We start from the raw sequence: 230686 nt of genomic DNA, 5'->3' as shown, positions 1-230686 counted from the left end.
TATGCCAAACAATTAAATCTTCCTCTTTATATTCTTCATGTCAAAGGGAAAGACTCTCTTGAAGAGGTACAAAAAAGTGCCGATGATCTGTTTGCTTTAGCGCAAGAGAAAGATGTAGAATCTACTTTTACGGTTTTTGATACACTTGAGGAACTTACAACCTTTATAGAACAAAAAGATATAGATATGATCTTTTGCTCCACACGGTACAGACATGCACTCTTTGACCCCTCCTTCGTTCAAACACTCATCCATAAAAAACTAAAAGTAGATTTTGCGATTGTAAAGGTGTTAAACACAGGCTATGCAAATCGTGTAGAAAATGTCGTCTTACCGATCAGAAGCTCAAAACTCTCAGTAAAAAAATTCACTCTATTTTCCACATTCGTCTTAGCATACAATGCAAAAGCGGAGATCTACTCTATAGATAAAATATACAAATCAAGTTTTTTTGAAAAGAAAGAAACAACACGCTTGAAAGAGCTCATATTTCATCTCAGACACTATTTCAGACTTGCCAATATGCTTAACTTTAAATTATCTCTCAAGCATGACTTTGCTTACGGTGAGGGAGAGATGGTTCGTTCCCATATTGGCCGAAACAGATTTGATTTGACAATTGTAGGAGCACATACTAGCTCAAGTTTTTTCTTTTCCCATCCGATCGATACCTTATTTGAAGACCCGCTAATAAACACCGTCTATTTTATCCCCTATGAAGAAAAGTGATGTTACCTTTTAAGCTCTCACATGAAACACTTCTGCATCAGTTCAGAACACAGAGAGAAGGACTTAGCAGTTCTGAGGTTTCAAAAAGGCTTAATGAGTTTGGCAAAAATCTTATAAAAACAAAGAAAGAGAAAAACTATGTTCATGAATATTTTAAACAATATATAGAGTTTTTCCCTATCTTACTTGAGCTTGCAGGTATACTCGCTTTTGTTGCCCACCATTACCAGCCTAATGAAGGAAACAATATTTTAGGCTTTGCAATCTTTGGTGCAGTCTTTATAAATGCCACTTTTACCTTTTGGCAGAACTTCAAAGCCGATAAAGCGATGGAAGCGTTGCTCAAACTGATGCCCACAATTATAAAAGTCAGACGAGAAGGTACATTACAGGAGATTGATGCAAGTGAGATCGTACCCGGAGATATTATAGTTTTAGAAGAAGGTGACAAGATAGCAGCCGATGCGGTACTTCTTGAAGCTTCTGAACTCTATATAAATACATCTTCACTTAACGGAGAGTCAAAACCCTCAAAAAGAGAACTCCATCCCAATACCGATGCAAACCGTGCGATTGAAGCAAAAAACATGGTTTTTGCAGGTACGAGCGTTGTCAGCGGAAGCGGTGAAGCGGTAGTGATCTCTACAGCAATGGCAACCGAGTTTGGAAAGATAGCAACGATGACGGGGACTATTGAAAAAGGACTCACACCTCTTGAAAAAGAGGTGATAAATATGACCAAAATCTTAACGGCATTAGCCCTGTTTGCAGGAGTCATATTTTTTATTCTCGGAGTATTTTCAGATAAGGGGATTTTAATAGCAGCTATTTTTGCCCTCTCTTTGATCGTTGCTAACGTTCCTGAAGGACTTTTACCAACTATTACCCTTTCTCTCTCTTTAGCTTCACAGCGTATGGCAAGGCGCAATGCTCTTATTAAAAACCTCGCATCTGTACAAACACTTGGAAGTGTTACAACTATCTGTACAGATAAAACCGGAACTTTAACGAAAAACGAGATGACCCTGCAGGAGATCTATCTAACAAGCGGTGAAGAGATCTCTATCAGCGGCAGCGGTTATACTACCCAAGGGGACTTTACAATCATAAATGAAAAAGAGAACTCCAAAGAGATTTTAAAAGATTTTCTAGAGGCCTGCTGGTTTAACTCGCGTGCTACCATAGAGGAAGATCAACCTATAGGCGATCCGACGGAACTTGCACTTGTAGTAGCTGCACACAAATATAACCTCACATACAGATTTAATAAAATGGCAGAAAACCCTTTTACAAGTGAGCGAAAAATGATGTCCACTTTTGGGCAAGTCGACTCAAAAGAGCTTCTTTTTGTTAAGGGGGCTGCGGAGATTGTTTTTGAAAAATGTTCCCACTACAAAAGCAGTGACGGAGTGAAGCCATTTGATCAAAATGCTCAACAAGTAATGGAGCAAGCTTTAGAGAAGTTTGAAAACAAAGCTTACAGAGTTTTAGCTATTGCCATCAACGACAAAAACGATGAAGAGAACTTGACTCTTTTGGGTTTAAGTGCCATCATGGACGTTGCACGTCCTGAAGTAAAAGAGGCACTTGAGACCTGTTACAGTGCAGGGATTCGAACCATTATGATCACAGGAGACAATCCAAATACGGCTGCAGCTATTGCAAAACAGATAGGTTTACGTTTTGACGGGGTTATAAGTGGAGATGAGGCAGCAAAACTCAGCCATAAAGAGCTTCAAAAGCTGCTTCTGGAAAAAACATATATTTTTGCCAGAATGGCGAGTAATCAAAAACTAAAAGTAGCAGATGCTCTTCAGGCAAACGGTGAAGTGGTTGCTATGACGGGTGACGGCGTCAACGATGCACCCGTGCTTAAGAGAGCCGATATCGGCATATCTATGGGAAGTGGAACCGATGTAGCCAAAGAAGCAAGCGATATGGTTTTACTCGATGATAATTTTAACTCGATCGTAGCAGCCATTGAGGAGGGACGAACTGTTTATTTTAATATTAAAAAGTTTGTTACCTACATCCTCTCTTCCAATGTTCCCGAGATCGTCCCTTATATTCTCTCCTTTTTTCTAAAAATTCCAAACCCTTTATCGGTTATACAAATTCTCTCCATCGATCTCGGTTCAGATATGCTTCCGGGACTAGCACTTGGAAGTGAAAAGCCTGAAAAAAACATTATGAAACGTCCACCTGTCGGGAAAAATGAGAAAATATTGGACTGGGAAGTATTTAAACGCGGTTACTTTTTTGTAGGTATCATCGAAGCGAGTGCCGCTATGTTTGCCTTTATTACTTTTTTACTTGCCCACGGTTGGCAATACGGAGAGGTGCATTTAAACGATCCAGTGTTTCATGCTCAGGCGATGACGATGACTCTTCTTGGAGCGGTAACGAGCCAGCTGGCTAATGTATGGACTATGAGGAGTTGGGATTTTAATATTTGGAGTATGAGTTTAACTTCAAACAAGATGCTGATCTTTTCTAATGTTGCAGTTTTTGTATGGATATGGGCGATGCTCAATGTTACAGCGATACAAAAAATCTTTAACACTGCATATATACCGCTTGCCGATTTATGGATCCTTGTACCCTTTCCCCTACTCGTCCTTATCTCTCATGAAACCTACAAATATGTAAAATTAAGAAAAACACAACTTACTTCTGTAAGCTAATTATTATTTAGTATGAAATATCATAGTAGATGGCAAATAATAAAATAGATATTTTCATAGGTGACATCACAACACTCGATACCGATGCAATAGTGAATGCTGCAAACTCCTCTTTGCTTGGTGGCGGAGGCGTTGACGGGGCTATCCATAGAGCAGGAGGCTCGGAGATACTTCAAGCGTGTAAAGCGATAAGAGATACAGAGTATCCAAACGGTCTTGCGACCGGTGAAGCGGTAATAACAACGGCGGGTCGTTTAAAAGCAAACTATGTAATCCATACCGTCGGACCAATCTACGGTAATGATGCAGATCCAAAACAATCATTAAGCGCTTGCTATAGAAACTCTTTACTCCTTGCCGATAGCTATAAATGCACATCTATTGCATTTCCTGCAATCTCTACAGGTATATACGGTTATCCGAAAAAAGAAGCTGCTGAGATAGCATATGTGACGGTGGCTGAAGTGTTAGAAAAATGTCGTTATATTAGAAATGTAGTATTTGTTTTCCATAAAGTTGAAGATTCTCTCTATTTGAAAAGTTTGTTAAAATAACAAGCGTGTAAGAGAAACTATCTGTTTGTTCTTACACATATCGTAGCATACTCTTCACACTTGTCACTGTTGGAGATAAATCCATTACCGCTATAAACGGTAATAGCATTATAATGGTCTTTGGGATCATCATCTGAACTCCAAAAGACATTATGCTTCATATGTTTAAAAGTTTGTTTCAGTTCATTGTCTTTAGATAACTCTACTAATTCCCATTTGGTAGGTAATCTCCAGTTGTCATACCCACCTAGAGTTAACTGCGAACAATGACTTCTAGCCATTTTCCAAATATCTATAACTTTTTCATCACTATCCTGCCACATCAAGTCATGCTTTTTGTCCACTACATAACTCTCTTGTGCACTCATAGCAATAGCGCTAAATAGAAGGAAAACGGCCGCAAACTTTTTCAACATACTTTTTACTCTCCTAAACCGAAAACATTTGAAAGTGTATTGATATAATTAAAATACCCTACTATAGCAACAGCCTCGATCACCTCATTTTTACTCCAGCCAAGCTGAAACAGTTTCTCAAGGTCTTCTTGTTGCATTTTGTAGTTGTCTTTTTTAGAAGCTCTTACACAAAAATGTAATAAATCTTTCTCTTTCTGATCAACAGGCATAGTGTCGATGCCATTTAAAACAGCTTCAATCTTCTCTTCACTCACACCCAACATTTTTGCGATGTTTTTATGAACTCCGACGCACATTTTACAACTATTTTCTTGAGAGATAAGTAGTGCGATAGCCTCTTTAACGTCATAACTTAAATATGTTTCATCTAAAAGGTACCCCTGCACCATTGCATCTGTCGCAAAATAGATCTTTTCATCTATTGCTAGAAGTTTGAAGATTTCACCTAAGCTTCCTGTTTTTTCTAAAATAGGTCTTGCTTTGTCTTGAATCTTAGGACTCATATCTTCAAATTCCGGTAAATCTATATAAGACATTTTTCTCCTTTCAAATCATTTTCAAATAAAAAGTGTCAAGTTACACTTAACGATAAAATTATATGCTATAATTCTTAACTTTTATTTAAAGGCGATGTATGGAGTATAAGATCTCTGAAGTGGTTGCAAAAACCAATGTTCCTAAATCAACTATTTTATATTATATTAAAGAGGGTTTACTTCCCGAAGCAAAAAAGATTAAAGCTAATGTACATAAATATAACGATGAACATATAGAACTGATCAAATACATTAAATATATGCAAGAGAGCATGGGAAGCTCAATAGAAGAGATTAAACTAGCCCTAGAGAAGAAAAACGACTCATTCTCAGGTTCATACACTATGCTAGCACCCCTTATGAGTACACTTAGCGGTGACAATGGGCTTGAGCACTACACAAAACAAGACTTCATAGAAAACTTTGAAATTGATACAGAGTTATTAAATAAATTATTGGCTGACGGTATCGTTATTCCTGCTCAGGAAGATAGTTTTACAAAAAAAGATGCCTCAATCATAACACTGGCTGAATACTTCTTAGAAGTTGGTTTAGATTACGAGATCTTAAAAGAGTATATAAAACATGCTAAAGAGATAGCAAAACTTGAACAAAAGATGCAAAAAACTCTCTGTAATATAAAAACTGAGGAGAACTTCTCTTTGTTGTGGAAAATTATGTTTGAGACACTCTTTAATGCAAAAGAGTATATCTTTAACCGTTCGACGTATGAATTTTTAAGAGAAGCTCTTAAAGAAGAGATCGAAACCAATAAGTAGATAACTGATAGTTTTGTACAGTTATTACATATTGAGTTTAATTTATAATTTTAGGATACAATGCAAATATGAATTTTTATAAGAAACTATTATTATTGCCGTTACTGACAATCTCTCTATATGCCAATTATTGGGATGATTATAACCTTTTTGCAAAATATATGGGGTATGAAAGAGATTACAATAAAGCAATTACCATTGCTAAAAAAGAGAAGAAAGATCTTCTAGTAATCTTAGTAAGCGATGGCTGCCCTTTTTGTCACCGTCTTGTAGATACAATACTTACAAAAAAAGAGATACGAGAATATATTAACAAAAAATATATCAAACTTATTATAAATAAAGACACAGATAAAAACTATCCTAAAAAACTAGTAAGACCGTTTGAACCAGTCACATACATTATAGATGCTCCTAGCGGGCAGATTATCGATGAGATTGATGGTTGGCAGGAAGAAGAGAGTTATTTATGGCACCTTTAATCAAACTTCTTATTGCTTTGCTTATAACTTTGTTCAGTTTTGGATGTACTCAGCAAAAAAACCTTTCTTATTCCCAGCAGATAGAACAAAAAACAAAATACTATTCTGCACTAAGTGAAGAGGAACAAATTAAAGCAGTTACAGAGTACTGGTGGAAAGTGCAATTTATTAAATCTCCCTCTTACAATGTACAAAAAGCAGCACTGGAAAGTTCTCCAAGAGCTATTGAAGAGATTGAAAATCCAACTAAAGAGATCCAAGTTCTTGCAGTTAATAAAATTATGAAAGACGGCAGTTTTAATATAGCATTAACTAAATTGATAAATACATTTGATGAAGAAGCACAAATAGCTGCTGTAAAACATAATCCTCAAATTATTCAGTTTATCCCTTATCCTTCAGACAAAGTACAATTAGAAGCGGTAAAAGTAAATCCATTTGTTATTAAAAACATCATTAATGCAACAGAGGAAGCAAAGCAGGAAGCAATTAAACGCAACCCAAGGGTTGCAAAATTTTTACGCTAATTTAACAGCGAACCGTGATTTGCAACGGTTGGAGGAATAATTGCACCTGAAGCTTGCATTGAGATAGCTTCAGGATTTTTCTTATAATGTTCACGTACTGCATTCGCCAGTTTCGTTTTAACTGCTTCATCAACATCAACAATACCACTACCCCCTAATGCAACGACAAGATCTTCAACAAGCTTATCTTGTGGTTTTGGCATTAACTCTATCCAGCTTTTTAACAGCTCTACATCAATTTGAGCAGGAATAGAACCCATAATACCCACATCGTTTTGGTTATGTACCAAAAGTCCAGAAGTTGTTCCGCGATCGAGCGTTAAAACCTGAAATAAATAGGTTGTATGATATGCCAGCTGCTCTTTTTTATCTTCTTCAGATACTTCCGGATTATTTTGTATAGCATTTGAGATAATCTCAATATATTTATCTATTACCTTTTTTCCAAATGAAAGAGCAAAGTTTTTATCTATTACAAAGTCACCGCTGCTAAAGTTTTCAAGATAGAAATGACTTACTCCGCGTGTTCTATTTAAAACAGGGATCGCAAAGTAACGATCACCTTGAGCACTCCCCTCTTCGTAAAACGGACCGCTGGCATCTTGAAGCATTGCATCAAAAGCTTCTTGATCGGCTTCATTTACTATAGAAGGATTAAGGTCTGCCATCAATCTCCAGTACATCTTTCCATCTCTCATCTCTGTAAGTGAGATATGCATATGCATTGAAGGTACACGAGGATTTTTCGGATGAATGATCGTAGAGATAGCCGTCGCTGAACTCAGCTTTTTCGTTGCATCGTCATCGTAATGTACCTGAGAGACATTAACAGAACCACGGTTAAAGATCTCCTCATCACGTGCTTCATAACGACTTCCGCCACCGTGTGTACCGTTATCTCTTAACCATTCAACTCTTTCAAACGGTTTATCACTGCCAAACTGCTTACTTACATCTCCAAGTTTCGTTGCAAAATAGCTTTGTAACTCTTCTACTACCGCTAAAGCATCTTTAGCAAACTCTGACTTTGCATATACCATTATTTTGCCTTTGGTCTAAATGCTTTGATCACGTCTTCGTTTGTTTCGATGTACGGTCCTTCAATAAGATCAATACAATACGGTACAGCAGGGAAAACTGCATCTAAACACTCACGAATAGACTTTGGTTTACCAGGAAGATTAATAATTAAAGATTTTCCTCTGATTCCTGCCGTTTGACGAGATAAAATAGCCGTTGGAACGTACTGAAGACTCACTTGGCGCATTAATTCACCAAAACCTGGCATCATCTTCTGACATACGTTTTCAGTAGCTTCCGGAGTTACATCACGAAGTGCCGGACCTGTTCCACCAGTAGTTACAACCAAACAACACCCTTCATCGTCACACAACTCTTTCATAGTCGCTTCAATATGGTCTTGTTCATCAGGGATACATCTGTAAACTATTTCAAATTCGCTTTTTAAATAATCTTTCATTGTATCTTGAATAGCTACACCTGAAATATCTTCGTAAATCCCTTTACTAGCTCTATCACTAGCCGTTATAACACCTATTTTTATTTCACTCATTCTCTCTTTCTCCTTTAAAACTTTTATATAATTATTTTAGTTCATAGTGTTTCTAGCTTTAAAATGTAGAAGCTCATACCAAAGGGAGGATTTGTCTTCGAAATTTTAATGCTAGAAACACCTTCTTTGTACTAATTTAGTTGTAAAAAATGGTTTGCTTTTTTAAATGAAGTCACATTTGCAACTTGTCTAAAAAACTGGTAAGCACCCTCTGCATCTATGATCTTATCTTCAAATCCTAAATAGACTTCAATTACAACGCCTGCATCCACAATCTTTTGTAACTCTTCTAAATCCCATTCATACTCAAGTAACTTTTGAAGATCATCGATCGTGTCATGGTCGTTTAGCTCAACTATCTTCTTCTCATAAGGAGCAAAACAAGAGCTTATAAAATTCTCTAAATATAACTCTTTATTTTTTTTGTATGACATTAGCTGTAAACGCTTGAACTTCTCATCTTTTGTTTGAAAAAAAGCGGGTGAGAAAAGCTGCAGGGTATCTACCCTCTTACTCTCTTTAATACACTTCTGAGTATACTCAAACGCTTTTATAGCACCGTAACTAAAACCACATACACACACTTCACTCTTTTTGATAAAGGGTGAAAATAGATACTGCTCATTTTGCAGCGAAAAACCACTAAAAAACTTCATATACACCTAACGAAATAACTTTTTGATCTCATTTTTAGTGATGCTTTCTCTCTCATATAAAATACTCTCTATCTGCTCGATCAGCTCACTGTTAGATTCTAAAAGTGTTTTACACTCTCCATAAAGTCTGTCTAAAACATTTTGCTGTTCGTTTGCATCACCGAGGATAGATGTACTCATACCGTACTCATCACACATTTTTCTTACAAGCTCTTTTGCTTCATCAAGGTCTTGTTTTGCACTGCTTGCATGTTGTTGATATTTCAGATCACATGTTACAACACCTGCTAAATGCATCTTTACCTGTGCTTCAAGGTCTTGTTGTAAAAAGGCTTCATTGCTAACTGGTAGAAGCTTCTCATTTGAGAGCATCAACTTCTCAAACGGGAGATCGAAATATGTAGCTATCAACGCTTTTCCAGCTTGATATGTTACAAGATACGACTTTTGCTTGTCATTTAACATTTGAAGCTTTTTCTTACCAAACATCACTTTGTCTTTCACCTGATAAAAATGTTCAATATTTACCTGAAATTCATTTTGACGAAGTGCTAAAAGTGCCGCCTCATTTACTAAAGCGGCTAATGCTGCACCGTTAAAACCTACAGTGATATCTGCCACTTGCAACGTATCTATATTGTGAGGTACTTTTGCAAGATACTTCTCTAAAATAGAGGCACGCTCTCTCTTAGTTGGAAGCTCAACAAATACTCTACGGTCAAAACGTCCTGCACGAAGAAGAGCAGAGTCTAATACACCAATATTATTCGTCGCTGCAATTACGATCACACTGCTTGAAGCCTCAAACCCGTCCATCTCAGTTAGGAGTTGATTAAGTGTCGCTTCCCTCTCATCGTTTCTCTGCCCGTCACGCTTTTTTCCAACCGCATCGATCTCGTCTATAAAGATAATACTTGGAGCATTTTTCTTTGCAGCTGCAAAAAGTTCATGAACACGTTTTGCACCCATTCCCACATAGATCTGCACAAACGATGCACCGCTTTGGTAGTAAAACGGTACACCTGCAGCATTTGCCACGGCTTTTGCGATCATAGTCTTACCTACACCCGGAGGGCCTACAAGTAACACACCGCGAGGAAGGCGTGCACCGAAACTTTTATAACGTTTCGGATTTCTCATAAAGTCAATAATCTCTTCAAGTTCGATTTTAACATCGCTGATTCCGCCGATATCATCAAAACTTACATCCGATTTTATTGCTTCGATCGGAGCGGAGATCTCAGGTTTGCTCGATGCATTGCGACTTATTCCATCTTTAGAGATTTGAAATCCATCCCTTTTTTGTAAAAATCTCAGTAACATAGTTCCAAGACCTAAAAACAGAACTAAGAAAAGAATATAGATAAGTATATTTGATTCGCTTCCCACTTCCACTTTATAGTTTGTAAACATCTGTGGAGTAACTTGCGAAGAGGCTATTTTAAAGTATCCATTCTCTGTTTTCAGATACACATACTCATTTGTTGCTACAACCTTTGTTACATCTTTATCTAGTAACATCTGTGTAGCTTGTGAGAGTGTAATACTTTCAGAATTATCGCGCAGTATTGCAAAAAGAACTAAGGCAATAATGAAAAATGCTGAAACAAAAAGTAGGATACGATTTTTTTTAGACTCTAGCAAAATTAAACTCCTCTTTTACTTGATAATCACTCACAGTGATCCAATTACCAAGCAGATCTTCATCCGAGTCTATCACAATTTTATTAAAGTGTTGATCAAGCCCGTGAAAATATCCATCTTTAAAAGACTCTACAAGAACGTCAAGCTCGCCATTAAAAGCTTTTCTAAAATCGTAATTTTTTTGTTTTACCAAGCTCTCTAATTCATGAAGTCTCTCTTTAGCCACTTTACCGTTTACCTCCGGCTTCATTGTAGCTGATGGAGTACCGTCACGCTTAGAGTATGTAAAAGCATGTAGATGCGTTAAAGGAAGATTTTTTACATTCTCCATCGCCTCTCTCCATAGTTCTTCACTCTCTCCCGGATGCCCCGTAATAAAGTCAGTCCCTATTGTATACCCTTTATCACTTAAGAACTCAAAAAGTTCTTTGTCTTGTTTATATACATTACGTCTATTCATAATTTTCAGCATTTGAGGCGACGTGTGTTGCAGAGCAATATGAAGGTGTCTCTCTAACCAAGGTTCATCCAAAATCTCTTTAAACTCATCTGTGATTTGAATTGGCTCCACACTTCCTAAACGGATGCGTCTTACACCTCTGATCATTCCCATACGCTTTAGCAGTTTTGCCAAAGATGTTCTTGTATCTTGTCCGTATGAGCCAAGGTTTGTCCCCGTTAAGATAAACTCGCCAAAACCGTTGAGTGCCAGTTTTGAAACCTGTTCAATAATACGCTCTTCATCCATACTTCTTGCATCACCGCGAACGTAAGGGATGATACAGTAAGAACATCTAAAGTTACACCCCTCCTGAATCTTAATGAAAGCACGGGATTTTCCTACAAACTCACCCACAACGGCATCATCAACATGATTTAAATCACCCTTCTCATAAAAAGGCTGCTCTTGATTAAGTAGAAAATCGATCTTTTGTTTCTCACTCTGTCCGAAAACACCGTGGATACGGTTCTCTTTTAAAAGTGACTCCCCTTTTGTATGCGCCCCGCAACCAGTTAAAAAAAGTTTGGCACCGCTGCCGCTTTTTTCCACTTGAGAGATATATGAGCGCACATGTGTATCTGCCCCGTTTGTAACGGTACACGAGTTGATTACAATCATATCTGCTTCAGCTTCATTCTCCGTGATCTCATACTCTTTTAGTGCACTCATCATCACTTGTGAATCGTAAAGATTTGTTCTACATCCAAAGGTTTTAAAGTAAACTTTTTTCATTATACTAACTCATTTTCATGTAGATCTGTCGGTTTAGAACTTCTCATATCTACATGTAGTTTTTGTGTAGGGTATGCAATTGTAATATCATCTGCTGCATTAAATGCATCTACTATCTCTGTCGAGATCACACTTCTTAGCGTTAAAGTCGCATATGCATTTGTTAAATACCAAGCTTCCACTTCTAAACCGTTATCCTCTATAAAAGAGTAGATTCTCGGTTCAACATTCGTGTTTTTCAGACTATAGTGCTGACGCAGTCTGTTTAACTGTTTTCTTGTAATATCTGTATACCCTTTTGAGTATTTTTTCGTGATCTCTTTTACTAGATACATAGCTTTTTTATGGTTTGAATCAAAAGTGATAGTGATCTTTACCCCATCCCAAACAGTTTTTAAAGAGTTGTGCGTATAGTTTGCGATCATCTTTGTAAACACGTAGTTATTAGGAATAAAGATAATTCTTCCTGCACGTCTATTTGTCATTACAGATGTTAATGTCACATCTTCGAGTATCGTAATACGTAATAGTGAGATATCAAGAACATCTCCAACATACTGCATTCCGTCCATATCGACACGGATTCTATCACCTACATGGATACTACCGCCAAATACGATCACAAGCCATCCTAGAATACTCATAAACCAATCTTTCATCGCAATGGCGATACCGGCTGATGCAAAACCTAAGATAGTTACAAGATAAGAAGCATTTTCAATATAGTTAAAAAATACGATTAATATAATAATCGTAAAGTTCGTAAATGTAATGATCTTATTTGCCATATAAAATCGTTCATTGTCAGTAATATACTTTTTAACAATCAGTTTTAATACAAAAAAGATAAAAAAGACAATTAAAATAGCAATACCGATTTTTGCAAGTCTGTACACTTGTGTTTCTACAGACTTGTTGATATTAACTGCCGTAATATCTAAACGTTTTTGATACACTTCAAGTGTAGAGCTCATTGTATCGAGTGCACGCTCAAATCGTAAAAGCTGCAGTTGAATCTCTTTTAGTTCATCAGTATACTCTTGCTTACCAACCTCTGCAAGTTTCTGATGAATTTCAACCTCTTTTTTCAAGATTGTAATAAGTTCCGAGAGATTCTCTTTTTTCTTTTTATACTCATCCAGATTGTTGTTAAGTGTTTTAATAAGCGATAAACCCGTAAAAATATCAAACGGGTTGTTGATCTCAGGAATCTCCTCTATCTTCGGAGGTGTAATCAACTCTGAAAACGGTGTATAGTGTTCATCTTTAAGTTGTCCTATCTGACTTGTTAAGATACTCTCTTTTGCTATAAGACCGTTAAGTTCATCTCTCTCTTTTGCAGTTTTTGCATTTTTAGAGAGCCATTTGATTCTCTGTTTGATTTTATCCAAGTCATCTTTTACGCGAAGCGCTGCAAGATATGTCGCATAACTTTTGATCCAAACATTGGCATCTGAGATTGAAGAATCTAAATCTTTAAGTTCTTGCTCGTAGTTTAAGATTTGTTGTTCCAGATCAAGACCCATACCATTTTCAGAGACCTCTTGAACCTCTACCTGAGTATTGGCTGTAGGAACATTTGCATCATCTGCAGCAACTAATACACACTGTAATAGTAATAATACGCTACAAAAGAATAAACTTTTTTTCATTAACAAGCTCCAAACTGTGCTAAGACAGAAACTACAGTTTCTTTAGCAATATCATCAAGCATTTTTACCCCGCCGATACCGTCAGCCAAAATAAAAGTGATATTTGCATCTGAACTTTTTTTATCTAGAAAGAATGTTTCATAAAAAGTCTCAGTATTGCTGATCGCATAATTTGTCGGCAGGTTATACTTTTTGAATACATTTTCAACTCTTAAAGCTTCATCTTCACTCATTAGTCCAAGTTTGATAGCCAGTTGATTTGCCATAATGATTCCGATAGCTACAGCTTCTCCATGGAGATATGTTTTATACTGCGTTTCATTCTCGATTACGTGTCCGAAAGTATGTCCGTAGTTAAGTGCTGCACGAAGACCACGCTCTTTTTCATCTTGAGCTACTACCGAAGCTTTTGTCTCTACTGCCTGCTTGATTGCCTCTTGTAATACTTTAGGATCTTTAAGATCGGCAGTTTCAAGGTACTCAAAAAACTCCTTGTTAAACGTTACTGCCATCTTCACTATCTCAGCAACACCTGCACCAAACTCACGACTTGGAAGTGTAGTTAAAAAGTGAGGATCGATATAAACCGCTTTTGGTTGGTGAAAAGCACCTACAAGGTTTTTACCGTATTTATTATTCATACCTGTCTTTCCGCCTACACTTGCATCAACTTGAGATAAAAGTGTTGTCGGGATCTGAATAAAATCGATTCCTCTTTGGTAGATACTTGCTGCATATCCGACCATATCTCCGATTACGCCGCCGCCGAAAGCTATTAACATCGATTTTCTGTTGAAACGGTGGTTAAAAAGTGATTCTAAAATTGTATCTATACTTGCTTGGTTTTTATACTCTTCACCGTCTGGAACCGTAATGATATATAACTCTTTTACCGAGATCTTTGAAAGAAGATATGAAAGGTGTAGTCCTGCTACTTTAGGATTGGTAACAATAGCTACTTTCGTATCTAATTCAATTTGCGGTAATTGGTCAATTGTGATTGAGTAAGAGTTGTCTATTACTTGTTTAAGGGGTATGTTTACTTGCATTATCTATCCAAAATTATTAATTATGTTAGATAATACTTAATTTTTACTAAAAAAGCGCTAAATTGAGTAAATTTTAAAGCTGAACAGGTATAAATATTTGATGATAATCATCAAGTTTAAAATAGAGTTTTTCACTATCTGTAGAAAATAAAGAGCTCATACGATGTTTTGTAAGTTTTGCCGTAAACGGAAGTATCTGAATAAAGTTTTCTTTTTGTTTTAGAACTTTGATCGGATTCTCTTTCTCTTTAAACACTTTAATCGACTTTGAGAAAATAGTTGAAAGGTTGTTAAAGTGTTCTATAACCTGTTCTTTGTCATCTTGGTGCTCTTGAAGATAGTTATAGAGTTCAAGGTTAAAGTTCATCTGCTCCGAGATATCGAAAATAGTTGCCGAGATCTTTTCAAGATCTCTATTGTCAGATAAAATAAGTGAGGCATCTTTAAGTGTACTAAAATCTCGATTTGCAAGCTTAAGCACAGGTACATGCGCTTCATACAGCGCTTTTCTTACATAATAATCGGCAAACATCTCACCCGCAACTAGCACTAAACCGACATGGTATGCTTTTATATCTGAAAGGAAATTTTGTTTTAAATCAACACTCTCATAATCTATCTCAATAGACACATCCATACTTCTATAATCTTTTATATATTGCAGCAGTTCTATATCTGAAGGGTTTACAATCTTTATTACAAGATTGTGTTTGAGCTTATTGTGGACGTAAATAGCACGACGTACCAGCTTTTTAATATTCTCTTTTGCAACAATATTCATATCTATAAAGAGTAAAAGATTTGAACCAAATGGCTCAGGGAATTGTCCAAGTTCTTGTTTGATCGCACGGTAAACAGACTTCAATACAGCTGGTTCACCAACAAGCAGAAGCAGGTCATTTGGCTGAATCATTCTGCGGCGTGAAGGCATGATTAGCTTTCTGTTTCTATAGATCGCAACAATTCTCCAGTTTTTCTGCTCAATTACACCCATATGACGGTATACAAAAGAACTTCCAAAAGGGACGAGCACTTCCATAATCTCACCCTCGCCTATCCCGACATTTTGCGCAATCACAGGAACATTTGGAAGATAATCTTGTAAACGGGAAGCTAAAATCTCATTTGAATTTACAAGAACTACATTGGCATCATGATTGATCATATTCCATTGGTTTAAAACAATAATACGTAACTGTTTTTTAATATTTCGGATATTTTTGATCGTGTTTTCAACATCAGCCTGATTATCCATAGCTATAACAACCTGGATAAAATCCATTTTTAAAATGTTTGCAAGCTTGTAAAAACTTGTCGGATCAAATTCAAAAAATTTAAATCTTGCTGGATTAACATCGTCATAAGCAACAGACTTTGTTTGAACAATATAGTAGATATTTTCTGTAGTATATGTTTCACTTACCCTTTGGATAAAGTGTTGTCCGATTATGCCATCGCTTATAATCAATATCTTTTTCATTTTCTAGTCTCTTTTCAAGGCATTTGCAGCTTTTACCCACATAGATTTTTTTGCTTTTTGCCATTTCTTATCTACAAAATATCCGCTAATTTTCACCCAACCCTCTACAGCAAGTGTTGAAGTAAAAGAAGTGAGTTTTTCCCATTTTCCTATCTTTTTTCCATTAATATCAGAATAGATGGCACTATCTTGTTTAAGTCTGTAAGTAGTTGCTTTTGTAGACTTCCAAGCAGACTCTCTCATTTTTAATTCTGGAAAAGGATTTATTTGATTTTCCAAACTACATTCAACTTTTATTTGGCTTTTCTTTTTTTCTTGTTTTGGAAGCTTTAATTTAGCTATCTCTTCTTCTTTGTTTTTTAAAATACTTTTTATGTATTTTATTTGGTTTTCCAAATTATTTATTTTATCAATATACTTTTTATTCTCTTTATTTGCAGAACTGCTGCTTTTTAATTCTGTCTGTAATAATGTAGTTTTTTGTTGCTCATCTAAAAGTTTTACTTCACACTCTTGAAGTTTCTCTTGTGAACGGTCATAGTTTACTCTTAGATTTTCAATATCTTTAACAATAGAGTCTAGTCTCTGCATCTCATCGCCATTACTCAGAGATAAGACAATAAATAAAGATAAAACTAATTTCATTCTACACCTTTTTTACAAGTTTTACACCCATCTCTGCATGGTGTGTATATGGAAATTGATCAAATAGCGCCATAGATTTGATCTCATGAGTTTGAGTAAGTATATCTAAATCTCGTGCCAATGTTTCAGGGTTACAAGATATATATACAATATTATCAAACTGTGAACTAAATTTACAAGTAAACTCATCCATACCGGAACGTGGAGGATCGACAAAGATAGAGTTAATATTGTAATCTTCTATATTTATATGCTGCATTCTATTAAACTCGCGAACACCGTTTAAAGCATCTACAAACTCTTCAACACTCATACGGATAAACTCTATGTTTTCTACACTATTTAGTGCCATATTTGCTTTTGCGGCATTAATAGAGCTTTTAGATATCTCAGTAGCTAAAACTTTATCAAATATTTTTGCAAAAGGGATTGTAAAATTCCCAGCACCGCAGTAAAGCTCTAAAAGATCACCCTTGTGATCACTAAAAGCATCCATAGCCCATGCAATCATCTTTTCATTGACTCTTGAATTTGGTTGTGTAAAAGAGTTTTCTATATAATTAAATATATAGTTCTGCCCGTTTATATCTAATGTCTCAGTTATGTAATCCTGACCAATTACAAGTTTTTGTTTTCTTGCACGCCCTATTATATATATACCTAAATCTTTAGCAATCTCGGCAGCTGTATCTTGCCACGCCTGATCGAGCTGTCTATGGTATAAAAGGGATACTACTATCTCACCATTGCTAGAACTTAAAAAATCGGCTCCAAAAAGTTTAAATCCCAGCTCTTTTTCATCTATCGCTTTTATAAGTTTCGGCATAAGTTCATTTATATAAGTGTTTACCTGAGGACACTCATCTATAAGCACTACACCTTTATGTTCAATATGGTTCATTGCATAATGAAGCTCATCGCCCACATGCCAGATCTTAAACTCACTTCTTGAACGATAGTTTTGTGTAGGAGATTCAAATACTTCTATCGGATTACTAAAAAAATTTACAAAGCGCTCTTGATTGATATCTACTTTTTGTTTTAGTTGTGATTCATAACCACCTTCATATACTCTACAAGCGCCACACTCACCAAAATGTTTACAATTCATCTTTATCCTATTTTATACTTGCTATTAAATTTCCAATTAAAAGGTTCCAGCCGTCGATCAAGACAAATATAAGTATCTTAAACGGCAAGGATATCATTACAGGCGGTAACATCATCATACCCATCGACATAAGAATAGATGCAACTACCATATCTATTACCAAAAACGGCAAGAAGATCAAAAATCCTATCTCAAATGCAGTTTTAAGCTCACTGATAACAAAAGCAGGAATCACAACCGAAAGCGGTACATCTGCAACTGTTTGAGGGTTTTCCATCTCACGTATTCTTAAAAACAGAGCTAAATCTTTCTCTCTGGTATTTCTGATCATAAAGTTTTTAAAAGGCAATGTTGTTTTCTCAAATGCCTCTTCGTAACCTATCTTTTCCTCTACATAAGGCTTAATCCCCTGCTCGTACGCCTTAGTTCCCACAGGTTCCATTACAAAGAACGTAAGTATCATTGCCAGTAGTACTAAAACTTGAGTTGGTGGTACCTGCTGTGTACCGAGTGCTTGTCTTAAAAAACCAAAAACAATCACAAACCTTGTAAATGTAGTCATCACCATCACCATAGACGGTGCTAAGAACAATAATGTTAAAACAAGTAAAACATTGAGTGAAGAAACTAACTGTTGTGGAGTATCAGGGGCAGAAAGCGATAAGTTAACCGTAGGTACAGTTACGCTTTCAGCTCCGAATGATGTAGCTACAAAAAGCACAAATAATGCAAAAAATTTCACCATTCTTTACATCTCTGCCTTGTCTAGTATAGAACTTTTCTCTTTAGCAGGTTTATTTTTTGCACCGAAGAAATGGAGTTCAACTCTACGGTTTTGCTCTCGTCCAAGTCTTGTAACATTTGTTGCAACAGGTCTAAATTCAGCATATCCAGTTGCATTCATACGCTTTGGATCAACCCCGTCAATTACTAACTCTTTAAGAACAGAGATCGCTCTTGCAGTTGAGAGTTCCCAGTTATCCTTAAAAGGAGAGTTTACACCCGGCCCCGTATCGTCAGTGTGACCTTGAACACTCATCTCTACATCATTTGGCATCTCATCAATTAGAAGAGACATACGTTTTAAGAAAAGTAAGGCATCTTGATTGTCTATAGTTGCACTTCCCGCTTTAAAGAGTAATGTAGCAGGGAGTTTAATAACAAAACCTTCTTGTGCCTCTTCTAAAGTGATCTCAGGCCCCTGCTCTTTTTTAACCATCTCATTAGCTTCAGCTATCGCTTGCTGAATTCTATTTACCGTCTGACTCGTTTCGTCTCTTGTTTCAATTGGAGTCGATTCTTGAATACGCTGTTTAGAGATTTCGGTTTTTGTTCCACCTTCTAGTACACTCATGGCACCGCTAAGAGATCCGATAGCTTCCGAAACCTTTTTGGCATCCATACTTGACATAGAGAGAAGTAATACGAAGAAACAAAGGAGTAGAGACATTAAGTCTCCAAAGGCAGCTAACCATGCCGGCATACACTTTTCGCAATCAGGACACTTTTTCTTTGCCATCAGTTATCCGTTAATCAAACTGGCTTGAACGCTCAGACGGAGCTAAGTATGCAAGAAGTTTTGCTTCTAAAACCCTTGGAGCATCACCTGCTTGAATAGACATAATACCCTCTAATACGATCTGCTTTACCATTGTTTCATCATCATCTCTGATATTTAAAACATTAGCAATCGGCGCACCGAAGATATTACCAATCATCGCACCGTACATTGTTGTAAGTAAGGCAACCGCCATTGATGGACCGATCGCTGAAGGGTCTGCCATATTTAAAAGCATCGCAACCAAACCGATAAGTGTACCAATCATACCCATCGCTCCGGCAAGTCCCGCCCAAGTTGAAAAAATAGAAGCATACGATTTATGGCGTGTACTAGTTTGCTCCATATCTATCTCTAAAAGATCACGAATCGTATCAGGTTCACTCCCGTCAATCGCCATAGAGAGTCCTTTTCTCAAAAACTCATTCTCTTCGTTATTTACATCACCTTCTAAAGCGAGTATCCCCTCTTTTCTGGCTTTTGTCGCAAATTCGACCAGTTTTTTTATAAGATCGTTTACATCCTCTTCAGTCGGTTTAACAGCTATCATGAAAATTTTCGTAAACTTTTTCATCTGCGCCGGTTTAAAAGCGATCATTAATGAACCTATTGAACCACCGATAACAATTAAAACAGAAGGAATATCTATGTAGGCACCGATACCAACACCCATCGCCATAGCTCCAAATAAAAGAGCCAAAATCAACACTAGACCAATGACCGTACCTAAATCCATCACAAACCTTATAAAATTTTATAAACACATTATAATACCACAAATTAAATTAACATTTATGGTAAAATTTTGAAATTAAACAGAAAGTGAAGAGTAATAATGAATTTAGACAGTATTAGTATAGTTATCTTAGCGGCAGGAAAAGGAAGCCGCATGAAATCAAACAAAGCAAAGGTTTTACATGACATTTCTGGAAAACCTATGCTCTACCACATCATAAAAGCTTCAAAAAATATTTCAAATGATGTCTCGGTAGTTATCGCACACCAAAAAGAGAAAGTAAAAGAGAGCATAGAAAAGTATTTTGACGATATAACTTTTGTTGAACAGGATGCCGAAAATTTCCCGGGAACAGGCGGGGCTATGAAAAATGTAGCACCTAAGAATGATAAGGTACTGGTATTAAACGGTGATATGCCTTTAATTACGGCAGAATCATTAGAGGGTTTTTTACATAATGATGCAGATATCATTATGAGTATTTTCGATCTAAAAGATCCAAACGGATACGGTCGTGTTGTTATCGACAACAATCAAGTACAGTATATTGTAGAGCAAAAAGATGCAAATCAGGCTGAACTCAATGTTACTACAGTAAATGCAGGTATCTATGCGTTTAAAAAAGATGTTTTAGAGAAATATATACCTCTTCTTTCAAACGATAATGCCCAAAAAGAATACTACCTTACAGATCTAATCGCTATGGCGAAAAAAGATGGCCTTTCGATATCTCCTCTTCTAGTTGATGAGGAACATTTTAAAGGGGTAAATTCTAAAAAAGATTTAGCCGACTCTGAAGCAATTATGCAAGATCGCATCAGAACAAAATGGATGAATGCAGGTGTCAGTATGCAGCTGCCTTCAACTGTTTATATAGAAGAAGATGCCACTTTTGAAGGAGAGTGCCATCTAGAAAACGGTGTAAGAATCACAGGAAATTCTCAAATTATAAACTCTATTATCAAAGCACACTCTGTAATTGAGGATAGTATTGTTAAAAATTCTGATGTAGGACCGCTTGCACACCTTCGCCCTGCTTCTTCGGTCGAAGATACTCATATCGGTAACTTCGTCGAAGTAAAAAAAGCTACACTTAAAGGGGTAAAAGCGGGTCACTTAAGCTACCTTGGAGATGCTGAGATCGATGAGGGTACAAACATTGGTGCCGGAACAATTACATGTAACTATGACGGTTTGAAAAAGTATAAAACAAAAATAGGAAAAAATGTTTTTGTAGGGAGTGATTCGCAACTTGTTGCTCCGGTAACTATCAAAGATGATGTAATGATTGCAGCGGGAACTACTGTTACAAGTGGTGAAGTTGCTAGCGGCAACTTGGTTATAAGCCGTACAAAGATGCGACTTGTAAAAGATTTTTATTATAAATTTTTTGGGAAAAAATAGCTTTTATGAACTCTAAGTATATTAGGGTAAAATACACAAACTATAAAATACTAAAGATATAAGATGGATATTTCACAAAATTTACTAAAAAATAAAAAAATAATTTTAGCTGTAACAGGTTCAATTGCAGTTTATAAATCGCTTGAACTGGCACGTTTATTCGTAAAATCAGGTGCAGAAGTTCGTGTAGTTATGAGTGAAGCTGCAAAGAAATTTGTAACACCCCTCACATTTGAGACACTCACTTCAAACAAAGTTCTAGATGATACTAACGAAGACTGGACTTCCTATCATAACCACATAAAGCTTGCACAGTGGGCGGATATTATGGTGATCGCACCTGCAACTGCAAATACGATTGCAAAACTTGCTAATGCTATAGCTGATAATATCTTACTTCAAGTAGCTCTTGCTTATCCTGATGTTAAGATCCTTGCACCTTCGGCAAATACGAATATGCTCCAACACCCAATCTCTCAGGCAAACCTAAAAATGCTTGCTATTGCGAACTTTACCATAGTAGATACACAGACAAAAGAGCTTGCATGTAAAACAACGGGTGACGGTGCTATGGCTGAACCTTTGGATATCTTTTATGAAACGGCTCGTGAACTTTTAAAAGATCAGTTCTGGAGTGATCGTATGGTGATGGTTACAGGCGGCGGTACTATCGAGAAGATCGATGATGTCCGTTACCTCTCTAACTTTTCAAGTGGAAAGATGGCAGCAGCTGTTGCAACGGCACTTTATTTAAAAGGTGCAGACGTTAATCTTATCTCAACAAAACTGAGTGATGATTTACCTAAAAATATGCATAAAATCCACGTTGAAGACAGTGCAGAGATGATGGAGTATTTAGTAGATTCTATCCGCATTGCAAAAAAAGGAAAAATTTCCAAAGCAACATTGATGAGAGACGAACATATCCATCGTATTGAAAAGACACCTTATTTGTTTATGGCTGCAGCTGTTAGCGATTATATCCCGGCATTTACACAAAGCGGTAAACTTAAAAAAGATATATTGGGTGATGAATGGGAACTTGCATTAAAGAAAAATGTAGATATTCTAGGTTCTATCAATAAAGAGGGGATCAAGGTTGTCGGTTTTAAAGCTGAAATGGATCCACAAAGTGCAAAAACGAATGCAACTAATATGCTTGAGAATAAAGGTATAGATGCCGTATGTTTAAATATCTTACAAAACTCTTCTAGTTTCGGAACAGACACGAATGAGATAGAATTTATTACAAAAGAAAACTCTGTAATGTTACCAAGAGCAGCAAAACTTGAACTGTCATTTGAAATTTTAGAAAATGCGAAAGAGCTAGAATCTTCAGATGAATAAACTTGGGCATATCGCAATCATTATGGACGGCAATGGCAGATGGGCTGAAGAACGTTCTAAAAAACGCTCAGTGGGTCATGAAGCCGGAGCAAAGATTGTACGTGAGATCACCTCTTTTTGTGCAGCTCACGAAGAGGTTGAGCGTCTAACACTTTACGCTTTTTCAACCGAAAATTGGAAGCGCCCACGTCTAGAAGTCGAGTTTTTAATGAAACTACTTGATAAATATCTCAAACAGGAACTCGAAACTTACCTTCAAAACAATATCCGTTTTGAGCCAATCGGAGATCTTCGAGCATTTTCAAAACAACTCCAGGCTACCATTAAAATGGTAGAGGAAAAAACTGCACACTGTGACGGTTTAGTACAATCTTTAGCACTTAACTACGGTGCACAAGATGAGATCCTGCGTGCCTTTAACTCACTCAAAGACTCAGAGGGTGACATTACACAAGAGATGCTTGAGAATGTACTTGACTGTAAAACAGATGTCGATCTGCTTATAAGAACGGGTGGAGACCACAGACTCTCTAACTTTTTACTTTGGCAGGCGGCATACGCCGAACTCTTTTTTACAGATACTCTCTGGCCCGATTTCAGTGCGCAAGAGTTAGATAAAATAATTAAAAAATTTAAAAAAGTTGAAAGACGATTTGGTGGATTAAAATGATAGAGTTATTCATAGCAGCACTGTTTGGAGTTTTATTCGGTTCATTTTTAAATGTGGTTATTTTACGCATTCCAGAAGGTGAAAGCGTTGTTTTTACCCCTTCACACTGTACATCATGCAATACACCTCTTAAACCTTGGCATAACATCCCTTTGATCTCTTGGCTTGTTCTTGGCGGAAAATGTGCTTACTGTAAAACGAAAATCTCTATTCAATACCCTTTAATTGAATTTGCTTCAGGAGTTATTTTTCTTTTGGTAGCACTGAAATACGGGTTTAATATCCCTGCATTTTCGGTAGCTATGAGTTTTTTAATGCTGCTGGCTCTTTCTATGATCGATTTTAAGTATAAAATGGTGCCTGATTCTCTTAATCTTTTAGCAATTGTTTTTGCAATTTTCGGAGCTTTCTCAATCCCGTCATTTTTAGAAAATGCCCAAAATGCTCTTCTTTTTGCGGGTGGTTTCACTCTCCTTCGTTTTGCACTTTCATATTATCTTACATCATCTGTATATCGTGCAGGACTAAAAACAAAAACATCGTGGAATAAACACTACGATCGCACTCCTATGATCGAGGCGATGGGTGAAGGCGATATTATGGTTGCCGCTACAATGGGTGCACTTTTAGGGATCAAACTTGGACTTTTTGCTGTATTTTTATCGGCACTTTTAGCACTGCCAGTTATGCTTTTGCTTTTAAACAGACCCCCGGAGCAACAACGTGTTCCATTTGTGCCGTTTTTAGCACTGGCAACAATTATCACTTTTATCTACGATACACAAATTTATGCATATATTGAGGCAAACTTTTAATGAATAAACTCAGACGTTATATACTTTCAAACCTCTCGTCGGTATTTTTATCGATGTTTTTACCGCTGTTTGTGATTGCTTCAATGATCTTCTCGATCAAGCTTGCAACCTATACGGCGATCATTAAACTCTCCCTCTTGGATATGGTAAAACTCTATATGTTCGTATTGCCGGACATCCTGTTTTATACACTACCAATCTCATTTTTTATTGCAGCAGTTCTTTCAATTTTCAAACTCTCAAACGACAATGAGATCGTAGTTATTTTTGCACTTGGAATAAAACCATCATTTTTAGTAAAAACGCTTTTTGTACCCGCTTTTTTACTCTCTGTGCTTTTATTTATCAACTTTTTTATGTTGTACCCACATACTGACAACCTCTCTGACAACTTCATCGATCAGAAAAAAAGTGAAGCAAAATTCAACCTTTCTGCAAGTGAATTTGGAAACAATTTCGGAGACTGGCTTTTATACATAGGAAAAGAGGACAAAGAGAATAAAAGATATGAAGATGTCTTTTTATTTAACAAAGAAACTGATGAAGAGATCCTTATCTCTGCAAAACAAGCAGATGTTATCAATGACGGCGGTGTATTACAGCTGGAACTAAAAAACGGTGAGGGATATAGCTACTCAAAAGACAAGTTTACCCAGATCAACTTTGAAGAGATGACTATCTACGATACACTTCAAGCATCTTTAAAAACATACCAGATGCCATTAGAGTTTTGGAGTGATGAAGATGGAAGAAAAAAGAAAGACAGACTTCTTATAACAGATACTATTTTAAGTCTCTTTCCTCTCCTTTCTATCTTTTTAATAGTAGCTATCGGAGTAGTTCATGCAAGACATCAAAAGTCAAAAATATATCTCTATATATTTTTAGGAATTATCATCTACTACGGTGCTGCAATGTCTCTGCACCGTACACTCGGATACCATACAATCTACATAGTAGCACTAGCTTGGTTAATGAGTACCTATCTAATCTACAGAAAAACTATAGCAAAAAGATTTTAGATGCGTGTAGCTGTAGTACTTTCATATAACGGGACCCACTTTCTGGGTTCACAGATCCAAAAAAGTTCTCAAAATACTATTTTTGGACAGCTAGAAAATGTGCTAAAACAGCTGGGAATCACTTCTAAAACTGTTGCAAGCGGGAGAACAGACAAAGGTGTACATGCTTCTTACCAGGTAGCACACTTTGATCTACCCCCTTTTTGGGATGATCTTACAAAACTCAAACAAGTACTTAATGAGATGCTTCCAAAAACTATACACGTAAAACGTATCTTCCAAGTTGCAGATGATTTTCATGCCCGCTATGGAGCAAAATCGAGAGTTTACAGATACGTAATCAAAGTGGGAGAATCCAATCCGTTTGAGAATGACTTTATCACCTTTGTTAATGAAGTAAACTTCAATACACTCCAACAAAAGATCAAACTTTTTATCGGTCAACATGACTTTAAAAACTTTATGAAAACAGGAAGTGACACAAAAAGCAGTGTAAGAGAGATATATAAAGCGTTTGCATACAAACATCAGGACCTTATTATCCTCTACTTTGAAGCAAACGGTTTTTTACGTACACAAATCCGCTTTATGGCGGGTGCACTTCTAGACTTGAGCGCACAACAGATCAAAGAGAAGCTTGACGGTAGCAAAGATCATAGACTCAAACCGGCACCTGCAAACGGTTTGTACTTGGCTAAAGTGAAATACTAAAAAGGAGTTGTAATGTTTGAAAATGTAAAGATGCCAGAAGGTGTAAACCCTGAAACGCTGGAACATTTAATGGACCCGAAAAACTACGGAAAACTTGATGATGCAGACGGTGTCGGTGTAGCACTTGATGAAAAAACAAAAGAGTATGTAATCTTCTATACAAAGCTTGATGGAGAGACTATCACTGATGTACGTTTTGCAACAAACGGATGCCAAGATACGGTTGTAATCGGTTCAATGTATTCAGAGATGATAAAAACAAATGATATCGAGTATGCAAACAGAGCAATTCAAAAGATGAATGAAAAACTCGGGAAGATGTCCCAACAGCAACAAACATGTGCCAACCTTGTATTTACTGCATTTATGGCTTCGATAAAAAACTATGAAAACAGACTTAACGGTGCAGATGAAGAGCTGCATGTGTTTAAAATGAAAGAGAGTTGTGAGGTTACTGAAGAGGAAACTGAAAATGAATAAAACATATCAAAAGAAACATGAACTCTGGCTCGGCATTTTATTTGCCTCTTTTGCGATCAACGATGAAACAATAAAGTCACACCTATATGACTTTTCCCAAATAGCATTTCGCCATATGAAATGGCTCGGAGACGACATCTTAGAAAACAACGATAACTACAACTACGATCGTGAATGGCAACTTATTAAGCACAATTCTGTATTTGAAGTTCTAAACACCCTTAAAGAGCAAATAAAAGAGGCACAAACACTCTACCCTGCTTCGATCTTGGGTGAACGTCTCAAAACTGATGATGATTACCTTTTAGAATATATTGAACAACTCCTGGCTGTTAATGAGAACAATCAGGCCATCACAGCCTTTAATATGAAAAGGGAATGGGAAAATCTTGATCAGTCAAGTATTGATGCTTTAACGATGTTTTTGTTTGAAGAGTCATATAAAGAATATGAGCTTATTTTAGTCTATGCCTATATGCAGACACGAACAAACAATGCTCTACATTTTAACGTGTTTCAAGACCTGGTAGATGAATCACACTTTCATCTCAAATCTTTTGGAAACATGATGGCTCGTCTTGGTATCTTAGCACTTCCAAGACAACTTCATGAACTAACTTATATCGTAAAAGATCTAGAGAAGTTTGTTCACGACGGTATAGCTGAAGAGGAAGCTGCAAAAGAGATGTGTAAAGAGTTAAGCGATGCTATTAAAGATGAAAAACTAAGTAAGTTTTTCGACTTTATCAACTTCCAGGAATCTTACCACATAGAGCTTATGAAAAAACTGCTTTAATCTTTGCATAAAGAATGCCGACATACTCATGCATTGCAAGTGTTGAAACAAAAATGCATGAGCACTCGGTGCTTTTAGCCAACTGATGTCGTCATCTTTATAAAAAGCTGTAGGTGCAGCTACAGGATGCATACCGAGTGATTCAAACAGCATCATAGCACGCGGCATATGTGATGCCGATGTTACAAGCACAAAAGGTTTCTCCCCTACTACTGTTTTTGTAAACTTTGCTTCTTCTCTTGTATCTTCAGGTTGAGGATTTACGATCGTAGAGTTTTCATCTACACCCAAAGCAAAAGCAAGTTTTGCATTCATAATCGCATTTGGCGTGTCTGTCCGTCCTGCAAACCCTGTAAAAATGATCTTGGAATCAGGAATGTTTCTATGCAGAATCACCCCCTCTAAAACTCTCTTTGTCCCGTCATTTGTAATTTGAGAAGATATAGGCTGCGATTTATCGGTAGTATGTCCGTTTCCAAGAACATGGATATACTTGATTTCATCTCTATACTCACACTTCGGATACTGGTTTTCCAAACCGCTTACTAAAAAATTTGCAAACGGAGGATAGGAAAAAAATAGGAGACTCAAAATGGTTCCAAAAAAGAACTTTTTCGCTCTATAAACTCTTTTTGTATAAAGAAAGTATAACCCTAGAAGCAACAGTGTTATTACTATCCCTATAGGCTCAAAAAAGAAGCTAATAAACTTTTTTACCAACAATCCAAAACTCATCTGTTTACAACCCCGTTAATATAGCCGACAACCTCTTCATCCCATAACAACTCTTTGTGAGAAAGGTTTTCATACTCTTTGTAAAAAGTGAGATTTTTGACACTTTTAGATAAGTTGCGTCCATTTTCTATATATGTAATATCGTCATCCTGACTTAAAAAGATGTAGGTATCACTCTCAATATTTTGCACAAACTCTATTGTAGGAAATTTATACTTTATAAACATCTCCGGAATTGAGCAGTTAAATTTTATCTTTGCAATTAGAGGAATAGAATCAAAAGCTCCGACTAAAAACACCCCTTTTACTTTCATTTTCGAAGCAATATAAGCACAGAGTGATGAGCCGATGGAGAATCCCAAAAGGTAAAAATCTCCATAGTTTTTTTGTACTATTTTTGCAATATGCAAAGCATCTTCAAGCATATTTTTCTCAGTAACGCTTCCTTTGTTTCTACCGTAAGAACGGTAATTAAAAGTGATAATTCTGCTTTTTGGATAAGTGGCCTGAAGCTTTTGAATAAGTGCTACACTGTCATGACTTCTCCCTGCAAAAAAGAGAAGTGTTTCTTTAAACTCTTTAGGTTCATAAACTACACCCTCTAAAGAGATACCGTCATCTGTTACAATCTCTAAAGGCTCACACTGCTCACATAAACGTCTCTCTTTTATATATGTAGGGGAGAATATCAGAAAATATTGCCACTGATACAATACAAAAAAGAGGATAAAAAGTGTAAAGAGGATAAATGCTATATAAATCATAATCTTATTTTAGTATAATTCGCTAAACAATACGACGATCAAGGAATTATAATGCAAATATTTGGAAAATACAAAACAAACTTCGATATGGACTATCTTGTAGAGCATTATATTTATTTTAATGAAGAGGATGAATCTATCACTACGGCAGACCTTGAAAATATGTTAAAGAAAAAAAGAAAGACAGTTGCAGGGACTATCTTTTTATATCACCCTGAGACATCACCTAAAGGGTTTAAACCTAGCAAGTTTTTACAAGAGGATGGTTTTGAGCAATATGACGAGTTTGTAGAATTAAATGACAATCCTATGAGTCATATTTTAAATGCGGGACTGAAACATCCATATAAAGGGAAACTGGTAGAGATTAAATACCTTTTTAACTATAACAGAGAAAATGCCCCTGCTTTTGTATTTGACGAGTTTGAAAAAGATCTTGAAAAACTAAAATCTATGCAGCTTACTCGCCACGACAAAGAATTAAACTACATTGATATCCCAAATATCCGTCTAAGCGGCAAGTTTGTCTATTTTGGCATCGGCCATAAATATGAGAGAGATCACACAGCTATCAATTATTATGCAAGAGATTTAACTGAACATATTAAAAAACTAGACAAACAAATAGTTTTCATCTATGACAGAAATCACGATATAGATGAGGCGATGGATATCGCTTACTTTATCTCTCCGCTTATGGGTGGAAAAAACAGAGAACTTGTTGCAAACGCTTTTAAAGAGATATTTGCAGATGGTACACCAAAAATGGTGAGACTTCCTTAATCTTTTCTCTCACCCTTTGCCCATCTGAAAAAAAATCTCGCAGGATTTAACGAAGATGGAATACTCTCCCCCTCTAAAATATTTTTTACTAGTGTTTGTGCTAGATAAGGGGCTAGTACATATCCGTACCCTGCACTCCCGTTAATCATATAAAGATTTTCATATGCAACTGCTTTAGAGAGATCAGGCTTTTTTTGATAGAACTCTTTTTTACCTAAAGTGTTTAGAGACTGCTGGACATCTACAACTTCTCCCACGATCGGAAGATAGTCAAAACTCCCGCTGCGAAGCCCCACGTAATCTTTGATCACCTCTACATCCTGAAGCTCTAAAGTTCTGGAAGCTTTTTCAAGCAGTTCTGCTCTTCCCTCTTCAAAGTTATAAGGCTCTTTACTTCTTTGGGGATGGTAATGTACATTGTGTGTCGCACCGATAGACAACACGCCGTTATTTGCCGCTGATATAGAGACAAACTGATGGATAGAAGTCTCGTTTTTTGTAGAGGTTTTTATATCTATGCGATGCCCCCAGATACCTCGAAGCATCTGATACGGCTGTGTAAAAAAGTTATGTTCATAGGCACCGGTTGCTATCACCACCTTTTTAGCTTTAAATCTACCGTTTAAATTCCATACACCCTCTTGCAACTCTAAAGAGCTAATCTCCTCTTGATGTAATTCTATCCCTTCTATTAATGCTTCACACATACTTTGTGCGTCAACAAGAGCACTTTTTGAGGTATATATATACTCATTATCAGGTATAAATGGGGGATTATCTAGAATTTCTATATCAGTATGTTCTTTAAAATATTTGAGAATTTGGGCATCTTTTTCATCTTTGGCAATATGTAAAAGATTATGATGGTTTATATGCTGAGAGAAGTTTTTTGTGTAGAAATCAAGTGCAACATCAAGCGAAGAGTTTATTAGTTCTTTTAACTCCCCACCTTTTGCGAATTTCGGTGATAAAAATGCACCGGCAGCTCCACTGCCACCCGATGCAATACCACCTTGATCAAAAACAACAACGTTTTGACCCGCTTTATGAAGATAGTATGCAGTTGTACAGCCATTGATGCCTGCACCAATAACTGCAACATCATACATTAGATACTTACTTCTTTAATATCCGCTATTTTGAAAATAGCTTTGTAGATCGCACTTACAAGCGCTTTACGATTATTTTTAACCGCTTCATCTTCCGCATTTACCATAACAGAGTCAAAGAAGTTATCAAGCTCAGGTTTTAATCCAAGTAATGCATCAAGTTCATACTCGTAGTTTTCGTAAGTTTTTACACTTACTTCATTGAAACGAGACAATAGTTTTCTTTCGCTATCGTCTTCAAATAAAGCTTCATTGATCGCAAACTCTCCAGACATATCAACATCTTTAGTAATATTTGCAACCCTTTTAAAAGTTGAACTTACCTCTGAGAATCCATCAGAGTTTACAAGGTTATTTAGTGCATCGATTTTCTGACCAAGGGCAAGAAGTTCTCTTTCACCAGAAGCAAGTACAGCTTCGATGATTGAAGGGTTTACTTTGTAGTAACGTTTGATACGCTCTAAGATAAAACCTTCAAGTTTTTCAAAGTCAATCTTGTTTTCATAAATCGCAGCTAACTCTTTTATATCTGTATCTATATTGAAGTTAAATCCAAATTCATTTACGATTCTAGCGATTCCGTTTACCGCACGGCGAAGTGCGAACGGGTCACGTGTTCCTGTTGGGATCTGACCTATACTAAAGAGTGCTAAAAGAGTATCCAGTTTTAAGCTCAGTGCTACAACTGCACTTAGTGGAGTAGATGGAAGCTCACTCTCCTCACCGGCTGGGAGATACTGCTCTTTGATCGCAACTGCTACTGCATCAGAGTATCCACCTTTTTGTGCGTAGTAGTATCCCATAATCCCTTGAAGCTCAGTGAATTCATATACCATTTCACTCATAAGGTCTGCTTTTGCAAGTTCAACTGCAGTCGTTAAGTCCTCTTTTGAAGCATCCAGGGCAAACTTGTCAAATAAAACAGAAGCGATTTTTGCCTCTCTTTGGATCTTATCAGCTACGCTTCCAAGACCTTTAAAGAAAGTAATCTTTTCAAGTCCTGCAGTGCTCAGACCGTTTTTAAGGTCATTTTCCCAGAAGAACATACCATCAGCTAAACGCGGGCGAAGTACTCTTTCATTCCCTGCAATCACTTCACTAAAGTCATTTGTGTATGCATTTGCAACAACTACAAACTTGTTTGTTAATTTCCCATCTTTAAATACAGGGAAATATCTTTGGTGCTCTTTCATAGACGTGATGATAACTTCAGGAGGAAGTGCCAAGAACTCCTCATCAAATGAACCTAAAAGTGCAGTTGGATGTTCATTAATGGCAACAACTTCATCAAATAATTCTTCATCAATCTCAACTGTAATACCGTTATCAGATTCTAGTGTTTTGATGTCGTTTAGGATCTTTTTCGCACGCTCTTCCTGGAAAAGAAGTACACCGTTTGTCTCTAATTTGTTAAAGTAATCTTTTGCACCATCAATAGCCATAGCATCAAAGTTGGCGATACGATGAACAAAAGTTGTTTTAGAAGATTTTACTCCGTAAAGTTCTAGATCCACAAGCTCATCATCTAACAGTACATTTACCCAACGGATAGGACGGATAAAACTTTCATCTAATGATCCCCATCTCATAGATTTTCCGAAATCAAGTGATTTGATCCAAGTGTCTATAATTTCAGGAAGTAGTTCAGTAGATGCTTTTCCTTTTACATCTTTTTTATAGTAAAGTACCTCTTTACCACCTTTATCAGCTGTACTTAACTCTTCTAAAGATACACCACATTTTTTTGCAAAACCGTTAGCTGCAGGAGTCGGTTCTCCATCTTTGTATGCAACTGCAAGAGGTGCACCGAAGAACTCTTCAACAGAATCATCTTGAGATGTTTTAAATTCTCTATGCCAAAGCACTAAACGACGAGGTGTATAGTAAAATTCAAACTCACATAAAAGATTGTTTTTCTCTAAAATATCAGCATATTTTTTCTCTATATTTTTTAGTTCTTTTAACAGTGGAACAGCCGGTAGCTCTTCAACACCTATCTCAATTAGTAAAGTTTTTAACATAATCCATACTCTTTTATTAAATTGACGCGATTTTACACTCTTATTGGTTAAACTCTTGTTAATTAATAACAAGGGGGTTAAATATATGATACAATTAACTCACATTAGATTCAAAAATAGAAGAGTTAAATAATTTATATGAGATATACACAAAAAAAGCTTCTTGTTGTCGATGACGAAAGTACTAACCTACACTTTTTAGATGCGATACTTGGAAGTGACTATGATGTTCACTTAGCGAGTAATGCTTCTGATGCGATAGAGTCTGCTCAATCTTTCCAACCTGATTTAATATTGTTAGATATTCAGATGCCTGATAAAAACGGCTTTGAAGTTGCAGAATATTTACATAAAGAACTGCAACTTGAAATCCCAATTATGTTTGTTACCGGTTCTAAAGAGGCAGAGTCGGTAAAAAAAGCTCTAGAGCTAGGCGCATGTGACTATATTGTGAAACCATTTGAACCAAACATCATACAAAAGAAGGTAAAAAACACCTTACAAAAGACCTCTCAATATGGATTAAAAAAGGTATATACAAGCGGTGTAAAACTGATGGATGCTTTTTTTGCACAAGGAGTTTCAGGTATAAAAAAAGAGAAGTTATATGAATGGGCAGAAGATCTTGTATCTACTATAGAACAGTCAAATATCTCTATAGGAAAACTTATTAACCTGTTTCAAGACACATATACGGTAGCTTCACACAATGTAAATGTTTGTGTACTCTCAGTTCTTTTAGGACGTCAGCTTAGAATGCAGCATTCTCAGTTGATTGAGATTGCCCTTGCAGCTGTTTTACACGATATAGGCAAACTCAATATTGCCAAAGAGATTTTAGATAAACCTTCAGGGTTACAACAAAATGAGATTGATGAGATGCAATCGCATCCTATAAAAAGTGTAGAACTTGCCAAAGAGTTGGGGATTAAAAAAAGAGAGATTATACAAGGTATTGAATTTCATCATGAAAAATTAGACGGTACAGGTTATCCAAACTATCTTATAGGCTCACAAATTCCTACTTATGCACAGATCTTATGTGTATGTGACATTTTTGATGCATTAACAACAAAGAGAACTTTTAGAGAAAATTATTCAAGTTTTGATGCATTAATGTTAATGAAAAAAACGATGTCTACACAGATCAATGAAAATTTTGTAAACAAACTTATTACTTTATTACGATAAGTTATATTTTTTGCTAAGATAATCACATGGGTTTAAACATAGATAAAAAAAAGTTATTAGAGCTTAAAGAACTGACAAAAGGTGTAAAGCTTTTATACGTGGAAGACAACGAACGTTTAAGAGAAAAAGCAACCCATTTTTTAGAACAGTTCTTCGATGATATCTATACTGCCAGCAATGGGAAAGAGGGCTTAGAAGTTTTTCGTACTATTCATACACCTATTGTCATAACAGATCTTGAAATGCCTCATATGGACGGTTTTAAGATGACTGGTAAAATTCATAAAATAGCACCTCAGACAAAGGTTATTGTTACAGCTCCAAATGAAGATTCTGACACTTTACATAAAGCTTTAGATATTGGAGTTTATCGTTTTTTAAAAAAACCGCTTGTTACCGATAAACTACTAGAAGCACTTTTAGATGCCCTGCATGAGGTCAAACTTTTAACAGAACAAAAGCTCTTTGACTTCTATGTAGAAACTATTTTCAACTCGCAACATAATCTCCTTATGCTTTATAAAGAAGACGAACCTATCATAGTTAATGAGACTTTTTTAAATTTTTTCCAGGTTGATGATATAGAGAGTTTCAATATAGAGTTTCATTCTATAGGAGATACTTTTCTTGAGCACAAGAACTTTCTTTACAATACTGAAGATCGTAACTGGTACGAAGAGGCTCTTGAGAACCTAAATAAACTTTATCATGTCAAGTTAATAAATCATGAACATGAATTTCACCATTTTGTTTTTAGAATGACAAAGATCGAGAACCAAGACAACTACTATCTTGTATCTTTAGACGACATTACAGATCTCAACTTGCTAAAACTGTTTGATGAAAAACAATCACAACTTGATGAAGAAGAAACAAACCAATCAACATTCATCAATCTATTGCAATCTATACAAAGAAATCACACTGAAATAAAACTGTTTAATCTTTATAAGGGTCTGACAGTAACAAATAAAGGAATTATTGTTCAAGCAGATGAGAACAGAGTTGCTCTTCAAACCACTTACCTGCAACAAAGATGTGCTCATCATGAGGGTAAATTGATACTTTCGCACTCCCTTTTTCCTGCAGACATTCTTTGTCAGTCAATAAACAGTGTTAATTATGAAGAGCAAAGTATAAGTGTTGCTGATTTCAAATTTTTAACAGCATCCCCTACACAACGCAGTTCAATCCGTCTTACTCCTGAAGATGATCATAAAGTTTCACTTTTTTATGAAGGGCATAAGTTTGGAGACTATGTCAAAATACTCAATCTCTCGGTAGATGCAGTGCGTCTTTCACTTCTTTCACTTCCGGCAGGATTTCAAACAGATGAAAAAGTTATTGTTGACATGGTTTTTTCTTCTGCTGGGAAACAACCGTTAATCATTAACTGTGAAGGTAAAATATTATACATTACAGAGGAAAAACATGAATTTCATGTAGTAATAAAACTTGCACCAAAGCCCAATACACAAAAAAATCTAATTAACTATTTATCAAAGCGTCAAATGGCGTTAATCAGAGAATTTAAAGGATTACAATATGGTAAGTAATTGTGGTTCTTCTTCTACTTTGTAATTTGTATCATTCCAGACATATTTTTAATATGTTCTACCCCAGAAACCGCATATCCAAGTTCATACAAACCGTTGGCAGTTCCAAAGTCTTTATAGAACATAACTACATTACCCCACGGGGCATAATAAGCTAGTGTACCTGTTTTTGCATCAGCTGCAGGTGTTTTACTAGTTGTTAATTTTTTGGGAGGATAAAATATTTTTTCATTGTTACTGTAGTTTTCAACTTCAATATCCAAAGGCAATTGAGCATACAGTTCTTTTGCTGCCTCAGAGTTATTAAGTTGGAATACAGTAGTTTGCCCATTTGAATTAACACTGATCTGCATTATCTTCCCTTTTAAACTATTAGTATTTTTATCACCATACACAGCTGTTACAACGATAAAAAGAACTATCGATATTATACTTAATCTCATTAAGTTTTATTTCCTCTGCTTTTTAAAACATCACTTAAAACTTTATCTGCTATTTTTGCTTCTTTTTGACCAATTTTTATATTTAAAACCTTTACAAATGCATACATCTGCGAAAGAGTAAAACCACTATTTATTGCAGCACCAAAATGAAACTGAAGCTGTCCCTGGGTTCCACTCATTGCTGCTAATGCCGCAATGGTAACAAGTTCACGCTCTTGATGATTTAGTACATCTCTTGCAAAGATATCTGCAAACAGATGCTCTTTAAGATATACATCCATAACGGGAGTAAAAAGTTGATACCCCTGCGCAGGTGGTTCTTTATCCCAACCTGCCAATTCCCGTCTTACTTTGGCACCATATGCATCTTTATCCATATCTTTTGGCAATGGTGTTGCTTCTTTTCCAATATTGTCTTTAATCCCCTGCGCTTCACGCTCTTTAATTACATCTATAAATGCATTAATGCCGTTGAGACTTCGCGGAAATCCACAGTAAGCATAAAGCTGAATAAGTATCTCCTTGATCTCATTCACACTCAAATCTGATTCAAGTCCAGCATTCAATTCCGATTTTAGTTTTACAATATCACCGTTTGCCGTAAATGCTGAGATCGAGATAATAGCCTGCTGTCTTACATTTAATATATCCATACCCTGATCTGTTTGTTCCGCAAAACTACATGTAGCACTAAAAAGAGAAAACAAAAAAGTAAATATCTTAAGTCTCATCTCAACTCCTTATTTTCCTGAATATTGTTCATCATTAACAGGCTCAAGCCATTCAACATTCTTACCATCCTTATCACTACCTGTAATAACAAGATGTGTCATAGCAATATCTTTTGACGCTCCGTGCCAATGCTTTACTCCAACTGGACACCATACGACATCACCGACTTTAATGGTACGTCTTTCTCCCTTCCATGTCTGAGTATACCCCACACCCGATGTGACAATCATGTGTTGACCGGCCGGATGAGTATGCCAGTTTGTTCTTGCACCAGGCTCGAATGTTACATAAGCTCCTGAATGTGTATGTGCGTCAGTTGCAGGATAGAGGAAATCGATACGTACTTCTCCGCCGCTAAAATATTTTTTAAAATCTGATTTATTAACAACAAGAGACGCTCTTGTTTCAATTCCAGATATACGTTGTCCCTTTTGTATGGAGTCCTCTTTCGCTTGAGTAGAAGTTACCATCACAGAACTGCTCACTATTAATAGTGCTAAAACATTTTTTACAAGCATCATCATTTATCCTTTGTTATGAGGTTACTGTAATGTTCATCAGAAACAGGCTCAGGAGACTCCTTCCAATTATCAGTGAGGGGAGCTTTAACTGAGGATACTTTAACAGTTGTATTGTTCAATTGTACTACAATATTTCTATATAGTAAAATATATGAAAACAATGTGTCAACAATTTGATAAATATCCTTTTTTTTAGTTACAATATAAATAATTTATCAAACATTTTTAATTTAAAAAATTGTTTGTATATTGCAATTTTATTTTTAAGAAGAAACATTAATGGAAAATGAAACAATACTTTATGATGACGGTGTACATAAGTGCATTATGTTTAGTTTTGATGATGAGGAACAAGAAGAAAGTTACCTTGCCGTTAACCAGTTTTTGATCATTCAAAACAACAGCGGTATTTTAATCGATCCGGGAAGCCAGTCAGCTTTTAATGAGATGTATGATGCAGTAGAACGCCATTTAGGTGTAGATAAACTAAAATATATTTTTTATTCTCATCAAGATCCTGACGTAGCCGGCTCTATTGCAGAATGGAGTGTAGCATCTACTGCAAAAATCATTATTTCAGGTCTTTGGAGTAGATTTATGAGTCATTACGGGCTGATGGATCTAGAACGTATTATGCCTTTACCCGATCCGGGGGCAAAAATAAGTTTTGGTGACAACTATTTACAGTTTGTACCGGCACACTTTCTCCACTCACCTGGAAACTTTACTCTGTATGACAGTCGCTCAAAAATTCTCTTTAGTGGAGATATAGGTGCAGCCGTAATGCCTGTGCATGACATCTATAAAGAGGTTCATAACTTTGACAAACACCTGACACTACTTGAAGCATTTCATAAACGCTATATGGCGGGAAATCACTTCACAAAAAAATGGGTCCACAATGTACGAAAATATGATGTAGATATGATCGCTCCTCAACACGGTGCTATTTTTAAAGGGGAGGATGTCGAGAAGTTTCTAACATGGTTTGAAGGGTTGCAATGTGGCGGTGACATAATGTAACTTGAGGATTGCGATCTTCTTGTATCTCTTTATCACATCTAATATTTTAAATACTTATATTAAACGCTTGTTGTTCAAACTTATGTACAATGTGACAAAAAAGGTTAAATAGATGAAAAAGATCGCACTTGCTTTACTCCTTGGGGCTTCACTTTATGCTGCAACGCCGCATACTGCAAAAGTACTCGAAAATATGAACAGCGGCGGCTATACATACATGAAAGTCGATGACGGAAAGAACACTTACTGGATCGCAATGACACAAAGAGATGTAAAAAAAGGCGATAACATCTCTTTTACTGAACAAGGATGGATGAAGAACTTCCATTCAAAAACACTCAACCGCACTTTTGACAATATCTTGTTTGCAGGAGATGCCTCTACTTCTGGACATACACAAGAAACAATTCAATTTAAGCCCGATATCTTAACTTCTCAATACAAAATGAAAAATACCCTCACAGTAGCTGAAATGTTTAAAAATCGTGAAAAATATGTAGCGAAAAATATAACTGTCAGAGGAAAAGTCACTAAAGTTTCATCAGGAATTATGGGAAAAAACTGGGTACATATCCAAGATGGAAGTAGATTTAAAAATATGGACGATCTTGTTTTTACAACTGCACAAAATACACCTAAGCCCGGAGATGTTGTTTATGCATCAGGAAAATTAGCAAAAGACAAAGATTTTGGATATGGTTACTTTTATCCTGTTATAATAGAGGAAAGTAACTTTAGAAAATAAAAAAAGACTTAAATAAGACAAATATACTCTTATTTATGTTTTGCTAAAAGTTTTTATGGTTACAATACTACAATTAAATTAAAAAAAAGGATAGAAAATGCCAAAAATTAACAAATATGTTGATATTGACACAGTAGAAAGAGAAGCGAAAAAAGACCTTATTGATCGTCACTCTCCATTCATCACAGTAGAAGGTGAAGCAAAAAAAGGTGAGATGCTTGCAGTAAATGTAAAAATGGGTCAAGAATATACTCACCCAGATGATTTTGATCACTTCATCGAGTCTATCACTCTTTTCAATGGTGAAACTAAATTAGCTTCTGCTTCTTTCGTACCTGGTACTTTAGGAAATGAAAAATCTCACGCTGAAGTAACTTTTAATATCCGTCCAATGGGTAAAAAACTAAACCTTGTAGCTCACGGTTACTGTACTAAACACGGTATCTGGGAATCAACTCCAGTTGAAGTTGAAGTAGCTGAATAATCTATAAACACCTATATACAATACTTTCAGAGGCTTTTTAAGCTTCTGAAAATATATTGTTTTGTAACTTATTGGTACACAAACAAAATATTTATAAGTTCAATTTCTTCTAAAATTTTATAGAACTCTTTCGATCATAAAGCCATTTTTTCGGTATAACGCTTCAAGATCACAAAACTTCTGTTGTATTCTTTATTTTGTCTGTTCGTTTTAAAAAAGGTAAGAGAGCCTGAGGTTTATCCCCAATGAAGGTTTTATTATATAGCTGTTAAGTTCGTTGGCATCTTTTGAGAAGATCGTAAACTCACGTCTTAAAGAGTACAGCAGGTCTGTTTCAAGATTGATATGATTACTTAACTCATAAGCAAATCCAAAATTATTTAGATAATCTTTTGCCTCTACAAAACCACTTGGTGTAATGTAGCTTTCATCGCTCAAGCGGATCACAGACTGGGAATAGATAAATCCTGCACGGATTAAAAGATCTTCATTTATATGGTAACCAACATATGAACGAGGAAATCCAAGGATTACCTTAAAACCATCACTTGCTCTGGCACGGTAACTGTAACTGAGTGCAGGAAGTGCTATAGTGGTTGTTGGATGGTAATTCCCAAATGCCCCAACTGTAATGGCATGCTCCTTATCAAGCTTATATGTTCCAAAGCTGAAAAACCCGATCGCATAAGAATCCTTTGTCTCTTTTTCAAAAGTAGACTTTAGAGATAACGATGTAAGCCAAAACCATTTTTCACTTATGAAATAAGGGATATTGGCATTAAGTTTGATACTATGCATCTGTGTTAAAGGCTCATGCACTCCATCCCCAAAAGGAAGTTTATCGATCCCGTGCCATTTAAATGTCCAGTTCGTATAGCTTAGTCCTGCTATCATATTGTTGATGCGAATTGTGTTTTTACTCACCTTTGCACCACCGCTAAATCCATCTACTACAGCATCACTTAAGTAACTTGATTCGTAAGACACCTTTGGTTGAATCATCTTCTCAAGTCCGGCTTTTTTTCCCTCAGCTTGTGCTAATGCCGTACAAGATAATACACCTGCTAAATAAAGATACTTTTTCATCATCGATTACTTTGAATGTTTTGTCCAGAGCAATTTTTCTGTACCATATCCAAACTCCGGAAGTTTGGTAACAATTTTTTCTTTTAACGATTCATCCATCGCAGGTGTTCGAGAAAGTACCCACAGATACTCTCGAGACTCCTCTCCAATAAGGGCATATTCATAATTATCTCCAAGCATCAAAATCCAATAATCACCGTAAAATGGGCGGAAAAAACTCACTTTAAGTTTTGCATTTGTCTTATCAACAGCATATGCTACACCCTTTGCTCTTGAAAGGCCGTCTGGTTTCATACACTGGTTTAGCACCTCAATATCTCCATCCTTTTTGAGTGTATATGTTGCATTGACATCACTGCACCCTTTTTCAAAAAAATGTTCATAACGCGCTATCTCATACCATGTTCCACTATATCTTTTTATATCAACCTGCTCCACAGTTTTTAGCGATGGATAGTGGCTTGTACAAGCAGTGAAAAACAGAACAACTAAAATAATTACATAATTCATGTTTTCTCCTTTTCAATAGCATAATTTTATACCTATCTAAAGAGTGTTGGTAGTATTTCTATGTCAATTTATAAAGTTTTTAGTCGCTTAATTAACATACGACCCTATTTCTTCCCAGCTCTTTTGCCTGATAAAGTTTTTGATCTGCTTCTTTTATAGTTTTTAATATATCTCTCTCAAGGTCATGAATGGCACAACCAAAACTACATGTAACTTTCTCAACATAGTCAAATTTATAGTTTTCAATTGTACTGCGGAGATACTCTGCAATTTTTTCTAAAGTCTCTTCACCCTTTATAGGACATATTATAATAAACTCTTCACCACCCCAGCGGATCACTTTATCGTTTGTTCTTGTATATCTTTGTACTATCTGTACCAGTGTTTTTAAAACATAGTCACCGACATCGTGTCCGTAGGTATCATTAACATCTTTAAACTTATCGATATCAAACATAATAATACCTGTGCTCATATTATTGTGTATATGATGATTTAAAATATTTTCGATATTCTGATTAAAATACATTCTGTTGTATGCACTTGTAAGTGTATCAACAGATGCTTGTTGTGCAAGTTCAAACTTTTCACTCATCGTATCACTGATATCTGTAAAGTTGACAATATACTCATCACCTTCATACTTATTAATAGCAACATTAAATGCATGTATTTGCCCTTCACTGTTTTTCATGGCAACAACTCTTTGTCTGCCGCTAAGATGCAATAAACTCTCTATCCAATGCTCTTCACCCTTTTGTACTTTTTCTAAATGGAAGAATTTATCCTCTTTGATAAATCTTTCACAGATACATTTATTGGTTTTCAAAAACTCTTCAATATTTTTACAATCAAAGAAATCTAAAAAAGTATTGTTGGCAAATTTCAAGTTTTTACCATCTGTTAAAATTACAATAGAGCTCTGCGTATCTACAAACCTTTGTAATTTTCTTCTTATCTCCAACTGATGCTGTTTCTCTTTTGTTACATCTCTGGCAGATGCATAGATATATTTTTCACCGTTTATCTCTATCCCTTTAGCATTTATACTTACAATAAAAGTTGAACCATCTTTACGTTTATGTATCGTTTCAAAGGACTGAGGTTCATTCATCAGTTTATGAATAAACGTTTTAATCTCCTCTTCAGGAATTTTAACATCCCAGTCACTTACATTTAAATTTTTTGCTTCCTCTTTTGTATAGCCTAACATTTTTAAAAATGATTCACTATAGTCATATAACTTTCCGTCATGATCAATTAGGTGAATCCCGTCACTTGAAAGCTCAAGCAAGCTTTTATACCTTTCTTGCTCCACTTTTAAAGATTCTATAAACTTATGGCGTTGTGTCATATCGGTATGAAACCCCAACATTCTGTACGGCTTACCATTCTCATCAAATAGAGCTTTACCTCTGTCTAGAATCCACAACCAGTGTCCATCTTTATGCTGTACCCTGTGTTCATTTTCATATACCGGCGTTTCGCCGTTTAGATGTGCATCAAGATCTTCGAGCGCTTTTTCCAAATCATCCGGATGTACCCTTTTTTCCCATTCATTTACATCGTTTGTGATCTCATCATCTGTATACCCAAGCATACTTTTCCAACGTTTTGAGAAAAACACTTCATCGGTTTTCATGTTCCAATCCCATATACCGTCATTTGTAGCTTTGATCGTCAACTGAAATCTGTCTTTTTCAGTTTGTAAAAGTTCATAGTTTGTATGCAGCTCTTCTCGTGACTTTTTGATCAATCTAATCATAGTGTTTATTCTGTCAATAATATAACGGATCTCAAAAGAGCCTTCACTCTCTACTTCACCTACAGGGATACCATCCTGATCGTAGTTACTTATAACATCAACAATTCGTGTTAAATGGTTGACGATAAAGTATTTAATTGAGATAAAAAGGATGAGAGTCAAAAATAAAGAGGTTAATACAGCTAAAAATATATTTTGCTCAATAATCTTTTCAATCTCTTTTTTTATAACTTCATTCGATATAAAAAAAGTGACCTCTCCCAGTTTTTTACCTTTTATATTTTTAAGTTCTATCGTTTCTTTATAATAGGGATGATTAAGTAAAGCAAGCTGCTTAGGATCGTTAAAATCTATCTCAGCAGTTAAGTTATTCTCTTTTATATAACCTACTCTATAGCTTTTGTCACTTAAAATCCTTTGCATATTGTAATCATCAATAATAATTGCTGCAATATTTTGCTTGTTGACCAAATCGATAATAATTTTTTGGTATTCATTCGGGGAATATGCATCCATAAACCTTGTGATACTTCCAGATACCGATTCTATGTCTCTGGTAAGCTCACTTTTCATTTGACTATCAACTTCTTTTTTTGTTTGTACATAAAGGTATAAAGAATAAAACCCGAAAAAGAGAGAAACTGTCACAATAATGATGAGACTCAGGTGTACATGTAATGAGTTTAACTTTAACCTATCTAGCATCTAAATTCAATCCTAAAACATTTCTCTTGATCAGCGGTAACTTTTCATCGATATTCTCTTTAGAGATAGCGAGTACCGGCAGCTCTATACTCTTTTTAACAACTTTCCCTTTAAGGTGTCGGTCTAATAATGCTGTCGCTTTTTCACCCATTAAGAACGGTTGCTGCATAGCGGAACCTGTCACTATACCTTGAGGGATTAACTCTAAAAAAATCGGTTCGGCATCAAAAGTAACAAGTAATATTTCTCCACTTTTTCTTGCATCTTTAATAGCATCTAATGCCCCTTGATACTTGTCTGAACCCTGCAGCCAAACAGCTCTTAAATTCGGATCAGATTCAATCATCTCCATCGTATAATCATACGTCTCTTTATAAGAAAAATCTACCTGCTGTTTTAGACTACTACTTTTGATGTTGTTTTCATGAAGTCCTTGTAAAAAGCCTGCCGTTCTGGCTTTTCCGTTGGAGCGTTTTTGAGGGATTGCTACAATGCCTACGGTTCCTTTTTCCCAGCCTAACATTTTCATATGTTTTGCCAAAACTTTTGCGATAGCATAAGCACCTTGATAATTATTGGATGATACATATGATACATACTCACCTTTATCGGTTCCAATATCAGATATAACGACAGGAATGTTTGCACGTTGTGCCAGCTTTAAAATCGTAACACAGGATGATGAGTTTATAGGTGAAACGATAATACCGTCAACTTTATTCCTAATTGCTTTGACGGTATTTTTCAACTCTTTTTCTAAACTGTTGTCTGCATTGTAAACTTGGAGATCGTAGTGCAATGTTTTTGCCTCAGAGACTATCCCTTTTCTCATAATATCCCAAAAAGGGATTTTTAAATCAGATACCAAATAGGCTATCTTTTTAGTTTGAGGTTCATTGGCATTTAATGCACTGACTATCACAAGAATGATTAAATATCTAACAATATGCATTAAAGACTCCTGTTTTCTGCTTATATCTACCTATTATCCTAAGTATTTGTTTAAAAAGCGATTAAAGGGAGTGTCTTAAATTTTTCTCTTCTTTGAGGAGTTGTGTTAAGATCTCTATAACATGTTTACTTGCCTCTTCAGCTTGATTGAAATATGTCATAACATTTTGTGATTCTTGTGTACATGTCCCTTTTTCTACACACTCAACAGCTTTTTTAATACTCTCATGTACCTCTTTATGCGGTGCGGCCATTTTTGTATAGCTTGGACATTTACTAAATTTTTCATATCCGATACCGTTGTCGTACCATTTTCCAAGTCTACACTCTTTCTCACTTGCAAATTCTGTATGTACCTCTTGTCTAAATACCGTTTTATAGCCGTTTGCTTTAAACAGAAGATGATCAAGCTTACTAAGAATTGTAAAGATAGCGTATGTTACATCTGTCGTTTCTTGTTCTATAACTGATGCATTTTCTCTTAAATGTACCATTTTTTGCTGGAAAAGATTCATCTGGTCGTTTGACTGGTGAGATAATGTCTCCATTGCACGAGAGTGTTCATGTACCTCTTGAGTATTCTGTTTTAATCCTTGAACAGTAATCTCCACCTCTGCAGTCGCCTTTTGTGTACGCTCAGCCAGTTTTCTTACTTCATCGGCTACAACGGCGAAACCACGTCCGTGTTCCCCTGCACGAGCAGCTTCAATAGCAGCATTAAGTGCTAAAAGATTTGTTTGGTCCGAAATATCTTTAATTAGGTTGATAACATCTGAAATACTCTCTACACTATTGTTAAGTGTCTCTACTTGTGTATATGTATGTGTTATATGTTCTAGTAAAGTATGTAAAATATCAACAAGCTTATCTATTTCAACAGAACACTCTGTTGTAAAATCTGAACTTTCCTGATTTTTTACCGTAATATCTTCGAGTGCAGCTACATTATCTGTCAAGTCATTTTGCAGATAATGAAGATCTCTGTTACACCCTTCAGTCAAGTTACCTGTTAATGACTTTATTAATTCGTTCATTACTCTGTCTGTATTGGTAGCATTCGCTTTATATTTTAACTCTTCTATCTGAGTTTCCGACTTTTTCAAGGCCAATTCCAGCTCTTGTATACGTTTATCTTTTTTGGCCAACTCTAATTCCAGCTCTTTACTATTCCCAAATAACATCTGTCCATATTCTCCGTAAAAATTTTCACTTGAATGGTATCACATTTTTATTGTATTTTTATTAAAATTAATTATTATTCACAATTACACACTTTTGTTTTTATGATACAATTTCTAAAGTTCATTCTATTTTTAAAAAATCACAATAGTTTCATTTGTTAAAATGATATTATCTATTTGACAATATAATAATAGACTTTTTTAAAGGTTGTATATTAATGAGCATAGAGAAAAAAATTTTAAAAAATATTGCCGAAATAGTTACCCAGGATAAAAAAAATATTTTTTATCTCTTATACTATTCTGCTATTGAAGCTATTTTGGTTTTATCAATTCCTCTTGCATCCGTATTTATCATCAACAGCGTATTAGCACATAGTTCTATTTCCGTATTTATCCTCGGTTTGATCGTAATTGTAATTTTTATACTTACAACGATGTTACAAATCATGAAAGAGTACATCATTGAGAAGTTTCAACAAAAAATCTTTGTCAGCAGCGGTATAAAGATATCTACAATGGCTACTGCTTTGCAAAAAGCGGCACTGGAGACAAAACACTCTATGGATAAACTGATGAACTACTTTTTTGACATCACTTCAATCCAAAAAGTTTTCCCGGTTTTACTCCTTGACGGGACAGGTCTTATTATCAAGGTAATTGTAAGCTTATTACTCCTTCTTGCTTTTAATCCCTACCTTTTTAGTGCAGGACTCTTTTTCTTTGTTCTGTTTTTTGTACTGATTATTCTGCTTGGACGAAATGGTATCAACTACGCTATTGCACGTTCAGATGCTAAACACTCTACGATCTATTATCTCCAACATATCCCATACAAAGAGGGAACTCCAAAAGAGGTTTTAGAGGAGTTTGACGGCTATCTTAATGAATTTGTAGATTCAAGAATCAATATGTTTAGAGTAATTATAAGACAACTTTCACTCACGTTTATTATGGAGGGGATCGTCTTTAGTAGTTTCTTGATTCTCGGTGGTTATCTTGTAATCAACGGACTTCTACCTCTTGGTGAATTTGTAGCGGCTGAGATTATTGTCGTGTCAATTACAAATGCCCTCAAGGGATTTGTAAAACAGATAGACTATATTTATGACATTGTTGAGGGTCTTTACAAAGTAGACAAATTATCTTTATCGTTAAGTGAGCAGCAAAATGGATAAGTATCAGTTTAACGTTCTAGATAAAGTTGAACTAAGCCCCGTTGTTAAAAAGATATGGATATTTAGTTTTACTATAGCACTGATCCTTTTTTCTATGCTCTTTTTACCTTGGCAGCAAACAGTAAAAGGGAAAGGGAGCATAATTGCCCTAGACCCAACACAAAGGGATTACTCGATCTTAGCACCGGTTGACGGTTTTGTAGAGAAGTTTTATGTTGAAGAGAATCAGTTTGTAAAAAAAGGTGAAAGCCTTTTTAAGATGGTGGATCTCGATACAAACTATCTACATAAACTTGAACAGATAGAACAAAACTTAGAACATCAGATAGAAAATACAAAGCTTGAGATCAAAAACCTTGAGAAGCAACACCACCAAACACAGAACTATCTTAACCATGGTTTGGAGGTTTATGAGGAGAAGATCAAACAGGTTCAAAACAAGATAAAAAGCTTGGAATTTAAAAAAGTATCTCTGGAAAAAAACCATGAGATCGAAAAAGTAAACTATGAGAGAATTAAAACTCTTTATGAGGACGGCATAGAATCTAAACGTACTTTTGAAAAGGTTGAAAACATCTATATCAAAGCAGATGCAGAGTTCAAAAAAATCGATCTCGATATTGAGATTGAGAAAAAAAATATGGGTATATTAGAAAAAGAGAAAGCAAAATTTCTTAGTCAGACAACGAATAAGCTCCATACAATTGAGAGCACGACGTTAACGGTAAAAAGTAAACTAAAAAATCTCAACCAACAACTCAGTACACAATCGATTGCCATAGAGCGTTATAAAAATGCAGAGGTGATTGCACAAAAAGACGGCTATGTTGTAAGGGTATTTAAGAACGATAAGAACAGATATCTTAAAAAAGGGGAAGAGATTCTACACTTCTCTCCAAGTGTGACAGAAAAAGCACTCCGTTTAAAAGTATCTGACTTTAATATGCCTTTGATCAAGGAGGGGTTACCTGTGAGAATTATGTTCTACGGTTGGCCTGCACTACAGATCAGTGGATGGCCGAAGATACAGTTTGGTTCATTTAGCGGAATCGTCAAAAAAGTTGAACATATCTCTCATGAACAGGGATACTACTACGCATATGTAGTTGAAGATCCAAAAGAGCCTTGGCCAAAAGGTGATGAGCTGCGCATCGGGACACAGGCAAGTGCATGGGTGAGACTCTCTACAGTGCCTATTTGGTATCAGTTATGGCGTTTAATGAATGCCTTGCCGCCGCAGATGGTACATCCAGATAGAGAGAAGTACTAATGAGAGGCTTACTACTCTTTTTAGTTGCTATCTCTCTTTTAGATGCAAAAGAGATCTTTAGATCTACCACTATTACACAATATCTTAATGAAACAAACCCTTTTGTCTACCCGCTCTTAAATCAGGAGTATGTGGCAAAAGAGAGAGTGAACTATCACCAAAGTGCATTCGATACGACACTAAATGCAAAGTACGATCATAAAGAATACCCAGCAAGTACCGGAGAATATTATGACATTGCGGTAAAAAAACCGATCGAAAACGGAATGGAGTTTATAGCTACATACAGAAAAGCGGAAGGGACTCAGGAATATAACAATATAAAAACGAGTGATGAGGGTGAAGTTTTAGTGGGTGTAAAACTCCCTGTTAATGCCCTGCTCCAAGGTACCAATACAAAAAAGATGAACTTAGATCTGGCACTGCTTGAGAGTACAAAGACAAAGTATAATTCCAACAATAATCTACGCCTGCTTTATCTCAAAGTTTTAAACAACTACCATCGTGTACTTTACAACAAACTTCTTGTTAAGTATGAAAAAGAGCTTTTACAAAAAGCACAAAAGCGCAAAAGTTTTATAGAGCAGAAGATAGATTCCGGCTTGTTTCCAAAGATAGCCCTGATTGAAGCAGAGCAACAACTTATAAACAGAAAACAGAGGTATCTGGCAATTGTTGCAGAGTATGAAAACAGTTTTGAAAATTTTGTAAAATATCTCAATATCTCAAAAGAAAAATTTTTGCAAAAATACGATTTTGTAGATGTTTTACAGACACCCCTTAAGAGCATGTTGCTTAGTGATGCGATCAGTGAAGCTAAACAAAACAGACCCGATCTAAAAATGTTGGAGTATGAAAAAGAGAAACTGTTGTTAGAAAAAAAGAATGCTAACCTATTACAGTATCCGGAAGTTAATGTCGCTTTATACGGTGTTCATGATTTTAAATATGAAAACGGTTTTAAACTCTCCTTTGATCTTGCTTTTCCTATCGAGCGAAACAGATACAAGGCGCAAATTGGCACTATTGGAAAGTCGTTAACAAACATAGAAAAGATTCAAGAGCAAAAAGAGCGTGAGATTGAAACCTCTTTAACAAATATCATCAACTCTTTAAATCTACTCAAACAAAATATAGATAATGCACAAACGGAACTTACACTCGTCACGCAACTTGAAAATGCCGAAAATAAAAAATATCTCCTAGGGAGCAGTAACCTTTTTGTTCTCAATCAAAGGGAGATACAGACTCTTGAGATAAAGAAAAAAGTTTTACAATATAAACTCAATTATCTTCTCCTTAAAGAGGAGTTAAATGCACAAGTGGGAAAATTTGCTACACTAAACCCCACTCTGTGATAAATCTCCCAAAACGTTTCCACAGAATATAACATTTAGAAAAACACTGAGTATAATAAATAGTATATAAAAAGTGATAAAAGAGAACTATTATTATGGACACCCTAAACACCCTTCCTGATTTTTCAGAAGCAACAAAAACAATGATTCAGTTTATGGAGGCTAATGGTGATACATACTGGGAGTTTTATCCGACAACTCAGAAACTTTTCATCTCTAATCAAATATATAAAATTTTAGGCTATAAACCGAATGAAGTTCTACTTGATCTTGCTTTATGGAAAAAAATCGTCCATCCGCAAGATTTTGAAAAAGCTTCAAAACAATTTGTCTCTATGCTTGAGGGGAAAATATCACACTATCATTCCGAGATAAGAGTCCAGCGTAAAGACGGTACATATGTATGGTTACTCGATCGTGGACAAATTTCTCAAAGAGACAAAGACGGCAATGTTACGCTAGTGACGGGTACACATATAGATATTACTGAAAGACACACTCTAGAGCAAACAGTTATGCGTTCAAAAGACACCTCGGAAAAAACTATTAACCGCCTTCAAAATGTACTATCCGTTACAAAAGACGGTTACTGGGAGTGGGATGTACAAACAAATGAAGTTTATTTCAGTCCCTCTTGGAAAGCGATGCTTGGCTATGAAGATGACGAGATTGAAAATAAATTGAGTGTATGGAAAGATCTTTTACATCCTGATGATAGTTTTGCTAAAGAGGAGGCACAGAAGCTAGCTCAAAATGCTATGACAGATTTTAAAATAGAGTTTCGTTTACGATGTAAAGACGGTAGTTACAAATGGATCCTTTCACGTGCTAAAACTATTACAAAAGATGAATACAACCGTCCTTTACTTATTGCCGGGACACATGTTGATATAGATGATGACAAAAAACTGCAGGATAAACTCCAGCAACTCAACAAACGTTTTAGCAATATGTTCCAAAACCATGATGCCGTTATGCTCCTTATCGATCCAACAAACGGAGCGATTATAGATGCAAATAAAAGTGCAGAAACTTTTTACGGCTATAAACATGATGAGCTTTGCAGTATGAGTATTGGGCAAATCAATACTCTCAGTGATGATCATGTAAAACGCAAACAGACTGAGGCATTTAATAATGATAAAAACTTTTTTATATTTGACCATCAACTAAAATCAGGAGAGATTCGAACGGTAGAAGTTCACTCCTCCCCTATTAAAACAGACATAGGAGAACTGCTCTTTTCCATCATTATCGATATAACACAAGAGAAAGAGAATAGAATTAAACTCGACAAAGCGCTTGACCAGCTTTCTCAGGCAAAAAAAATTGCCAAACTCGGTATTTGGGAATACAATATTGCTAAAAACGAATTAACATGGTCTGATGAGATATATGATCTCTTTGAATTAGACAAAGAGAAGTTTCAACCCTCTTACGAAGCATTTTTAGAAATTATCCATCCAGGTGACAGAGAGCGGGTAAACAATGCATACATCCAATCTTTAGAGAGTAAAAAAGGGTATAAAATTGAACACCGCCTTTTACTTAATAACGGTCGAATCAAATACGTTCTAGAACAATGTGATACAGAATATGACACATTAGGAAATCCAGTGCGTTCCCTTGGAACCGTATATGACATCTCACATGTTCAAGAGTTAACAAATAAAATTGATCAAGAAAGAAAAAGATATAAGAGTCTTATGGACTTAGCTTCTGACGGAATTTTTATTCTTGATGTTGAAACCGGTAAACTGCTACAGTATAGTGAAGTTACAAAAAAACTGCTTGGTTACACTGATGAAGAGATGCAAAACTTAACTGTATTTGATTGGGATAAAGACTTTACTATGGATGACTTTCAAGAGATAGTTAAAAACCTTAGTACTACTCCTGTCAATCTTGAGAGAGTTCATACAAGAAAAGACGGGTTTACTTACCTTGCATCGATCTCCGCTGTAAAAATCCATATAGATAATCAAGACTATATCTATGCATCTGCTAGAAATATTACTCAGGAGAAAAGACTACAGCAGCAACAAGAGGAATTACTTGCAGAACAGAACTCTTTACTTTCACTTTTTGATAAAGGGGATTCTGTACTTTTTAAATGGACAAACGATAAAACATGGAGTATCGTATATGCTTCAGAAAATGTGAAAAGACTTCTTGGATATTCTAAAGATAACTTTCTCTCAAATGATGTTACCTATGCAGCATGTATCCATCAAGATGATATACAAACGGTTACTAATGAAGTAGAGGAAGCCATTCAACATAATCTTGATTTTTTTAGACATAAACCTTACCGTATTATTACAAAGTCAGGAGAGATCCGCTGGGTACTAGACTATACTGTTACACAAAAAGACAAAGATGGAAGTATTACTCATTTTATCGGCTATATTACAGATGTAACGGAACAAAAAGAGAATGAGATCGCTCTCTTTGAAGCAAAACAAATTGCAGATAAAGCTAACCAAGCAAAATCCGAATTTTTAGCGAATATGTCTCATGAGATTCGTACACCTTTAAATGGGATCATCGGTCTCACCGATGTTATACTAAACTCAAATTTAGATCATATGCAACGGGACTATCTCAATAAAGTTCACTCCTCATCTCATGCCCTGTTACATGTTATTAATGATATTTTGGACTATTCAAAAATAGAAGCCGGGAAAATAGATATCTTACCAATTGACTTTCAGCTCGATACAATGCTCAAAACTATTAGTGATCTCTTCAGCCTGCAGATCCATAAAAAAGATTTGAAATTTATGCTCAATATTGATGAAGATATTCCAAACAAGCTTATAGGTGATTCACTAAGACTTACTCAAATACTGAATAACCTAATCGGTAATGCAATAAAGTTCACTCCAAATGGTTTCATAAGTTTAGATATTAAAAATCTTAACAAAACAGAGAGTGATATTACACTTGAATTTATTGTCCAAGACAGCGGTATAGGGATCCCTGAAGAACATCAAGAAAATCTTTTTAAAGCTTTTGAGCAAGGGGATAGTTCTACCACGAGAAAATACGGTGGTACGGGTCTTGGACTTATGATCTGTAAAAAGCTTGTAACACTTATGGGTGGAGATATATGGGTAGAGAGCCAAGAAAATCAGGGAAGCAGTTTTTACTTCTTCCTTACTTTTAAGTATCATGAGGAGCTAAAGGAGAAAAATATTCTACACAATATAGATCTCTCTACCCAACAACAAAAAGAACAAGATACTATACAGTTAAAACTAAATACTCCAAAAAATGCCTTACTTGTTGAAGACAACCAGGTAAATCAACTTGTTGCATCTATATATCTGCAAGAATACGGCTTTGACGTGAATATAGCCAACAACGGTGAAGAGGCTGTTAAGATGGCGACAAAAAATCACTATGATATTATTTTTATGGATTTGCAGATGCCTGTTATGGATGGCTTTGAGGCTACTAAAAAGATACGGGCGTTTGATTTTATTACACCGATCATTGCTCTTAGTGCTGCTGTTTTAGAAAAAGATAAAGAGTTAACACTAACATCAGGTATGAACGGCCACCTCGCTAAACCTATAGACAAAGAAGCTCTGGATAATATCATTAAACTCTATTTTTCAGTAACTACGGAGATAGAAGAGAAATTTCAAGAGGAGCAAGCACTGCAACTTGAGGGTATAAACATTGAGAAACTTCAACAAAACCTTATCATTGATACGCAGACTCTTTATTCTCTTTATCAAAACTTTTACAACTCCTATGCAACTACACCGGGTATTATCGATAAACTTTATAAAAATGATCTCAAAGAGTTCTATGCTTTAATTCACAAGATCAAAGGAGCAAGTGGAAACCTCCATATAGATACACTCTACCAACAAGCAGTAGATATTGAGGAGTTGGGAGTAACTTCTGAGCGAGTATCTACATATATCGATACTTTACAAAGTGTTCTAGATGAGATAAAAACAAAGATCATACCTCTTGTACCTGCTAGCAATGAAGAAAAACTTACTCAAAATGAGACACTTGCATTGCTTGAGAAAATCACCAAACAAATTGAAAATATGCAATATATCGATCAAAAAGAGATTGTAACTTTAACAGATTCGTTACAATTCTATCTTTCAGAGACAAAAACTCAACATATTAAAAAACTTTTCGATAAGTTTGATGAAGAAGAGTTACAAACAGTTTTACCAAAAATAGCAAAGGAGATTTCAGATGGATAATAAACCCATTGTTCTTGTTGTAGATGATGAACAAACAAATGTTGATATTGTTTCAAATATACTAACCGACAAATATGATCTCCGTGTTGCACATAATGGGACGAAAGCACTTATGGCAATTGAAAAGTTTAACATAGAACTTATACTGTTAGATATCCAAATGCCTGGCATAAACGGTTTTGAAGTAGCAAAACAAATCCGTGAACAAAAAAAGTATGATCATATCCCTATTATATTTCTTACGTCACAAAAAAATGAAGACTCCATTGTAGAGGGATTTGATATCGGAGGAAACGACTATATTACAAAACCTTTTAATCCAAAAGAGCTTATAGCAAGGGTACAAACGCATCTTCATGTCCACCAGTTACAAAAGTTTTTAGAGATGATGCTCAATATGCAGTCCACTATTATTGTACTTAGCGATGGAGCTGATCTCACTTTTATAAATCAAACAGGTTTAGATTTTTTTGATTTTGAAGATAGTGACCAATTTTTTAAATATTTTACGTGTATATGTGATGCCTTTGTCAATATTAAGGGTTGCTTTTATCCAAATCCTGATGACCAAAGTGGAGAATGGATAGAGAAGATTCAAAAACTTCCTCAGGACAAGAGAAACGTGGCAATTCGTTCCAAAGATAGCAAGATAACTATATTTCATGTTTCTGTGCAATCGATTCCCGCTTCAACAATGTACATAATCGATTTTAATGATATCACTGAATCTATTGAGAAACAACGACTTCTTGAGGAGCAAGTGATTCACGATCCTTTAACAGGGGCTTATAATCGTACCTATTTTCATCAAAATGTTGATAGATTTACAAAAAATAATCGCTACAATGATGAACTAAAAGTAGTCGCATTTTTCGATATTGATTACTTTAAACAGGTAAATGACACATATGGTCACGATGTCGGGGATATTATTTTACAAGAGTTTGTTGAAGTGATTCAAAACTCGATAAGAGATACAGATACACTTATACGCTGGGGCGGAGAAGAGTTCATATTAATTGTTTCATTACAAGAGAGAGCATTTGTTGAAAAAATACTTGAAAAACTAAGAAGTGCGATCGAACAATACAACTTCACAACTATAGGAAATATCACCTGCAGTATCGGTGCGACTTTCTTTCAAACCAATGAAGATATTTATGATACTATAAAACGTGCAGATATTGCCCTTTATCAATCTAAAAGTGATGGTAGAAACAGGATTACTCTACTGTAGTTCTAAAAGCAGTTTGGAATAATCCCTATCCTCTTTTTCAAGAGTATGTTTTTCTAAAGATATCCCTAGATACATAGCTTGTTGTTTCAAGTATGCACTTAAAGATAAAATCTCGTTAATATCGTTCTCTTTGGAGACTACCAAAAAATCATCCCCCGAAATTCTAAAGACATGTTTATGTTTAAATTTTTTAACAATCTCGTTACATAAGGATTTTAAGAGTAAATTACCCGCTTCCCAACCATATTCTCTATTGTACTGATTCATCTGATGTATATTGAGTTTATAGATATAAACCTTTTGATCGGCATAGTCATTTTCAAGTACCACAGGGAGATATTCAGCATTGTAACTTCCCGTTAACCTGTCATGATAAAAGAATGCAAAACGCTTCTCTTCTAGCGGTGTATTTGGTGTCTGATCGTGATACTGCTGTATATTTATATCTTTTAAAACTCTTTGAGCAGTTTCTGCAACTTCAGGATGAAACTGCTGACCTGAACACTGATTAATCTCTGCCAATGCTTCTGAAACGCTTTTAGACTTTTTATAAATCCTGTTTGTCGTCATTGCATCAAATGCATCCGCAACCATCATTATTCTAGCTAGAGGAGGTATAGCATCTCCGGAGATTCCCATCGGATACCCTGTCCCATCATATCTTTCATGATGATAACGCATCACCTCTGCGATCTCTTTATAATCCTCTGTTTGCATTAAAAGCTCATATCCTGTTTGCAAATGCAGTTTCATTATCTCATACTCATCAGGCTCAAAGTGTGTCGGTTTTAATAAGATAACGTCAGGGGTTGATATTTTTCCTATATCATGTAAATGAGCCGCATCAACAAGCAAATCTATATCTTCTTGGGGATAATTCATCCCTTTTGCAATAAGCTCACAATATATAGCTACACGTTTTGTATGTCCCGCAGTATAAGGATCTCGTTTATCAATGGCATCTATAAGCATCAAAAGCATCTTGTTTTTAGAATCAAGTATATGTTTTTGCAATGTTTTATATTCAAGGTCTTTTGTACGATCGCGAAAAAGTGTTACTATCTTTGTTTGATGGTCCACTCCCTCTATAGTAGAGGAGATACTCATCACCGGTAACAAAGTCCCGTTTTTAGCACGAACTATATCTTCATCTATCCTGCTTACACCGTTAATCTTATCAACATTATGTATAGGGCATTCAGCTTGAGAAATTTTATGTCCACGTATATCATAAGCATGTATCTTTTCATGTATGGAGATGTTTAATAGTTCCTCTTTTTTATAGCCCAAAATATCGAGTGCAGTATCATTAATAAACTCTAAAGTTCCGTCTCTCTTGGTTACATATAGCCCATCCCCTATCCCCTGGGCAATCATATAAAACAGCTCAAGATTTTCCTCCGCCAGCTTTTTTTGTTCAAATATAGAAAGATAAAGACGGATACGGTTTATCAGTAAATTGTCATCTAAAGGTTTTGTCAGATAATCTACCGCACCCGCTGCAAACCCTTTGGCAATAAACTCTTCGGCTTTAAAAACTGCCGTAATAAAAATAATAGGGATATGTTGCGTTTGATGTGTACTTTTAAGAAGCTTGGCAACCTCATATCCGTCCATCTCCGGCATTTGAATATCTAAAAGTATAAGATCAATCGGTTGACGCAATAACATTTTAAGGGCCTCATCTCCACTAGAAGCCTTATATACTTTAACCTCTTGCATTTTAGAGAGTATCAACTCATATGCATAGAGGTTATCTTCAACGTCATCTATACACAACAGATTATATATATGCTTTTTCATAATAGGTGTTCCACACAATTTTTACCACGGGCTTTTGCTTGATATAAAGCTTTATCTACTTTTTCCAACAAAGTAGCAGGTGTATCCTCTTTTTGATACTCCACAACTCCAAAACTACATGTAACACTCTTAAGACCGTGCGAAGTATCTTCCTCAATGCTTTTACGAATATCCTGAGCTACAGAAATGGCGTCTTTTAGCTGCGTATGCGGTAATATAATTAAAAACTCTTCACCGCCGAATCGACATACTAAATCACTTTGTCTTAATGAGATGATATTGTTTGCTATAGTACGCAGTACTTCATCCCCTTTCGGATGTCCGTAAGTATCGTTTACATCTTTAAAATTGTCTATATCAAAAAAGAGCAGAGAAAAAGTATGTCCATATCTTTTAGCCTGAGCACACTGATGTTGCAGTTCTTCACTGCATCTACGACGATTGTAAAGCCCGGTAAGGGAATCGTGTAGAACATCGTGCCATAACATCTCATTCTCTTCCTGAATTTCACTGATATCTGTAAAGGTTATGAGAATATCCTCATCATTTCCCATACATACGGCATCTGCTTTAACCGTTATCCCCTCTGCTTGATGTTCAAACTTCAAATTCATAATAGTAGAAGCTTGTTTAGATTCTCTTGCTTTTTCTATCAATTGTGCCAAAGAGTCTTGAGAATCTCCATGCTCATCAAAACAAGAGGAGATATCATGGTAGTGGATATTGAAGCTCTCTTCAGAATCATAACCGGAGCACTCAAAAAAAGGCCTGTTTGCTTTAAGGAGTTTATGACCATCGGTGACAATCACCATACTTGGTTGCATCTCCATCATATACTCGATCAAACTTAGTTTCTGTCGAATCTCTTGCTCTTTTGTCATTAAACCTATCTGCATCCAGATACGAGCTATAAGTTCTTCACTTCTAATAGGTTTAGATATATAATCGTTCCCACCTTTATTAAAGGCTTCTGAAACAACCGTATCATCATCTCTTGCTGTTACATAGATTATGGGAATGTGAGACAAGGCATCTCGTTTGCGGATCAATGAGGCCATCTCAAATCCATCAATTTCAGGCATCATAATATCAAGTAAAATAAGGTCAACTTTATGTTCTAAAAGCCATTTAAGTCCTGCTTGGGCAGAGCGTACACAGTGGATTTCAAATTGAGGCACTTTGTCAAGTAGAGCTTTCAGGGAAATAAGATTTACCTCATCATCATCAACACATAACAAATGATACTTCTTCATCTTATCCTACCTTCTGAAAAATCCTGCTCTCTATGTCAACAACTTTAAACCTATCCCTAAACTCAAATATTAATGTTTCGCTTGTACCTAATTGTAGATATCCGCCTACAGATAAAGAATCGTAAAATAGTTGGAAAACTTGATTTTGCAATTCATCATCAAAATATATTAGTACGTTTTTACATAAAATAAAGTTAAACTCATTAAACGAACTATCTGTTGCAAGGTTATGCTGAAAAAAGAGTATCTTTTTTCTAATCTCTTCCGTAATCGAAAAAAAGCTCTCTTTGAGTTGTATATTTTCATCAAAAGGTTTCTTTTGTAGAACTGTTTGCGCATTTAAACGGTTTGTCGATAGATGCTCAACTGAGTAGAGACCGTTTCTAGCGATCTGAACCATCATCTCATTAATATCTGTTGCATAGATTAATGAATTTTCTAAGAACCCATTTTCATGTAACATCATCCCTAAAGAGTATGCTTCTTCACCGCTTGCACATCCTGCAACCCAGAACTTCATATGGGGAGAAATCTTTTGTTCCTCTTCTATAAAGTGATTTAAACCTTTAAAAGAGTAAGGCTTTCTAAAAAACTCCGTGACATTTACCGTTAATGCAAATAACATTTTTTCAAAACGCTCTTTATTTAGGATAACACTATGATAAAACCCGTTATGATTATCACTGGCACATCTTTGTATTTCAAGAGCAAGAAGTCGTTTAAGGCTTTGAAGATTGTAGTGGGTAAAGTCGTATCCGTAAATTTTTTTAAGCAGTCTAAAAAAGAGAAGCTCTTTATTAACAAAGCTGTTATCGTTTAAAATTCTTAAAAGCTCACATATCACCTCTATAGACAATACATGAGAAATTTTCTCTGTTTGAGAGATACTCTCAGGCATTAACGTTGCCTCACACTCTTTGGATTTTTGTGCAATCATATATGTCCCATGAGATAAAACTTCCCCAACAACGTCACTGCCGTCATGTCCATAGCCGCAACTTGTTATACATATAGCATGTGGACCATACTCCTGCGCTATTGACCTATAGAGGACACTTACAGAAGGTCTTGAATAATTAACTCTATTGCTTTGCTCCAAGATGATATATCCATTTTCCACTTTCATGTGATAGTTTGGAGGTGCAACGTACACCTTGGCTTTTTCTACTTTTTGTAAATGTTGTGGAGATATCACTTCCAAAGAGGTAAAACGCTGTAACACGCTTGGAAGTAAACTCATCCCTTCATAACTGGCATGCTGTACGATAAAAACACTTATATCAGTAGAGACAATACATGAAAGCATTTTTTGAAACATAGTCGTACTTCCTGTACTTCCCCCTAATGCTATAGCCTGAATATCGTTATACCCCTCTTTATCACAGGAGATATTTATCTGAATTCCTAAAGAGTGCAAATATGCATAAAGTCTCTCTTGTGTTACATCTACTTTTAGCATCGGATATTTTTTGGTAGTAAAAAGCTCCTGTAACCACTCCACCATTACCCTCGGTACAACATAAATCTTTTCAAAGACCAGCTCTATCTTATGATCTGTACACGTCGTCTCTAAAAATGTATCTAGCTGGGAGATTGTTTCTTCATTTATCTCCCCTTTTATGATCACTTTATGGATCTCTTCATCACACTTATTCAAAAACATCGTTTTCATCTTTTATATAACCAGCTTTCAACCATGCGCTCTAAGTTCTCAAACTCTATCGGTTTTGTGAGATACTCATTCGCCCCTACTTCAAGCGCACGTTCAATATCTTCTTTCATCGCTTTAGCACTTATCACTATGATCGGTAAATTTTCAAGTCCCATCTCTTTACGAATCTTTTTAATCGTTTCATACCCATCCATCTCCGGCATCATTATATCCATTAATACAATGTCTATCTTCTCTTTTTTTAAAGTTTCTAAAGCTTCTATACCGTTAAAAGCATTTTCCACATTCGCACCTGTTTTTTCAAAAAGAGATGAGAGGGCAAAAATATTTCTTACATCATCATCAACTATCAAGATAGTTTTTCCCGCTAAATTAACAGATGCTTTGGAACTCTTCTTAGCAGGCTGTTCAAGTACAGTTGTTTCAATACTATTTTTATTAGAACTATTCGTTAACTCCGCTTTCTTTATTTGGCGTAACGGAATTGTAATTTTAAACTGGCTCCCTTTCTCCGATGAGCTTTCAAGTACAATCTCACCACCCATCATAGCAATAAACTCTTTACTAATTGAGAGACCCAAACCTGTACCGCCATACTTTCTACTGCTTGAACCATCTGCTTGACGGAACGGATCGAAGATAATATATTGCTGCTCTTTAGAGATACCTATTCCCGTATCTGTTACTAAAAACACTAGTTTGTTTTGTATCTCATCTTCAAATATACTGACCGTTACCGATCCCTTATCTGTAAATTTAAATGCATTAGAGAGTAAATTTCGCAACACTTGTAAGAGCTTATCGTAATCTGCTTCAAACTCCCCTTTATACTCATTGGAAATTGAAAACTCCAGTGACTTTTCCTGTGCCAGATAATCAAATTCCTGATGCAGTTCAGTAACAAGAGTGTCCAGTAAAAAAACTGTGTTATGCAATTCCAGTTTTCCTGACTCACTCTTTGCAAAATCCAAAATGTCATTGATCAAGCGAAGCAGATCGTTTCCTGACTTATGAATTATCCCTATTTTTTTAACAACCTCTTCATCTTCGGTAGCTTTGAGATCGTCTACAAGAAGTTTTGATAATAGTATTATTGCATTGAGAGGCGTACGTAACTCATGACTCATATTTGCAAAAAATTCACTCTTATAACGATTCGCTCGCTCAAGTTCTGTATTTTTAAATAAAAGTTGATCTTGCGTCTGTTGCAACTCACCGTTTTTTATCTGCAGATCTTGTGCTAAAACTTCAAGATTTTGTTGCTGTTCCTCAAGCATTACGTTTGACTGTTTTAACTCTTCACTTTGATTTTGTAACTCCGCTTTTTGCTCTTGTGTTTGTGCAAGAAGTTCTTTAGTTACATCTGACTGTATAGCCGGATATAAAATAGAAGCAAAAGAGTGTATAGCTTCAGATAAGAAGTATATCTTCCGATCTGACAACTTATCTATTAAAGCGAACTCTATCACTCCGATAAGTCGCTGTTTATAGATAATCGGTTCACAAAGAATCATTGTTGGAGTTACAGAGAGTATTGCAGTGTTTATTTTTAAGTTTTTAATATCGTCTATATGTAAAGCTAAACGTTTTTTCTCCAGAGCACTTTCCCCTACACTCCCCTCACCCAGTTCAAAGAACTCTTTAAAGTATGACGATTTTTGATAGGCATAAGAAGCTTTGAGTGTAAGTATTTCATTGAGTTCATCATAAACATATAATGCTGCCATCGGTATATTAAGATATGAAGATAAAAACTCTAAAGCAGTTTTTGAAATATTTTCAACATCTTCAACCAAGGCCGTTTCATTCATCAAATGTGCAACACCGCTTTGAAACCATATAGCATCATACAGCTTCTCTAAAAGTACGTTTATTGTCTCTATCGTTTCTGCAAATGCACCTTCAAATTCACTGGAGTCTATCCGTTTTTCATATTCTGAATGTTCAATGGCATCTTTGATCTCATTTACTGAACTTGTTAAAGATCGTAAGACATGTGTTTGCTTGAGAAGCATTTGATTGATGGGCTCAAGTTCCATATAAAGTTTTGGTGATGAGTTTGTTGCAAAATTTCCTTGTGAAATATTTTTTGCATTTTCATTGATATATGAAACATTTTTCATAATCTCATTTACAATCATAGTCATTAAAAAAGTTGCACCTAAGATAGTTAAAACAATAAGAAAAACAATTTTCTTTACATCATTATGATATGGGGCTAAAACCTCATCGAGATCTACTTTTGTGATCAAATGATAATGGAGTCCTCCCATCTTAATAGGTACACTAACGGCTATCACTTCTTGATAATCATAATCCAAACCTTGTATAAATACTTTACTTTCACTTTGTAACGCCTGCTCCACAACATCAGAGTGGATTCTAAAACTTTCTGACTTACTGAAAGTATTAAAAAAAGAGGGCTGTGCTCCGTTATGGAGAGTAGAACTTTTTACAACATAATCTTCACCCACTAAATAAGCTTCTTTACTGACAAGCTCCTCTCCGACAATATTTACAAAACGTGAAATATTCTCATATGGTATTTGCATAGCAGCTACTGCTAAGAGCTCTCCGTTTTTATCGGTTATAGGGATTGCACCGAAAAGAAAAGGTTTCGTTCCGCTTATCGTATAGATCCCCATATCGCTTAAGTATATTTTTTTTGTCTGCAGTGCTTCTGCAAATGCAACTGCTAGTTTTGTCGTTTTTAATCCAGGTGAAGAGAGTACACTTTTTCCTAAATCAGGTTCTTTTAACGCTGTATATATAATATTTCCATCTTTTGCATCAATAATAAACAGGTCATATAACTCATGTAAACGTGTATAGTTTTTAAAATATTTGTCATTTTGGAGAAAAAGCTCTTGAGATTGTTTGGAATCGGTCTGTTTTTGAGTATTTAGAAGATATGAAGTAAAATCTATAAGTTGGGTGTTTTTTGCGAGAAGTTCTAACTCTATTATGTTGAATTTTATATAACGCTCTATAGAGCGTTTTTTTATCTGGGTTGCAATCTCCAACTCCTGATACCTTTGTTGTATCAAAGTGTTTTTTGCATCAGACAATATCTTTGCCCCGATGGTTATCCCCATCAGGACAAATAATAAGATCATACTGACGATTAAATTGTTTTTTAAGGACTTAAATCTCAACATGTGCATCTTCTTTATAGAGCTGCACTCATTGTATCATAAAATAACTAAAAAAGTTAAAATCGAGTACTTTTACAACGGTGAAGCCTCTGCAAATGTGAGTGATGGTCGGTCAATATAGAAACCTTGAGAATAATCGATACCGAGATTTTTTACTTGTGTCAATATAGTACTTGAAACCACATATTCAGCCACTGTTTGTACACCGAGTTTCTTAGCAAGTGCTACGATAGTTTCAACCGCAATAAGAGAAGTTTTGTCAGTACCTATTTTCTCGATCAATGAGCCGTCAATCTTAATATAATCAACTTTAAGATTAATAATATGGGAGAAGTTAGAGTATCCGCTTCCAAAATCGTCAATCGCAATTTTCGCTCCCCTTCTTTTGATCTCCTCTATAAACCTGCCCACTTTTCTAAAGTCTAAAATCGCTTCAGATTCTAAAAGCTCAAACGTAATTCGGGACGGTTCAGGAAAGTTTTTAATTTTATTAACAATATATTCAAAGACCTCATTGTTCATTATATCTTCTATAGAGAGGTTTATACTCACTTCATGATCGTTATTTTCAAACTCTTTAAAAGCTTTGTCAATTATAATCTCTGTTACTTTGTTGTAGATCTTTAAACTTTTGGCAACCGGTATAAAAACCTGCGGGGAGATAACATTATTGTCTTTATCAACTAAACGTGCAAGACATTCATACTTGTTTACAACACCTTGATGGTTATCGTAAATAGCTTGATAATACGGCACGATTCTGTTGCTATTGATCGCTTCTCTTACAACTTGTGAGAGCTGTAAGTTTTTTTCATACTCATTTTCAAAGTTCATAGAGTCTTCATAGATCCAAAACGGCAGGGAATGGTCCTCTGCATATTTTAGTGCCATAGAGACTTTTGAAAAAAGGTTAAAGTTATCTTGTGAGACAGACGATGACAAAGTGAAATTAACAAAGATATGAATATCCTGATAAGTAATTACCAAGTTTTGCAATGACTTATAAAGTTCACTCAAGTACGCTTTTAATCTGTAAAAATCATACGTATCATCCAAGATTACAGAGAACTCTGTTCCTGAGAGTCTATAGATGGAAGTTTCATCGAAGATCTCTTTTAAAAATGTACTAACATACTCGATTACATAATCCCCGACTACAAAACCGTAAAAGTTGTTAATAGTTTGAAAATTATCGATCTTTATAAGTACTAAAGTGTTATTCTCTTCATCATTTTGAAGATCTTTTCTTAATTGATACAAGTTTGGGAGATTTGTTAAGTGGTCGGTAAAATATCTTAAAAAGAGTTGGTTTCTATACTCGTCAATATTATTATGAGTCTTATCATACATTGTGTAGAGTTGGTCTAAAATCTCATCACTAGTATTCTCATTCTCTTTTACATCATAGTCATATACACTTAAAGTTGTAATATTTCTATCATCATGTTTTAAAAGAACTACCTTGGCATCCGGAAAGTTTTTATCAAGTTCCCGTATTAAGTTTTGAACTAAAACAGTGTTATGTATATATGATGCTATATGAAACAACGGTATAGTGCTACAACATCTTTTTACTTCATTGATCACATCCATTACTTCCGTGGAGGATTTGATCTTAAAACGATTTAATTTTAATTTTTCATTTGTTTTTGCCATAAATGTCCCTATCGATTTGTAATCATAACATATTTCTAAAAATATCAAAGTATATTTTAATAGCAGTTTCTATATACTCTATAAAATCTTTTTACGTGTATGGTGGTAACATTGAAATCTTTCCAAAATCTTGTTTTATTACAAAATCTATACAGATTAAAACATATTGGGTTTGAATATATTGACCACTTCGAAGTAAATGAGAAAAAAAACTATGAAAAAGCAAGAACTCTGGAAGAACTGGTTTCAAACATTCGTTCCTGTTATCTGTGTGATCTCAGTAAATCTAGAACGCAAAGCATGAGCGGCTTCGGAAATCAAAATGCTTCGCTGTTTATACTTGATTATGCCGTTTCCCAGGTACAAGATACTGAAAACAACTATTTTGCGGGCAGAAGCGGAGAGACTTTAAAAAAGATGATCGAAAATGTGTTGGAGCTGAGTACAGATTCCATCTACATGACTCATGCAATTAAATGTAAACCGCTTCAAAGCAATAAACCTTCAGAGTCTGAATGGAGTTCTTGTAAACATTACCTTTTTTCTCAGTTGGAGTTTGTTTCACCAAAAATTATAGTCACGTTAGGGGAAGATGCATATATCCATCTAACAGGTGATACAAATAACTTTGAGAGTGTCAGAGGACATGTAATAGACTTTAAAGGATACAAACTTATCCCTATCTATCATCCTCAGTATCTCCTAAGAAATCCGGAATCTAAAAAGATCACATTAAATGATTTAAAAACTATAAAGAGTTGTTTATGAAAAAAATATTTTTAACTTTACTATTACCGTTTGCTATTTTTGCACAAAGTTATCTGGTTTCAGATATTCCCCTTCCAAAAACATATGTACTTGATCTTGATCCATATGAGTGTGATGAGGATTGTTTACAAGAGTTTTTAGACAATGAACAGATCTTCTCATTTTTATCGCACGCACAAAGAAAACTGCCAAATAAAGAGCTTGAAGAGATAAGAATGATCAATGCAGCGATTTTTAATATCGGTGTTTTCAACACAAACGGCAACTTTCAAGTCGCACTTTTACTTCCTTACAAACGTATAGGGAAATATGCGACATCAACAACAAATGCCGTTTTTGCTTATCTTATGACTAAAACTACACCGTTTAACATGAAAAGTTATAAGATAGAAGATGAGAACTACGATACGATCGAGGCTACACTGCAACAGATCAAAGCAGACGGTATAGAGTATGTGATCGCACCTTTAACTCACGAAGGGGTAGAAAATACTATAAACATCGATCCTGAAGTAAATATCTACTTTCCGACAACAAATAAAAACGATATTGAAACAAATTCACCTTACCTTAGTTTTGGAGGGATCGACTACTCTGCACAAAGTGACCTTCTTTTAAAAGAAGCTATCTCTCCCCTTGTTGTTTTTTCAGATACATCTGCGACAGGAAAAAAACTTGCCCTTTATCAAGAAAACAGATTTTTACACCCTGTTGTAGAGGGTGCAGAACCAAGTGCATTTTCTGAAGAGCATGAGATTCAAACACCGCCAAGTGATGAAAATAAAAAAGTATTAAAGTACTACATCTCTACACGTACTACAAACCTTGAACGCTATCTAAAAGAGAATGAGAATATTATTGAAGGTTCATTTATGATCAATACCCCTATTATCAAAACGGGTATGATTATGTCTCAGCTTACACTCTATGACACAAATGCGACAAATGTACTCTCAACGCAGATCAACTACAATCCCCTACTCCTTTCTATGACACAATACAGAGATAGAGAAAATATGGTCATTGCAAACTCTATAACAAAAGAGGACAATATGCAAATAGAGATGAACTCACTAATCGGCAATGACATCAAATATGACTGGATCAACTATGCGACGATTATCGGTGTAGATTATTTTTATTCGCTTGTTACAGGGGAAGCTAGAGTGTATGATTTGGTAATTGAAAATGAGCAAGTGATATATGATATTGAACTTTTACAGCCAATGCGAACAAAGTTCGCAAAATATATACCACTCTCTAAGGAGTTAGAAGAGAGAGAGGATTAATTCTTTCGTTTCTTTATCGATCTTTTTAGGTGCCCCTTCAAAAGAGATATGAGCTAAAAGTATCTCCAACTCAAATAACTTTTCATCCTCTTTATACACTGTTTGTTTAAGTGTAAAAGAGGCCGCTTTCATCTGTGTCAGCTCCGTTTTTACTTCTAAAACATCACCAAGTTTTGCACTTTTAAAATAATCTGCAATAATTTTTCGAGCAACAAAATGCCCATCTTCTAAGTATGGCATTAAACCTTTGTCAAAAAAAGCCTGACTTCTGGCTCTTTCACAAAAGTTTAAATAGTTTGAATGATACACTATACCACCTGTATCTGTATCTTCATAATAGACCCTTATTTGCATACTATAACTCCCTTTGAAACTTAAATCTGTTTAATTTGTGTAATTGTAGCAAGAGTTAGTGAAACACACCTATATATATTGTTCAAAAATTCCTAAGGCTTTGAGAAAATTTTCACTTTTTATTTTTTGAACACTTTTTGCAACATGTAAAGTACATATATAAATTTATGTTCCGAATGTAAGAGGATTATGCTCATTAGCTTATTAATAAAGAATAAGTTATGTTATACTGTATAGCAAAAATCACTATTAAAATGGTCAAAAAAATGAGTCTAAAATATTTTTTCAAAAGGTTTTATTTTTCTAGAACTCAAGCTCCCCTTCTGGTAACACTTGGCTATACCTTAACTGCTGTTCTTTGGATTCTTGGATCAAGTCAATTGCTGAGTCATATTGAAGACCCAAAACTTATTCATCAAATCGAAAAGTTTAAAGGACTCGCTTTTGTTTTTATCACTTCCGGATTGCTTTATGTACTTTTGCGAAGCTGGTATAAGCGTATCATGGCATCGCACGATCAATTGAAAGCAACTCTCGATACCATACCAGACCTGCTTTTTGAGGTCGATCTGGATGGGCGCTATTTTGACTATCATTCTTCTCGAGATGATCTTCTTGCAGCTCCAGCTGATAAGCTGATTGGAAAAACCATTCATGAAATACTTCCAAAAGATGCCGCTGATGTCTGTATTGAAGCTTTGTACGAAGCCAATGTAAGTGGTTCATCCCATGGAAAACAAATTGAATTGTTACTTGGAGAAGAGCATAAATGGTTTGAACTCTCAGTTGCACGAAAAATCGATCTACATTCAACAAAGCCCCATTTTATTGTCCTCTCACGTGACATCACCGAGCGTAAATTAACCGAAGAACAGCTTCTTAAACTTTCACAGGCAATTGAGCAAAATACGAGTGCTTTGATGATTACTGACGTTCAGGGAACAATCGAATATGTGAATGCTGCTTTTACGCGTATAACTGGATATACACCCCAAGAAGCTGTTGGTCAAAATCCTCAATTTCTGGGTTTATTTAAAACTCCAACTAATCTCTATAATGATTTGTGGAACCATCTGATTAAAGGAGAACAATGGTCAGGGGAATTTATCAACCGTAAAAAGAATGGAGAAGAATATTTTCAATCAATCGTAGCAACGCCAATTATAGATAAAAATGGGAATATAACCAATTATATGGCCGTAGGAGAAGATATCACGAATAGAAAAAAATCGGAAGAACAAATCCATTTCCTCGCGAATTTTGATCCATTAACCGGTTTGCCAAATCGTGTACAGATGGAAGATCGTTTTAACTACATAATAAGCATTTCACGACGAAATGAACATCCATTTGCATTAATGTTCCTCGATTTAGACCATTTCAAAGACATTAACGATTCGTTAGGACATAAAGTGGGAGATGAGCTCTTGATCAATCTTTCTCAACGACTCAAATCAATCCTCAGAGAGGAGGATACTATTTCGCGGCTAGGGGGAGACGAATTTGTCCTAGTTCTTCCTGATACAGATGCTCATGCTGCAACGGTTATTGCGCAAAAACTCTTAGAGAGCATTCATCAAACTATTGTTTTAAGCGAATACGAATTGAGTGTCACCTTTTCAATAGGAATAGCTCTCTATCCCAGTGATGGAAATTCACTTGAAGTTCTATTAAAAAATGCTGATGCAGCGATGTATCGTGCCAAAATTGAAGGCAGAAACAGCTACCGCTTTTTTACAGAAGAGATGCAACAACAATCGATGCGGACCCTAGAACTCAGTAATGCACTTCACCATGCCATACAGAACAATGAACTTCATTTGGTTTACCAGCCTCAGATATCAGCGAATTCATCAACTATCATAGGAGCAGAAGCATTGCTACGATGGAACCACCCAATCTTTGGAAATGTTTCTCCATCTGAATTTATTGCGATAGCTGAAGACAATGGATTGATTCTTCAGATAGGAGAATGGGTATTACGTAATGCGATCGCGCAAACAAAATTATGGATAGATAAAGGTCTGCCACCAATTATTATGGCAATCAATCTTTCCGCTGTACAGTTTCGTGATACGGCTCTTCCCGAGCTTATTGCATCGATTCTTCAAGAGATACAACTTCCTCCTGAATACCTCGAAATTGAGCTCACCGAAAGAGCAGCAATGCATGATCCGGAGAAGGCAATTGTTACTATGAACAAACTTCATAATCAGGGTATTCGAATGTCGATTGACGATTTTGGGACAGGCTATTCAAGTTTAAGTTACCTTAAAAAATTCAATATTTACAAACTAAAAATCGATCAGTCATTCATTCGAGACATCAATACCGATGCTGAAGATAAAGCGATTGTTGGAGCAATTATTGACATGGCTAAAGGGCTTGACCTTCTAACAATAGCTGAAGGGGTAGAAACCGTTTCCCAGCTAAAATTTTTAAAAAATCAAGGATGTGATGAAATTCAAGGGTACTTATTCAGCAAACCGCTGATTCCAAGCGAATTTGAATCTTTTGTTGCTGAAAGATTTAATGGGTCTACTCTTGTATCATGACGTTTTCAATATGAGTTTTACTTTGATCGTTTTATGGATTTTTCAATTTTCCAAAAAGTGTAGATTTTGGAACAAAACTATAAATCATGGAAGAGTTCTAATACATTACTGAGTGCAGAAGTGTCTAGTTTAGAGACTGTTCAAATTTTTTTGTCAGTAGATGATAAATTACAAAATTGCAACATAATCAGTATTAGGGGTATATTTTTTTGTTTATTCTTTAAATTTTGAAGCAGTAACTCTATGAAAGAGTTTAGTTATAAGCGTGGTGTTATAATACAAGGCCTTGTTCATAGCTTATTTTATGTAAAAGCTTTTGAGCAGTGTTTATTGATAATCCTGATTTTGAACAGGCTGTATCAAATGACTCATTATTCTTTAAAAGTCTAATCATTACATTAAGTCGTAGTGTTGTAGAAATACTTTTTATGTCTATTGGCAAATTCTCACCTTATTTTTTTGATTGGTTGCGGAAGTTGGATTTGAACCAACGACCTTTGGGTTATGAGCCCAACGAGCTACCGAACTGCTCTATTCCGCGATATATTTAGTAAGTGTTTTGTATCAGTAAAAAGAAGCTTACAAATGGAAAGGATGGAAGTCTTTATTTTAAATATTAGGCAGATAACTCTGCCCATTTGTACTTTTATGAGAGTCTAACGTTCTCAGCCTGTGGACCTTTTGTTCCTTGCCCTATTTCAAAAATCACTTTTTGACCATCATTTAGGGAAGTTCTATCATCATAATTACTTAGTTGACGGTAATGTACAAATACATCTTCACCACCATTGTCTTGTCCGATAAAACCGAAACCTTTGTCTTTATTGAACCATTTAATAGTTCCATTTACTTGAGTTGCCATAGCAATTCCTTAAATTGTTAATACATATCATTACTGAAATGCTCAAAATTATAATGTGGAGTGTTGTTCTGTTGGGAGGTTAATACTGTAAACTGTAAGTAAGCAATAAAAATCTTGCATTAGATGAAACTCTAAATCATCATTCGATGGTCGAAGTATAGCTGAACAATTGTTTAATAGCAAGTACTTTAAAAGACTTATCATCCAATAGTTGCAAATTACTGTACCTTTTGGAAAAAAATCAGATACTAAATTTCCCTTAAACTCCTGATTTTAAGAAAGTTGATCGATAAAAAGAGCTTTATTTGTATAGAAAATTATATAGTGTTGTTTCTTTATATGTTTTTTAAAAGTATCAAAGCTTATTCTCAACACTCACCTCACAAAAAGATATAATAGTATCAGCTATATACAATCCATTAATAATTTATAGGCTAGAAAAAAATGAAGAACAATATCCCTACAACAGTATTTATGCTTGGCTTTGTTTCATTGTTTATGGACTTATCCTCAGAGCTTGTACACAGCCTTTTACCTTTATTATTGGTCAATGTTTTACATACAAGTATGTTAGAGGTTGGTATTATCGAAGGGGTTGCTGAAGCCACTGCTCTAATCATAAAAGTTTTCTCCGGGAGTATCAGTGATGCTATAGGGAAAAGAAAAATACTATTACTTATAGGATACGGACTTTCTACTTTTTCTAAACCTTTCTTCCCTCTTGCACAACATATGGAGACTGTATTTTTTGCACGATTCGCCGATCGAATCGGTAAAGGAGTACGAGATGCTCCAAGAGATGCACTCATAGCAGACGTAACACCAAAAGAGATAACGGGTGCAAGTTACGGACTGCGCCAATCAATGGATACGATAGGTGCAGTACTCGGTCCTCTTGCTGCGGTTGCATTATTGTTTTTGTTGGATGATATCCGCTTAGCTTTATGGTTTGCCTTTATCCCTGCACTCTTTACAATCTATATTATTTTCTTTAAGGTCAAAGAACCCTCTCATGTAAAAAGAACAGTTAAAACAAAACAGATATTTTCACTCTCTATCATGAGCTCTTTTTCTACCTCATTTTGGATCGTAGTTACGATCGGTTCACTTTTTATGCTCGCCCGTTTCAGTGAAGCCTTTTTAATTTTAAAAGCACAGGAAGCAGGTTTTAAAATAGAGTTTGTCCCCCTTGTTATGGTTGTAATGTCAATTGCCTATGTCTTTAGTGCATATCCTGCCGGAGTACTCAGCGACAGACTAGAACGTAAACATATGCTCTCTTTGGGACTTCTATTTTTGATAGTATCTGATCTAATACTGGCAAATGCTTCATCTTATATAACTATCTTTTTGGGAGCTTTCTTATGGGGAATTCATATGGGGTTTTCTCAAGGGATACTAACAGCTATGGTTGCCGATACAGCCCCAAGAGACAAAAGGGGAAGCGCTTTTGGTTTTTTCAATCTTTTTAGTGGTCTATCCATGCTGCTTTCAAGTATATTTGCCGGTTGGCTTTGGCAAAGTTTCAACTCTTCCTTTACATTTTACACAGGTGCACTTTTCGCATTATTGTCATTTATAATAGTGTTGTGGAAACTGCAAGAAATGAAAAGTAATACTCAAAATATATATTAAAAGTTGTAAATCAAAATTTATACACTAAACTTGTTGCCTGCGTAAAGTCTCTTTTATCAACAAAAAGCGCAGGATCTGAATCGTAATCAAAATTTACTTTTAAAGAGACAAAAAACTTTTTATATACATTTACTTCCAACTCTAAAGCATTTGTAACAATATAGTCGCTTGTGTTATCAACTTTTGGTTGATAATATCCTATATAACTAATTTTTGCATCATCACTAAATTTATTAGTGTACGAGATATAAATATTTGCTCTTGCATTATTTTCACGAGGATCGATCTGTGTAGTATAGTTGATATATTCACCAAATACACCTGCACCTACATACATTTTCCCCATCATTTGATGAAAAATATGAAAACGATACCCGCCCCCTAACAAATAGCGATGCTTTATCTTTGTAAACTCATTTGTTTGAGACTGACCGAAAAACTCATAATTTATATCTTTTTTATCATAAAAAGTATGTATATAACGAAGATGCAGATATGTTTTATTTGTATTTTTAACACCTTCAACCTCTGCATAATTTGCACTTGCCTGCAACCATGTTACATATGAGCTGTTATTGTCATACTGAACTTTTACTCCGCCTTTATATTCGTCTTTTTCGGTATTTCCTCTCGCATTTTGTACTGAGACCTCTACTAACCCACTGACACCCGGTTTACTCCCTATCTCCACAGGTGCAATTGTTACAACCGCAAAAGCATATGACACTAAACTAACTAACAAAAGAAAAAAACGCATTAAGACCCTTTAAAAAAATTAGCGAATTGTAATCAATGATCTCTAAACCTTTTCTTTAAGCAATGCAACAGCATTAGAGTATATAATTACATTATAATTTTCATAAGGAGAAAATATATAATGAACAGATTAATTACACTTTTAGCCGTCGCCTCACTTTCAGTAAGTGCTATGGCACTTGATAACACACAAGCGGAAAAACTTAACACGTTTTATTCAAAACTTACACAAAAAAATTTAGCAAATTCAAAACTTACAGTTACTGCAGAAGCGGTAATGAAAATGTTACGTGAGAAAAAAGATTTTATCCTTCTTGACGTACGTACACCAGGTGAAACATCTGTTGTTAGCCTTGTAACTGACAATACTGTAAAGATCCCTTTAGAGAACCTTTTTGAGGAGGCAAACCTTAATAAACTTCCAACAGATAAACCTATCGTAATAGTATGTCATTCAGGAGCTCGTGAACTTCTTGCTGCTTCAGGTTTACAACAAATAGGTTTCAAAAACATCCAAATTGTAAAAGGCGGGATTGCAGCAATGGCAGTTGCAAACAGCGTAAAAAACGCACCTGTAAAATAACCTAGGCTACTTATATAGATGGTCAAAAAAACATTTCTAACACTAATATCTCAAATAGTATTGGTCTTTTTTCTTGGATCATCATACCTTAGTGCTTCACATGTTCATTTAGATAACACTTGTGACGATACAGAGTGCGAACTCTGTATCGTTGTTAAAAACTTTCAAAATATCTCGTTAGATACTCCAACTGATAGTTCTGTTTTCATACCTTATTCATATGAACATATTGAATCAGAAACTTCTATCAAACTAGCTATAAACTTCAAAGGCTTTTTCAGCACCGCACCCCCTAGTTCTCCTCTTTTTTAATCAATACAAATCAACATTTTTATAAATACAGAGGAATAAACAACTATGACAAAATTATACACACTACTATTCGTGTTGTTTTTTGGCATCTCTTTAAGCGCTGAAAACACAACTCTAACATTAAGTTATGACAACTTTACATTTGATAATTCGAAACAAAAATACGAGGGGCAAAGGTTCAGTGCCTATGGTTCATACGCTACAAACAGCAATAAACTTGAAGCTATGTATGAAAGAGCAGTAACACAAACTTACCAACCGCCGCTTGATGATGATCTTAAAGTAAATAAGTACTACCTGCTATACACGCATAAGCTCAATAAAAATAACGCTTTGTTATTTGAATATATCTATGTAGATGACAACATTATGATTGGTGGTGTAAACAAATACGGGAAGCTACTGCCAAAACTTGACAATACAAATATCTATGCAGTTGGATACAGATATAAAGAGCTGCAACTTGTCGAGTATTTTAGCGATTACAAAAACTTTGATGTATATCAGAGCGATATCAAATACAAAATAAAACATAAGTTTGAAGGTTTCAATGCAAATATGGTTCTTATCGGAAAATATATCCACATTGCTGATAAAGAGAATGAAATAGCACTAAAAAATGCACTAAGCAACTACTACACAGCAGGTGCAAAAGTTCATGCTGCCTTTGGCTCATACCATTTTGGAGCGGCAGCACTTTTTGGGAAAAGATTGTTTGGAATTATGTTTGACGGTTTTCGTGTGCAGCACCATCCAATGGAGATCGACAGAACATATATGGCTGGAGTCGGAAAACATTTTGAGAACTTTGAGCTCCATGCAAAATATGTCTACCAAAGAGCTAAAGAGGTACCGCTTAACAATGAAAACGTGATCATTCAAAATATTATTTTAAATGCTACATATCACTTTTAATAAAGATGTTCCCTTTTAAAGTACTCTTGGGGTACTTTACAAAGCGGACACGCTTTTGGCGGTTTTTTCCCTCTGTGTACATGACCGCACACTTCACAAACCCAGTACTCATCTTCACTGCTGTTAAAAAATCCTTCAGCCTCTAATGCCTTTTTTAATTCGGCATACTCACGTTCATGTTCCACTTCCACTTTTGCGATCGCTTTTAACAAACGTGCGATCTCTTTATGCCCCTCATCCTCTGCGATTTTGGCAAAGTTCGGATACATCTCGGTATGTTCGTAATGTTCACCCTCTATGGCGATATCGAGATTTTTAAGCGTTTCATGCATCTCGATTCCGTGCATCAGTTTGTTATACGCCTCATATTCAGCTCTTGCATGATACTTTTCATTCATTGCAGCTTCAGCAAAATGATCAGCGATCGCATGCCATCCCGCTTCACGGGCAAGCTCACCGAAAAACTCATACTTGTTTCTCGCCTGAGACTCTCCTGCAAATGCTTTCATCAGGTTTACGGCAGTGAGATCCTCAGTAATACAATCCATATGCTTTCCGCAACATACTAATGTTCCGCCGCCTACATGCTGCACCTCTACTTCGTTCCCGCAAACACTACACTTATATGTTTCATACTGTCTCATCTGCTCTCTCCTAAAGTTAAGTTAACTCTAGTATAGAGAAGTTACTCTTAAAAGTTACTAATCTTTTACACTTCTCCAACCACCGCCAAGTGCTTTGTAAAGTGTCGCTTCTTCAATTAAAAGTTCAGATCTTGTCGTTACATACGCCAGTTGTGAATTTAAAAGTAAGTTTTGTGCAATAAGTACATCAAGGTAACTAGTTGTTCCGATTGCATACTTTTTCTTCGCAACTCTGTACGCTTCATCATACGCAGCAACTTCCTGTTCCATAGACTCTTTCTTTGATTGCATAGCTTTAATAGACTGCAGGGAATCAAACACCTCTTTATAAGCATTTTTTACCGTTTTACCGTACTCTATTAAGGCTGCTTTTTGTTCTGCATCCGTAACCTTTACAGAAGCTGATATCCTTCCAAAATCAAATAGAGGCATATACAAGCTAGGCCCGATCCCCCATACCTGAGAGTTACTGTTTGCAAGGTTACTTACCTTCTGGCTTTGAAAACCGTAACTACCCGTGATTGAAAGGTTTGGAAAATATGCAGCTTTGGCAACACCGATCAGTGCCGTTTTTGCTTTTAGATTCTCCTCCGCTATTTTTACATCTGGACGATTTTGTAAAAGATTTGTCGGCAATGTTGTCGGAATTTTAACAAACTCCGGCAACTCTGTTTTAGTATCTATAAAGCCCTCAAAGATCTCTTTAGGTGAACGCCCTAGTAAGATAACCAATGAACTTTGAATCTTCACCTTTGTAACGTTTAAAGCATCTATCGTAGTTCTTACAGAAGCTGCCTCAGCCTTTGACTGAGCAAGTGTGAGTGAATCTATAACACCGTACTTATACTGTTTTTCTCTGTAAGCAAGAGACTCTTCATAGTTTTTGAGACTCTCCTGTGCAATTTTTAGTTGCTCCTCTACAGCTACAAGATTAAAATAGTAAGTAGCAACATCAGTAATGAGAGAGATGCGAAGAGATTCTTTATTTGCATCTACTGCCAAAAAATTTGCCAGATTCGCATCTCTTTGATTGGAATTTTTTCCCCAGAAATCGAACTCATAAGACATACTGGCACTCATACTGAAGTCATTGTACAAACCTCCGAAAAATCCAGGGTATGCGTTTACACTTCTTTTTTGTCTCAAGGCTGAACCGCTAAGATCCAACTGCGGATAAAGATCAGCATCGCTAATGTCATACTGTGCGCGTGCTTTTTGAACGTTAGCCACCGCAAGTTTTAGATCATCATTGTTTTTCAGTGCTTCTGCGATCAATAAGTTTAGCTTTTGATCATTAAAAGTTTTGAACCACTCCTCATTTACATTTATCTCTTTTTGTGCAGCCGGAAGCTGCATCTGCGGTTTTTTATACTCAGGAGCCAATGAACATGCCGAAAAGAATAAAACCGAGGCACTAAGAGCCAGTAAAACTTTAGTTTTCATCTGAGTCTCCTTTATTAAAAAATTTATTTTTTACACTCATAATGAGATAGTAAAAAAGCGGTACGAAAAAGATACCGATTAAAGTCAGTATCACCATACCGCCAACTACCGTTGTCCCTATAATATGACGACTGTTCGCTCCTGCACCGATGCTAAGAGCCAACGGCAGTGTCCCCATAATAAATGCAAACGATGTCATAACAATAGGTCTAAAACGCACTTTTGCCCCATCAATCGTTGCTTCTAAAAGAGTATAGCCGCTGCGCAGACGCTGCATAGCAAACTCTACCATAAGAATAGCATTCTTTGCCGCAAGCCCGACAAGGGTAATGAGTCCTACCTGAAAGTAGATATCACTCTCGAGTCCTCGCAGCCATAGTCCTAAAACAGCTCCAAAGAATGCAAAAGGTACAGCCAAAATAACGGCAAACGGAATGCTCCAGCTCTCATAAAGTGCTGCCAGGATTAAAAATACAAAGATGATTGCATACACAAACGCAAGGTTTGTAGTACCTGCTAATTTTTTCTCCTGATACGAAGTCCCTGCCCAGCTTATACTATACCCCTCAGGAAGTACATTTTTAGCAACCTCTTCGATAGCTTTTAGCGCATCACCGGAACTATATCCAGGTTTAGCCGTCCCTGAGATTTTTGCCGAGTCAAACATATTAAAGCGCTGAATGATACTCGGTCCCACTATACGCTTGATCTCCACCATTTCACTAATAGGTATTAGTGCCCCGCCGATCGCTTTTACAAAAACATTTTTATAGTCTTCAATCCCTTCGCGGTACTCACTTTTAGCTTGGATATTAACATGGTAAGTACGTCCAAAAAGGTTAAAATCGTTTACATACTTTTGCCCAAAATTCGCCTGCAGAGTCGTATATATGTCAGAGACACTTACACCGAGTGCTTTTGCTTTTTCCTCATCAACCGTTATCATATACTGAGGTACATTTGTGTTGAGTGTCGTTCTAACCCCCATAAGTTCAGCACGAGCATTCGCCTGTTTTATAATCTCTTGAACATAACCGTTAAGCGTTGTAAGCTCGCCGCCCGTTCTATCTTGGATATACATCTCAAATCCGCCCGTTGTACTCATACCGCGAATCGGCGGTGGTGTTACTACAAATAAAAATGCTTCTTTGTTTTGTGAGAACTGCCCCATATATTTTCCGGCAATCGCCTGAGCTGAAGATCCAGGATCTTTTCTCTCACCCCAGTCCGTTAGATGCACAAAAGAGATCGCAGAATCTGTTTTATATGCAAAAGTTGTAATATCAAGACCTGAAAGTCCCGCCGACTTTGTAACTTGAGGATCATCTAAGAGCTGTTTGCTCACTTCATCCGTTACAGCTTTTGTACGTTGTAATGAAGTACCCGGCATCATATTTTGAATAACCATAATAGTTCCCTGATCCTCATTTGGAACAAGCCCTGTAGGCAGACGCAGCATGATCATATACGCTGCACCTATCATCACAAAGAAAAGGAGAATATTGAGCACACTATAGCGTAAAACACGCTGAACACCTGAGGTAAAACTCTCAGTTGCTTTTTCAAAGAACTCGTTAAATTTACGGATAGGCCAAAACGGTGTCGACTCTTCATGTTTTAAGAAAAGTGCACATAGCGACGGCGTTAATGTTAAAGCGATAATCCCAGAAATCATTACCGAAATTACAATCGTAATAGCAAACTGCTGATATAGCTTTCCACTAAAACCACCCATAAATGCAGCAGGGATAAATACCGCCGAGAGTACAAGTACAATAGCAATTACAGGCCCTGTTATCTCCTGCATCGCTTTTGTCGTAGCCTCTTTAACACTAAGATGTTTATTCTCTTTTAAGATCCTCTCAACATTCTCAATAACAACAATGGCATCATCAACAACCAAACCGATCGCAAGTGTGAGTCCAAAAAGTGTCAGCAAGTTGATCGAAAAATCCATCGCATAAAAACCTGCAAATGTCCCGATGATCGAAACTGGAATAGCAAGAACTGGAATAATTGTCGCTCTAAAATTTCCTAAAAACAAGTATATGATAGCTACAACCAAAATAATCGAGAGAATCAGCGTAAAGATCACCTCTTCGATCGACTGCTCAACAAACTCAGTCGGATCGTAAGGTACACTAATCTTTATATCTTCAGGGAAGTTTTGAGAAAGCTCCTCCAAAGTTTTATCGAGTGCTTCTGAAACCTCTAAAGCGTTTGCACCAGGTGCGAGAAAAACTCCCATAGGCATCATAGGCTCTTTATTAAAAGTCGCCTGGAAATAATACGATTCAGAGCCCAGTTCTACGTTTGAGACATCTTTGAGTCTTAAAGCTGAACCGTCAGGGTTTGAGCGTAAAATAATGTTTGAAAACTGTTCAGGAGACTGCAGGCGTCCTTGTGCACGTACCGTATATGTATATACGGGGTGAGAGTTTATAGGCTCTTGTCCCAGTTGTCCAGCAGCATATTGGTTGTTTTGACTCTTAATAGCATTTACTACATCTGTAATAGTTAAGTTATAGTTTGCCAGTTTATCGGGGTCTATCCATACACGAATAGCATAATCTTTACTTCCGAAGATATAAGCATCCCCTACTCCAGGTATACGTTTAATATCATCTAAAACATTTACAAGTACATAGTTAGAGATATAAATAGTATCGTGCTTTTCTCCTTCAGATGTAAAAGCCAAAACTTTTAACATATCAGGTGAGCGTTTTCTTACACTTACCCCTTGATCGCGTACCGATTGAGGCAGCTTAGAGATTGCTAACTGCACACGGTTGTTTACATCAACATTTGCCTGATCAGGGTCTGTTCCGATCTTAAAAAGGACACTTAGAGTAACGATACCGCTCGGCGAAGCCGTTGAAGTCATGTAGATCATATTATCTACACCATTTACAGCCTCTTCTAAAGGTGCTGCAACTGTTTTAGAGAGTGTCTGTGCATCTGCTCCCGGATAAACGGCTTGAACATTTATCTGAACAGGCACAACACTCGGATACGCTTGAACCGGTAATGATTTTATAGAGATAAAACCGGCAATTATTATCACTATCGATAAAACTGCCGAGAATATCGGTCTATTTATAAAAAATTTAGAAAACATTATTTTTCCTGAGCATTAATTGTTTTATCTATGCTAACTGGAGTGTTAGGCTTGATTCTAAAAAAGTTGTTTACAATCACAACATCTTTTGGCTGTACACCTGAAACTATAAACTTGTCACCTGATGCTTCAATAATTTTTACAGGTCTTACAGCTACCTTTCCATCAACTACTACAAATACGATAGTCCCTAAAGGGTTTTGAAGCACCGATTTTTGAGGAACAAAAAGCACATTTTTTGAAACTACACCTATAAGTTTTAGCTTTGCAAATTCACCTGCTACAAGTTTTGCATCTTTGTTTTTAAACACTGCACGTGCTTTAAGTGTTGACGTTGCATTGTCCACACGCGTATCTATAAAGTCTATACGCCCGTTTTCTTCATACTCTTTACCGTCAATCACAAGTACAGCCTGAAGTTTTGCTTTTTGCAATTCCTTCCAAGAGCCGTTAGCTAAAGAATATTTTTGTTTGAGCTTACTAATTTCAGGGATAGAAAATTCGGCATATATAGGATCTGTTTGTGTTAGTTTTACCAGCGCTGTCCCAACAGTTACATAATCACCCTCATCAACCATTCTCATCCCTGTAACGCCGCTTATCGTTGCACGTACATTTGTATAGTTTAGATTCACCTGCACTTTTTGCAGCTCTGCATGTGCAGCGTCAACATTTGCCTTTGCTGAGAGATAAGCAAAATATGCTGTATCTTTATCCTGCTCGCTAATCGCTTTTTCACTGTATAGTCCCTCTGCACGCTCCCAATCTTTTTGCGCTTTTTCAAATTGAACAGTTGCTACATTTAAATCTGCTTTTTTACTTGCAACTTCTGCTTCATAGATATCAGGCTCAATTTTATACATAGGTGTACCTTTAGAGACTAAAGAGCCCTCTGTGTAGAGTTGTTTCTCTAACACACCCGATACCCTTGCAGTAATAGTTACATCTTTTGCAGATGTTATACGAGAGGGATACTCTAACGATACGGGAGCCTCTTTCGCCTTCTTTACTACATATACATCCACTTTAGGTGCCGCTGCAGCAGGATTTGTTGTCTCTTTTGCAGTAAGTGCAGTTGTAAATAACAAACTCACTGCTAAAGATATTTTTGTTAATTGATACTTCATTCTTAGTTTCCTCTCTCTATCTCTAATTCAATATTTTTACTCTCTTGTAAAATAGTGTTTAACACTTTAAAATAAACCTCTAACTCTTTTTCAGTTATCTTCTGTTTTAATCCTTCATTGTACTGAAATGCTATCTTGTTGGCACCAGCTAAAATCTCTTTTGCCTCAGGAGTTAATGAAACTCTGTTAGCTCGTTTATCTATATAACACTCTTCTCTCTTTAAAAGACCTTTTTTGATGAGTGATTCTATAGAACGCCCTACCGTTGTTTTATCTTTACCTAAGAGCTCGGCAATTTTAGTTTGCGAAATCTCCTGTTCCTCGTTAATAATTTTCAAAGTTGCAAACTGCTCTGCTGCAATACCAAACCTTGGTTGAATTAACTTCGTAAAACTTGTTTTTAAAATTGTAGCTACCAAGTTTGTTTGGTAGCCTATAGAAGTTTCTAAACTATAAGACATCACTACTCCAAAATAAACATATTTCAAAATAGTAGCATATGCAACTTTAATAAAAATTAAGAATTTGTTGCATACACCACTTTAAGTATATTGTTAGTATTTATTGCCTACCATACGCCCTCAATATTAAAAAATGTTATAATAACAGAATCAGAAGTAATTTTAGGAGGCAGAAGTGTCAAGACCAACACCAAAAAACAATGAGATCTCATTTGGTGAAAATGAAATTATTGTTTCAAAAACTGATCCTAAAGGGATTATCACTTACGGTAATGAGATATTTATCCGTATGAGTGGATATCAAGAGGAAGAACTTTTAGGTAAACCTCATAATATTTTGAGACATCCGGATATGCCTCGCGCTATTTTCAAGCTTTTATGGAATACCATTCAGGATAAAGAGGAATTAAATGCTTATGTGAAGAACTTATGTAAAGACGGTTCTTATTACTGGGTTTTAGCAAACGTAACACCTTCGTATGATAAAAATGACAAGATTATAGGTTATTTCTCAGTTCGTAGAAAACCTTCAAAATCAGCTATAGAGTTTATTTCGAAACTCTATACAGAGATGCTTCAAATTGAAAAAAGTAACGGTGTAGAAGCATCATATAAGTACTTAACAGATTTACTAGAAAAAAAAGGAATGAACTATGAAGAATTTATCCTCTCTATCTAAGATCCATTACGCAAATATCGCCATTTTAATAACTGTTTTTGCGACAACTGCGATTACGTCGTTTATGTATGAATTTCATTTCTTAACAATGACATTTAATCTGTTAAATATCTTTTTAGCAATTTTTATCTTTTTCTACTTAAATAAAGTGGAAAAATCTCTTCACCATACTCAAGAGATTTTTGAAAATGGATTAGCAGGTGATTTTGAGATCCGTGTTACTAACATAGATGAAAAAGGTATTCTCGGTAAGCTTGCATGGGATGTAAACTATTTTATGGATCAATTAGAGGTATTTGTAAGAGAAGTTAATACGGCCATCGATTATGCTTCAAAAAACAAATATTTTAGAAGAGTTGATGCAAACGGTTTAAATTACACTTTTCATAAAACTGCAGATAAGATCAATGCAGCAATTGACGCAATGGAACAAGAGTTTACTCTGCAAAAAGAGAAAAACTTTGCTTCAGAGCTTGGTAAAACCGGTAAACCTTTAAATGTAAGCTTTGGTATGATCCAAAGCCAGCTTGCAGAAGGTGTACAACAATTAAATGAAACTGCTGAAAAAGCTGATGAAACTGCAATTGCATCAAACCAAAGTATCGATGAAGCGAATGAAATAATTACAAAACTCTCTACACTTACAGAATCTATAGAAAATAACAACCATGCCGTAGATTCACTTCAAAGCAGAGCAAATGAAATTGGTGAAGTTGTAAACCTTATTAAAGATATTGCCGAACAAACAAACCTTCTTTCTCTTAATGCTGCTATTGAAGCTGCTCGTGCCGGTGAGCATGGACGTGGATTTGCAGTTGTTGCCGATGAAGTAAGAAAACTTGCGGAGCGAACACAAAAAGCAACAAGTGAGATTAGTATCTCCATTCAAACACTACAGCAAGAAACCGGTTCTATATCTGAAGCTGCTGATGTTATGAGTGTAGTATCTGATGAAGCTACACAAATGATCGAAAGTTTCAAAAGCGTTCTGGACAACTTTAACCTTAATGCCAACTCAATGAAACAAGGTTCTCAAGATCTAGAAAGTAATCTAATGGTAATTCTTGTTAAAATCGATCATATTCTCTTTAAATCTGATGCATTTAGCAATGTTATTTCACATAAGGGACCAAAAGGTCTTCGTGAACATAGTTCATGCCGTTTAACACATTGGAAAGCGGAAGATGCTAAATCGAAATTCGGTCCTACCACATCTGCCTTTTCAAAACTCCAAGCCTTACATAAAACTGTACACGAAGCTGCGAATAGAGCTGCAGAAATTGCAGAAAGTGGCTATAATGAGAACAACAATTCTGCAATTATTGACGAGTTTGTTAAAATGGAAAATTCAAGTGAAACTCTCTTTAATATTCTTGATCAGATGCTTCTTGAATACAAAAATAATAGTGCACAAACAAAGTAACTATTTTTAAAGTGACTCTCTAGTCACTTTAACTCTCCCCATACCCTTTTTGAATTTGTGCTCTTTTCGTTAACATCTGCACACTTTGTGTAATATCTTTACTCGCTATATGATAATGCTCATGCAGCTGTTCTAAAGACTCATCTATCTTCTTAGAGATAACTTCACTTAACTCATCTAAGTTTTTCTTCATCTCATATACCTTCTGATCTTTTGTTTCAAGAAGTTCTAAAGAGATATTAGAGAGTTGTGATTGGGCTTTTACATAATCTGATTTAATCGCTTCTATATCGCTTATTAACCCCTCTATATTTTTATATACATCGTTAAACACCATCTGTTTTTGCTGAAAATCAGCCATTTTATTAGCCATTAGAGAGATCTGCTGTAGAAGAAGTTCACTTTGAGAACGTATGTTCGAGAGAATAGCATCATCTTCACTTAAAGATGTTTTTATCCCCTCACTGTGTGTTCTTAATAAATTGATCTGTGATTCATATGACTTTGTAACACCTGAGAGTTGTGAAAGCGTCTGTTGAATAATGGAGTTTGCAATCTCATGGGAGATATTTTGTAACCCCTCTAAAGTTTTCTTCACCTCTTGGATATTTTGAACAAAGTTGGTTTTGTTCTCTTTATCCTGCTCAATTATAGACTTCAGGTTATTATAGTGTTCCTGCTCCGCTACGCGTAAAATATCTATATGTTTATGCACTACACGATCAAGCTCAGGTAATTGTACTTCACTAAAATATTTATACTCTTTTTTTACATCGCCAAGTGAATTCTCCACATCTCCGAACATATCGACAAACTTCATCTGATTGGACTGAATCTTATCAAGAGCGACAAGGTCTTTTTTAAACTTTTCAATATTTTGTGCCTGAATCTCTCTATCTTCCTGTTGTGCGAGAGTCATCCTTTTTTCGAGTTCTAGTATAAAGGACTTTAACTCTGAGAGTTCACTTCCCAAAACCTTTATAAAATTCTCCTGGTTTTTAGCTACTGCAGATTGTTGAGTCTGATGCATAATATTCATAATTACAAAAAGTACCAAAGAGACTAATAATGGGAAAAGCGACTCTCGAAAGAGTTTAAATGTATCTATGTTATCGGGAGCTGTAATGATATGTAATATAGTAGCTATAAAGCCTATGGAGAGCATTAAGGGGGCGTAATTTATTTTATTTGGTTGTTTCAGGATATAAACTTGTCGTAAAAAGAGTAAAGCCATAAAACCAAAACTTACTAAAAAATCTGTAGATAACATAATAAGCCTTACAGTGTTGTATTGTGTAAGTTATTCTATCATAATTTTTTATAAAACTATAGATGCCACCTCTTGGGGTATTTTTGCAATAACATTATGTGTACCAAAACTCGAAAATCCCCATGCTGCAAATATAGCATCGATTTGTGCATTTGTGGCAGCTTCCATATCTTTAGAGTTATCTCCAACCATCCAGGCACGATCCCTCTTGTTCATATAGTTATAGTTCTCTAAAATATGGTGTAACATATCTGGATGCGGCTTTGATTTTTTCACCTTGTCTGCACCGATAATTACATCAAAAAGCTCTTTCACTTTTAACGACTCCAACATTGTTTGTGCAAAAATTGTGGGTGCATTTGTGGCAACAGAGAGTTTAATGTCGTTTGCTTTTAGGTCATGCAACAGCTCTTCAACTCCCTCATAAAGATATGGATTTTGGATACACTGCTCTTTATAGTGCTTCTCAAAGATCACACGATCGCGTTCTTCGTAAAGCTCTGTATTATAAAACATCTTTGCCAAGTTTCGCTCATGAGCATTGATAGCATCTACAACAAATGCTTCACTAAGCGGTTCAAGAGAGTGGTTGAGTTCCCGAACATAATTAATTGAGATAGTAATATCTTTTTTAGAATCTATTAGAGTCCCGTCCATATCGAAAATAACTATTTTTTGCATTGTATTTTTACTCTATTTCATCTTCTCGTAGATCTCTAAAAGTGCTTCTACAAATAGGTCGCTGTCGTTTAAACATTTTGCAACTCTATACTCTTTAAAGCCTAACTCTTCAGCGATCTCTCTATACTCAATATCAAGCTCAAAGTCAGTCTCAGAATTGTCGATCGTAAAAGCGATAGGAAAGATGATGACACCGCGATTACGAACAGTTCTAAGTTTATCTTCAAGTGAAGGCTCCAACCATTTCATAGGCCCAACTTTTGACTGGTATGCGAGATGTACTTCATGAAAATCCATCCCCTCATTTGCCATCATCTCTTTTAAAATAGAAACGTGTCTGTTTACATGTTTTTCATATACATCACCAGCATCTACGATCTTTTGAGGAAGTCCATGTGCCGAGAAAATAATGTCAAAATCTTTGTAGTCATCAGAACCTACACTCTCTTTGATCTTCTCTAAAACCGCTTGGTTGTATTTTTCACTTTCAAAGTAATGTTTGATCTCAACTACTAGTGCATCACCTTCGCTGTCATGATAAGTCTCTTCAAAATCTTCTAAAGATGACTTTGTTGTAGTTGTCGAGTATTGCGGATACATAGGGATAAGATAGATCTTATCCACATCCTCTTTATTTAAGCGCTCAATCACTTCATCTGCAAATGGCGGTGTATAGCGCATTACAAAATCTACGATTACACTTTCACCAAGCTTCTCTTGAAGTTTATTAACAAGATTTTTTGTATGTCCCACAATCGGAGATTTTCCACCGAGTTCTCTATATATCTCTTGAGAACTCTCTGTTCTTGTAAAGGTGATCATCCCGCCTACAAACTTTCTCAGCAGATCGCTCTTCATTGTTAAAATATTTTTATCATTAAACATGTTTTTTAAAAAAACTTCAACCTCTTCAAGGTTATTAGGTCCGCCCATGTTCAGTAATAATAATGCTTCTTTTTTCATCTCTTTCCTAATCGATATATACTGCCAGCCAAACTACGACTTTTTTGGTCTTTAGCAGCTTATGTTCCGTATTTGCAGGGATAAACAAGCTACTGCCTTTTGTAAGCTTATGAACAGTACCGTTCATCTCTAACTTTGCACACCCTTGCAGAACAATTACCCACTCATCTTTTTCACTTAAAAACTTTTGTTCAGTTTTTAACGTATTACTAATTATTCGACTAATTTTAACATTTTTATGTTCAAGTAGCGTTGTAAAATCTTCACTATCTAACTCCGGCAGAGAATAATCAAAAAATTCACTACTCATCTTTTACCCGCAAACTTACCTCATACATAAACTGTTGTAGAGGAAGCATATCTTCATAAATCTTATAAAGCGTATCAATAAATTTCTCACCATCTTCGATCAAGTGTGGATTAAGCGTTTTATATGTTGCCATCCCTTTATATAAAGAGAGTTCTACATTCTCCATCTCTTTATCAAAACCTCTTGGATAACGTTTGTACCCTTTCTCAATTATACTGTACCCTTTCGCAGTAATTGTCTCTAAGATCTCGGCTAATTTTTCTCTTTTACTATCATCTTTGATGTACTCGCGATAGGCATCTAACATCGGCTTTTCAAACCATCTTACACCAACCGCTACAAAAAGTTCATCGGGTGAAAAATGGAGATAAAAAGATGAGCTCTGTAAGCGTTTGGCACGACCCTGCCAAAAGATGATACCGATACGGTGTTTAATAGGAAGTTTATTTGCTCCCATACGTCTTGTATCGCGATAAATTCTAAAAAGGGATTGATTAATTTTGGGTGCGAAATTGATTGTAGGCTCTAAGGCCATAAGGTGTTCACCCATCTCCTCTACAAAAGCACGAGAGGGCTCAAGAATGAGGTTTGTGTACTCATCTTTATGAGCCTCAAACCACTCCTTGTTATTGTTTTGTCGAATAGACTCTAAAAACTCTAATGTCTTTTCGCTAAAGCCATTAAATTCCAAAGAATCTCCTATGCAACTTTTCTGTTTCTAAACGCAAGTGCAATTACGATAAAGATGATCGCATACGTAACCGGTACAAAATCAGGAATAGGAACCGGATCACCTTTAGCATATGAGTGCATACCCGCTAAGTAATAGTTTACTCCGAAATATGTCATAAGAACTGATGTAAATGCTAAAAGAGAGATAACACTGTAGTTAAACTCATTGTAGATAGACTTAATAAATCTTAAGTGCACTACAACCGCATATACTAAAATAGTTACAAGTGCCCAAGTCTCTTTTGGATCCCAGCCCCAGTAACGTCCCCACGACTCATTTGCCCAAACACCGCCAAGGAAGTTTCCAACAGTTAGTGTCGCAAGACCGATCATTAAACTCATCTCATTGATCGCATTTAATTCTTTGATAGAAAGAGATATCTGTCTCTCATTCGATTCTGTTTTAAAGATAAAGAGTAACAGCGTAATAAACCCAAGCAATGCCCCAAGACCTAAGAAACCGTAAGAACCTGTAATCATAGATACGTGGATACTTAACCAGTAAGAGTTAAGTACAGGTACCAAGTTTGTTACTTGCGGATTCATCCAGTTTAAGTGCGCTACAAAAAGGATAAGACCCGTCAGTATCGAAGTTGAAGCAAGTGTAATCGGTGAACGCTTAGAGAATATAAACCCTGCAAGAACCGTAGCCCAACCGATGTAAATCATAGACTCATATCCGTTTGACCAAGGAGCGTGTCCTGAGATATACCAGCGAAGTCCTAAACCTATTGTATGTGCAATAAAGAACACTATTAATAGATATAAAGAACCTTTTGCAACAATATCCATTTTAAATGTCGGTTTAACAATCTTGATAAAACTAAGGATTAGAAGTACAAACCCCATTACAAGATAAAGTGGATACAATCTCTCAAAGATATTTGCATGGTTGTAAAAAACTTCAGCTTTTACACTATTCTCACTCGGATATACAGCCGCACCGTATTTCTTTTGAAAATCTGCAATATGTTTTAAAGCAGTATCAGAATCTTTCCAGTCACCGCTTTGTGTTGAACGATCAAGTGCCGTGAAATAATCAAATGCTAAAGTTTTGATCATAAAACCGTATTCAGGAGAGAGTGTCTCTAACGCTTCGATCGTAGCTAGCCATTTATTGTTCGCATCATCCGGTTTTGGCCAAATTTTAATAAGAGAACCAGTAAAGACCATATATACAACATTTACTTTCTCATCAATCTCTAATGCTTTTTTATCTAACTTGTTTCTATCTTTAGGTGCTTTTCTTGCAGCTTCATCAACAATTTCAGCAAGTTTATATCCGCGCATATTTTCTGCATCATGGAAAAACTGAGAAAACGATACATATTTTGCATTTGACGCAGCACCGATAATTTCATTTACTTTCGGATCACCTGTGCGGATCAGTTTTATATCTCTATAAATATCTGGTCTGATCATCATCCCTACAATCACTTGGTTTGCAGTTAATGTATCACTCCCTACTTTTAATGTTGCACTTCTGTGAACCTTTGCTAAAACCTCTGTTGAGAGTGTATCTAACGGCTTCATACGCCCTTGTGTATCTTGAACGATCAACTCTCCAAACTTATCTGCATGTGCCTTGTCAAAAGCAAGAATAGTCTTGATTGCAGGTTCTACATCTGCTTTTGCAGTTGTTGCAAAACCAAATACCAGCATACCTGCCATAAATGCCGGAACCAGTTGACACTCAGCCGCTTTTTTCGCTTTTGATGCAAGTTTTGCAAATCTGTTTTGTTTAGAGAAAAGTGACCAGAACATTCCAAGAGCAAGTAAAAAGTACCCAATATATGTAGGCAGTGTTCCCGGATCATGATTTACAGATAAAACCGTTCCTTTTTCATCACGGTCATAAGATGCTTGGAAAAATCTATATCCTTGATAATCTAAAACATGGTTCATATAGATTCTATACGGCATATCTACTCCATTTTCCTTATCTACTAGCTGTACTTCACTTGCATACGATGCCGGTGACATTGAGCCAGGGTATCTGTCAAGTTGGAAATCTTTTAGTGTAATGCTAAACGGTACAGGGATCTCTTTTGCACCGTAACGCAGACTTACATCTATACCCTCAAGGTTAACGTGTTCAACAACACCCTCTACACCTTTTCTTCCGTAAAGTAAAACCTCTTTATTTTTATCCCCTACACTCACATTAAAACGGAGTACGTCAAGTCCTGCCATTTTTGCTTTTGCATTTGGATCACTTACAATCTTTTTCATAGCTTTCGGTAAGAACTGTCTTAAAACAAAACTTCCTAAATCTGTACTGTATAGAACTCTTTGATTGAATATCTCGTTCTCGCTTGCAGCGAGTTCCCCTTTAGCACGGTCTGCCATTCTAAAGTAAGAGAGTTTCATCTCATGGTTCATATACAATGTACCATCTTTTACAAAGATACCGATTGTAGGTTTATTAAACTTTTGTCCACTTGTAAAATCAAGTACAAAGTTACCCGCATCGTAGTAACTTCCTTCTGTTAAGGCAACTTTTTTCCCTTGTCCGCCGCCTGTGATCATTAGATTTAACATAGGCTTGCCGTTTGGATCTTCTACAATAGACTCGATCGCATCAGGGATATATTCAACAAGTTTTACGTCAACATTTTTTCCGTTAACTTCTAAACTGCTGTTTAGATGATTCTCTGCTCTTTTTGAGAGATAAACTTTTTGAGTAGATGAAACAGATGTACTCTCTTGCTGTGCAGTTACATCAAAATAGATCTCAGAAGAGAGTATTGAGCTTGAAGTTAAGCCTTCACGAATATGCATACTACCTTCAAAACCTACAAAACGAGTAATCGCAGCACCAAGCAAGATCACGAAAAATGCAGAGTGAAAAATAAAGATAGGTGCTTTTTTAACACTAAACATTCTGTAGTTAATCATGTTGAGCAGAAGATTAAATGCCAGTAAGCCAAGCAGTAACTCAAACCACTTAGCATTATATATTTCAGCCTTTGCTGTCATAGTTCCAAAATCATTTTCTATAATCGTTGCATAACCGATAGAAAATGCGAAAATTAACATCAGAACTGCCATGGTTTTCATGGAGCCCATGAACGATAAAATCTGTTTCATGTTTTTATCCTTTTAAAAAAGTTATTCTAATAAAGTAAAGATAACGGATGGTAGCAAAATGGCTTTTCGTAAGCCTATCTTGCTTTTTGTGGAGAGAAGTCTATGCTTTTAATCTGGATTTCTGCTTCGTCAGCTTTTTTTGCCTGAACTTTTTTCATAAGATCTACAGGTCTGTCTTGTTTAAAAAACTCTTTTTTTACAACATTTCCGTTCTTGTCATACCATTTTTGGTATCCCTCTTTATAGTTGTTTTTATAAGTAACCTCACTATAAAGTTTCCCCTCTTGCGTATACTCTTTTTGTACACCCTCTTTTTTATTGTGTTTGTAAGTTACCGTAAGTGCCAGTTGACCATTGTCAAAGTACTCTTTTTGCACCCCCTCTTTTAAATCATTTACATATTTTACCTGATGTTTTATCTGACCATTTACATAGTAAGCTTTCTCTACACCTTCCATCTTTCCATGATCGTAAAACATCTCAGCAAGTAAACGTCCCTCTTTATCAAACCAACTCAGTTTACCGTCTCTTTTTCCATCAATATAGTTTACACTGTAAGCAAGCGGTCCCTCTTCATAGTATATCTTTTCAATTCCATCTTTAATGCCTTCTCTTGTCTCAGTGCGTGTACCGTCTTTATAGTTCGTCTCCGCTTTGAGTCCACCTGATTCAAAATAACTTTTTACCAATTCTGCAGAAGCTACACTGCTTAAACTAGATACAAATAGTAATGCACTCAAATATTTATTCATTATTTTTTCCTTGATTGTTTCGTAATGGAGATTTTATTCTAATAAAAATATATAAACATATACTCTTATTAAAATAAAAACTACCCCAAGAAAGGGATAGTTTTAAGAGAGTGGATTATTTCCACCCGTCTTTTACAACTTTAGCAGATTTGTCGTATGGATATTTCTCTACTAACTGTTTAACAGAAAGTTTTTGATCTCCACCTCTCATAAAGTGTGCTAATGTTACTGAAGCCCAGTAATCATTTTCATACTCAGTATCTTTAAGTTGCATTGGAACACCTTTGTCATTAACTGTGTGACATGCAGCACAAGTTACAGGACCAGCATATTCACCATCTGGTGAGTATTGGAGTGCTTGTTCGTGTGTAGTTACGTCAACAGAACGCTCTTTACCGTCGTATCTTGTAGAGTAAAGTCCGTGTGTAGACTCGTGACAAGTTTGACATGCGATATCTCCGTGTGCTTTAGAGTATCTGTATAAAGAGTATTTGTTCGGTAAATCGATTGGGAAGTATTTACCACCAGTATCTTGCTCAACAAACGGTGCCATGTGACAGTCCGCACAGTGAGGCTCAGATGCTGCTAACCACCAGTCATTACCACCAGAAGCTGCGATATAAGGAACATCTCCACCCTCTGGATGATTCCAAGGTTTAAGATCTAGTTTACCGTCTTTACCAGCATTTTTCACTAAAGTAGCTGATTTATGCTCAGTATAGTATTTTAATACTTCATTATCACCAGTTGATTTAGGGTCAGCATAAGAAGCAAATTTTTTCGCATCACCGCCAGCGATAGCATCGATCATCTCTTTAAGAGATTTGTTTCTTAGAGTTTTACCCTCTTGTTTAGAGTCGTTTGTTAAATTGTCATAGTTTTGGAACCCTTGAGCAACTTTTGTATGACAGTTTGTACAGTATAGACCTCTTAACTCACCAGCATCTTTACCATGCTCATCTTTAAGTGCAACATTTTTATATTGCCATTTACCGTAGTCATTTAAGAAGAACGGAGGTTTAGCATTTGGATTAGAGTGAGCGTCACGACGTACATAACATCCACCACCAGATTTTCTAATATCACCTTTAGAGAAACGACCTTCACCATATCTGTCTGTTACTCTAAATGGATTAGAGTCATCATTCATATTAGGGTTTTGGAAGTGTGTAGGGTGACAAGATTGACACGCTTGTGAACGACCAGCACCATCAGGCATTGGAACCATAGCTAAGTGGAACCCGTGGATAGCTTCAGAAAGTGGCTTAGCTTTAACAGCTTTATAACCAGTTGCAGTTGGACGAGGCTCTTGTAAGTTACCAGAAACGTTATCACCGTGACAGTCTGTACAGTTTACCATACCAGTCTTACCAAGTCTGTTACCAGAAGCTTTTGAGTTATAATCACTTAAGAATGTAGTACCGTGGTGAGCATCGTGAAGTCCAAGGATATTGATACTTGCTTCAGAAAGTCTCGCCATATATTCACTCTCATCAGGATAACCTTTCCAGTAGTTATACTCAGCATCAGATTGTGTAATACCTTCATCTCTTGCCATTTGAGCAGCTTTACCGTTTCTTGAGTGACAAGCGTAACAGTTAGGAATATCAACAGGGTTGGTACCGAAGTAAGTTACATCTGTACCGTCAGTATTTTTAATACCTTTACCAGTTCTATCGTGCATCTCTACAGTAGAGTATTGGAACGGTTGGAAATCTTTTTCAGTTACAGAACGGATTGTACCTCTTCTTGTAGAATCGTTAAATGCAGTTAAAGGAAGACCTAATGCATCCCAAAGATGTGAAGCAGTTAAAACAAGCTTAACATTTTTAACAGGTGGAACAAGTGTGTCAGTCATAACAACATTACCACCATCTTTACCTGCATACTCTAGGTAACCGCCAGACATTGGCATACCTGAAGGACCGGCATCAATATTTACAGGGATCTGCATACCTACACGTAAACGATCTTTATCTGTAGCACCTGCTGGAATAGTACCTTCTAAATCTTTATAGATAAAAAGGTGTGTCCAAACATAGTTTGCAACGTTATCGCCGGCAGAATCTAAGTGACCATCCATGTCAGCATCTTTTGGCACGTTCCAATATCTCATTTTATTACCCTCACTATAAGAGTTATCTTTAGTGTAGTAATATAATTTAACATCATCATCCGGACTTAAAAGTTTTGGTAACTTTCCAGCCTTTCCTGATGAAATAGCTTGTGCTTGAATTGAGTTGTATGGTGGAATCACACAACAATAATCCATAGCAAAACCAACACAGTGCATACCAAGTTCGTAGTTAACGAATACATTGTAGTCGTTTTTTGGTTCATAACCAACCGTTTTCTTGCCATTTGCATCAACTTCTGTGTACTTCTTTAGCTTATTGAGTTTGAACGGTGGGTTCTTGTCATAAGCCATAGCAGTAGTCGCAGTCATTGACATAAATGCAACAGACGCAGCTAGAGATACTAATAATTTTTTATTATTCATTCTCTCTTTTCTCCCCTTTAATAAAATTCACATTAAGTATTACATTTAATTATTTAATTGAACTTTAAAAAAGTAAGATTTTCTTATATATCACATTTTTCTTTATCACAAAAACTTCTGTGTGATATTTATGTGATAAGCAGTTAACTACAAGTTATAACTTGTATTTAAAAAACTAATAAAAACAATGAAAAAGTACTCTAATATAGAGCTATTTCAACTATTTAAAATACTAAATAAACAAACAAAAAAAGTATATATTTTTATAGAGAAAAGAGAAGAAAGTAAGAAGTATTTATTATATTAATCGTTACAAACGTACTGTTTTTTTTCAGAATTCCATTTAAAACGGTTAGCAACTTTTTGGAATGCTTTAAGTACAATCGTTTCATGTGTATCGTGAGAATAGATCACTATCGGAGTATGGTAATATCTGTTATAAGACTCGATTGGATGCAATAACATCTCTTTCCACGTGATCTCAATTTTTCCATCATACGGTTCAAATGCAAGTTCTGAGATAACCTCTTTATTTGACTCTTTGCATTTAAAATGGCAAACAATAGAAGCACTATCAATTTTTACATAGTCGAGAAGCAAAAGGATTTTATCATGTATTATCGGCATCACAATTCTCCATCTGTTTTTTGAGATATTAGCAAATGTTATTCCATATTAATATTTTGACAATTTAATTTCAAAAGTTTTATTATCACCGTCTAAAAATGAGACATCCCCGCCGTGTGCCTGAGCAATCTGTTTTGAAAGGACTAAACCTAATCCGTTTCCTTTTAGTTTCGTGCTTTTAAAAGCTTCAAAAAGGTTCTCTTCATCACTAATAGCTACACCACTGTCACTGATATGAAATGTGTGATAATTCTCATCTTCGATATACTTAATCTCTATGACACCCTCATCATTATCATCCTCTTCGATTGCATCGATTGCATTAACGATAAAGTTTGAAAAAAGCATCTCTAAAAGGTCTTTGTCCCCATTTATCATAAAGTCATTTTGAGGATATATAAAATTGATCTCTTTAGAGTGATCATAATATTCTAAAGATGTATCCATAGCATCTTTTAACTCACTAAAATAAAAGCTCTCTTTTTTTGCATCTACCCCTTTTGAGAACATCAAAGTAGCTTTTATGATTCTATCGATTCTATGAACAGACTTTTGTATCTCTTCCACTATTGGAATGTTTTCCGGGATTACCCTTTTTTTGAGTGTTGAACTCATAAGCGAGATCGCACCGATCGGGTTTCTAATCTCGTGAGAAAGATGTGCAGCCATCTGCCCCATAGTTGCAAGATTCTCTTTTCTTTTTTGTTCGGTAATATCAGTAGCACTAAGCATCATCTTGTCTTTGTAAGTTGAGCTCTTTACAATGTATGAACGGTTTTCAAACTGGATCTCGTAATCATCCTCTTGATACTCGATAAGCTTTAAGAGACTCCATAGCTCTCTTGCTTTAGAGTTTTGTAGAAATACGGTATTATCATCATTTAATATCCAGATAGCATTAGGGAGAAACTCAACAACCTTCTCTACCGTATTTTGCAGGTGTGTATAAGACTCTTTAAGTTCTGTAAACTCTTTTTCAACCTTATAGGTTTGCTCTATCAGTAAGTTTAGTTCTTCTACCGTAATACTCTCAGACATTAGATATTAAACCCTACCAAGATATTATACAGCTCATAGGCATCATCACTTCCAGCCATCTCACGAATAGAGTGCATTCCCCAAGTTGGGAGTCCTATATCGATTGTCTCTATACCTATTTTTGTAGCGGTAATCGGTCCTATCGTTGAGCCACATCCAAGGTCACTGCGTGTAACAAATGTTTGTGTTTGTGCTTCAAGACGTTTTGCATTTGCTAAGAATGTAGAGATAGTTGTAGAGTTTGAAGCATATCTCTGGTTTGCATTTATTTTAATTACGATCCCGTCATTAATATACGGTGCATGGTTTGGTTCATGTTTACTCGGATAATTCGGATGTATAGCATGAGCATTATCGGCACTAATCATCATAGAGCTTCTTGCCATTGCTACATAGTCGTCAAAATCAGTAAACATTCTCTTGAGAGTCGATTCTAAAAAGCTTCCCCCTGCCCCACTTGTTGAATCACTTCCAACCTCTTCATGATCGTTTGCAACAAAAAGCATAGGTTTATCGTTAGGAATAGAGCAAATGCTAAGCATCCCAACATAACATGAAAGGAGGTTATCAAGCCTTGCACTTGCTATAAACTCATCTTCTACTCCGATATAAGAAGCGTTTTGCGTGTCGTATAAACTTAGCTCATGCGCATAAAGCTCTTCAACATCTTTGATCCCCATTTTAGCTAGTTCATTTTTGATAAAGATCTCAAAATCAAAATCTTCATTGCAACTAATAACAGGCGAAATATCAGTTTGTCTGTTAATAGTTCTGTCCTGATTTGCTTTATCATCTAGATGAATAGCTAATGAGGGGATCATAGCGATCGATTTATCAATATTAATAAGGGCACTTTTTACCGCTTTAGAGCTATCACTGTAGTTGACACGACCTGCAAGTCCAAGGTTACGATCAAACCAAGGGTTTAAAAGTAATCCTCCATAAGGCTCCACTGCGAACTTGACAATCCCATGCTCTTTTACAACAGGATTTGGTTTGAGTTTTAGATTTGGCGAGTCTGTGTGTGAGCCTACCATCAAGTACTCTTTTGAGTTTTTCGGATATGTAAAAGCTATGATCGAAGAATCGTTTCTTGTCACAAAGTATTTTTCTCCTGCTTCTAAGTTCCACTTCTCTTTTTCATTAAGTTCTATAAAACCGGCGTTTGAAAACATTCCCGCCATATTTTGTGTAGCATGAAACGGTGTCGGCGAAGCGTCTAAAAACCCTAAAAGTCCTTCATTAAAATCTTGTTTTGTCATCTTCTCTACCCTTTTACAAAATATCTATAAATTCATTGCCGTCAAGCGCACTAATTAACGAAGTTCCAACTCTGATCGAAGACTCTATCACTACATTATGGAGTTTTGAGACAATTGTCACTTTCAGTTCCCTGTTCCCTGGATTTTGACGAATGAGTGAATATAGGTTTTCTAGTACATCCATCTTCTCACTCAGTCTTACAGCCAGGTTTATAGGCTCTAGTGGTGTCTCTTGGATCTCAGTTTTTACCTTTTTACACTCTTTTTTCGCATCTTTTAAAGACATAATTTTTGTCACGCCTATTCTTGTAAACATCTCCGTATGGGTGATCTTTACTTTAAATGCAACAGGCTCCTCTAGATCCATCTCTTCGAGCTCTTTGAGTTTGTCTTCAAAAAGCATAATATCGATATTCCCGTGGAAGTCCATTAGGTTTACTATTCCAAAAGGGTTCCCTTTTTTAGAGATCTTCTTTTGAATCTCTTCCACTTTCCCTATAAAAATAGCAAATGAACCGTCTTTAATAGTCTCTATCTCTGATGAGAGTGAATATTTTAGTTTATCAAGCTCTTCACGATAATCATCCATCGGGTGTCCCGATACATAAAAACCTAACGTATTTTTCTCAAACTCTAAAATCTCTTTGAGTTCATACTCTTCAGAGTTTTTAAGATGCAGTTCAACTGTTGTGATCTCGGCATCATCTCCAAACAAGCTTCCCATAGCATTTTTCTTTGCTTCACTCGCTTTTTTTGCAGTCTCTACAATAAGCTCAATCTGATCAAGTAAAGCTTTTCTTGAATACTCAAACCTATCGAATGCACCTGCTTTGATTGCACTCTCGATCACACGCTTGTTTACTTTTGCAGGGTCTATTCTGTTAACAAAGTCCTGCATAGATTTATAGTCGCCATTTTCACGACGCTCTTTAAGCATCGACTCAATAGCAGCTCCACCAACACCTTTAATAGCGCCAAGTCCAAAAAGAACGATATCCTGATCATCTTTTGTAATTGCAGAGAACTCTAAAAGTGAATCACAAATATCAGGAGGTCCAAGCTCGATCCCCATACGTTTAAGCTCATCGATATAGCGAACAACTTTCTCGGTATTGTCTTTATCTGACGTTAAAAGTGCCGCCATAAACTCGTTTGGATAGTAAGTTTTCAGCCATGCAGTCTGGAATGTTACCATCGCATACGCTGCTGAATGAGATTTATTAAAACCGTATCCCGCGAACTTTTCGATCAGATCAAACAGTTTACTTGCTTTGTCATAATCAAGCCCTTGATCAGCTGCACCTTGAGAGAAAAGCTTATTATACTTCTCCATCTCCTCAACTTTTTTCTTACCCATCGCACGACGAACAATATCCGCACCACCAAGACTCATACCACCAATCGTCTGTACGATCTGCATAACCTGTTCCTGGTAAACGATCATCCCGTATGTCGGTCCCAGTGTATCGGCTAACAAGTCGAAACTTACCTCTTCAAACGGATAGAAAATCCCTTTACGACCGTGTTTACGTTCAATAAAGTCATCCAACATTCCCGATTCCATCGGACCCGGACGGTAAAGTGCAAGTACGGCGATCAAATCCTCAAAGTTTGATGGTTTCAGACGTTTATTCAGGTCCTGCATCCCCGAAGACTCTATCTGGAACATTCCTACTGTGTTACCTGTTTGAATAGTGTCATACACCTTTTTATCGTTTTCATCGATCTGTGTCCAGTCAATTTCACGATCATAACGCAGCTTTACAAGTTTTTTCGCATTGTCGATTACATCAAGCGTTTTTAATCCAAGGAAGTCAAATTTAATTAAGTCAACATCTTCCATATAGTTTAGAGAGTACTGAGTAACGAAAGTATCCTCGCCTGATGGCTTGTAAATCGGTGTCTTCTTCCAAAGTTCCTCATTTGAGATCACAACACCCGCAGCATGCATACCCGAGTTACGCTTCAGACCTTCAAGTTTTTTAGCAAACTCCCATACGCGGGCAGCCTGAGGATCGGTTTCAACCAGTTCACGGATCTTTGGCTCTTTTTGGAAAGCACCGTCAATAAGCTCTCCACCTTTCATCTTCCCGTTTAGTGTAATTCCAAGCTCGTCAGGGATCAGTTTTGCCATCTTGTCAGCTTGAGAAAGCGGCATATCAAGTACACGGGCAACGTCACGAATAACCCCTTTAGCAAGCAGGGAACCGAATGTAATAATCTGTGCCACCTGATCACGACCGTATTTACGGGTAACGTAATCGATCACTTCCCCGCGGCGAGCCTGCATAAAGTCCATATCGATATCGGGCATCGATACACGTTCAGGGTTTAGAAAACGCTCAAAAAGTAAGTCGTACTTCATCGGATCGATATCGGTAATCTCTAAAGCATACGCAACCAAAGACCCCGCGGCAGAACCACGTCCGGGACCAACGGCTACACCCATTCTTTTAGCCTCTTTTACGAAATCCCAAACGATCATCATATAGCCCGGGAATTTCATAGAGTTGATAATATCTATCTCATATTCAAGACGCTCTTTGTACTCTTCATGTCGCTCTTCGGGTACAATTTGAAGTCTAAATTCAAGCCCCTCTCTACATTTATAAGCAAAGTATTCTGCATCGTTTTTATCTGCAGCACCCATCCATTTTTTCTTCTCATCTTCACTAGCATCTTCAGGTAACGGCGGATCATCTTGAAAATCAATATCAAGCCCTTCCTCTTTTGCATACTCTTTTGTAAACTTGAAGTTCGGCGGTGTAGGTGTTTTTACGATCGGAACAAACTCTTCACATTTGTCAACAATCTCTTGCGTATGTAACAGAGCTTCAGGAATATCAGCAAAAAGTCTTTCCATCTGTTCAGGTGATTTGATGTAAAACTCATGGACAGAATGACGCATACGGTTAGGATCGTCATAGAGTTTATTCATCCCGATACACATAAACGCCTCATGGTACTGTGCATCATCAGGGTATGTGTAGTGTGTATCGTTTGTCGCAACAACTTTTATGCCACATTCATGACCAATTTGTAATATCTGCTCATCAATACCCAGCTGATCTCCAATACCGTGACGCATAAGTTCAAGGTAAAAGTCATCTCCGAAAATCTCTTTATACTCAAGTGCTATACGTTTAGCTTCATCGTACCCTTTTGCACCATTTTTGAGGTTTCTCTCGCTTAAATTCAGATGCCAGTTTACTTCACCCTGTAGACATGCACTTGTACAGATAATCCCTTCAGAGTGCTCACGCAACTCTTTTTTATTGATACGAGGAAAGTAGTAAAATCCTTCAATAAATGCCTTTGAAGAGAGATACATAAGATTTTCATACCCTTTTCTGTTTTTTGCAAAAAGACAGATATGAAATCTTTGTTTTGTAGATTTATCATCCATTGTTTCACCGTTATGGATATACCCTTCCATTCCGATGATAGGTTTTAGCCCCGCACCTTTCATTTGTTTGTAAAAATCAATTGCTCCGAACATATTTCCGTGATCGGTCATAGCAACAGAGGTCATACCGAGTTCTTTAACGCGGGAAACTAAGTTTGTAAGCTTATTTGCTCCATCGAGCAGTGAATATTCTGTATGTAAATGTAAGTGGGTAAAAGGATATTTTGACAAAATCGAAACCTTTAAATAGTAGCTAAAATATATAAAAGGATTATAGTCAAATTGACTTAATTAGAGGTAAGAAAGTTGATTTATTTAAGGAGGTGTAAAATAGGTTTAAACCTATTTTACTTTTTCTAAGTATTCACCGTCTACAGTGTTTACTTTTACAGTATCACCTTCTAAAACGTGGTAAGGTACTTGAATAACCGCACCAGTTTCAAGAGTTGCAGGTTTTTTACTTCCACTTGAAGTATCACCTTTGAAGTTTGGCGGTGTTTCAGCAATAACTAATTCCATAGTTTCAGGCGCAGTTACAGAGATAGCATCACCTTTATAGAAAATGATATCTACACTGATACCGTCTTTGAACCATTTTGAAGCATCATCACATTGCTCATGAGTAAGACCGATTTGATCATACGTTTCGTTATCCATAAATTGGAACATCTCACCGTCATCATAAAGGAACTGCATAGTTTTGTAAGTAATTTCTGGTACTTCAAACTTGTCACCAGCGTGAACAGTTTTTTCAACCACTTTTCCGTTTAGGAAACTTTTAATTTTCATACGAACAAACGCCGCACCTTTACCCGGTTTAACGTGTTGGAATTCAACTACTTTGTACGGTACTTCACCAATGATAAGACGTACATTTTTTTTGATATCACCCATACCAATTGTTGCCATAAAAACACCTTGTTAGAAATTTTTTTGCATTGTATAAAAAAACTGCTTAGAAAGAGATTTTTTTTAGACTTCCTGCAAAACTATACAAAGATATGAGAGGATTAAAAAGAGGTAAGATTGTGTAAAACAAATTTTTTAGCCTAACCGTAGTTAAGGTAAAAATATTTTTTTCTGCAAGATTGCCTCTTTTTATTTCTCCCAAAGGGCAAAAATATAAACCTCTTTACTCAGCGTTAGATAACTTCCACCGTAGCTATGGCTACGCTGAAAAACATCTGCCTTGATTAAATTGTTTCTCTTTTTGCTCATACTTTGTATAATTTTACAAGAAGTCTATAGTATAATTCCATTATACATCTAGCCCTAACTTTGACTCTTAGAAGGACAAGCTTATGTACCTTTTTTTATTTAGGAGTAGTTACTATGTTAACAAACAAAGAACTTATCAGAAAATACTACGATATGTGGAACAAAAAAGAGTTTGACAAAGCATCTGAAATTTTAGATGAAAACATCAGCTTTAGAGGTTCTTTAGATATTACAGCTCACGGTCTTGACGAATTTAAAGAGTATGCTACAATGCTTACAACGGCATTTGGAGATCTTTACCATGCAGTTGAAATCACAGTAGTTGAGAACTCTTTAGCAGCGGTATATGTGACATATACGGGTAAACATATCGGAACTATTTTAGGTTGTGAAGCGACAAAAAACAAATTTAATTATACGGGTGCAGCTTTTTTTCAGTTTAGAAACTCTAAAATAGTTTCTATCAATGTTTTAGGTGACTTAAACTCACTCTATAAACAATTACACTAAAGACGGAGATTATGTCTACAAATATTTTTTACACAGTCGTTACAATTGTTCTGACATTTATGCTGATTAAAACGATCTCTTTTTCGCTTGGAAAAATTGCAGGCGTTAAAGGGGTAAGCAGAAGACGACTTTTTTATATCATTAAGTTTTTTAACATTATGATATATATCTCCCTGTTTATAGTTCTGGCAACTATCTGGGGTGTAAAATTTAACGGGCTTATGGTCTTTTTATCATCTATATTTGCCGTCATTGGTATCGCACTTTTTGCCCAGTGGTCAATACTTAGCAACCTGACATCAAGCATCATTATCTTTTTTACTTTTCCTGCAAAAGTTGGTGACAGAGTAAAAGTACTTGACGGAGATGATTCTATAACGGGTGAGATTAAAGAGATCACACCTTTTCAGATCGAGATAGAAGATGATGAACATAATACCATCCTCTATCCCAACAATCTGTTTTTACAAAAACCGATCGTAAAACTGGCAAAAAAACCTATAGAGGAAACTCCTACTCACTAGCACCGTCAGAGGCTTTTTTTGCCGAAGCTTTTGCAGCTTTTAAAATAATAGCCTCATCATTTTTATATGCACGCAACAGTTTTATAGATATCTCTCCCCTGTTTTGTGAAGCCATTTGATAGTTTGTTTCATACGAAATCATTGCCACTACACCCGTTTTTAAATTATTCAGCGAGAACGAAATAGTATGTATCAGTCCAAGCTCATCCATCACCTCGTGTGTAACACTCTCAATACGGTCAAAATCACTATCAACAGAGAATTCAAACTCAACAAGGTTGTTGATAAAACCATCTTTTTTTCTTGAGTAGTTATAAAACACTTTGGTAAAGATATAACTGTTTGGCAGGTAGATAGTTCTTCCTACGTTTTTCACCTCTTTTAGGTTTGTATAATCCCCTATTTCATGAAGTTTTATCTTCATTAGTGAGATATCTACAATATCTCCGATCGTGTGTTTTGTTTCAAACTGCACCATAATTCTATCGCCGATTCTTATCACGTTGCTAAAGAGAATATACACAGAGGCCGCAAGGTTTAAAATCACCTCACGAAGTGCAAGTGTAAGTGCAGCTGCAGCGACACTTAAAAAAGTGATGAAATAAAGCAGATCATCAATATAACGAAAAACTAAAAAGCCTAAGAGAAAAAGAACATAAAGAACAGTAAGGAAGCGATTTCTTTTTCGTGTTAGCCAAAAGAAGGTTTTATAAAGCAGATATGAGATGACAAATACAAAAAGAGTGATAAGATGCTTTTGCAAACTTTGTGTTTCATACTCTTTGTATCTGCTTTGCAGCTCAGATTTGGCATCAAGTAAATTGAGATATGTTTTATCTACATTTTCTTTAAACTCTTCAAAATAAGCAATATCTTTTTTTGAGACATTTTTATGCTTTTTTGCATCATTCTTCAGCATTGAGATCGCAAGATAAAAATCGTTTTTCAGCACAATGTAACGCTCGATCTTATGGTCGAGTTCATTTCTTGTTTTTTTAGAGAGGTATTCATAAAGATTTACGTTTGGCATCGTAAACTTATATGGGTATAAGAGTGTGTCAAACCCTTTGTTTTGCTCATAAAGATCAAGTTTTGATTTTTGCAGTTCAAGTCGCTGGTTTAACTCTGACAAAAGAACGGGATTGTTTTTCGCACGTTTAATTTTACTCTCTATTTTTACAATATTATTTATGATAATCTTATAGTTTTTTGCATTTGTATATGTTTTAATCCATATATTGTCATTTCCCCATATATTCTTTTCCTCTTCGGCTCCAAAAAGAAAAACAACAAGTGTAAAAAGTAAAAAAAATGTTTTCATAACTACTCGATTATTTCTTCATTATTGAGTTCATGAAACTCACTTTCTTCAATAGCATTTTCACTAAAGTATTCTATCTTATTTTCCGCTACATTTAAGTTGGATATATTGGCAATATGAAAAACAGCATCCCCCTCCTGTGCCAAAGGGATTTGAGACTTTCCTATTACTACGCCTCTAAAAGGGGATAAAATCTCTGTCGATTCACCACCTAGCGGATCATCTATATACGCTAAGATATCATCAGTTTCCACGGTATCGCCAAGCGCTTTTATAGTTCTGAGTACTCCACTGCTGTTTGAACGGATCCATTTACTGCTTCTTGTAACAATAGGAACCTTCTTTTTACTTTTCTCTTTAATCTTCGGTAAATTTCCGTTTTCACGCAGCACGTTTATGATCCCTTTTACACCGATGCGAATCGAACTCTCATCAAATCGCAGAGCCTCCCCTGCTTCGTAAAGTAAGATAGGCACTCCGTTTTCCTGTGCTTCAGCTCGAAGTGAACCGTCTCGAAGTTCAGAGTGTAAGACAACAGGTGCTTCGAAAATCTTTGCAAGTTTTCCAGTATATTCATTATCTAGGTTTGTACGAATCTGAGGTAGATTTGTTTTATGGATAGAACCGGTATGAAGATCGATTCCCAAAGAACATTTTGAAACTACTTCATCAAAAAATATCTTTGCAATTCTGGCAGCCAGAGAACCTTTTGAACTTCCCGGAAAACTTCTGTTTAAATCCCTTCGATCGGGTAGATAGCGGGAGAGGTTCATCATCCCGTATACGTTTACAACAGGTACTAGGATCAATGTTCCGCGTATCTTTTTTAAGATACTTAGCTTTTTAAGTCGTCTTATAATCTCAATGCCGTTTAACTCATCACCGTGAATCGCAGCACTAATAAAAACAACCGGACCCTCTTTTTTCCCGCGAATCACGTTTAAAAGAAGGTTTGTCGGTGTATTGTAGAGTTTCGGTAAAGGGATGTTTATAGTTGTAGAGGTCCCTTTTTTTATCTCAACACCGCCAATTTTTAAAGATTCATTTTCCAACTATCTACGCTCCAATGTTATCTTTTTTCGGTCTTTTCTTTTTCATAGTACTTGGATCAGGTGTTACATTTGCTTCAATATATTCCATAATTTTTCCTGCAATATCAATACCCGTTGATTTTTCTATCCCTTCAAGTCCGGGTGAAGAGTTTACCTCCATAACAAGCGGTCCGCGAGCTGAAGGGATCATATCTACACCGCAGATTCCAAGACCCATATGTTTTGCAGCTGCAAGCGCTGTTGCACGCTCTTTACGTGTAAGTTTATGCGCTACTGCACTTCCACCTTGATGCAGGTTTGATCTAAAATCTCCCTCAGCACCTTGACGACGCATAGCACCGACCACTTCACCGTTAACAACAAATGCTCTAATGTCTGCACCGCCCGCTTCTTCAATGTACTCTTGAACCAGTAAGTTTACATCCATTCCGTAAAATGCATCAAGAACCGATTTTGCAGCTTTTTCGCTATCTACTAAAACCACTCCAACACCTTGAGTACCTTCTAAAATTTTAAGTACCAAAGGAGCACCGCCACTTAGTGCGATCACATCTTTTGCACTCGATTTATTCGATGCAAAAATAGTTTTAGGCATATCTACGCCGTTTTTTGAGAGTATCTGTAATGAGCGTAATTTATCACGGCTTCTTTTGATCGCTAAACTTCCCGATGTTGTAAACACTTCCATCATCTCAAAGTGTCTTACCATTGCAGTTCCGTAAAATGTACGACTTGCCCCTATACGAGGGATGATTGCATCGGGAACAGGAAGTGTCTTACCTTGATAGTTGATTTTCAGTTCACCTTTCATAATCTCGATTGAACATTTCAGATAATCAATAACTCTAACTTCCCAACCTTTTTGTTCTGCCGCTTCAACAAGTCTCTTAGTTGAATACAACTCCGCATTTCTCGATAATATATATACTCTCATAGTGCCCTTTCTTAATTTGCTACATACTCTAGTGCGACATCCACTAAAAACTTGTCTTTTAAAAACTTTCTTCCAATCAACATTGGAAACTTCATATCTTTTCTATCTGTTAAAGAGATAACACTCTTATATTTTTTTCCGAAAAATTCTACGTCCACTTTTATAGATGGTCTGATTTGTAGTTCACCATTTGAGCTTTTTACCTTTTTAATTTTATAAATAGGTAACGAAAAACGTTTATCGTTATATGCTTCATGAACATCATCTAAGAGTGTAAAACTTACCGTCTCTCCCTCTACAACTATGTGATCACAATGCAAAGCACTCGAATCAGCTCCCGTATCTACTTTTGCATCAAGATCATACAGTTCCAAATCAAGTATTGAAATTTTTTCCCTGCGCCCAATTATTCTCTTATCCATTTAAACCATCCATAATATACGTCTTTATAGAAATTATAGCACCACTTTTATAAAAAAAATCCTGAGAATTAAAAATCGTATCTCAAACAGAGTGTCAAGGCGTCTAAATCGCTTTTTAGTCCACTTTGTGCTTTGAGTTTTGTTTTTGTGTATTCAAGCCCCACTAAAGAGTTTAAAACAGGACTCCATAAGAGGTTTGCCGTTGTCGTATACGCCTCTTTTGTATTTGTATCGAGCTTTTGCACTTCGTCATTGTTTTTCGTACCGCTAAATGCAAAAGAGAGTGTAGAACGTAACTCACGTGTCCACCAATGGCGATATCCTATATCTCCCCCATATGTAGCTTGAAGTTTAATGTTCCCCTGGGCATCCATTGAACCTGTCGCATAAGAGTTGTAAGCGATGTATCTTCCAAGACCTACACCGTATTGTCCCCCGATGCGGATATCATCAGATCCTACATTGAACTTTGCGGAGATATTCGTACCCCATCCAAAGGCACTATCTTTTCCGATCTCTTCTTGGTTGATGTATCTTCCAAGAAAAGCGATCCCGGCCTCTCCCCATTTTGGATAGTATCGTGCACGAAGAACAAGGTCCGGCAGTATGTCATCTTGCGGAGCAACCATAGTACCGTTTTCATCACGTAGAGTAGTCTCAGGCTGTTCAAACGAGATGTCATAACTAAGAGAGCTTTGCTCGAACGTATATCTAATAAGCGGTTGACGTACCAGCATATCGTTGATCGGCAACTCTATGATGTCTAGTGTTACGACACTGTTAAATGCGGAGTTGGTCTGCCCTACCGTCCAGTTTCCAACCTGTACATATGCATGACGCAGTCTTAAACCACTTGAATTTGTATTTGCCTGTGTACCTGTTACCGAGCCTGCAAAATCTGTCTCGATCAGAGTTCTTATCATCCCGTAGTTTGAAGGTGTTTTTGTTTTTACCCATACCCTGCTGTTTGCGGCATCAAAATTAAGATGCATATTCTCTTCGCTATCCGCCTTTAAAATACTGCCTGCTATATTTTTAGATGTAGGTGCGGCACCACGGACTAAAAGTTCAACTCTACCGCCGACACTCAAAACAGTTTTTTCTGTTTTTAACTCCAAAGAGCCTTTTTGTTGTTTGCTCTCCTGCATCCAGCTCTCTAAGTTTGCCAAACGTGTTTCAACATCCTCTTTTGACGTTTCTCCAAACGCTTGCGTAGAGATCAGGGCTGCCAATGCAATTCTAGAACAGCTTTTGAACATGTGTCACTCCCAAATCTTTATGGCATGATGTACAGATGGTTTCCAACTCTACGATCTCTTGATCGAGCTGTTCTAGTTCATAGTTTTTTGCAATCTTTTCTATCTCTTGAGATTTCTTTTCAAGTGCATCCAAATGTTTGTTAAATGCAACAATGTTATTTTCATTGATATACTTCGTTTGAAGTTTTGCCGTTTTGTCATGGGCTTTTGCAGAGAACTTGTTAATAGCATCTACAAGACTGAGTGCATAACGTCTGCGTTCATCTTCACGTTCAAGTTCACTTTTTTGATTATTTCCAACGATCGTATTGAGATCACGCATAATAAACTGCAACTGGGGCCCCTGCTCTTTATGTGTCTGCGTCTCTGTCATAGAGCATCCGCTCCAACCCAGTAACACGGCACTCACAAATAAAACTTTTTTATACATTTGTTCACACTTTCTCATCTATTTATTTCTAGAATTGTAACATAGAGTGAAGTGGTATGAAAAAAAATAAAACTTTTAAATAGTTCTGCTAAAATATCATCAAAAATTTGAATGAGAATTATAATGTCAACTTTTCCATTAGAAGAAATCGCAGAATATAGAGAAAAACTAGCACAGCACCCTGTCTATGCAGCAGTAAAAAGCATGGATGATCTCAATGTTTTTATGGCGCACCATGTCTACTCTGTTTGGGACTTTATGTCTTTGGCTAAATACCTGCAAAACTGCTTTGCACCTTCACAAACTCCTTGGATGCCGCGAGCCAATACAGATGTACAAAGATTTATAAACGACATCATCCTCGAAGAAGAAACTGATCTGGGACTTCCCCTTGCAGACGGTACACCTACTTATTCAAGCCACTTTGAACTCTATACACAGGCGATGGAAGAGGTAAAAGCAGGCAGTTCTCAAAATGTATATTCATTTTTAAAGAGTGTGCAATACTCTTCTGTGGATGAAGCTTTCAATACACAGATTGCACCTTTTGCTTCTCAAGAGTTTATGAAAACTACATTTGGTTTTATAAAGAGTGACAAACCTCATCTTATTGCAGCTGCTTTTGCTCTTGGACGTGAACATATCATCCCAAAAATGTTTCGCGCACTCTTAGAGAAAATGGCTATAAAACAAGAAGATATACAAGTGTTTCACTACTATCTTGAACGCCACATAGAACTAGACAGCGATCACCATGGTCCTATGTCACTAAAGATGTTGGAAATCCTTTGTGAGGATAATCCAGAAAAGATTGAAGAAGCCAAACAAGCAGCAATTGAAGCGATTGAAGCGAGAATAAAATTCTGGGACGGTGTTTTAGAGGCTATAGAGCAAGAAAGAGCATTTAATTCATACTCACGTAAAAGCATTACAGCCTACTAAAACAGCCTCAATTTTTATGAAATGACAGCTTATTGAATATAGCTGTCCCTATAATGAAAAATGTTACAGCAATAACCAGATAAAAAGCATTTATCAGTTTGTTGTAATCATCTAAAACTATTTTAAATACCGCCATTAACGATTCAATAGAGAGTGCAACAATAATCGATGTTAAGAATTTTATTAACGTTTTGTTTTGTAGATCGCTTTCAAAATTCAATGTTTTAAACAATACATCGTTTTCCAGGATCGTTTTTGCAAGGTCATAAATAGCGAGCCCGATTGTGATCGAGATGATCGATGTAAAGATCTCATGCATCACATCATCCCCTTTAAAATGGGAAAATAACATAGCTATAAAAATGTATCCGCCGTAAAGAATTAAAAATACGGATACAATACCTAATAGCAATGCCCCGCCCGCCATGATCACGGTATTTACTTTGTTAAACAGTGTGTTGTGTTCAATGAGACGTAACTCGCTTAAAAGCGTCAAAATATCAAAGTCGATTACTAAATAATCATCACCTATCTGTTTTACGGCTGTAAGCATTGGCTGACCCGTTATGTGGTGAAGATAGGGATTACTAATATGGATACTTTCCTCTTTAAAGCTAATCCATTTAAAATAGAACGACTTATCTGTCCCGTTACGCTCTTTATACACCTCTCTTCTGCCTATTGTAGGTGTTTGTTGCGTAAAATCCTGATCGACGCTATAGATAAATTCGGCAGACTTTTCAGACTCAAAAAAATGGCTTAAAGCATCCATATCTTTTGAAGAGGGTTGAAAGTTGTGTAATACACTACGGATATAGAACTGTATACTGTTTTTATGTTCAGTATACATCTTAATAACTCTTTTCATAGTAGCCTCCTTTGTACAAGGATCTTATTACACCCTTATACCACCCCTTACATTAAAGCTCAAGGATTTTTAGAAGCTAATGTGAAACTTTAAGTATAAACGGGTTGCGGTTTCCTTGGAGTTTTTCAATCTTTTCATTTCGCTCTTTCTCCCATTCAGTTGGCGGATAGAGTTTATTCCATGTAGTGAACTTTTGGAGTTCCTGTTTTGAAAGTTTCATCCCGTAGCGCTTGTTAAAATAGAGATAATCTCTGGCAATAACGCCTCTTAATTCCTCTTTTACCTTGGCTCTTTTTTCTTTAAAAAGTACATCAAACTTACACGCTCCGTATTGTCCCCCGCTAGCTTCTTCAAAATCAAAACGGAAGTTTTTTCTGTCACCGTTTAGCTCTCCAACGGCAGGAAAAAGGTTGTGCATATCAGCCTGCATAAGTCGGTACTGCTGATTCACCTTCTCGCAGCACTTTCTCCCTTTATAGCTTTTGCCGTTTTTCTTTACACACTGGGCATCACCTTCACGCCAACAGCTAAACTGACGTCCAAAGTTTTCTGCAGGTATGAGATGCTCCCACTCTATACGTCTGGCTCTTTCATTACGTTTGCCTTTTTTTGTGTACTCGTTGCGAGGAATATAACCGCAAGAATCTCTGTCAATCATATTGTTTTTATTTTTATAGTTGTATTTACAGTCACAGTAGATCGTAACCTGATGCCCTTTGTAGATCTGATTTAACATTTTTTTTGACTTGCTAAATGACTCATTAGCCCCAAAAACCAATGTAGTAAAAAGTGTAAGTAAAAGTATCTTTTTTATCATCTAAACTCCTGAGGCGGAGTTATAGAACAACTTTTTCTAAAAAATGGTACGCGTTTTTTTTTAATCTAAAAAGCTAAAGAAGTTATAATGATTTTTTATATTAGTTGTAGTTTTTTAGTGTGTAATTGTGAAAGGATTTTAAGCTCGTCTGTTTACTAAATATGGCATCAGCATAAAAAGCAGCAATGAGATTATATATGCCGTAAATGCCACGCTGTCTCTAGAGTCCAAATATTGTTGAAACGAGATATTTTGCAGCCATAACACTACACTAAACTCTATGCTCAAAAGAAGAAGTAAGGCGATCATACCGACACCCAGTGCATTTACACTTTTAGTGAGCTGCTGCCCCCGTTTCATAATGAAATTTGCCGCAAGGATCATAGTAACCAGCATGATAGGCATCTCGCTAAGTTCTGCCACTCTGGTACCAAGCATCGGCTCTAACCATAAGACCCTAATCGTCCCCAATAGAAAACCCATTCCGAAGACAATTGCGAAGTATGTTAGAGCTTTTTTAAGTACTAAAGTTTTCATATAACACACCTTTTACTGAAAAGTAAGTAAATCAAATTAATTTATAAAGTACTTTTACGTACATACTGCAATAACTTTTGACATTCATTATGAATAGATTCCATAGCTATTAAGTTACCAAGCATATATCCCTGTTCATTCTGAATTGATGAAGACATATCGCAGAGTATCCCACGTCCACTACCTTTAAAAAACTCTTCCTTCTTTTTTCCTTTTCCCAAAAAATATTCATCAGAGTGCTCTCGCATATCTCTTACATCCACTGCATCTTGTGTGGCATGAATGAATGCTTCCAATTGCACTTTAAAGTCTTTTTGAGCATGATTGACAAGTTGTTTTGCAAAGCGAATACTCATTAAAGTTGCAGTAAGAGTATAATGTTCTTCAAACATTCGCTTCTTGTGAAAGCTATTATCAATTGATAATGGCTTATTTATATTATACAAAAAGTTCTCACACCGTTCTACTGCCTCATTAAGCCAGTTCTCTAAAAAGAACTTTGCAGTTTCTTTTTGCTCTATTTTCATTTATCGTCCCTTTTACAACTTAACATTTAAATTAAGAAATATTATAAACAGCTTAGCTTGATATTATCTAAATGGATGATTTTAAAAGAATAAAAATAAAAACAAACATTCCCATTAGGGGAGTAATGGGAATGTAAAGGAGAATTGGGAAAATGGGGAAAAGGTTGTTACTTAACTTCGATACTTTTCGTTTTTACCGATGCATCAACTTTTGGGATCACAACTTCTAGTACACCGTTATCGGTACTTGCCGTAATATTTTCTGTATCTGCATCTTCAGGGAGAGAGAAACTTCTTGAAAACTTTCCAAAGCTTGTTTCCACTTTGTAGTAGTCTTCCTCTTTTACTTCCTCTTTGAAGTTACGCTCACCAGAGATCGTGATGTTACCGTCTTTAACATCTACCTTGATGTCCTCTTTTTTAACACCTGGCAGGTCAACGTCGACATGGTAAGCAAACTCACCTTCACGCGTGTTTACACTCGGTGTAAATGAACTGATGCCACCCTCTTTTTCTTTCACATTGAATGGCTCCATCATTCTTTTCTCTAAAGCTCTGAAATCCCTATATGGATCAAACGCTGTTAAATACATGATTAACTCCTTATATGCGAATTTATGTTTTTGGAAACAGTATTATTGCAAGTAAATAAATTTTTTTTTGCTACTTTAGTTACATAAGTATCCAAATGGTATAATTCCCTTAAAAGTTACCAATTTTAGGAATTATTTTATGGAATTTACCCTCGAAGCAAAAAGTGGCAAAGCTCGTGCTGCTACTATAAAAACTGCACACTCTACGATCAAAACACCTGTATTTATGCCGGTTGGAACAGTTGGAAGTGTTAAGTCTCTTGACGTACACGATGTTTTAGATATGTTGGGAGCTGAAATCATCCTTGCGAACACTTACCATATGTACCTGCGCCCCGGTGATGAAACAGTTAAAAAGATGGGAAAACTCCACGGTTTTACAAAGTACCCAAAAAGCTTTTTAACAGACAGCGGCGGTTTCCAGGCATTCTCACTAAGTGATATGTCTAAACCGAAAGAGGACGGTATTGAATTCCGTTCACACATCGATGGAAGCAAACACTTCTTTACACCGAAAAAAGTTATCGACATCCAGTTAAATCTCGGCTCAGACATTATGATGATCTTAGATGATTTAGTTGCACTTCCAGCTACGCAAGAGCGTATCGCTTTAAGTATCGAGCGTACTACAAAATGGGCGGAGGAATCGATCGAGTATTTCCGCGGGAAACAAGCTGAGGGTGTCGGCGTTGATCAAAACATCTTTGCGATCATCCAAGGGGGAACTGACAAAGCATTCCGTACGAAAAGTGCTCAGGAATTATGTGCCCTTCCTTATGACGGTTTTGCGATCGGCGGTCTTTCAGTCGGTGAAGCAAACCAAGATATGTATGATACTGTAGAACACACAACTCAGTATATGCCGGAAGACAAACCGCGTTACCTTATGGGTGTAGGGACTCCTGAAGACCTGATCGAAAACATCGAGCGCGGGATCGATATGTTTGACTGTGTAATGCCGACAAGAAATGCAAGAAACGGTACTCTTTTTACATCATTCGGTAAGCTAAACATCAAAGGTGCAAAATATAAAGAGGATGAAGCTCCAATCGATCCGGAATGTAACTGTATAACTTGTAAGACATACTCACGTGCATACATTAACCACCTATTCCGCTCACGTGAAATCAGTTACTTTAGATTGGCGACAATCCACAACCTTCACTACTACTTGAATCTTATGAAAGAGTGCCGTGAAGCGATATTAGAAGATAGATTTGCAGAGTTTAAAGCAGATTTTTATCAAAAAAGACAATAAGACACACTTTTAAAAGATTTTTTCGTCATAACAGGATATAATATTTTTATGACTAACATAAACAAATCACTTTATCTGATTGCCATCACGGCAATCACTTTTTTTATGCTTAATGAACTCTCATCCTTATGGTTTGGGATAGAAAAAGAGAAAGAGGCTATCTATCAAAAAGACAAAACTGTCTTAGACAACCTGATGAAAGCTCAACTTGAAAATGTTAAAATCCTCTCAGATCTTTTATCTTCAAACGAGTTTGTTATCAAAGGGTATGAAGAGAATGATCCTGAGATAATAAGAAGATATATTTCCCCAATTTGGAATAAAGTGCGTCATGAAAAACTGACATATGAGATCCATTTTTTCAAACCCCCGGCCATCTCTTTTGTAAACTTTTCAAACTTTAACACTATTGGAAATGATGTTTCTGATGTCAGAGCAGACATACAATGGGTTACAACTTCATTTAAACCGAGTACCCACCTATTGATGTGTAAATCTTACGCAGGACTTCGTGCGACTGAACCTATCTTTGACAAGTACGGAAATATTCTCGGTGGTTTGTCATTAGGGAAAAAAATTGACTGGATTCCTAATGTTTTAAAAGAGAATTCAGAGCATGACAGTTTTTTAGTTTATGAGAGAAATGCTACAAATACCCTTGTACAAAAATACTACAATAGCTTCATAGAAGATAAAGAGATCATCGGTAACTACATCTTGGCTGATCGAACGATCAACATCCCTGCAGAGAAAATTGAGCAGATAGACTTTAAAAAGAAGATTCAAAAGATTGAACTCAATGAAAAAACATATTATCTCAATATCTACCCTATCGTAGATTTCAACAAAAACACGATGGGATATGTATGTACACTCACTACCTTAGATCAGTTTTTTGAAAAGTTTGAGATTGATCTTTTAAAAAGTTTTCTTCTTATATTTGGAACTGCATTCATTATATTTTACCTTACAAGACGAAGAACTAACACAATCTTAAAAAAGATCAGCTTCATCAAACAACTTACAAATAAAATTAAAAATAAAGATTTTACGAGATTGCATGAGATTCCGCTTGCAAAAAATGACAACTCACTATGGGAACTACAAAATAACATTATTACTATGGGGCTGGAACTTGAAAAGAGCTATAACTTTCTCAAAGAAGAGAATAAAGAAAAAGATCAAAAACTTTTTGAACAATTCTATTATGACGCCCTTACGAAACTACCAAACAGAAACAAACTTTTTGAAGACCTGAAATTTGATCCGAGAAGTTTTATTGCACTTCTTGATATTAAAGACTTTAAGCAGATCAATGACGTTTTCGGTTTTGAGATTGGAAACTTGGTTTTAGAACAAGTGACAAAAACATCCCTTACAGAGATTACCGGGTACTACTATAATATTTACCGTATCGGCAGTGACAGATTCATTATTAAAAACAACGTTCTTATGGAGCAAGAGGATTTTATTGAATTTATTCAAAAAATTATGAACTCTATAGAAAATGATACTATCCATACAGATGATGACATAAGTGTTTCTATAGAGATGTACGCAGGTATCTGTTTTGATAAAGAGAGTAAACTTGCAAAAGCTGAAATGGCACTCACAAAAGCGAAACGTCAAAGCAAAGACTACGTAGTTTACAACGAAAACGATACGGAGAAAACACTCCATTCACAAAACCTCAATACGATCAATAAGATAAAAACTGCCGTTGAAAATGACAATATACTTGTCTATTTTCAAGGAATTGTTAATAAAAATGAAAAGATCAGAAAATATGAAGCGCTTGTAAGACTGCAAGACGGTGATACTGTTTTATCTCCGTATTTCTTCCTGGATATTGCCCAAAAAACAAAATACTATCCGAGTATTACAAAAGCTGTTATTACAAAAACATTTGAGCAGTTTGAAGATAAAGAGTTCCTATTTTCAATCAACTTAAGTGCAAGCGATATTCTAAACGAAGAAACAAACAGATTTATTAAACAGCAGCTAAGAGATTCTCATCATGCAAACAATGCCGTCTTTGAGATTTTAGAATCTGAAGAGATCTATAACCTTCAAGATGTACAAAATTTCCTTCAGGAGATAAAACACTTAGGTGCAAAAATCGCCATTGATGACTTTGGAACAGGATATTCAAACTTTTCTCATCTTCTAAACATTGAACCCGATTTCCTGAAAATTGACGGCTCGCTTATCAAAAATATCGATACAGATCTTAGAGCACAACAAGTTGTAAAATCGATCATCACTTTTGCTAAAGAATCAGATATTAAAACAATTGCAGAATTTGTACATTCTCAAGATGTATTTGAAGTTTGTAAAGAGTTAGGTATAGATGAATTTCAGGGGTATCTGTTCTCTGAACCCTCACCCACTATTTAAAGTGGTGTGACGATTCCAAAAAGCTCTTCGAAGTTATATAAAGAGTCCACGTTATTTACAGTATAGCTCTGTGTCGGGTCAAATAACACAAGCTCTGCTGAAGCTCCTACTTCGATTTTACCATTGTCGGTAGTCAGCTTTAAAAGTGTCTCCATATCGATCATCTCAGTTTTTACAAGTTTTGTATAGTATAGAGGCAATGCATCTCCAAGAGCTGAACATCCGTATGCTGCATCGTCAAAAGCAACCTCTTTGTTTACAGGTGAGTTTGGCTGATGCAGTGTTGTAAGTCTATCGATCTCACCATTTCTAAGAAGTTCTTGCAATTTATGCATATCATCTTTTGAGGCAAGCGGCGGATTAATTTTTGCGATCGTATTAAAATCTCTACATGACTCATCGCAACGCATAAGGTGGTGGATAGAAACCTCACAAGAAACCTGTACACCCTCTTGTTTTGCTTTTGAGATAAGTTCTATACTTCTAGGTGATGCGATAGATTTAAAAAGGATTTTGATATCGAAATATCTTGCGATCTCAATCATTCTTGAAACGTGTAATACTTCACTAAGTTCTGGAATACCTGAGAGGCCTAAGTTTGAACTCACATCTCCGTCAAACATAACACCTGAGTGGATCAATGAGTTGTCTTCAGCCTTACAATGAAGTGTAGTGTCGTACATCTTTACATATTCTGCGATCTTAATAGCAATATTGTTTTTCGCAATTGTGCTCATATATGGTGATGATGCACCTTTTTTCAAAAGTATAGCGATGTTTGAAAGGCTTAAATCATCTTGTAAAGTGTTAAGCATAAGATCAATTTGTACATCGTCAATATCTTTAATACTGTTTTTCGCATATTCTAAAACAATTTCATTATCAATTGCAGGAGTTGAATGAGGGTTAAGTACAACTCTGCCCACTCCGCCTTTTTTTGCTTCTGCCGCTATTGCATTGATATTTTTTGCATTAAGTGTAGCATCAAGCAGACTTACGTTTTTATCTACTAATGCAGGAAGAAGATATGCACCTTTTGCGTCTATTATCTCTTCATCCGTTAAAGATGTTCCAAGTTCAACGATCTTACCGTCGACGATCTTTACATCTAACTCTTTACAACCGTCAACATCATACACTTTTGCATTTGTTATAACCATGCTTACACCACCTCTGATTCTGATATAATTACGATATTATAAAGAAAAAAGGCTTAAGAGTTGCGTTTTATACTACTAATTTTTTTACTTTCTTCTTTTCTTTTCGGGAAAACTCCTTACGAGAAAGGAAAAGAGCTTTATATGCAAAAAGGGTGTTTCACTTGCCATGGTCACAAAGCTGAAGGGATTCAACGTGCTCCGTTTCTTGCAAACCGTTCAAAAGGTTTTCTAAGCTATAAACTCAAACGTTTTAGAAGCGGAAAAGCAGATACCCAGGCACAAGAGATTATGATCAGTTTTACAAGCGATCTTAGCGATGAAGATATCGACAACTTAACAACTTTTTTCGAAAATTATCATGACGAAGCAAATGGTGAACGTTATGACGACAGTTATCAAACATGGGGAGACGGCGGTTCATGAAACTACTAGTATCTGCACTTGAGCATTCTGCAAATGTGCATCTTACATCACTAAAAAAAGAGCTTGGCGATGATGTCGAGTTTATCGGTATCTTTGACAAAAAACTGGGTAACCCGATCATAGACTTACAATCACTCGCCATTATGGGGATCGTTGATGCGCTAAAAAAACTGCGTTTCTTCTTTAAACTTGCAGATCAGATGGTTGAACTCTCAGCTGATGCCGATAAGGTACTTTTGATCGACTCTTCCGGTTTTCATCTCCCCCTTGCAAAAAAGATCAAAAAGAGATATCCCGATAAAGAGATCATCTACTACATCCTTCCGCAAGCTTGGGCATGGAAGAAAAAAAGAATTCCCGTATTGGCTAAGACAATAGACAAACTTGCGTCTATCTTGCCTTTTGAGCCTTCGTACTATCCAAAAGAGGCAAATATAGAATATGTAGGACATCCGCTGCTTGATCAGATCACTGTTTTTAACGAGCAACTCTCTTCGAAGGTAAACTCTATAGCTTATCTTCCGGGAAGCAGAAAAAGTGAGATCAGAAGATTGATGCCGATTTTTCGTGAAGTGATCGCAGAATTAAACATTCCTGCAACCCTTGTAATTCCAAAACATTTTTCACAAGAAGAAGTGAAAGAGCTTTATGGTGATTTGAGCGATATAACTGTTTCACATGATACACATACAACACTGCACGATGTTGATTTCGCATTTATATGCAGCGGGACGGCAACACTTGAAGCTTCTTTAATCGGCACTCCGTTTATCCTCGTCTATAAAGCAAAAGCACTTGATTATTTCATCGGCAGCAGACTTGTAAAACTTGACTATGTAGGGCTAGGAAATATTTTACTCCAAAAGTACAACAATACTTCTTTGCATCCTGAATTTTTGCAAGATGAAGTAACAAAAGAGAATTTACTGGAAAGTTTTCATAACTATAAAAGAGACAACTTTTTACAAAATTCAAAACTGCTTAGGGAATATCTTGGACATGGATCTTCCAAAAGAGTAGCACAAATCATAAAACAATAACATAAAGTAGAACTTTACGCTTTAGGTATACAATTCTATGTTATACTTTTTTATTATTTCAATAACAATAGGGACAACATGAAATTTTTTCTAAAACTTATGCTTGTTTTTCTCTCATTTGCCACTCTTGTAAACGGTGCAGGTTTTTTAATGCCTGATCAAGCGTTTCAACCATATGCAAAAGTAAATGAGAAGATGGAGATCGAAGCTGGAATTACTCTCGGTGAAGAGATCTATCTTTATGAAAAACAATTAAAAATGGAACTTCTTAACAGCAAAGATGTTTCAATCAAAAACATTCAAAAACCTACACCTGTAGAGCATCACGGTGATGCAGTATATTTGGATTCACCTAAATATACCCTCACACTACAGGACACTTCATCTAATCCGGGTGTAAAAGATATAAAACTAAAAATCTCTTACCAAGGGTGTTCGGAACAGGGTTTATGTTACGAGCCCTACTCTAAAGAGTTTGATCTGCAGGTTGATACTTCTAAACTATCTAGAGAATCAGCAGCAAAAGAGGAACCTAAAGCTGAAACAGCTGAAAAGTCTGAAACAGACCTAATCTCAGATACTATCAAAAACAGCGGATTTTTTGTAATACTCGCAACGTTTTTTGTATTTGGGATACTACTTTCTCTGACACCGTGTGTATTTCCTATGATCCCGATTATTTCCGGTGTTATCATCTCTCAAGGAGAAGGTTTAACAACTAGAAAAGCGTTTGTACTTTCTGTTGTATATGTACTAGCAATGGCAATTGCATACACGATCGCAGGTGTTTTAGCTGGACTGTTTGGTTCAAACCTCCAAGCAGCACTGCAGACTCCATGGGTAGTATACTCGTTTGCAGGTGTTTTTGTAGCCCTTGCAATGTCTATGTTTGGGTTTTATGAACTAAAACTTCCAGATGCAATTGTTTCAAGAGTGAGCCAGAACTCATCTAAAACCGGTTTTATCGGTGTCGCTATTATGGGATTTTTATCTGCTTTAATCGTAGGACCTTGTGTTGCAGCTCCACTTGCAGGTGCTCTAGTATATATTGGTCAAACAGGAGATGCACTTTTAGGTGCTGCAGCTCTGTTTAGTATGAGTATCGGTATGGGTCTTCCTCTTATTTTAGTAGGTGTGAGTGCAGGTAAGTTTATGCCGAAACCTGGAGCTTGGATGACTATGGTAAACGCTACTTTCGGCGTTATCATGCTGGCAGTTGCTATCTGGATGCTTGAAAAAGTGATTCCGGCTGACGTTGCTATTCTTCTGTATGGATTATTAGGTCTTAGTTTTGCTCTGTATCTAGGTGCATTTAACAATGAGGGGCATATCTTTAAACGCAGTGTTGCCGTTATCCTTTTTATCTATTCTCTTACCCTCTTTTTAAGCTTTTTAGCGGGCAAAGCGAGTTTAACAAAACCACTTGAGTTTTTAGCGGGCAAAAGTGTTGCCTCTCAAGTAATTCAGAGTGAAGAGCTTCACTTTGAGGTTATCACTTCAATAGCTGAGTTAGATGCTGTTTTAGAACAGAACAAAGGGAAAAAAATCATGCTGGACTTCTCTGCTGAGTGGTGTGTAGCGTGTAAAGAGTTTGATGAGATCACTTTTAGAGACCCTTCTGTAATTTCTGAGCTTAAAGATTTTGTTTTAGTGCGTGCAGATGTAACTGCAAACGATGAAAATACAAAAGCATTAAATAAAAAATATGGAGTATTCGGTCCTCCGGTACTCATCTTTTTTGATGAAGAGCTCAACCCTATAAACGCTAAAACAATAGTAGGTTTTACTGAGCCTCAAAAATTTTTAACACACCTTAAAACTGTTTACTAGGAGCTTTAATGATCGATCCAAATACGGAAATTTGTATATGTAACTCTTTAACTGCTAAAGATATAGCAGAGTGTATCAAAAAGAATAACTTTCAAACGATTAAAGAAGTTTTTGAGAATGATGTTTGCCCTATGGGTGACAAGTGTGAATCTTGTCACGATGAGGGTTTTAACAACGATGGGATAAATATCCCATTAGTCTTTTCTATGGTGAAACAGGGTAAGTTATAGGCAGATAAATTTTAAAATTTGTTTTGTCATCATAGGTATCAACTTTTAAGAAACCTCCAAACTGTTTTTCTATAATCATCTGGGACATATAGAGTCCCAGCCCCGTTCCATTTTTCCCTTTTGTACTAAAATAAGGTTCAAACAACTTTTCTAAGTGTGCTTCCTTTATTCCCCCTGCATTGTCTTCAATATGGATCACATTCATATTCTCTTTTTGTTTTACCGAGATATGTATCTCTTTTGAACATGTTTTGCATGTATCATATGCATCTATTGCATTATTTAAAATGTTAAGTACCACTTGTACAAGCTCATTAAAATAGACTTTAGCACGTATATTCTCTGCAATATACAGATGCACCTGCACATCTTTTAATCTAGGACGAATTAGATTCAATGCTTTTTCAATCAGCTCTTTTAAGCTCACATCAACCAACTCTTTATCTTTTCGAAAGTATGTTTTAAAGTCATCTATAGTCTCAGAGAGGTAGAGAATAGTAGAGTTTATAGCCTCAAATGTTTTAATCACCTCATCTTTATCAAGTTTCTCTTCCATCAGGTATTTGAGCTGCATATTTGATATTTGAAGTGTAATAGTATTAAGCGGTTGTCTCCACTGATGGGCTATCATAGAGATCATCTCACCCATCACAGCTTGTTTAGACTGCATAGTTAATAGCTCATCTTTTTTGATCAGCTCTTGTGCTTTTTCTTCAACAGTCTCCTCTAATGAATGGTTATATTCCCTTAAGAGCTTTGTCTGCTCAGCAACTTGATTTTCAAGCTCTTTATTGAAATTTTTCAGCTTTCTTTGGTAATAGATCATCACCAGTAAGATGAGTCCCATAATAATAACAGTTGCAATAACAAGGGAATAATTTATACTTTGATGATACCTTGTAATTCTCCATTCATTAAGAATATTATCTATTCTGTCTTGAGAGATTTTAGCTAAACCTTTTCCAATAATAGAAGCTAAAACAGGTTCATCTTTTTGTATACCTATACTTGTCGAGATTGGATGATTTTTAGCTAGAAAGCCGGTAATTTTTAACTTCCCGTATCCATATTTATCGATCAGGTAATCTGCTTGAAAATCTAAGGCTGCAAGTGCATGAACTTTCGATGAAAGTACCATCTTAACCATCTTGTTTTTATCGTTTTCTACAACAATATCAAGGTGGGGATATAACGAGAGCAGATAGTTTTTATACGATTCCATCTGAACAACGATCTTTTTTCCCTCAAGATTATCCGGATGTATGACAAAAGATTTATCAAGTGTACCAAGGAGGGTAAAATGGATATTCATAAAAGGTTGAGTTGGTTCTACAGTCGGATGGTCTTTACTGCTTGTTGCATAAATTGAGAGAATTTGACACTCACCTCTTCTTAGTTTTTGGTTTAACTCCTTATGTGACTTACTGGCAATTGCCCTAAAACTAAGAGATGTCGTCTGAGAAATATCGTTGAATATATCTGACATTACACCCGTCATTTTTCCTTTATCTATCCCATCAATAGGAAACTGCTCGTTATGTATACATACATCAATAACAGGATGTTTTTTTATATACTCTTTCTCCTTGGAAGTTAAACATAAACTTTTATCTATATACTCATAGTTAAAAACAAAGTTTGAAAGGTCTTTAGAGGGATCGAGCTTATACTCCTTTTTAAAAAACTCCATCTGTTTACTTAAAAAGTTTTTATCTATAGAGCCTATGTCATACGTATATGGAAGAATAAGTTTCTCAATCCCTTTTGCTTCATCTAAAAGATCGCTTTTGGAAATATTTGGGGCATACTTTTTATGAATAATCTCAACTAACTCTTTTTTATGACTCAAAGCATACTGCCACCCTTTAATAGATGCATTTCTAAAGTCAAGCACTCTTTTTGGATGATTTTTTACTTCATTGTCGGTCGTGAAAAGTTCCATTTGTAACACAAAAAGGTTATCGTTACTCGGATCTAATATGTTGTATTTTATCCCCTCATTATCCAACTTATATACCTGATCAGATACAAAAGCTGTCATGCCGTCCACTTTAGAGCTCATAAAATCATCTATAGAATATGTATGGGGTACTAATCTCATATCATCAACACTAATACCGTAGACATCTAAAAAGGGTTTAAAGTTTAAGAGAAAATCCTTTTTTGCAGCAGCCATAATTGTTTTACCTTTTAAATCCTCTGGGGATTTAATATTTGGCTTTGTGATCAAAACCAAGGCGGCGCGTTTAAAAAAAGATGCGACTAGCTTTATAGGTTTTCCTCTAAGATAATCTATCATAGTTGATGAGTTATAGATACCGTAAGTAGCCTTACCCCGCAGCACAGCTTCTTCAATATCAATCCCTTTGTTGTATTCCAGGAATTCAACATCCAAGCCTACATCTTTATAAAAACCTTTCTCTTTTGCAGCAATAAAACCTGCATATTCAAACTGATACTTCCAATGCAGTTGCAAAGAAATTTTTTCAAGTTCTTTCTCTTCCGTAAGATTTCCGTGTAAAGAGAGTACAAACAAACACAAAATCAATAAAGCTTTCATCATTATGCGATTGCCTTTAAGACATCTTCAAACTCTCCGGCTATAATCTTTTTTACCGAGCACGCTATCATCAAGTTAATGGGATGATCAAAATCTTCGATCATACGCTCTTTTGTATCAACGCAGTAGCCGTCTCTTTCAAACTTTTCATCATCGTTAAAATTTGTAATATAACTATCTGTATTCTGCATATAACCATACACCTCTTTTCCAAGACCGCTTGCATAACCACACTCCCACACAGTACCGCTATCGGCTTCTTTACCTCGAAAAGTGTTTAAATTTGCTATTACGATATCTGCTTTTTTTATCATTGCTGCATTTGCGTCATATATATCTTGTGCTATTTTATGTTTTTCCTGAGAAAAATCGACTACGTTGTCTAAAGGATACAACCCCTCAAAACCATACTCTCTACATAGTTTTACAAGTTGTTTCCCTATCTCAATTGAATCTTTTTCAAAAACATCCGGCCCGGCGATATATATTTTTTTCATAAAATTTCCCAGTTTAAAATATTTTTTTATTATTGTAACATTTTATTTTCTTTAAGGACAAAATTAGCCTCTTTATCATACTCTACAAAAAAATATAATAAGAGAGATTTTATGGCCAATAGATTAGAAAAAGAGGATTCACCTTATCTACAACAACATAAAAATAACCCCGTTGATTGGTGGCCTTGGTGTGATGAAGCGTTTGAGACAGCCGAAAAAGAGAATAAAGCAATTTTTATAAGCATCGGATATTCATCGTGTCACTGGTGTCACGTAATGGAGGAACAGGTTTTTGAAAATGATGAGTGTGCAGAGATTTTAAACAAAAACTTTATTGCGATCAAGGTAGATCGTGAAGAGCGCCCCGATATAGATAAACACTACCAAGAGGTATATCAACTGCTTAACCGTCGTGCAGGGGGCTGGCCGACATCTATCTTTTGTACACCTCAAAATAAACCGTTTTTTGCAGGAACTTACATCCCTCCTGAATCTAATGAAGGTAGTGTTGAAGGGATGGGTTTTAAAGAGCTCACTGCCCTTATAGCTACAAAGGTAGAAGAAAACGATCCACAGCTTTATAAAAACGCCGATGAAGTTGAAGGGTTTATCAACCATGTTGAACACCCTAAAGAAGCAACAGTGTTAAAAGAGGAGTTTTACCTTACATTTGTGAATCAGGCGAAAAGCAATTACCAGCCAAACTTCGGCGGTTTTTCTGTAAAACCGAAGTTTCCACATGCATCAACATTAAAATCACTGCAGATAATAGATAATCTTTACCACGATAAAGCGATCACTGCAATGCTTACAAATACGCTTGATCAGATGAAAAAAGGTGGAATGTACGATCTTGTTGACGGCGGATTTTGCCGCTACTCTGTTGATGAGAAATGGTTAGTACCCCACTTTGAAAAGATGTTATACGATAATGCCCTACTTTGTGAAAACTATCTTGATGGGTACCTTGCTTACAAAGATGAAAACTACTTACAGACTGCAAAAGAGATTGCAGATTTTTGGTTTAACTTCATGTCTGAGGACAATCTTTTTTACAGTGCAAGTGATGCTGACAGCGAAGGTGAAGAGGGAACTTACTTTACCTACACTTATGAAGAGGTTTATGAGCTACTGGAAAAAAACGGCTATGAAAACCCGGAGAAAATGTGTCATGAGATGAATGTAACACCGGATGGAAACTTTGAGGGGAAAAACATCATCCGTTTTGACGAGAAAGTTCCTGAGTGGTTTAAAGATGTGAAGATCTTACTCCAGGGAGTTCGTGCAAAACGTGACTATCCGTTTATAGATAAAAAAGTGCAAACTTCTTGGTCTTCGATGATGATCCACTCCCTTTTTCAACTGGGTATGGTAGACAACAGCTATTTAAAAAAGGCTATAGATGCACTTGATGCACTTTTAAACAAGATGTATCTTAACGATACACTCTACCACTCGGCACTTGTAGATAAAACACCTAAAGTTGAAGCATTTCTAGAGGATTATGCATTTTTAGCAAAAGCACTTCTTAGCGGCTATAAAGCTACACAAGATGACCTTTATCTCATTCAGGCGCAAAGAATGGTAAATAAAGCACTTGAAAACTTTTACGATAAAGGGTTATGGAACTTTAGTGTGGGTGAGTTTCAAACAAAAGCAGAGGTAACTGATAACACCTATACAAGCAGTGTAAGTACTATGGTAGATGTACTTTTAACGCTTGGGATGTTACTAGAAGATGAAAAATACACACACTTTGCTTTTAAAACTATGGAGTACAACTCTTACGATCTTGGACGCCGTCCTATATATTATCCGTACATGCTTTCACAGGCACTCAGATATATCAAAGGAGATCGTATAGTAAAATCGAATTTAACAAACCTAAAAGAAAATAGCGCTAAACTAAAAGATATCGAATATCCTTTTACACTTTTAAAAGCAAGTGAAGATCAAGGATTTATGGTATGTGGAGAGAAAAGTTGTTTTGCCAATACAGATGATGTTAACAAACTTGGACAACTTATTTTAGACACTATTTAAAAAGGTGGTTTTATGAGCAGAAAAAGAAACATGGTAGCCGATGAGATCCTTGACGGAAGTGCTTTAGAGGAGATTATTCACGAAGATCGCCGAAAAAGCAAAGAGGAAAATCAAAAAGAGGAACGCAGAAAAGGGAAGAAAAAAAGAGTCCCTGTTTGGGTAAAAAAAGAGGTATTACAATACGAAAGTGAACTCAAAAAACTCCAAATTGAACTTTTAAAGATGCAAAACCATATTAAAGATACAGGTGAGAAGGTTTTAATGATCTTTGAAGGGCGCGATGCTGCAGGAAAAGGTGGGACTATAAAAAGAATTATTGAACATCTCAATCCTCGTGGAGCCCGCGTAGTTGCACTGAACAAACCGAGTGATATTGAAAAAACACAATGGTATTTTCAACGCTACGTACACCACCTTCCCGCTGCCGGCGAGATAGTTCTGTTTGATAGAAGCTGGTACAACCGTGCGGGAGTTGAACCTGTGATGGGATTTTGTACACCAAGAGAGCATAAAGAGTTTTTACAAGAGGTTCCAGAATTTGAGAAGATGCTTATCAATTCCGATATAAAGTTGTTTAAATTTTACTTTTCCGTTTCAAAAGAGAAACAGGAACAACGTTTTGAAAAAAGAAGAACAGATCCTCTCAAACAGTATAAACTCTCTCCTGTCGATCAAAAATCTCAGGAGCTGTGGGATAAATATACCCTTGCAAAATATTCCATGCTTCTTGCATCACATACCCAACATGCTCCATGGACAATCATTCGCTCAAATAATAAAAAACAGGCAAGGATAAATACCATTAAACATATCCTTAACAACTTTGAATACCCGAACAAAATAGAAAAGAAAAACTTTATTACCGATGATGAAGTTACAGTCCTTGCAGGAGAAGAGATTAAAAAAATGGAAAATGAAATGACCATAAGAGAGTCATCAAATTAATTTTTTTTAGCTATAATCTCCTTTTAAAAATTATGAGGTGATTATGGTAAAAGATCTTAGAAAATATGCATTTATGATTAGACTTGGATATAGATATATCTATATTTTCAAAAAGATTTTCTTTCACCCTTATATCTCTCTAAAACATGCCTATGAAGAGCTTTCAAAAGCTCGTCAGGCCTACTCTAACAAAGTACTTAAACGTTTAAATATAGAGGTAGAAGTTGACGGAGAGCTTCCAAAAGAGGATAAAATCCTTTACGCTATCAACCACAGATCGCTTTTAGATATTATTGTTATGGAACATATCTTTTCCCAGCACAACAAAAATGGTACATGGATTGCAAAACAGGAGCTTTTTGACAGTTTTTACGGAAAGTTTTTTGAGTACAGCGGCTGTATCAGTGTTGATCTTGAAACAAAAAGAGGACTTGTCAGCTTTTTTAAAACTATCAAAAAAACTTTCTCAAAAGTTGACAATATGAACCTTTATATCTTTCCTGAGGGTGAAAGACATAAAGCAGCAGGGATCAAAGAGTTCCAAAGCGGTGCAGAGAAAATTGCAAAAGCAAATAACCTTAAAGTAGTACCTGTATTTATCAATGATGAACTTGAAAAAGTCTTTAAAGCGTCCCCTTATAAAGAGCAATATAAAGTTAAAGTACACATCGGTGATATTGTTGATCATACAAACTTGGAAGAAAAATATATCTCTCACTACAAACAATCTCTTCAAAAGGGTAATAAATAATGAAACTCGGTGTAAATATTGACCACGTAGCAGTACTGCGTGAAGCAAGAGAGATAAACGATCCAGATATCTTACAAGCTTTATATGTAGCATGTCAAAACGGTGCCGATCAGATAACTATTCACTTAAGAGAAGACAGACGCCACATACAAGATGTTGATGTTACAAACATCATCAGCTTCTCAAAAGTACCAGTAAATTTAGAGTGTGCGATTGAGCCGAGTATTATAGATATCGTATGTCAAAACAGACCTCACCGTGCAACTTTAGTACCTGAAAAACGTCAAGAGGTTACTACAGAGGGTGGTTTAGATCTGTTTTCAAACAGTGATGCTATCAAATCAGCTATAGAGAAACTGCACGCTGCAGAAATTCCTGTCTCACTTTTTGTAGATCCTACAATTGAAGCGATGAAAAAATCAAAAGAGCTCGGAGCAGAGATGGTTGAACTCCATACGGGACACTTTGCAAACCTTTTTGCAATGCTAAACTCTTCACTCCCCTACTCTAACCACTCTGTAAAAGAGTTAGAGCTTTCACGTGCAGAGCTGACACAACAACTTCAAGTTGCGATCGATGAGCTTAAAGATGCTGCAATAGCTGCCGTTGAACTCGGACTTGAGGTTGCTGCAGGACACGGTTTAAATTACCATAACGTACATGAGATGGTAGCAATTAAAGAGATTACAGAGTTAAATATAGGACAAAGCATCATTGCCAGAAGTGTATTTAGCGGTTTAGACAATGCTGTAAAAGAGATGAAAAGACTCACACAAAGATGAAACCGAAAATTGCCATAAGTGTCGGTGATCTAAACGGCGTAGGAATTGAGATCGCACTTAAATCTCACGAAACTATTTCTAAAATCTGCACACCGATATACTGTATAAACAATACAATGTTAGCACAGGCAGCTAAGCTTTTAGATGTTACACTTCCTCAAGATTTAGAACTATTCGAAGTTGAAGGTGAATTTACAATAGAACCGGGTGTTGTAAGTAAAGAGAGCGGTTTGTACTCTTACGATTCTTTTATGACGGCTATTAAGTTGTGTGAGACAAAAGAGGCAGATGCAGTTGTAACAATGCCTATCCATAAAGAGGCATGGAAATTAGCAGATCTTCATTTTGTAGGACATACAGATCTCCTTCGCAAATATTTCAATAAAGAAGCTATTATGATGCTTGGGTGCCCGGAAATGTTTGTTGCACTCTTTACCGAGCATATGCCGCTTCGTGAGGTACCTTCGCATATTAAAGCTGATAAAATCACTACTTTTTTATTAGATCTGCATAAAAGTATAGGTGATAAAGAGGTTGCAGTACTGGGTCTTAATCCCCATGCAGGCGATAATGGTGTTCTAGGTGATGAAGAGCGTGAGATCGAACTAGCAATAGCAGATGTAAATAAGCAGATAGGAAAAGAGCTTTTTCACGGCTGTATAGTTCCAGATATCGCTTTCACTCCATCGTTTCGAAAAAACTTTAACTATTATGTTGCAATGTACCACGATCAGGGATTAGCACCGCTTAAAGCACTTTACTTTGATGAGAGCGTAAATATCTCTTTAAACCTTCCTATTATCAGAACTTCAGTTGACCATGGTACAGCATTTGATATTGCCTATAAAAACCAGGCAAAAACACTTAGTTACCTCAATGGAATAAAATCTGCATTAAGTTTTATAAATAATTAAATAACTACAAGATATACTTAAGAATTAGAGGTTATAATTTTGCCATCTATAAAGGATAATTTTTTTCCTTTAATATTTTTTCTTGGAGTTTAAAATGAAAAAGACAATGTTATTATCTGCAGCAGTTGCTACTTCTTTAGTAGCAAATAGTGTAGCTAAACAAGCGGAAGAAGCTGGTTTAAAACCTATTCCTAACTCTCAAAAAGAGTTAATGAAACTAATCGATAATCCACAAAACCCTATTACAGATGCGAAAGTTGAACTTGGTAAAAAACTTTATTTTGATCCAAGACTTTCTAAAAGCGGTTTTATCTCTTGTAACTCTTGTCACAACTTAAGTGAAGGTGGTGATGACGGTTTAGAAGCGGCAGTTGGCCATAAATGGACGGTAAATCCTCACCATCTAAACTCTCCAACAGTATATAACTCTGTTTTTAACTCTATTCAATTTTGGGATGGTAGAAGTCCACACTTAGAAGATCAAGCTCAAGGTCCTATGCAAGCAGCACCGGAAATGGCAGCTACTAAAGAGCACGTTGCAGCGGTAGTATCATCTATGCCGGCATATGTAGATGCATTTAAAAAGATCTATGGTAACGATGTAAAAATCACTCTAGCAAAAGTTGCAGATACTATTGCAGTGTTTGAGAGAACTCTTGTAACTCCATCAAGATATGATGACTTTTTAAACGGTGATAGCAAAGCACTTACTGCAGCAGAACAAGAAGGTCTTAAAACATTTATCCAAGTTGGTTGTGCAACATGTCACACTGGTGTAGCACTTGGTGGTGATCTTAATGTATTTAACGTTGTAAATAAATACAAATATAACGATGTGGGTGATTTCAAAGGTGATGCAAACGGTATGGTAAGAGTACCGACACTAAGAAACATTGATCAAACAGGACCATACTTCCATAACGGTATGATAAAAACGCTTTCTGAAGCTATTAAAGAGATGGGACGTGTACAATTAGGTGCAGATCTTTCAAGCAAACAAGTTCAAGAGATTGAAACTTTCTTAAAAGCTTTAGATGGTAGAAAACCAGATATCACAATGCCGATTTTACCAGCTTCAACTGATAAAACTCCACTACCGGATATCAACTAAAACTAAAAGAGCAAATGCTCTTTTAGTCTAATTTTTCAGGAGTTAAATTAACTTCTTCTAAAAAGTGGCGTAATGCTACTACAGAATCTTTATGTAATTCATTGTTGTGTGATAAAGATACTGAATGTTCTTTACCTGCAAAGTGTAATAATAAACGATGTTTTTTAGAAACATCAACTTCTACTCCATAGTGCTCTAACGCATGCGTTAATTTTGTAATATCGATATTTCCAGAGATTGGATGCTCGAAGATTTTTGCTAATTTTGTTTTGTGTTTACTCATTTTATTCCTTTTTTTAAATTAAATCTATATATGTTTTGATATATATTAAATTATCGCTTTTTAAATATTAAAAGCGTCTTATCCTCTGTATCATACAGAGAAAACGTTTGTTTATCTACCAGTTTTAGTGAACTGAGATTTTGAAAAAATTTGATCTTATGAAAATACTGAACAATAGTATCTTGATACTTTGTATATCTACCGTCATCATTTTTTTCAAAGAGTGTAAACTTGGTATGAAGTTCATCGTTTTCAAATACAGCATCTACACTTAAAAACTCTTCATCGGTATCGTTACTCATACTCCCCTCAGCTACATCTTTAAAGCCGTAGATAGTATTTATATCTGCAATGAAGATCCCGTCATCATTGAGTTTTTGAGCTGCTGCATCTAAAAATTTTGTAAGTGCTTCTTTATCCATAAAGTTAAGTACGTCAAAGATACTTACTATAGCATCATATTTCCCCTCAACTTCGCTTAGATCTTTACACTCAGCATCAAGACCGATCTCCTGACACTCCTGTACCATTAGCTCACTAAGATCAACACCCTTACACTTTACTCCGTCACTCTCCATACGGCGCATAAAACCACCGCGTCCGCAACCAACATCTAAAAGTGTTTTTACTTTATAATCTTCCAGCTCAGAACGGTAAAGATCGTAAAGTGCTTCAGTAGCATCTTCGATCCCTAAAAGGTGTTCAGCCTTTGCATATAAATCTAAGTTTGTCATTAAGCCTCTTGCTCAGCTTTAATAACTTTATTGATCTTCTCGTAGATATCTAAAACTTCATCTTTTTTAGAGATGTATGAGTTTTTATTTGCGATAAGGTACGTTGAGCTTGTCATAATATCCTGAACCACTTCTAAACCGTTTTGCTTCATTGTCGTACCAGTTTCAACGATATCTACGATCATATCTGCAAGACCGATTAGAGGTGCAAGTTCAATAGAACCGTAAAGCTTGATTATCTCAACACTTACAGCACGCTCTTCAAAATATTTTTTTGTGATGTTTACCATCTTTGATGCTACTTTTAGCTCAGGTTTAGTGAGGTCTAACTTCTCACCCTTTTTCATCCCGATAGCGACTTTACATACACCGCGTTTAAGGTCTAACAGGCGAACAACGTCAAGCCCCTGCTCTTCTAAAGTATCAAGTCCAACAACACCGATATCTGCTGCTTGATGGTATACATAAGTTGCTACGTCTTGGTTTCTTACAAGTAAAAAACGGAATTTTGGAGTCTCTAAAATAAGTTTTCTGTCATCAAATTTGAAACTGTCTCCAAAAATAGTTTCAAATATCTCTAGTGTTTCTTTTGCTATACGCCCTTTTGGAAGTGCAACTGTTAGCATAAACCAGCCTTTTTCATAATCTTTTTCATTCCCGTAAAAATCAACTCTTGATCGAGCCTTGCATTAGGAAATAGTTTTTTAAACTCTGACGCATCACCACCGGTTAAAATAATAGGTAAATTTTTACTCTTAATCTCATTAACAAATGGTTTAAGATACCCGTAACTGATCGCATCGGGAGAATTTTTCGCCATTTTACCCAAATCTACCTCAAAGTTAAATGAGTAATCAAGTGCATTGGAGATATTTTTATAACATTCCTGCATAGCTTTTATTCCGGGATAGATAAACCCCCCTTCAAAAACACCATCTTTAAGCACATCAACGGTTATTGCACTTCCTGCGTCAACTACCACGCCATCGTTAATAGAGGCAAGAGCAACTATGCGGTCTATCCCCATAGTTGTATAATATTTTTCCCGATCAACAAAAGTTTCCAAATCTATCCAGTTTTCTAAAGAACCTAGTTTTTCTTTTACACTTTGATTTACGGAGATATAATAAACATTCTCTTTTATTGTTTGAGGGTTAAAAGAGTCTGCAAACTCTTTAAAATCTTTTTTACCGTCGTTAAAATGGTAGGAGGTATTGCCAATATCACAAAGAAGCATTACTGGATCTTCCAGCCAACTTCTTTAAATGCTTTTTGCGCTTTTGAACAAAGTGGTGCGTCTATAAAAAGGATCTTTTGCTTAAAGTTGTGATCGCAAAAGAGTGAAAGTTTTGCATAAATCTCTTCAAACTTATGAACATCTTTCATAAGGAGTCTACTTTTTTGACTTACTGCAAAAATAGCCCAATAGTAGCCATTCATATCAGTTGCTACAAACATTTTGATCTTATTTCTGATCTTTAAATCTTTAGGGTTTACCTCTTGCATCTTTTTAAATATCTTCCCCTTATTTCTAAGAGAATCTACAACCATCTGCATATCTATATTAAATCCTTACTCAATACCGAGTTCGGCAAAAAGTTTTTCAAAGAAGATACTCATCTCTGTAAGTTCATTTTTTAGAGTTCCAAAAGCTTTATCTTCTATAACCCATTCCTCTATTCTTTTAACACTGTCTGCTTTTTGACTCTCATCCAGCATATCTGTTTTTGAAACTTCGTCTTTAATTTTTTCTAAATGATCTTTTAATTTATGACTCATAATAATTACCCTTAATAATAATCGTATTGCCCTGCTGCAACATCAGCTTTGATTTTATCTAATTTTTCTTGAATCATATCAAGAATTACCTTTGCAGCCTCTTTATCGTCAGCTTCTGGAACGTTCCAATCAGTAAATTTCATATTTGCTTTGAAAATTGTTTCAATTTCTGATTGTATTTCATCTTTTCTGGAGAGTAGATCTTTGATGACAGCATCCATCATATTATCCTTTAATCAAATTAGTACAGAGCTATTGTACTACGAGAATGATAAAAATTAAAGGTTATTCATAAAATTTGGATAGATTTTTTTAATTATAAAGTATATTTTACACGCAATACAAAAACCGAAAAACACATCAAGTAATGAACATGCTAAAAAAACGGCCGCTACACCTAAAGAAAAACTCCATATGTCAAAATAGTGTGAAACGATCAATAAAACGACAAATAATAAACCAAAAATACCTGCTAAACGTTTTGCTCCGCCGTCTACTAATTTATCTTTAATTTTAAACATATCTTTTAAAAATTCTGCAAACATACTGATAGGAGATATTCCTCGATTTATAAAAAGTTTCATAACAAAATCAAAAGCTAAAAAATATAAAATATAAACACTGTTCGTATATAAATAAAGCCCTACTAATGACGCAACCAATAAAGCCGAAAACCTTGTTACATTGGAATCAACTCTTTCAAAGTTTAATGGACATGCACCTGACATAAAAACACCTTTCTTTAAAACAATTATCAAATTTTAATCACATTTTCTTAAAGTTTAACTATATTTTTTTCTTATAATTGAATTCCCAGATTTTTTTTCTAAATAATTAAATGTGATAACTTTATTATATAATCCAATAAAATATATGTTATAATTTAGAGTTAAATTACATCTATATTTATAAACTAATGACAACAAAGGACAACAAATGAAAAAAGTAGTAAGTGCACTTTTTTTACCATTGTTTTTATCTGCATCTAGTAACTCGTTACCATTGAGTGAAGCACTAGAAATATTAAAAAATAAAAATTTAGAGATAAAAGCAGCTTCTTTAGCGGTAAAAAGTGCCAAGGAAGACATATCTTCAACAAGTGGTCTGCATTGGGGTAAACTTGATTTTACTCAAGATTTTGCCAGGTCAAACGATGCCGGAAATGTTTTCGGTTTTAAACTGACATCTCGTGAAGCAAACTTTGGAGATTTTGGATTTTCAGACTTTAGTATGACAAATCCTAACATCTTAACTGTAGAACCACATGATTTAAACTATCCGGAAGACAGAAATTTCTTCCAATCTAAACTTCATTATGAAGTACCGATTTTTACAGGCTTTGCGATCTCAAGCTATACAAGTGTAATGGAGGGTGTAAAAAACATCAAATCACTCGATAAAGAGAAAGTACTTAGTGAAAAAGTGTTTCAACTGAAAAAAAGTTACTACGATATGGCTCTTTTAGAATCATCTATCAAAAATATGGAAAAAATTCTAAGCAATATCAATGCACTCGAAAATACTACACAAACTATGATCGAGGTTGGGTATGCAAAGAAGGTTGACCTTTTGGAAGTGAAAGCGAAAAAAGGGAATGTTGAAAGACTTCTTGTTCAGATGAAAGCAAATGAAGAACTTCTTTACCACTACATCAGCTTTTTATTAAATGAAAAAGTGGACGATATCGAAGTTCCAACAAGTGAAATAGCTGAACCTAACTTCACTGATAATGACGTACTTGCAAGAAACTTGGATATCAAAAAAGCAACTACCGCTTTAGATATAAAAGCAAGTATGTTAGATGCAAGTCAAGCTAGTTACTATCCAACTCTCGGTGCATTTGCAGAAATTGCAACAGCTGATGATACATTCTTGGGCGAAGCAAACGATCATAAAGCTTATACAGTGGGTGCAAGACTTACTTGGAATATCTTTAACGGCGGTATTGACGGTGCAAAAGTTGAAAAAGCAAAAATTGAACAACTAAAAATAGAATCACAAGTACAACTTGCGAAAAAAGGGATCTCTTTACAACTTGCAAAAATAAAAACAGAAGTTAAAAGTGCCAACCAAGAGATCAAATCTCTTACAAAAGAGTTAGAGTTGGCAAATGCGATCTATGAGAATTATGAAGCAAGATATAAAGAGAAACTTGTATCTATGAATGATGTTATAATAAAACAATCTTCTCAAATAGAAAAAATACTACAACTTTTAGTAGCAAAAAATAAAAGAAATGAAAAAATCTTTGAACTTGAAAAACTAGCAAACGGAGAAAAATAATGAAGAAAATACTCGCTTTAATAGCACTGGCAACATCTCTTGTTGCTGAAATATTAACACTGTCTGGTACTGTGATATCAGATAACCAAAAGATGATTACAAGTCGTTTTATGGGATTTGTTACAAATGTTAATGTAAGTGAAGGTGATAGAGTATCGCGTGGTCAAGTACTCTACACGATCGATTCTCGTGAGATTGACTCGGCAAAACGTCAAGCAGAATCTGCTCTGCAAATGTATGAAAACCAATACTCAAACGTTGTTATGAATCTTGAGCGTCATAAAAGACTTTTTGAAAAAGATATGGTGGCAAAATACAAAGTTGAAGAGCTGGAACTTGCAGAGAAAAACCTCAAAGATATGATAAACATTGCAAAAGCAAGACTTCAAGAGGTAGAGAACCAATATAAGTACCTTATCATCAAAGCACCAAATTCAGGTGTAATCATCTCTAAAAACATCAAAGTGGGTGAGATGGCAATTCCAGGTATGCCTGCAATCGTTTTATCTGATTTAAGTAATTTAAAAATTGAGATCGAAATAGCTGAACAAGATATGAAAAGTATCTTTATCGGGAAAAAAGTTTCTATCAATATCCCATCTTTAGAGATCCAAACTACAGGTAAAATATCAGCTATTATCCCTAGCTCAAACCCTATGACACACACATTTAAGATCAAAATCTCTATAGACAAGAAAAATAAAAACATCTATCCGGGTATGTATACTACGATCGGTATTGAGGTAAAATAGTTATGAGTGAAAAGGAAATTAGGAACTTAGAAGTTAGTGATACAGCAGGGAAACTTGCAAAATCGTTTTTATACAACCCACTAACAGCTATTTTAGCAGTATTTTTACTGGCAATCGGATATATCTCTTTAGAAGTTATGCCGCGTGAAGAGGATCCGCAAATAGCACTGAGCGGTGGTAGTATTGTGGTCGCTGCACCGGGACTCTCTCCAAAAGAGGTTGAAAAGATTGTTGTTCAGCCATTAGAGCAAAAGATTCGTGAAATTAGCGGTGTTGAGCATATCTATTCTATGAGTATGGAAAATGTAGGTATTATCAATGTAATGTATTATATTGGGCAAAACAGAGAAGCATCAAATCTTAAACTTTACGATAAAGTTATGCAGAACATGGACCTTATGCCTAAAGAGGTTATGCAGCCGTTAGTAAAGCCTTTTGATATTGACATCGATATCCCAATTGTAAATATCGCTTTTTATCAAACAAATAATTCTCTTGTATATTCTGATTTTTTAAAAACAATCCAAGATATTAAAATTAAGATCGCACAAATAGACAATGTTTCAAAAACAGATCTCAAAGGTGAGCATAAACAACAATTTAATGTAAATGTTGACCTTAATAAACTCAAAGGGTATCACCTCTCTTTAGGGCAAATAGTTCAAGCGATTAAAGCGATCTCTATCAAAGCACCAGATGTTAATACAAATACGCAAGATAAAAAACTTGTTGTGTTTGGTGTACAAAATGTTATTGAGAGCATTGAAGATGTACAAAATATAATGGTTGCACAATATATGGGCTCTCCAATCTACCTCAAAGATATTGCAACTGTAGAAGATGGAATTAATGCTAATGATAAACTCTCGGCGAGAATAACACTTAACGATGAAAAAGAGAAAAGTTCATACTCACAGATAACACTTAGCATCTCAAAACTTGCAGGTTCTAATGCTGTATTTGTTGCAGATGATGTTAAAGCACTTCTTGAAAAATACGACGAAGAGTTAAAAGCTCAAGGGATCGGATATAAAATCACTAGAGATTATGGACAACGTGCAAATGAAGCAGTTAATGAACTTGTTGAGCACCTTATTATTACGATTGTTATCATTACTGTAATGCTGGTATTTTTCCTTGGCTATAAAGAGAGTATGATCGTAATGTTTACAGTACCTGCTATTTTAGCAGCTACACTATTTGTAGCATACTTAAGCGGACAAACAATCAATAGAATGACACTGTTTGCATTCTTACTCTCCCTAGGACTTCTTGTTGATGCGGCAATTATCGTAATTGAAAATATCCATAGACATTTACATGCACATGATAGTGAACATAAAGATATTGATACTTTAGTTGTAAAAGCGACTGATGAGATTGGAGCACCGACAAATGTTGCTACACTTGCTATCATCTTAACAATGGTACCTATGGCATTTGTAGGGGGTATGATGGGTGCATTTATGAAACCTATTCCACTTAATGTTCCGGTAGCCCTTATAGCTTCTTTAATAGTAGCGTATATATTTACACCGTATTTAAGTAAAAAACTCTTAAAAATCAAGGATGATGGTGCACACCATCCAAAAGAAAACAATAAAGGGAGCCTTTAATGTCAAATAAACATCAGGGGAAAAAGTTTGAAAACTTTATTTATGATATTTTGCAGCATCGCTCAAAAAAACTTTTAGTTACTGCACTTATCTTTTTATCTCTATTTGGAACAATTTTAATGCTTCCAACAGAAGTTGTCCTTGCAAGAATGTTACCTGGAAAAAGCTCTAACACGTTTAGCATCTATGTAAAAACGCCTGATGGGAGTTCGATCTCTCAAACTAAAGAGGTTGTGCAATGTGTTGAAGATATATTGAAACCTGAAAAGGAAGTTACTGACATTGAGAGCTTTATAGGTGAAGGTGCTCCTCTTGATTATGCCGGACTAGTAAAAGGAAGCGGTATGAAACAGGGTGAGAGATTTGCGGAAATTGTAGTAAATCTTACAGATAAACACCATCGTGATGAAAAATCTTTTATAATGGTGCAACGTCTTAGACCTGTTATAAAAAACAGTTGTGAGTCTAAAATAGACGGCACTGTAATCCAAATGATTGAGATGCCTGCAGGTCCGCCAACAATGGCTTCTATAGTTGTTGAAGTATATGGAGACTCAAATACAAAAGTTGCAGGTGTTGCAAATGAAGTATCAAAGGTCTTAAAACAAACAGATAAGATTGTAGATGTTGATGTAATGAGTGAAACACCTTATGATAAGTATAAACTTATGCCTATCTCTGAAAAAATTGCTAGAAGCGGTTTAAGTGTTGAACAGGTTAATCAGATCCTTTACCTTGCATTTAAAGGGATGGTAGTTGCAGTTAAAAATACAATAGAGCTCAATGACCAAGTTGGTATTTTTGTATCATTAAGTGATGAAACAAAAGATATCAATGAAAACTCACTTGCATCGCTGCGAACAAAATTAAGTTCACTATATTTAATGAACAATAAAGGGATGATGATTCCACTAACAGAGGTTGTAGAGATTAAAGAGGTAAAATCGGATAGAACAATCTATCATAAAGATCTCAAAACTATGATCAATGTCACAGCTGAAACAGATAACCAAAGTCAGGTCTACCCTCTTTTAGACGCCAGAGATAAAATGATCAAATACTTCTCTGAAAAAGGGTATGAAGTAAATAAAGAGCCAGGTATCTCTACGTATATGTTTGATCTCACACTTGTAGATAAAAAGACAGGTGAAGAGTATCTTCTTCGTTGGGATGGAGAGATGAAAGTAACACTTGATACTTTTAGAGATCTGGGAGCTGCATTTATTGCTGCACTTATACTTATCTTTTTACTAATGGTAATTTATTATAAATCATATGCTATTAGCGGTATTATCTTAGGTGGCAGTTTCCTATCTATCATTGGTGTTATTTTAGGGCACTGGGTAGCTAATCTATTTACTGAGGATGTATTTTTCTTAACAGCTACAAGTTTGATAGGCTTTATTGCTCTTATCGGTATTAGCTCAAGAAACTCTCTACTGCTTGTCGACTTTACAAAAGATCTCATCAAAAACAATGGTATAGAAAAACAACGTGCTATCGCTATTGCAAGTGCTACAAGACTAAAACCTATTTTACTAACAGCAATTGCCATTATTTTAGGTTCTTCATTGCTCGCAAGTGATCCTGTTTTTGGAGGACTTGGTGTTGCACTTATTTCAGGAACTGTTGTAGCGGTTATCGTATCGATTATCTTCGTTCCGGTCCTTATGGACAATACAGAAGCTATTTAACTCTTATATAGCTTCTTTTATGTATGAACAACTTTTGTTCATACATACTCTTCTATTCTCTTTACGATTTTCTATATTTATCTTTATACTGTAACTGAGAACTTTCTGCTAATGTTTATCAATGTAAATTTTGTAATTGAAATATTAAACGGGGATTTATAAAAAGTAGAGCCTTCTGGCTCTACCTGAAGATGTAAAAGAAAAGAGGTGCGTCTACTTAGATATTAGCGTAACTAACATTTAGACATGCGTCTAATGCTGCTAACTCTTTTAATGTAGTTTCATCTACTTTATCATCAACTAAGATAACAGCAAGAGCTTCTTTGTTTGCATTACGAGCAAGAGAGAAGTCAGAAATATTTACATTATGTTTTGCTAAAGTCATACCAACGTTACCGATAACACCAGGAACATCAGAGTTTTTAAACAGTACCATATGACCTTTGAGAGCTACTTCATTCTCAAAACCGTTGATAGCCACCATTCTTTGAACACCGTCATCAAAGATAGTTGCACTAATAGTAGTTGTACCCTCTGCAGTTGTTAATTTAGCAGTGATAAGATTTTTATATACATTAGAATCACCAAGGTTTTCAGCTTCAATTTTGATACCTTTTTCTTTTGCAATAAAATCCGCATTTACATAGTTGATTTTATCAGAGCTTTGGCTCATAGCACCAACTGTCACGAAAGTAGATAATGAATCTACATATTCACCAATCTCACCATTACCAGTTACTTTGATAGAGATGATTTGAGATTTGTTGATCTGAGATGCTAAGAAACCGATTTTTTGTCCCATCTCTAAGAATGGTTTTACAAATGATGGTATTTTAGACTCATCAATTGGTAAGTTAAGTGCATTTGGATAAGAGATCCCCTTCGCAGCTGCGATTGCATTTTCAGCAGCTTGTGTACCGATATTGTACTGAGACTCGTAAGTGTTTGCACCTAAGTGTGGAGAAACAACAATGTTATCTAAATCAAGTAGTTTATTGTCTGTTGCCGGTTCTTTACCAAATACATCAATACCTGCAAAACGGATTTTACCAGATTTAAGTCCGTCGTAAAGTGCATCTTCATTGTAAAGGTCACCACGTGCACAGTTTACTAAAACTACACCGTCTTTCATTTTAGCAATCTCTTCTGCACCTATGATACCGATAGTTTCTTTGTTTTTAGGAGTGTGAATCGTAATAACGTCACATGCTAAAATATCTTCAAAGTTTTTTGTATATGTCATATCAAGGTCAGTTACTTTCGACGGGTGGATATACGGATCGTATGCAACAATGTCCATCTCAAAAGCTTTAGCACGTTTTGCAACACGGCTACCGATGTTACCGAAACCGATTACACCAAGTTTTTTACCTTTAAGCTCATGTCCGTACCATTTTTCACGTTTCCAAATACGTTGATTTTTTAGATGATCATGAGAGTATGGGAACATTCTCATACAAGAAAGCATATGAGCCATAGTTAACTCAACTGCTGCAATTGTATTTGCAGTAGGTACGTTCATTACAATAATACCTTGTTTTGAACATCCTGGAATATCAACATTATCAACACCAACACCTGCACGAACAAGTGCTTTCATATTTGTTGCATGCTCTAAAAAGAAATCATCAACATCTGTAGAACTTCTAGTAATTGCAACATCAGCTTGCGGAATAATCTCTTTTACAAGTTTATCTTTTGGCTCATCTGCCGCCATGATAAAGTTAACATTTTCATCGTTTTGAAGCATCTCCAAACCAGCTGTATGGATATGGTCACAAACTACAATTGTATATTTTTGCATTTTAATATTCCTCTTTAAATAGCCCTATTTGAGCTTGAATTTTATAATTTTTTAAAACTTTTACCAAGTTATTTAATTTATCAACATTTTGTGAATAAATAAGTAAATCTATCCCTTGTTTATCTTTTTTAAGATAATACTTCAATTGATGTCCTCGTAACTCCTCTTTTAAACAAAATAGTTGGTAAGGATCTTTTACTTTTGCAGACAACTTATAGGTTTTAGTTTTAGTTATTTTTTCATCTAGATCAAGTTTTACGTAAACTTCATTCACTGGATAACTATACCCTTTTCTTTCCGATTCAGAAAAATGATTTAGCCACATCTTTTCAGGATTTTTTTGAACAAGGTTAGTCTCTAATGCTAAAGGTTCCCCATCAACTATAGGCTCTTGTGAGTTTATAGAGATCAGAAAAAATAGTATAAAAACAGCAACTCCCAACGCGATCGCAGGAGTTAGCCATTTTAAAACAGTTTGCATCAAATATTATTTGATTTGATCTTTTATCAAGTCACCAAGTGAGTGAGATTCAGTATCGTTGATCTCCTCTAACATTGCTTGATTTTTAATGTAGTCTAGTTTTTTAACAGATAAACGGATACGGTCACGGCGAGTGTCAATGTTTGCAACTGCTGCTTCAATCTCTTGACCAATTTCTAACTCTTCTTTATTTAAAGGAGCTAAATCTTCATCACGGATAAGTGCATCAACACCGTCTCCAAGAGATACGAATACACCGAAATCTTTAATATCACGGATAGTACCTTTTACAACAGAGTTTACTTTATTAGTTGTAGCAAACTTGTCAATTGGAGATTCTAAAAGTGTTTTTCTATTTAAAGAGATTTTTTGGTCATCTTCGTTGATTTTAGCAATTTTAACTTCAACTTCGTCACCAGATTTTAATACATCTTTCGCTTTAGTGTTTTTATCCCAAGAGATATCTTGGTTATGAAGTAAACCTTCAACACCATCGATACGAACGAATGCACCAAAATCAGTTAATGATGTAACAGTACCAGTTACAACATCACCTTCACGGTAGTTTTTCATAAATTCATCAAACGGTTTCGGAAGAAGTCTTTTTAATGATACACGAAGTTTATGAGTTTTAGGGTTAATCTCGATAACTTCAACATCAATCTCTTGACCAACTTCTAAATAATCAGCTGGGTTTTTAACGTTTTTATCCCAAGTGATTTCTGAAATGTGTAAGAAACCTTCAATATCGTTTCCAAGGTCAACGAATACACCGTAGTTTTCAATATTTGAAACAGTTACAGTAATTGTATCACCTTCATCTAATTCAGACTCAACTTCAGCCCATGGATCTGGTTGAACAGCTTTGATTGAAAGTGAAAGATGACGCTTGTCTTTATCGTAAGCGATAGCTTTAACAGTTACAACATCACCCTCTTTATAAAGTTTAGCTGGATTTACTGGACCTTTATAAGAGATCTCGTTGTAGTGTACTAAACCGTCAACACCACCAACATCAACGAACATACCGTAGCTAGTGATTTTTTTGATAACACCGTCAACGATTACATCGTCAGCCATGATTTTATCAATGATCTCTTTTTTCTTTTTACGCTCTTCATTGAAAAGTTTACGACGAGAAAGTACGATTGAGTTATCTTCTGCGTCAACTTTTACAACTTGTGCTTTGATTTTTTTACCAACTACATCATCAGTGTCTTTGAATGCAGCTAATGAACGTGGCATAAAGAATGAAACATCATCAGCTTCAACTACATAACCACCACGGTTTTTCTTAGTAATTACACCTTCAACAACTAAGTTTTCAAAGTCTTCTTTGTGTGCATCGATAAATTCAATAGTTTTCTCTTGCTCAAGTACTTTTTTATAAGAGATTTTAGGACGCTCATTGTAGTATCCTGTAATCATTACTTTGATTTTATCGCCAGTACCGAATTTTAATTCACCATCAGCATCACGAATTTCATCAAGGCTTATAATACCTTCTAACTTGTCACCTACACCAACTAATGCTCTGTTATCATCAGCTTGGATCTCAACTATCTCACCCTCTACGATGCGACTTGTTTCTTGTTGTCTTTCACTTGCAGCAAATAATTCTGCAAAACTTTCTTCTTCTTCGAATGATTCGTTATCGAACGCCATTACCTATCCTCTGTTACATAAAAATTGTGCAATTATAACGAAAATATGGTTATTTTTATATAAATTTTGAAGATTTTAAAGTTTTATGAAATTTTTGATTTTATATTGTCAATTACGTTTTGTATAATCCAATCCGGTGTAGATGCTCCGGCAGAAATTCCACATAAGTTTTTATTATCAAACCAAGAAAAATCCAAATCTTTTTCATCTTCTATATGATAAGAATTTTGACAGTTTTCTTGTGAAATTTTAAAAAGTTGTTTTGTATTTGATGAGTTTTTTCCACCGATAATAAGCATTATGTCAGCTTTTTTTGAAAGTTTTCTCACGGCATCTTGGTTTTCAAATGTTGCATTACATATAGTATTAAATACTCTAACCTCTTTATAGCGAGGGATCAGATAATTTGCAACTTTCATATAATCCTCAACTTTTCTCGTTGTTTGAGCAATAAGGGCTATTTTTTCATGCAGTTTTACACCCTCTAACTCCTCAGGTGAAGTAACAACTAATGCACCGTGTGTAGCATACGACTTTACACCTTTTATTTCAGGGTGTTCATCATCTCCAAAGATCACGACACTATACCCTTTTTCACTCATCTCCTGAGCGATCTCTTGGGGTTTTGTCACATAAGGGCATGTTGCATCAACTACATTTACACCTTTATCTTTTAATTCTTGAAGTTCTTGTTTTTGAATGCCGTGTGTACGAACGATCGCTTTATCACCCGCTTTAAAAATTTTATAGTCATCGGTTAAACCGACTTTAAAATCTTTTTCAAGACGTGCAATCTCTTTAGAATTGTGAATTAACGGTCCGTATGTCGCTGCATTTTGATTGTCTTCTGCTATTTTAATTGCGCGTTTTACACCAAAACAAAAACCATAATTTTCCGCTAACTCAATCTTCATAATTTACTGTCTCTTTTATTTAAATTCTACTTTTGTAATTTTTTGAAGTATCTCAAAAAAGTTTGGAAATGATGTATTGATACAATCAAGATCAGTCACTTCCATACCACATTTTAAACCAGCAATAATAAAACTCATTGCAATTCTATGATCGCCGTCACTGTCAACTTTTGCTTTTTGAAGAGTACCACCTTTAACTTTGTAGCCATCTTCATATTCATCAACTTCAATACCACAAGCATGAAGCCCTTCTACAACCGTAGAGATACGATCAGATTCTTTTACACGTAACTCTTCTGCATTTTTTACAATGCTTTCACCTTCAGCACAAGCCATAGCAATGCTTAGAGCTGGTAGTTCATCGATAAGCCATGAGATATTATCTTCAACCGTTATCGCTTGAAGCGGTGCATATTTTATTCTAATGTCCCCTATCGGTTCATACTTGTTATCAGTCATTGTATAAGTGATATCTGCACCCATTCTCTCTAACGCTTTAAATGCTTCTATACGTGTAGGGTTAAGTGTAACACCTTCTAAAGTAACATCACTTCCCTCTGTAATAGCAGCAGCAACGGCAAAGAAAAATGCGCTTGATGGATCAGCAGGTACTCTGATAGAGAGTGGAGATAAAAGTTTTTCCATAGGTCTAATTGTTGTTGTTAAACCTTCAACTTCAATACCGGCACCCATACCTTTTAACATTCTCTCTGTATGATCGCGAGAGAGTTCAGGTTCAGTATATGTACATACACCATCAGCTCTTAAAGCGGCTAAAATCATACAAGATTTAACCTGAGCCGATGCGATTTTACTATCATAATTAAATGCTTTAAGTGAAGCTCCGCGAATTGAGAGTGGCGCTAAGTTGCCATTATCACGTCCATCTATTTTTGCACCGATACTTTTAAGTGGCTCGGCAACCCTTTTCATTGGACGACGGCGAAGATATTTATCTCCCGTTAAAACAAAATGACCGTTAGCTGAACTTAAAAGTCCACAAAAAAGACGCATTCCGGTTCCTGAGTTTCCGCAATCCAGTACTTCAAAACTCTCTTGAATACCATTTGAAGATATTTTGATAGTTTTTCCGTCATCTTCAACTTCAGCACCGAGATTTTTTACAATTTCCAAAGAGTTTAGAGTATCTTCTGCTCTTAAAAAATTATCTATTGTACTGACACCGTCTGCTAACATTGCAAACATTACACTTCTATGCGATATAGATTTGTCCGGAGCAATCTCCGAAGTTTTTAGTGAAAATGGTTTTGCCGGAAAAACTTCTACTAAACTCATCTCAGACCGATTCCCAATTCATCTTTCAATGCATTAAGGATAGACTCCATCGCATTTGTTATATCTTCCTCTTCAAGTGTTTTTTCATTAGACTGTAATACAAAACGTAAACTTAAACTACTGTTATCACCTAAAGAATCATCACTATACTTATCTACAGGATAAAATCTTACTAACTCTTCTGTTGCATTTGAGTCTATAACTGTTTTAATTTTCTCATAACTAACATCATTTGGAACGAGTAAGCTTAGGTCTCTAAATGAAGCTTGATATTTAGAACTTTTTTGAGCTACTTTTAATCCGTATGAAAGCTCTGTAAAATCTAGTTCACACATATACGTATCTTCTAGATCATAGTCATTTTCAACTTCAGGATGTACTTTAAAAAGCTCTCCTACTCTTTTTCCCTCTACAAACACTTCTGCACACTGGTAAGGGTGTGATAATTTATGTGTAGTTTCATATTCACAAAGCTCCACATCGCCAATCACATCAGAGATCTTCTGTACAAAACCTCCAAAATCAACTTTTGCAGGTCTACCACCGTTAAGAAGTGATTCTTCCTCTTTTGCACCACTGAAAAGAAATGCCATTTTTAAACTTTCACTGCGATCAGGTGAAAATACTGAACCTACTTCAAAAAGTCTTACAGAGCTATAACCGTTTTTCTTATTGGCAGATGCAGCTTTTAGTAAGTTAGTCATTAATGTCGGTCTTAATGTATCTAAAGTTTGTACAATCGGATTAAGTAGCTCTAACTCCTCTTTTGTAGTTTCAAATCCATACGAGTTAAGCACTTTTTTCTCATCAAACACGAAATGTACAGACTCAAAAAATCCGCTTTGAGCAGCACGGTATCTATAATATGAACGTTTTTTATACTCGAAGTAATTATCCTCTAAACGGTTGTCTTCCGTAAGTACAAACGGTTTTGCAGGGATATTATCGATCCCAACCATTCTTACAATCTCTTCGATGATATCTTGCTTGTTTGAGATATCGTGACGATACTGAGGCACAGAAATAACAAAATTATCTACAGTAGATTTTGATGTATTGAAACCTAAGTTTTTAAGTATTTTTGTAATTACTATCTTGTCTATCTTTGCACCGATAATCTCATCGATCTCTTGTTTTGAAACTGTAATAATCTTCTCTTTTACAGAGTTAATAAGTTCAATAGTACCGCCAAAAGTAGACGAGTTTGAATACTTTTCTATGATATCGATACAAAACGAAAGACCAGCTTCTAATTCCGGTTCACTTCCGCGAGATGTTCTGTAAAACATCGGTCCCGATTCAACTTTATTTTCATCCATCTTTTTAGAGATAATATCTGGTGGGATATAACTCGCTTCAATTAGGATCATACCGTTTGAAGCAGTCACTTTAGACTCTTTTTTCTGAATAATACCAACTGTTGAAGCAACATTGCCTGCATCAGATTGAATACATGCAAACCCTTTATCATCTTCACTCAAATGTACTTTTGCCATCTTCTCATCGTCAGTTCCGAAAAACTCGTGAGAGTATGCTCTCATGATTACACCAGTTGAGTGTGTGGCGTAAAGCATAATAGATTCTACATCACTTTCTCTGTTTTCATCGATCTGAGCAAGTCTCATTTTTACTAAAAACGGTAAAGTTAAAGAATCTAAATCAAGAGCTTTATAACGAAGATTTACATCAAGATCTTTATCGTGTACTAAAGATAAAATTCTTCCGATTCCACGCATATCGTCATTGTCTGTAACGTTATACTCTTTTAAAGGACGATCAAATGCTGCACTTAGATCACGTGCTACACCGCGAATACTTAAACAGTCACCTCTGTTTGCAGTAAGCTCGATCTCAATAAGGTCATCATTAAAATATGGGTTCTCACATACATCTTCACCAAGAGTAAACTCACCGATACTCTCATCAAGTTCCATAATACCGTCACAAAAACTATGAAGTCCTATCTCACCCGGTGAACAAATCATCCCCTCAGAATCAACACCACGAAGTTTTACAGGCTTGATTACTAAACCGCCAGGGAGCTCTGCACCGATTGTAGCAACTACGACATCTAAACCGGCTCGTACGTTTTTAGCACCACATACGATCTGACGTGTTGCCGTTCCAAGATCTACTTTACAGATATTCAACTTATCGGCATCAGGGTGTTTTTCACACTCAAGTACTTTACCAAATACAACTTTTTTAGGGACACGGAACTCTTCTACTCTGTCTACTTCAAGACCTATAGAGTTAAATGTTTTTGCGATATCTTCTGTTGAAATACCGTCTAAATCTATCCACTCGTTTAACCAAGATCTTGTAACTATCATTGAAATTGCTCCAGTAATTTTATATCGCCTTCAAAAAGTGAACGTAAGTCACCAATTTGGTGTATAAGCATGGCAAAGCGCTCAACACCCAGTCCAAATGCGTATCCGCTTACATCTTTGTATTCAACTGCTTCAAATACGTTTGGATCAACTATACCGCATCCAAGAACTTCTAACCATCCAGTGTGTGAACATACACGGCAACCGTCACCTTTACAGAATACACAAGAGATATCTACCTCTGCTGAAGGTTCTGTAAACGGGAAGAATGATGGGCGGAAACGTACATCAACGTCACCAAACATGTACTTTAAAAAGTCTTCTAATATAAACTTGAGGTTTGCGAATGAAACTTTCCCCTCTTCATCTACTAAAAGTCCCTCTATCTGATGGAACATTGGTGTATGAGTCAAGTCATAATCACGTCTAAATACCGCACCAGGAGCGATCATGCGAATAGGCGGTTTTGTAGACATCATTGTTCTAATTTGAACCGGAGATGTGTGTGTTCTAAGAAGCATCTCATCTTTAAAATAGAAAGTATCTTGCATATCACGAGCTGGGTGGTATTTTGGAAGGTTTAATGCTTCAAAGTTATGAAAGTCATCTTCAACCATATTTCCCGTTTTTACTGCAAAATTCATAGAAGCAAAATACTCTACGATTCTATCCATAGTCTGCATAACAGGGTGCAGTGCACCTGCAGAACTTTTTTGACTGAAAAGAGATACATCGATAGCTTCCGCTTCCATCTTTTCTCTTAACTCTTTTGTCTGTAGTTCTATTTTTTTCGCATTTAGATTATTTGTAAGTGTTGCTTTGTGTGTATTTAAATCTTTTGCAATTTGTGCTTTTTCTTCATTAGGTGCTGATTTCATTTTTGCAAATTCAGCAGCTAACACACCTTTTTTCCCAAAAACAGCGATGCGAATCTCTTCAAGAGACTCAACATTCTGTGCTTCGTTTATCTTATCGTACCACTCTTTCAATATGTTCACCCAAAGTTATAAAATTTTAAAGTGATTATAGCAAATATTATTTATAAACAGCTTCATTTGGTAAATTATGTGCTACAATAACTAAAAAATAAGGAATAATATATGTGTATATTTTGTAAAATTATAAATAAAGAAATCCCCTCAAATATTGAGCTGGAAAATGATGATTTTTTAGCATTTCACGACATCAATCCAAAGGCACCTGTTCATATTTTAGCGATCCCGAAACTTCATGTTGACAGTTTTAACGAAGTAACACCACAGATGATGTCAGGAATGACTGCTTTTATCCAAGAAGTAGCTAAAAAAGTAGGAATTGACAAAAGTGGATATAGAGTGATCACAAATATCGGAGAAAACGGTGGTCAAGAGGTTGGACATCTCCATTTTCACATTATAGGCGGTGCAAAACTAAAATGGGGACACTTTAGCGATTCTGATCCAAAAAATATGTTCTAAAAATGCTACATAAAATTTTTCTTTCCCTTGTTACAGCGACAACTTTGCTTGTTGCTGAACAATCATATACAGACCAATTAAAACAGTTTCAACAATACAAACAATCCCAAGAAAATGCCTTTAAACAATACCAAAAAGCCCAACAAAAAGCTTTTGAAGATTATAAAAAAGAACTGGGTGTTTTTTGGGACAATCCAAAGCTTTCAAATAAAACCCAATGGATTAGCTATACAAAAGATAAAAAAACCCGTACAGATGTAGATTTTAAAAATGAAACTATTAAAATCGAAACATTAGCCTCTTCAGAAAAAGAGGCAAAAGCAAAAATCAATTTGGCCCTTGCAAAAGCTGTAACTATCGATACTCAAAAAGCGTATGAGCTTGATCCTCTGCAAAACAGACTGCAAAAAATTGCTAAACCTCAAAACGTTATCAGTGCAAAACCTGATGCTAAAGCGATACTTAAAAACATTGTTTTTACAAAGCCTCCAAAGAAAAAAGATGTTGTAGAGTATGTCGAAAAAAATACAAAAGATATTCAAGTAAAAACTTCAAAAAAGCAAAAAAAGGTCTACTTTGTTGAAGTAAAACTTCCAAAAGACACGACGTATAAACGTTCTAAAACATACCTCAATGATGTTGTAAAAAATTCAAAACGACAAGATATTTCTATAGCGTTAATCTTTGCTATTATGCATTCTGAAAGTAGTTTTAACCCTATGGCACGCTCACATGTACCTGCATATGGATTGATGCAGATTGTACCAAGAACAGCCGGCATAGATGCTTACAACTATCTATATAAACAAAAAAGGCTTGTATCAGGAAGTTATCTCTATAACTCAAAAAACAATATAGAACTTGGAAGTGCCTACTTACACATCTTATACTATCAATATCTCAAACATATAAAAAATCCACAAAGCAGACTTTACTGTACAATTGCTGCATATAACACGGGTGCGGGAAACGTAGCACGTGCTTTTGTACGTTCAAACAGTGTACCTTCTGCTGCAAAAGTGATAAACAGACTTGCACCAAATGAGGTATATAATAGACTTCTAAGAGATCTAAAATATGATGAGCCGAAACATTATTTAAAAAGAGTTACAAAAAGAATGAAAGTTTATGAAGAGGTTTATCAGGGTAGCTAGGTAAAAAACCTAGCTATTAGCTACAACAAGCGTCAATATCACCCATATCTATCTTACTACCGCCACCGCTAATCATTTTTTCATTTTCACGAATAAGTTTACCGTTATGTGTAATTGAGTAAGAGATCTCAGTTGTATCACGGATAGTATTAATAGTTGAACAGTAAGTCTCAACTGAAGCCATTACCCAGCGAGCAGCTTGAGTGTCGTCATCTGCATCAGAGTTAAAGTTGTACGTTAAATGCAGCTTTGTAAATTTTCTTGGATGATCCTCAGCACGTTCTACCTCACCGTCAACTACCAAGTCAGTTACAGTTTTACCTTGATTTTTAGGAATCATAACTATATCTGTTGCACTACAAGTGATAATACCCGATAAAAAGTACTCAATCGGAGAGATTGTAGGACAATCAATAATAAAGCTAGACTTTTCAGTCTTAGCCTCAAACTTCATAGCATCCTTATGTGTTACACTTATTTTCATACGTTTAAATCCTCACTTTGTTCTGTTATATAAGCTCTAAAAAACTCTAATTGTTCTAGTGTTCTAACTGTTGCGGTTCCACCTTGAGATGTTCTAGCATTCATAGAGTGGCGAAGTGCTAAATACGGCATAACATCTTCGTTAATTCTCTCATCAATCTCTTTAAGATATTTGAACTCCATTGCACTTAAATCAACGCCTAATTCCTCACCTTTTGCTACTGCTCGTCCAGTGATAAAATGAGCCTCACGGAATGGGATATTACACTTCTCTACAAGGTAATCTGCTAAGTCTGTTGCACTTAAGTGACCGATAGCACATGCTTTTTCCATATTGTGTGGTTTTACAGTCATTGTTTTAATCGCTTCTTTTAAGATCTCTAATGAAATCTCAGCAGTTTCAACTGCATCAAAAACACCCTCTTTATCCTCTTGAGTATCTTTGTTATATGCTAAAGGAAGCCCTTTCATAACTGTTAATAGTCCCATAAGTGAACCATATACACGTCCTGTTTTTCCACGTAAAAGCTCAGGAACGTCAGGGTTTTTCTTTTGTGGCATAATTGAAGAACCTGTTGAATATTCATCGCTTAATTCAACGAAACCAAACTCGTATGAAGACCACATAATAAGTTCTTCACTCAGGCGTGAAATATGCATCATCATAGTTGAGATATTAAATAAGATCTCTAATGCAAAATCTCTGTCACTTACCGTATCTAAACAGTTTACACTTACAGAGTCAAATCCAAGAAGATCAGCAGTAGTTTCACGGTTTACATTATGTGGAGTTCCAGCTAATGCTGCACATCCCAGTGGTGAAACGTTGTTTCTCTCATATGAGCTTTCAAATCTTTCAATATCACGTTTAAACATTGAAAGGTATGCACCTAAGTGGAAACCAAAATTAATTGGTTGTGCATGTTGTAAGTGTGTCATACCAGGAATTAAAGTCTCTGTATGTTGTTCAGCTACAACTAAAACCTCTTTCATGAGTGCTTTAAGAGCTTCTACTAAAACAAGATTCTTTTTAAGTGTCCAACGTCTAAAGTCAACAGCAACTTGATCGTTTCTACTACGTGCAGTATGAAGTTTTTTCCCTGCATCACCGATAAGAGCTGTTAAACGCTTCTCAATTCCCATATGAAGATCTTCATCAGAGATTTTCCACTCAAACTCGCCTGACTCTATTTCAGTTCTTACTTGATTTAAACCATCGGTAATTTGTTTTAACTCTTCTTTTGTTAAAATACCTTGTTTTTCTAGCATTGTTGCATGTGCTAATGAACCTTCTATATCTTCTAAGTATAGTTTTCTATCAAACATAATTGAAGCATTGAATTGGTCTAATAAACTTGATGCACTTGCGCTAAAACGACCTGACCACATTTTATCCATAAGAGTTTCCTTGAAATTTTTTAAAAAAGTTTGATATTTTATCGAAATTAGGTGATTTTACAAAGAGGAAATATAGACTTATAAAGAGTAAGTCTATATTTTTATAATATTTTAATTACAAGCAGGTACGTTTCCGCTATCTTTAGCATACTCTACAAGAAACTGTTTAAGGTGTTTAGTCTTTCTTGTATATTTTCTACTTTTAAAATAACTCCATGACTTTTTCGCTTTTGGATTCTCTAAATGAAGTTCTGCTAAACGCTTCCCTTTTTTTGCCATCATCTTTTTCCAGTATCTCATTTTGTGGCTAGACACAAAATTTTGTCCGGTATCATGACATTTCACACATTTCTTAACAAACTCTTTTTGTCCTTTATAAATAGCTGCATCAGCTGTCGAGAATAACAGTATTAAAGCTGCCGACGCAACAAATATAAATTTAGTCATTTTCAAGCCTTAAAATATAAATAGAACTCATATTACATTAGAATTTATTATATGAAGCTTAGATTTGAATCAATTTAATAAAAACTACCATATTCCTATAACAATTGGAACTTTTTGAATAACTCTTCATCTAAATCCCAAACTCTAATATTTTTTAAATGGTTCACAACCGACATTGTACAATCAACATCATCCGGCCATTCTCTTGTAAAACCGTCAAGTTCATTTTTGTTTGTCCCATCAATTCCAACCATCAATCCAGACTTGTAAATATCACGAAGTGCATCAATATTATTTGTGACTCTCCATACAAGCATATAAGCATTATGTACATCATTTTTATTAGCATCTACAAACACCACTATTCTTATGTTTGTACTCAGTGGTAATAATGCATCAAAATACTCTTGGGCATTTTTGGATTTGTTTACACTGATTACTGTTATAGGGTTGTTTGTTCTTCTCATAAACTGGTGAAGATCGACTGCATCAGGGATAAGCTCTTTTACTTTTTCTAACAGCTCTGCATCACCAAGCAGTTGTGGAGGTTCCACTTTATTTGCCGATGTTGCATCGATTCCGAGTTTTCCACCTACTAACGCTTCTGGTGAAGAGTGGTCAAGTGCATCTAAAATACCTTCAGTAATAAACATAGATTTTGGAGTAAAACGATTGAGCACATATGTTGCAAACGCTTCATAGTTCTCCAGTGACGGTGCATTCTCATCAACAAAGATTGCATGTTTTACAAAACTCATCTGCCCTGCTCCCCAAAAAGCGTGCATAAACTGTTTTGCATGCCCTTTATAAAGAGGCTGCATCTTAGCAAGTATCAGGTTATGAAAGCCTGCATTTTCCGGCATATGGTAGTCAATAAGGTCAGGTGTTGTTGTTTTTAGTAACGGGAAGAAGATCTTTCCTGTTGCCCAGCCCATATATTTATCTTCCAACGGTGGTTTTCCAACAACTGTTGCCAAAAATGTTCTATCACGTTTTGTCGTAATAGCCGAAACTTCTAAAACAGGATAAGGTTCTTCTAGTGTGTAGTAGCCTGTATGATCACCGAATGGCCCCTCTACTTTTAACGCAGCAGGATCAACCCATCCTTCAATCACGTAATCTACATCTTTTGGAATATAAAGCGGATTTGTGATCGATTTTACAAGTTCAGCCGGTTGCTTCTTGATAAGTCCGTACATTAAGAGTTCATTTACACCGTATGGAAGCGGTGCAGTTGCACACCAAGTATAAAGAGGATCTCCCCCTATTCCGATCGATACAGGCATCTTTTTCCCTGCTTTTTGGTACTGGTCGAAGAAGTGTGAAGAGTCTTTATGGATCTGCCAGTGCATCCCTAAATGGTTTTTATCATATACCTGAAGTCTATACATCCCAAGATTTACCATCTCTCCGTCAAGTGACTGTGTATACACCTGTCCCATAGTAATAAAAGGGCCACCATCTTGTTCCCAAGTTGTAAGTACTGGCAATTTTGTAAGGTCTATATCATTTTCAAGATGGATGATCTCTTGACATGCACCTTTCGATTTTAAACGTTTTGGAAAAATATTTTTTAATTGGAACAGTTCGCCTGCCATTGAAAGTTTTTCACGAAATGATGCAGGTGGTTTCATGTGAAGCAGTTTTGTAATCTCTTCGGCAACGCTTTCAATTTTACGACCAAAAAGAAGTTCACATCTTTTAAATGAACCAAATACATTCATTAGTACAGGCTCTTCAAACTTATGTCCCGTTTTTTTATCAATAACGTTTGTAAAAAGGAGTGCTTTACCCGCTTCATCTTTTTTTACCTCAGCGTAAGCAAGGTGTGGGATCTCCAAATAGATATCTAATTCTGTATCAATTACTTTTAATTCATTATGTTTTTGCAATAGTGCAATAGTATTTTTCATTCTAAAATCTCTATAATAATTTTAGGTAATTGTATCATAATAGAGTTTTGTCTGCAGTAAATTTGAATTACACTTTTAAGATATATCCATCCCCTTTAACAGCTTTTATAGGGATACCTGGTAGTTTTTTTCTAATATCTCTGATATGGGTTGCTATTGCATTGTTACTAAACTCTTTACCGTTATATACATAATCTGATATCATAGAATATGTCACTAAATTGTTTTTATTGGTAATTAGCAGATATAAAAGCTGGCGCTGTTTTTTCGTCATATCTATATAAGAGTGATGTTTTGCAACTGCATATTCGGAATATATATAGGTATATTCATTGGGAAGCTCGATCTCATCTTTTGAGATCTTCTTTCTGATCCCTTTTAACATTCGTAACTCTAACTCTTTTATATGAAACGGTTTACTAATAAAGTCCTCCCCGCCCATAGCAAATGCTTTCGATAAAAGTTCCACACTTTTCTCTTGAGATATAAAGATAACAGGTTTATCTATCTCTAAAATATTCATATAATCCAAAATATCCAGCCCCTGTTGATTTTCACTGTCTATCTCAAAAATAAAACTGTCATATTCATGAAGATTTACCTGATTATATTCTTCAAGAATTTTATCGTATGAATTCAATATATCTATTTCAATACTTTTCTTCATAAAATATTCTTGAAGCTCATAAGTAAATTCTTTATTTTCATCTACGATCAATACTTTCATTCTTTCTCCATTATTTGAGCTATTGTACACTAAAAAAGAAAAAATCCATTTTTAATCCATTTACATGATATAAAATTTCACTTAAATTTAAACAATAAATATTATTTATTAGATGACGAAAGGGTTTTACAGTGCAGGAACGAATTTTAGATAGATGGTTTTTACAACTTACAAATACTAAAATTTATCTCATCTCGTATTTAATGGGTGCATCTATTTTGATTGTAGCGATGGTAAATATCTTTAACATTGTTAATAAAAATGATGTCTCAACTGTATCTGTCCAGCATTTTCAAAACAAATTTCTCGAAAAAGAAAAATATATTAATGATTATTTTAACTCTTACATCTCGTCCTTAAATATTCTTTCTGAAAATATTTATCTCAATAAATATATTCGTACCAAGAGTGATAAAGAGGTTGTAGAAAACCTTTTTTTAACTATAGAGAAATCTTTCCCAGATGTTTTTCAAATACGTCTTTTAGATATGCAAGGGGTGGAACAAATAAGAACAGAGCGTATAGTTCGCGATGCTAATACTAACGATACGCAGTTTTATGTTGTCCCCTCTTCTTTGCTTCAAGATAAGTCAAATAGAGATTATTTTGAACAGTTTAAAGGTTTATCTCAAGGTAAAATAGGAATCTCTAACATCGACTTAAATATAGAGCACAATGAGATAGAGCTCCCTAAAAAAGCAACAATACGTCTTGGAAAAGTTTTATATGACAACCAGGGTGTAAAACGCGGGATGCTTATCTACAATATCTCTTTACATACTTTTTTTAAAAAGCTTAATGAATCTACCTTTTATAACATCTATATTATCGACAATAAAGGTCGATACATCATGAATAATAATAATCACGGCGGGATAGAAGGTGATTATTTTGAAAGTATGACTATTTTTAATACATTTGAGAAAAAAATAGCAGAAAAAATATTGACACAACCTCACCATTACGGAGAAAGATTTTATTCTGCTCAGATTGATAACCTTAAAAATTCTCAAAACCTGAAAATGGTTATGGATTTAAAATTTGAGCATATAAGTCAGGATATTACCTCTCTTCAAAATAAGTTTATTTATATTTTAATTTTCATAGCACTGGCTCTTTTACCTGTAGTTTATTTTTTCTCAAAGATTCCGGAAATTATGCAAAAGAGAATGAATAACAATAAAAATATTGATGAGTTAACTAAAGTACCAAACCGCCGTTGTCTATTCATCGATCTGCAACAACAGGAGTTTCAACAATCTGTAATTGTGTTAATACAGATCAATAACTATGTCAAAATTCAAAATATTTACGGTCATGAGATCTCAAATAAGCTGATGAAAATGGTTGCAGAATCACTTAATGAGTGTACAGAAAAGCATCTGACAAAAGTTTATCGTTACAATAACGAAGGGTTTGCATTAAAATATAACTATAGTAATTTACCGATGATGAAATCATTTTTACGTAAACTTCATGAATATTTAGAATCACATACTTTCCATTTAGAAGATAATATAGATCTTATCTTAGATATCACGATCGGTGCGAGTAGTCCTGAACAACTTAACAATAATATAGATGAACTTAAAGAAGCAGAAGTGGCACTTGAACATGCCATCGATCAAAAGCATGATTATTTCATCTATAAAAACCTTCACCCGCACAGTGTTGAAGCAAACAAAAAAAATCTTAAAGTAGCTCAAAGTGTCAAACAAGCTATTGACGATCAAAAACTGGAACTACATTACCAACCGATTATAAATAATGCATCAGGGAAAATAGAGAAGTATGAAACGCTTATGAGAATTAAAAACGGTGAACAGTTGCTCTTTCCAGATACATTTATTCCAATTGCAAAAGAGTTAAAAAAGTACAAAGCTCTTACACGTATTTTAGTAGAACAATCATTTGCATACTTTCAAAACAAACCATATGAGTTTTCAATTAATTTAAGTATTGAAGATATTCAAGATGAAACTTTTCAAACGTTTTTATTTTCTAAAATAGATGAATACAAAGTTCATAACAAACTGGTTGTAGAGATCGTTGAATCGGAGAACATTCATGATTATCAGTTCTTTTATACATTTATTAAAAACCTTAAAGAGGTTAAATGTAAAGTGGCTATTGATGATTTTGGAAGCGGTTATTCAAACTTTCAACATATTATTGCTTTAAGTGACTATATCGACTATATAAAACTTGACGGCTCACTAGTTCGGGATATACTTACCGATCATAAAGCGCAAAAACTCGTAAAAAACATCAAGTTATTATGTGAAGAACTCTCCCTAAAAACTATAGCGGAGTATGTTGAAAACAATGAGGTGTTTAACTATCTAAAAGCTTTAGGGATAGATTATTCTCAAGGATACTATATAGGCAAGCCAAGTTCTATCATTAGACATAATCTTGATGCAGCCTAAATAATTCTATACGATAGAAAAGGTATCGTTTGTTTCTCCTAGTCTGTTTTCACAACGTTGAATAATTGTTGAAACAGTATCTTCAGTGCGTTGTAAGCTCATAGCTGTTCGGATTGTTTGTGTAGGTTGACAGTGACAGAGTGTATCAACAATTTTACGACCCACTAAGTTTGCATGTTCTTCTGAGGCAACTAAAAAAACTAATAAGAAACTGTTTTTACTCCAGCGAACAAGCATATCATCATGGCGTATATTACATTTAATAGTCGCAGCAACACTTTCAATAAAATCTTTTTCATCATTCTCAAGCTCTATTAAACAGATACCTATAAGCTTTTCATTAAATGTTGCCGCACTTATAAGTCTTGGAGAGATATGTTCAAAATAGTTTCGATTATATGCATGAGTATCTGTGTCAAGATTTGTATTGTTTTCAGTCATAATACGTTTAATAAGGTCTGTTGTAATATCATGAAAAAAGACTAGTTCATATCCATCGACCGGTCTCTCGATAGTTACGGAAAAAGCATGTGGTTTAATTTTATGATTTAACATACTGATAATACGATCAGTTTCATCTGTAGACTCAATCGCTTCTAGCCAACTTTGTTGTTCTTCAATTTTACCTGCATGAAAATAAAAATCGTGAGGCATAAACCTATTCTCTAATTTCCCATATTCTCTGGCAAACTGCTCAAGAGTCTCAAGTCCAAAGAAATTTCTACTTGCTTTATTAAAAAGTACCGGTTCGTTATCATGGTATATAAATACTAAATCTTTTTGTATATCTATCAAAGACTCAATGATTTTTAAAGGGGTATCTTCAAAAAGGTTTTTATCAACAGAATCGCTCAAATTAATCCTTACTTTATCAAACTAAAAAAAACATATCACAATTATACAAAAATTTAGTATCTTTACAAGTTCTAATCACAAAAATACTAAAATCTATACAGAACTACTAACAATACAATTTCTACCGTTACGTTTCGCTTCATAAAGTGCTTCATCCGCACTTTTTATAAGCTGTTCATAATTGTCTTCTTGTTGTGGGATAAGACTTGAAACACCAAAGCTGATAGTAAACGGCTCTATGTTTACTCCATCTATAACAAAATTTTTTTCATCACTTTTTAGGGTATCTGCAATACTTTGAGAGATTTTTTTTGCACCCTCTAGATCGGTATCGTAAAGTGCTATGATAAACTCCTCTCCCCCATATCTGGCTGCAAAGTCTGTAGTACGTTTTAGAGAATTTTGAATAATGGAAGCAACATTTTTTAAAACATAATCACCAATGATATGTCCATATGTATCGTTGATCTTTTTAAAGTAGTCTATATCACACATTACAATCGAAGTTGGTACCTCTTTACGTATAGCAAGACTCCATATATCTTGCATATGTGTTTCAAAATGACGTCTGTTAGATATTTTTGTAAGAGGATCAAGAGTTGAAAGTTTTTCAAGCTTTTTATTTGCATGTTCTAGCTCTTTTGTTCTCAAAGCAACCGCTTTTTCCAGATTGTTATACACTACTGCATTTTCAATCGATATCGCTATCTGTCCGCTAAGATATTGTAAAAGTTTCACCTTATCATCCGTAAATACACCCGGCAATAAATTGTTTTCCAGATAGATAACCCCTTTGATTTTTCCTTTAAGAATTAGCGGTGCACAAAGAAGAGACTTAACCTCTTTATGCATATTTTTTTTATCATAAAATATTTTGCTTTCATTCAAATCATCAATTACAATAGACTTCTGAGTACGCAATACATAATTAATTACCGGCTGAACTATCTTTTTAGACTCTATATAAGGCTGATGCTGCATCACTTCTGTTTTGTCAGAATCTATTGAGTAGTGGGCCTCTATAAAAAGTTCCTCCTCCTCTTGCAAAAGAAGAAAAATATTTTGTGCTCCGGAATTTTGAATAATAGTTTTCACAAGAGCCTGTAGAAGATTAGATAGTCGCTGTTCTTTTACAATGATCTCCGATGCTTTCATAAGCGTTTCAATATCAAACTTTGCAACTACCTCTTCTCTTTGTTTCTCTATCACTCCCCATTCAACAAGAGTTTCTAAAAATGTTTTTTCATATATCTCTGCAGCTTTTTTCTGACCAAGCTCTTCATAGATCTCCTGCGTTAGTTTATTCGCAAGTGCAATGATATTTGTCTGCATATAGATCGTAGCCGTACTTAATGCTTTTTCATAAAACTCTATCGCTCTATTTGTATCTCCCTGAAGTCGATATAATTCCCCTTCCAAAAGATAAGCTCTTGCCATAAAATTTTCTACAGTTCCCTTAGACCATTTATAAAAACTTTTCTTCGCTTTTTGAACTATTTTTTTATATTTCATTTGTGTAGACAAGGTTTCATACTCATAAAGTTTCGCCACTGTGAGTGCTTCATAAAAAATATGTTCAGTGTTATGGAGCATCCCTTTTGAGTCCGATGCAAACTTTTTACCTTCATTAGATATATCTAATGCTTTTTTGTACTCTTTATGCATATAGAGTGCACTTAACTTGTTAATGTAATAATAGTGTGCAAAATGTTTGGAAGTATAGTTACTAAGTGAGTGAATGTAAGCAGATTCGTCAAATTCATCCGTATTGAATGAGAGTGGTGAAGCTGTTTTCCCCTGTAAATTGAGCACCGCATGTTTAACACTTAACACTGCTCCATACTGCTCCATAGTTCCTATGTTTTTTAAGACAACTAAATAGTGTTCTATCTTCTCTAAAAGCTCATTGAGATTAACTCCCCTCATAAACATACTCTGCACTATCCCTGCAGCTGCACACCCTGTATGGAACCAGTCCCCTATCTCATGACCGTTTTTATAAGCTTCTTCCCATAACTTTTCTGTCATGGCTGCAGATTGTTTCCATGATGTTGCAAAATAGCCGCTGACAAATTTAACTTCTGCATGCTGTATAGTATTTTCAAATCTATGCAGCATATTTATAGAGAGACGGTAATAATCAAACCCAGCAGTATGATCACCTAAAATTCCCCCTTGAAAGATCACTCCAAAAACTGTAAAGGCGATCACTGACTCTTTTGTCAAACCTTTTTGTAAACAAAGTGTGACAATTTTAACAGCATTAGCTACACAAAGTTCAGGTCTTATCTGGTAAGCAGCCTGTAAAGAGTTAGCTGCAAGCTTAACAAGGTAGATAAACTCTTCATCGTTGGCATCAGGAATTTCACAAATATCATCTATACTTTTCCCTTTAAGTTTTACTCTTAAACGGATAAAATCAAATATAAACTGTGGAGGGAAAAAACTTTTAGGCATATTAAAACCAAAAAGTTTTGTTGCTTCACACCCCGTTTCATACGCTTTTTGAAAATCGGAAATATCGGAATAGAACTTGATCAAAAGTTCATATATCTGTGCTTTTTGTATCTTTGAATCGCTCAACTGCAGTGCTTTTTCATAGTAGTGTACCGCTTCATCACTATTATGGCAAAGATGTTCACACTCAGCTCTGTCTTTTAAAATAGAAACATCTGTGATGTTTAAAGATTCTGCTTCCATAAACTCCATAGCTTTTTTAATATATAAAAGAGCATTTGTAAAGTCACCGCTTTTTTTAGAATGCAAAGATGCTTTCACATTTAACTCAATCAGAAGTGTAATATCATAAAGCAGTTTATACCCTATATTCAAATGGTTCACACAGGATATAAGCTTTTTATTTTCCAGCTTTTGTTCATTTTGAAGAAGATTTTTACCTATTTTATAATGGATTTGTGAGAGTGTCTCATCATCAAGTTTTGAATAAAGTGCCTCTTGCATTTTATCGTGAGAAAAAGAGTACCTTCTTTGTCCACCTTTTGAATATAAAATGATCCACTCATCTTTCATAGCTGCTTCTAATGCACTTTCAAATAACACCTCATCTGCATAAACTCTTTGCAATGCGGTATGGGTAAAACTACTTCCCAGACAAGAAGCTATATTTAATAATGTACGTACATGTTTCTCAAGTAGATCTATTCTTCTACTCAAAACCTCAAATACATTATCGCTAATAGGCATCTGTTGTAGTTTTTGAAGATCGCAATACCACTCAAGCGTATCATGGCTGAAATATATCGTATCATTTTCTTGAAGCTGCTTAATATATTGATTCACGAAAAAAGCATTTCCATCCGTTTTATGCACTATAATTTCTGCTATTTCTTCTGCTTTTTCTAGCTGCATCGTGTTATATAAAAGATTTTTAATATCCTCTTTTTCAAGACCTCTAAGTTGAATCTCTTTTATTTTTACATCGTAGAAGTAAACTCTTTCAAACATCTGTCTGATCTCGTGCCCCTCTTGCACCTCCTCATTGCGATAAGTGATAAATACAAAAAGATTCTTGAACTTTATTAAAATATTTTGTAACCACTGTATGATGACATCATCTGCCCACTGCAAGTCATCTATATAGATACAAAACGGTTTTTGAGAATGAAAGAAAAGTTCCATAAAATGAAATAGCATACTGTCAAAACGTGCTTTCTTATCTACGGGATGTATATCTTTAATCTGTGGCTGTTTTCCTATAATAGCTTCAATTTCCGGGATAACATCTATAAGTATCTGTGCTTCATTACCAAGAAGATTTCGTAACTCTTTTCTATAGTTTTGAACTATATTTTCATCTTGTGAGAGGATCTGTTTTGTAAAGTTTCGTAAAGCATCGTATAGTATCTCATAGGGAGCATTTTGCTTATATCTTTCAAGTTTCAGCTCTAGAATATCACTAAAGTGTTGTTTATTTTTTTCCAACACTTTAGTCATAAAAAAGGATTTTCCTACACCGGAGTTACCCGAAACTGCTATAAGCGTATTCAACGACTCTTTTGCATTTATAATCTTCTCAATTTCCTCTTCGGGAACTTCTCTACCGTAAATTAATTCACTTTTATTGAATTTAAAATAGGGTTTAAAGGTATCGAGTTTAAAGATACCAATAGTTCCGTTTTCTTGAAATTGTTTAAGAGACTTTGCCAGATCTACATGAACGGAAAGGATATCATTATATCTTTCATGACGGTTTTTTGCCGTCATTTTCTCGATAATATTGGAGATAGTTACCGGTATGGAAGCATCTAACTGATGTAAAGGTGGAAGCTCCTGTGTGAAAAGTTCATAAAAGAAATCCTGAGAGCTCTTATTGTCATGTTCGATTTTTTCAGAGAATATTTCGTAAAAAACAACACCTAGACTGTATATATCTACAGAATTTTCTACTGTCAGACTTATTCTCTCATTTTGTTCAGGTGCTCTATAGATACGATCTTTTTCATTTAAATTTTCTTTATCGTCGTTACGTATCATTACCGATAAACCATTTTCAGCATCGATTAGTATAGAGGAGCTGCTTAATGTTCTAATAGTAATATTTTGTTTATGAAAACTCTCTATAACTTTACATAACTCTATTGCAATATATAAAAACTTTTGAAGATCGAGTTCGTTTTTCTGTATATATACGTCTAACTCAATACCGTCAAAATATTTTTCTTTCAATGGATGCCCTTCTTAATATCAATAGGAAATTATTATACTCTTTTCCTGACGGAATACTGTCGGTTATTAAGTCTAAAAAATTCAAGATACAATTTAGTGTATTTTATAAATTTTTTATCCTCGCTCTTGCTCATAATTTTTTATAAAAATTATATTTAAATTTTAAAACTTTTTCATTACAAACTGATGAAAATTTCGCCATCTAAGTAATTTTTCACAATATTTGTATTTTTTCTTTTTGAAGAGTTTAAAGTATGAAGATTCAATGTAATTTATTTGAGGAGAGAGACATATAGATATACATTAGATATCTATATGTTCAAATATTTTTTTACCACTGTACTACAAAATCGGAAACATATCCTGTTTTCCAAATATTTTTTGCACTACTAGAATCTAAACAACTTGTTTTTCTTGTACCTGAATAACCGCAGATAAGATCATTCCAACTAGGAGAACCAGAAACGTTGTAACCATATCTGCCATTAGTTTTTGGTGAAGTAGGTGCAAGTTTTACATAGCCGTATCCACCACTGTTATTTTTTACTTTTAACCAAACAACCGTAGAGTAAGGTAATTTACAGTCACTATCGCTTCCCGTAGCTTTATAGGCACCGTTTACTATCGCTTCACCCATTAAACTGTCCAGTTTATATTTAACAGTTATTTTATCAACATAACATTTACCGATTTGTTTACCGATATATTTAGACTCTGTCCCGTTACCCGGACCGACAGCTAATAGAAGTGTTGAAAACATACTCAACGACAAGATAACTACAAAGATTTTTTTCATAATAACCCCCTTGAAAAGAATCAATTTTAGTTCTTTGGGACTTAAATAAAAGTAAGCACATTATATTAGTTTAAATTATTTTACTTAATGAAAGATACTTTATTTTTAATTCCATTCAAAAAGATAACAACTAGGTAAAGCATCTCTTTTATGCAGATATATAGCAGTAAAGTAAGCTGATAAGAAGATAGAGATAATAGCAATAAATGAAGCAAAAGCAAGAGTTGATACCCCTGTAAGTCCTTGACCGACTGTACACCCTAAAGTCAAGATGCCGCCAACACCCATCATACTACCACCAATAATTGAGTTTTTTAATTTATTCTCTTTATCATTTGACGCACAATTTACTACTCTATATTTTTTATTGAAAAAAGCCATAATAGTTCCACCTGACAATAGACCAAATATTACACTAACACCAAATGACAATGTACTTCCACTAAAAAACATAAGATATTCAAGAGCTTTTCCAGATGGATATACAAAACTCAACCCTTCAAGAGTTGATATTGCAAATTCGTCTATGTTGATTGCTCCTGTCACTACCCATGCTAAACTGACTAATATCCCAATAATTACACCATCTAAACATAATAGTAGGCTTTTTATGTTTGGTACTATTTTCCATAATACAAATAACAAAACTGGAATAACTAATAGTACAGGCAATTGCATATTAGGCAAATATGATGATAGTTTTACTAGCAATTCATTGTGAGTAAGTAAGTTTGTAAAGTATGAAAACAATCCTTTTGATGTTATATAAGCAAAGATAGCAATAAACAAGATCGTTACTAAAGAGTAGATATTGCCTTGAGAGAGTTTGATCAGTTGTCTGCTACTACATCCATCAGCTAACATCATACCTGTTCCAAATATGATGCCTCCGATTATGATGGCAACATAATTGATCTCATCTTTAAAATATATAGTACTAGAAAAGTCAATTTGAAAAAACATAGACATTGATTGAGATAAGATTATTGCCGTAATGATTGCAACTAAAATAGAACTAGCTCTTCTTGTAGATTTTATTTGTATATAATCTTTGATCGCACCACTAAAACAAAATTGAGTGTATTGAGCCACTAATCCATACATTAAGCCTAGTGCAAATGCACATAGATTAATAATAGTTAAATCTTCTATATAATTTTCCATAATACTTACTTTTTTTAAATCGAAGTATAGTGTTGCAGTGTAAAATATGTATAAAACAATTTTATTTAATAATAGTAAGATAATCAAGCAATTTCAAAGAGTTTATAATTGATAAGAAAGTTTGGATATTGGGAATTAAAAGTGGTGGGTTCGCCGTGACTCGAAGCCTAAGTAACTATCTTTTTCTATTCTTTTCATATTTACACAAATCCCATAAACAAGACATTTTAAAGCCTTTTCTATTTTAGTCAATTCTTTATACATTTTTGCAATTTTCTACAATTCTCGTTAATATTGTATAAAAAAGAAGTATAAATAGTTGAGGAGTTAATCATGGGAATGAGATCAATGAAAGCTAAAAAGTATAAAGGTCTCTATGAGTATTATCGTGATAGCGATAAGGACAAACGTACTGTAGCATATTATATACAATATCGTGGAGCTGATGGGAAACCAACAAAAATAAAAACGAATGCTAAAGATAAAGATGAAGCTTTAGCAATTTTACAAGCTAAAAAAGCTGAAGTTTCAAAGATAAAAAAACGTATTTCCAAGAATGATATAGAACTTGAAAATCGAATTAGACAAAACTCTATAAGCCTTGATGATGCTATGGCACTCTTTCATGCTCAACGTACAAATAAAAATCATAATAATGACCTTGGTATGTACAATCTACATATTAAACCTATGCTAGGAAACAAGAAGCTTTCTAAAATTCAACGAACTGACTTGATAACCTTTAAAGAACATTTAGAGAAAAAAATAAGTACCCGTCCAAAAATCATAAAAACTGAAGGTGGTAAACAAACAAGGATCGAAGAAGAATATACTCTTAGTCCTAGCTATATCAGAAACATATTTCAGTATATGAGAGCTGCTTTTAACTGGATGATTGAAGAAAAATATATTGACAATAATCCCGTCGTAGTTAATAAAATTGTCAATCAAATTGAAGATAATGAACCTGGTAGAGTTCTTACAGATGATGAACTAGAAAAACTATGGAACCTTGATGAATTTAAAATTAATGACAGACTATTCCTTTTCTTAAAAACTTGCTACTTTACTGGTGCACGTCCTGCTGGTGTAATAGACATAAAAGTAAAAGACATTAATTTCAATACAAAACGTATAAAAATTAAAGCCATGAAAAAAGGAAAAAGCTATGAAGCTCCTATTCCTGATGAGTTATTAGACTTATTAAACAAATGGATCAATAAACATAATTTAAACTATAGTAATTTTATTTTCTATCCAATTCAAATGTATATTAGAGCTACAACTCTTAAAATGAAAGAGGAAGCTAAAAATAAACCTGCTAATTATTCAGGATATAGGAGAGCCATTCAAAAAATCTTAGACCCTATATTTAATAAAGGTATAGATGCCTACGATCGTATGTTTAGAGTTACAGTTTATACACTCAGACGTACAGCGGGAACAAAGGTTTATCGTAAATACGGTTTAGTCCATGCAAAAGAGTTTTTAAATCATACAGATGTAGCAACAACGATGAAATACCTCAATGTAAAAGCTGATATGCAAGAGGTTACTGATGCACTTTGATTATGAAGCAAAATATGAAGCAATACTAGACAAATACAATCTTTGGTTTGAAGTAGAAGAAATTCTTGAAACTATAGATATAAAACTACCTCGTGAAATACAATTCAAAAATGAAATGAAAATCAATTTTGCACTCTTTGAACCAAATAAATACTTTAAAAAAAGAGTGATTCAGTTTATGAATATACTAAATGAACAAGAAATGGATGATTATATACCTTATATTTTGGAAGCAAAACATCTTCTATCACAGCTTATTATTTCTAGAGGCTTTAGAAGATATGACATGTATAAAGAGTATATGGAACTTCTTACAAGTAATAATATCCCCTTTCCTATGTCAGATTACTATGATGAAATCAATAAGCCAATCAAAAGCAGAGAGGAAATAGAAAAGATCATTGCTAATGGCTCACAAAGTTTTGCTGTTCAAACACTTAAACTTGCGGATGAATTACAAAACCGTCTTGTACATTTTCCATTCTTTCTCGATATACAATTTTATATGGAAATGATCGTTGCAAAACTAGATAATGACATTACTTTCATATCTGCTAAAAAAGGTACAGTTTTAATCACACACAGTTCCATATTTAATGGCTTGAAAGAGAAAATACCTAACGATGAAAAAACAAAAAAAGAAATATTTGATCTTATTGATTCTTATGATGAAGCGAAAGAATATTTAAAAGATAAAGCTATGCCACTACAACTCAATGGTTATAATTCATTTATGCAGGATATTATTTCAGAACTCTCTTCCCAGTAAACATCAACCTGAGTTTTCTCAGGTTCTAAGCGTGACAAATACTAACAATCTTCATATAATTTGCTCAATTTATACAAAATTATAAATTTGAAAAAGTTCTTTCTTGATATCTGACTGAGGCTTGATATTTATTTATTCCTCTGAAAATCAAACCAATTGTTAAGCTCCTCAGTAGATATTTTGACCCTCGTCTATCTATCAAGTCTCACTCAGATATCAAAAGAACATTCAATCATTATTTAGGAGTAATTTATGATAACTGATAATATAAGAGCACGTCAGAAACAGCTCGATAAGTATAAAAGCCTTGCAACCTATTTAGTAGAAAATCCTACAAAATCTGATGAAGAATATTTCACTATTTTATTATTAGATCGTTATGAAAGAGGAGTTTTAACAAAAACAGAAACAGCAAAAGAATTAGCTATTAGTGAAGCGACCATAGATCGAATACGAAAAACTGGTGCTATAAAATCAAAAACTGTCATGGGTAAAATTGTATTTGATATTAAAGAAATAGCACATTATCTAGCAGATTGCTAGAGATATATACTCTAAGTATCTAATAGTCACTAAGCATGTATTTACAGTTTTTTTACACAAAGACTAAAGTAGTTTTTATACAAATATTTTCTACTTTTTATAAAAACTCACCTTTTTTTTGTAAAAACTGGAGGTTTTATGAGTAAACGAAATGATGGCTTTACACAAATTGAAAATTCTATCGTTAATTATCCCAAGATTAGTTTTAAAGCGAAAGGTATTCTTATGTATATGAAATCAAAACCTAAGACATGGAAGTTCTATATCAATGACATATTAAAACACACATCAGACAAACGAGATGCAGTAAGAAGTGGAATTCAAGAGCTTATTGATGTTGGTTATGTGACTAAAGAAGAAAAACGTAACGATAAAGGACAGTTTGAATATATATATAAAATACATCCAAACCGTGATGGAAAAACCGTAACGGAAAATCCAATACGGGAAATCCAATGTGGAAAAACCGTAACGGAAAATCCAATACTTAGTAATACTAATACAATCAAGACTAAAAGAAGTAATACTAACTCTACTATAAAAAGACTTCCTTTTGATGTTTTTAAAGATATATTTATCAATGAATTTCAAAATGGTTTTAACGGTCATGATGTAGGAGTGATACAACTACCCTTGTCTAATAGTACCTATAAGATGGGAACTGTTTTCAAAATCAAAAATGGTTTGCTCTTAAATACTACATCTGGAAAATTTTTAGAGAAAGATGAAGCTTTAGAATTATGGGCTCTTCTTCAAGATAGATTCCACGAAAACAAGATTCCAAAATTACAAAATATTCAAGTTTAACTCATTTAATTTAGCTAATAACAAACGAATAGACATCAAGGCAAGTAATGATACATTTTAATCAAAAATTTACTTCACGGAAAAATATAAGACTAGGAGTTAAGTCATGTTAATCATAAAGAATAAAGAGTTTATAGACACTTATGTTGCAAGCAGAATAACCAACTTATCCCAAGAGAGGATAAGACAATTAGTCAGAGAACGTAAACTTTCATCAATTCGTCCAGTCTCAAGGGGAAAAATATATGTCTGCAAGAAAGATGTAGAGGTGATGATGACTATAAAAGAGAAAGACGAAGATCAATAAATGAAATTGTCTATTGGATTGTCTATCGAGACCAAAATGTCTATTGAAAATAAATCCAACGAATCAATCGGTAAGCACGAAGTTTCAAAGTGTTTTGATGTTGCTTGCATAGACAAAAATAGACAACAAAAAAGGAGGTTTTTTTTGAAAGTTAAAAAGAGAAATATTGATAGCTTTATTCCCGTAGATTACAATCCAAAAGTAATTAATGAAGAATTAGAACCGATTGACATAAAAGACCTTGAATGTGCAATACCCATCATTTATTTAGATTTAGAACCTATCTACTATGAAAGTTGTGAACTAAGAGCAATTCCAATGCTCTCTTTAGAGCTTGAAGAAGTAATAATAGAGGTAAAAACTATTCAGGAGGTACTGCATGAATAACTAAACTAAAAATCAATATTCATCTACAACTTAAAAAGACTTAGGAGACAAAAATGTATGAACTAGATTATAGTTTTATTGAACATAGAGCGCAGAATGCTATGGAAGCCATTGAAGCGAATACTAGACAGCAGATACAAGAAAAATATAATAAAGTAGATATTGAAACACTCTACGAAGCTCACAAAGATTTAGTATTTATACTAGAGAAACAGATATCTCGATTGAAACAAAAACAAGAGAGGGTAAATAAATCTTTAAAAGCGTATAAAACTGCTAAGAATAAATGGACTAAGTTCCTACCTCAATTGGAAGCTTTACTTCAAGAACATAATATTGATATTCCTATCAGTATTCAGAATAAACATCTTAACGGGAATAGTATGATTGAAAAACTAAATAATTTAGAACCATCAGGTAGCATAATCATTGATGGAAACATATTTCCCCGTAAACTTAATCAAAGCGAGCTAGACAATCCTAAAGAGGATATTTTTATTACACAAACTAAACTCACTGAACTCCAAAGCCTTATTGATAAAAAAGTAGAAATTTATCACAAGTTACTAGGAAACTAGTAGGTTGAGAGTAGGACTATGAATAAAGCACTTACGAAAATGCAACAAGATTTTGTAGAAGTATATGTAGTCACACGTAATGCCAAAAAATCAGCGTTACAAGCTGGCTACAGTCCTACTTTTGCAGAAAAAAAATCTTATGGTTTATTAAATGACTCTAAAATAAAAACAGCTATTGCAGAAGCTGAAAAACACTACTTCTCTGAAAAATTCAAAAAGCTAAGTGCACTAGCTACAGAGGAGCTGGAAAATATCTTAATCAATGGAAATAATAAAGAAAAGCTTCGAGCTTCAGAAATTATCTTTAAATCCTCAAGACTCGCAGATATGCTAATAAAACAAGAAGATGAAACAGAAAAGCCAATTACAATTACAGTTTCTTTACCACCTGAACTAGAGGGTGATATTGGATAAAAGGAGAAAAAGTGACAATAGTAACACGTGATCCAATAATTTTTGGAATAATTGATGATGTTATTAATAACTTATCCATTGCATCAGACAGACATGAAAATGATATGTTTGCAGGTGCTTATTTGATACTAGAAACTCTGAAAGATAAGTATTCTTGTCTTATAGATGATGAAACATATCTAAGTGAATTTCTAGCAACACTAGAACTAGTTACAAAAGGTTTACAAAGTGCTAATGAGATGATGGATGAAAATATTATTCAAGTATGTACATCTTTATTACGAGTTCAAGACTATATTAGAGAAGTTCTATAATAAGAATCTAGCTTTTAACCTAGAGTATATAACACTACTTATTTAATAAAACGAACTTGCAAATTTAGTTTAATGAAGAAACGATTACTTTCTTCATATACCCATCCATAATAATATTTTTTCGCACCCTCTCTAGGATTACCTGGTTTTTCAGGATCTTCTCCAGTAGAGGGTTCTTCCAGTTTTGTATTTTCTAGTAAATATTTTTCAAATTTATCTTTGTAATAGGTATGATAAGCTAAAACTTCACCATTATCTTTCACGACAATTACCCCACCATTTGCTTTTATCTCACCTGTCCAAATACATTCTGGGGTCATACCTAATGCAATATCATATAAAAACTTGATAATTTTATACTCATAAAAGGGATGTCCGCGTGATAGATCATACCCTAGTGGATTATATTTATTTAATAAATTAAGAACATCAGTTAATTTTATTTTTCCGTATTTATGTCTATATAATAACATGTAAGCAAGGATCTTAGATAAATCACCGTCTATTAATTTTAAATTCAAATCTAATGTATTAGATTGTATTGAATCAAATTGTATATTAAATCCTAAGTCTTCTATTTTCTGTATTCTTTTCCCTAATCGGGGACTTTCAGTATAAGTTAATTTGTTAAAACTTTTTTCATCAAAGCCTGTTTTATCAGGAACTACTATTTCAAAAATAAAATTTGTTCCAGGAGCAGGATTGAATAAAGTTGATTTACCTCCAATTAATGACTTTATACTAAAACCCAATGTTGGTGCTGTTCCAGTTTGTTTATCATGAATAGTAATTATAATATCTGCTTTATCAAGACTTTTAGCTTTTAAACTTTTTACGTTTATATCATTTAAAAAACTCTGGATTTCTTCATAGTTTTCAAATTTTTCTATTTTTATAGACCTACCACTTAATTTTTTTAAATTTGAAAAAATTTTTTGAGAATATTCAAGAAATTTAGATTTATCAAATTCTTTTATAATATCCTTAGAGTCTCCATCTAATAGCTTTATTGAACCATTAATATGATATTCTCTTTTAGAATCTTTCTCTTGTCGTAAAATATTCAAAATTGGGTATACCAAGTCTGTAACTTTTTCTAGTTTATCATCGGCTCCGTAAATTTCACCTTCGCCTAAAAGTTTTAATAAAGTGTATACTTCACTCCATTCTCCTTTATTTCCACGTAGACTCATATTAGAATACCTCTCTTATAATTTTTCCATGTAATTGATTATATTCTTTGCTATGGCTTGTATTACAGGAACTGCGACACTATTACCAAGCTGTTTCATTGCTTGAGCATTTGTTACTGGAAAGATAAAACTATCTGGAAATCCTTGCATTTTCTTTCCTTCTTTAGGAGTAAGTCTTTTAACTTCTCCATTAACATAATAACCGTCCCAATTTCTCCTATCATCTATTGGAGAACCTCGTCCTCCAACCCTTAATGTTAGGCCAACATCTCTACTACATTGACCTTCCCATACATCACTCATTGTAAAATCAAGTTCTTTTTTAGGAGTCGGAAATTTAAATTTTTTTTCATCATCTTTTTCAAAGACATCATCTTTAAAACCGACTATAAAAATTCTAGGCCTATGTTGAGGAAGCCCGAAATCTGAAGCTTTTAAAATTTTTGTATAGAATGAATATCCTAAATCTTCAGTAATAACCTTTTGAATTGTTGAGAATGTTTTACCTTTATCATGACTTTCTAAATGACGAACATTCTCTAAGAAAAATGCTTTAGGCTGTTTTTTCTCAATAATCTTTGCAATATGAAAAAATAAATTTCCTCTATCATCTTCAAAACCTTTTTTATAGCCTGCCTGACTAAATGGCTGACAAGGGAATCCTCCACATAATATATCAAAATCAGGAATTTCTTTTTTTATACATTCTTCTTCTATTGCAGTTATATCATCATTAAAATTATTGTTTTTAAATAAGTTAGGGGATAGTTTTTTAAAATTCTTAGTATAAGTTTCTCGTGCATACTTATCTATTTCAGATGCAAATACACATTCACATCCCTCATTATGTAATCCTAAATGAAAGCCACCTATGCCTGCAAACAAATCTATAAATTTATATTTTTCCATTCTACTTCTAATATTCAATTTTTCTTCTGTCTTTATTCTCTGAAAGTATAACTACAAACTTCTTTATATTTGTTTTTGTTGACATTTTGCAATATTTATTTTTCCATTTCTGTATGAATAAGTTTTAGACAATCATCTAAATTTTTGATAATATCTTTACCCCAAAAACGTATTACTTTCCAACCATTTTTTTTTAAAAAATTATTTACTTCTATATCACGCTGAATATTACGCTTTATTTTTGTCTCCCAGAAATCAGCATTCGTTTTAAATTGCTCACCTTCTAAAAAGTTTTTACCATGCCAAAACTCACTATCACAAAAAATTGCTATTTTTTTCTTTTTAAAGCAAAAGTCTGGTTTCCCGTAAACATTTCTACAATGCTTTCGATATCTATAACCATAAGACCACATTGCTTTACCTAAAACTACTTCTATTTTAGTGTTTTTAGATTTTATCTTTTTTGCTGTTTTACTATCCATAATATCCCTTTGGTATTAACATAGAAAGAAATCTTTGTATAAACTTTTGAGTAATTTTTACACATTATTGCAAATTTCGTCAAGTTTTAGTAAAAATGTATAAAAAGATTGTATAAAAATTTATTTTTTTATTGATTAAAGTACGTATTATAGGGGATTAAAAGTGGTGGGTTCGCCGTGACTCGAACACGGGACCACTCCGTTATGAGCGGAGGGCTCTAACCAACTGAGCTACGAACCCACTTTTGATAGGGCGAAATTATACTCAGCGGTTGCTTAGAAATAGCTTACTATTTATCCGAAATTTATTGTGTATTTACCATCCATAAAGAGAATACATTTAGATAGTTCCAAAACGACTGTAACGACGTCTCTGTCACACCATCCTCTTTTAGTTTTTCAAGCAGTGGTATATAAAGAGTCAGCCATGTCTCTCTCGCTTTGGCATCTATACGAAAACGTGCATGACGACCTACCATTTGAGGAGCACCTCTGCTTTGATTAAAGTAATCAGGTCCGCCACAGATCTGAATGAAAAAATCTGCTGCATGTTTTTTAGCCTTTTCTAGGTCTTGAGGATCGATCGGGAACAGGTGTGCTATGTCACTTGTTTTAATAGCTTCATAATGTTCGTCAATTAACTTTCTTATCCCCTCTTCCCCTACTTCGATCAAAAATTCTGGGATCGGTTTTGTTACCGGTGGTCTTACGCCAAACTCTCCGTATGCTATATCAAAATTCATAAACTCTCCTAATTAATATTTTGCGGTGCTTTTATTCTATATACCACTGCATATAAAAGCGGTACATAGATAAGGTTTAACACTGTCGCCCATGCTATACCAAAACCAAGTGATACAGCCATCGGTTGTAGAATCATCGCTTGCCCCGAGGCAAAGAAGATCAGTGTTAAAAGTCCAAGCACCGTTGTAAGTGATGTTAAAAGAATAGGACGAAGTCTCGTTTTTGCCCTGCTCATCAGCTCTTCAGTATCTTTTGCTTTTTTTATAAAGTCAACCATAATAAGCCCGTCATTAACAACAACACCCGCAAGTCCTACAATACCTATCATCCCAGGCATTGTCAGGTTTATTCCCATCACGTAATGCCCGACAAATACACCAAGTAAAACTAACGGTATTGTACTGATAACAATTAAAGATTTCTTTATAGAATCAAACAACCATACCAATGTAATAAAAATTAAAAATAGTGCAATCAGAGCAGACTGTGTCATCTCTCTGATATTCTTTTTATTCTCTTTCTCTTCACCCTTGATATCAACTAAAATACCTTCACCTTTAAGCTTCTCAAATGCAGGTTGAAGTTTTTTCATAACTTCGGAAGATGTAATTATATCTTTGTCTAAAGAGGCATAGAAACTTTTTATACGTTTAGCATCCTCTTTTTTCAATGTCACATAACTTTGTACATAGATAAAATCTGCAATATCTTTCAGCAGTACATACTGATTTGTTGAAGGAACCTGAACTTCTAGATCTTTTAAAGAGTCTATATCTTCGTTCATATCACTCTCAATTTTTATACGAACAAGTCCACTGTTATTAAAGAGTTTTCCATACTCCCCTTTGAGATAATACGCACGCAAAGAGTTAGAGATGCTTTGCTCATTAAAGCCCAATTCTTGACCATATTTATTTATACGAAGCTTTAACTCTTTCTCTCCCAGTGTTGCATCATCAGAGATATTAAACACACCGTTTATTTTTGCGATCTCACTCTCAAGCTCTTTTAGATACGGTACAACATCTCTGCCGTCTTGCGATCGTAAACCTATCTCGATATCGTGTGCAATAACACCCGCTCCCGGAACTTTTACAACCAGCTCGTCATATTTTACAAACTCATCTTTTAAAAGCTCTTTTATATCCTGAGCAATAACTTTTGAGTCCTTTTGTCGTGTTTTTACATCTTTATCGTACTCTATAGAAAGATAAGGGCTTATGTATGTATCGAACATATTTACAGGAGCTCTCTCTTTTAGATCAACAAAGATATGGAAGAGATTCTCTCCCACTTCAGCATTGTTTTTAGAGTCCATCTTAAAACCGATAACAGAAGTAACGGAAGAGACATTCTGAGGATCAATATTCTCTAAGATCTTTTTCTCTAGTTGTGCAACATATTGTTCCGTATCTGTAAGTTCATTGTTGATATCTACCTTACCGTACACATAAACCTGTGTCGTATCAAATTCTGGGAAGAGTTGAAACTTTAACTGTGAAACAAAAAGTGCTGTAGCTCCGATGATCAAAGAGACCATTGTGATAAGTGAAATAACCTTTCTTCTAAAGAAAAAGTGCAATACTTTACTATAGCGTACATACATTCTAGCCCATAAATTTTTTGTAAAACTCCCCTCTTTAGAGACTTTTAAAAATTCATGTGCATGAAGTGGCAGGAAATAAAATGCTTCAAAGAGTGAAGATAAAAGTAGTACTGTGATCATAATTGGAATGATTTTTATAAACATTCCCATCTCTCCACTCATAAGGAGCATAGGTAAGAAAGCAAATACAGTTGTCAGCGTTGCCGTTAAAACTGCAGGGAACATCTCAACTGCACCCTGAACAACCGCTTCTTTACGCTCCATCCCCTCCTCTAAATGACGGTAGATGTTTTCAGCTACAACTATAGCTTCATCCACAAGCATCCCAAGGGCAATTAACGCACCTAAAAGAGAGAGCATATTTAAACTGTCTCCAAGTAGTTCACTTACAATGAGGCCTATCATAAAACTTACAGGAATTCCAAGTGCTACAACAAATGCAATCCCGCGGTTAATGAAGATAAGCATCGCTAAAAATACTAACATCAATCCAAACATGATGTTTGAGAAAACAACATTCAAACGGTTCTTAATCCACACAGAAGTATCTGTATAGATATCATAATTGAACTGCGGATTTTTCTGATGTAAATTTTTTAAAAGTGTACGAATATCTTTTACAAGTGCTATTGCATTTCCATCTTTACTTTTTGTCACATTTACTGAGATATTTCTTACACCGTTATAGTGGGAGAGTTCAGCCTCGTCACTAAGTGTAAATGCCACATCAGCGATATCGCTGATTTTTAGTTTCTTACCCCCAACATCGATCAAGGTATTTTCTACACCCTCTTTCGTTTTTTCCCCGTTAAATGTTGAGATATAAAGGTGGTTTGCCTGTTGTTTGATCGTACCGATCGGAAAGATAGAACTTATATTACTGATTGCTGAAACCACAAGTGCGGGCTGTAATCCGTACGCTTTAATTTTATCGTTGTTGAGGACAATATCAAGCTCTTCATCAGCATCACCGCGGATAGTAATATCACTGAGATCTTTAAAGTTTGAAAGCTCGCTTTTTAACTCTTCAGCTTTCTCTAACAGCTCCTCTTTGGAAACATCACCTGAGAGTGCAATAAGTGCGAGTGGAAAAGCATGAAGTTTGATCTTAGCAACTGGTTCATTCATATCCGATGGAAGATCTTTTTTTACACCGCTTACTATATCTTTTACATCATTGAGAACCAAAATATTATCGGCACCCGGTTTAATATCTGCCGAGATTGTGAATGCACCGTTTTTGATATCACTTTTGATCTCTTCAAGATCATCGATATTTTGCATATCATCTTCGATCGTCTGCACGACCATTTTATCGAGGACATCAGCTGAAGTCCCTGTGTAACCGCCCGTAATTACGATCTTGTCCATATTCATCGGCGGGAAAATCTCTTTTGGTATGTTTATATATGCAAAAATAGAGAGCATAAATATAAATATTAAAAGTATATGGTTTAAAAGGGGTTTCTCAATAGAGAACCTGATAAAACTGCGTACCACTGAATTTCCTTACTAAAACATCGTATCTAAAACTTGATTTTTAAACTTGATCGACTCAACCGATGAGCGGATAAGTTTGTTTTCCTCTTGTAGGGTTTCATACTCTACCTGCAGTTTTGCTATATCCCTGCTCGTATAATATATCTGCTGATTAATATAAATCTTTGGAAAAGCAAAAACAGCTAAAAAGGTAATCACAAGAAGCATATATAAAAAATAATTAAAATCAAGTTTTTGTTTAACTTTAATTAGATTGTCATACTCTTCTAAAAGTTCTGTTTTATCATTCATTCCAGTTCCATTTGAAATACTCGTAGTTTAGCACTTCTACTTCGAGCGTTATCTTTAAGCTCATCACTTTGAGCCGTAATCGGTTTTTTTGTAAGAATTTTCCCTAAATTATGGTTATTTCCACACTCACATCTCATAGCTTGAGGCGGGCATATACAACTTTTTGCCCATGCTGCAAATGTTTGTTTTACTATGCGATCCTCTAAAGAGTGAAACGAGATGATCGCAATTTTTGCAGTTGGAAGTTTTGCTTCTTCTAAAGCTGCGAGTAAATTTTTCAACTCTCCAAGCTCATCATTTACCTCTATACGGATAGCCTGCATTAAAAGTGTTGCAGGGTGGATCTTTTTCCCCTTAGGCATAAAAGGGTTGAGTTTCTGGCTTAACTCCTTAGCAGAGTGAAACGGTCTATTCTGCATAATAACTGAAGCTACTTTTTTATAGTTTCTCATCTCTCCGTAGTCACGTAATATGATCTCCAAATCGTTTTGAGAGTATTCATTTACTACGTTTGAAGCACTAAGTGGGGCATCTTTATCCATACGCATATCAAGGTTATCGCTCTCGTAAGAGAATCCTCTGTCTTTTTGATCAAGCTGCAGTGAAGATACACCGATATCTGCAAGCACTCCTTTAATATCTCGAGGGTCATACTCATTTAAAATATCTTTTATCACATTTGAAAAGCGCCCTTTTCTTATCTCAACACGCTCTCCATATTTTTCCAGTCTTTTTGTTGAGAAGTCTATTGCCGTTTGGTCTTGATCGATAGCGATCAATTTGATGTTTGGATTGTTATCCAAGATGAGGCTTGAATGTCCGCCATATCCCATTGTACAATCTATGATAATCCCATCTCTAATGTCATCAAAAGCACTTACAACTTCTCTATATAAAACTGGTATATGTGGGATATTTTCCAAAATTTTCCTTGAGCAATTATTTTATTCAGATTATACCCCAAAATTGTAAAGTCTTGTGCCAAGAGTATAATTTATCTTTAATTTTAGTTAGTGTACTATTAGTAAAATTAACAAAAAAGAGAGAGAAATGTTAGAAGAGTTACAAAATAATATTGAGCTGGTTGCTATCGTTGTTGTTGCTATTCTTATAGTCGCATTTGTTATTTATAAAATATCTACTAAAAAGCCTACTGAAGAGATAATCGAGGATGAGCTAGAAAAAGAAACAGAAGAAAAAGCTCATGTAGAAGATGAATATGATGAGCAACAAGAAACAGCTCAAGAAGAACTTGTAACTCAGGAAGAAAAAGCCCCTGAAGAGCCAAAAGACTTAATGGAAGAAGAGCCACAAGGTATGGGCTCTGAAGAGGGTGACTTCGGTGTTATCGAAGAGGAAGTCAAAGAGGAAGAAATTCCTGAGACTAAAACATTTCAAAAAAGAGATGTCCCACCACATGGAAAAATCACAAAAGAGAGCTTTCAAGATTTCTCAGGCAAAAGAATCTTATTAGCCGAAGACAACCTCATTAACCAAAAAGTTATCCTTGGACTTTTAGCCGACAGCGGAATAGAAGTAGTGGTTGCAAATGATGGAGCGGAAGCATTAAGCATTTTGCAGAATGATAGTAATTTTATTGTAATTTTAATGGATGCCCATATGCCAAATATTGACGGTTTTGAAGCTACACGTCGTATACGTGCAACACCTGAATATGATCATATCGTAGTTGTAGCACTAAGTGGTGATACTGCATCAGACGATATAAGAAAAATGACAGAAGCAGGTATGTCTGAACACCTCGAAAAACCTCTTAAAATGGATGCATTGTATGATATTTTATATGCATATTCCGGAGATTCAGAAGAGGAAGTATCAGATGATGAGGATATAGTCAATGTTGTCTCAACAAGAGAACTTGACGGCGATAAAGGTTTAGAGATCTGTGGTGGTGACGAGGCTTTCTACCATGAAATTTTAAGTGAATTTTTACAAACATATAGTGATTCCGATCAAAGACTGATTAGTATGTTAGAAAATAACGATCTGAAAAAAGCAGATAAACTGCTTTTAGATATTATCGGTGTATCGGCAAATATCGGTGCCGTAAAACTACATAATGTTGCGACATATATAAAAGATTCTCTCTCAGACGATACAGAGAAAAGCTACCTGACACTTATTCAACAGTATCAGCACCACCTGAAAATATTACTTGAAGATATAAAAGAGTATCAAAAATAGATACTCTTTTTATCTTGTTTGACCGCTTCCGTAGATTTTAAACTTATATGTTGTTAAGCCTTCAATTCCCATAGGTCCTCTAGCATGAAGTTTATTTGTTGAGATCCCAACTTCCGCTCCAAAACCAAAAGCCCCTCCATCAGTAAAACGTGTACTTGCATTTACATAAAGTGCTGCTGCATCAATGTTATTTAAAAACTCTTCGGCAGTTGTAATATTTTCGGTAATAATAGCCTCAGAGTGTCCCGAACCGAATCTTACAATATGCTCAATCGCTTCATTAACACCATCAACAACTTTAATGCTTAAGATGTTTGCCAAATACTCAGTATCGTAATCTTCATCAGTTGCATTTGTAACATTGATGATATCTTGTGTAGCCCCACAACCTCTTAAGTCTGTTCCAGCTGCATCAAATCCCTCTTTTAGTTTTGGTAAAACTTCTGCAGCTACTGCTTTATCTACAAGTAAAGTCTCCATAGCATTACAAACACCTGGACGTTGTACTTTTGCATTGATCGCGATTTTTACCGCTTTTTCCTGATCTGCATCTTTGTCAATATATGTATGACACAGTCCCTTATCGTGTTTTACAACACTTACAGTAGCATTCTCACTTACATAGCGAATTAGTGCTTCACCACCGCGAGGAATAATAAGGTCAACATATTTATCCATCTTAATAAGTTTAGCAACACCCTCACGTGAGCTATCAGGTAAAAGTGAAATAAGCTCTTTTGGTAAGTTATTTTTCTCTAAAACAGCCTGTAGTACTTTTGCAATCGCCTGATTAGAATTTTCAGCCTCTTTTCCACCTTTTAGTACACATACGTTTGAGCTTTTAAAACAAAGTGCAGCGGTATCACTTGTAACGTTTGGACGAGATTCATATATGATCCCTATCACACCTATAGGGATAGATACTTTTTCGATCTTAAGTCCATCTTCCGTTACCCAACCATCTAGTACACGACCTGTCGGTTCCTTAAGTGCTGCGATCTCCTCCACTGCAACAGCCATGGCATCGATTCTGTTTTCATCTAATAACAGTCTGTCCATCAGTGCTGAAGAGAGATTATTCTCTTTCCCGTTTGCCATATCTATTGCATTTGCTTCGATCAAAGTCATTGTATTTGCTCTCATCGCTTCAGCCATCTCTCTTAAAATTCTATTTTTTTCTCTACCGCTTAAAGTATTTAAAACCCTACTTCCTTTTTTTGCTTCGTTTAAAAATTGTTCCATACTCAAATCCTTCTAATATATTGATGTTATAATAACATAAAAGATAATGAGGACAAAATATGAAAACAATAACTTTTATTGGTAACGGAAATATGGCACTTAGCATTGCCCAAGGCTTAAAAAACACATATAAAATAGAAGTTGTTGGAAGAGACCTTACAAAATTAGAAAAATTTGAAAAAGCGCTTGGTGTACCGACAGAAAAAGCTTTAATGGATGACTTTAACATAGAGGGGAAACAGATTATATTATGTGTAAAACCATATAACATTGAAGAGGTTTCAAAAAAGTTTATTGGTAAAGCTGAAGTGATCTACTCTGTTTTAGCGGGAAGTACTGTTGAAAAACTACGTAATAACTTTAATACAGGGGCTGTTGTAAGAACTATGCCAAACCTGGCTGCTTCAGTTCACCACTCTATGACAACAATGACGGGAGATGCATCATATAAAGATCAAGCAACAGAGATCTTCTCTGCAATAGGACCAACTGTATGGCTGGGAAGCGAAAAAGAGTTAGATATCGCTACGGGCTTAGCAGGTAGCGGCCCTGCATACTTAGCACTCATCTCTGAAGCTCTTACAGACGGTGCGGTAAAACAAGGACTTAAACGTGATGATGCAATGGAGATTATGCGTGGACTTTTCGGCGGTTTTGGAAAACTGATCCAAGATATCCACCCTGCTCTTTTAAAAGATGGTGTAATGAGCCCGGGTGGGACAACTGCTGCAGGATACGGTGCACTTGAAAAAGGAAATGTTAGAAACGCTTGTATGGATGCAATTGAAAGTGCCTATAAACGCGCGACAGAATTATCTTGATAAAAATGTGATGAGTATATGGTATTATTTTTAAAAATTTTATATAAGGAACTATTATGTTAAAGTCTCTATCTTTAATATTGCTCTCTACTGCTATTTTTGCTAATGATACTCAGTTTTTTTGTGCAGATCCTAGTGAATATATTCAAAAAGACAATACTCAGTCATCAACGTATAAAAACTGTAAAAGAAACGGCATGACATACTGGTATACAGATACCGGTAAAGTGAAATCACAAGTTAATTTTATCGATGGAAAAGAGAACGGAATCTACACATCTTTTTACGATAACGGAGCTAAAAAACTGACTGTAAAGTATGTTGACGGTCAAAAACATGATATTCAAAAAATCTTCTACGATAACGGTGTACTTGGTTCTGAAGTTAACTACGTTATGGGAAGACGTGAAGGTGTTATGAAAGAGTGGGATATTGAAGGGTATCTTTATTCTGAAGTTTATTATAAAAACAATTACAAAGTGGGGTTAAAAAAATACTACGATCATCAAGGTAATGTTATTAAAACAGAAACATACAAAATGGATAGAAACCCTGTTATGCAAAAACTTCTTAAAGATAAAAGAGAAGAGATTATGATTGATCTTTCAAAGTACGGACTTGTACCTAAAGATGCTCCAAAAGAGATGAGAGTAAAATAACGCTCTCATCCAAATCCGTAAGGGTCTTCATCATCCTCACGTTCATATTGTAAGAACATGATAAAAATCCAAAAAAGTAAAAATGCCGCAACTATCTCATACCCTATTAACCACACGATTATAAAAGAGTTTAGATTTAACAACATAAAATTATCAAAGTCACCACCGGCTATAAATAAAAATAGGAAAATAGCACCAGTGAGGTAAGGTATAGCTACAAAATAAAAAATATAAGCTATGAATTCATAATCATCAGGTGCATATACATAGTCTTTAAAATCAACTTTCTGTGATCCAAAGCTCAATTTGTCTTTTTTCTTTTTCTTACTTTTTTCACCTTTGAGCTTCGTTCTTCTATCACTTTGTAGAAGTTGATTATAATACATCATGTGTCGTTTATGTTCTAAGTCTTCATCTATACCCATGACCAATCCTATTACAAGATACTATCATTGTATGACATATAATATTAAACAAGTATAAAAGAGTATAAGAAATATTGATTTTAGAGAAATTAAAGGGGTGAAAAGAGGAAAAGAGTTTTAGATAAAATCTAAAATCTCTTTTTCTATATCTTCTTTGTTGATAATAGTTTTTTGAACAATCTCTTTAGTAAAAAGTTCTTTTACCATAGCAGGGATTGCCAGTTTTGCAGTATTTGAGATTGATTCTAATGCAATGATATCCTCTGCATCTACTTCACCTGTTAGTGCATTTGCAATTACAGGAGAGAATTTTGTCCACTCTGCAGTTGAGTAGATAATAGATTTTATTTTAGGATCACTACATGTTTCATAAGATTTAAAACATGTTGCAGTATGAGGGTCCATTAAGTAGTTATCATTTTCAAACGTATCTTTGATATATGCTTTACCTTCGTCACCATTACAGAAATCTGCATCGAAACAAGTGCGTAAAGTTGCTAGTTCATCTGCTGTAAGCTCATAAACATTTTTCTCTTCTAGGTCTTGCATAAGTTCTTTTGTTCTTACTTCGCCAAACATATCAAAAAGGATTCTCTCTACGTTTGAAGATTTTAAGATATCCATTGCAGGTGAAGTTGTATTTACTACATCACAACCGTTAAGATCATACTTTCCAGTTTTGATTAAACGTGTTAATACATTGTTTTCATTTGAAGAGATGATAATCTTCTCAACAGGAAGTCCCATTTTCCAAGCATAGTATCCGCCAAGTGCATTACCGAAGTTTCCACTTGGAACGTTTAGGTAAACTTTTTCACCCATCTCTATCGCATTTTGACGTACTAGTTCTAAATAACTGTGAATATGGTAAATGATTTGGAAAATGATACGACCGAAGTTTACAGAGTTTGCCGCTGAAAGTTTTGTATTCTTCTCAGAGAGTGCAGATTTGAATTCACTTGATGCTAGTAATCTTTTAAGAGCAGATTGTGCATCATCAAATACACCGTTGATACCGATAACTTTTAAGTTTTGGGCATCTTCAGTAACCATTTGTAATCTTTGAACATCACTTGTTCCACCGTCAGGGTATAAACAAGCAACTCTTACGTTCGCACGGTTTTTAAAAGTCTCTAATGCAGCCGGACCAGTATCACCACTTGTTGCAGCTAAGATTAAATAGTTTTCATTCTTTTTTTGTGCAATAGATGAAAGTACAATACCAAAAGGTTGTAATGCCATATCTTTAAATGCACGAGTAGGACCGTGATATAGTTCACTTACATAAAGATTCTCTTTTACTTTTACAACCGGTACAGGATTAGCTGCATCATCAAACTTATCGTATAGGTTTAAAGCCTCATCAATTACTTCTGATTCAATATCGATATCAAAAGCATCTAACATATCTTTTGCTAATACTTTGTATGAAGAGTTTAAATGTTTATCTAAAAATGCTTGCCCTAGTTCAGGAAGTTTTTCAGGAACGTAAAGTCCGCCGTAAGATGCTATCGGGTCTAAGATAGCTTGTGAAAAAGTCACTGTTTTAGGTTTTGATGGATCGATGCCACGAGTTTGTATAAAGTTCATATCATTTCTCTAATCTAAAAATTTTTCGCGATTATACCCAAATCTACCTAAATAATCTTATAGGGTTAATATGGGATGTTTTTTGGGTAACTTCAAAGATAAGTTCATCTTTTACTCTTCCGATTGTATACCCTTTCTTAATCTTCTTACCTGTTTTTATATTTGGAGCTATCTGAGATAAGTTTGCATAGATAGTATGTAAACCATGGGAATGTTCTACAATAACAATATTATCAAGTACTGCTGTTTTATCTGCGTAGATAACTTTACCGTTAAATACCGTCCTTACTTTTGCATTTGGCTTTTTAGGCTTTAAAGATATCGATTCGTTAAAGATCTTAATCCCGTAAATAGGGTCTGTATATGTCCCATAGTTTTTAGTAATAGTATAAGCGTTTAACGGTGCAATTGTTTTTGCTCCACGATACTTAATCGTTTTCATCGCCTGATAAGAGCTACCGTGTTTTTTTACTTTTGGCAGGTTGTTGTTATCAACATAGATCTCTTTTTTCGCTAAAGCAGCTTTACGTTCTTTCTCTTCCTGCGCTTTTTTCTGCTGATCAACTTTAATGATATTTAGATGTGAAAGTGTATCTTTAAGAGCATTTTGTCTCTTTAATAACCCTTGCAGCTCTTTTTTGTAAGATGCTTTTGCAACCTCTAGTTTCTTTAGCGCTTTTTTGTTTTCCTCTTGCGTTATAAGTAGTTTTTTACGCTTATCATCAATCTCTTTAATTGAACTCTCTAAAGTTGTCGCATGTTTAACTAAAAATTCTATATCGTTGGAGTTAGCTAAAAACTTTTCACTTAACTCTTTTGCTTTTTTCCTTGAAGATTCCAACATCGAACGAAGTACTTCCAGCTCAATTAAAGAGTCTGCATCACTTTTAAAATCTTCTTCTAAGATGATCGATAAAGAAACGCTTTGTGCTATAACAAATACAAGCTCCTGCTCAAGCTTATTTTGCTTTTTTTTGAGCTGTACCTGTTTCTCTCTGAGTTCATCAAGCTGTACACGACTGTCTTTATAACTGCTCGCTTTAGACTCTAACTCCTCTTTGAGTGCTTTTAAATACTTTTCTTGTTTTGAGAGTTCTTGTTTTTGTTCTAAAATCGCCTTAGCCGTTTGCGCCATTTTTTTGTTGATCTTAGAGTAATTTTTACTGTAAGTATTGAGTTTTTGACTCGTGCTTTTTATTTTTTTATCAATATTATTTGCAGCGTGAACAAAAGAGAACAGTAAAACTAACGAGAAAAATATTTTGATCATTATACCTCTTCTTTATGACCTAACACTACAAACGATGCCAGTATAATCGCTACAGAGATAGATACACCAAGCATAAGTAAAAAGTCATATGTATAATCAAAAAGTACTACATTAATTCCTATATGCTCAAACTCTTGTGCAATCATAGGAAGCGTGCTTATATATGAAAACAGTATAAAAGCCAAGAATGATGCGATCAGAGCATCTACGATAGCAAGGCGGAAAAGTACTGCTGATCTAAGCCAAGAAGGTGCTCCAAAAAGTCCCATAATGCTCATACGCTCATTATGTTTAAACTGCCATATTCTTAACTCTTTTGAGATTAAAAGGAGTGTTACGACTATAACCGTAAAAGCAAAAACGGTTATTACATTTTTAAAGAGTAAAAGAAGTCTGTAGGTAGTGTCGTGAGTTTTTTCAAACGTTTCAACTTTTGTAATGTAGTTATTTTTCAATAGTGCTTGCGTTAAGCTTTTTAGTTCTGATGGACTTGGATAGTGCTGCAGACTTACTTTATAAAACTTCGGTAATGTCAGCTTTAAAAGTTCCAAGTTTGTTTTGTTAATGCCCGTATTTAGTTTTTTAATGATATTGTCGGGAGATAGGCTATCCATGTTTGCAATTAACGGATCGATCGATTTGAGTTGCTTTGTCTCTAAAGTTTTCTCACTTACTACTACTAAAGAGTAATTGTTTGCCAAATTCTCTTTATAGCTGTCAATAGAACGCTCAACAACCATAAATACCTGTAAGGCGAAAAGAATCCCAAGTAAAGCTAATACTAAAGATATATGATTTTTAAAGGACTTCACGGATATCTCCAAACTCAATATGATAATGTTTATAATTCACTTTCATATTTTCAGGTATATGGTGTGTTACGACAATAACTGTCGTTTTCAACTGTTCATTTGCACCCTCTAAAAGGTTCCAGATAAGTTGAGAAGAGTAATCATCAAGATTCCCCGTAGGTTCATCTGCTAAAATCAGGATCGGATTATGTGCAAGTGCTCTGGCCATAGCTACACGCTGCTGCTCCCCACCGCTGAGTTCAAGAGGATATTTTCCCGCTTGATGTTTTAATCGTACATGCTTTAGTAGAGAATCTACCTGATTTTGCGTTACCGTTTTATCGTAACCGTTAATGATTAGCGGCAACATAATATTTTTTTCAATAGTCCACTCTTTGACAAGTTTATAATCTTGAAAAACTATCCCTAAATGTTTTCGTAAAAAATTGAGTTTTGAGTTAGATACATTTTTTAACTCAACTCCCCCTACTACCAGTGAACCCTCTTTAGGTTTTAAGGCACCATAAAGAGATTTAAGCAGTGTAGATTTTCCACTACCGCTTGCACCTGTTATAAAAACAAAACTACCGGAATCTATAGAAAAGTTCGCTTTGTTTATAATGGTTTCTTCACTCGAGTAAGACAGAGATAGATTTTCGGCGATTATAACTTTATCCATGCAAGACCTCATTTAGATATTGATGTGCTTTCAGGTTTGCTTTTGATCGTAAAGGGAGTTCAGGATAATACTCTACCCCCTTCTCACGAACGATCACATAAAGATGTTCAGGTCTGTCAAAACTTCCCATAGATGTACGCAACATCACACCCTCATCTGTTTTATAGACTCTTTCAAAGTGGATAAAACCACTCTCAAACCTTTTTGTAGTTCCGTGTAAAGCTATCAGCTCTTCGTTTGAGAGTTTTACCTCATCAAATTCAAAATTACCTTCGATAGAAAGAGCTTCAGAGTCTTCATCATTAGTCATAATAACATCATAGATGTTTTTCTCCATCTTTTTCCATCTGTCTTCATACTTCGAACTCACAGCAATATCTTTGTTTTTATTGATAAGAAGTGTTGTTTTTGGAAATGCTATAAACGTTTCGTACGAGTAAGCATAATAGTTTTCACTGTCTGTTCGAAGCTCCAACGTACCGCCAACTTTAAGCGCACGTCTACACTCCTCAATAAAAGCAGTCGAGATCACACGGCGATGCGGTTTCTTATCCCAAGGTACCGGAAAATGTACATATACCGCTCCCACTAAATTTGAAGGTACTAACTCCATAAAAAGTCTTGCATCATAATCGAGAACTAAAAGGTTGTCTAACTTTTGAATAACCGCTTGTTTTAAAACCTGCTCAATAGAAGGTCTGTGGATCTCAATTCCAATGAAAAGTACATCCGGGTTATTTGCCGCTTGATGCAGTAAATGACGTCCCGAACCAAAACCAACCTCGATACGCACCTCTCTGTCTTCAGGAAACTCTTTTGCAAAGTATTCTATTTTTTTAAGTGCCGTTGATTCTTCAAGGTGGACATTTTTTCTATCAACAACATTTGAAGCTAACACCTCAAGCTTGGCACCTTTTGCATATGCTAAGAGAGCTTTATGAACAATGCCTATCGATGCAGGGCGTGTTAATTTGTCTGTCTTTAAAAGGACTCTCTCCCCATCCTCTTTTACCAGTAAAAAGAATCTCTCTCCATCAACCGTTGTCGATATAAGTTGTTCATCATCTCTTGTAGCATTATCAGCTAGGAAATTAAATTTTACACCGTCAATCTCTTGAGGCAAGTCTATATTTTTAAATTCTTTAATATGTAAATGTGGCATTATAACTCGTTAATATCTAAATCTTCTGCAGGTGCTATCACCTTCTCTTGTGTTTTCACTTCAACCGGTTTTTTCACCGTTTGTTCTTCTACTGCTGATGCTTTTGGAGCTTCTATAAACTCTGTTGACTCTGGAGTTACTACAACTACAGGCTCACTTGATTCAGATAAAATTTTATTTTCATCTAAAGAGTAGATTCTATATGTGTATGTAGTATCGGCATCTACAACATTATCTCTATAGTGTGTTGCCGCAATATCTCTAAACTCGTCACGTTTCGTATCAAGCCAACCTTTTTGTGTCTCTTTTACAATAATATAACTTTTTGATCTTGGATCAACTTTTGACCAGTTTAGCTCTATATACGAACCGACAAGTTCTGCTTTAAAAATTGCAGGTGCCGCAGGTTTTGCAAGTGTCATACCCATTATGCTGTTTTTTTCATTTTCACTCTCTAAACCATCTTTATCAACAACACTTACACGATAAAAATAGCGCGCACCATCTTCATCAATCTTATCTATAAAAGTATTGTTGTGAAGTTTTGCGATCAGCTCATAATTTCCGTCTATACTTGTAGATCTATATACATAGTATCTTGAAAAATCTTTTTGCGTCGTTGCTTCCCAGTCTATTTTTATCTGTTTTGGAAGGTTTGTACTTACTCTGATGTTTGTAACTGTTTTTGGCAACGGTTTTGTTATAACTTTTACGATCTGTGAAGGTGTTGAAATAATACCGTCATATGTTTTTGCTCTAAGTCTATACATGTAAACATAATTATCTTTAAGCTCTGTATCTAAAAACTCGGCATTTAGTCTATCGTTAATAGTCTCAATTGTTTCCCATTCAGTCTCTTCCAGTGTTTTACGCTCTACAATATACTTTTGTACCCTTTGATTTGAATGGGGACGCCAAATGATTTTTGCACTTCTAGGAAGTCCTGTAATACTATGTATCCATGCAACAGACTGTAAAACAGGTTTTGTATTTACTTTATAAACTTGAGAGAGTCTTCCCTGAGTATCTTCCGCTAAAACACGAAAACTGTATGAGTAGATAGTATCAGGTGATACATCATCATCAACATAGTGTGTTTTAAAACGACTGTTTACACTTTCATAATATTGCATCTCTTTATTGTTTTCAGATTTTGGAGATGTTCTGTATACGTATATCTCTTTTACTCTTGGATCTTTAATACTATTCCACTCAAAAGCGATACTAGTCATATCTGACATGATCCCGTTTTGTGTAAGTGTTATAACCGGAAGCGTATCATCAACGGCAGTTTTTTCATCTACATTTGGTTTTACACCACTACAAGCATTAAATGTCAGTAGTGAAGCTGTCAGTAATGTACTTAAGCTTAGTAACTTCATCAACCTTCTCCATATCAAATTTTTTCTCTATAAAACTTTTCATATTTTCATCATATTTTGCTTCAAAAGAGAGTCGCTCTTTTGTTGTCGGATGTATAAAATATATTATGTATGCATGGAGCAAAATTCGTTCCGATTTCTCCATTTTCGGGCTTTGTGCATACAGGTGTTCCCCGACAATATGTCTGTTTAAACTCTCTAAGTGTACTCTAATCTGGTGCGTTCTGCCGGTAAAGAGTTTACAGGCAATTAACTGCATTCTTTCATCGTCACTTAGCAGCAGTTGTTTGAACATTGTTTTTGCGTACTTACCGTGCTCTAAGCCACTTGCCATTTTTAGACGGTTTGAACTGCTTCTACCTATATTTGATTCAACAGTAGTGATATCATCTTTTAATGGTGGTGCAATTATAGCAAGATAATATCTACCCATACTTTTATCTTGCAGTTGTTGAGACAGGAACTCATGTGCCTCGTTTGTTTTTGCAATCACCATCGCACCCGATGTCCCTTTGTCCAGACGGTGCACGATCCCGTGACGCTCTTCACCGCTGATTGTAGAGAGCCTTATCCCTTTAAACTTGAGCCAGTCAACTAAAGTTGGTTCTTTTACGCTTGGTGCAGGATGTACAGTTACTCCGCTTGGTTTATTGATAACCATAATGTCATCATCTTCATAAAGAACTTCTACCTCTTTTGCCCAAGAAACCTCTTCAAGTAAATTGGTATTAACCTCATCAATTTTCAGTTCGGGAAACTCTACCCTTACTTTTTGTCCCGCTTTTAATTTTACACCGGGACGAGCTACTAACTTCTCATCTACAAACACAACTTCTTGTTTTATCAGTTGGGCTATTTGTGAACGAGTTTGAGCTATTTGTGAAGCTAAAAATGTATCTAATCTTTCTGATTTTTCACAAATATACTCTTTAAGTTCTTTCATTATATACCTTTATATTACATATCTATGTTACAATCACAATAATTTTATTTGGAGTTACAAACTTGTGGAGATTTGATAAGAGTATTTTATCACAATTTGACTTTTTTTCTATAATACTTATTATCCCTCTTGTAGTAATGTCCAATTGGCTTATCGGGGAAGCAGTCCCTGCACTTGCTGAAAAACAACTTGCCTATGTCGGTGTAGCACTTATTGTATCTTTGGGTGTCTTTTTACTCCCTATTCGCAAGATGCGCTGGATGATCCCTTTTATCTACTGGCTTAACATCCTTTTACTCCTTGCAGTTGAGTTTTTCGGACACTCGCGTCTGGGTGCTCAGCGTTGGATTGATATCCCATTTGTTAATGCTACCATTCAACCCTCGGAGTTTGTAAAACCGGCACTAATCTTAATGCTAGCATATCTGATCGATAAAACTCCTCCCCCTGTAGGTGGTTATAGACTCAAAGATTTTTTACGTTTAAGCGTTTATATCCTTATTCCGTTTATTTTGATCGTTAAAGAGCCCGATCTCGGAACTGCATTGGTACTTTTACTCATCGGTTACGGTGTTTTATTTTTCGTAGGAATATACTGGAAGATAATTGCAACTATTGCCGCAACAATCCTTTTAATCTCTCCGCTTGCTTACAAATACGGCCTGCACGATTACCAAAAAGTACGTATCAAAGACTTTTTAAGTGAAAAACCTTCATACCATGTACAACAGTCAATAATTGCTATCGGTTCAGGTGGCTGGACAGGAAAAAACAAAGAGGAAGCTACACAGACACAAATGAAATTCCTCCCTATTGCAACGAGTGATTTTATTTTTGCTTTTGTGGTTGAGCGAACAGGCTTTTTAGGGGCACTTTTACTTATTTTGATCTATGTAGTACTTATTTTACACCTGCTGAGTCTCGGTGTTTTTAATAAGGACTACTACATAAAAGTTGTCACCGTCGCGATCTCTTTTATGATCTTTATCTATATGGGGGTAAACATCTCTATGACAATAGGTTTTGCACCTGTTGTAGGGGTGCCTTTACCTATGTTTAGTTATGGAGGAAGTAGTTTCTTAAACTTTATGGTTCTATTTGCTATTATGCAGAACCTTATCACTTTTAGATATAAAGATATGTACGATAAACGGGGAACAAAAAGTTTTCTCTAATACAAGGTTGGTCTATGAAAACAAATACTCTCGACTTTACAACAGTTACTGAACAACTTGATCCTTTACATGTTCAAGATATACTAAATCCGGAACATCCATCTTATTACTTTCCAACAGATAATTACATACTTCTAATAGTAAGATTTTTTGAGATCGAAGATGATGAGCTTAAGGGTGTTTCTATCCCATATATTATAAAAGATGAATTGATATGTAAATACAATCGAACAACAAACAGTTTTACCATATACAATACTATTGAAGAGATGCTCCACTCTATCAGCATTCATTTACGAAAAGCAGAAAGGCTTGTAAAGAGATATTTAGACGAGATCGACAATCTTGAAGATGCTTTATATTCCCGTAAAATTCCCGCTATCTTTTTAGACCTATGGTTTGATCTTAAAAAAGACCTAACACGAATAGACAGAATGTTAGAGAGGATAGATACCGTTTTAAAAGAGTATAAAAGTGAGCATATGGAGAATGGGTCTTTCCCCGATGATTCGCTCTCTGACATTTTAGAACACATACAACGCTATCAAAGATTAGCTAGTTTACATACTGTAAAACTTGATACTTTATATAGCTACTATAACTCTTTGAAAAATGACAAGATAAATAATAACATCTATACTCTCACTATTTTATCTGGAATATTTTTACCGCTGAACCTTGTTGTAGGTTTTTTCGGAATGAATACGCAAAATCTCTTTTTTACAAATGACCCGGACGGTACATATAATGTAGTTTTTATTTTAGGACTTATGTTTGTAGTATTACTAATTATCTTCCCAATAACACGTATAGTACACAGATACGTACTACAAAAAGTTCTAAGTAAGTTTCATATCTATAACAAAATCGTTTCCAAGATAAAAAAGCTTACAACAAACGAGAAAACTACTAAGTAGTCAGTAGTTTTTCTGATGGCTTTCCTATGTAAAATCCTTGTCCGTAATCAACATCTATCTCTTGTAAAAACTTCAGTATCTCTTCATTCTCAACATATTCTGCGACCGTTTTTACTCCCAGCTCTTTAGCAAGTGAGATAATAGACTTTACAAATGCAAGATCTTTTTTATCTTGATGAATATTGATTATAAAATCACCGTCAATTTTTATATAATCAATCGGAAATCTTTTAATATAATGAAACGATGAAAAGCCCGAACCGAAATCATCGATTGCAAAACTAAACCCTTCCAGTTTTAAATTTTGAACAAATTTTTCAAGTAGTGAGAAGCTTTTTACAGTTTCTCTCTCTGTAATCTCAAATACGATGTTCTCTCTTTTTATCTCATATTTCGAACTTAACAGCACAATCTTGTTTATAAACTCCCCAATCATCAATGCTTTTGGAGACAGATTTATAAACAAAAGCCCTTGATAGTTCAGCTTCTTAATCTTCTCAAAAGCAGCTTCTATCACCATATAATCCATTTGATGCACTACACCTAAAGCTTCCGCAGTCTCTATAAAACGACCAGCCGAGATCACTTCATCTTCAACCTCTATTCTCATTAAGAGTTCATTGATCGCAACCTTACTTGTTTTTACATCCATTATAGGTTGAAAATGTGGAATAATTTTCTTCTGCTTTATCGCATCTAAAACGACTATCGACTGGTCCTGGGCTTTTTGAGCTATCTCTTCTATATCTATTTCAGTAGGATATTTAACAAGGTTTTTCCCTTCATATTTTGCCTTGTACATCATAGAATCTGCAACATCAAAAAGCTCTTTAGGCTGTTTTCCGTGTTCTGGGAAAATAGCGATTCCGATTGAAACTGTCATACTTGTCGGTGTTCCATCCGGTGCAATAAGCTCAAACTTATTAACATTCTCCAAAATTCTATTGGCTACCGTAAAAGTCTCTTGAGCTCCCGATTCAGGTAAAATTAGAGTAAACTCATCTCCTCCGTATCGAGATAAGATATCTTCATCTCTTTTTGATTCTTCAAGAAGCTCAGCAAACGCTTTTAAAAACTCATCACCGAAACTATGTCCGTATGTATCGTTGATTGGTTTAAAGTTATCACAGTCAATTACAAGTACACCAAACTCATATTTATGTCTAGCTGCACGTTTAACCTCATACTCTAAAAGGTCTCTAAATACCCTTTGGCTAAAAAGTCCCGTTAAAGGATCCCTTGTCGCATAGAACTCTAAATGTTCCGTATATTTATTGATAGCTTTAATTGAGCCCACTAAGTTCAATAATGTCGTAAGTATAGAATCAATTACGATCGAATGGATAGAATCTTTTTCCAATCTTGCTTGTATACCAAGTCCTACAATCCCGCCAATTTTTGGAGTCTCTAACAGTAACGATTTTGCTTCATGTTCAATATCCTCAATTGCAAGTTCCGTCAGACAAAGATTCTCTTCACTAAAATTATGATTGATCTTCGAACCGTTATGATCTAAATGGTGATGTTCCGTAATCATCTCTTTTGCAATATGATTGAGATGTTCCATAAGCTTTTTATCCGGCTTACCGTACCAGAAAACTTCTACCTCATACTGTTCCTCTTCTGTTTTAAATATTGTGACTAGACAATAAACAGGAAGGACTATATTTATCTCGTGTAACAGGTCTTTTATATACTCTTTCCAGTCTTTAATAACATCCGAAGTAATTACCATCTTATCCAGCAGTTTTACCTCAAACTCAAGTATATCTTTATCGACTGCGATATCTTTGAGTTTTTTACTTAGCGTATTTAACCCCTCTAGTATCTGGTCAAACTCTTTGTAAGTGTTTTTATCTTTTACAATGCTTAGATTTTTGAAGTCTTTAACACTGTTAATATTGTGTATCTTTTTTTGAAATGCATCTAACGAGAGATTTATCTTGTTTAAAAACAGTTTTGAGAAAATATATACAACTATAAACATCAAAGGCAGAATAAAAATGAAAAATAAAAGATGTTCGTTTTTACTGTTTTCAATAATTTCAGAAAAATCATACTCAACGGAAACTACACCGAGCACATCTCCCTCTTGGGTATTGATATGACACTGCATACACTCCTGCTTTGCAATAATAGGTGTAACGATCTTCGTTGCGTCATTTTCTGTGGTCAGGATTTTCTCTTTTGTATGAAAGACTTTTTGAACATTACTGTTCATCTCTCCTTGTTCAATTCTTCCAAAAAGTGCTTCAACTTTTTCACCTCTGTAGATCTCTACAGAATAGTTACTGTTTTCAAAAGAGTTTTGTGTTTCTGTTAGAAATACCTGAAGGTCTTCTCTACTCCACCCTTTTCTCATAACTTGGTACATAGAGTTGAAAACCTGTTTTGATAACGACTCAGAGACTTTTTGAATCTCTGTAATCGTAATATTTTTATATATGTAAGAGGAGAAGAAATAAAACAGTATAAATAAACTGACTGTAATTGTAAAAATAGAGACTCTGAAAGCATTTTTAAGTGTTGTGATTTTCATATGTTTACTACCTACAATATAATTTTAATTAATAATACACTTAATAGAATTAATTTTTGATAAAGTGGCTGTTATTTTATATTATATAAAAACAGTGTACATTTTTACGTTTTAAATTGCTCAAGTTTAGTTGTAAGTGAACTCGTCATATGATTGAGATGTTCCGATGCACTTGCAATCTCTTCTACACTTCGTGCATTTTGTGTTGAGATACTGTTTATCTGAGAAATAATAGTAGCAATTTTATCAATATTTTTACCGGTACTTTCAAATTCTGTAACTGTTTTATCACTAACATTCGCCGCTTGCGAAACAATACCGTTTGTCAATTCTATTTTATTTTTAACATTTGTAGAGATCTCTGCAAGCTCTTTTATGTGCTCTGAATTGTTGTTCATCTGTTCACTTGCTGAACCTGTAGCTTGAACAATCATATTGATTGTACTATCGATCTCCATTAGAGTCTTTTGCGTACGTTCTGCCAGTTTTCTTACCTCATCGGCAACTACCGCAAATCCGCGTCCATGTTCACCTGCACGTGCAGCTTCGATAGCAGCATTAAGTGCCAATAAGTTTGTCTGATCAGCAATATCTGAAATAACCTCTAAAACGTTTTTCACTTGGTCCATATCTGTTGAAAGTGTCTCTATAGTTTGAGCAAGTTCCGTTTCAAGTTCTGCACTGCTATGAACACTATTTGTCAGGTTCACAATTTCACTTTGAGCTTCATCAAGCATGCCGTTAGCCTCTTGAATCTCCTCTTTCGATTTTTTTGCATCATCAATTGCAACCATAATTGTATTAATAATCTCAGATGTTTGTTGTGTAGCACTATCAATAATTGTAACAGACTCTTCAACATTTTTTCCTACCTGTAGGGATGTAGTTGAGAGTTCATGAGAGATAGATGAGTTTTCTAAAGAGTTTGATTTAGCATCATTGATCACTGTTTGTAACTCATGAAACATATAGTTCAAATCTTTTGCAAGTTGTGACAATTCATCTTTACCTTCAATTGCAAGATGTTTAGAGAGATCTTTTCTGTTTGTAATATCGTGAATTGAGTGAGATATGTTTGTTATTTTTCTATTGATCGTAGTTGTAACGACATATGTAAGCACACTTACGATCGATAAGAGCACAACAAATATAGTTATATATAAAAATCTCACTTGTGATTCTTTTTTCAAGATTACACTATCTACACTCTCTAACACCTCTTTTAAAGATTGATCTGTTTTATGAATTGTATCTCTCATCTCTCCTAAAGCGCCCTCTTTAGAAGAAAGTCCTATCATCTTGTAACCTTCGACAAGGTTATAAAAATCTTTTTTGTAATTTTCCAGGAATTTCTTTGCAAGTGCTTTGTCTGAAAGCTTTTCATCTTGAAGATGTGTAACAATAGTTTTTAGCGAAGCATCAAATTTTCCAACATACTTTAGATCTTTACGTAACATAAAATCTTTTTCCCCGCGGCGAAGCATCAACATATCTGTACTTAGTTTATAGTTGTTATCTTTTTTAAGTAAAGCTTCTAGATTGTGGACACTGTCTCTAAGTGAACCGTAGAGTCCATCTTTTGGGTTTAAACCTATGTTTTTCTGTATCTCCACGATAGTATTAAAATCTTTTGAATATTTTTCAAGTATAGTGCGCAGATTTTGCACTTTTGTCAGATCGATTCCGAAATCTTCTAGTTTTGTAGTAACTCTATCAAGTTGTGTTTCTAGCTTTTTATAGTTGTTTTGATATTTTTCCTGATACTTCAAGTCAATACGACTTAAAAAGTCTTTTTCGTTACGACGTAATTGTAATATAGAATTGTCAATGTTTGTTACTTCATATTTAAGCTCAGCCAACTCTTGTGCTTGTGATGATGAGTAAGAAAAAAACAAGCCTAATATGAGAAAAGAGACTATTGAAATTCCAGCCATTAAAATAAGTCTGGACTTGAAAGTATTGAAAAATAACATCAGATTTTTCCTTAATATGTTAGTTAATGTGAGTAGAAAGGTTGTTATTATAAAGCAATGTTATTTAAAAGATTATTAAAAATAAGGATGGCGCGGTGGACGAGACTCGAACTCGCGACCCCCTGCGTGACAGGCAGGTATTCTAACCAACTGAACTACCACCGCGCATGTAAAAAGAAATGGTGGGCACTACTGGACTCGAACCAGTGACATCTACCTTGTAAGGGTAGCGCTCTACCAACTGAGCTAAGCGCCCATAGAATGGGAAAATGAAAACACCAAAATTGGCGACCCCTAAAGGATTTGAACCTCTGTTACTACCATGAAGTGATAGTGTCCTTGGCCACTAGACGAAAGGGTCACTTATGTCAACAAAGGGTTATTGTTAATGGTGGGCACTACTGGACTCGAACCAGTGACATCTACCTTGTAAGGGTAGCGCTCTACCAACTGAGCTAAGCGCCCATTTTATACTAAATGGCGCGGTGGACGAGACTCGAACTCGCGACCCCCTGCGTGACAGGCAGGTATTCTAACCAACTGAACTACCACCGCATTTAGTTTAAAAATGGTGTCCCGTGATGGATTCGAACCATCGGCCACATCATTAAAAGTGACGTGCTCTACCAGCTGAGCTAACGAGACATTTTCTTGTTTTTTGTTACTCTTTCGTTTAAGAGGCTGGAATTATAGACAAATTAAAATCCAATGTCAAGGGTTTTTTGAAAAAAATTGAAATTTTTTAAAAAAAAGTTTTTTTATCTAAAAGTAAGAGCATTTTTATAGCATATAGTGCACTTTGATTTTGGACAAAATTTCTATCCCCGTTAAAGTATAAATGCTTTTCATTATGATCAGTTTTACTTCTTACGCCTATATATACAGTTCCGACCGGTTTTTCATCTGTTCCACCAGTGTCCCCTGCTATACCGCTGACTGCGATCGCATAATCTGCATGACTAACCGCTAAAGCCCCTTCGCTCATCTCACGTACAACTTCAGAACTGACAGCTCCAAACTCCTCTAGCGTTTTTTCACTAACAGCTAACCAGTTATCTTTGAGATCATTGGAGTATGTTATTAATGCCCCTTCTAATATTTTTGAAGCCCCGTTATTTTTTGTAAGATAGTAGCTAAGCAGTCCCCCTGTACAACTCTCAGCAAAAGTGATTTTTTTGCCAAGGGAAGAGAGTCTTTCTATAATGTATTCAAGTACGTTACTAGCAGGTATTAAATTGTTAGAAAGCAGTTTTTTCGATGCACTTATAAAGTTAGAGATATCTCCGTATCTTTTTGAACAGATATCTATCCTTTGCCATCCGTCTATAAGTGTTGTAACTTCAAACGTCACTTCATATGTTTGTGCGATTGGAGTAAGTATATTAATTAAAGTATCTTTCTCTTCATCAAATACATGAATAGTTGCATTTGTTGTTTCACTTTTCATAAGTATAGAAGGGATATTTGTCGACTCATCTACTTGAAGTACATTTACAAGAGTTTTATCGTGTTCTATAAGATAACTCCCCTCTTCATATACTAAAGCTTTTTGCGGCATTAAAAATCCATCTTTTAAAACTTGTATATCTGTCGTAGCGGTAGAGATAAGTTTTCCGATCGTTGAAAAATTTTGTTTTGTTGTTACTATAATAGTTCTATTGTTACTATTGAGCTCTTTTTCTATCTCCAAAAATAGAGTATTTTCTCCATCTTTATAGTAACTAATAAGTTCAATCTCATCACATGTTTTTTTAATATGTCTAACAACATACTCTTTTAACGGTTCATTATAAATAAACTTACTTCCTATAAACATCACGTGCAATTTCATCGATCTCTTACCTTTTACTATGAACTAAAAATCGGCTTATTATAGCATTTTATACACTTTTAAACGCAAAAAAGATATAATCCCCCCAATTATACAGATAAAAACATCTAAATACTTGAGGCAAATATGGATTATAAAGATACATTACTTTTACCGACAACGTCGTTTGCAATGCGTGGTAACTTAATCAACAATGAACCCCTAAGATATAAAGCTTGGGAAGATAAAAAAGTTTACAACAAAATGAAAATCAATCGTAAAGACGCAGAGAGCTTTACATTACACGATGGACCACCGTATGCAAATGGAAATATTCATATCGGTCATGCACTCAATAAAGTTTTAAAAGATATCATCATCAAACACAACTACTTCAACGGGAAGTCTGTTCGTTTCACTCCGGGCTGGGACTGTCATGGTCTACCGATCGAGCAACAAGTTGAGAAAAAACTTGGCGGTAAAGCGAAAAAAGAACAGTTAGAAACTGCCGAAATCCGTAAACTTTGCCGTGAGCACGCTGCAAAATTCGTAGATGTACAACGTAGTGAATTTAAACAACTTGGTATACTAGCTGATTGGGACAATCCTTATGTAACTATGGATTACAAATTTGAAGCAAACATCTATAGAACACTTTGTGAAGTAGCTAATAAAGGTCTTTTAATCGAGCGTAGTAAACCGGTTTACTGGTCTTGGGCTGAGAGAACTGCACTTGCTGAAGCGGAAGTTGAGTATGAAGACAAAGAGTCTCACTCTATCTTTATCGCATTCGAGCTTAACGACGATGCTAAAGCAAAACTTGGAATCACAGGAAAAGCTGCTCCTGTTATCTGGACGACAACTCCTTGGACGATCCCTGCAAATACAGGTATCTCTTTTAACCCAAATGAGAAGTATGTACTTACAACTGACGGTCACATCGTTGCTAAAGAGCTTTACAATGCAAATATTGAAAACGGAGTAATTAGCGGAGAAATTGCACAAGAGTTCGATGCTACGCAATTTGAAAATCTAGTAGCTATCAACCCGTTAAATGGCAGAGATTCTCGTATCGTTCTTGGCGAGCACGTTTTAGTTGACAACGGTACGGGTTGTGTACACACGGCTCCTGGACATGGTGAAGACGACTACCGTGTTGGACTTGTTTACAACCTTGACGTAGTTATGCCTGTTGATGAAACTGGTTGTTACGATCAGACTATCGTACGTGAAAAGCTAATTCCTAATGCTGAAGATTTCTTAGGGCGTCACATCTTTAAAGCAAACGATGACATCATCGAGCTTATGGGTGATGCAGTTCTTAAAGTAACGAAGTTTACTCACTCATACCCACACTGTTGGAGAAGTCATACTCCACTTATATTCCGTGCTACAAAACAGTGGTTTATCTCAGTTGATGGAACGCCTGAAGGTGAAGAGAGAACTCTAAGAGATATCGCACTTAGCGAAGTTGAGAAAACTAAATTCATTCCTGAAACTGGTAGAAAACGTCTTAACTCTATGGTTGAGAACCGTCCAGACTGGTGTATCTCTCGTCAACGTGACTGGGGTGTGCCGATTGCATTTTTTAGAGTAAAAGCAACTGGTGAAGTACTTCTAGATGAAAAAGTTCTAAACTTTGTAGCGATGATTTTTGAGATGCAAGGGTCTGATGCTTGGTACTCAATGCCGATCGAGCAACTTCTTTACCCAGGAAGCGGTTATAAAGCTGAAGAGTTAGAAAAAGTAAACGACATTTTAGATGTATGGTTTGACTCTGGTTCAACTTGGTACTCAGTACTAAAATCTCGTAACTACGATGCGGGAATGTATCCTGCTGATCTTTACGTAGAGGGAAGTGACCAACACCGCGGTTGGTTCCAGTCTTCACTTTTTTTATCAACTGCCGTACAACACACGGCTCCTTATAAAGGTGTACTTACTCACGGTTTCACGGTTGATGAAAAAGGTGAGAAGATGTCTAAGTCTAAAGGGAATGTTATCGCACCTGAGAAAGTTCTCAAAGAGTTTGGGTCTGAGATCCTTCGTCTATGGGTAGCATCATCTGACTACCAAGGGGATCTTAAAATCTCTCAAGGGATCTTAAAACAAACAGCAGAAAACTACCGTAAACTAAGAAATACGTTTAGAATTATGCTTGCTAACATTAATGACCTTGAAACACTAGTTCCTGTAGAGCAAATGGGTGATTTAGACAAATGGGTTCTTTCAGCTGCTAAAGAAACATTTGACGAGGTACATAAACTTTTCAGCGAGTATAACTTCGTAAATGGTATGAATACACTCAATAACTTTATCGTTAACGAGTTAAGCGGTATGTATATCGATATGACTAAAGACAACCTTTACTGTAACGATAAAAACTCTACTCGCCGTCGTGCAAGCCAAAGTGCTATGGCTATGATTACAAAAGCGATGCTGCTTCTAGTAGCGCCGATTCTAACATATACAGCTGACGAGATTATAGAAAATGCACCAGCTATCATCAAAGGTGATGCAGAAGATATCTTCGACTTTACATACGAGCCTTTACCTGAGGTTGCATCTCCATTTGATGCTGCTTATATGGAAAAAGCACGTGAAGGTTTCGGAGCGGTTGTAGATGCACTGAAAAAAGAGAAAGTTATTAAAGCTACTCTAGAGCTTATCATCTACACTGAGTCTAAAACTGTTTTAGATATGAACGAAGTTGATGCTGAAGACTGGTTCGTAGTAAGCGGCATCTTTGAAGACAAACCTGAAGAGGATGAGCTTGGTTCATTTAAAGTTGGTGACGATACTTTCACAGTAGCAAAAGCAACTGCACACAAATGTCCAAGATGTTGGAAATTCCAGGCTGAAAAAGAGGACTGTACTTGTGCTAGATGTGGCGAGGTTGTAGCCTAATGCCTGACATGACGCAACCTGTAGAGATGGGATTCATCCTTTCTACAATCGGTGTTATCTTTGCTGTGATCGCAGTAGGGATCGCACTTGTAAAACTTGGAAAAAAGTCTAGAAACTCTTAGACTTTTTCAACCCTCATTTTCCCTTACTCTTCAACTATTTATTTTAAACCTTATTAATACTAAAATACAACTATAAAGTACACTTTATGCATATACACTCTTAAACAGTCTGTAAAAAGGAAGTAGATGTTAAATTTTGGACCGTTTAAGTCTCTTTCGACGAAAGAGTTTCAACAAAAAAGAGAAGAAGGTTTTGCCGTCATCGATATAAGAAGAGCTGATGAATGGGAAGATTTTGGTGTTATTGAGGGGAGCCATAAGATCACATTTTATGATGAATCGGGAAAGTTTGATATTGAGCAGTTCCTAGAGCAGTTCACAAAGGTAGTTGCAGATAAAGAACAGCCTTTTATTTTAGTATGTGCCCATGCCACCAGAACAAAAATAGTCTGTGAAATAATGGGTCTAAAACTTGGATATACTAATGTCTATGAACTAGACGGCGGGATCAACTGGGGTTGGATTGATAAGGGTTTGGAAACGATAAAATCATGATAAAAATAAATTTTGTACAAGTAACTACAACCGAACAAATTGATACTCTAACCCAATTGGCAAATACAATATGGCCAGAGCACTACACTCCTATTATCGGTCAAGAGCAGGTTGACTATATGCTGGAAACTTTTCACTGCGCAGATTCCATCTCCAGTGAGATCAAGAATAAAGGGTATGAGTACTTCTTAATCATCAAAGACACTACACCTATAGGCTATATTGGGGTCAATATAGAAGACAAAACCCTTTTCTTAAGTAAATTCTATATTTTATTACCATACAGGAAAAAAGGTTTTGGCAGAGTAAGTATCGATTTTTTAAAACATTTGGCTCGATCTTTTGACTTGACTAAAATCACTCTCACTGTAAATAAAAAAAATGAAGACACAATTACGGCCTATCAAAAGATGAGCTTTAAAATAACAGCTGAATTGTGTGCTGATATAGGAAATGGTTTTGTGATGGATGATTATAAAATGGAACTAAATCTCATTTAGCTAAAATCAAGACAATCGATATATAATGCTCCTTAATAAAAGGTATATTCTAAGAGCAAAGGAAACCAATGGCTAACCATGATCTACATTCAGTATTAGATATGGAAAATGAAAACCTGAGCGAACACACTAATGCTTTAAAAGAGGTAGATTATCTCAACTCCATCCCCGACCTTGTAGCTTCGATCCATGAAGTGATGGAATTAGACGACAGTGATTTTAGTGAGGAGATAGAATGGTAAACTATAAAGTTCTTTTTTCACACCATGCACTCAAAGATGCTAAAAAACTGACAGGTTCCAACCTTGCCGAGAAAACAAAAAAACTCATTGAGATCTTAAAAACAGATCCATTTCAACAACACCCCTCTTTTGAAAAACTGATCGGCAATCTGCACAACACTTTTGCACGCCGTATCAACCACCACCATAGAATTATTTATGAAGTAAAAGAGCAGGAAAAAGTTGTCAGAGTTTTACGAATGTGGACACACTACGGAGATTAACCTCCCCTCTTTTTTTTAAATATATATTCATAACGAACAAAACTTGCATATAAAAATCTTATGAGTACACAACCACTATATTGCCATCGTTGTAATCAAACCTATAATGTTCGTCAAGAAGATCTGAAATTGATGCAACAGTACAAAAATAAATTTGATCACAAAGGTTATCTAGGAGGTTGTTTTTTCAAAGATCTGGGTCAGCTAAAACGATCAACAAAAGCTAAGGAGGTAAAATGATTATAGATGTACATCTAAAGAATTATGATGATAACTTTATTGACAACATCGAAGAGATTATGGAAGAAACAAATGTTCAGATGTTTGTTCTGCATCCCAAAGATGCAGATGCACTTAAAGAGGTTCAAGAGTTAACGGATGAACATCATAATATTTTTTATACCGTACCTGTCGAACTTGCAGATAATACTGATAAGAAATGTGTTGCTGTCTATATATCTACGATACAAGAGCTTGAAAGTGTAAAAAAAGATGTAGTTATGATAGAGGAGGACAACTTGGATGAAACACTCTACAAAGCACTCTATAAGCATAAAGGGATCATACTCAATGCTACGAAAAGCTATGATCATTTAAAAAACTTTTTTGTAAGCATCAGTCCCAGCAGTGTAGATCAATTTGACAATGATGTACTAAATAAACTCTCAATGAAAAAGCTTGTTCTGCAAAGCAACTATCCGGCCCATGACTTTGATGATCTATTTACAACTGTTGAAAAGATCTCAAACTCTATGTTTCGTTCAGAACAAAGTATTATGCTTGAAGCAAGTAAAAACACCCTCCAACTTTTCGGTTTTAAAATAATGTAAAGTTCTAGATTATGGAAGAGAGATTTATTATTTTCAACGGTAGCTTAGGTGTTCATGATTTTGTAACAATCGGTGAGATGAAAGTTGAAAATGAGAAAACTATTGCCTGGCTGGAAGAGCCTTATGAGATGGTTGGTCCATTTGATCTAAATAAACTTAGAACAGGTGAAGAGTTCAATTTTGCTGCCTGTGTTGTAATGTCTCAACAAAAATGGAAAAAAGAGCGTATATTTTTACAAAAAGAGGCTTTAAAAAGACAACAAAAAGCGCAACAAGAACACTATGAAGATATCCGTCGATACAATAGAAAAAAGCAATATTTAAATGATGAAAAAAAACATCGAGAAGTTTTGTGTTTGCCGCTAGAAGGAGTTCTTGAGGCAGTTGAAATTAAAGCGGCTTACCGAAGGCTTATTAAAACAGAACACCCCGACGTCGGTGGAAGTCATGAAAAATTTATTGAAATTACTGCAGCGCGTGATGCCTTACTAAAAAAATAGTTTATAGTTTCAGGTTAATTTCCTTATAATGTTTTAGATAGCTTCAATGGAGTGGACAACATTATGAATACTGACAAAAAACGTGTACTCTTTATTTCCCACGGTGGAGGCCCCCTTCCCCTACTTGGGGATACAGGACATTTAGAGATGGTTAAAGAGTTAACAAGCATAGCTGAAAAAATCCAAAAACCCTCTGCTATTTTACTCATTAGTGCCCATTGGGAAGATGAACTCGTTAGCATCACCTCATCTAAATATCCTTCACTTATTTATGATTATTACGGCTTTCCGCAAGAATCTTACGATATTAAATACCCCTGCTTGGGTGAGCCATCTTTAGCTAAAGAAGTTGAAAAGGTACTGCAAAAAGCTGGAATAGAAACAGAGCTTAATGAAGAGCGGGGATTTGATCACGGAGTTTTTGTCCCTCTAAAAATAATGTATCCCAAAGCAGATATCCCATGTGTGCAGATCTCTTTACTCAACACTCTAGATCCTCTAGAGCATATAAAAATTGGTACAGCCCTAGCGGATATTGAGTACGAAAATTTACTCATTATTGGTTCAGGTTTTTCTTTTCATAATCTAAAAGCATTTTTTGCAAAAGATACTACAGAAACTACATCAATGAGTGAGCAGTTTGAGCAATGGTTGGTAGATACATGTTCAAATAAAGAACTTAGTGAATCTGCAAGAACAAATAGATTAGTAAAATGGGAACAAGCACCTTATGCACGTTATTGCCATCCGAGAGAGGAGCATCTGCTCCCCTTACACGTCTGTTATGGGGTGAAGCAATCTGCTTGTGATGAGTATATTGAGTTACAGATTATGAATAAGAAGTCTAGTTTTTACCTTTGGTAATCACAACTTTACATATTTTCTTCAATAATCTTCAGCGCCTGTGCTATCTCATCATCATTTAACTTACCATCTTTATTAAAAAGCAGTTCACCATTTTTAGAGAAGATTAAAATATCTGAATTATCATCGGCAACGCCCCACTCTTTTACTATAACGCTTTTCATATCTTTTACGTAAAGAGTATCGGGGAATTTTTTCTGTTTTGCTTCAAGTGCCACTTGAATCGCAAAGTTTGGTTTCCATGATGCCGCCATATTGATGATCGCAATACTGCCAAACTTTTCTTTATCAAAGTTTTTTGCTTTTAATGCATCGGCAAAATCTTCATTGAGATCTTTTTCATCCGGATCGACATAAAACATCACAAGTACTTTATCTTTTAACGATCTAGAGCTCCACTCACTACCATCTTTTACAAGACCGCCATTTACTCCGCTTAGTACAATATTTTTAGGTGCTTCACCTATACTCAAAGCTTCTAAATTCCAAGCAAATATCATTACAAATAAAAAAGATGTTATTTTCATTGTCTCTCCCCTAACTTAAAACTGGTACAACTATTCTATCTAAAAAGGGTAATCCATAATCTGTTTTCAAGTATATCTCCATATAATACTTTTTCAATTTAACTATATAGGAAACCATCTATGAAGTCTTACGTCGTCGGCTTTGCATTCTCCGAAAATAAAAACAATATTCTTCTTATAGAAAAACTCCGCCCCGAGTGGCAAAAGAACTCTCTCAACGGTATCGGTGGAAAGATCGAAGCAGGAGAAATGCCAAGTGATGCTATGGATCGTGAATGTATGGAAGAAACGGGACTTAAATTAGAGTGGGAACATCGAGGTGTTATGTCGGGGATGAATGGTGATGGCAAACCTTTTGAGTGTCATATATTTTATACATACAACGACACAATATGGAACTTTGAGCAAAAAGAGGATGAACCTCTTAATGTTTACGCCGTTGAAGAGCTACACGATAAAAAGATGATCAGAAATCTTCGTTTTTTAATCCCTTTTGGACAACATAATGAGAATAAAGAGTTTATACGTCTAGAGTATCAATAGATAAAACAAATAACTCGTAAAGAACGAGAATATCACCCCATAACCTACAATCGCAGAACTAAGCCTTGGAGAGAGTCCTGCCATTGAAGCCATTGCAGCCGCCGTAATCATAGGTGCCATTGCAGCTTCTAAGATTGAGACTTTTGAGGCTAAGTTATCCCATGCAAAGATGTAGCAGATAGCTATTGCAATTAGCGGTGCAATGAACAGTTTTATAAACAGTGCTACACTAAAAGGTTTAAGTTCATCTTTTGGAAGTTTAAACTCCAGTTGCAAACCGACTGCTACAAGCGCTAAAGGGATAACCGTTGCCGAGAGTGAATTAAGCACTAACTCAATCGAAGCCGGAAATGTTATACCGTTTAAAAATAGTGCTACAATCAAAGCTATAAAGGGTGGAAATGTTATTATTTTATAACCGATTATAGATGGAGTAATCTTCGTAGTTGCACTGTAAAAAGCACTTACAAAAGTTCCGTATGTTGCAAGTGCCAAAAAGACACCGAGCTGATCGTAAACCATAATATACGCCAAAGCTTCAGCACCGTAATATGCCTGAATGATCGGCAGACCTAAAAACGAACTGTTTGTAAGCACTGCAACAAGCATTAACATACCTGTAATCTCTTTTGAAAATTCCATCATCCTAGAAACAGCTAGTACGATCAAGGCTGAGAATACCATTACACTCCAAGATACAATTACAGGGATTAAAATATCAAAAGAGAATGTAAGCTGTGATATCTGTAAAAGTATAAGTGCTGGAAGGGAGATATAGATCACAAACTGGTTTAAGGAAGTTGCGACGTCACGTTCAAAGATATTTACTCTTTTAAAAAAGTATCCTAAAAACATCATCAAGACAATATATAAAAAGTTTTCCACTTTTACGCAACCTTATTTTTTTGCGCAATTATATCACTCTGTGAAATATTTACAATCTTTTGAGTTCCTTATCGTACAAATTGATTAATAAAACCTCACCGTTATCTACCCGAAACTCTCCATATCTTGCAGCTTCATATCTTTTTCCTTCCCCCTCTTTAAAGAAAAAAGCATTTGTTGCAAACTTTACTTGACGGTTTCTTACACGGTAATGAATACGCAGTTCATTAACGGCCAAGTCTTGCCCCTTATAGAGTGCTTTGTAAGTGGCTACTCTATTTTCTGCCAGAGAGACAATAACATCCCCCTCTTGAGGTTCTAAAATAGTATTCTTTTTCGGCAATTTTTCGCGAATCTCATTAGCTACTTTGAATCTCAAAGCCATATAATCTCCCTGCATAAGAGATCTCGGATCAACCGGGGCTAGTTCCAAATAAACTACTTCTCCCTCTTTTAGATGTTGCTCTTTTTTATATATTGACCAATTTACCAGAGTTAAAACAATTATTAGAGATACTAAAGCAATTTTATTAGCCATTATAACTCCTTCTTCAACAGCAATTTAGAAAACGCCAACCAGCGCCCAAGGAGTAACAACACTCCAAGTGCTATAAATATCATTGACTTTTCTAGCAAGGTAACATTGAGTTGATAATAATAAGCCGATACATAATAGAGTAAAGAGATTATCCCAAGACCAAGAAGAATACGATTACTATGATTAAAACCTAGTAAAATGATGAGTACTCCAAGCATAACTCCCGGGATGTAATATGCACTGCACGATAAAACGACAAATGCAGAGATAAAGACAATAAGCAGCTCTTTGGTAAGCTTGGGATTGTATTCTTTTATTATAATAAACACCATGTAAAATACTACTATTGTCGTTAAAACACTCTCCAACCATGGCATCCATATTACCGAATGTTTCATATGACTCAACAGATAAAACAGCTTTTCATATCCTCCTGAAGCCTCTACTTGAATAAGTGCTAGAACTACTCCGTAACCAAAAGCCTGCATCTTTTGTATATGTTTTGGATATTTAAATTCATAACGCCACAGATAGACAGCTACCATCATAAACAGAGGGACTAAAACAGAGGTAAAACTTACAAAAGATGTAAATAGTGCCATTGTCGCGAAATAGGCTGAAAAAAGACGATGAATATAGTTAGGCATAACAAAGGCAAGAGCTATCTGTAACATTGCGATGATAAACCATAATAACTCTGTATCTGTTTTAAAATGTCTATAGAGTATAATAATTATAAGGGCCTGCCCCGCTAAACTAATCGCCAGAGCCAAATGTTCTAAAAAATCATTTTTATTATTCTTAAAAATCATAAAAGCTAATACAAACAAAACAAAACTTAAAATTGTAGAAGCTAAAGTATTGTTAAATATAGAAGTGAGCCCTACTCCGATAAAAAGAAGTAAAAATAAAGCAGCAAGCCACCCTTAAAAAGCGAGTAACATTTTGATGTACCAAGGTGAAGAAAGTTCCTGATAATATGGCTCTTCGCCACTTACAAGGTTTTGCTCTAAGAGTTGCATCCATAAAGAATCTGCAGGTTTATTCATTATGCCACTCCTTGTAGAGGTTTTTTAACCATATTGCGCTTAATGCTCCCATTCCTACAACTATAAACATTAAAAGAAAAAGTCCAAACTCATGAAAAGTTTTTGTAAGATGTTTTCCTAAAAAGACCGTAACCACTAAAATAGCAGAGAAACAACCCCCTGCAAGCATAAAAAGATCATGTTTTATATTTCTGTAAATAAAATAAAGAGCAGTTAGATAAAGGATCCAAACCAGTGTAGGTATTATTGCGGTATCTCTGTCAAGAATATATACAATAACTAACCAAGTGATAGAGCTTCCACCGATAACCATAATAAAACGCTTTGCCCAATACTCTTTTTTTAGCCAAGGTTGGTAAGGAGATATAACTTCTCCAAGAAGCACCATAGCAGTATTAAATATGAACATAGACCAGAGTAAAGTATCTTTTGAACTAAAAAAAGTTCCCAACAGTGAACCAAAGGTCTTATAGTATAGCAGAATCGAGATATCTATTAATACAATCCAAATTACCCAGATAGTGGCAAAACGACCTATAAACACCCAAGGTAAAATCAATAATGCCCAGTTAAAAAAAAGCTCCCATGTATCTGCACCTGTTTGATAGGTCTGTCCAAATAGAGCAAGCAGCACACCCAAAAGAATTGAGGCTGCCGTTAATGCAATCTTCGCTGCTATTTTTTCTTTATCTGCTCTAAAATAAATGATCATAGAGATAATTATTGATATCTCAACCAGGCTAAACTGAGTAAACTTTCCAATCTCATCCCAATTGTAAGCGATAAAAAACATTATCCCAACTGCTATGGCCAGGCCTGCGAGGACTAGTAAAAGAGTATCGATAAAATTACGCCAACGCAGAGCATCAGGAGATATACCGCTAAGTTTCAATGCATAAGTTGTATTTTCAGGTTTGAGGTAGTTGTTTTCAAGCAGAAATGTAATTCCACTTCTTAATTTAGAAGATTGTTTCATCATTACTTTTCTCTTTTTCTTCAAAGATTACTGATAGTATCATACATAATGTTAAAAAATATTTAAAAATGTACACAAGACAAAGGATAGAGATCATTCAATTTAATTTATATGATATACTACTTACAATAATTTTAAAGGTTTTATGGTGGCTCTATATTTAAAAGACACATTGGTGATCGGTATTTCAGCAACTGCACTCTTTGATCTCTCAGAATCAGATCAACTGTTTCGCCAAGAGTATCAAAAAGACCCTGATCATGCGATAGAAAAATATAGACAGTATATGCTTGAAAATGAAGAGAACCCTTTGAATGAGGGGATAGGTTTCCCCCTTGTCAAAGCGCTTCTCAACCTCAACAGATATCAGGAAAAAAATGAAGCTCCCCTTGTAGAAGTGGTTGTTATATCAAGGAACTCTCCAGAAACCGGAATCAGAGTTTTAAATACTATCCGAAATATTGGTTTAAACGTTACCCGTTCAGCTTTTACGGCAGGTGAATCGAGTGCCGATTATTTAGAAGCTTTTGATGTCGATCTGTTTTTAACAACCAACGAAGAGGATGCACAAAAAGTTATAGACAGCGGGGCATGTGCCTCTGCCGTACTCTCAATACCTCCAAAATACAAATGCGACATTCCCGACGATCAGGTAAGAATAGCTTTTGACGGGGATGCCGTACTTTTTGATGAATCAAGTGAACTGGTTTACAAAGAAAAAGGACTTGATGCGTTTCATGAAAATGAAAACAACTCCCAAAACGTTCCTATGAATGAGGGACCTTTTGCAAGTTTTTTAAAAAAACTCTCTACACTTCAAGAGAGGCTTCCTATGAAAGTTGAATACTCTCCGGTGAGAATCGCAATAGTAACAGCCAGAAACTCTCCATCTGATCTCAGGGTTATCAAAACGCTCAGACATTGGGGTGTCTATGTCGATGAAGCTTTTTTTCTAGGCGGGATCGAAAAAAGCAATATATTAAAAGCTTTTAAAGCACATATCTTTTTTGATGATCAAGAGGTGCACTTACACAACTCTTCCTTGGTAGTCCCTTCGGGAAAAGTTTTATACCCTTCAACATCACGATTACACGAGGTGACCTAAATGGAAAAGATTATTAAATATATAAAAGAAACTCTGTTTTCAGATGAGGATCTCTCTTACATAGAAAACTATCCTATAAAAATAGTTCACGATCAAACCCGTGTAAAAGAAGATAATGTTTTAGAAACTTTACAAGAGATAGAGTTCTTTGATCAAGAGGGGTTCTCAAACGATACCCATACAGATAAGACCATAAAATTTCTACACACAAATGCACCTGAATATATCCAAAGCGTCTCTTTTGGAATCTCTACAAAATCAACCTATACAAACTTCACATTTTCAGAAAAGTACCCTCAGGATCGTTGGAAAAAAATTATAGACGACGAGGATCTCCAAGCTGTTATAGAAATTTCCTATTTTTCAGATTTTGATGAAGAGCATGAAATTGAAACAGTACTCAGAGATATTATGCGCAGTAGAAAAGAGGTTCCACTTCTAAAAACGAAAAGTTTTATTTGGATCGCAGACGTAACTGACAATCATGATCTTACAAAGATTATGAAGCACTACTTTCAAAACAATTTCACCTCTATGAAAACAGATGAAAAAACTATTTTTATAGGCTGGAATAAACAACTACAAGATATCAATATGCGATCTTTTGTGTTTCAACCGAACTTGTAACCATTCTCTAATAAAAAAATAAACACAATTAGGTATAATACAAAAAACAATTTTACGATCATAGGAAACTTAATGATTACACTAAAAGAAGCCCTACAACTCTCAAAAGAAGAATTAAACACATTTAAAAAAGAACTTACAGAAAAAATTGAAGCGAACAAAGATCTGAATGCATATATCGATGTAAAAGATTTCGGCGAAGGTATCCCTATTGCCGTGAAAGATAACATCCAGGTAAAAGATTGGTCAGTTACTTCAGCTTCAAATATCCTTCAAGGCTATATAGCTCCATACAATGCGACAGTTATCAACAAAATGGTAGATGCCGGTCTTTCTCCGTTTGGTAGAACAAATATGGATGAATTTGCGATGGGTTCTACTACTGAGTCAAGCTTCTACGGTAAAACATTAAATCCTCATGCATCTGACCGTGTTCCTGGTGGAAGTTCAGGCGGTAGTGCAGCTGCTGTTGGTGCAGGCCTTGCGATTGCAGCACTTGGGAGTGATACTGGTGGTTCAATCCGTCAGCCTGCTGCGTACTGCGGAATTGTTGGTATGAAGCCTACATACGGTAGAGTAAGCCGTTACGGTCTTGGTGCATACGCTTCAAGTCTTGATCAAATCGGTCCTATGACGCAAAATGTTGAAGATGCTGCAATTCTTTACGACATCATCAGCGGAAGTGACGACAAAGATTCTACAAATGCAAAAATGGATGATAAAGTTGTACCAAATCTGGATCCTACAAGAAAACTAAGAGTAGCTGTAGTTCCTAAATATATCGAAAATGCAAGCGAAGATATTAAAAATGCATATAAACTCGCAACTGAAGCGCTAAAAGCTGCAGGACATGAGATTGTGGAAAAAGAGCTTATGGATGCAAAATACGACATCTCAGCTTACTATATCACGGCAACTGCAGAAGCTACTACAAACCTTGCACGTTATGATGGTATCCGTTACGGAAACAGAGTTGAAGGGAAAAACCTTGAAGATACATTTGTACAAACTAGAAGCCAAGGCTTCGGTGACGAAGTAAAAAGACGTATCTTACTTGGAAACTTTGTTTTAAGCAGCGGTTATTACGAAGCTTACTATGTAAAAGCGCAAAAAACAAGACATATCATTAAAGAGGAGTATGCAAGAGTATTTGAAGATATTGATCTTATTTTATCACCTGTAGCTCCTACAGTTGCACCAAGATTCGGTGAACTTGCAAATCCTATGGATATGTACTTAAGCGACCTCTACACTATTAGTGTAAACCTTGCAGGACTTCCTGGACTTTCACTGCCGGTTATGAAAAACTCTGAAGGTATGCCTATCGGATTGCAACTAATTGCAAAAGCATATGATGAGCAAACACTTTTTGACGGTGCACTTAGCCTAGAGAAAGAACTAAATTACAAATAAGGATACTTTTATGGCGTATTTTGATGATGTAAAAATTAAAGACAAAGTATACGGTCTTGTTTTTGGGCCTGGAAAAGTTGTAGCTGTTTTTGAAGATTCACACTATAAAATGATGATAAAGTTTAAAAATGGTTATGAAGTGCCATACACTGAAGAGGGTGTCCCGGGATGGGGTAACTTTAAAAAACAAACTTGTTTTTATAAAAATGACGTTGACTTAACAGACGTTGACTTCTCACCTGTAACAAAAGTACTTTCAGCGAAAAAAATCATCAAACTTCGTGAAAAGAACAAACTGGAAGTTAGACTTCCATCAGGGATTTGGACTGAATGTTCAAAATGTATAGTTGGATATATCGAAGAGATGTTGGAAGCTGAAAACTATCATCTTTTTAGAAAGAAAAAGTAAGTCTTTTTACCTGTTTTTAACAACAAAAAAGGTATAATGCAAAAATTTTAAATAATTGACAACCATTTTAATTCTGCAAAAGGAAAACCATGAGAATTCGTAAACGCGCTCTAACATTTGAAGATGTACTTTTAGTACCACAATATTCTGAAGTTCTTCCAAAAGAAGTCTCACTAGAAACTAAACTAACTCGTAATATATCACTTAAAATTCCAATGGTTTCTGCTGCAATGGATACAGTAACTGAGTATCGTGCAGCGATTGCAATGGCTAGACTTGGTGGAATCGGTATTATCCACAAAAATATGGATATTGAATCTCAATGCCAACAAATAAGAAAAGTTAAAAAATCTGAAAGCGGAATCATTATCGATCCTATCTATGTACATCCTGATGCTACACTTGCTGATGCAGAAGCTCTTATGAATGAGTTCAAAATCTCTGGTGTACCTGTTGTAGACGGTCACAATAAACTTCTCGGTATCCTTACAAACCGTGATATGAGATTTGAAAAAGATATGAGAAAACTTGTATCTGAAGTGATGACAGCTATGCCATTAATCACTGCTCAACAAGGGATTAACCTTGATGATGCTGCAGATATTATGCACCAAAACAAAATTGAGAAACTTCCAATTATCGATGATGACGGGTTCTTAAAAGGTCTTGTAACTATTAAAGATATCAAAAAACGTATAGAATACCCTAACTCAAACAAAGATGACTTTGGTCGTTTAGTAGTTGGTGGAGCTATCGGTGTTGGTCAAATGGATAGAGCAAAAGCGCTTGTTGATGCAGGTGTTGATGTTTTAGTTCTTGACTCTGCACACGGACATTCTAAAGGTATTCTAGATACTGTAAAAGAGATTAAAGCTTCTTTAGCTGTTGATGTAATCGCAGGTAATATTGCGACTGCTGAAGCAACTGAAGCATTAATCGAAGCTGGTGCTGACGGTGTTAAGGTTGGTATTGGACCAGGTTCAATTTGTACAACTCGTATCGTTGCAGGTGTTGGTGTACCTCAAATCTCTGCAATTGATGAATGTGCAGCTGCTGCGAGAAAACATGGTGTTCCTGTAATTGCAGACGGTGGTATCAAATACTCTGGTGATATTTCAAAAGCTCTTGCAGTTGGTGCTAGTTGTGTAATGGCTGGTTCATTATTAGCTGGTACGGAAGAGTCTCCGGGGCAAACTATTATGTTCCAAGGACGTCAATACAAATCATACCGTGGTATGGGAAGTATCGGAGCTATGCAAAAAGGTTCTAATGACAGATATTTCCAAGAAGGTACTGCAGCTGATAAACTTGTACCAGAAGGAATTGAAGGGCGTGTTCCATTTAGAGGAAGCATTGCAGGTATCGTTCACCAAATGATGGGTGGTCTTCGTTCATCTATGGGTTACTGTGGAAGTGAAAGCATTCCGGCATTCTGGGATAAAGCAGAATTCGTAGAGATCACATCAGCTGGACTTAAAGAGTCTCATGTTCATGATGTTATCATCACAGAAGAAGCTCCTAACTATCACGTATAATCTATAAAACTATGAGTGAAATAAAATATGCCGGCTTTGGTATCAGGTTTTTAGCTTCACTCTTAGACACTTTCTTTTTAGCTCTTCCCGTTGGTATAGTTATCTATTTTATCAGTGGCGGAGAGTGGTTTGACTTTTCCCAATATCAACAAAATCTACAAATGGCAATGGCTGGTAACGCTAATGCTCTTAACTCACAACCCCAAACATCTTTTACATGGGAACTTATTTTTGAAATTTCTGTTTTAGTCATAACTGTTCTTTTTTGGAAACAATTTAAAGGTGCTACACCCGGGAAAAAAATCGTAAACATTAAAATTGTAGATGCAAAAACACTAGAAGATATCTCAAATAAACAAGCGATTACAAGATCATTAGGATATATCCCTTCCACACTTTTACTTGGATTAGGTTTTCTTATGATAATCTTTACAAAAAATAAACAATCTCTCCACGATATGCTCGCTAACACCGTAGTTATATACACTTAATATTAATTTGTAAGAAGTTTGTGATATTTTAAAACTACTTTTATATTATCATAGTAAAATATACTCCTAATTTCCAAAATTAAACGTAGGGGTATTTATGAAAAAGAAATTAAGTGCTGTATTATTAGCAGCTGGTTTATCGTTTTTAATGTCAGGATGTTCAACTATGCATATGGGATGGACAGCTGTAACTAAGCAACATACGCTTGATGACAAAGCTATGGATGCATATGACAACATGTTCACTAAAGTTACAGAGTATGGTGATCCAGCAAGAGCTATGATGCTAGAGTGGAAAGTTGAAGAAGGTATCACTGGTGATGAAGTAAAAGAATCAATTGAAGCACTTACTGAAGAATACAACATGAGACTTACTGGTTATGTGAAAATGTATACAAAAGAAGATGCTGCACCAGATGAAGTTAAAGAAGCAAGAATCTACTCTTTATGTAATTTAACTACTGCAAAAGTATTCCTTAACTACTCAAGATACTATGGTGGTTTTATGCCATGTAGAATTATGTATGTTTCATATGGAAATGGTGATGCTTACCTAGTAAGTATGGATATGACATTAGCAATCCATGGTGGTAAAACACTTCCTCCAGAAATGTTAGAAGCTGCATTAAAAGTTAAAGAAGCAATGGAAAAAGTTCCAGAGCGTGCTGCAAAAGGTGACTTCTAATTTGAAGTCCCTTTCTTTAGAAACTCTCTAGTTTCTAAGGAATCCATCTTTAGAAAATTTATTTTCTAAGGAAACTATCTCTCTTTCGAAACTTCCTAGTTTCTAAGAGACTCTCTTTTTAAATAGGATTTTAAAATCCTACTTTTTCTTCATCCTTCTCAGTTAGAAAAAAACTATCAATACTTATATTTTTAAATGCAGCATTTAATGAAGTAAACAGTTGCGGATGCTCTTTTTCCATCTTTTCAAGCATATCTTTTGTATTTGCTCTAGCATATGGCATTTTGACATCAAAACGCATTGCAGGACAGGCTTCATCGCCAATCGCTTCAATACCGTTATCAACAACAAATGCACGTAGTTGACGCTCACGCATCTGAATAAGCGGACGAATAACTACTAAACCGTTCTCAGCAGTATATTTCGGTGCTAAAGAGCGTAACTGTCCATTATATATAAAGTTCATAAAAAAACTCTCTGCAGCATCATCTAAATGATGCCCAAGAGCTACCTTATTACACTCTAACTCTTTTGCAGCGGTATATAGATAACCTCTTCTCATACGGGAAAAGAAACTGCAAAATGATGAGTTTTTACGGATCTTCTCTTTTGCAAGCTCATAAGTTTCTGTCTCTTTAACTACGTGCGGTATCTCATACTCTTTACAATGTCCAATAAGGTTTGAGTAATCTTCTCCCATCCCATATGTAACAGTAACCGCTACAAAATCAAATTTAAAGGGTGCACGTCGTTGTTGCTCTTTTAAAGCATGTACAAGTGTTAAAGAGTCCTTTCCGCCACTTAGTCCTACAAGAATCTTATCACCCTCTTCTATTAGTCCAAATTCGGCATTTGTCTTACCGAGTTTCGACATAATCTTTTTAGATAGCTTGATTCCCATTATTTAATTATCTCATCCAACATTTTCATAACGAACTCTGCAGATTCAATTGCACTCGTTTCTAAAAATTCATCAAATGAAAAACTTGCATCCATATCAGCTGCATCACTGATAGCACGAAGAATAAAAAACGGTACATTTAAAGCATTACATACAACAGCAACACTGCCCCCTTCCATCTCTAATGCATCGGCATTGAAAGTTTCACCGATCCAGTTTTTGCGATCTTCATTGGCAACAAACTGATCACCCGTAGCAATAATACCCTCACGAACTGACTTTCCTAAACTTTGAGCTACACCCTTACTAATGTTGATAAGCTCTGGATCTGCTTCTACATAAACAGAACCCTCAGGTACATATCCATATGGATGACCAAAAGCAGAAATATCAAGATCGTGTTGTGAAAGTTTAGTAGCTACAACTAAATCACCAACTTTAAGTTCTGGGTTAACTGCACCTGCAACACCACTAAAAAGAAGTTTCTCACATCCAAAATGCTCAATCATTGTCGTTGCAGTCAATGTAGAAAATACTTTACCTATTTTAGAGTATGCAACTACAACATCCACACCTTTATAGTTTGCTTCATAATACTTGTTCCCTGCATACTCTGTAGTTGTATAGTTACCCAGTTTTTCTAATATCGGTGCTACCTCTTCAGGCATTGCTCCCATTATTGCTATTTTCATTTTATACCTCGAATGTTTCTATGCTTTTGATAAATCTTGGCAATTGAGCCATAATATTGCCATTGTCAACAATACAACTTCCACCCCAAAAACCTAAACCATCTTCAAAACCGACTCGATTTACAAAAATAAGCTTTGAGTTTGATTCATGAGAGAGTGTTTTTATAATTTTATACCATTTGTCTTCGATAGCTAAGCCACTATCGTGAAAACCTCTTGCCGGAGATGCTACGAGTGTTATGACCATATCCGGGTCCATTTTTATAATCTCTTTATGAACATTTTCATGCCATACATCTTCACATACCAACATAGATATCTTTTTACCCTTTACTTCAAAGGATTCAAATTTGTCTCCACCTTCAAAATAGCGGGCTTCTTCAAACATCCCATAATTTGGCAAATGTACTTTAATATGTTTAGAAACAAATTCTCCATTGCTGAAGTACAGTGCTGTATTCCTAAACAGATTACCATCTTTTAAAGCTGCACCAACAACTATATCTATATCATAGCTTAAATCTTTCAGTGCTTGAAGTTCATCTTCGTTCCAAGCATCCTCGTAAAGTTTATCTTGCAGCATATATCCGCTTAAACTTAATTCCGGGAATACTATTAAGTCCGAACTCCCTTTAATACTTTCTATAACAGAGATAACCTCTTTTAGGTTATCTCTATTAAGTTTAGGAGATGTTTGTGCTAAAGTGATTCTCATTTATGAGCAGATTTCCTCTTTAACTTTCTCTAATGAAGCCATATCAGAGATATTAAGAGTTGTAAGATCTTTTGCAATTCTTCTGTTTAAACCTTTAAGAACTACACCGTTTCCAAATTCGATAGCCATATCAAGATCACCTGCAACAGCTTCAATCGATTGCTTGTATTTTACAGGAGAAGTTAATTGCTCTTTTAAAAGTTTAATAGCTTCATCTTTTGAACTGTATGGTTGTGTTGTAACGTTCGAGATGATTGGTGCTTCAAAACTATCATTTACCATAGTTTCCATAATAGCTCCCAGTTTTTCAACTGCAGGAGATAAAAGATCACAGTGAGATGCTACAGACATATTTAAAAGTAATGCACGTTTTGCACCTGCATCTTTAAATGTTTGCTCTAATGAAGCAAGATCAGATTTTAATCCTGCTACAACTAATTGACCGTCTTGGTTATAGTTTGCCGGCCAAACTTTTTTGCCCTCAGCTTGTGCATCTGCACAAATTTTCTCAACATCTGCATCACCAAGACCAACAATAGCCATCATACCTGCTTCGATCTCATTACATGCTTCTTGCATAAAAGAACCGCGTTTATGTACTAATTCTACTGCATCAATATAATCAATAGCACCACTTGCACATAAAGCTGAGAACTCACCTAATGAGTGTCCTAAAAACAGTTCTGCTTTTACATCCGGACAAGCATCTTTAAAAAGTTTATATGCAATCATTTGCACTAATAAAATGGCAGGTTGTGTATATGCCGTTTCATTTAACTTTTCATTCTCTTCAAAAATAAGTGCTTTAAAATCAACACCTATTCTCTCTCCCGCTTTTTCGAACATTTCACGAGCAAGTTCAGAATTTTCATAAAAATCTTTCCCCATACCAACTGCTTGTGAACCTTGTCCAGCAAAAATCATTGCTATTTTACTCATTATTTTCTCCTTGTAAATACTCTTTGTTATCAGAGATCTTTTTTCTTAATGTATTTCTGTTTAGTCCTAATCTATCAGATAATTGTAATTGCGACTTAAACTTAGTTAATCCTGCTCGTATCAAAGGAACTTCATAAAGATAGAGATAGTTTCTATAATCACTGTTTGAACCTAGTTTGTCAAACAGATAATTTTCTATAATATCCATCAGCTCTTTATCGTCAATATCTTGCAGCAGATAACTAATCATCACTTGTCTTCTTAACGAATTAGCATTATCTGATAAATCCGGTTTAAAGTCTTTAATGTCAAACTTATTTTCACCGCCAAATAACTTTACCGCATCTTTTACAAAAACTTCTATTAATTCTTGAACATCTTCCTCTCTCGATGACAATGGAGGAATATCAAATTTTACACTAAAAATATCATCAAGATGTTCATTACTAAACGATTGTTTAGATGTTGCTACAACTCTGACCTTATTTGTTTTTATAGTATCGATTAAAAGTTTTATATTTGGGAAGTTGTCAATATCTGTAATAATTATTTCATTAGAACTTTCCATTGCCTGTAAAAGTTCTTCATAATTAGATCCATTTATTGCTGTTGCATTTGGCAAGATAAAAGAAGCTAAAGTTCTTTTACCTACACCATTTTCACCCATAATTAGGGCATTAATAGTAAGCGATTTTAACAGTGTAGCTGTTTTAAAAGCTTGACTGGACGCTTCAGAAGCTGTTACGAAATTAGTGACATCCACAGCCGCTGCCGCCACCAGTACCACAACATCCAGACTCTGCTGGTTTATTCTCTTCTGGAATACCAGTCATAGCTTCTTCAGCAGATGCCTCTCTTACATTGTTGATAGTTACTGTAAACATTAAACTTTTTCCAGCTAATGGGTGGTTAAAGTCGATAATTACAGCAGCATCTTTGATCTCTTTAACGATAACTTGTACAGTAGAACCGTCTTCACCTTGACCGTAAAGTGTCATACCTTCTTGTAAATCGATTCCAGCAAACTGCTCTTTTGGAACTTCTTGTGTAGCTTCAGGATTATATTCACCATATGCATCTGCAGGCTGAACTAAAACATCACCTTTCTCACCGATAGCCATATTTTTAATTCCCTCTTCTAAACCAGGAATGATTTGACCTTTACCGAACATAAATACTAATGGGTTTGCACCTACATTACTATCTACTACTTTATCTCCGTCACGTACCTCATATTCAATAGATACGATTTGATTTGCTTCAATTGCCATTGTATAACCTTTATTTAATTAATTTCGAGATTTTAACATAAAAACATTAATTCAAGAGTTTTTTCGCCTTTTTGGCCTCGCTTGAACTTGGATACTTTTTAATTATTGCCTTATAAAAAGAGTGTGCATGTCCTTTGTCACCTGTCTTATCCATCGATATTGCAGTGTGTAACATTAGCGTTGGCATATAAGACGCTTTTGCATAAAGCTCTGATGATTTTTTAAAATAAGAGATCGCTTTAGCGTAATCTTTACGTTTATAATACATCTCACCGATCATATAGTGTGAATATGCCGGTTTATACTTTCTGGCAATTAACTCTGTGTATTGTTCAATCGCTTTTGTATAATATTTTTTATCAAAATTCTGCTTTGCACTGTTATAAAGATCTGCGCTTGATACTTTTTTTGTTTTAGCAGATGACTTTTTAGAGCCGCTTTTTAACTCTTTAGCTACAAGATCTTTAAAGTTATTGATATCTGCTACTAAATCATTAAACTCTTTTTTAGAAACATAGTTGGCATTTATCTGGTCTACAAGTTTAGAAATTTCTAATACCTGCTCCTGTAAAGTTTTAATACTTTGCGAATCTTGCTGCACTACCTCTGAGAGTCTTTTTTGATATTCATTAGAGTTTTCATCATCTAATTTATCTTTATTTTGTAACTCTTTTAATGCTATTTTATTGTTATGTGATTTTCTACTTAGTGCTTCTATAATATCTTGAAGTCCATCAATTCTTTCTCTCAAAGAGTCCAATTGTGAAGCATGTGTTTTTGTACTAAGATCAACTTTTTTGAGCTTTTTCTTAGTTTCTAATATAACTTTTTCATCTGGAGTAAGCCCGTAAGGACTATCGCTTGAAAGATCTCCTGCACCGAACGCTGATGGTTCGGCACAGTTGAGAGAAAGAGATGTAGCAGCACTAAGTAATAAAATTATTGTACTGCGTTTCATCTATAAAACTTATGGAAGAAGTTTAAAGTTTACTCTACGGTTTTGTGCCCAACACTCTTTTGTTTTATCAGTACATACTGGGTTGCTTTCACCATAACTTACCATAGAGATACGAGATGCATCAATACCTTCGTTAACTAAAGCATTTTTAACAGCTTCTGTACGTTTTAAACCTAAAGCAAAGTTATACTCATCGCTTCCCCATTCATCACAGTTACCTTCTAATTTTACAGAGTAAGGTTTAGCACCTGCTTTACCAAGTTCAGCAGCAGCTACAATTTTTTCTTGTGCTTGAGTTGAGATGTTGAATTTGTCAAAAGCAAAATAGATAGTTGGTAACTTGCTTTCTACTTCATCCATACTTAATCTAGAGATTTCATTTGTGCTAGAGTCTACAACACTTTCCTCTCCTGCAACTGTTTCAGTTGCCGGTGCTTGCACCTCTTCAACATTTTGAGTAGATTCTTGAGCTTTTGAATCAACAGCTGGCTCTTTTGAACTACATCCACTAAATACTAAAAGTGCTACAGCAACGCTAGAAAGTACTAAACTTTTCATATCTTAAATCCTTCGAAATTATAATTTGAAATATTATACCAAAAAAATATTAATTGTTACCAATCCATAGATTGAACACGACCATATCGTAAAGGGAAGAGATAATTTTTATTGTACTTTAATCTTATGATCCCGATCGAGCTTTGGTTTTTATAGTTTTTAATAAAAATAATTGCATCCCCATCTTTAGAAAATCTAGGGAATTCATTGATACCTGTTGCTGTCAAACGTCTGATAAAATCAGATTTTGTAGATATTAAATGCAAGTTAAAAGTATTTTCACTAAAGCTATTTGAACTCTCTCTTGCTTTGTATACTACATATTCACCGTGGGCACTACATGCTGAATTGTTTTTTCCGTAATATACTAATTGTTCAACTTCATTTGTCCCCAGTTTTTTTGAAAATACATTTGGGTAACCAAGGCGTGATGAAATAAAAACAATTTTATCTCTTGACATAAACTGCGCATTTACATCAATCCCTCTATATTTAGTAACTCTTTTATATTTTTTACTATCTACATTGTATGTATAGATATCAGGCTGCCCTTTAGGTGCCATTGTTAATAACAAAGTTTTACCGTCAGTACTTACATCAGAACATACTAACATTCCGTCTGATGATATTAAACTATCAATTTTAGCAGTTGTAATATCAACATACTTTAAAGTTGGTTTTGCATCTAAAGATGTGTAATAAAATCCTTTTTGTCTTTTATCTGCCCATTTAGGAAAAACATTAAACCCGCCTTTGATAATAACATGCTGATATCTTAAAGTGTAGTCAGATATTACTATTTCACTCTGCTTAGGTCCAACAATACGAGAAAAGATCACTTTTCTTTTCATCCATTCTACTGACGGTTCACCCATAAATTCATTAATATCATAAGCAATAGCATGAGATATAAATACATAAAGTTTTTGTTTACTTACTTTATAACTTTTTGAAAATACCTCTTCATTTTTATTAAGTAGTTTGATAGATATATTGAGTGCGCCCTTATCATCTTCTCGCATCATATATCTCAGTACATAGTTTTGATCTTTGTTTTCAACTAACACATTTGTATCGTTATAGTTTGCGATTCTATGATGTCTGTCTACGTTAAAAATAGATATAACATTTAGGTCAGCTACAAGTGATTTAAAAACTTGTAATTTAAACGTATCGTCATAACTGATAGATGCATCCTCTAGTGCTAATGACGGTAAAGAATCAACTTTTTTAATAACATCAATTGTTGCATCACTGGCAAACGATAAGATAAATGTAATTAAGAGTGAAAATAATATCTTCAAAACTACTCCTTGTTTTCTGGAATTAAATTTATAATAGCTCTAAATGAATGATGTTCGGGGTTCTTAGGAAACATAATGTTAGAAAGTCTCATTTTTATCTTATCAGCTTCTTGATTTAAAGCTTCATTAGATGAATAGGTTAACACTCTAAAGTCTAACATTTTACCGATAGCATCAAGTTCTATTACGATTTGTACTTTATTCCCCTCTGAGTTCATAGGAGGGGAAAAATTTTCATAAACTATTGCTTGAATTTTAGCTAAATATTCATTAACTTCATCGGCAGTCGAACTGCTTTGTTGTTCTTGTTCATTGTTTGAAGTGTCAAGACTTTTAAGTTTCTCAGAGATAGATTCAACTTCATTTTCTTTACTTGTTTTAACTCTCTTTGAGATCTCTTGTATTCTTTTAGAATTTACTTTTTTAGGCTTTGTTTTTGTATGATCGATTTTTTGTGTCCATACATCACTGAATAGATCATTTACGTCAACATCTTTTGTCACTTCACTTGTTTCGGTAATAATAGATTGCTGTTTTTCAACTTTCTTTTTTGTATGAGGTTTTGTAACTACAGGTGTTGTTAATGATATAGAAACATAGTTATCTTTTTTTAAACCATATTTTTTTGTTTGTGATGCGCTAAAAAGAAGAGTAGCAAAAAGAATTAGGAAAATTAAAAAAAGAGACAGTGAAATAAATCCACTGATATAAAAATATTTATCATCTCTAACCATTGGTAGCTAAAGAGACCTCAGTAAATCCAGCTTGTTTTACAGCTGCCAATATAGACATTACAATACCGTAATCCAAACTCTCATCTGCACTTATAAGTACAGTTGCTTTTTTATCCAACTTGTTTGCATATAAATAAAAGTTGTCTTGAAAACCGTTAAGTAGAAAATTCTCTTTATTTACCTGTATGTTTTGTTCTTCATCAATCGTAATATGAACAGGGGGAATTTTAGATATCTGTTTCGTTGTAGAACCCTGAGGAAGTTTTATATTTTCCTCAAAGATAATGTTTGGAGCAATTACCATTAAAATTGCTAAAAGAACAAGCATTACATCAACAAGAGGTGTAATATTTAGTTCAGGTTTTTCATCCCAATCATATAACATATCTTAAGCCTTGCGAGCTAAAAGTGCATCACTTTGCATCTGTATATGACTAATAACATCATAAGATAATCGTTTTAAAATTTGGTGATATGTATAAGAAAAGATTGCAACAAAGATACCTGCGGCTGTTGCTATTAATGCATCTGATACACCTGTAGAAATTACAGACATACTTCCCGTTGTTTGCCCTATATGTGTAAAAGTATCAAGGATAGAAACAACAGTACCAAAAAGTCCAATAAATGGTGTTGTAGAAGCAAATATTGAAAGGATAGAAAGACCCTTTGTAGCTTCTTTAGTAGATGCAAGTTGTCCTAATTGTAAAACTTCTTTTGAAATAAAATTACTTGATTTTACAAAGTTATTTAAAAAAGAGTTCTCATTTACTCTTGTGGCACCAAGTAAAAGTGCTTCAAGTGAAGCACTCTCATTTTTGAGCCACGTATTAAGAGAAAAATAGCGGTAGAAAAACACCCAGTTTAAAACTATAAAATACACTGCAAGTAATGCAAGTACCCCAATAGTAACCGGATGAGATTTTAAATAAAAATCTATTATATTGTTAATCATCTATTATAGTAACTTTTGTGCAGCTGTTTCAATTTTAGCTGACACAGTAGCGATAGCAGCACCTGAGTCTGCAATATCGTTAATAAGTTTTTTCGCTGCATCAATAGCTTCAGCAATTTCAGATTCGTTTGCACCACGAATAGCTGCAGCACCTTCAACTAAAACAACAACTTTTTCTTCATTAACGTGAGCAACACCCCAGTTAATAACAATAGATTCGACTGATTTATCCTCTTTTTCGACATCAACTACACCAGCTTCTAACAATGTTGTTAGTGCAGCGTGGCCAGCTAAAACACCGAATTCTCCCTCTACACCAGGAAGAACTACGCTAACAGCTTCACCGTTGAAGATTTCACCGTTAGGCGTTAGGATTTCAAGTTTAAACTTATCCATTACAGTCCTTTATATTTAAAAAGCTTATTTGCTTTTTTCGTATTTCTCGATAGCTTCGTCCATGCCACCAACCATATAGAAAGAGTTCTCTGGCATATGGTCATACTCACCGTTTAAGATTCCTTTGAAACCTTTGATAGTGTCTTCAAGAGATACATATTTACCAGGAGCACCTGTAAATACCTCTGCAACGAAGAATGGTTGAGAAAGGAATTTCTCAATTTTACGAGCACGTTCAACAACATTTTTGTCATCTTCAGAAAGCTCATCCATACCAAGGATAGCGATGATATCTTGAAGATCTTTATATTTTTGTAATGTTTGTTGTACACCACGAGCTACACTGTAGTGCTCTTCACCTAAAATTTGTGGATCAAGTAATCTTGAAGTTGAATCTAGTGGATCAACTGCAGGATAGATACCTTTTTCAGCAATTTTACGGTTAAGTACTGTTGTTGCGTCTAAGTGAGCGAAAACTGAAGCCGGAGCCGGGTCAGTTAAGTCATCCGCTGGTACGTAAACAGCTTGAACAGATGTAATTGAACCATTTTTAGTTGATGTAATACGATCTTGTAAAGCACCCATTTCACGGCTAAGAGTTGGTTGGTAACCAACAGCTGAAGGGATACGACCAAGAAGTGCAGACATCTCTGAACCTGATTGAGCAAAACGGAAGATGTTATCGATGAACATAAGTACATCAAGTTTCTTCTCATCACGGAAATACTCAGCCATAGTAAGACCAGTAAGAGCGATACGGTTACGTGCTCCCGGTGGTTCACTCATTTGACCGTAGCACAGTGCAACTTTGTCAAGTACGTTCGATTCTTTCATTTCGTAGTAAAGGTCATTACCTTCACGTGTTCTTTCACCAACACCAGCAAATACTGATAAACCATCGTGACCATGAGCAACATTGTGAATAAGCTCCATGATAATAACTGTTTTACCAACACCAGCACCACCGAATAGACCAACTTTACCACCTTTTGCATATGGTGCTAATAAGTCAACAACTTTGATACCAGTTTCAAACATCTCTGTTGTAGTTGATTGATCAACTAATGGTGGTGGAGCACGGTGAATTGACCACTCAGGAGCACCTTCAACCTGCTCACCACCGTCAATTGTGTCACCAACAACATTAAAGATACGTCCAAGAACTTTTTCACCAACTGGTACTTTAATAGGCGCACCAGTAGCTTTTGCATCCATACCACGTACAAGACCTTCACTCATATCCATAGCAATAGTTCTTACACGACCATCACCTAAGTGAGCAGCAACTTCTAATACTAATCTATGTTCACTACCTTCAACAGTAACATTAACCTCGATAGCTTCGTTTATTACCGGAAGATAACCATCAAAATCAACATCAACAACAGGACCCATTACCTGGCTAATTTTTCCAATCATATTTTTCTCCATTATTTCATACTCTCTACACCACTGATGATCTCAATCAGTTCAGTAGTAATCGCAGCTTGACGTGCTTTATTAAATTCAACATTTAAGCTTTTCACCATCTCTTTAGCATTGTTAGTTGCCGTATCCATAGCTTGCATACGAGCTGAATGTTCAGCAGCAACTGAATCAATTAAAGAGTAGTACATGTTATAACTAACATATTTAGATACTAAAGAGTTTAACATTTTCTCTTCATCTTCTGCTTCAACTTCTATAGTAGAATTCTTTTGAACCTCTTCACAGTTAAATTCTTCAGAATTTACCGGTAAGATCTGATTTACATGTAACTCTTGAGTAATCATATTTTTATACCCGTTATATACTACATGTAAAGCATCTATCTTCCCTTCTTGAAAATCAGTGATAGAAGTTTCAATAAAATCATCAGATTTTTCTTTGTTCGGTTTTGAACTTAAATCTACAACTGTGTCAAGCATCTCAACTTCATTGTAGTTAAAATATTCAATACCTTTTTTACCGATTCCACGTAAACGCACTTTAACATTTTGTTCTTTATACTCGCGAAGAAGTTTATTAACAGCTTTAATAGTTTGAATATTAAAACCACCACATAAACCTTTATCCGCAGTAATAAATACGATGTCAACCATCTTCGGATTTTCAATTGTTTCAAAGAAACGATTGTCTAATCCTCCAACTTTACTACAACTAATGCGTCCAGCAATTTCGGCAATAACCTGATTCATTTTCTCCGCATAAAGACGTGAGCGTTTTGCAAGCTCTTCAGCACGGCGAAGTTTAGCCGTTGAAACTAACTTCATCGCACGAGTCGTCTTTTGAGTGCTTGATACACTCTTAATTTTTCTTTGAATATCTTTCAAGTTTGCCATTAAGTATCCCTTATGACGCTATAAAGCTAGCTTTGAACTCTTCAAGTGCTTTTTTCAGTAATGCATCAGTATCATCATCAATTTTCTTAGAGCTACTAATGTTCTCTAAAATTTGTGGATAAGATGCTTCAATAAATGGATACATTTCAGCTTCGAAACGTACAACATCTGATGCGTCTAAATCATCTAAGAAACCTTCATTACCTGCGAAGATAATAGCAGCTTGTTTCTCAGCTGATAATGGAGAATATGGAGGTTGTTTAAGTACCTCTACCATTCTTTGTCCACGCTCTAGTTGTTTACGAGAAACTTCATCAAGGTCAGATGCGAATTGAGCAAATGCTTGAAGTTCACGGTATTGAGCAAGGTCAAGTCTTAAAGTACCAGCAACTTGCTTAGTAGCTTTAATTTGAGCAGCACCACCAACACGAGATACAGAAAGACCAACGTTGATCGCTGGACGTACACCTGAGTTGAATAGGTCTGTTTCTAAGAAAATTTGACCATCTGTAATTGAGATAACGTTAGTTGGGATATATGCAGCAACATCACCAGCTTGAGTCTCAATAATTGGAAGAGCAGTTAAAGAACCTGCACCCTCTTCGTCAGAAAGTTTAGCAGCACGCTCAAGTAAACGAGAGTGTACATAGAAAACATCACCTGGGTATGCTTCACGACCTGGAGGACGACGAAGGATAAGTGACATTTCACGGTAAGCTACCGCATGCTTAGATAAATCATCATATACGATTAGACCATGTCTAGCATTGTCACGGAAGTACTCACCCATTGTAACACCAGTATATGGAGCTAAGAATTGAAGTGCAGCAGCTTCAGCAGCAGTTGCAGATACGATGATTGTATATTCCATTGCACCATGTTCTTCTAAACGACGAACGATTTGAGCAACAGTTGATTCTTTTTGACCAACAGCTACGTATACACAAACAACACCGTTACCTTTTTGGTTAATAATTGTATCTACAGCTACAGTAGTTTTACCAGTTTGTCTGTCACCGATAATAAGCTCACGTTGACCACGACCGATTGGCACTAGTGCATCAATAGCTTTGATACCAGTTGCTAATGGTTCATGAACAGATTTACGTTCCATGATTCCAGGAGCTTTTTCTTCAACGAAACGAGTTTCAGTTGCTTCGATTGGTCCTTTACCGTCAATTGGCTCACCAAGAGCATTAACTACACGACCAAGAAGAGCATCACCAACAGGTACACGAAGAAGTTTACCAAGACGTTTTACACTCATACCTTCACGAAGATTTTCACCAGAACCAAGGATAACAACACCTACACTTGCTTCTTCAAGGTTCATTACTAAACCTCTAGTACCGTCTTCGAATTCAACCATTTCTCCTGCCATTACATTGCTTAGTCCGTAAACTTTTGCAACACCGTCAGCATAAGAAACGATTTTACCTGTTTCGTTTATATCAACACTTAATTCAAAGTTGTCGATACGTTCTTTAATTATTGAGCTGATCTCATCAGCTTGGATTTTTGCTACCACTATTTTTCTCCTCTCTTGAAGTTAAATTGCTTTAATAATATGTTGAATAATTTGATTATCAATTCTGTCTTTAGAAAAGTTAATCTCTACACCAAGTCCTTCTACTGCAACTTTAATTCCGTTAAAGTCATTTTTAACAAAATTTAGAGTTATTGTAGAGTCAAACTTTTTACTAAGTCCGCTGCTTAAATCACTAATAACTTTTGAATCTAATTCACTGTCGCTATAAACAGTTCCTTCATAAGTTTTCGTTGAGTTTGCTATATCTTTTTTTAGCTCAACTGAAATAGCCGGGATAACTTCAATTCTTCTGTTTTCAACAATAAGTTTGATAAAGTTATTCAGTTTTTCAGAGTTTGCCGATTTTACCGCTTCTAATAAAATGTTAGATTTATCTTCCATTGCTACATCTGGGTTAGTAACAATTTTAATAAACTTATCATCTTTAAAAGAATCAGATAAAGCAGAAAAAACATCGCTAATTGCTTCTACAGATGCTAAATCAATGCCATCTTTTAAGGCTTTAACATATCTTTTTGCTATTAATTCTTCCATCTACTATGCCACCTTCTTTAAAATAACGTTAGCCATAGCTTCTCTATCAAAAATTTCAGAACTTTGATTTAATGTTTCAGAAATAACTTCTTCAACAACTTCTACAACCATATTTCTAGTTTCAAAATCTTTTTTAGTTTCATGCTGTTTTGCAATCACTTCAAGATCAGAATCACATTGAGACATGATATTGTCGTTTAAAATCTTGTTCTCTTTTTTAGACGCGGCAGCTAATTCTTCAGCAAACTTTTCAGCTTCTGATATTTTAGCCAATGCTTCTTTTTTGAGTTCTACAGATTCTTTAAGTTTCTCTTGAACTTTGTTTAATTCATCAGCAATTTCATTACTTCTT

The 230686-nt window shown here is 35.3% G+C and carries 219 protein-coding genes, 8 tRNA genes and 2 pseudogenes (2 of these 229 running past the window's edge); 86 read left to right on the top strand and 143 right to left on the bottom strand.

Annotated elements, in window-relative coordinates:
• The 3 genes in view from FJR03_RS05360 to FJR03_RS05350 are tightly spaced (at most 29 nt apart) and all read left to right on the top strand, a layout consistent with a single transcriptional unit that may run on beyond the window.
• Positions 1-729, top strand: partial view of a universal stress protein gene (locus FJR03_RS05360; protein ID WP_193114615.1) — the 3' portion only. 66 nt of this gene lie to the left of the window's left edge; 729 of the gene's 795 nt are visible here — the last part of the coding sequence; its start codon lies off the left edge, out of view; it ends in the stop codon at positions 727-729.
• The gene (locus FJR03_RS05355) at positions 729-3413 is read left to right on the top strand and encodes a cation-translocating P-type ATPase (RefSeq protein ID WP_193114614.1); all 2685 of its coding nucleotides are present in this window, start codon (positions 729-731) and stop codon (positions 3411-3413) included. Before FJR03_RS05360 ends, FJR03_RS05355 begins: the two co-directional genes overlap by 1 nt.
• Positions 3414-3442: 29 nt before the next feature.
• The gene (locus tag FJR03_RS05350; RefSeq protein ID WP_193114613.1) at positions 3443-3967 is read left to right on the top strand and encodes an O-acetyl-ADP-ribose deacetylase; all 525 of its coding nucleotides are present in this window, start codon (positions 3443-3445) and stop codon (positions 3965-3967) included.
• Between the two features lie 17 nt (positions 3968-3984).
• Here the strand turns inward: FJR03_RS05350 and FJR03_RS05345 are convergent, their stop codons facing one another.
• Together FJR03_RS05345 and FJR03_RS05340 are read right to left on the bottom strand one after the other, a co-directional pair.
• A complete protein-coding gene (locus tag FJR03_RS05345) occupies positions 3985-4383 on the bottom strand; it encodes an Lcl C-terminal domain-containing protein (RefSeq protein ID WP_193114612.1) in 399 nt (132 codons plus the stop codon).
• Positions 4384-4388: 5 nt separating this feature from the next.
• Complete coding sequence (locus tag FJR03_RS05340; RefSeq protein WP_193114611.1) at positions 4389-4919, bottom strand: carboxymuconolactone decarboxylase family protein; 531 nt, start codon at positions 4917-4919, stop codon at positions 4389-4391.
• A gap of 98 nt (positions 4920-5017) precedes the next feature.
• On the opposite strand from FJR03_RS05340, the gene FJR03_RS05335 reads away from it, so the two are divergent.
• The 3 genes from FJR03_RS05335 (at position 5018) to FJR03_RS05325 (ending at position 6707) form a co-directional block, all read left to right on the top strand.
• Entirely contained in the window at positions 5018-5698 is a 681-nt protein-coding gene (locus FJR03_RS05335) for a MerR family transcriptional regulator (RefSeq protein ID WP_193114610.1), read from the top strand.
• A 68-nt stretch (positions 5699-5766) separates the two neighbouring features.
• Positions 5767-6180 carry a thioredoxin fold domain-containing protein gene (locus FJR03_RS05330; RefSeq protein ID WP_193114609.1) on the top strand — a complete coding sequence of 138 codons (414 nt, stop codon included), beginning with the start codon at positions 5767-5769 and terminating at the stop codon, positions 6178-6180.
• Entirely contained in the window at positions 6168-6707 is a 540-nt protein-coding gene (locus FJR03_RS05325; protein WP_193114608.1) for a hypothetical protein, read from the top strand. The genes FJR03_RS05330 and FJR03_RS05325 overlap by 13 nt, the downstream gene beginning before the upstream one ends.
• Here the strand turns inward: FJR03_RS05325 and FJR03_RS05320 are convergent.
• From FJR03_RS05320 to FJR03_RS05260, 13 genes are all read right to left on the bottom strand, one after another.
• A complete protein-coding gene (locus FJR03_RS05320; RefSeq protein WP_226962188.1) occupies positions 6704-7747 on the bottom strand; it encodes a coproporphyrinogen III oxidase in 1044 nt (347 codons plus the stop codon). The genes FJR03_RS05325 and FJR03_RS05320 overlap by 4 nt on opposite strands.
• Positions 7747-8280, bottom strand: coding sequence for a molybdopterin adenylyltransferase (gene mog, locus FJR03_RS05315; RefSeq protein WP_193114607.1), 534 nt, complete (start codon positions 8278-8280; stop codon positions 7747-7749). The genes FJR03_RS05320 and mog overlap by 1 nt, the downstream gene beginning before the upstream one ends.
• A gap of 131 nt (positions 8281-8411) precedes the next feature.
• On the bottom strand, positions 8412-8936 hold the full coding sequence (gene bioV, locus FJR03_RS05310) for a pimelyl-ACP methyl ester esterase BioV (protein WP_193114606.1): 525 nt from the start codon (positions 8934-8936) through the stop codon (positions 8412-8414).
• A 6-nt stretch (positions 8937-8942) separates the two neighbouring features.
• Positions 8943-10580 carry an AAA family ATPase gene (locus FJR03_RS05305; RefSeq protein WP_193114605.1) on the bottom strand — a complete coding sequence of 546 codons (1638 nt, stop codon included), beginning with the start codon at positions 10578-10580 and terminating at the stop codon, positions 8943-8945.
• Entirely contained in the window at positions 10567-11814 is a 1248-nt protein-coding gene (gene mtaB / locus FJR03_RS05300) for a tRNA (N(6)-L-threonylcarbamoyladenosine(37)-C(2))-methylthiotransferase MtaB (protein WP_193114604.1), read from the bottom strand. Before mtaB ends, FJR03_RS05305 begins: the two co-directional genes overlap by 14 nt.
• Positions 11814-13466, bottom strand: coding sequence for a mechanosensitive ion channel domain-containing protein (locus tag FJR03_RS05295; protein WP_226962187.1), 1653 nt, complete (start codon positions 13464-13466; stop codon positions 11814-11816). Before FJR03_RS05295 ends, mtaB begins: the two co-directional genes overlap by 1 nt.
• Positions 13466-14515 (bottom strand): 3-dehydroquinate synthase, encoded by a 1050-nt coding sequence (aroB, locus tag FJR03_RS05290; RefSeq protein WP_193114603.1) that lies wholly within the window; start codon positions 14513-14515, stop codon positions 13466-13468. The genes FJR03_RS05295 and aroB overlap by 1 nt, the downstream gene beginning before the upstream one ends.
• A 73-nt stretch (positions 14516-14588) precedes the next feature.
• Positions 14589-15995 carry a COG3400 family protein gene (locus tag FJR03_RS05285; RefSeq protein ID WP_193114602.1) on the bottom strand — a complete coding sequence of 469 codons (1407 nt, stop codon included), beginning with the start codon at positions 15993-15995 and terminating at the stop codon, positions 14589-14591.
• 3 nt (positions 15996-15998) lie between these two features.
• A complete protein-coding gene (locus FJR03_RS05280) occupies positions 15999-16640 on the bottom strand; it encodes a hypothetical protein (RefSeq protein ID WP_193114601.1) in 642 nt (213 codons plus the stop codon).
• 1 nt (position 16641) lies between these two features.
• Positions 16642-17751 carry a tRNA (uridine(54)-C5)-methyltransferase TrmA gene (trmA, locus tag FJR03_RS05275; protein ID WP_193114600.1) on the bottom strand — a complete coding sequence of 370 codons (1110 nt, stop codon included), beginning with the start codon at positions 17749-17751 and terminating at the stop codon, positions 16642-16644.
• A 7-nt stretch (positions 17752-17758) separates the two neighbouring features.
• Positions 17759-18496 (bottom strand): flagellar type III secretion system pore protein FliP, encoded by a 738-nt coding sequence (fliP, locus tag FJR03_RS05270; protein ID WP_193114599.1) that lies wholly within the window; start codon positions 18494-18496, stop codon positions 17759-17761.
• 3 nt (positions 18497-18499) lie between these two features.
• Positions 18500-19270, bottom strand: coding sequence for a flagellar motor protein MotB (locus FJR03_RS05265; protein WP_193114598.1), 771 nt, complete (start codon positions 19268-19270; stop codon positions 18500-18502).
• Between the two features lie 10 nt (positions 19271-19280).
• On the bottom strand, positions 19281-20045 hold the full coding sequence (locus tag FJR03_RS05260) for a motility protein A (RefSeq protein ID WP_193114597.1): 765 nt from the start codon (positions 20043-20045) through the stop codon (positions 19281-19283).
• Between the two features lie 99 nt (positions 20046-20144).
• Between FJR03_RS05260 and glmU the strand changes: the two genes are divergently transcribed.
• The 8 genes from glmU (at position 20145) to FJR03_RS05220 (ending at position 27290) form a co-directional block, all read left to right on the top strand.
• Positions 20145-21449, top strand: a complete 1305-nt coding sequence (glmU, locus tag FJR03_RS05255) for a bifunctional UDP-N-acetylglucosamine diphosphorylase/glucosamine-1-phosphate N-acetyltransferase GlmU (RefSeq protein WP_193114596.1) — start codon at positions 20145-20147, stop codon at positions 21447-21449.
• A 63-nt stretch (positions 21450-21512) separates the two neighbouring features.
• Positions 21513-22796 carry a bifunctional phosphopantothenoylcysteine decarboxylase/phosphopantothenate--cysteine ligase CoaBC gene (gene coaBC, locus FJR03_RS05250; RefSeq protein WP_193114595.1) on the top strand — a complete coding sequence of 428 codons (1284 nt, stop codon included), beginning with the start codon at positions 21513-21515 and terminating at the stop codon, positions 22794-22796.
• The gene (locus tag FJR03_RS05245; protein ID WP_193114594.1) at positions 22789-23466 is read left to right on the top strand and encodes a di-trans,poly-cis-decaprenylcistransferase; all 678 of its coding nucleotides are present in this window, start codon (positions 22789-22791) and stop codon (positions 23464-23466) included. Before coaBC ends, FJR03_RS05245 begins: the two co-directional genes overlap by 8 nt.
• Entirely contained in the window at positions 23463-24281 is an 819-nt protein-coding gene (locus tag FJR03_RS05240) for a prepilin peptidase (protein WP_193114593.1), read from the top strand. The genes FJR03_RS05245 and FJR03_RS05240 overlap by 4 nt, the downstream gene beginning before the upstream one ends.
• Positions 24281-25303 carry an LptF/LptG family permease gene (locus FJR03_RS05235; RefSeq protein WP_193114592.1) on the top strand — a complete coding sequence of 341 codons (1023 nt, stop codon included), beginning with the start codon at positions 24281-24283 and terminating at the stop codon, positions 25301-25303. The genes FJR03_RS05240 and FJR03_RS05235 overlap by 1 nt, the downstream gene beginning before the upstream one ends.
• Positions 25304-26014 (top strand): tRNA pseudouridine(38-40) synthase TruA, encoded by a 711-nt coding sequence (gene truA / locus FJR03_RS05230; RefSeq protein ID WP_193114591.1) that lies wholly within the window; start codon positions 25304-25306, stop codon positions 26012-26014.
• A gap of 12 nt (positions 26015-26026) precedes the next feature.
• Positions 26027-26494: an iron-sulfur cluster assembly scaffold protein gene (locus FJR03_RS05225; protein WP_193114590.1), complete on the top strand. Its 468-nt coding sequence runs from the start codon at positions 26027-26029 to the stop codon at positions 26492-26494.
• Complete coding sequence (locus tag FJR03_RS05220; protein WP_193114589.1) at positions 26487-27290, top strand: protein kinase family protein; 804 nt, start codon at positions 26487-26489, stop codon at positions 27288-27290. The genes FJR03_RS05225 and FJR03_RS05220 overlap by 8 nt, the downstream gene beginning before the upstream one ends.
• Here the strand turns inward: FJR03_RS05220 and FJR03_RS05215 are convergent.
• The gene (locus tag FJR03_RS05215) at positions 27219-27881 is read right to left on the bottom strand and encodes an ElyC/SanA/YdcF family protein (protein WP_226962186.1); all 663 of its coding nucleotides are present in this window, start codon (positions 27879-27881) and stop codon (positions 27219-27221) included. The two genes, FJR03_RS05220 and FJR03_RS05215, sit on opposite strands and share 72 nt — an antisense overlap.
• 140 nt (positions 27882-28021) lie before the next feature.
• Positions 28022-28789 (bottom strand): alpha/beta hydrolase family protein, encoded by a 768-nt coding sequence (locus FJR03_RS05210; RefSeq protein WP_193114588.1) that lies wholly within the window; start codon positions 28787-28789, stop codon positions 28022-28024.
• Between the two features lie 51 nt (positions 28790-28840).
• Between FJR03_RS05210 and FJR03_RS05205 the strand changes: the two genes are divergently transcribed.
• The gene (locus FJR03_RS05205) at positions 28841-29572 is read left to right on the top strand and encodes a hypothetical protein (RefSeq protein ID WP_193114587.1); all 732 of its coding nucleotides are present in this window, start codon (positions 28841-28843) and stop codon (positions 29570-29572) included.
• Here the strand turns inward: FJR03_RS05205 and FJR03_RS05200 are convergent.
• On the bottom strand, positions 29569-30681 hold the full coding sequence (locus FJR03_RS05200; RefSeq protein WP_193114586.1) for an NAD(P)/FAD-dependent oxidoreductase: 1113 nt from the start codon (positions 30679-30681) through the stop codon (positions 29569-29571). The genes FJR03_RS05205 and FJR03_RS05200 overlap by 4 nt on opposite strands.
• A complete protein-coding gene (gene glyS / locus FJR03_RS05195) occupies positions 30681-32702 on the bottom strand; it encodes a glycine--tRNA ligase subunit beta (protein ID WP_193114585.1) in 2022 nt (673 codons plus the stop codon). Before glyS ends, FJR03_RS05200 begins: the two co-directional genes overlap by 1 nt.
• 138 nt (positions 32703-32840) lie before the next feature.
• Between glyS and FJR03_RS05190 the strand changes: the two genes are divergently transcribed.
• Positions 32841-33893, top strand: a complete 1053-nt coding sequence (locus tag FJR03_RS05190; RefSeq protein WP_193114584.1) for a response regulator — start codon at positions 32841-32843, stop codon at positions 33891-33893.
• Between the two features lie 26 nt (positions 33894-33919).
• The gene (locus tag FJR03_RS05185; RefSeq protein WP_193114583.1) at positions 33920-35449 is read left to right on the top strand and encodes a response regulator transcription factor; all 1530 of its coding nucleotides are present in this window, start codon (positions 33920-33922) and stop codon (positions 35447-35449) included.
• 14 nt (positions 35450-35463) lie between these two features.
• On the opposite strand, the gene FJR03_RS05180 is transcribed toward FJR03_RS05185, so the two are convergent.
• From FJR03_RS05180 to FJR03_RS05170, 3 genes are read right to left on the bottom strand one after another with little or no spacing between them, the layout of a single operon-like run.
• Entirely contained in the window at positions 35464-35892 is a 429-nt protein-coding gene (locus FJR03_RS05180) for a cyclophilin-like fold protein (RefSeq protein WP_193114582.1), read from the bottom strand.
• Positions 35892-36623 (bottom strand): carboxymuconolactone decarboxylase family protein, encoded by a 732-nt coding sequence (locus FJR03_RS05175; RefSeq protein WP_193114581.1) that lies wholly within the window; start codon positions 36621-36623, stop codon positions 35892-35894. The genes FJR03_RS05180 and FJR03_RS05175 overlap by 1 nt, the downstream gene beginning before the upstream one ends.
• 9 nt (positions 36624-36632) lie before the next feature.
• Positions 36633-37109, bottom strand: coding sequence for a (R)-mandelonitrile lyase (locus tag FJR03_RS05170; protein WP_226962185.1), 477 nt, complete (start codon positions 37107-37109; stop codon positions 36633-36635).
• 315 nt (positions 37110-37424) lie between these two features.
• On the opposite strand from FJR03_RS05170, the gene FJR03_RS05165 reads away from it, so the two are divergent.
• The 3 genes from FJR03_RS05165 to FJR03_RS05155 all read left to right on the top strand — a co-directional run bounded on the left by FJR03_RS05165 (position 37425) and on the right by FJR03_RS05155 (position 39397).
• A complete protein-coding gene (locus FJR03_RS05165) occupies positions 37425-38168 on the top strand; it encodes an oxygen-binding di-iron domain-containing protein (RefSeq protein ID WP_193114580.1) in 744 nt (247 codons plus the stop codon).
• Positions 38169-38280: 112 nt separating this feature from the next.
• The gene (locus FJR03_RS05160) at positions 38281-38913 is read left to right on the top strand and encodes a GW dipeptide domain-containing protein (RefSeq protein ID WP_193114579.1); all 633 of its coding nucleotides are present in this window, start codon (positions 38281-38283) and stop codon (positions 38911-38913) included.
• Between the two features lie 97 nt (positions 38914-39010).
• Positions 39011-39397: a class II SORL domain-containing protein gene (locus FJR03_RS05155; protein ID WP_193114578.1), complete on the top strand. Its 387-nt coding sequence runs from the start codon at positions 39011-39013 to the stop codon at positions 39395-39397.
• Positions 39398-39607: 210 nt separating this feature from the next.
• On the opposite strand, the gene FJR03_RS05150 is transcribed toward FJR03_RS05155, so the two are convergent.
• From FJR03_RS05150 to FJR03_RS11740, 6 genes and pseudogenes are all read right to left on the bottom strand, one after another.
• Complete coding sequence (locus FJR03_RS05150) at positions 39608-40483, bottom strand: hypothetical protein (protein WP_193114577.1); 876 nt, start codon at positions 40481-40483, stop codon at positions 39608-39610.
• Between the two features lie 6 nt (positions 40484-40489).
• Positions 40490-40993, bottom strand: coding sequence for a lipocalin family protein (locus FJR03_RS05145; RefSeq protein WP_193114576.1), 504 nt, complete (start codon positions 40991-40993; stop codon positions 40490-40492).
• A gap of 91 nt (positions 40994-41084) precedes the next feature.
• Positions 41085-43463, bottom strand: coding sequence for a sensor domain-containing diguanylate cyclase (locus FJR03_RS05140; protein WP_193114575.1), 2379 nt, complete (start codon positions 43461-43463; stop codon positions 41085-41087).
• Positions 43453-44415, bottom strand: coding sequence for a substrate-binding domain-containing protein (locus FJR03_RS05135; RefSeq protein ID WP_193114574.1), 963 nt, complete (start codon positions 44413-44415; stop codon positions 43453-43455). The genes FJR03_RS05140 and FJR03_RS05135 overlap by 11 nt, the downstream gene beginning before the upstream one ends.
• Positions 44416-44476: 61 nt before the next feature.
• Positions 44477-44908: a CZB domain-containing protein gene (locus FJR03_RS11625; protein ID WP_430739133.1), complete on the bottom strand. Its 432-nt coding sequence runs from the start codon at positions 44906-44908 to the stop codon at positions 44477-44479.
• Positions 44909-45448, bottom strand: a pseudogene (locus tag FJR03_RS11740) (methyl-accepting chemotaxis protein); the annotation flags it as partial.
• A gap of 365 nt (positions 45449-45813) precedes the next feature.
• On the opposite strand from FJR03_RS11740, the gene FJR03_RS05125 reads away from it, so the two are divergent.
• From FJR03_RS05125 to FJR03_RS05105, 5 genes are all read left to right on the top strand, one after another.
• Positions 45814-46773 (top strand): ATP-binding cassette domain-containing protein, encoded by a 960-nt coding sequence (locus tag FJR03_RS05125; protein WP_193114572.1) that lies wholly within the window; start codon positions 45814-45816, stop codon positions 46771-46773.
• Positions 46766-48043 (top strand): HlyD family secretion protein, encoded by a 1278-nt coding sequence (locus FJR03_RS05120; protein WP_193114571.1) that lies wholly within the window; start codon positions 46766-46768, stop codon positions 48041-48043. The genes FJR03_RS05125 and FJR03_RS05120 overlap by 8 nt, the downstream gene beginning before the upstream one ends.
• Positions 48043-49401 (top strand): TolC family protein, encoded by a 1359-nt coding sequence (locus FJR03_RS05115; protein ID WP_193114570.1) that lies wholly within the window; start codon positions 48043-48045, stop codon positions 49399-49401. The genes FJR03_RS05120 and FJR03_RS05115 overlap by 1 nt, the downstream gene beginning before the upstream one ends.
• Positions 49402-49496: 95 nt before the next feature.
• Complete coding sequence (locus tag FJR03_RS05110) at positions 49497-53636, top strand: PAS domain-containing protein (protein ID WP_193114569.1); 4140 nt, start codon at positions 49497-49499, stop codon at positions 53634-53636.
• On the top strand, positions 53629-54873 hold the full coding sequence (locus FJR03_RS05105) for a GGDEF domain-containing response regulator (protein ID WP_193114568.1): 1245 nt from the start codon (positions 53629-53631) through the stop codon (positions 54871-54873). The genes FJR03_RS05110 and FJR03_RS05105 overlap by 8 nt, the downstream gene beginning before the upstream one ends.
• On the opposite strand, the gene FJR03_RS05100 is transcribed toward FJR03_RS05105, so the two are convergent.
• From FJR03_RS05100 to FJR03_RS05080, 5 genes are all read right to left on the bottom strand, one after another.
• Complete coding sequence (locus tag FJR03_RS05100) at positions 54865-56676, bottom strand: HD domain-containing phosphohydrolase (RefSeq protein WP_193114567.1); 1812 nt, start codon at positions 56674-56676, stop codon at positions 54865-54867. The two genes, FJR03_RS05105 and FJR03_RS05100, sit on opposite strands and share 9 nt — an antisense overlap.
• Entirely contained in the window at positions 56673-57929 is a 1257-nt protein-coding gene (locus FJR03_RS05095) for a GGDEF domain-containing response regulator (protein ID WP_193114566.1), read from the bottom strand. Before FJR03_RS05095 ends, FJR03_RS05100 begins: the two co-directional genes overlap by 4 nt.
• A 1-nt stretch (position 57930) precedes the next feature.
• The gene (locus FJR03_RS05090) at positions 57931-59601 is read right to left on the bottom strand and encodes a CheR family methyltransferase (RefSeq protein ID WP_193114565.1); all 1671 of its coding nucleotides are present in this window, start codon (positions 59599-59601) and stop codon (positions 57931-57933) included.
• Entirely contained in the window at positions 59598-62717 is a 3120-nt protein-coding gene (locus tag FJR03_RS05085) for a response regulator (protein ID WP_193114564.1), read from the bottom strand. Before FJR03_RS05085 ends, FJR03_RS05090 begins: the two co-directional genes overlap by 4 nt.
• 111 nt (positions 62718-62828) lie before the next feature.
• Positions 62829-64412 carry an EAL domain-containing protein gene (locus FJR03_RS05080; protein WP_193114563.1) on the bottom strand — a complete coding sequence of 528 codons (1584 nt, stop codon included), beginning with the start codon at positions 64410-64412 and terminating at the stop codon, positions 62829-62831.
• Positions 64413-64511: 99 nt separating this feature from the next.
• Between FJR03_RS05080 and FJR03_RS05075 the strand changes: the two genes are divergently transcribed.
• Together FJR03_RS05075 and FJR03_RS05070 are read left to right on the top strand one after the other, a co-directional pair.
• Positions 64512-65180 carry a uracil-DNA glycosylase gene (locus tag FJR03_RS05075; RefSeq protein ID WP_193114562.1) on the top strand — a complete coding sequence of 223 codons (669 nt, stop codon included), beginning with the start codon at positions 64512-64514 and terminating at the stop codon, positions 65178-65180.
• Positions 65177-66469 carry a hypothetical protein gene (locus FJR03_RS05070; RefSeq protein ID WP_193114561.1) on the top strand — a complete coding sequence of 431 codons (1293 nt, stop codon included), beginning with the start codon at positions 65177-65179 and terminating at the stop codon, positions 66467-66469. The genes FJR03_RS05075 and FJR03_RS05070 overlap by 4 nt, the downstream gene beginning before the upstream one ends.
• Here the strand turns inward: FJR03_RS05070 and FJR03_RS05065 are convergent.
• The gene (locus tag FJR03_RS05065; protein WP_193114560.1) at positions 66449-66823 is read right to left on the bottom strand and encodes a YbgC/FadM family acyl-CoA thioesterase; all 375 of its coding nucleotides are present in this window, start codon (positions 66821-66823) and stop codon (positions 66449-66451) included. The two genes, FJR03_RS05070 and FJR03_RS05065, sit on opposite strands and share 21 nt — an antisense overlap.
• A gap of 221 nt (positions 66824-67044) precedes the next feature.
• Between FJR03_RS05065 and FJR03_RS05060 the strand changes: the two genes are divergently transcribed.
• Complete coding sequence (locus tag FJR03_RS05060; protein WP_193114559.1) at positions 67045-69378, top strand: putative bifunctional diguanylate cyclase/phosphodiesterase; 2334 nt, start codon at positions 67045-67047, stop codon at positions 69376-69378.
• 464 nt (positions 69379-69842) lie between these two features.
• Here the strand turns inward: FJR03_RS05060 and FJR03_RS05055 are convergent.
• Both FJR03_RS05055 and FJR03_RS05050 read right to left on the bottom strand, forming a co-directional pair.
• Positions 69843-69919 (bottom strand) — tRNA-Met (locus FJR03_RS05055).
• Positions 69920-70024: 105 nt separating this feature from the next.
• Positions 70025-70240, bottom strand: coding sequence for a cold-shock protein (locus FJR03_RS05050; protein ID WP_193114558.1), 216 nt, complete (start codon positions 70238-70240; stop codon positions 70025-70027).
• A 444-nt stretch (positions 70241-70684) separates the two neighbouring features.
• On the opposite strand from FJR03_RS05050, the gene FJR03_RS05045 reads away from it, so the two are divergent.
• Entirely contained in the window at positions 70685-71875 is a 1191-nt protein-coding gene (locus FJR03_RS05045) for an MFS transporter (RefSeq protein WP_193114557.1), read from the top strand.
• Between the two features lie 10 nt (positions 71876-71885).
• Here the strand turns inward: FJR03_RS05045 and FJR03_RS05040 are convergent, their stop codons facing one another.
• Positions 71886-72632 (bottom strand): DUF481 domain-containing protein, encoded by a 747-nt coding sequence (locus FJR03_RS05040; RefSeq protein ID WP_193114556.1) that lies wholly within the window; start codon positions 72630-72632, stop codon positions 71886-71888.
• 120 nt (positions 72633-72752) lie between these two features.
• Between FJR03_RS05040 and FJR03_RS05035 the strand changes: the two genes are divergently transcribed.
• Genes FJR03_RS05035 through FJR03_RS05025 form a run of 3 tightly spaced genes read left to right on the top strand, consistent with a single transcriptional unit; the run spans position 72753 to position 74441 of the window.
• Positions 72753-73214: a rhodanese-like domain-containing protein gene (locus tag FJR03_RS05035; RefSeq protein WP_193114555.1), complete on the top strand. Its 462-nt coding sequence runs from the start codon at positions 72753-72755 to the stop codon at positions 73212-73214.
• Positions 73215-73232: 18 nt separating this feature from the next.
• On the top strand, positions 73233-73526 hold the full coding sequence (locus tag FJR03_RS05030) for a hypothetical protein (protein ID WP_193114554.1): 294 nt from the start codon (positions 73233-73235) through the stop codon (positions 73524-73526).
• Between the two features lie 45 nt (positions 73527-73571).
• Complete coding sequence (locus tag FJR03_RS05025) at positions 73572-74441, top strand: porin family protein (RefSeq protein ID WP_193114553.1); 870 nt, start codon at positions 73572-73574, stop codon at positions 74439-74441.
• Here the strand turns inward: FJR03_RS05025 and FJR03_RS05020 are convergent.
• Genes FJR03_RS05020 through FJR03_RS05000 form a run of 5 tightly spaced genes read right to left on the bottom strand, consistent with a single transcriptional unit; the run spans position 74438 to position 81234 of the window.
• Complete coding sequence (locus FJR03_RS05020; RefSeq protein ID WP_193114552.1) at positions 74438-75085, bottom strand: ferritin family protein; 648 nt, start codon at positions 75083-75085, stop codon at positions 74438-74440. The two genes, FJR03_RS05025 and FJR03_RS05020, sit on opposite strands and share 4 nt — an antisense overlap.
• A gap of 57 nt (positions 75086-75142) precedes the next feature.
• On the bottom strand, positions 75143-76528 hold the full coding sequence (locus FJR03_RS05015; RefSeq protein ID WP_193114551.1) for an efflux transporter outer membrane subunit: 1386 nt from the start codon (positions 76526-76528) through the stop codon (positions 75143-75145).
• Complete coding sequence (locus FJR03_RS05010) at positions 76518-79646, bottom strand: efflux RND transporter permease subunit (protein WP_193114550.1); 3129 nt, start codon at positions 79644-79646, stop codon at positions 76518-76520. The genes FJR03_RS05015 and FJR03_RS05010 overlap by 11 nt, the downstream gene beginning before the upstream one ends.
• The gene (locus tag FJR03_RS05005; protein ID WP_193114549.1) at positions 79646-80773 is read right to left on the bottom strand and encodes an efflux RND transporter periplasmic adaptor subunit; all 1128 of its coding nucleotides are present in this window, start codon (positions 80771-80773) and stop codon (positions 79646-79648) included. The genes FJR03_RS05010 and FJR03_RS05005 overlap by 1 nt, the downstream gene beginning before the upstream one ends.
• A 2-nt stretch (positions 80774-80775) precedes the next feature.
• The gene (locus FJR03_RS05000) at positions 80776-81234 is read right to left on the bottom strand and encodes a MarR family winged helix-turn-helix transcriptional regulator (protein WP_193114548.1); all 459 of its coding nucleotides are present in this window, start codon (positions 81232-81234) and stop codon (positions 80776-80778) included.
• 175 nt (positions 81235-81409) lie between these two features.
• Between FJR03_RS05000 and FJR03_RS04995 the strand changes: the two genes are divergently transcribed.
• Positions 81410-81913, top strand: a complete 504-nt coding sequence (locus tag FJR03_RS04995) for a PAS domain-containing protein (RefSeq protein WP_193114547.1) — start codon at positions 81410-81412, stop codon at positions 81911-81913.
• Positions 81888-83336 carry a methyl-accepting chemotaxis protein gene (locus tag FJR03_RS11835; RefSeq protein WP_430739132.1) on the top strand — a complete coding sequence of 483 codons (1449 nt, stop codon included), beginning with the start codon at positions 81888-81890 and terminating at the stop codon, positions 83334-83336. Before FJR03_RS04995 ends, FJR03_RS11835 begins: the two co-directional genes overlap by 26 nt.
• Before the next feature lie 28 nt (positions 83337-83364).
• Here FJR03_RS11835 and FJR03_RS04985 read toward each other — a convergent pair whose 3' ends face one another.
• The 13 genes from FJR03_RS04985 to efp all read right to left on the bottom strand — a co-directional run bounded on the left by FJR03_RS04985 (position 83365) and on the right by efp (position 100876).
• Positions 83365-84606 (bottom strand): coiled-coil domain-containing protein, encoded by a 1242-nt coding sequence (locus tag FJR03_RS04985; protein WP_193114546.1) that lies wholly within the window; start codon positions 84604-84606, stop codon positions 83365-83367.
• Between the two features lie 48 nt (positions 84607-84654).
• On the bottom strand, positions 84655-85287 hold the full coding sequence (locus FJR03_RS04980) for an HAD family hydrolase (protein ID WP_193114545.1): 633 nt from the start codon (positions 85285-85287) through the stop codon (positions 84655-84657).
• A 12-nt stretch (positions 85288-85299) separates the two neighbouring features.
• Positions 85300-86250 carry a ferrochelatase gene (hemH, locus tag FJR03_RS04975; RefSeq protein ID WP_193114544.1) on the bottom strand — a complete coding sequence of 317 codons (951 nt, stop codon included), beginning with the start codon at positions 86248-86250 and terminating at the stop codon, positions 85300-85302.
• Between the two features lie 7 nt (positions 86251-86257).
• Positions 86258-86560 (bottom strand): cupin domain-containing protein, encoded by a 303-nt coding sequence (locus FJR03_RS04970; protein ID WP_193114543.1) that lies wholly within the window; start codon positions 86558-86560, stop codon positions 86258-86260.
• The gene (locus tag FJR03_RS04965; RefSeq protein WP_193114542.1) at positions 86553-87251 is read right to left on the bottom strand and encodes a DUF2461 domain-containing protein; all 699 of its coding nucleotides are present in this window, start codon (positions 87249-87251) and stop codon (positions 86553-86555) included. Before FJR03_RS04965 ends, FJR03_RS04970 begins: the two co-directional genes overlap by 8 nt.
• An 8-nt stretch (positions 87252-87259) precedes the next feature.
• Complete coding sequence (locus FJR03_RS04960) at positions 87260-90382, bottom strand: cytochrome c biogenesis protein (protein WP_193114541.1); 3123 nt, start codon at positions 90380-90382, stop codon at positions 87260-87262.
• 74 nt (positions 90383-90456) lie between these two features.
• Complete coding sequence (locus FJR03_RS04955) at positions 90457-91134, bottom strand: toxin-antitoxin system YwqK family antitoxin (protein WP_193114540.1); 678 nt, start codon at positions 91132-91134, stop codon at positions 90457-90459.
• A 115-nt stretch (positions 91135-91249) separates the two neighbouring features.
• Complete coding sequence (locus FJR03_RS04950; protein WP_226962184.1) at positions 91250-93634, bottom strand: hypothetical protein; 2385 nt, start codon at positions 93632-93634, stop codon at positions 91250-91252.
• Positions 93635-93937: 303 nt separating this feature from the next.
• Entirely contained in the window at positions 93938-94261 is a 324-nt protein-coding gene (locus FJR03_RS04945; RefSeq protein ID WP_226962183.1) for a hypothetical protein, read from the bottom strand.
• 48 nt (positions 94262-94309) lie between these two features.
• Complete coding sequence (locus FJR03_RS04940) at positions 94310-95299, bottom strand: sensor histidine kinase (RefSeq protein ID WP_193114539.1); 990 nt, start codon at positions 95297-95299, stop codon at positions 94310-94312.
• Positions 95299-96561, bottom strand: a complete 1263-nt coding sequence (locus FJR03_RS04935) for a M18 family aminopeptidase (protein ID WP_193114538.1) — start codon at positions 96559-96561, stop codon at positions 95299-95301. Before FJR03_RS04935 ends, FJR03_RS04940 begins: the two co-directional genes overlap by 1 nt.
• Before the next feature lie 13 nt (positions 96562-96574).
• The gene (gene dnaE / locus FJR03_RS04930; RefSeq protein ID WP_193114537.1) at positions 96575-100198 is read right to left on the bottom strand and encodes a DNA polymerase III subunit alpha; all 3624 of its coding nucleotides are present in this window, start codon (positions 100196-100198) and stop codon (positions 96575-96577) included.
• Positions 100199-100309: 111 nt separating this feature from the next.
• Positions 100310-100876: an elongation factor P gene (gene efp / locus FJR03_RS04925; RefSeq protein WP_193114536.1), complete on the bottom strand. Its 567-nt coding sequence runs from the start codon at positions 100874-100876 to the stop codon at positions 100310-100312.
• A 423-nt stretch (positions 100877-101299) separates the two neighbouring features.
• Here efp and FJR03_RS04920 point away from each other — a divergent pair, with 423 nt between their 5' ends.
• Positions 101300-101695, top strand: a complete 396-nt coding sequence (locus FJR03_RS04920; protein WP_193114535.1) for an ester cyclase — start codon at positions 101300-101302, stop codon at positions 101693-101695.
• An 11-nt stretch (positions 101696-101706) separates the two neighbouring features.
• A complete protein-coding gene (locus FJR03_RS04915) occupies positions 101707-102219 on the top strand; it encodes a mechanosensitive ion channel domain-containing protein (protein ID WP_193114534.1) in 513 nt (170 codons plus the stop codon).
• Here FJR03_RS04915 and FJR03_RS04910 read toward each other — a convergent pair.
• The 6 genes from FJR03_RS04910 to FJR03_RS04885 all read right to left on the bottom strand — a co-directional run bounded on the left by FJR03_RS04910 (position 102209) and on the right by FJR03_RS04885 (position 107655).
• Positions 102209-103540, bottom strand: a complete 1332-nt coding sequence (locus FJR03_RS04910) for a mechanosensitive ion channel domain-containing protein (RefSeq protein ID WP_193114533.1) — start codon at positions 103538-103540, stop codon at positions 102209-102211. The genes FJR03_RS04915 and FJR03_RS04910 overlap by 11 nt on opposite strands.
• A 2-nt stretch (positions 103541-103542) precedes the next feature.
• On the bottom strand, positions 103543-104592 hold the full coding sequence (locus tag FJR03_RS04905; RefSeq protein WP_193114532.1) for a succinylglutamate desuccinylase/aspartoacylase family protein: 1050 nt from the start codon (positions 104590-104592) through the stop codon (positions 103543-103545).
• A gap of 4 nt (positions 104593-104596) precedes the next feature.
• Positions 104597-105526 carry a 30S ribosomal protein S6--L-glutamate ligase gene (rimK, locus tag FJR03_RS04900; protein WP_193114531.1) on the bottom strand — a complete coding sequence of 310 codons (930 nt, stop codon included), beginning with the start codon at positions 105524-105526 and terminating at the stop codon, positions 104597-104599.
• Positions 105527-105537: 11 nt separating this feature from the next.
• On the bottom strand, positions 105538-105948 hold the full coding sequence (locus FJR03_RS04895; RefSeq protein ID WP_193114530.1) for an ATP-dependent zinc protease family protein: 411 nt from the start codon (positions 105946-105948) through the stop codon (positions 105538-105540).
• 68 nt (positions 105949-106016) lie between these two features.
• On the bottom strand, positions 106017-107207 hold the full coding sequence (locus tag FJR03_RS04890; protein WP_193114529.1) for a DcaP family trimeric outer membrane transporter: 1191 nt from the start codon (positions 107205-107207) through the stop codon (positions 106017-106019).
• Complete coding sequence (locus FJR03_RS04885) at positions 107188-107655, bottom strand: hypothetical protein (RefSeq protein ID WP_193114528.1); 468 nt, start codon at positions 107653-107655, stop codon at positions 107188-107190. The genes FJR03_RS04890 and FJR03_RS04885 overlap by 20 nt, the downstream gene beginning before the upstream one ends.
• 105 nt (positions 107656-107760) lie before the next feature.
• Between FJR03_RS04885 and FJR03_RS04880 the strand changes: the two genes are divergently transcribed.
• A complete protein-coding gene (locus FJR03_RS04880) occupies positions 107761-108579 on the top strand; it encodes a DUF3050 domain-containing protein (RefSeq protein ID WP_193114527.1) in 819 nt (272 codons plus the stop codon).
• 7 nt (positions 108580-108586) lie between these two features.
• Here FJR03_RS04880 and FJR03_RS04875 read toward each other — a convergent pair whose 3' ends face one another.
• The 5 genes from FJR03_RS04875 to FJR03_RS04855 all read right to left on the bottom strand — a co-directional run bounded on the left by FJR03_RS04875 (position 108587) and on the right by FJR03_RS04855 (position 111921).
• Entirely contained in the window at positions 108587-109447 is an 861-nt protein-coding gene (locus FJR03_RS04875) for a hypothetical protein (protein WP_193114526.1), read from the bottom strand.
• A gap of 76 nt (positions 109448-109523) precedes the next feature.
• Positions 109524-110264: an endonuclease gene (locus FJR03_RS04870; protein ID WP_226962182.1), complete on the bottom strand. Its 741-nt coding sequence runs from the start codon at positions 110262-110264 to the stop codon at positions 109524-109526.
• Between the two features lie 138 nt (positions 110265-110402).
• Positions 110403-110801: a hypothetical protein gene (locus tag FJR03_RS04865; protein ID WP_193114525.1), complete on the bottom strand. Its 399-nt coding sequence runs from the start codon at positions 110799-110801 to the stop codon at positions 110403-110405.
• Positions 110802-110842: 41 nt separating this feature from the next.
• Entirely contained in the window at positions 110843-111328 is a 486-nt protein-coding gene (locus FJR03_RS04860) for a hypothetical protein (protein ID WP_193114524.1), read from the bottom strand.
• Between the two features lie 167 nt (positions 111329-111495).
• Positions 111496-111921 carry an Hsp20/alpha crystallin family protein gene (locus tag FJR03_RS04855; RefSeq protein WP_193114523.1) on the bottom strand — a complete coding sequence of 142 codons (426 nt, stop codon included), beginning with the start codon at positions 111919-111921 and terminating at the stop codon, positions 111496-111498.
• 139 nt (positions 111922-112060) lie between these two features.
• Here FJR03_RS04855 and tgt point away from each other — a divergent pair, with 139 nt between their 5' ends.
• Together tgt and FJR03_RS04845 are read left to right on the top strand one after the other, a co-directional pair.
• Positions 112061-113179, top strand: coding sequence for a tRNA guanosine(34) transglycosylase Tgt (gene tgt, locus FJR03_RS04850; RefSeq protein ID WP_193114522.1), 1119 nt, complete (start codon positions 112061-112063; stop codon positions 113177-113179).
• Between the two features lie 48 nt (positions 113180-113227).
• Positions 113228-115576 (top strand): EAL domain-containing protein, encoded by a 2349-nt coding sequence (locus FJR03_RS04845; RefSeq protein WP_193114521.1) that lies wholly within the window; start codon positions 113228-113230, stop codon positions 115574-115576.
• On the opposite strand, the gene FJR03_RS04840 is transcribed toward FJR03_RS04845, so the two are convergent.
• Positions 115573-116736: an amidohydrolase family protein gene (locus tag FJR03_RS04840; protein ID WP_193114520.1), complete on the bottom strand. Its 1164-nt coding sequence runs from the start codon at positions 116734-116736 to the stop codon at positions 115573-115575. The genes FJR03_RS04845 and FJR03_RS04840 overlap by 4 nt on opposite strands.
• A 60-nt stretch (positions 116737-116796) precedes the next feature.
• Between FJR03_RS04840 and FJR03_RS04835 the strand changes: the two genes are divergently transcribed.
• The 4 genes from FJR03_RS04835 to FJR03_RS04820 all read left to right on the top strand — a co-directional run bounded on the left by FJR03_RS04835 (position 116797) and on the right by FJR03_RS04820 (position 120259).
• On the top strand, positions 116797-117159 hold the full coding sequence (locus FJR03_RS04835) for a c-type cytochrome (RefSeq protein WP_193114519.1): 363 nt from the start codon (positions 116797-116799) through the stop codon (positions 117157-117159).
• Positions 117156-118199, top strand: a complete 1044-nt coding sequence (lpxB, locus tag FJR03_RS04830; protein WP_193114518.1) for a lipid-A-disaccharide synthase — start codon at positions 117156-117158, stop codon at positions 118197-118199. Before FJR03_RS04835 ends, lpxB begins: the two co-directional genes overlap by 4 nt.
• A gap of 78 nt (positions 118200-118277) precedes the next feature.
• Positions 118278-120029: a protein-disulfide reductase DsbD gene (gene dsbD / locus FJR03_RS04825; protein ID WP_193114517.1), complete on the top strand. Its 1752-nt coding sequence runs from the start codon at positions 118278-118280 to the stop codon at positions 120027-120029.
• A gap of 8 nt (positions 120030-120037) precedes the next feature.
• Positions 120038-120259 (top strand): (2Fe-2S)-binding protein, encoded by a 222-nt coding sequence (locus FJR03_RS04820; protein WP_193114516.1) that lies wholly within the window; start codon positions 120038-120040, stop codon positions 120257-120259.
• Here the strand turns inward: FJR03_RS04820 and FJR03_RS04815 are convergent.
• Both FJR03_RS04815 and FJR03_RS04810 read right to left on the bottom strand, forming a co-directional pair.
• A complete protein-coding gene (locus FJR03_RS04815) occupies positions 120234-122822 on the bottom strand; it encodes an ABC transporter substrate-binding protein (protein WP_193114515.1) in 2589 nt (862 codons plus the stop codon). The two genes, FJR03_RS04820 and FJR03_RS04815, sit on opposite strands and share 26 nt — an antisense overlap.
• Positions 122822-123316, bottom strand: a complete 495-nt coding sequence (locus tag FJR03_RS04810) for a nucleoside 2-deoxyribosyltransferase (RefSeq protein WP_193114514.1) — start codon at positions 123314-123316, stop codon at positions 122822-122824. The genes FJR03_RS04815 and FJR03_RS04810 overlap by 1 nt, the downstream gene beginning before the upstream one ends.
• Positions 123317-123427: 111 nt before the next feature.
• Between FJR03_RS04810 and FJR03_RS04805 the strand changes: the two genes are divergently transcribed.
• The 6 genes from FJR03_RS04805 (at position 123428) to FJR03_RS04780 (ending at position 129862) form a co-directional block, all read left to right on the top strand.
• Entirely contained in the window at positions 123428-125359 is a 1932-nt protein-coding gene (locus FJR03_RS04805) for a thioredoxin domain-containing protein (RefSeq protein ID WP_193114513.1), read from the top strand.
• Between the two features lie 30 nt (positions 125360-125389).
• Positions 125390-126304 carry a polyphosphate kinase 2 gene (ppk2, locus tag FJR03_RS04800; protein ID WP_347402142.1) on the top strand — a complete coding sequence of 305 codons (915 nt, stop codon included), beginning with the start codon at positions 125390-125392 and terminating at the stop codon, positions 126302-126304.
• A 43-nt stretch (positions 126305-126347) separates the two neighbouring features.
• Entirely contained in the window at positions 126348-127055 is a 708-nt protein-coding gene (locus FJR03_RS04795; RefSeq protein WP_193114511.1) for a lysophospholipid acyltransferase family protein, read from the top strand.
• Complete coding sequence (locus FJR03_RS04790; protein WP_193114510.1) at positions 127055-127837, top strand: pyridoxine 5'-phosphate synthase; 783 nt, start codon at positions 127055-127057, stop codon at positions 127835-127837. The genes FJR03_RS04795 and FJR03_RS04790 overlap by 1 nt, the downstream gene beginning before the upstream one ends.
• Positions 127834-128751, top strand: coding sequence for a 4-hydroxythreonine-4-phosphate dehydrogenase (gene pdxA / locus FJR03_RS04785; protein ID WP_193114509.1), 918 nt, complete (start codon positions 127834-127836; stop codon positions 128749-128751). Before FJR03_RS04790 ends, pdxA begins: the two co-directional genes overlap by 4 nt.
• A gap of 94 nt (positions 128752-128845) precedes the next feature.
• A complete protein-coding gene (locus FJR03_RS04780) occupies positions 128846-129862 on the top strand; it encodes a cytochrome-c peroxidase (protein WP_193114508.1) in 1017 nt (338 codons plus the stop codon).
• A 22-nt stretch (positions 129863-129884) separates the two neighbouring features.
• On the opposite strand, the gene FJR03_RS04775 is transcribed toward FJR03_RS04780, so the two are convergent.
• The 8 genes from FJR03_RS04775 to FJR03_RS04740 are packed head-to-tail and all read right to left on the bottom strand — an operon-like array spanning position 129885 to position 133386.
• A complete protein-coding gene (locus tag FJR03_RS04775) occupies positions 129885-130145 on the bottom strand; it encodes a hypothetical protein (protein ID WP_193114507.1) in 261 nt (86 codons plus the stop codon).
• A gap of 50 nt (positions 130146-130195) precedes the next feature.
• Positions 130196-130879 (bottom strand): SAM-dependent methyltransferase, encoded by a 684-nt coding sequence (locus FJR03_RS04770; RefSeq protein ID WP_193114506.1) that lies wholly within the window; start codon positions 130877-130879, stop codon positions 130196-130198.
• Positions 130879-131505 carry an ATP phosphoribosyltransferase gene (hisG, locus tag FJR03_RS04765; RefSeq protein ID WP_193114505.1) on the bottom strand — a complete coding sequence of 209 codons (627 nt, stop codon included), beginning with the start codon at positions 131503-131505 and terminating at the stop codon, positions 130879-130881. Before hisG ends, FJR03_RS04770 begins: the two co-directional genes overlap by 1 nt.
• Positions 131499-132116 carry a type III pantothenate kinase gene (locus tag FJR03_RS04760; protein ID WP_193114504.1) on the bottom strand — a complete coding sequence of 206 codons (618 nt, stop codon included), beginning with the start codon at positions 132114-132116 and terminating at the stop codon, positions 131499-131501. Before FJR03_RS04760 ends, hisG begins: the two co-directional genes overlap by 7 nt.
• Complete coding sequence (locus FJR03_RS04755; protein ID WP_193114503.1) at positions 132116-132436, bottom strand: hypothetical protein; 321 nt, start codon at positions 132434-132436, stop codon at positions 132116-132118. Before FJR03_RS04755 ends, FJR03_RS04760 begins: the two co-directional genes overlap by 1 nt.
• 15 nt (positions 132437-132451) lie before the next feature.
• Entirely contained in the window at positions 132452-132658 is a 207-nt protein-coding gene (locus tag FJR03_RS04750) for a hypothetical protein (protein ID WP_226962181.1), read from the bottom strand.
• Between the two features lie 11 nt (positions 132659-132669).
• Entirely contained in the window at positions 132670-132879 is a 210-nt protein-coding gene (locus FJR03_RS04745; RefSeq protein ID WP_193114502.1) for a hypothetical protein, read from the bottom strand.
• A gap of 57 nt (positions 132880-132936) precedes the next feature.
• Positions 132937-133386: a DUF4395 domain-containing protein gene (locus FJR03_RS04740; RefSeq protein ID WP_193114501.1), complete on the bottom strand. Its 450-nt coding sequence runs from the start codon at positions 133384-133386 to the stop codon at positions 132937-132939.
• A gap of 208 nt (positions 133387-133594) precedes the next feature.
• On the opposite strand from FJR03_RS04740, the gene FJR03_RS04735 reads away from it, so the two are divergent.
• The 4 genes from FJR03_RS04735 to FJR03_RS11730 are packed head-to-tail and all read left to right on the top strand — an operon-like array spanning position 133595 to position 139003.
• A complete protein-coding gene (locus FJR03_RS04735; protein WP_193114500.1) occupies positions 133595-134941 on the top strand; it encodes a TolC family protein in 1347 nt (448 codons plus the stop codon).
• Positions 134941-135693, top strand: a complete 753-nt coding sequence (locus FJR03_RS04730; RefSeq protein WP_193114499.1) for an efflux RND transporter periplasmic adaptor subunit — start codon at positions 134941-134943, stop codon at positions 135691-135693. Before FJR03_RS04735 ends, FJR03_RS04730 begins: the two co-directional genes overlap by 1 nt.
• A gap of 2 nt (positions 135694-135695) precedes the next feature.
• Positions 135696-137309, top strand: a complete 1614-nt coding sequence (locus FJR03_RS11735) for an efflux RND transporter permease subunit (RefSeq protein ID WP_193114498.1) — start codon at positions 135696-135698, stop codon at positions 137307-137309.
• On the top strand, positions 137309-139003 hold the full coding sequence (locus tag FJR03_RS11730; RefSeq protein WP_193114497.1) for an efflux RND transporter permease subunit: 1695 nt from the start codon (positions 137309-137311) through the stop codon (positions 139001-139003). The genes FJR03_RS11735 and FJR03_RS11730 overlap by 1 nt, the downstream gene beginning before the upstream one ends.
• A gap of 217 nt (positions 139004-139220) precedes the next feature.
• Here FJR03_RS11730 and serA read toward each other — a convergent pair whose 3' ends face one another.
• The 7 genes from serA to pheS all read right to left on the bottom strand — a co-directional run bounded on the left by serA (position 139221) and on the right by pheS (position 148485).
• Positions 139221-140807 (bottom strand): phosphoglycerate dehydrogenase, encoded by a 1587-nt coding sequence (gene serA, locus FJR03_RS04715; protein WP_193114496.1) that lies wholly within the window; start codon positions 140805-140807, stop codon positions 139221-139223.
• Between the two features lies 1 nt (position 140808).
• Positions 140809-141288 carry a hypothetical protein gene (locus tag FJR03_RS04710; protein WP_193114495.1) on the bottom strand — a complete coding sequence of 160 codons (480 nt, stop codon included), beginning with the start codon at positions 141286-141288 and terminating at the stop codon, positions 140809-140811.
• A 6-nt stretch (positions 141289-141294) separates the two neighbouring features.
• A complete protein-coding gene (locus FJR03_RS04705) occupies positions 141295-142953 on the bottom strand; it encodes a 30S ribosomal protein S1 (protein WP_193114494.1) in 1659 nt (552 codons plus the stop codon).
• A gap of 83 nt (positions 142954-143036) precedes the next feature.
• Complete coding sequence (locus FJR03_RS04700) at positions 143037-143867, bottom strand: 4-hydroxy-3-methylbut-2-enyl diphosphate reductase (protein ID WP_193114493.1); 831 nt, start codon at positions 143865-143867, stop codon at positions 143037-143039.
• 15 nt (positions 143868-143882) lie between these two features.
• Positions 143883-145163, bottom strand: a complete 1281-nt coding sequence (gene aroA, locus FJR03_RS04695; protein WP_193114492.1) for a 3-phosphoshikimate 1-carboxyvinyltransferase — start codon at positions 145161-145163, stop codon at positions 143883-143885.
• Positions 145160-147496, bottom strand: a complete 2337-nt coding sequence (gene pheT / locus FJR03_RS04690) for a phenylalanine--tRNA ligase subunit beta (protein WP_193114491.1) — start codon at positions 147494-147496, stop codon at positions 145160-145162. The genes aroA and pheT overlap by 4 nt, the downstream gene beginning before the upstream one ends.
• Positions 147493-148485, bottom strand: coding sequence for a phenylalanine--tRNA ligase subunit alpha (gene pheS / locus FJR03_RS04685; RefSeq protein WP_193114757.1), 993 nt, complete (start codon positions 148483-148485; stop codon positions 147493-147495). The genes pheT and pheS overlap by 4 nt, the downstream gene beginning before the upstream one ends.
• 111 nt (positions 148486-148596) lie before the next feature.
• Here pheS and FJR03_RS04680 point away from each other — a divergent pair, with 111 nt between their 5' ends.
• Positions 148597-148953, top strand: a complete 357-nt coding sequence (locus tag FJR03_RS04680; RefSeq protein ID WP_193114490.1) for a histidine triad nucleotide-binding protein — start codon at positions 148597-148599, stop codon at positions 148951-148953.
• Between the two features lie 2 nt (positions 148954-148955).
• Entirely contained in the window at positions 148956-150107 is a 1152-nt protein-coding gene (locus tag FJR03_RS04675; RefSeq protein WP_193114489.1) for a transglycosylase SLT domain-containing protein, read from the top strand.
• Positions 150108-150123: 16 nt separating this feature from the next.
• Here the strand turns inward: FJR03_RS04675 and FJR03_RS04670 are convergent, their stop codons facing one another.
• From FJR03_RS04670 to FJR03_RS04650, 5 genes are all read right to left on the bottom strand, one after another.
• Positions 150124-150591: an OsmC family protein gene (locus FJR03_RS04670; protein ID WP_193114488.1), complete on the bottom strand. Its 468-nt coding sequence runs from the start codon at positions 150589-150591 to the stop codon at positions 150124-150126.
• Positions 150588-151988, bottom strand: a complete 1401-nt coding sequence (gene argH, locus FJR03_RS04665) for an argininosuccinate lyase (protein WP_193114487.1) — start codon at positions 151986-151988, stop codon at positions 150588-150590. The genes FJR03_RS04670 and argH overlap by 4 nt, the downstream gene beginning before the upstream one ends.
• A gap of 111 nt (positions 151989-152099) precedes the next feature.
• Positions 152100-152435 (bottom strand): cytochrome C, encoded by a 336-nt coding sequence (locus FJR03_RS04660; RefSeq protein ID WP_193114486.1) that lies wholly within the window; start codon positions 152433-152435, stop codon positions 152100-152102.
• Between the two features lie 95 nt (positions 152436-152530).
• A complete protein-coding gene (locus FJR03_RS04655; protein WP_193114485.1) occupies positions 152531-154348 on the bottom strand; it encodes a menaquinone biosynthesis decarboxylase in 1818 nt (605 codons plus the stop codon).
• A 67-nt stretch (positions 154349-154415) separates the two neighbouring features.
• A complete protein-coding gene (locus FJR03_RS04650) occupies positions 154416-155075 on the bottom strand; it encodes a response regulator transcription factor (RefSeq protein WP_193114484.1) in 660 nt (219 codons plus the stop codon).
• Between the two features lie 131 nt (positions 155076-155206).
• Between FJR03_RS04650 and FJR03_RS04645 the strand changes: the two genes are divergently transcribed.
• A complete protein-coding gene (locus FJR03_RS04645) occupies positions 155207-157504 on the top strand; it encodes an EAL domain-containing protein (protein WP_193114483.1) in 2298 nt (765 codons plus the stop codon).
• Positions 157505-157510: 6 nt separating this feature from the next.
• Here the strand turns inward: FJR03_RS04645 and FJR03_RS04640 are convergent, their stop codons facing one another.
• The 4 genes from FJR03_RS04640 to FJR03_RS04625 all read right to left on the bottom strand — a co-directional run bounded on the left by FJR03_RS04640 (position 157511) and on the right by FJR03_RS04625 (position 164945).
• Positions 157511-158359: a nucleotidyl cyclase domain-containing protein gene (locus tag FJR03_RS04640; protein ID WP_193114482.1), complete on the bottom strand. Its 849-nt coding sequence runs from the start codon at positions 158357-158359 to the stop codon at positions 157511-157513.
• Positions 158360-158452: 93 nt separating this feature from the next.
• The gene (locus FJR03_RS04635) at positions 158453-163045 is read right to left on the bottom strand and encodes a diguanylate cyclase (protein WP_193114481.1); all 4593 of its coding nucleotides are present in this window, start codon (positions 163043-163045) and stop codon (positions 158453-158455) included.
• Positions 163046-163376: 331 nt separating this feature from the next.
• Entirely contained in the window at positions 163377-163841 is a 465-nt protein-coding gene (locus FJR03_RS04630) for a hypothetical protein (RefSeq protein ID WP_193114480.1), read from the bottom strand.
• Between the two features lie 105 nt (positions 163842-163946).
• Positions 163947-164945, bottom strand: coding sequence for a YeeE/YedE family protein (locus tag FJR03_RS04625; RefSeq protein WP_193114479.1), 999 nt, complete (start codon positions 164943-164945; stop codon positions 163947-163949).
• 393 nt (positions 164946-165338) lie between these two features.
• On the opposite strand from FJR03_RS04625, the gene FJR03_RS04620 reads away from it, so the two are divergent.
• From FJR03_RS04620 to FJR03_RS04585, 8 genes are all read left to right on the top strand, one after another.
• A complete protein-coding gene (locus FJR03_RS04620; RefSeq protein ID WP_193114478.1) occupies positions 165339-166574 on the top strand; it encodes a tyrosine-type recombinase/integrase in 1236 nt (411 codons plus the stop codon).
• Positions 166564-167343 carry a hypothetical protein gene (locus FJR03_RS04615; RefSeq protein WP_193114477.1) on the top strand — a complete coding sequence of 260 codons (780 nt, stop codon included), beginning with the start codon at positions 166564-166566 and terminating at the stop codon, positions 167341-167343. The genes FJR03_RS04620 and FJR03_RS04615 overlap by 11 nt, the downstream gene beginning before the upstream one ends.
• Positions 167344-167595: 252 nt before the next feature.
• Positions 167596-167886 carry a hypothetical protein gene (locus tag FJR03_RS04610; protein ID WP_193114476.1) on the top strand — a complete coding sequence of 97 codons (291 nt, stop codon included), beginning with the start codon at positions 167596-167598 and terminating at the stop codon, positions 167884-167886.
• 138 nt (positions 167887-168024) lie between these two features.
• The gene (locus FJR03_RS04605) at positions 168025-168693 is read left to right on the top strand and encodes a hypothetical protein (protein ID WP_193114475.1); all 669 of its coding nucleotides are present in this window, start codon (positions 168025-168027) and stop codon (positions 168691-168693) included.
• 343 nt (positions 168694-169036) lie between these two features.
• Positions 169037-169387 (top strand): hypothetical protein, encoded by a 351-nt coding sequence (locus FJR03_RS04600; RefSeq protein ID WP_193114474.1) that lies wholly within the window; start codon positions 169037-169039, stop codon positions 169385-169387.
• A 53-nt stretch (positions 169388-169440) separates the two neighbouring features.
• Positions 169441-169965, top strand: a complete 525-nt coding sequence (locus FJR03_RS04595; protein WP_193114473.1) for a hypothetical protein — start codon at positions 169441-169443, stop codon at positions 169963-169965.
• Between the two features lie 18 nt (positions 169966-169983).
• Positions 169984-170379 (top strand): terminase small subunit, encoded by a 396-nt coding sequence (locus tag FJR03_RS04590; RefSeq protein WP_193114472.1) that lies wholly within the window; start codon positions 169984-169986, stop codon positions 170377-170379.
• A gap of 11 nt (positions 170380-170390) precedes the next feature.
• Entirely contained in the window at positions 170391-170693 is a 303-nt protein-coding gene (locus FJR03_RS04585; protein WP_193114471.1) for a hypothetical protein, read from the top strand.
• 38 nt (positions 170694-170731) lie between these two features.
• Here the strand turns inward: FJR03_RS04585 and FJR03_RS04580 are convergent, their stop codons facing one another.
• The 8 genes from FJR03_RS04580 to rsmH all read right to left on the bottom strand — a co-directional run bounded on the left by FJR03_RS04580 (position 170732) and on the right by rsmH (position 178341).
• Complete coding sequence (locus FJR03_RS04580; RefSeq protein WP_193114470.1) at positions 170732-171886, bottom strand: HpaII family restriction endonuclease; 1155 nt, start codon at positions 171884-171886, stop codon at positions 170732-170734.
• 15 nt (positions 171887-171901) lie between these two features.
• A complete protein-coding gene (locus FJR03_RS04575) occupies positions 171902-172795 on the bottom strand; it encodes a DNA cytosine methyltransferase (RefSeq protein WP_193114469.1) in 894 nt (297 codons plus the stop codon).
• Positions 172796-172890: 95 nt separating this feature from the next.
• Positions 172891-173277: a very short patch repair endonuclease gene (locus tag FJR03_RS04570; RefSeq protein WP_193114468.1), complete on the bottom strand. Its 387-nt coding sequence runs from the start codon at positions 173275-173277 to the stop codon at positions 172891-172893.
• Between the two features lie 164 nt (positions 173278-173441).
• Positions 173442-173518 (bottom strand) — tRNA-Ile (locus tag FJR03_RS04565).
• Positions 173519-173582: 64 nt separating this feature from the next.
• Complete coding sequence (locus tag FJR03_RS04560; RefSeq protein ID WP_193114467.1) at positions 173583-174020, bottom strand: globin domain-containing protein; 438 nt, start codon at positions 174018-174020, stop codon at positions 173583-173585.
• Positions 174021-174028: 8 nt separating this feature from the next.
• The gene (locus FJR03_RS04555; RefSeq protein ID WP_193114466.1) at positions 174029-177127 is read right to left on the bottom strand and encodes an efflux RND transporter permease subunit; all 3099 of its coding nucleotides are present in this window, start codon (positions 177125-177127) and stop codon (positions 174029-174031) included.
• Positions 177128-177139: 12 nt separating this feature from the next.
• Positions 177140-177418, bottom strand: a complete 279-nt coding sequence (locus FJR03_RS04550) for a hypothetical protein (RefSeq protein WP_193114465.1) — start codon at positions 177416-177418, stop codon at positions 177140-177142.
• Positions 177415-178341, bottom strand: a complete 927-nt coding sequence (gene rsmH, locus FJR03_RS04545) for a 16S rRNA (cytosine(1402)-N(4))-methyltransferase RsmH (protein WP_193114464.1) — start codon at positions 178339-178341, stop codon at positions 177415-177417. Before rsmH ends, FJR03_RS04550 begins: the two co-directional genes overlap by 4 nt.
• A 127-nt stretch (positions 178342-178468) precedes the next feature.
• Here rsmH and FJR03_RS04540 point away from each other — a divergent pair, with 127 nt between their 5' ends.
• Positions 178469-179623 (top strand): response regulator, encoded by a 1155-nt coding sequence (locus tag FJR03_RS04540; RefSeq protein ID WP_193114463.1) that lies wholly within the window; start codon positions 178469-178471, stop codon positions 179621-179623.
• A 9-nt stretch (positions 179624-179632) separates the two neighbouring features.
• On the opposite strand, the gene FJR03_RS04535 is transcribed toward FJR03_RS04540, so the two are convergent.
• On the bottom strand, positions 179633-180865 hold the full coding sequence (locus FJR03_RS04535; RefSeq protein ID WP_193114462.1) for a glutamate-5-semialdehyde dehydrogenase: 1233 nt from the start codon (positions 180863-180865) through the stop codon (positions 179633-179635).
• A gap of 59 nt (positions 180866-180924) precedes the next feature.
• Here FJR03_RS04535 and FJR03_RS04530 point away from each other — a divergent pair, with 59 nt between their 5' ends.
• Together FJR03_RS04530 and FJR03_RS04525 are read left to right on the top strand one after the other, a co-directional pair.
• Complete coding sequence (locus tag FJR03_RS04530; protein WP_193114461.1) at positions 180925-181686, top strand: pyrroline-5-carboxylate reductase; 762 nt, start codon at positions 180925-180927, stop codon at positions 181684-181686.
• A gap of 56 nt (positions 181687-181742) precedes the next feature.
• Positions 181743-182345, top strand: a complete 603-nt coding sequence (locus tag FJR03_RS04525; protein ID WP_193114460.1) for a toxin-antitoxin system YwqK family antitoxin — start codon at positions 181743-181745, stop codon at positions 182343-182345.
• Positions 182346-182350: 5 nt separating this feature from the next.
• On the opposite strand, the gene FJR03_RS04520 is transcribed toward FJR03_RS04525, so the two are convergent.
• From FJR03_RS04520 to FJR03_RS04485, 8 genes are all read right to left on the bottom strand, one after another.
• Entirely contained in the window at positions 182351-182770 is a 420-nt protein-coding gene (locus FJR03_RS04520; protein WP_193114459.1) for a hypothetical protein, read from the bottom strand.
• A 117-nt stretch (positions 182771-182887) separates the two neighbouring features.
• Entirely contained in the window at positions 182888-184360 is a 1473-nt protein-coding gene (gene thrC / locus FJR03_RS04515; RefSeq protein WP_193114458.1) for a threonine synthase, read from the bottom strand.
• A 43-nt stretch (positions 184361-184403) separates the two neighbouring features.
• Positions 184404-185630, bottom strand: a complete 1227-nt coding sequence (locus FJR03_RS04510; RefSeq protein WP_193114457.1) for a murein hydrolase activator EnvC family protein — start codon at positions 185628-185630, stop codon at positions 184404-184406.
• A complete protein-coding gene (locus FJR03_RS04505) occupies positions 185630-186442 on the bottom strand; it encodes a cell division protein FtsX (protein WP_193114456.1) in 813 nt (270 codons plus the stop codon). Before FJR03_RS04505 ends, FJR03_RS04510 begins: the two co-directional genes overlap by 1 nt.
• Positions 186429-187100, bottom strand: coding sequence for a cell division ATP-binding protein FtsE (locus tag FJR03_RS04500; RefSeq protein WP_193114455.1), 672 nt, complete (start codon positions 187098-187100; stop codon positions 186429-186431). Before FJR03_RS04500 ends, FJR03_RS04505 begins: the two co-directional genes overlap by 14 nt.
• A complete protein-coding gene (trmB, locus tag FJR03_RS04495; protein WP_193114454.1) occupies positions 187093-188262 on the bottom strand; it encodes a tRNA (guanosine(46)-N7)-methyltransferase TrmB in 1170 nt (389 codons plus the stop codon). Before trmB ends, FJR03_RS04500 begins: the two co-directional genes overlap by 8 nt.
• The gene (locus FJR03_RS04490) at positions 188262-189644 is read right to left on the bottom strand and encodes a fibronectin type III domain-containing protein (RefSeq protein ID WP_193114453.1); all 1383 of its coding nucleotides are present in this window, start codon (positions 189642-189644) and stop codon (positions 188262-188264) included. The genes trmB and FJR03_RS04490 overlap by 1 nt, the downstream gene beginning before the upstream one ends.
• Positions 189592-190587, bottom strand: a complete 996-nt coding sequence (locus FJR03_RS04485; RefSeq protein ID WP_193114452.1) for an RluA family pseudouridine synthase — start codon at positions 190585-190587, stop codon at positions 189592-189594. The genes FJR03_RS04490 and FJR03_RS04485 overlap by 53 nt, the downstream gene beginning before the upstream one ends.
• 62 nt (positions 190588-190649) lie before the next feature.
• Here FJR03_RS04485 and FJR03_RS04480 point away from each other — a divergent pair, with 62 nt between their 5' ends.
• The gene (locus FJR03_RS04480) at positions 190650-191762 is read left to right on the top strand and encodes an FtsW/RodA/SpoVE family cell cycle protein (protein ID WP_193114451.1); all 1113 of its coding nucleotides are present in this window, start codon (positions 190650-190652) and stop codon (positions 191760-191762) included.
• Between the two features lie 14 nt (positions 191763-191776).
• Complete coding sequence (locus FJR03_RS04475; protein WP_193114450.1) at positions 191777-192679, top strand: CorA family divalent cation transporter; 903 nt, start codon at positions 191777-191779, stop codon at positions 192677-192679.
• Here FJR03_RS04475 and FJR03_RS04470 read toward each other — a convergent pair.
• The 9 genes from FJR03_RS04470 to FJR03_RS04430 all read right to left on the bottom strand — a co-directional run bounded on the left by FJR03_RS04470 (position 192672) and on the right by FJR03_RS04430 (position 199022).
• Positions 192672-195218 (bottom strand): putative bifunctional diguanylate cyclase/phosphodiesterase, encoded by a 2547-nt coding sequence (locus FJR03_RS04470; RefSeq protein WP_193114449.1) that lies wholly within the window; start codon positions 195216-195218, stop codon positions 192672-192674. The two genes, FJR03_RS04475 and FJR03_RS04470, sit on opposite strands and share 8 nt — an antisense overlap.
• 104 nt (positions 195219-195322) lie before the next feature.
• Entirely contained in the window at positions 195323-197191 is a 1869-nt protein-coding gene (locus FJR03_RS04465; protein ID WP_193114448.1) for a methyl-accepting chemotaxis protein, read from the bottom strand.
• Positions 197192-197279: 88 nt separating this feature from the next.
• Positions 197280-197356 (bottom strand) — tRNA-Asp (locus tag FJR03_RS04460).
• A 15-nt stretch (positions 197357-197371) separates the two neighbouring features.
• Positions 197372-197447: transfer RNA gene (locus FJR03_RS04455), tRNA-Val, on the bottom strand.
• A 29-nt stretch (positions 197448-197476) separates the two neighbouring features.
• Positions 197477-197552: transfer RNA gene (locus FJR03_RS04450), tRNA-Glu, on the bottom strand.
• Between the two features lie 28 nt (positions 197553-197580).
• A tRNA-Val gene (locus tag FJR03_RS04445) sits at positions 197581-197656 on the bottom strand.
• 13 nt (positions 197657-197669) lie between these two features.
• Positions 197670-197746 (bottom strand) — tRNA-Asp (locus tag FJR03_RS04440).
• A gap of 14 nt (positions 197747-197760) precedes the next feature.
• Positions 197761-197836 (bottom strand) — tRNA-Lys (locus FJR03_RS04435).
• Between the two features lie 97 nt (positions 197837-197933).
• The gene (locus FJR03_RS04430) at positions 197934-199022 is read right to left on the bottom strand and encodes a CinA family protein (RefSeq protein WP_193114447.1); all 1089 of its coding nucleotides are present in this window, start codon (positions 199020-199022) and stop codon (positions 197934-197936) included.
• Between the two features lie 126 nt (positions 199023-199148).
• Between FJR03_RS04430 and ileS the strand changes: the two genes are divergently transcribed.
• From ileS to FJR03_RS04390, 9 genes are all read left to right on the top strand, one after another.
• On the top strand, positions 199149-201908 hold the full coding sequence (gene ileS, locus FJR03_RS04425; RefSeq protein WP_193114446.1) for an isoleucine--tRNA ligase: 2760 nt from the start codon (positions 199149-199151) through the stop codon (positions 201906-201908).
• Complete coding sequence (locus tag FJR03_RS11725; protein ID WP_255524256.1) at positions 201908-202030, top strand: hypothetical protein; 123 nt, start codon at positions 201908-201910, stop codon at positions 202028-202030. The genes ileS and FJR03_RS11725 overlap by 1 nt, the downstream gene beginning before the upstream one ends.
• Positions 202031-202156: 126 nt before the next feature.
• Positions 202157-202525 (top strand): rhodanese-like domain-containing protein, encoded by a 369-nt coding sequence (locus tag FJR03_RS04420; RefSeq protein ID WP_193114445.1) that lies wholly within the window; start codon positions 202157-202159, stop codon positions 202523-202525.
• Positions 202522-203025, top strand: a complete 504-nt coding sequence (locus FJR03_RS04415) for a GNAT family N-acetyltransferase (RefSeq protein ID WP_226962180.1) — start codon at positions 202522-202524, stop codon at positions 203023-203025. The genes FJR03_RS04420 and FJR03_RS04415 overlap by 4 nt, the downstream gene beginning before the upstream one ends.
• Before the next feature lie 68 nt (positions 203026-203093).
• On the top strand, positions 203094-203267 hold the full coding sequence (locus tag FJR03_RS04410) for a hypothetical protein (protein ID WP_193114444.1): 174 nt from the start codon (positions 203094-203096) through the stop codon (positions 203265-203267).
• Positions 203261-203530 carry a Txe/YoeB family addiction module toxin gene (locus FJR03_RS04405; protein ID WP_193114443.1) on the top strand — a complete coding sequence of 90 codons (270 nt, stop codon included), beginning with the start codon at positions 203261-203263 and terminating at the stop codon, positions 203528-203530. The genes FJR03_RS04410 and FJR03_RS04405 overlap by 7 nt, the downstream gene beginning before the upstream one ends.
• A gap of 236 nt (positions 203531-203766) precedes the next feature.
• Positions 203767-204360, top strand: coding sequence for a hypothetical protein (locus FJR03_RS04400; RefSeq protein WP_193114442.1), 594 nt, complete (start codon positions 203767-203769; stop codon positions 204358-204360).
• 11 nt (positions 204361-204371) lie between these two features.
• Positions 204372-204860, top strand: coding sequence for a J domain-containing protein (locus FJR03_RS04395; protein WP_193114441.1), 489 nt, complete (start codon positions 204372-204374; stop codon positions 204858-204860).
• 63 nt (positions 204861-204923) lie between these two features.
• Positions 204924-205724 carry a DODA-type extradiol aromatic ring-opening family dioxygenase gene (locus FJR03_RS04390; protein WP_193114440.1) on the top strand — a complete coding sequence of 267 codons (801 nt, stop codon included), beginning with the start codon at positions 204924-204926 and terminating at the stop codon, positions 205722-205724.
• 8 nt (positions 205725-205732) lie between these two features.
• Here the strand turns inward: FJR03_RS04390 and FJR03_RS04385 are convergent, their stop codons facing one another.
• Positions 205733-206251: a YtfJ family protein gene (locus FJR03_RS04385; RefSeq protein WP_226962179.1), complete on the bottom strand. Its 519-nt coding sequence runs from the start codon at positions 206249-206251 to the stop codon at positions 205733-205735.
• Between the two features lie 120 nt (positions 206252-206371).
• On the opposite strand from FJR03_RS04385, the gene FJR03_RS04380 reads away from it, so the two are divergent.
• Complete coding sequence (locus tag FJR03_RS04380; protein ID WP_193114439.1) at positions 206372-206794, top strand: NUDIX domain-containing protein; 423 nt, start codon at positions 206372-206374, stop codon at positions 206792-206794.
• Here FJR03_RS04380 and FJR03_RS04375 read toward each other — a convergent pair.
• The 5 genes and pseudogenes from FJR03_RS04375 to FJR03_RS04360 form a co-directional block, all read right to left on the bottom strand.
• Positions 206780-207679 (bottom strand): AEC family transporter, encoded by a 900-nt coding sequence (locus FJR03_RS04375; RefSeq protein WP_193114438.1) that lies wholly within the window; start codon positions 207677-207679, stop codon positions 206780-206782. The genes FJR03_RS04380 and FJR03_RS04375 overlap by 15 nt on opposite strands.
• A 49-nt stretch (positions 207680-207728) precedes the next feature.
• A complete protein-coding gene (locus FJR03_RS04370) occupies positions 207729-208217 on the bottom strand; it encodes a GDYXXLXY domain-containing protein (RefSeq protein ID WP_193114437.1) in 489 nt (162 codons plus the stop codon).
• A pseudogene (locus FJR03_RS04365) lies at positions 208217-209131 on the bottom strand (DUF4401 domain-containing protein); the annotation flags it as partial. The gene FJR03_RS04370 and the pseudogene FJR03_RS04365, both read right to left, overlap by 1 nt.
• A gap of 12 nt (positions 209132-209143) precedes the next feature.
• A complete protein-coding gene (locus tag FJR03_RS11720) occupies positions 209144-209266 on the bottom strand; it encodes a hypothetical protein (protein WP_255524255.1) in 123 nt (40 codons plus the stop codon).
• Positions 209259-210245 carry a DUF2157 domain-containing protein gene (locus tag FJR03_RS04360; RefSeq protein WP_193114436.1) on the bottom strand — a complete coding sequence of 329 codons (987 nt, stop codon included), beginning with the start codon at positions 210243-210245 and terminating at the stop codon, positions 209259-209261. Before FJR03_RS04360 ends, FJR03_RS11720 begins: the two co-directional genes overlap by 8 nt.
• A gap of 145 nt (positions 210246-210390) precedes the next feature.
• Between FJR03_RS04360 and FJR03_RS04355 the strand changes: the two genes are divergently transcribed.
• The 7 genes from FJR03_RS04355 to FJR03_RS04325 all read left to right on the top strand — a co-directional run bounded on the left by FJR03_RS04355 (position 210391) and on the right by FJR03_RS04325 (position 216507).
• Positions 210391-211347: a 5'-nucleotidase gene (locus tag FJR03_RS04355; protein ID WP_193114435.1), complete on the top strand. Its 957-nt coding sequence runs from the start codon at positions 210391-210393 to the stop codon at positions 211345-211347.
• Positions 211348-211974, top strand: coding sequence for a hypothetical protein (locus FJR03_RS04350; RefSeq protein ID WP_193114434.1), 627 nt, complete (start codon positions 211348-211350; stop codon positions 211972-211974).
• Positions 211975-212046: 72 nt separating this feature from the next.
• A complete protein-coding gene (gene gatA, locus FJR03_RS04345; RefSeq protein WP_193114433.1) occupies positions 212047-213387 on the top strand; it encodes an Asp-tRNA(Asn)/Glu-tRNA(Gln) amidotransferase subunit GatA in 1341 nt (446 codons plus the stop codon).
• Positions 213388-213397: 10 nt separating this feature from the next.
• Positions 213398-213796, top strand: coding sequence for a hypothetical protein (locus FJR03_RS04340; protein ID WP_193114432.1), 399 nt, complete (start codon positions 213398-213400; stop codon positions 213794-213796).
• An 89-nt stretch (positions 213797-213885) separates the two neighbouring features.
• The gene (gene guaB, locus FJR03_RS04335; RefSeq protein WP_193114431.1) at positions 213886-215331 is read left to right on the top strand and encodes an IMP dehydrogenase; all 1446 of its coding nucleotides are present in this window, start codon (positions 213886-213888) and stop codon (positions 215329-215331) included.
• 11 nt (positions 215332-215342) lie between these two features.
• Entirely contained in the window at positions 215343-215822 is a 480-nt protein-coding gene (locus tag FJR03_RS04330; RefSeq protein ID WP_193114430.1) for an RDD family protein, read from the top strand.
• A gap of 97 nt (positions 215823-215919) precedes the next feature.
• Positions 215920-216507 (top strand): DUF302 domain-containing protein, encoded by a 588-nt coding sequence (locus FJR03_RS04325; RefSeq protein WP_193114429.1) that lies wholly within the window; start codon positions 215920-215922, stop codon positions 216505-216507.
• Between the two features lie 130 nt (positions 216508-216637).
• Here the strand turns inward: FJR03_RS04325 and FJR03_RS04320 are convergent, their stop codons facing one another.
• The 18 genes in view from FJR03_RS04320 to FJR03_RS04235 are tightly spaced (at most 56 nt apart) and all read right to left on the bottom strand, a layout consistent with a single transcriptional unit that may run on beyond the window.
• Positions 216638-217408, bottom strand: a complete 771-nt coding sequence (locus FJR03_RS04320) for a tRNA 2-thiocytidine biosynthesis TtcA family protein (RefSeq protein ID WP_193114428.1) — start codon at positions 217406-217408, stop codon at positions 216638-216640.
• The gene (locus tag FJR03_RS04315) at positions 217408-218100 is read right to left on the bottom strand and encodes a 5'-methylthioadenosine/adenosylhomocysteine nucleosidase (RefSeq protein WP_193114427.1); all 693 of its coding nucleotides are present in this window, start codon (positions 218098-218100) and stop codon (positions 217408-217410) included. The genes FJR03_RS04320 and FJR03_RS04315 overlap by 1 nt, the downstream gene beginning before the upstream one ends.
• A gap of 1 nt (position 218101) precedes the next feature.
• On the bottom strand, positions 218102-218815 hold the full coding sequence (locus FJR03_RS04310) for a nitrilase-related carbon-nitrogen hydrolase (RefSeq protein WP_193114426.1): 714 nt from the start codon (positions 218813-218815) through the stop codon (positions 218102-218104).
• On the bottom strand, positions 218816-219754 hold the full coding sequence (gene fabD, locus FJR03_RS04305; protein WP_193114425.1) for an ACP S-malonyltransferase: 939 nt from the start codon (positions 219752-219754) through the stop codon (positions 218816-218818).
• Positions 219747-220517, bottom strand: a complete 771-nt coding sequence (locus tag FJR03_RS04300; RefSeq protein WP_193114424.1) for a DNA-binding transcriptional response regulator — start codon at positions 220515-220517, stop codon at positions 219747-219749. Before FJR03_RS04300 ends, fabD begins: the two co-directional genes overlap by 8 nt.
• Positions 220504-221025, bottom strand: coding sequence for an FKBP-type peptidyl-prolyl cis-trans isomerase (locus FJR03_RS04295; protein WP_193114423.1), 522 nt, complete (start codon positions 221023-221025; stop codon positions 220504-220506). The genes FJR03_RS04300 and FJR03_RS04295 overlap by 14 nt, the downstream gene beginning before the upstream one ends.
• Positions 221026-221071: 46 nt before the next feature.
• The gene (locus FJR03_RS04290; RefSeq protein WP_193114422.1) at positions 221072-221983 is read right to left on the bottom strand and encodes a tetratricopeptide repeat protein; all 912 of its coding nucleotides are present in this window, start codon (positions 221981-221983) and stop codon (positions 221072-221074) included.
• A gap of 9 nt (positions 221984-221992) precedes the next feature.
• Positions 221993-222541, bottom strand: coding sequence for an OmpA family protein (locus FJR03_RS04285; RefSeq protein WP_193114421.1), 549 nt, complete (start codon positions 222539-222541; stop codon positions 221993-221995).
• Between the two features lie 56 nt (positions 222542-222597).
• Positions 222598-223845: a Tol-Pal system protein TolB gene (gene tolB / locus FJR03_RS04280; protein WP_193114420.1), complete on the bottom strand. Its 1248-nt coding sequence runs from the start codon at positions 223843-223845 to the stop codon at positions 222598-222600.
• Positions 223846-223847: 2 nt separating this feature from the next.
• Complete coding sequence (locus FJR03_RS04275) at positions 223848-224579, bottom strand: TonB C-terminal domain-containing protein (protein WP_193114419.1); 732 nt, start codon at positions 224577-224579, stop codon at positions 223848-223850.
• Entirely contained in the window at positions 224572-224964 is a 393-nt protein-coding gene (locus FJR03_RS04270; protein WP_193114418.1) for an ExbD/TolR family protein, read from the bottom strand. The genes FJR03_RS04275 and FJR03_RS04270 overlap by 8 nt, the downstream gene beginning before the upstream one ends.
• Before the next feature lie 3 nt (positions 224965-224967).
• A complete protein-coding gene (locus FJR03_RS04265) occupies positions 224968-225534 on the bottom strand; it encodes a MotA/TolQ/ExbB proton channel family protein (protein WP_193114417.1) in 567 nt (188 codons plus the stop codon).
• A 3-nt stretch (positions 225535-225537) separates the two neighbouring features.
• A complete protein-coding gene (gene atpC / locus FJR03_RS04260) occupies positions 225538-225930 on the bottom strand; it encodes an ATP synthase F1 subunit epsilon (protein ID WP_193114416.1) in 393 nt (130 codons plus the stop codon).
• A 24-nt stretch (positions 225931-225954) separates the two neighbouring features.
• On the bottom strand, positions 225955-227349 hold the full coding sequence (gene atpD / locus FJR03_RS04255) for a F0F1 ATP synthase subunit beta (protein ID WP_193114415.1): 1395 nt from the start codon (positions 227347-227349) through the stop codon (positions 225955-225957).
• A gap of 11 nt (positions 227350-227360) precedes the next feature.
• Positions 227361-228251, bottom strand: a complete 891-nt coding sequence (gene atpG, locus FJR03_RS04250; protein ID WP_193114414.1) for an ATP synthase F1 subunit gamma — start codon at positions 228249-228251, stop codon at positions 227361-227363.
• A gap of 10 nt (positions 228252-228261) precedes the next feature.
• Positions 228262-229779: a F0F1 ATP synthase subunit alpha gene (gene atpA, locus FJR03_RS04245; protein WP_193114413.1), complete on the bottom strand. Its 1518-nt coding sequence runs from the start codon at positions 229777-229779 to the stop codon at positions 228262-228264.
• A gap of 21 nt (positions 229780-229800) precedes the next feature.
• Entirely contained in the window at positions 229801-230334 is a 534-nt protein-coding gene (locus tag FJR03_RS04240) for a F0F1 ATP synthase subunit delta (RefSeq protein WP_193114412.1), read from the bottom strand.
• Between the two features lie 3 nt (positions 230335-230337).
• Positions 230338-230686: the 3' portion of a F0F1 ATP synthase subunit B gene (locus FJR03_RS04235; protein WP_226962192.1), read on the bottom strand. The gene runs 149 nt beyond the window's last position; the window shows 349 of its 498 coding nt (coding positions 150-498); the start codon falls outside the window, past its right edge; its stop codon occupies positions 230338-230340.

This window comes from Sulfurimonas marina, assembly GCF_014905095.1.
In the GTDB taxonomy this organism is placed as follows: domain Bacteria; phylum Campylobacterota; class Campylobacteria; order Campylobacterales; family Sulfurimonadaceae; genus Sulfurimonas; species Sulfurimonas marina.
The sequence above is the reverse complement of the archived record's forward strand: the minus strand, read 5'-3'. Positions and strand labels throughout refer to the sequence as shown.

Coding starts and splice junctions, on each gene's coding strand:
- FJR03_RS04935 (WP_193114538.1), bottom strand. CDS start 96,561: ATGACAAAACAAGATTTTAATGAAGGACTTTTAGGGTTTTTAGACGCT.
- FJR03_RS04855 (WP_193114523.1), bottom strand. CDS start 111,921: ATGTATTTAACAGCGTTTGATCCATATAGGGATTTCAGAGCTTTAGAG.
- FJR03_RS04630 (WP_193114480.1), bottom strand. CDS start 163,841: ATGAAAAAAATCTTTGTAGTTATCTTGTCGTTGAGTATGTTTTCAACA.
- FJR03_RS04745 (WP_193114502.1), bottom strand. CDS start 132,879: ATGGATGCTGTCATCAAAGATCTACTCTCCAGAAAAGATGAAATACAA.
- FJR03_RS04400 (WP_193114442.1), top strand. CDS start 203,767: ATGATTATAGATGTACATCTAAAGAATTATGATGATAACTTTATTGAC.
- FJR03_RS05150 (WP_193114577.1), bottom strand. CDS start 40,483: ATGAAAAAGTATCTTTATTTAGCAGGTGTATTATCTTGTACGGCATTA.
- FJR03_RS04370 (WP_193114437.1), bottom strand. CDS start 208,217: ATGGCTAATAAAATTGCTTTAGTATCTCTAATAATTGTTTTAACTCTG.
- FJR03_RS05335 (WP_193114610.1), top strand. CDS start 5,018: ATGGAGTATAAGATCTCTGAAGTGGTTGCAAAAACCAATGTTCCTAAA.
- FJR03_RS04895 (WP_193114530.1), bottom strand. CDS start 105,948: ATGGATAAGAGAATAATTGGGCGCAGGGAAAAAATTTCAATACTTGAT.
- FJR03_RS04860 (WP_193114524.1), bottom strand. CDS start 111,328: ATGAAAATAGAGCAAAAAGAAACTGCAAAGTTCTTTTTAGAGAACTGG.
- FJR03_RS04540 (WP_193114463.1), top strand. CDS start 178,469: ATGTTAGAAGAGTTACAAAATAATATTGAGCTGGTTGCTATCGTTGTT.
- FJR03_RS05145 (WP_193114576.1), bottom strand. CDS start 40,993: ATGAATTATGTAATTATTTTAGTTGTTCTGTTTTTCACTGCTTGTACA.
- FJR03_RS04320 (WP_193114428.1), bottom strand. CDS start 217,408: ATGGGAATCAAGCTATCTAAAAAGATTATGTCGAAACTCGGTAAGACA.
- FJR03_RS04625 (WP_193114479.1), bottom strand. CDS start 164,945: ATGTATGGATTAGTGGCTCAATACACTCAATTTTGTTTTAGTGGTGCG.
- FJR03_RS04710 (WP_193114495.1), bottom strand. CDS start 141,288: ATGCAAACTGTTTTAAAATGGCTAACTCCTGCGATCGCGTTGGGAGTT.
- serA (WP_193114496.1), bottom strand. CDS start 140,807: ATGCAAAAATATACAATTGTAGTTTGTGACCATATCCATACAGCTGGT.
- hisG (WP_193114505.1), bottom strand. CDS start 131,505: ATGCTAACAGTTGCACTTCCAAAAGGGCGTATAGCAAAAGAAACACTA.
- FJR03_RS05285 (WP_193114602.1), bottom strand. CDS start 15,995: ATGAAAAAGATATTGATTATAAGCGATGGCATAATCGGACAACACTTT.
- FJR03_RS11720 (WP_255524255.1), bottom strand. CDS start 209,266: ATGAATAAACCTGCAGATTCTTTATGGATGCAACTCTTAGAGCAAAAC.
- FJR03_RS04410 (WP_193114444.1), top strand. CDS start 203,094: ATGGCTAACCATGATCTACATTCAGTATTAGATATGGAAAATGAAAAC.
- FJR03_RS04525 (WP_193114460.1), top strand. CDS start 181,743: ATGTTAAAGTCTCTATCTTTAATATTGCTCTCTACTGCTATTTTTGCT.
- FJR03_RS05105 (WP_193114568.1), top strand. CDS start 53,629: ATGGATAATAAACCCATTGTTCTTGTTGTAGATGATGAACAAACAAAT.
- FJR03_RS05135 (WP_193114574.1), bottom strand. CDS start 44,415: ATGCATATTGTTAGATATTTAATCATTCTTGTGATAGTCAGTGCATTA.
- FJR03_RS04535 (WP_193114462.1), bottom strand. CDS start 180,865: ATGGAACAATTTTTAAACGAAGCAAAAAAAGGAAGTAGGGTTTTAAAT.
- FJR03_RS11735 (WP_193114498.1), top strand. CDS start 135,696: ATGAGTGAAAAGGAAATTAGGAACTTAGAAGTTAGTGATACAGCAGGG.
- FJR03_RS04770 (WP_193114506.1), bottom strand. CDS start 130,879: ATGACAAACTTAGATTTATATGCAAAGGCTGAACACCTTTTAGGGATC.
- atpG (WP_193114414.1), bottom strand. CDS start 228,251: ATGGCAAACTTGAAAGATATTCAAAGAAAAATTAAGAGTGTATCAAGC.
- FJR03_RS05025 (WP_193114553.1), top strand. CDS start 73,572: ATGACAAAATTATACACACTACTATTCGTGTTGTTTTTTGGCATCTCT.
- FJR03_RS05000 (WP_193114548.1), bottom strand. CDS start 81,234: ATGTCTTATAGTTTAGAAACTTCTATAGGCTACCAAACAAACTTGGTA.
- FJR03_RS04265 (WP_193114417.1), bottom strand. CDS start 225,534: ATGATTAACAATATAATAGATTTTTATTTAAAATCTCATCCGGTTACT.
- FJR03_RS04600 (WP_193114474.1), top strand. CDS start 169,037: ATGTCTATTGAAAATAAATCCAACGAATCAATCGGTAAGCACGAAGTT.
- FJR03_RS05165 (WP_193114580.1), top strand. CDS start 37,425: ATGGAAAATGAAACAATACTTTATGATGACGGTGTACATAAGTGCATT.
- FJR03_RS11730 (WP_193114497.1), top strand. CDS start 137,309: ATGTCAAATAAACATCAGGGGAAAAAGTTTGAAAACTTTATTTATGAT.
- efp (WP_193114536.1), bottom strand. CDS start 100,876: ATGGCAACAATTGGTATGGGTGATATCAAAAAAAATGTACGTCTTATC.
- pdxA (WP_193114509.1), top strand. CDS start 127,834: ATGAAACCGAAAATTGCCATAAGTGTCGGTGATCTAAACGGCGTAGGA.
- ppk2 (WP_347402142.1), top strand. CDS start 125,390: ATGGTAGCCGATGAGATCCTTGACGGAAGTGCTTTAGAGGAGATTATT.
- FJR03_RS04985 (WP_193114546.1), bottom strand. CDS start 84,606: ATGTTATCTACAGATTTTTTAGTAAGTTTTGGTTTTATGGCTTTACTC.
- FJR03_RS05090 (WP_193114565.1), bottom strand. CDS start 59,601: ATGAAAACGATGTTTTTGAATAAGTGTGATGAAGAGATCCATAAAGTG.
- FJR03_RS04310 (WP_193114426.1), bottom strand. CDS start 218,815: ATGAGAATCACTTTAGCACAAACATCTCCTAAACTTAATAGAGATAAC.
- FJR03_RS04915 (WP_193114534.1), top strand. CDS start 101,707: ATGTCTACAAATATTTTTTACACAGTCGTTACAATTGTTCTGACATTT.
- FJR03_RS04940 (WP_193114539.1), bottom strand. CDS start 95,299: ATGTCTGAGAGTATTACGGTAGAAGAACTAAACTTACTGATAGAGCAA.
- FJR03_RS04955 (WP_193114540.1), bottom strand. CDS start 91,134: ATGAATAAATATTTGAGTGCATTACTATTTGTATCTAGTTTAAGCAGT.
- FJR03_RS05080 (WP_193114563.1), bottom strand. CDS start 64,412: ATGGCAAAAACAAATGAAAAATTAAAATTAAATCGTTTTAAGATCAAA.
- FJR03_RS04660 (WP_193114486.1), bottom strand. CDS start 152,435: ATGACTAAATTTATATTTGTTGCGTCGGCAGCTTTAATACTGTTATTC.
- FJR03_RS04615 (WP_193114477.1), top strand. CDS start 166,564: ATGCACTTTGATTATGAAGCAAAATATGAAGCAATACTAGACAAATAC.
- FJR03_RS04675 (WP_193114489.1), top strand. CDS start 148,956: ATGCTACATAAAATTTTTCTTTCCCTTGTTACAGCGACAACTTTGCTT.
- FJR03_RS04510 (WP_193114457.1), bottom strand. CDS start 185,630: ATGATCAAAATATTTTTCTCGTTAGTTTTACTGTTCTCTTTTGTTCAC.
- FJR03_RS04290 (WP_193114422.1), bottom strand. CDS start 221,983: ATGAAACGCAGTACAATAATTTTATTACTTAGTGCTGCTACATCTCTT.
- pheT (WP_193114491.1), bottom strand. CDS start 147,496: ATGATAGTTACAAGATCTTGGTTAAACGAGTGGATAGATTTAGACGGT.
- FJR03_RS04470 (WP_193114449.1), bottom strand. CDS start 195,218: ATGAAAATCACAACACTTAAAAATGCTTTCAGAGTCTCTATTTTTACA.
- FJR03_RS04530 (WP_193114461.1), top strand. CDS start 180,925: ATGAAAACAATAACTTTTATTGGTAACGGAAATATGGCACTTAGCATT.
- mog (WP_193114607.1), bottom strand. CDS start 8,280: ATGAGTGAAATAAAAATAGGTGTTATAACGGCTAGTGATAGAGCTAGT.
- FJR03_RS05120 (WP_193114571.1), top strand. CDS start 46,766: ATGGATAAGTATCAGTTTAACGTTCTAGATAAAGTTGAACTAAGCCCC.
- FJR03_RS04560 (WP_193114467.1), bottom strand. CDS start 174,020: ATGAATTTTGATATAGCATACGGAGAGTTTGGCGTAAGACCACCGGTA.
- aroB (WP_193114603.1), bottom strand. CDS start 14,515: ATGCAAGTAAACATACCCCTTAAACAAGTAATAGACAACTCTTACTCA.
- FJR03_RS04360 (WP_193114436.1), bottom strand. CDS start 210,245: ATGATGAAACAATCTTCTAAATTAAGAAGTGGAATTACATTTCTGCTT.
- fabD (WP_193114425.1), bottom strand. CDS start 219,754: ATGAGTAAAATAGCAATGATTTTTGCTGGACAAGGTTCACAAGCAGTT.
- FJR03_RS04620 (WP_193114478.1), top strand. CDS start 165,339: ATGGGAATGAGATCAATGAAAGCTAAAAAGTATAAAGGTCTCTATGAG.
- aroA (WP_193114492.1), bottom strand. CDS start 145,163: ATGAGTTTAGTAGAAGTTTTTCCGGCAAAACCATTTTCACTAAAAACT.
- FJR03_RS04330 (WP_193114430.1), top strand. CDS start 215,343: ATGAGTGAAATAAAATATGCCGGCTTTGGTATCAGGTTTTTAGCTTCA.
- FJR03_RS05245 (WP_193114594.1), top strand. CDS start 22,789: ATGAATAAACTTGGGCATATCGCAATCATTATGGACGGCAATGGCAGA.
- FJR03_RS04340 (WP_193114432.1), top strand. CDS start 213,398: ATGGCGTATTTTGATGATGTAAAAATTAAAGACAAAGTATACGGTCTT.
- FJR03_RS05240 (WP_193114593.1), top strand. CDS start 23,463: ATGATAGAGTTATTCATAGCAGCACTGTTTGGAGTTTTATTCGGTTCA.
- FJR03_RS04760 (WP_193114504.1), bottom strand. CDS start 132,116: ATGCTTCTTTGTGATATTGGCAATACCTCCTACCATTTTAACGACGGT.
- FJR03_RS04780 (WP_193114508.1), top strand. CDS start 128,846: ATGAAAAAGACAATGTTATTATCTGCAGCAGTTGCTACTTCTTTAGTA.
- FJR03_RS04820 (WP_193114516.1), top strand. CDS start 120,038: ATGATCGATCCAAATACGGAAATTTGTATATGTAACTCTTTAACTGCT.
- FJR03_RS04865 (WP_193114525.1), bottom strand. CDS start 110,801: ATGAAAACTTTAGTACTTAAAAAAGCTCTAACATACTTCGCAATTGTC.
- FJR03_RS04520 (WP_193114459.1), bottom strand. CDS start 182,770: ATGGGTATAGATGAAGACTTAGAACATAAACGACACATGATGTATTAT.
- FJR03_RS04875 (WP_193114526.1), bottom strand. CDS start 109,447: ATGAAAAGAGTTATTAAGATGTATACTGAACATAAAAACAGTATACAG.
- FJR03_RS04270 (WP_193114418.1), bottom strand. CDS start 224,964: ATGTTATATGATTGGGATGAAAAACCTGAACTAAATATTACACCTCTT.
- tgt (WP_193114522.1), top strand. CDS start 112,061: ATGGAATTTACCCTCGAAGCAAAAAGTGGCAAAGCTCGTGCTGCTACT.
- FJR03_RS05115 (WP_193114570.1), top strand. CDS start 48,043: ATGAGAGGCTTACTACTCTTTTTAGTTGCTATCTCTCTTTTAGATGCA.
- FJR03_RS04700 (WP_193114493.1), bottom strand. CDS start 143,867: ATGAAGATTGAGTTAGCGGAAAATTATGGTTTTTGTTTTGGTGTAAAA.
- FJR03_RS05340 (WP_193114611.1), bottom strand. CDS start 4,919: ATGTCTTATATAGATTTACCGGAATTTGAAGATATGAGTCCTAAGATT.
- FJR03_RS05010 (WP_193114550.1), bottom strand. CDS start 79,646: ATGTTTTCTAAATTTTTTATAAATAGACCGATATTCTCGGCAGTTTTA.
- FJR03_RS05190 (WP_193114584.1), top strand. CDS start 32,841: ATGAGATATACACAAAAAAAGCTTCTTGTTGTCGATGACGAAAGTACT.
- FJR03_RS04475 (WP_193114450.1), top strand. CDS start 191,777: ATGAAAACAAATACTCTCGACTTTACAACAGTTACTGAACAACTTGAT.
- FJR03_RS04550 (WP_193114465.1), bottom strand. CDS start 177,418: ATGAATGATAAAACAGAACTTTTAGAAGAGTATGACAATCTAATTAAA.
- hemH (WP_193114544.1), bottom strand. CDS start 86,250: ATGAAAAAAGAAGCATTATTATTACTGAACATGGGCGGACCTAATAAC.
- FJR03_RS05345 (WP_193114612.1), bottom strand. CDS start 4,383: ATGTTGAAAAAGTTTGCGGCCGTTTTCCTTCTATTTAGCGCTATTGCT.
- bioV (WP_193114606.1), bottom strand. CDS start 8,936: ATGAAGTTTTTTAGTGGTTTTTCGCTGCAAAATGAGCAGTATCTATTT.
- FJR03_RS04735 (WP_193114500.1), top strand. CDS start 133,595: ATGAAAAAAGTAGTAAGTGCACTTTTTTTACCATTGTTTTTATCTGCA.
- FJR03_RS05175 (WP_193114581.1), bottom strand. CDS start 36,623: ATGAGACTTAAGATATTTACTTTTTTGTTTTCTCTTTTTAGTGCTACA.
- FJR03_RS11625 (WP_430739133.1), bottom strand. CDS start 44,908: ATGGTACATTTAAGAGAAAATGCATCAGTTATAGAACAAGAAACGACA.
- FJR03_RS04385 (WP_226962179.1), bottom strand. CDS start 206,251: ATGAAAATAACATCTTTTTTATTTGTAATGATATTTGCTTGGAATTTA.
- FJR03_RS05070 (WP_193114561.1), top strand. CDS start 65,177: ATGAAAAAAATATTTTTAACTTTACTATTACCGTTTGCTATTTTTGCA.
- FJR03_RS04295 (WP_193114423.1), bottom strand. CDS start 221,025: ATGGCAATTGAAGCAAATCAAATCGTATCTATTGAATATGAGGTACGT.
- ileS (WP_193114446.1), top strand. CDS start 199,149: ATGGATTATAAAGATACATTACTTTTACCGACAACGTCGTTTGCAATG.
- FJR03_RS04655 (WP_193114485.1), bottom strand. CDS start 154,348: ATGAAAAATACTATTGCACTATTGCAAAAACATAATGAATTAAAAGTA.
- FJR03_RS04810 (WP_193114514.1), bottom strand. CDS start 123,316: ATGAAAAAAATATATATCGCCGGGCCGGATGTTTTTGAAAAAGATTCA.
- FJR03_RS05265 (WP_193114598.1), bottom strand. CDS start 19,270: ATGGCAAAGAAAAAGTGTCCTGATTGCGAAAAGTGTATGCCGGCATGG.
- FJR03_RS11725 (WP_255524256.1), top strand. CDS start 201,908: ATGCCTGACATGACGCAACCTGTAGAGATGGGATTCATCCTTTCTACA.
- FJR03_RS04325 (WP_193114429.1), top strand. CDS start 215,920: ATGAAAAAGAAATTAAGTGCTGTATTATTAGCAGCTGGTTTATCGTTT.
- guaB (WP_193114431.1), top strand. CDS start 213,886: ATGAGAATTCGTAAACGCGCTCTAACATTTGAAGATGTACTTTTAGTA.
- FJR03_RS05095 (WP_193114566.1), bottom strand. CDS start 57,929: ATGAAGAAGTATCATTTGTTATGTGTTGATGATGATGAGGTAAATCTT.
- FJR03_RS04575 (WP_193114469.1), bottom strand. CDS start 172,795: ATGGAAAAATATAAATTTATAGATTTGTTTGCAGGCATAGGTGGCTTT.
- FJR03_RS04840 (WP_193114520.1), bottom strand. CDS start 116,736: ATGGTTATAACAAATGCAAAAGTGTATGATGTTGACGGTTGTAAAGAG.
- FJR03_RS05045 (WP_193114557.1), top strand. CDS start 70,685: ATGAAGAACAATATCCCTACAACAGTATTTATGCTTGGCTTTGTTTCA.
- FJR03_RS04380 (WP_193114439.1), top strand. CDS start 206,372: ATGAAGTCTTACGTCGTCGGCTTTGCATTCTCCGAAAATAAAAACAAT.
- FJR03_RS04405 (WP_193114443.1), top strand. CDS start 203,261: ATGGTAAACTATAAAGTTCTTTTTTCACACCATGCACTCAAAGATGCT.
- FJR03_RS04845 (WP_193114521.1), top strand. CDS start 113,228: ATGACTAACATAAACAAATCACTTTATCTGATTGCCATCACGGCAATC.
- FJR03_RS04880 (WP_193114527.1), top strand. CDS start 107,761: ATGTCAACTTTTCCATTAGAAGAAATCGCAGAATATAGAGAAAAACTA.
- FJR03_RS04650 (WP_193114484.1), bottom strand. CDS start 155,075: ATGAAAGTATTGATCGTAGATGAAAATAAAGAATTTACTTATGAGCTT.
- FJR03_RS05030 (WP_193114554.1), top strand. CDS start 73,233: ATGGTCAAAAAAACATTTCTAACACTAATATCTCAAATAGTATTGGTC.
- trmB (WP_193114454.1), bottom strand. CDS start 188,262: ATGCCACATTTACATATTAAAGAATTTAAAAATATAGACTTGCCTCAA.
- FJR03_RS05260 (WP_193114597.1), bottom strand. CDS start 20,045: ATGGATTTAGGTACGGTCATTGGTCTAGTGTTGATTTTGGCTCTTTTA.
- FJR03_RS05160 (WP_193114579.1), top strand. CDS start 38,281: ATGAAAAAGATCGCACTTGCTTTACTCCTTGGGGCTTCACTTTATGCT.
- FJR03_RS05040 (WP_193114556.1), bottom strand. CDS start 72,632: ATGCGTTTTTTTCTTTTGTTAGTTAGTTTAGTGTCATATGCTTTTGCG.
- FJR03_RS05225 (WP_193114590.1), top strand. CDS start 26,027: ATGTTTGAAAATGTAAAGATGCCAGAAGGTGTAAACCCTGAAACGCTG.
- FJR03_RS04500 (WP_193114455.1), bottom strand. CDS start 187,100: ATGGATAAAGTTATAATCGCCGAAAATCTATCTCTGTCTTACTCGAGT.
- FJR03_RS04705 (WP_193114494.1), bottom strand. CDS start 142,953: ATGGCGTTCGATAACGAATCATTCGAAGAAGAAGAAAGTTTTGCAGAA.
- FJR03_RS05085 (WP_193114564.1), bottom strand. CDS start 62,717: ATGATCTTATTATTTGTCCTGATGGGGATAACCATCGGGGCAAAGATA.
- dsbD (WP_193114517.1), top strand. CDS start 118,278: ATGAAATTTTTTCTAAAACTTATGCTTGTTTTTCTCTCATTTGCCACT.
- FJR03_RS04960 (WP_193114541.1), bottom strand. CDS start 90,382: ATGAAACAGATTTTATCGTTCATGGGCTCCATGAAAACCATGGCAGTT.
- FJR03_RS05235 (WP_193114592.1), top strand. CDS start 24,281: ATGAATAAACTCAGACGTTATATACTTTCAAACCTCTCGTCGGTATTT.
- argH (WP_193114487.1), bottom strand. CDS start 151,988: ATGGATAAAATGTGGTCAGGTCGTTTTAGCGCAAGTGCATCAAGTTTA.
- FJR03_RS04920 (WP_193114535.1), top strand. CDS start 101,300: ATGTTAACAAACAAAGAACTTATCAGAAAATACTACGATATGTGGAAC.
- FJR03_RS04395 (WP_193114441.1), top strand. CDS start 204,372: ATGGAAGAGAGATTTATTATTTTCAACGGTAGCTTAGGTGTTCATGAT.
- FJR03_RS05350 (WP_193114613.1), top strand. CDS start 3,443: ATGGCAAATAATAAAATAGATATTTTCATAGGTGACATCACAACACTC.
- coaBC (WP_193114595.1), top strand. CDS start 21,513: ATGGATATTTCACAAAATTTACTAAAAAATAAAAAAATAATTTTAGCT.
- FJR03_RS05280 (WP_193114601.1), bottom strand. CDS start 16,640: ATGAAATTAGTTTTATCTTTATTTATTGTCTTATCTCTGAGTAATGGC.
- FJR03_RS04315 (WP_193114427.1), bottom strand. CDS start 218,100: ATGAAAATAGCAATAATGGGAGCAATGCCTGAAGAGGTAGCACCGATA.
- FJR03_RS04430 (WP_193114447.1), bottom strand. CDS start 199,022: ATGAAATTGCACGTGATGTTTATAGGAAGTAAGTTTATTTATAATGAA.
- fliP (WP_193114599.1), bottom strand. CDS start 18,496: ATGGTGAAATTTTTTGCATTATTTGTGCTTTTTGTAGCTACATCATTC.
- glyS (WP_193114585.1), bottom strand. CDS start 32,702: ATGTTAAAAACTTTACTAATTGAGATAGGTGTTGAAGAGCTACCGGCT.
- FJR03_RS04740 (WP_193114501.1), bottom strand. CDS start 133,386: ATGTCAGGTGCATGTCCATTAAACTTTGAAAGAGTTGATTCCAATGTA.
- FJR03_RS04605 (WP_193114475.1), top strand. CDS start 168,025: ATGAGTAAACGAAATGATGGCTTTACACAAATTGAAAATTCTATCGTT.
- FJR03_RS05060 (WP_193114559.1), top strand. CDS start 67,045: ATGTTATACTGTATAGCAAAAATCACTATTAAAATGGTCAAAAAAATG.
- FJR03_RS04945 (WP_226962183.1), bottom strand. CDS start 94,261: ATGCCGATAATACATGATAAAATCCTTTTGCTTCTCGACTATGTAAAA.
- FJR03_RS05020 (WP_193114552.1), bottom strand. CDS start 75,085: ATGAGACAGTATGAAACATATAAGTGTAGTGTTTGCGGGAACGAAGTA.
- FJR03_RS05320 (WP_226962188.1), bottom strand. CDS start 7,747: ATGGTATATGCAAAGTCAGAGTTTGCTAAAGATGCTTTAGCGGTAGTA.
- FJR03_RS05295 (WP_226962187.1), bottom strand. CDS start 13,466: ATGAAAAAAAGTTTATTCTTTTGTAGCGTATTATTACTATTACAGTGT.
- FJR03_RS05220 (WP_193114589.1), top strand. CDS start 26,487: ATGAATAAAACATATCAAAAGAAACATGAACTCTGGCTCGGCATTTTA.
- FJR03_RS04680 (WP_193114490.1), top strand. CDS start 148,597: ATGTGTATATTTTGTAAAATTATAAATAAAGAAATCCCCTCAAATATT.
- FJR03_RS05330 (WP_193114609.1), top strand. CDS start 5,767: ATGAATTTTTATAAGAAACTATTATTATTGCCGTTACTGACAATCTCT.
- FJR03_RS04910 (WP_193114533.1), bottom strand. CDS start 103,540: ATGAAAACATTTTTTTTACTTTTTACACTTGTTGTTTTTCTTTTTGGA.
- FJR03_RS04390 (WP_193114440.1), top strand. CDS start 204,924: ATGAATACTGACAAAAAACGTGTACTCTTTATTTCCCACGGTGGAGGC.
- trmA (WP_193114600.1), bottom strand. CDS start 17,751: ATGAATTGTAAACATTTTGGTGAGTGTGGCGCTTGTAGAGTATATGAA.
- FJR03_RS05140 (WP_193114575.1), bottom strand. CDS start 43,463: ATGCTAGATAGGTTAAAGTTAAACTCATTACATGTACACCTGAGTCTC.
- FJR03_RS04795 (WP_193114511.1), top strand. CDS start 126,348: ATGGTAAAAGATCTTAGAAAATATGCATTTATGATTAGACTTGGATAT.
- FJR03_RS05205 (WP_193114587.1), top strand. CDS start 28,841: ATGCAAATATTTGGAAAATACAAAACAAACTTCGATATGGACTATCTT.
- FJR03_RS05075 (WP_193114562.1), top strand. CDS start 64,512: ATGGTGGTAACATTGAAATCTTTCCAAAATCTTGTTTTATTACAAAAT.
- gatA (WP_193114433.1), top strand. CDS start 212,047: ATGATTACACTAAAAGAAGCCCTACAACTCTCAAAAGAAGAATTAAAC.
- mtaB (WP_193114604.1), bottom strand. CDS start 11,814: ATGAAAAAAGTTTACTTTAAAACCTTTGGATGTAGAACAAATCTTTAC.
- FJR03_RS04350 (WP_193114434.1), top strand. CDS start 211,348: ATGGAAAAGATTATTAAATATATAAAAGAAACTCTGTTTTCAGATGAG.
- FJR03_RS05355 (WP_193114614.1), top strand. CDS start 729: ATGTTACCTTTTAAGCTCTCACATGAAACACTTCTGCATCAGTTCAGA.
- FJR03_RS04885 (WP_193114528.1), bottom strand. CDS start 107,655: ATGAGAAAGTGTGAACAAATGTATAAAAAAGTTTTATTTGTGAGTGCC.
- FJR03_RS04275 (WP_193114419.1), bottom strand. CDS start 224,579: ATGGTTAGAGATGATAAATATTTTTATATCAGTGGATTTATTTCACTG.
- FJR03_RS05035 (WP_193114555.1), top strand. CDS start 72,753: ATGAACAGATTAATTACACTTTTAGCCGTCGCCTCACTTTCAGTAAGT.
- FJR03_RS04240 (WP_193114412.1), bottom strand. CDS start 230,334: ATGGAAGAATTAATAGCAAAAAGATATGTTAAAGCCTTAAAAGATGGC.
- FJR03_RS04750 (WP_226962181.1), bottom strand. CDS start 132,658: ATGAGTCATAAATTAAAAGATCATTTAGAAAAAATTAAAGACGAAGTT.
- FJR03_RS04610 (WP_193114476.1), top strand. CDS start 167,596: ATGATAACTGATAATATAAGAGCACGTCAGAAACAGCTCGATAAGTAT.
- FJR03_RS04285 (WP_193114421.1), bottom strand. CDS start 222,541: ATGAAAAGTTTAGTACTTTCTAGCGTTGCTGTAGCACTTTTAGTATTT.
- FJR03_RS05100 (WP_193114567.1), bottom strand. CDS start 56,676: ATGAAAAAGCATATATATAATCTGTTGTGTATAGATGACGTTGAAGAT.
- FJR03_RS04490 (WP_193114453.1), bottom strand. CDS start 189,644: ATGAAGTTACTAAGCTTAAGTACATTACTGACAGCTTCACTACTGACA.
- FJR03_RS04570 (WP_193114468.1), bottom strand. CDS start 173,277: ATGGATAGTAAAACAGCAAAAAAGATAAAATCTAAAAACACTAAAATA.
- FJR03_RS04870 (WP_226962182.1), bottom strand. CDS start 110,264: ATGATAAAAAAGATACTTTTACTTACACTTTTTACTACATTGGTTTTT.
- FJR03_RS04815 (WP_193114515.1), bottom strand. CDS start 122,822: ATGATGAAAGCTTTATTGATTTTGTGTTTGTTTGTACTCTCTTTACAC.
- FJR03_RS04415 (WP_226962180.1), top strand. CDS start 202,522: ATGATAAAAATAAATTTTGTACAAGTAACTACAACCGAACAAATTGAT.
- FJR03_RS05185 (WP_193114583.1), top strand. CDS start 33,920: ATGGGTTTAAACATAGATAAAAAAAAGTTATTAGAGCTTAAAGAACTG.
- FJR03_RS05110 (WP_193114569.1), top strand. CDS start 49,497: ATGGACACCCTAAACACCCTTCCTGATTTTTCAGAAGCAACAAAAACA.
- FJR03_RS04670 (WP_193114488.1), bottom strand. CDS start 150,591: ATGAAAATAAGTGTAACACATAAGGATGCTATGAAGTTTGAGGCTAAG.
- glmU (WP_193114596.1), top strand. CDS start 20,145: ATGAATTTAGACAGTATTAGTATAGTTATCTTAGCGGCAGGAAAAGGA.
- FJR03_RS05155 (WP_193114578.1), top strand. CDS start 39,011: ATGCCAAAAATTAACAAATATGTTGATATTGACACAGTAGAAAGAGAA.
- FJR03_RS04980 (WP_193114545.1), bottom strand. CDS start 85,287: ATGCAAAAAATAGTTATTTTCGATATGGACGGGACTCTAATAGATTCT.
- FJR03_RS05065 (WP_193114560.1), bottom strand. CDS start 66,823: ATGCAAATAAGGGTCTATTATGAAGATACAGATACAGGTGGTATAGTG.
- FJR03_RS04805 (WP_193114513.1), top strand. CDS start 123,428: ATGGCCAATAGATTAGAAAAAGAGGATTCACCTTATCTACAACAACAT.
- FJR03_RS05200 (WP_193114586.1), bottom strand. CDS start 30,681: ATGTATGATGTTGCAGTTATTGGTGCAGGCATCAATGGCTGTACAACT.
- lpxB (WP_193114518.1), top strand. CDS start 117,156: ATGAAACTACTAGTATCTGCACTTGAGCATTCTGCAAATGTGCATCTT.
- FJR03_RS05005 (WP_193114549.1), bottom strand. CDS start 80,773: ATGAAGTATCAATTAACAAAAATATCTTTAGCAGTGAGTTTGTTATTT.
- FJR03_RS05125 (WP_193114572.1), top strand. CDS start 45,814: ATGAGCATAGAGAAAAAAATTTTAAAAAATATTGCCGAAATAGTTACC.
- FJR03_RS04590 (WP_193114472.1), top strand. CDS start 169,984: ATGAATAAAGCACTTACGAAAATGCAACAAGATTTTGTAGAAGTATAT.
- FJR03_RS04595 (WP_193114473.1), top strand. CDS start 169,441: ATGTATGAACTAGATTATAGTTTTATTGAACATAGAGCGCAGAATGCT.
- truA (WP_193114591.1), top strand. CDS start 25,304: ATGCGTGTAGCTGTAGTACTTTCATATAACGGGACCCACTTTCTGGGT.
- FJR03_RS05210 (WP_193114588.1), bottom strand. CDS start 28,789: ATGATTTATATAGCATTTATCCTCTTTACACTTTTTATCCTCTTTTTT.
- FJR03_RS04465 (WP_193114448.1), bottom strand. CDS start 197,191: ATGTTATTTTTCAATACTTTCAAGTCCAGACTTATTTTAATGGCTGGA.
- FJR03_RS04420 (WP_193114445.1), top strand. CDS start 202,157: ATGTTAAATTTTGGACCGTTTAAGTCTCTTTCGACGAAAGAGTTTCAA.
- FJR03_RS04970 (WP_193114543.1), bottom strand. CDS start 86,560: ATGAGTAGTGAATTTTTTGATTATTCTCTGCCGGAGTTAGATAGTGAA.
- FJR03_RS05015 (WP_193114551.1), bottom strand. CDS start 76,528: ATGAAAACTAAAGTTTTACTGGCTCTTAGTGCCTCGGTTTTATTCTTT.
- FJR03_RS04790 (WP_193114510.1), top strand. CDS start 127,055: ATGAAACTCGGTGTAAATATTGACCACGTAGCAGTACTGCGTGAAGCA.
- FJR03_RS04730 (WP_193114499.1), top strand. CDS start 134,941: ATGAAGAAAATACTCGCTTTAATAGCACTGGCAACATCTCTTGTTGCT.
- FJR03_RS04580 (WP_193114470.1), bottom strand. CDS start 171,886: ATGAGTCTACGTGGAAATAAAGGAGAATGGAGTGAAGTATACACTTTA.
- FJR03_RS05325 (WP_193114608.1), top strand. CDS start 6,168: ATGGCACCTTTAATCAAACTTCTTATTGCTTTGCTTATAACTTTGTTC.
- rimK (WP_193114531.1), bottom strand. CDS start 105,526: ATGAGAGTATATATATTATCGAGAAATGCGGAGTTGTATTCAACTAAG.
- atpD (WP_193114415.1), bottom strand. CDS start 227,349: ATGATTGGAAAAATTAGCCAGGTAATGGGTCCTGTTGTTGATGTTGAT.
- FJR03_RS05050 (WP_193114558.1), bottom strand. CDS start 70,240: ATGGCAACTCAAGTAAATGGAACTATTAAATGGTTCAATAAAGACAAA.
- FJR03_RS04755 (WP_193114503.1), bottom strand. CDS start 132,436: ATGCAGATGGTTGTAGATTCTCTTAGAAATAAGGGGAAGATATTTAAA.
- FJR03_RS05180 (WP_193114582.1), bottom strand. CDS start 35,892: ATGAGATTAAGTATAATATCGATAGTTCTTTTTATCGTTGTAACAGCT.
- FJR03_RS04890 (WP_193114529.1), bottom strand. CDS start 107,207: ATGTTCAAAAGCTGTTCTAGAATTGCATTGGCAGCCCTGATCTCTACG.
- atpC (WP_193114416.1), bottom strand. CDS start 225,930: ATGGATAAGTTTAAACTTGAAATCCTAACGCCTAACGGTGAAATCTTC.
- FJR03_RS11835 (WP_430739132.1), top strand. CDS start 81,888: ATGAAGAATTTATCCTCTCTATCTAAGATCCATTACGCAAATATCGCC.
- FJR03_RS04485 (WP_193114452.1), bottom strand. CDS start 190,587: ATGAAAGAACTTAAAGAGTATATTTGTGAAAAATCAGAAAGATTAGAT.
- thrC (WP_193114458.1), bottom strand. CDS start 184,360: ATGAACTTTATACAAACTCGTGGCATCGATCCATCAAAACCTAAAACA.
- FJR03_RS04775 (WP_193114507.1), bottom strand. CDS start 130,145: ATGAGTAAACACAAAACAAAATTAGCAAAAATCTTCGAGCATCCAATC.
- FJR03_RS04950 (WP_226962184.1), bottom strand. CDS start 93,634: ATGAATAATAAAAAATTATTAGTATCTCTAGCTGCGTCTGTTGCATTT.